We start from the raw sequence: 224,084 nt of genomic DNA, 5'->3' as shown, positions 1-224,084 counted from the left end.
ACCCCGACGATGACGCCGAGAAGCTGCTGGGCTGGGTCGAGCTGGAGCTGTCCCATCACGGCACCCTGCTGCGCGGCTACCGCAGCCTGTTCACCAGCCTGCTGCTGATCGGCGCCGGGCTTGCCGTCACCGCCCTGCTCGCCCTGCGCATGAGCCGCGCGATCAATGCGCCGCTGGGGCAGATTGCCCAGGGCGTAGCCCAGCTCAAGGAAGGCCGCCTGGAAACCCGCCTGCCGGCATTGGGCAGCCACGAACTGGATGAGCTGGCCGGCGGCATCAACCGCATGGCCGAGGCGCTGCAGAGCGCCCAGGAAGAAATGCAGCACAACATCGACCAGGCCACCGAGGACGTCCGGCAGAACCTGGAGACCATCGAGATCCAGAACATCGAACTGGACCTGGCGCGCAAGGAAGCCCTGGAGGCGAGCCGGATCAAATCCGAGTTCCTCGCCAACATGAGCCACGAGATCCGCACCCCGCTCAACGGCATCCTCGGTTTCACCAACCTGCTGCAGAAGAGCGAGATGACCACGCGCCAGCAGGACTACCTGGGCACCATCCACAAGTCCGCCGAAAGCCTGCTGGGGATCATCAACGAAATCCTCGACTTCTCGAAGATCGAGGCCGGCAAGCTGGTGCTGGAGAACATCCCGTTCAACCTGCGCGAACTGATCCAGGACACCCTGACCATCCTCGCCCCCGCCGCCCACGAGAAGCACCTGGAGCTGGTCAGCCTGATCTACCGCGACACCCCGCTGCAGTTGGTGGGCGACCCGCAGCGCCTGAAGCAGGTGCTGACCAACCTGGTGAGCAACGCCATCAAGTTCACCCACGACGGCAGCATCGCCGTGCGCGCCATGCTCGAGGACGAAAGCGACGACCGCGCGCAACTGCGCATCAGCGTGCAGGACACCGGCGTTGGCCTCACCGACGCCGACCTGCGCGCCCTGTTCCAGGCCTTCAGCCAGGCCGACAACTCGCTCTCGCGCCAGGCCGGCGGCACTGGCCTGGGGCTGGTGATCTCCAAGCGCCTGATCGAGCAGATGGGTGGCGAGATCGGCGTGGAAAGCAGCGCCGGCGACGGTTCGGAATTCTGGATCAGCCTCAACCTGCCCAAGGCCCGCGACGACGGCGACGACCTGCCGCCCGCCATGGCCGGCGGCCTGCGCGTGGCGCTGTACGAGCCCCATGAGCTGACCCGCACCGCGCTGCACCACCAGTTGGAGGACTGCGGCCTGGAAGTCACCGAGTTCCCCGACCTCGCCACGCTGGAAAAGGCGCTGCTGGCTGGGCCGTCGGACAAGGCCCCGATCACCCTTGCGCTGCTGGGCGTGACCGCCGCCGAACACCCGCCCGAGGCGCTGCGCCAGTCCATCCGCGAGCTGGAACAGCATGGCTGCAAGAGCCTGGTGCTGTGCCCGACCATCGAGCAGGCGCACTACAACGACGTGCTGCCCGACGCCCAGGTGCAGAGCAAACCCGCCTGCACGCGCAAGCTGCAACAGGCGATGAACGAACTGCTGCACCTGCGCCCCCTGCGCAAGGACAAATCGGCCAACGGCCGGCTCGAGCGCACGCCGCACCTGCTCTGCGTCGATGACAACCCGGCCAACCTGTTGCTGGTGAAGACCCTGCTGACCGACATGGGCGCGCAAGTGACTGCCGTGGACAGCGGCCTCGCCGCCGTCGAGGCCGTGCAGCGCGAGCGCTTCGACCTGGTCTTCATGGACGTGCAGATGCCGATCATGGACGGCCGCCAGGCCACCGAGGCGATCCGCCACTGGGAGGCCGACCGCGAGGTCAGTCCCGTGCCGATCATCGCCCTCACCGCCCACGCGCTGGCCAACGAGAAGCGCGCCCTGCTGCAGGGCGGCATGGACGATTACCTGACCAAGCCGATCGACGAGCGCCAGTTGGTCCAGGTGATCCTCAAGTGGACCGGCCTGGCGCTGAGCGAGCCGCGTGACGAACGCCCGCGCCACTCCGAATCAAAACTCGACGGGCTCAGCGTCCTGGACCCGGAGGAAGGCCTGCGCCTGGCCGCCGGCAAACCGGAACTGGCCGCCGACATGCTCGGCATGCTGCTCGCCTCGCTGTCCGCCGACCGCCAGGTGATTCGCCAGGCCCGCGAGCGCAACGACCGCAACACCCTGCTCGAGCGCATCCACCGCCTGCACGGCGCCACCCGCTACTGCGGCGTGCCGATGCTGCGCGCCGCCTGCCAGCGCGCCGAAACCCTGCTCAAGCAGAACGAACCGGACGCCCCCGCCGCGCTGGATGAACTCGACATGGCCATAGCCGAACTGGCACAAGCGACCGAGGGCCAGCTGGAAGCAGAGGCCGGCCAGCCGCACTGAGGACGGAATCCAAGCGATGCGCATCATCCTGTTCAGCAACCAGACCTACGACCGCGACAGCTTCCTCGCCGCCAACCACGGCCACGGCTTCGAGCTGCACTTCCAGCAGGCCCAGCTGCGCCTGGACACCGTCGCCCTGGCCATGGGCTTCGAGGTGGTCTGCCCCTTCGTCAACGACGACCTGTCACGCCCGGTGCTGGAGCACCTGGCCGCCGGCGGCACGAAACTGATCGCCCTGCGCTCGGCCGGCTACAACCATGTCGACCTGGCCGCTGCCCACGCGCTGGGGCTGTCCGTGGTGCGCGTACCGGCCTATTCGCCCCACGCCGTGGCTGAACATGGCGTGGGATTGGTCCTGGCGCTATGTCGGCACCTGCACCGCGCCTACAACCGTACCCGCGAAGGCGACTTCTCTCTGCATGGCCTGACCGGCTTCGACCTGCACGGGCGCACCGTGGGCGTGATCGGCAGCGGGCAGATCGGCGAGGTCTTCGCCCGCATCATGAGCGGTTTCGGCTGCCACATCCTGGCCTACGACCCCTATCCCAATCGCGCCATCGAGGCCCTGGGCGGGCGCTTCGTCGAGCTGGACGAACTGCTCGCGCAGTCCGACATCATCAGCCTGCACTGCCCGCTCAACGAGGCCACCAAACACCTGATCAATGCCCAGAGCCTCGCGCGCATGAAGCGCGGCTCGATGCTGATCAACACCGGCCGCGGCGCGCTGGTGGACACCCCGGCGCTGATCGAGGCACTGAAAAGCGGCCAGCTCGGCTACCTCGGCCTGGACGTCTATGAAGAGGAAGCCGACATCTTCTTCGCCGACCGCTCCGACCAGCCGCTGCAGGACGATGTGCTGGCGCGCCTGCTGACCTTCCCCAACGTGATCATCACCGCGCACCAGGCTTTCCTGACCCGTGAAGCCCTGGCCGGGATCGCCCAGACCACCCTGTCCAACATCGCCGCCTGGCAGGCGGGCCGGCCGGTCAATCGGGTCGAAGGCTGATCAGTTGCCCCTCGCATCCCGGCGCTGCGCCGCCTAGAATGCCGCGCTTTCCCGGAGGACCCATGGCTCAGCACGATTTCCGCTACACCCTGCTCAACCCGCAATTCACCCTTAACGAGTGCCGCGCGCTGACCCCGGGCCGCTACCAGGTCACCGGCATCGGCGGTTCGATCAAGGCCGGCGACACCCTGCTGGTCAGCCTCAAGGGCAGCAAAAGCCTGAGCATGACCCTGGAAGTGGAAAAGGTCCGCCACCTGATCAACCCGCCGGGGCAGTGGATGGCCGTGGCCAGGGGGCCGGCATTCCGTGAACTGGGTATCCACGAGTGGACGGTCAAGTGCGACGGTTGCGCGGCTACACTGGACTTCGAATTCGCCGTCGATGCCACCCTCGGCAAGGCCGCCCAACAGCCGGCCGCCGAAGCGCGCATCGCCGAACTCGGATGGGCCAAGGCCGGCAAGCGCCACCTTTGCCCGGATTGCCAGAGCAAGGAGACCGCATGAAAACCCTGATTGCCAGCGCTTGCGCTGCGCTGGCCCTGGCCGGCTGCGCCAGCAAGCCGGTGCCCGAAGCCGAGCAGAACTACCGTGTGGAATGGATCGGTGAGCGCCCGCTGATCGACTACACCCACATCAGCCTGACCCTGGACGGCAACGGCCGCGCCTATGGCAGCGCCGGCTGCAACCACTGGTTCGCCAGCTACAAGCTCGAGGGCGACCAGTTGACCTTCGGCCAGCCGGGCGCCACCCGCAAGCTCTGCGCCGATCTGGTGATGGAGCAGGAACAACAGTTCCTCAAGATGCTCGGCCAGGTGCAGCGCTGGGACATCACCGAAGAAGGCGAACTGCGCCTGTGGCCGGCCAGCGGCCGCGCCATGCGCCTGTGGCCGGAAGGCTGAGGCTCTTCCGGGCAGGGCTAGAAGAGCGTCAATTGCTCGTGGGCGCCGCGCAGATCGACGAGGCGCACGCCTACGCCGATCAGCCGAACCGCCTTGTTGCCGCGCTGGAAGGCCTGCCCCAGCAGCAGCCGATAGCTTTCCAGATCCCGCGCGGCGCCGGCCTGCTCCAGCGTAGTCTGGGTGAAGTCGTGGAACTTCAGCTTGATGAACGGCTTGCCCGGCCGATAGCTGGCGTCCAGGCGCGTCATGCGCCGCTCCAGTTCACCCAGCAGTGACGGCAATTCTTCCTGGCAGGCTGCCAGGTCCGGCAGGTCCTGGTCGAAAGTGTTCTCCACGCTGATCGATTGCCGCCGGCTGTCCACCTGCACCGGGCGCTCGTCGATGCCACGCGACAGTCCCCAGAGCCGCTCGCCGAAACTTCCGAACTCCTTGGCCAACTGGATCCGCGACCAGTCGCGCAGGTCCGCGCAGGTACGGATGCCCAAGCGCGCCAGCTTCTCGGCGGTGACCTTGCCCACGCCATGCAGCTTCTTCACCGGCAGTTCGGCGACGAAACCGTCGACCTCATCGGGGGTGACCACGAACAGGCCGTTGGGCTTGCGCCAATCGCTGGCGATCTTGGCAATGAACTTGTTCGGCGCCACCCCGGCGGACACCGTGATGTGCAGCGTCTCCCAGACGCGCTGGCGAATCTCCCGAGCAATACGTGTGGCGCTGCCGCCGCAACGCTCGCTGTCGCTGACGTCGAGGTAGGCCTCGTCCAGGGACAACGGCTCGATCTGGTCGGTGTAGTCGCGGAAGATCGCGTGGATGTCCCGCGAGGTCTCGCGATAGACGTCCATGCGCGGGCGGACGATGGTCAGGTCCGGGCAGAGTTTCACGGCGGTACGCATGGCCATGGCCGAATGCAGGCCGTAGGCACGCGCCTCGTAATTGCAGGTCGCGACCACGCCACGCTTGTCCGGCGACCCGCCCACGGCCAGCGGCTTGCCCGCGAGGCTGGGGTCGTCGCGCATCTCGATGGCGGCATAGAAGCAGTCGCAATCGATGTGGATGATCTTTCTCTGCCGAGTCACGAAGGAGGCGCCTGCATCACCAACGGAAACCGCCCTTATAGAAGACGGAAAACCCGCCCATGGTAATGCAAAAACCTGCCGTCCCGGCTATCCACAGCCGCGGAAATCACCCTTGTCGATCCCTGCGACGATTCCATTCCTGGCGGCTAAATATCTGATAGAAAATCACTTTTCCCCTTTTTTCATTGACACCCGGGCGCACCGGCGTAGAATGGGCGTCGCGGGATGGAGCAGTCTGGTAGCTCGTCGGGCTCATAACCCGAAGGTCGTAGGTTCAAATCCTGCTCCCGCAACCAGATACAGGAAAAGGCCACTCTTCGGAGTGGCCTTTTTCGTTTGCGCGTCATTTAAATTTTTGATCGCAGAACAAATATCGATTGACAGAGACTTTCATTTACGTAGAATGGCCGGCGCGGGATGGAGCAGTCTGGTAGCTCGTCGGGCTCATAACCCGAAGGTCGTAGGTTCAAATCCTGCTCCCGCAACCAGACACAGGAAAAGGCCACTCTTCGGAGTGGCCTTTTTCGTTTGCGCGCGATTTAAATTATTGATCGAAAACGAAATATCGTTTGACACGAGGCTTCATATCCGTAGAATTGCCGCCGCGGGATGGAGCAGTCTGGTAGCTCGTCGGGCTCATAACCCGAAGGTCGTAGGTTCAAATCCTGCTCCCGCAACCAGACATCAAGAAGAAAGCCACTCTTAGGAGTGGCTTTTTTCGTTGTGCGCAGAAAAAACCACGTACGGGTGGCGCCAGCCGAATGACGAAAATACTCTCCAAGGACTTGGGAATTCGCGACAGTGCCCCTACTCTGTCGCGCAGGATCGTTAGAGGTGCCCGATGAGCGCCAACCCTGCCACACCCGATACACCTGCCCCCGACGAAGCCACGCCACGAGCGGCATGGCTCGACTGGATCAACGCCAACCGCCAGGCACTCGGCTTGGGCGTAACCCTGGTGCTGTTCAGCCTGGCGTTGATCGCCTGCTACCACCTGCTGCGCGACATCGACGCCTATTCCCTGCACGACGCCCTGCTCGATGTGCCGACCACCGCGCTGGCCGGCGCGTTCGCGGCCACCGTCGTAGGCTTCATCTTCCTGCTCGGCTATGAATGGTCGGCCAGCCGCTTCGCCGGTGTGAAACTACCCACCCCGGCACTGCTGACCGGCGGCTTCTCCGCCTTTGCCATCGGTAATGCCGTGGGGCTGTCGATGCTGTCCGGCGGTTCGGTGCGCTATCGCCTCTATGCCCGGCTGGGACTGGGCGCCGGCGACGTCGCGCTGATGACCCTGTTTGCCAGCCTCTCGCTGGGCTGCGCCTTGCCAGTGCTGGCAGCCGTGGCCGCGCTGAGCGACCTCGCGGACGCATCGCTGGCCCTGCACCTGCCACAGTGGCTGGTGGCTGTCCTCGCGCTGGGCATCATCGCCTTCTGCCTGCTGCTGGTGGTGGCTATCGAACGTCGCCGCCTGCCGGAGCAACCTTCGCCGGACAGCCATCTGGTTCGCGTCGGCCGCCGCACGCTGCGCCTGCCCGGCCTGCGGCTGTCGCTGCTGCAACTGCTGATCACCGCGCTGGACGTTGCCGCTGCCGCCACCGTGCTCTATCTGCTGCTGCCCGAGGCCCCGCCCTTCGGCGCCTTCCTGCTGGTCTACCTGATCGCCCTGGCGGCTGGCGTGCTCAGCCACGTCCCCGGTGGCGTCGGCGTATTCGAGGCCGTACTGCTGGCCGCCTTCGCCGGGCAACTGGGTGCCGCACCGCTCGCCGCGGCGCTGCTGCTCTACCGCCTGATCTATGTCGTACTGCCGCTGATCGTCGCCTGCCTGCTGCTGCTGTTCCTCGAGGCACGCCGCATCCTGGTGGCCAGGCAGGCGGTACGGATCACCTCCGGCTTTGCCGCGCAGATCCTCTCGCTGCTGGTGTTCATCTCCGGCATCGTGCTGCTGTTCTCCGGCGCTACACCGTCCATCGATACCCGCCTCGACGAAGTCGGCTTCCTCGTCCCGCACCGCCTGATCGACGCCTCACACCTGGCCGCCAGCCTGATCGGCGTGCTCTGCCTGCTGCTCGCCTATGGTCTGCGCCGTCGCCTCTCCGCTGCCTGGGCGCTGACCCTCGGCCTGCTGATCGCCGGCGCTGCCTTGTCGCTCCTTAAAGGCTTCGACTGGGAAGAAGCCCTGATCCTCAGCTTCACCGCCGCCCTGCTGGTGATCTTCCGCAGCGCCTTCTATCGTCGCAGCCGCCTGATGGACCTGCCCTTCTCGCCGCTGTACCTGGGCGCAGCCGCGTGCGTCATCGCCGCTTCCATCTGGCTGCTGCTGTTCGCCTACCAGGACGTGCCCTACAGCCATGAGCTCTGGTGGCAGTTCGCCCTGGACGCCGATGCCCCGCGCGGCCTGCGCGCCGCCCTGGGCAGTTGCCTGCTGCTGGCTGCCCTGGCGCTGTACTGGCTGCTGCGCACCGCGCCGCCGGCGATCCAAGCGCCCACACGCGAGGAGCTGGACAGCGCAGCCGGCATCCTCTCCAACTCCGCCCAGCCCGACGGCGGCCTGGCTCTGTCCGGCGACAAGGCGCTGCTGTTCCATGAGGGCAACGACGCCTTCCTGATGTATGCCCGCCGCGGCCGCAGCCTGGTGGCGCTGTTCGATCCGATCGGCCCGGCACAGGCCCGCGCGGAGCTGATCTGGCAATTCCGCGACCTTTGCGACCTGCACCACGCCCGCCCGGTGTTCTACCAGGTGCGAGCGGAGAACCTGCCGCTGTACATGGATATCGGCCTGACCGCGCTCAAGCTCGGCGAAGAAGCACGGGTCGACCTGCGCCGCTTCGACCTGGAGAGCAAGGGCAAGGAGATGAAAGACCTGCGCTACACCTGGAACCGCGGCCAGCGCGACGGCCTCAGCCTGGAGTTCCACGACGCCGGCCAGGCGCCGATGGAGGAGCTGCGCGCCATCTCCGATGCCTGGCTGGGCGGCAAGAACGTCCGCGAGAAAGGCTTCTCCCTCGGACGCTTCACCCCTGAATACCTGCACTATTTCCGCATCGTCGTGGTCCGTTTCCAGGGCCGCGCCGTGGCTTTCGCCAACCTGCTGGAAACGTCCGGCAAGGAACTGGCGAGCATCGACCTGATGCGCGTCGTCCCCGATGCGCCCAAGCTGACCATGGAGTTCCTCATGCTCGGCCTGATCCTGCATTACAAGGAGAGCGGGCATACCCGCTTCAGCCTCGGCATGGTGCCCCTGGCCGGCTTGCAGCCGCGCCGCGGCGCCCCGCTGACCCAACGTCTCGGCGCGCTGGTCTTTCGCCGGGGTGAGCAGTTCTACAACTTCCAGGGGCTGCGTCGCTTCAAGGACAAGTTCCAGCCCGACTGGGAACCCCGTTACCTGGCCGTGCCCGCCGGACTGGATCCGCTGGTGGCCCTGGCCGACACAGCCGCCCTCATCGCAGGCGGCCTGAGTGGATTGGTAAAACGCTGATATGTTGAAACGACGCTGGCGACACCTGCTCGCCCTTCTCCTGCTGATCGTCATTGCCGTCGGCCTGCTGCTATGGAGCCGCCCGGCCCCGCAGGCCTCCCTGGACCACCGCCAGTTGCCCGACGGCAGCGCCGCCAGCCTGGCCAACCCCGGCAAGCAGCCCAATGCACGCGTGCTGCTGGCCGTGCAGGCCGACCAGAAACTGGACGACGCCCAGTTGCTGGCCCTGGCCCACGACAGCGGCGCCCGTGTGGTGCAATTCGTCTTCCCGGAGAACGACTGCAAGGCCCAGCAGGCTCGCATCCAGGCCGCTGGTGAACTTCTTGACGGCCAGCCGACCCTGGTTGCCGGCATCGGCCCCGGCAGCGCCTGGGCCTTCCGCTGGCTCGCCGGGCAGACCGACGACAAGGCCAAGGCGCTGTCCGTGGGCTTCTCTCTGGAGAAACCCGACTGCGCCGCCTCGCCTCTGCCGCAGACCGCTCCGCACGGCCACTGGCTGGCTGCCTGGAATGACAACCCGGACGATGCCAGCGCGCGCTTCGCCCGAGGCCTGAAAAACGCCGAAACGGTGATCACCGACTACGACACGCCGCTGCCCAAGGTCCTCGCCGATCAACTACGCCAGCAGCTGCAAGGTGGCGGCGATAACGTGCCGGTGGTGGAAGTCCCGGCCGCCAAGCCTTCGGAAACCGTCACGCTGTTCTATTCGGGCGATGGCGGCTGGCGCGACCTCGACCGCGACGTCGCCGCGCAGATGGCCGAGCTCGGCTACCCCGTGGTGGGCGTCGATGCCCTGCGCTACTTCTGGGAGCACAAGACCCCGGAGCAGAGCGCCGCCGACCTTGCTCTGCTGATGCAGCACTATCGCGAGAAGTGGGGCGCCAAGCACTTCGTGCTGGCCGGCTACTCGTTCGGCGCCGACGTGCTGCCGGCGATCTACAACCGCCTGCCGGCGGACGCCAAGAAGGACGTCAGCTCGGTGATCCTGCTGGCCTTCGCCCGCAGCGGCAGCTTCGAGATCGAGGTGCAGGGCTGGCTCGGCAAGGCCGGCCAGGAAGCTTCCACCGGCCCGGAAATGGCGCGCCTGCCCGGACCGAAGGTGCTCTGCGTGTACGGCGTGGAAGAAAAGGACGAGAGCGGCTGCACCCAGCCCCAGGCCGTGGGCGAGAACCTGCAGTTGCCCGGCGGGCACCACTTCGACGAGGACTACCCGGCCTTGGCCAAAAGACTGGTGAATGCCATCCGCTCCCGCCAGTCAGCCGACGACGAAGGCTGACCGACGTCAAAAGGGCCGCACATAGCGGCCCTTTCACTTTGCCTTCATGGTGTTTCAGGCACATTTAAGGTTCTATGCTCAGACTGACAAGCCCGTCGCCAGAACGGGGCGTCACGATAACCGAGCCAAACAAGGAACCGTCATGAGCCTGTCCAAGACCCCGTCCCGTTACGGCAGCCTGTCCATTGCCATGCACTGGATCATGCTGGTGCTGATCGCCGCCACGTACTTCTGCATGGAATACCGCACTAACTTCCCCAAAGGCAGCGACACCCGCGCGCTGTTTTCCCAATGGCACTTCATGCTCGGGCTGAGTGTGTTCGTGCTGGTCTGGCTGCGCCTGATCGGCCGCTTCATCTACCCCACACCGCCCATCGTTCCGGCACCGCCGGCCTGGCAGATGGCGCTGGCAAAGCTCGCGCACCTGGCACTGTACGGCCTCATGATCGGCCTGCCGCTGGCCGGCTGGATCATCCTCAGCGCCGCCGACAAGCCGGTGCCGTTCTGGGGCATGGAGCTGCCGCACCTGGTGGACAAGAACCCGGACCTGGCCAAGCAGGTGAAGTACTGGCATGAAACCATCGCCGTGCTCGGCTACTGGCTGATCGGTATCCACGCGTTGGCCGCGCTGTTCCACCACTACATCAGCCGCGACAACACCCTGGTGCGCATGCTGCCGGGCAAGGGCGAGGCAAAGCCGGAGTAATCGCCCCGCCGCGCAGTGCCGACCAGCCGTGAGCAAGGTCCGCTCCTGCGGGGAAAGCTGCACTTCGTAGGAGCGAGCTTGCTCGCTCCTACGAAGTGCAGTCCTGACGATAGGGCAGCGCAGCACGGGCCTCCTCGGCATAGGCCAGGATGCCCGCCCTCTCCCCTATCAGGAACTCCTGCACCGCCTCGCGCAGTCCGGGATGTCCCAGGCGGTGCCAGGAGCGGGTGATCACCGGCTCGAAGCCACGGATCAGCTTGTGCTCGCCCTGAGCTCCGGCGTCGAAGCGCTGGAGGCCGTGGCCGATGGCGAAGTCCAGGCCCTGGTAGAAACAGGTCTCGAAGTGCAGGCGGTCGAACTCCGCCAGGCAGCCCCAGTAGCGGCCGTACAATGTATCGCCGCCGAGCAGACTGAAAGCCATGGCCACGGGCCGGCCATTCTGGTGAGCGAAGACCACGCGGATCGCCTCGGGCATACGCTCGCCGATCAGGCTGAAGAACGCCCGGCTCAGGTAGGGCGCCTGCCCGCGGACCTCATAGGTGCTGCTGTAGCAGGCATAGACGAAGTCCCAGTGCGCTTCGGACAGCTCGCGCCCTTCCATCCAGACGAAATCCAGCCCCAGCCCGGCGACCTGCTCGCGCTCCTTACGGATCTGCTTGCGCTTGCGTGAGCTGAGTGCATCGAGAAAGTCCTGGAAGTCGCGGTAGCCGCGGTTGCTCCAGTGGTACTGGCAACCCAGGCGCTCCAGCCAACCGTCTGCAGCGTCCAGCAGGGCATCGGCGGCAGCATCGGTGAAATTCACGTGCACGCCGGAGCAATGCCCTTCGTCCACCTCGCCCGCCAGCGCGCCGACCAGGCTCAGCGCCGCGTCCGGCGCGCCGAGCAGGCGAGCGCCGCCGACCGGGGTGAAGGGAATGCCCACCAGCAGCTTGGGATAGTAGGGAATGCCGGCGCGCAGGCAGGCATCCGCCCAGCTCCAGTCAAACACGTACTCGCCGTAGGAATGGCTTTTCAGATAGGCCGGCGCCGCGGCGAGCAGACGGCCATCGTCGGCCAGCAGCACCCGGTGGGAAGGTTTCCAGCCGCTGCGGCCGCCGACGCTGCCGCTTTCCTCCAGGGCGGAGAGAAAGCCATGGCGCAGGAACGGCTGGTCGTCCGGCAGCAGGGCGTCCCACTGGCGGGCGTCGACTTCGGCAAGACGGGAAAGGGTCTGGATAGGCATGGCCGACAGTCTGGCGCGAGGCGCGAGCGAAGGGAAGATTCAAGCGGGAAAACTCGCACGCCGGTGACATTCACGTTCGTCGGTATCCGCCGGAGAGGCCGGCAGAGTGGTCTATGTTGGGGGTTAGCAAGGCTTGCCGGCGCACGACGCCAGCACCGTTCCGCTCGCCACACGCCCTCGCGGGCTGTTGGCGACCTGCCAGGAGGACGCCCCATGAGCCTGATGCAATGCGAGTACCGCAAGTACACCACCACCGCCGATGTCGTCGAGCATCCCGGCCTGCCCACTCCCTGGGCCGGCGGTTGCCACATCACCGCCCCGGACGGCCAGACCACCAAACGCAAGACGCTACCGGTGGAGTTTGCCTTCATGTCGGATCTGCAGAAGGCCCAGCACGCTTCCATCGCCCACGGCAAATGGCTGGTGGACCAGAATCTGGACCACGACCGTCGGCTGTTCTGATCTCTAGCTGCTCACATAGCCCGGTTCTTCGCTGACCGGCGTACTGACTGGCAATGGCGTCAGGCTTACCTGAAGCGCCAGGAACTCCTGAGCGGATACCCGCCAGGTCTGCCCGCGCGCCCACTGCGCGCAGGCCTGGCGATCCAGCTCCAGCGCCCGCAGACAGGCGCTGCGCAGATCCGCGTCCATCACCCCGGTGACGCCGTCCTCCAGGACATCCAGCGGCCCCGTCACCGGGAACGCCGCCACTGGCGTACCGCACGCCAGCGCCTCGACCATCACCAGGCCGAGGGTATCGGTCAGCGATGGGAAGGCCAGCACACTGGCGCTGCGATAGGCCTCCGCCAGTTCGTCGCCGTGCCGATAGCCGAGGAACTCCGCCTGTGGATAAGCCGCTTGCAGCTCCGCGCGCTGCGGGCCGTCGCCCACCACGCGCTTGCGTCCCGGCAGGTCGAGCGCAAGGAAGGCTTCGAGATTCTTCTCCCGCGCCAGCCGGCCGACATAGAGGAATACCGGCTCCTGGAGCGGTGCGCCCTCCCCCGGCTGAAAACGCTGGAGATCCACGCCCTTGCGCCACAGCGCCAGATTGTCGAAAGCGTGATCGGCGAAAGCTCCGCGCATGCGCTCGCTGCTCACCAGCACGGCCTGGCTCGGTGCATGGAAGCGGCGCAGGAAGGCGTAGCCCCAGGACAGCGGCAGCCAGGGCCAGCGAGTGTTCACGTATTCGGGAAAGCGCGTATGGATGGCGCTGCTGAACTTCATCCCCCAGCGCACCAGCCAGCGCCGTGCAGCCCAGCCCAGCGGGCCTTCCGTGGCGAGGTGGATGCAGTCCGGGGCGAAGTCGGCGATCTTCTCGCCGACTGTCCACAGGTTCCACGCCAGGGGGATTTCCGGGTAGCTCGGGCAAGGCCGGTGACGAAAATCCTGCGGGGTGATCAGGCCGACCCTGTGCCCCATTTCCTCCAGCTCGGCCACCAGTGCCCGGAGGCTGGTGACCACGCCGTTGACCTGCGGCAGCCAGGCATCGGTGACGATCAGCAGCCTCATGCCGCCGACTCGACCACCGCAGGCGCCTCGGCGCGCACCGGCTCCTCGGCCAGGCGGTAAAGCTCGATGCTGCCATCCCAGTGCTCGATCAGCGCCGAGCAGGATTCCACCCAGTCACCGCAGTTGAGGTATTCCACCTCGCCGATCTGGCGGATTTCCGCGTGGTGGATGTGCCCGCAGACCACGCCGTTGAGGCCGCGCTTGTGCACCTCGTGGGCGATGGCTTCCTCGAAGTCGCTGATGAAGTTCACCGCCGTCTTCACCTTGTGCTTGAGGTACGCCGACAGCGACCAGTAGCCGTAGCCATAACGGCTGCGCCAGTGATTCAGCCAGCGGTTAAGCGTCAGGGTGAACTCGTAGGCGGAGTCGCCGAGGAAGGCCAGCCACTTGTGGTAGCGCGTGATGACGTCGAACTGGTCACCGTGGATCACTAGCAACTGGCGGCCGTCGGCGGTGGTGTGGACGATCTCGTCGACCAGGCGGATGTTGCCCAGCAGCAGCGAGGAATAGCGGCGCAGGAACTCGTCGTGGTTGCCGGTCACGTAGATCACCTCGGTGCCCCGCTTGCTCATGGTCAGCAGGCGGCGGATCACGTTGGTGTGCGCCTGCGGCCAGTAGATGCCGCCGCGCAGCTTCCAGCCGTCGATGATATCGCCCACCAGGTAGATGCGGTCGGCGTGGTAGCGCTTGAGGAAGCCGGCCAGATGCTCGGCCTGGCAGTCGCGGGTGCCGAGGTGGACATCGGATATCCACAGGGTCCGCACCCGTTGTTTCTTCGTCGGCGTCATGCGTTGCGCGCTGCTCATCGTCGGCGACCTCCAGAGGGGTTTCTCCGAGTGTCGGCCGCCGCGGTGAAGCGAACATGACCGACTGGCGACAGTCCCGTGACAGGCCGCGGCGCGCTAGACTGTCCACCTGCCCGCCAGCTTCGGAAAGCAGTTCGCATGAACCCGATCCTCTCCCTGCGCCACTACAGCCACGACCATCTCGCCCATAGCCACAGCCATGCGCAGCTGGTGCTTGGGCTGTCCGGCAGCCTGGATTTCGAAGTGGGCGGACGCGGCAGCCTGGTGACCCGGCAGACTTTCGCCGTGGTGCCGCGTGACGAGCACCACGCCTGCGCCAGCCCCGACGGCAGCCGCTGCCTGGTGGTAGATCTGGAGGACGAAGATAACCTGCTCGCCGCCCTGGGCCTGCACAGCGACGCCGGCCGCCGCCTGCTGGAAACCCCCGGCCAGCGCCTGCTCAACAACGACCAGGCGCAACTGGTGCACTGGCTGGCCGGCAGCCCCCTGCATGACCCGGTGCTGGCGCGCCAGGGTGCGATCCTCCTGCTCGCCAGCCTCGCCGCCGGCCAGCAGCGCGTGGAGGAACCTACGCAATTGCCGTTGGCCAGCCTCGACAGCTACATCGACCGCCATGCTGCGCATCCCTTGCAGGTGGCCGACCTGGCACGGCTCGCCGGGCTTTCCGCCGCGCGTTTCCATGCCCGCTTCCTTGCTGAAACCGGGCAGACGCCCATGGACTACGTGCGCCAGCGCCGCCTGCAGTTGGGCCGCGACCTGCTGCGCGGTTCGCACCAATCGGTCGGCGAGATTGCCGCACAAGTCGGCTACGCCTCGCAGAGCGCCTTCACCGCCGCGCTGGTGCGCCAGTTCGGCACCACCGCGCGCCAGCTTCGCCAGGAGGCGCGCGACAATTCCCGCTAGCCGCGCGACAGACAGCCGCGCGCCCAGCGCCTAGACTGCCGGCCATCGAACCCAATAACCCAACGGGAGCAGCGATGTCGGCAGACACCATCGAGTGGCAGGATTTCGAGCGCGTCGAACTGCGCGTGGGCACCATTGTCCAGGCCGAACCCAACGTGAAGGCGCGCAAGCCCGCGTACATCCTCCAGGTCGACCTCGGCCCGCTGGGGATCAAGACCTCCAGCGCACAGATCACCGCGCACTATGAAGCCAACGAGCTGATCGGCCGCCAGGTGCTCTGCGTGTGCAACTTCGAACCCAAGTCCATCGCCGGTGTGCGCTCGGAAGTGCTGGTCACCGGCGCCTACGACAGCGACGACAAGGTGGTGCTGGCCGGTTTCGACAAGCCGCTGCCCAATGGCGCGCGACTGGCCTGATCTTCGACCCACTGCGCGCCAGCCAGCCCGGCGCGCTTGCCTCTTTCCCGACAAGGCCCCGCCACAGCAATCGGCGGGAGCTCAGGCATGAATCGCATTACCCAACTCACGCCCCGCGGCGCCCTGATCGGCCTGCACATCGGCGCCCTGATGTTCGGGCTGTCCGGCATCTTCGGCAAACTCATCCTCGCCGGCCCCCTGGTCATCGTCTTCGGCCGCGCGCTGTTCGGCTCGCTGTCGCTGGCGGCGGTTTTCGCCGGGCATCTGCGGCAGCAGAAGCGACCTACGCTGAAACAGGCCGCCATGCTGCTGGGTGGCGGCGTGCTGCTGTGCACCCACTGGCTGACGTTCTTCCTCGCCGTGAAAGTCGGCAACGTGGCGGTCGCCACCCTCGGCTTCGCCAGCTTCCCCGCCTTCACCGTGCTGCTGGAAGGCCTGCTGTTCCGCGAACGCATCCGCAAGGGTGAATACCTGGTCGTGGCGCTGGTGTGCATCGGCCTGGTGATGGTCACGCCGACACTGGACCTGCGCGACGGCGCCACCGCTGGCCTGCTCTGGGGGACACTCTCCGGGCTGCTGTTCGCCCTGCTGTCGCTGGCCAACCGGGTCAGCGTGCGCGGGATCGACCCAATCCAGGCGGCGCTGTGCCAGAACCTGACGATCATCGCCTGCCTGCTGCCGCTGGTGCTCTTCGAGTTGCCCGCGATTCGCGGCATGGACTGGTTGTGGCTGGTGGCGCTGGGCGTCCTCTGCACCGGTGTCGCCCACAGCCTGTTCGTCGCCAGCCTGCGGCTGATCAAGGCACGCACGGCGGCGGTGATCTTTGCCCTGGAGCCGGTCTACGGCATCGCCTTCGCCGCCGTGCTGTTCGGTGAGGAGCCGAGTCTGCGGATGCTGGCGGGTGGCACGCTGATCATCTTCGCGACCTTCCTCAGCGCACGCGGCTCGCATTAACGACCTGCAGGAGCGAACTTGCTCGCTCCTGCACTTGCCGGGTAGTGAATACGCTGAAAAGGAAGGCTGCCCCGCAGCGCGCGTATCTCGAACCTTGCCCTAGGGAGGGACTGCCAAGGATTCATCGCACGACAGCCTGCGAGGCGGCCTGTTCGGTGTGGTGCCTGTGGATAAGGCGCCGAGATTGGGTGAACCTTTCCACGACGCCGGAGGGGGCGAGGCAGCTTCAGCTCTGGGCGCAATGATCGCGCGTCTGCCCTGCCTGGAACGTCAGCACTGGGTAAAGAGTGGGTAAAAGGTCCGATACACGGGCTATCAAGCCTGTTGCAGCAACCACCGGCAGTAACGCTGCACCCCTTCCTCCACGCCCATCATCGGCGCGCGGTAGCCCGCCTCGCGGAGGAAGGCGATATCGGCGCAGGTGTAGCACTGGTACTTGCCGCGCAACTCGTCCGGGAACTCGGTGTACTCCAGCAGTCCATCGCGGATCGCTGCGTCCAGGGTCAGCGGCTGCAGGTCCTGCTGTTCGCGCAGGGTGTTGATCACCGCCAGCGCCACGTCGTTGAACGGCTGGGCACGGCCGCTGCCGAGGTTGAAGATGCCGCTGCGCTCGGGGTTGTCGAGGAAATGCAGGTTGACCCTGGCCACATCCTCCACCGAGACGAAATCGCGCAGGTGGCCGCCGGCCGGGTAGTCGCCGTACTCGCCGAACAGCTTCACCTTGCCGGTCTCGCGGAACTGGTTGAAGCAGTGGAAGGCCACCGAGGCCATGCGCCCCTTGTGCTGCTCGCGCGGGCCGTAGACGTTGAAGTAGCGGAAGCCGGCCACCTGGGTACGCGCCGTGGGCAGCACCTTGCGCACGCGCTGGTCGAAGAGGAACTTCGAGTAGCCGTAGACGTTCAGCGGCCGCTCGCAGGAGCGCGTCTCGCGGAACTCCTGGCCGCCGCCATAGACCGCCGCCGACGAGGCATAGAGGAACGGCACGCCCAGGGACAGGCTGGCGTCCAGCAACTCGCAGCTGTAGCGGTAGTTGTTGTCCATCATGTAGCGCCCGTCGCGCTCCATGGTGCTGGAGCAGGCACCCTGGTGCAGCAGCGCACGCACCACGCCGAAGCGTCCGCGGGCGTAGCGCGCAATGAAATCGCCCTTGTCGAGGTAGTCGCTGATGTCGCAGTCGGCGAGGTTGGCGAACTTGTCACCCTCGGTCAGATCATCGACCGCGATGATGTCGGTCTCGCCGCGCTGGTTCAGCGCCTTGACGAGATTGCTGCCGATGAAGCCGGCGGCGCCTGTGACAATGATGCTCATGAGGGCACCTCCTGTGGAGAATGGGTGCTCTCAGACTAAGAGTGGTACGCGCGTACCCCGTTGATATGAAGCAAGGAAGTTAGCCAGCTATCGAATGGTTCCGCCGACCGGCACCGCGACGCTTCAGGAGCGATCGTTATGGCCCAGGTCGCGCTGCGGATCGATGCGGTCGCGCACGCGCTGCTTGAGCACCTTGGCCTCGGGGAAACCACCGTCGACCTTGCGCTCCCAGATCTGCTCGGCGTCGCAGGTGATGTGGAAGACCCCGCCCGTGCCCGGCACCAGGCTGACCTTGCCCAGGTCGTCGCCAAAGGTGCTCAGCAGTTCCTGGGCCAGCCAGGCGGCGCGCAACAGCCACTGGCACTGGGTGCAATAGGTGATGACGATTTCGGCTTTGGCTTCGGACATGAATCAGACTCTGCAGTAGGACGCGAACCTATAATACCGCTCTGAAATGCCCTACCGGACTCTTCTCTTCATGCGCCGACTGCTGTTCGCCCTCCTCCTGCTCCTTCCTCTCGGCGCCCTGGCGGCGAACACTCCGCCGAAGATCGGCCTGGTCCTCTCCGGCGGCGCAGCGCGCGGCCTGGCGCACATCGGCGTGCTGAAGGCGCTGGACGAACAGGGCATCCACGTCGACGCCATCGCCGGCACCAGCATGGGCGCAGTGATCGGCGGCCTGTATGCAGCGGGCTATACGCCCAAGGAGCTGGAACAACTGGCCCTGGGGCTGGACTGGAAGGAAGCGCTGTCCGACTCGCCGCCGCGGGTCGACGTGCCCTTCCGCCGCAAACAGGACGACCGCGACTTCCTGGTGAAGCAGAAGCTCAGCTTCCGCGACGACGGCACCCTCGGCCTGCCGCTGGGGGCCATTCAGGGGCAGAACCTGTCGATGCTGCTGGAAAGCCTGCTGGTGCACACCAGCGATACCCGCGACTTCGATCAGCTGGCGATTCCCTTCCGCGCAGTGGCCACCGATATCTCCACCGGCGAGAAAGTGGTGTTCAGCAAGGGCCACCTGCCCCAGGCGATCCGCGCCAGCATGTCGATCCCGGCGGTGTTCGCGCCGGTGGAGGTCAACGGCAAGCTGCTGGTGGACGGCGGCATGGTCGACAACATCCCGGTGGACGTGGCCCGGCAGATGGGCGTCGACGTGGTCATCGTGGTCGACATCGGCAACCCGCTGCTGGATCGCAAGCAGCTGGCCACCGTGGTGGACATGCTCAACCAGTCCATCACCCTGATGACCCGCAAGAACTCCGAAGCACAGCTGGCCACCCTGAAATCCAGCGACATCCTGGTGCAGCCGCCGCTCAGTGGCTACAGCTCAACCGACTTTGGCCGCGTGCCGCAGTTGATCGACGCCGGCTACCGCGCCACCAGCATCCTCGCCCCGCGCCTGGCAGCGCTGCGCAAACCCGCCGACGCCCAGGCAGTGGCACTGAACGAGGCGCGCACACCGGGCGAGCGCCAGCCGGTGATCGACCGCATCGAGGTGGAGAACAACTCCAAGGTCAGCGACGACGTCATCCTCCATTACATTCGCCAACCGCTGGGCGAGCACCTGGACCTGGAACGCCTGCAGCGCGACATGAGCACCCTCTACGGCCTGGATTACTTCGACCAGGTCCAGTACCGGGTCGTGCACCGCAAGGATGGCAACGCGCTGGTGATCCACGCCTATGGCAAGCGCAGCGGCACCGACTACCTGCGCCTGGGCCTGAACCTCTCTGACGACCTGCGCGGCGACAGCACCTTCAACGTCGGCGGCAGCTACCGCATGAACGGTATCAACCGCCTCGGCGCGGAATGGCTGACGCGCCTGCAGATCGGCGACCAGCAGGAGCTCTATAGCGAGTTCTACCAGCCGCTGGACGTGGGCTCGCGCTACTTCGTCGCGCCCTACCTGTTCAACGAGGCGCAGAACGTCGAGGCCACCGACAACGACGACCCCATCGCCGAGTACCGCCTGGAGCGCTATGGCTATGGCCTGAACCTCGGCCGGCAGATCGCCAACAACGGCGAGATCCGCCTCGGCGTGGCCCAGGCCTTCGGCAAGGCCGACGTACGCGTGGGCGAGCAGGACCTGCCGGACTTCCACTTCACCGAAGGCTACGCCGAGCTCAAATACTCCTTCGACACCATGGACAACGTCGACTTCCCCCGTGAAGGCGAGAACATCCAGACCTCCTTCCGCGAACACACGCCGTCCCTGGGCGACGACGACCGCTACCGGCAATGGGATTTGCGCCTGGACAAGGCGCTGAGCAGCGGCCCCAACACCTGGGTGCTGGGCGGCGGCTACGGCCGCACCATCGATGACGCCGAGGTGGTGGTGTCGAGCTTCCTGCTCGGCGGCGCGCGGCAACTTTCCGGTTATCGCCAGGACGCATTGGCCGGGCAGAACTACAGCCTCGGACGGGTCATCTACTACCGGCGCATGACCGAGCGATCGTTCCTGCCGCTGGACTTCCCCTTCTACCTGGGCGGCAGCCTGGAGCGAGGCAGGGTGTGGAACAACGACAACAGCTACGACACCGGCTACGTCAACGCCGGCAGCATTCTCATGGGCTTCGAGACACCGCTGGGGCCGCTGTCCTTCAGCTACGGCCTGAACGATGCCAGCGAGCACGCGGTGTACATCAACCTGGGCCGTAACTTCTGAGCCGCTCTTGTAGGAGCGAGCTTGCTCGCTCCTACAAGAGCCTTCGCGCCCGATCCTCGGGAGGTGAGCAATGTCGGCCTCTCGCAAATGAAGAAGCCCGGCAAGTGCCGGGCTTCTTCATTCAGACAGCGGATCAGGCAATCAGCGCCAGCAGCTCGCGCGCTTCGGCCTTGGCCTTGGAGTCGCCGCTGGCGATCACCTGCTTGAGGATGCCGTAGGCTTCTTCCAGGTTGCCCTGGTCGATGCATTTGCGCGCACGGTCGAGGCTGGCCAGCAGCTCGTCATGCTCGTGGCCGATGTCGTCGGGCAGGTCGAAGGTCAGGTCGTCCTCCACCTGGGCCTTGCTGCCATGACCGAACATCTCGCCGTGCTCGCCCAGATCCAGCTCGGTGATTTCCGGCAGTTCATGCAGGTTGCTGCGGAAGTCCGATGGCACTTCCTGGGTGGCCTTGGAAGCAGCCTTGCCCTGCTTGGGCGACTCGAAGGGGTTGTCGAGCTTGTCCCAGTCCAGGTCCAGCGACAGGTCACTGAGGTTCATGGCGAAGTCCGGCTGGTCCTGCGCCGCCTTGGGCTGCTCCACGGGGGCAGCCACCGGTTCGCCCAGCTCGAGATCGTCCCAATCGGTCAGCGTCTCCCCGGTGGGCGCCTGGAGGGTGTCTTCCGGGCGGATCAGCATCGCCGGGTAACGCGACTTGAGCTGGTCGATCTGTTTCTGGTCGCCGCCGACAGCCACCAGGGCGTGCTCTTCCTCATGGAAGCCCGCCACGTCACCCAGCTCGGCCAGCACCAGCAGCAGCTTCATGCGCAACTCGCGGCGGTTCGGCTCGGCATTGACGGCCTTGCGCAGCATGTCGCGGGCCTGGTTGAAGCGGCCGTAAGCGATATAGATGTCCGCACCTTCCAGGCTGTCCGCGCTGGCGGCCGGCAGCCGGGCGACGCCCGGTTCCGGAGTGGCGATCACCACCGGATGCGGAACCGGTACCGGGGCCACGACGGCAGCAGCCAGCGGTTTGGCCGGCGGAAGCGGTCTGACTGGCTCGGCAGCCGCCTGCAGGGGCGGCATCTCGACCGGTTTTTCCTCGCGCTTGCGGCGGGCGAACAGCAGGCCGACCAACAGTGCGCCGAGAGCACCAGCGCCCAGCCATGGCCAGTAGTTGAAACCGCTGTCCTGCGCGTCCTGCACCGGAGTCGCCGGCTGGGCAACGCTCGCAGCCGGGGCATCCTGCTGCGCCGGCGCCACCGCATTGGGGGCAGCGGGAATGGCATTGGTTGGCGCACTGGCCGCGGGAGCATCGGCTGCCGGAGCATTACCGGAGGCGGCTTCGCCCTGGCGGCGATCCAGCTCGGCCTGCAGCGTTTGCACCTGCTGGTCGCGGCTCTGCAACGCCTGCTGCAGGGACTCCAGCTGCTTCTGCATGTCGTCCATGCGCTGGTTCAACTGGTCGCGCTGGGCGTTGGCCAGGAGCAGGTCGGCCTCGGCCTTGGCGGCGTCGGCTCCACCGGCCGGCGCGGCGGTGTTGCCCGGTGCCTGGGTCGGGGCAACGGCTGCGGGCGCGGCAGGCGTGGATGCTTCTGTTGAAGCGGCCTGCGGAGCGGGCGCGGCAGTATTACCGGCGAGCTGCTGGCCCTGCGGCAGGATCAGCGTCTGGCCGACCTTCAGTCGATGCGGATCGCCATTGACGAAGGCCTGCGGATTCAGCGCGACGATGCTGTCCATCAGTTGCGAGCGCGAAACGCCAGTACCACTCAGGCGCGAACTGATCTTCCACAGGGTGTCATTGCGCACCGTGGTGTAGCGGCCGTCGCCAGCCGGCAACGACGGTTGCGCCGGAGCCCTGCGTACAGGTTCCGTGCGATAGCCGGAAGCCCGCGAAGGCGCCGGCACGCTGGTCGCCAGATTGGCGGCCAGGCTGCGGTTGGCGCTGTACTCCGGCGGATCGATCAGCACGGTGTATTCGCGCAGCAGGCGACCGTTGGGGCGCTCCACGGCGATCAGGAAATTCAGGTAAGGCTCGTGTACCGGCTGCGTGGACACCACCTTGATGTAGCCACGGCCGTTGCGAATCACCGGGGTGAAGCGCAAGTTCTGCAGGAACACGAAGCGGTCGACCCCGGCATTCTCGTAGTCCGCGGGGCTGGCGAGCTTGGCCACCAGTTCGTCGGACGTCATGTCGCCGGTCTGCAGCAGAGCGATCTCGGCATCCAGCGGCTGGTTCAGGCCGGAATGCAACGTAATTTCCCCGAGACCGAGGGCATTCGCGTGAGCGGATACAAAAACCGACAGTGCGGCCAGCGTCAGCGGAATTCTCTTTATTCGAGCCATAACCCCATCCCATTGTCCGGGTCTGCACGCCATTCCCTGACCACTCGAAAGCAGCAGGCTGAACCTGTCCTCACACCTGAAGCCATGCCGGACTGCAGACCGTCACGCACTACCCACTGTACCTTGCAGAGTACAGGCCGTCTGATATCACGGATTAGGTGGTGCGCTGGATTTGGTCAAGATAAATCGTCGAAAAACCGGCGAATGGTTGGGGAGTGGATAGCGAATGGCCAGCGGCCCCACAAAGGACCGCCAGAAAAATGGCTACTTTACCTGAATAACGTGATGAATTGCTCAGTTCCGCTCAAGATTGCCGAGAATCCGACTGAGCGTTTTCTGGCACAGGGCGATTTCATCTTCGGTAATGCCCGCCAGCACTTCGTTGCGAACCGCGGCGGCGATATTCTCGATGTCGGTGATCAGCACGTCTGCCTTGGGGGTCAGGGCGATACGCTTGGCGCGACGGTCTTCGGCCACGGCTTGCCGCCGGACCAGACCTTGGGCTTCGAGGCCGTCCAGCAGCCTGGCCAGCGTCGGACCTTCGACCCCGACCGATTGCGCGAGCTCGCGCTGGGTGGGGGCGGCCGAGTGGCGCGCCAGGTGCAGCAGCACCAGCCAGCGCGCCTGGGAAAGTCCGAGATGACTGAGACGGCGGTCGAGTTCAGCCCGCCATGCACGCGAAGCCTGGGCCAATTGGGTACCGAAGTAGTGCTTATCGTTATCTGACATTGCGTCGGGCTTTCTACTGAGAGAATCGAGGATGAGTCGGCTAAGTTGATTTGACTAATTATTAGCCAGCTAATCAAGCCCGTACAATGACAGATTGTCGCAGGGTGTGACCTCGGGCCTCACCATTTCGCATATTGGTCTTCGACGAAGCCCCACAGATTGTCGATACGCACCTCGGCCTGCCCTGCCGGTTTCAGCACGCCACTGAAGCGCCCGAAGATCTGCTTGAAGTTGCTCGCCAGCACGCCGAGGTTCAGGCGTTCCTGGTGCAGGCCGTGGGCTTCGAAGCGCAACTCGACCTGGCCGTCATAGGAACGGATGGTCCAGGGCTGCAGCGGATGATCGCGGTCGAACTCGAAACGCACCGTATCGACCTTCACCAATTGGCCGTCGAGCCAGTAGCAGTTCTCGGTGAAGCTGGTCTCGTTGACCCCGCAGGACAGATTCAGGCCGACACGCCGCCCCTGCGCCTCGCCGGACAGGCACGCCCAGTTCCAGAACGTCTCGCGGCGCATGTAGCCGGCGGACCAGTCGTGGTGGGCGTAGGCATCCAGCTCCCGCAGGTCGTAGTCGCCCAGCGCGCTACGCACCTCGCCATGGCAATGCACGCCGGCCACCTTGCGGGCGTAGACCCAGCCGTTGACCGCCGTCGGCGTGCAGATACTCATGGGTTCGAACGCCGGCTGCTCCTCGCTGAAACGGGCGTCGATGCGGGTGCCGTCGTCCAGTTCCACCAGGAGGCGCTTTTCCAGGGGCGAGGAACCATTCTCCAGGCGCAGCAGGTTGCGCCCCTGGCGCAGTTCACAGACACCGTCGTTGGGCGTCTGCGAGAAATTCGAGCCCTTGCCCAGCGGGCACTTGAACTGGCGCTCGATCATCCGCCCGCTCTCGGGGTGGTAGAGGTAGACGAAGCCGATGGACAGCAGGCTGAGGTCCGCCAGCGCGCAGCCGCCGATCAGCGTCGGGCTGATCAGGCCGAAGTACTGGAACTGGTGGAAGCTGCGCCACTTGCTCAACGCGCCGAGACGGCGCCCCATGGGCGAGCGGAAGTCAAAGTCGCGGTGATTGATGGTCGCCGGGGTGCCGGGGAAGATGCCGTAGTGCGGTTGGCCGTTGGGCTGGATCAGCTGCTGCATGGGCGCGGGCTCGGAGGCAAGGTGCGGCGAATCCTAGCACCGCGCCTGCGCACGCCGCAGTCACGCACGGCGCCAGCTCGGGGGACGGAATGGGCCATCAGGCGACAACCTGGTTGCGCCCGAACGCCTTGGCCTCGTAGAGCGCACGGTCGGCGTGCTCGTAGATGCTGCGCAGCGGATGCCCTGTCTCCGGCCAGAGGCAGGAGACACCGATGGACAGCGTCACCTCATCCGCCGTCAGCGATCCTTCGTGGACGATGCCCAGGCCCTGCACCGCTCCGCGCAACACCTCGGCACGCTCCCTCGCCTCCCGCTCGCTGGCGCCATAGAGCAGCACGGCGAATTCCTCGCCGCCCAGGCGCACAGCCATGTCCAGCGGGCGCCGGGCGCTGGCCATGAGCACCTCGCCGATACGCTGCAACACACCATCGCCGGCCTGGTGGCCGTAGCGGTCGTTGTAGGCCTTGAAATGGTCGACATCGCAGAGCAGCAGTGCCAGCCCCACGCTCTCGCGCTGCGCCTGGCGCCACAGGCGCTCGAGCTGGCGATTGAAACTGCGGCGGTTGTGCAGGCCGGTCAGGGCATCGTGCTCGGCCATGACCTTGAGCAGGCGGCTGATCAGGAAATGCTGGCGGGACTTGTAGTCCAGCAGGTAGCAGCCCACCGCGCCGACCAGGTTGCCGAACAGCAGGAAGACCACGTTGCTGATCAGCTTGGGCAACGGCAGTCCCGCATACAACTCGAAGCCCACGTAGGCCAGCAGGATCACGGAAGCGCTGCCCACCGCCTCGGCGAAGCGCAGGCCGATCAGAAAGTAGGCGGCCATGCTGACCAGCAACAGGCCTTCGTAGGGATAACTCTGGTCCACTGTGTGGGCGATGCCGGCGACTGCCGCCGCGCCGATGCCGACGCTGAGGATGCAGGCCAGGCTCAGCGGCACCAGCAGGTGGATATGGCGACGCTGCAGGATCAACCCGCCGCAGACGGTCAGCAGCACCAGCACGCCGATGCGCACGGCAAGCATCTGCCAGTGTTCGGGGCCACGGATGAGGAGGAAATCGATGGCCGCCAGCGCCAGCCAGATCAGCACGCCGATGGTCAGCGCGGTGCGCTTGAGGTCGAAGCTGTCTTCGAGCAGGTAATGACGGTACTGGGTCTCGAGGTCGGGCTCGAAACGCAGGCGGCGAAAGCCCCGGGAGAGCTGTTCGGCATAGGCATTGGAGCGGACGTCGTCCAGCCAGCTTTGTTGTTGTGGCACGCTCACCTCTTCTCGTGGAGGTCTAAGTGCCACCATAGCTGTTCGGGACGTGCGTCACAAGTTTGTCGGTTTGCCCCGTCACGAAACTGACGGAGCTTTGCAATCACCAGCGATCGTCACGGGAGTTCCGGTAGCGGTCGTGGTCGTAGTAGGAGCCATTGCAATAGCGGCGCTCGGAGCGATTGTGATGCTTGCGGCAGTCTCGATCGTCGTCGTCATCGTCCTTGGACATGATGACCAGCCCTGCTACCAGCGCGACCGCCGCAACGCCGATCAAGGCGTTCTTGCCACCTTCGGTCAGCCCGCCACCACTGGCACATCCGCTGAGTTGCCCGACGACCAGCAGCCCCGCCACTACCCGCACCCAGCTCGCCATCTGTCACTCCGAAAGTGTTCCGTACTGACAGATAGGACTGGTGGAAAAAGGCGCCGTTGCTGGCACATTGATATTTCATCTGTAACGCCGTATTTCGGCGCGATCAGACTTCCAGCTCGGCCTGCAGGGCGGCGCGCACGCAATGCAGAACGCCCAGCGGGACGCGGCCTTCGAACAGCTCGGCGATTGCTGTCACCGGCGGCAGCTCACCGTCCTCGTCGAGGAAGGCGTCCTGGATTTCACCGAGCAGTTCCTCGGGCAGGTCCAGCGCCTGTTCCAGGCCCAGCTGCTGCTTGCCGATGGCCTCGGCCAGCAGGCTGTAGACGTTCTTCTCGCTGCAATCGAGCTGGCGGGCGATCTGCGCCGGGGTCATGCCGGCGCGGGCCAGGGTGACCAGTTCGTGGCTGAGGTCGGCCACCGGTGCCGGGGTGGCGGGCGCCGCCTCGGACTCGGTGAGCACGTCGAGGAAGGCCTGACCGTAGCGCTCCAGCTTGCGCGCGCCGACGCCACTGACCTGAGCCATGGCGGTGAGCGTGGTCGGCTGGCTGCGCAGCATCTCCAGCAGCGTCGCATCGGGGAAGATGACGTAGGGCGGCACCGAGTGCTCCTGCGCCAGCTTGCGCCGCAGGGTGCGCAGGGCTTCCCACATCTCGCGCTCTTCCTGGCGCACCAGCTGGCTGGCCGAACTGGCCCCGCCAGAAGAGGACGATTTGTTGCGCTGCGGCTTCGGATCACGGCGCAGGGCCAGCGTCTCTTCGCCGCGCAGCAACGGACGGCAGGCCTCGGTCAGGCGCAGGCCATTGAAGCCGTCGACGTCCACATCGGCGAAGCCACGGGCGACCAGTTGGCGGAACAGCGTGCGCCATTCGTCCTCGGCGCGGGATTTGCCGATGCCGAATACCGCCAGGTGCTGGTGGCCGACGCTGCGCACCTTCTCGGTGTCCTTGCCCAACAGCACGTCCACCAGATGACCGACGCCATAGCGCTGGCCGCTGCGGTAGATGGCCGACAACGCCTGGCGCGCGGGCTCGGTGGCGTCCCAGGTCTCCACGCCATCGACGCAGATGTCGCAATGGCCGCAGGGGTTGGGCATCACCTCGTCGAAATAGGCCAGCAACGCCTGGCGGCGGCAGCGGGTTTCCTCGCACAGCGCCAGCATGGCTTCGAGCTTGTGCCGCTCGACGCGCTTGTGGCGCTCGTCGCCCTCGGAGTTCTGCATCATCTGCCGCAGCAGCAAGACGTCCTGCAGGCCGTAGGCCATCCAGGCATCGGCGGGCAGGCCGTCACGGCCGGCGCGGCCGGTTTCCTGGTAATACGCCTCGAGGCTTTTCGGCAGGTCCAGGTGCGCGACGAAGCGCACGTTGGGTTTGTCGATGCCCATGCCGAAGGCGATGGTGGCGACCATGATCAGCCCTTCCTCGTTGAGGAAGCGCTTCTGGTGATAGGCGCGCAGGTCGTTGGACAGCCCGGCGTGGTAAGGCAGCGCCGGGAAGCCCTGGGCGGAGAGGAACTCGGCGACCTCCTCGACCTTCTTGCGCGACATGCAGTAGACGATGCCGGCATCGCCCCGGCGCTCGGCGAGGAAGCCCAGCAACTGCTTGCGCGGCTGCTCCTTGGGCACGATGCGGTAGAAGATGTTCGGCCGGTCGAAGCTGGAGAGGAACTGCTCGGCGTCCTGCAGGTGCAGGCGCTGGATCATCTCCTCGCGGGTGCGCATGTCCGCCGTGGCGGTCAGGGCAATGCGCGGCACGTGCGGGAACAGCTCGGCGAGCTGGCCCAGCTGCAGGTACTCGGGACGGAAGTCATGGCCCCACTGCGACACGCAGTGCGCCTCGTCGATGGCGAACAGGCCGATCTCCAGGCGCTGCAGGAAGTCCAGCATGCGCGGCTGCACCAGGCGCTCGGGCGCCAGATAAAGCAGCTTGATTTCGCCACGCTGAAGGCGAGCGGCGATTTCGCGCTGGGCCTCGGGGCTCAACGAGGAGTTCAGCGCCGCCACCGGCACGCCCAGTTCGTCGAGTGTGGCGACCTGGTCTTCCATCAGCGCGATCAGCGGCGAGACCACCACCGTCAGGCCGTCGCGCAGCAGCGCCGGGACCTGGAAGCACAGCGACTTGCCGCCGCCGGTGGGCATCAGCACCAGGGCATCGCCGCCGCTGGCCACGCGCTCGATGATCCGCGCCTGATTGCCGCGGAAGGCGTCGTAACCGAAAACGTCTTTGAGGATGCGCAGTGCCTGATCGAGCATGGGGGACTCCGAATGAAGCCGCGCATTATACGCAAGCCGTCCGCCCACGGCCGGCACCTTGTCCGGGAAACTGCGGAAAAATCCGTCACATGCGTCCGAACCCCGCGTCGGCTCAGGCTGCACGGGCATTTGGCTTTTGCCGCGGGCCCCCGGAAGGACTACAATTCGGGACCGATCACCTCCGAGGTAGTACCCGATGTCCTTCGCCGACCAATTGTCCCGCCTGCAAGTCTTTCTCGATGCCGATGACCTGCACGAGGAAGCCTTGGACTACGTGGCGGCACACGGCTACCTGACCGCCCTGGCGATCTGCCCGGAGGAAGTGCCGGAGCGCGAGTGGATCGACGCCCTGTTTGCCGAGCCGCCGCACTACCGCAGTGAGGAAGAGCGCAACGAAATCGAATCGACCCTGCTCCAGCTCAAGGCGCACATCATCCGCCAGATGGCCGGTGACGAAGAGCTGGAGCTGCCCTGCGAACCCTACCTGGGCGACGAGCCGGACGACTCCGACATCCGCGGCTGGTGCATCGGCTTCATGGAAGGCGTGTTCCTGCGTGAAGCGGTGTGGTTCGAGCAGGCCGAGGAAGAAGTCAGCGAGCTGCTGCTGCCGATCATGGTCGGTTCCGGCCTGTTCGACGAACAACCCGAGTTCGACGAGATCGCCAGCGACCGCGGACTGGTGGATGACATGGTCGCGCAGATTCCCGAACTGCTGACCAACCTGTTCCTGCTGTGCCAGGCCCCGGAAGAAAAACCGGCCCTGCTCAAGCCCCGCACCCACTGATCCACTGCCGGAGCCGCGCAACGCGGCTCCGGATTCGCTACGCGTACGTCGATGCCACGAGAAATCCGCCAAAGCCGTCACGCCTGGGTTCGCTACTGCCTGCTGGGCATCGGCTGGCTCAGCGTGGCACTGGGCGTGATCGGCATCTTCCTGCCGGTGCTGCCCACCACGCCTTTCCTGCTGCTCGCCGCCGCCTGCTTCATGCGCAGCTCCCAGCGCTTCTATGACTGGCTGGTGAATCACCCGAAACTCGGCCCGTGGATTCGCGACTACCTCGACGGCGAAGGCATCCCGCTCAAGGGCAAGGTCTACGCCATCGGCCTGATGTGGTGCAGCATCCTCATTTCAGGGTTCATCGTGCAGCGCCCCTGGGCCTGGGCGTTCATGCTGACCAGTGCGACGCTGGTGAGCATCTACCTGATTCGGACGAAGACGCGGCGCCTGGATTGAGTCCGCTGCGGGCTCGAAAACCCTCTCCCCAGCCCTCTCCCGGAAGGGAGAGGGCTATTGCCCGAGCACTGAAGCCTTCAGACTGGCACCACTTCGCCCGTCACATCCTGCTGATCATCCTGCGCCGGCCCGACTGGCCCCACCCCATCCACCGTAAAGCCGAAGGTATTCACCCCGCCCTCGCTGCGCACGAACACCGAGCCGCCGTGCATGCTCGCCACCGCTTTGACGATGGACAACCCCAGCCCATGGTTGCTCTGGCTGTTGGCGCGTGCCATGTCGGCGCGATAGAAGCGCTCGAACAGCCGCGCGCGTTGCTCGGCGGTGATCGGCTCGCCAGGGTTGCTGACTTCCACCAGCGCGGCGCCGCGCTCGCCGCTCAGGCGTACGTCGATGCGCCCGCCCGGTGCAGTGTGCTGGGCGGCGTTGTAGAGCAGGTTGGTCACCGCGCGCTGGAAAAGCGCGCGCTCGACGCAGGCCCACGCATCGCCGCGCAGATTCACCTGCACGCCCTGTTCGTCGAAGATCACCTCGAGGAAGTCCAGCGTCGTCGCCACCTCGGCCGCCAGTGAGGTTTCCACCCTTTCGGCAGCCAGCCCGCCCTGGTCGACACGGGCGAGGAACAGCATGTCGTTGACGATGGCACGCAGGCGCTCCAGCTCCTCCAGATTGGACTGCAGCACCTCCTCGTAATCCTGTGCGCTGCGCTCGCGGGACAACGCGACCTGGCTCTGGCCGATCAGGTTGGCCAACGGCGTGCGCAGTTCGTGGGCGACGTCGGCGTTGAACGACTCCAGACGCAGATAAGCCTGCTCCAGCCGGTCCAGTGCTTCGTTGAAGGCACCGGCCAGCGCCGAAAGCTCCGCCGGCAAACCGGCCAGGCGCAACCGCTGGGACAGCTGGCGGGGGCTGATCTGCCTCGCTTCGGCAGACAGTTCGTGCAGCGGCCGCAAACCGACGCGGGCAATCCAGTGGCCGCACAAGGTCGCCAGCGCGATCCCCAGCGCGGAGAGCACGAACAGCGTCACCAGCGTCGCCTCGCGGGCGTGCTTGAATGCCACGCTGTCGATCGCCGCCAGCAGCACCAGCGCCGGTCGTCCATCGCTGGCCGGCAGGCGGCCGACACGGGCGGAGAGCGGTGCGTCGTGTTCGGGCAGCTCAAGCTCGGCATAGCCGTTCCCGGTGCCGAGCATCCGGTTGACCGTCTCGTTGGGTTTGCCGTAGCGGAAGCGCGCGTCGTCGCTGTCGATCCAGAAGCGGATCAACTGGTACTCCTGGCTCAGGGTGTTGAGCTTGAGCTGCATGTGCGGCCAGCGCTCGGCGAGGTCGGGCTTGTCGAGCATGCGCGCGACCATGTTGAAACGGGTGTCCAGCTCCGAGCGTTGCAGGCGCTCGATCTGCGCATCGAGCACGCAATAGATGGCCGAACCGATGAGCAGGAAGATGCCCAGTGCGGCGACGGCGAACATGCCGGCCAGGCGCGTCGACAGCGACAGGCCTTTCACGCTTCGCGCTCCTGCACGGTGCGGCTCTCCAGCACATAGCCCATGCCGCGGATGGTGTGCAGCAGCTTGGTGTCGAACGGCCCGTCGAGCTTGGCGCGCAGGCGCTTGATGGCGACCTCGACGACATTGGTATCGGTGTCGAAATTGATGTCCCAGACCAGCTCGGCGATGGCCGTCTTGGAGAGGATTTCGCCGCTGCGCTGGGCCAGCACGCACAGCAGCGAGTATTCCTTGGCAGTCAGTTCCAGGCGCGTGCCGCCGCGCTGCACGCGGCGGCTGACCAGATCGATGGCCAGGTCGGCGATGCGCATCTGCGTGGCGCTTTCCAGGTGCGCGCCACGGCGGGTCAGCGCTTGCAGGCGCGCCACCAGTTCGAGGAAGGAGAACGGCTTGATCAGGTAGTCGTCGGCGCCCTCGCGCAGGCCGCGCACGCGGTCTTCCACACGCTCGCGGGCGGTGAGCATGATCACCGGCGTCTGCCGCTGTTCGCGCAACGCGCGCAGTACGCCGTAGCCGTCGATACCGGGGAGCATCACGTCGAGCACGATGACGTCGTATTCGCCGTTGAGCGCCAGGTGCCGGCCGTCGATGCCGTTGGCCGCGACGTCCACGGTGAAGCCCTGCTCGCTCAGGCCGCGCTGCAGGTAATCGGCGGTCTTGCTCTCGTCTTCGACAATCAGTACGCGCATGCCGGCCCTCCGTTCGCCGCGTCCAGCCATGCTACCCAGCCGCGCTTCATGCCGCACCTCCGGCGATTACCGGCGCAGGCTGCGGGCGGTGGAAGATACGGTCCAGCGCCAGGTACACCACCGGGGTGCTGAACAGGGTCAGCGCCTGGCTGAAGATCAGCCCGCCCACCACCGCCACGCCCAGCGGCTGGCGCAGTTCCGAGCCGGTGCCGAAGCCGAGCATCAGCGGGATCGCGCCGAGCAGCGCGGCCAGCGTGGTCATCATGATCGGCCGGAAGCGCGCCAGGCACGCCTCGCGGATCGCATCGTAAGGCGACAGCCCGCGCTGGCGTTGCGCAGCCAGGGCGAAGTCGACCATCAGGATGCCGTTCTTCTTGACGATGCCGATCAGCAGCACCAGGCCGATCAGCGCCATCACCGAGAACTCCAGGCCCCAACCCCAGAGCAGGAACACCGCGCCGATGCCTGCCGAAGGCAGGGTGGAAAGAATCGTCAGCGGGTGCACGAAGCTCTCGTAGAGCACGCCGAGGATCACGTAGACCGCGAACAACGCCGCGAGGATCAGCAGCGGCTGGCTCGCCAGCGAGCTCTGGAAGGCCGCCGCCGCGCCCTGGAACTCGCCGCTGATGCTGGACGGCATGCCGATCTCCTGCTGCACGCGCTGGACGAGACTCACGGCATCGCCCAGGGCCACGCCCGGCGACAGGTTGAAGGACAGGGTCACCGCCGGGAACATGCCGTTGTGGTTGATCTGCAGTGGCCCGGACTTGTCCGGCACGACCCGCGCCAGCGCCGCCAGCGGGACCATCTCGCCAGTCAGCGGCGAGCGCAGGTGGAACCACGCCAGGCTGTCAGCGCGACCACGCTGCCGGGAATCCAGTTCGAGAATGACCTTGTACTGGTTGACCTCGGTCTGGAACTCACCCACCTGGCGCTGGCCGAAGGCATCGTAGAGCGTCTGGCTGACATCCTCGGCGGACAGTCCGAAACGCGCCGCCGCCACTCGATCGATCTGCAGCGAGGTCACGCTGGCGCCCATCTGCAGGTCGTTGGACACGTCCTGCAGGCCGCCCTCCTCCTTCAGCCGCTGGGTCAGCCGATCCGCCCAGAGTGCCAGTGCCGCGCTGTCGTTACTGCGCAGGGCGTACTGGTACTGGGTGCGCACCGGGCCGGTGGCAAGGTTGATGTCCTGGGCCGAACGCAGGTAGAGAACGATGCCCGGCACCTTGGCCAGCTTGGGCCGGATGCGGTTGATGAACTCGTCCACCGATACGTCGCGGTCGCCGCGGTCCTTGAGCACGATCCAGAAGCGCCCGTTCGACAGGCTCTGGCTGCCGCCGGTGATGCCGATGGCGTGGTTGTAGCTCTGCACGGCAGGGTCGGCGGCAATGATATCCGCCAGTTGCTTGTGCTTCTCGGCCATGTCGGCATAGGAGATATCCTCGGCGGCCTGGGTGGTACCGAAGATGAAGGCGGTGTCCTGGGACGGGAAGAAGCCCTTGGGAATCCCGACATAACCGGCCACCGCAACGGCCACGCAGACCACGAAGCCGGCGAGCACGGTGCGCTGGTGCTTGAGCGACCAGTCCAGCCCCTTCGCGTAGCGCGCCAGCAGCCAGCCGGCGATGCCGCCGTCATCATGTCCATGCTTCGGCTTGCCCATGAAGCGCGAGGCAAGCATCGGCGCCACGGTCAGCGAGGCCAGCACGGAAATCAGGATGGCGGCCGTGACGCTGACGGCGAACTCACGGAACAGCCGACCGACGATGCCGCCCATGAACAGTAGCGGGATAAATGCGGCGATCAGCGAGAAGCTGATCGAGACCACGGTGAAGCTGATCTCCGAGGCGCCGGCCAGCGCCGCCTCGACCCGATCCTTGCCCTGCTCCAGATGGCGGTGGATGTTTTCCACCACGACGATGGCATCGTCGACGATGAAGCCCACCGCGATGATCAACGCCACCAGCGTCAGGTTGTTCAACGTGAAGCCCAGCAGATACATCGCCGCGAAACTCGCGCTGAGCGACACCCCCAGGACAGTCGCGACGATCAGGGTCGCCGACAGCTGGCGGAGAAACAGCCCCATCACCAGCACCACCAGCCCCATGGTCAGCAGCAGGGTCAGTTCGACTTCGTGCAGCGAGGCACGAATGGTGCGGGTGCGGTCGTTGAGCACTTCCACCTCGACGCCCGCCGGCAGCATCTCGCGCAGGCGTGGCAACTCGGCCTGGATGGCATCGGAGGTCTCGACGATGTTCGCGCCGGGCTGGCGCAGGATCACCAGCGCAACGCCCGGCCGGCCATCCGGCCAGGCCTGCACGTAGTCGTCTTCCGGTGCCTTCACCACCTTCGCCAGGTCGCGCAGGAACACCGGCGCGCCCGCTCGGTAAGCGACGACGAGATCGCCGTATTCGTCGGGGCTGAACAACTGGTCGTTGGCCGCCAGGGTGGACACGCGACCGTCGCCGAACAGCGCGCCCTTGGCCAGGTTGATGCTCGCCGATTGCAGCGACTGGCGCAGGTCAGCCAGGGTCAGGCGGTACGCCGCGAGCTTCTCCGGCTGAGCCTGGATGCGGATCGCCGGGCGCTGCTGGCCGACCACGAAGATCTGCCCCACCCCGGCAATCTGGCTGAGCTGGCGCGACAGCAGCACTTCGGCCAGGTCGCTCAGCTCTATCAGCGGCATCAGCTCGGAGTTCACCCGCACGATCATGATCGGGCTGTCCGCCGGATTGATCTTGCGCCAGGTCGGCAGGTTCGGCATGTCTGCCGGCAGCCGGCCGGCGGCGGCGTTGATCGCGGCGGTGACCTCCTGGGCGGCGACGTCGATGTTCTTGTCCAGGTCGAACTGCAGGGTCAGGGTGGTCGAGCCCAGGGCGCTGGTGGAAAGCATCTGGGTGATGCCGGGAATGGCGCTGAACTGCACTTCCAGCGGGGTCGCCACCGACGACGCCATGGTCTCCGGACTGCCGCCGGGCAGCAGGGCCTGGACCTGGATGGTCGGGAAATCCACCTGCGGCAACGGCGCGACGCCAAGCCGGAAGAATGCCAGCAGCCCGAGCAGCAGCGAGGCGATGGTCAGCAGGCAGGTGGCGATGGGGTGGCGCACGCACCAGCCGGACATGCCGGCGCGCACGCTCACGGCTCGCTCCGGCGGGCCAGGGCCTGCACGTCGCCCTGCACCTCCACGAGTGCACCGGGCGTCAGGCGGGAATGGCCATCGAGCACCACTTCATCGTCCACCGCCAGGCCCTCGACTATGGTGCGCCCGTCCACTTCCGCGACGATGCGCACCGGCACCTTCTGCGCCTTGCCGTCCTCGATGCGGAACACGAAGGCACCGTCCAGGCCACGGCGCACGGCGCGGCTGTCCAGCACCAGGCCGTTGTGCAGCACGCCGGACTGCAGGTCGATGGCAACGAACTGCCCCGGCCAGAGCTGGCCGTCCTTGTTGTCGAAAACCGCACGGACACGGATGGTGCCGGTGCTGGCGGCCACCTGGTTGTCGATGCTGCGCAGGCGGCCCTCGCCGAGCAACTGGCCGCCGTCGCGGCTGCGCGCCACGACCGGGGAATCGCTGCTCATCAGCGGTTGCAACTTGGGCAGGCTTTCCTGCGGCAGGGCGAAGACCACCGAGATCGGCGACATCTGCGTGACGGTGAACAGGCCGCTGCTGTCGTTGGTGCGCAGCAGGTTGCCGACATCCACGTTGCGAATGCCGACGCGGCCGGCAACCGGAGAGGTAATCCGGGTGTAGGACAGGCGCACGCGCTCGGCGTCGATGGTGGCGTCGTTGCCGCGCAGGGTGGCACGCAGGCGAGCGGCTTCGGCCTCGCTCTGCTCCACCGTCTGCCGGGAAATCGAGCCGCGCTGGATCAGCGTCTGGTAGCGCGCCAGGTCCTGCTCGACGATGCGCAGCTGCGCCTGGTTGCTCTGCTTGGTCGCCTCGGCCTGCTCCAGCGCAGCCTTGATCGCGCGGTCGTCGATGGTCGCCAGCAGCTCGCCCTGCTTGACCATCTGCCCCTCTTCGACGAGCAACGCGGTGAGCTGGCCTTCCACTTGTGGGCGGACCAGCACGCTGGCCAGCGAGGTAACGGTGCCAACGCCGTCGAGGTTCTGCGCCAGGTCCTCGCGGGCCACTCGCGCCAGGGTTACCGGTATGCCGGCTGGCTGGGCTGCGGCCTGCGGCGCCTCGTGCCGGCCGGCAAAGCTCCAGATGCCTGCTCCCAGCGCCGTCACCCCCAGCAACCCTGCCGCCAGCCAAACCCGCCGTTGCCCCTGCATCCCGCTCTCCTGCGTCTGGATCGGCCACAGCGGCCGCATCCTGGGGTTATAAGCCAGCAGCCGGGACCGGACGCTGACCCTTAAATGACAATCCTGTCAGTTTCGTCTTCAAGCCCCGTACAGCGGGGCTTTGCGCCTAATGGCGATAGGCCGGCGCAAGTTCTCGAAGAGCGCCTAGACTCCACACATCCCACATGGAGCGCTGGCGATGCAGCCACCCCGAGGAGCCCTCTGGCTGTTCGCCAGCCCGCTGCGTCTGCGGGCCGGCGTGCTGCTGCTCGCGCTCCTCGCGCTGAGCGCCGGCGCCGCCTGGAACTTCGACACCATCCTGAAGAACGCCGAGCAGCGCTACGGCAACCTCGGCACCGCCAAGACCCGCATCGAATCCTGGGGCCGCCTGATCGCCGACAGCGAGAATCTCGACGAGATGGCCAAGCTCAAGGCCGTCAACGCCTTCTTCAATGGCGCGCTGGTGTTCACCGACGACCGCACCGTCTGGCACCAGGAGGACTACTGGGCCACCCCGGTGGAATCGCTCTACAAGGGCGCCGGCGACTGCGAGGACTACTCCATCGCCAAGTTCGTCACCCTGCGCCGCCTCGGGGTCGCCAGCGACAAGCTGCGCATCACTTACGTCAAGGCGCTGCAGCAGAACCAGGCGCACATGGTGCTCACCTACTACGCCTCCCCCACTGCCGAACCGCTGGTGCTGGACAACCTGATCCCGCAGATCAAGCCCGCCTCCCAGCGCAAGGACCTCCTGCCCGTTTACGCCTTCAACGCCGAGGGGCTGTGGCTGCCCGGCCCCGGCGGCGGCAAGCGCACCGGCGACAGCAAGAAGCTGTCGCGCTGGCAGGACCTGTTGACCAAGATGCGCGCCGAGGGCCTGGACCTCGACGAGACGCGATAGGAGAACCCGGCATGTCATTGCTCAAGCAACTGTTCCTGGCGATCTGCCTGTTCCTCGTGGTGGCCTTCGCCGGCAGCTTCGCCGCCAGCCTAGAAAGCTCCCGCGAGCAACTGATCGGCCAGTTGCGCTCCCATGCCCAGGATGCGGCCACCGCGCTGGGCCTGTCGCTCACCCCGCACGTGGACGACCCGGCGATGATCGAGCTGATGGTCAGCTCGATCTTCGACTCCGGCTACTTCGCCACCATCCGCGTGGTGAGCATTCCCGAGGGCAAGGTCATCGTCGAGCGCGACAGCGACACGCAGAACCAACAGGTGCCGGCCTGGTTCGCCAAGCTGGTCAACCTCAAGGCCCAGGGCGGCGACGCGCTGATCATGCGCGGCTGGGAACAGGCCGCGCGGGTCGAGGTGGTCAGCCATCCGCAGTTCGCCCTGGCCAAGCTGTGGGACGGTGCGCTGGGCAGCCTCGCCTGGCTGCTGGCCTGCGGGCTGGTCAGCGCCATCCTTGGCGGCTGGCTGCTGCGCACCCAATTGAAGCCTCTGGACCAGATGGTGCAGCAAGCCCACGCCATCACCCGCCGCGAATTCCTCACCCTGCCCAGGGAACCGCGCACCCCGGAGCTGCGGCGCGTGGTACAGGCGATGAACCAGATGGTCGACAAGCTCAAGGCCCTGTTCGCCGAAGAAGCCAGCCGCAGCGAGAAACTGCGCGAGGAGGCCTACCAGGACAGCCTTTCCGGCCTGGCCAACCGTCGCCTGTTCGACGCGCGGCTGGATGCGCAGCTCTCGCCCAGCGAGCAGAACGCCGCTGGCTACCTGCTGCTGCTGCGCCTGAACGACCTGGCCGGGCTCAACCAGCGTCTCGGCGGACAGCGCACCGACGCGCTGATCCGCGACGTCGCCGAGTTGCTGGAACGTGAGCGCGAGCAGCACGGCACGCCGGACTGGCTGGCCGCGCGCAGTCGCGGCGGCGAATTCACCCTGCTGGCGCCCGGCCTGGACAGCGCCAGTGCAGAGCATCTGGCGGACGAACTCAGTGCCGCCCTGGAAAACCTGCGCGGCACGGGCGCCAGCGATTGCACGCCGGTGGCGCATCTGGGCCTGGCGGCCTTCCGACCGGGCGAGCCCTCCGCTGGCGTGCTGTCGCGCGCCGACCAGGCACTGGCCCAGGCACAGGCCACTCCGGACCGCACCTGGCAACGCCTGGACAGCTCCGGCAGCCAGCCTGCCCAGGACTCCCGTGCCTGGCGCGACTGGCTCGACGACGCCCTGCAGAAGGGCAAGCTGCAGCTGTGGTTCCAGCCCGTGCGCGCCTGCGCGGAAAACGGCGAGTTGCTGCACCAGAAGGTCCTCGCGCGGCTGCTCGATCCCAAGGGCGAGGCCGTGGCCGCCGGGCAATTCCTGCCCTGGATTGAGCGATTCGGCTGGTCGGCGCGTTTCGACCTGGCGATGCTCGAACACGCCCTCGCCCACCTCGCCCAGCAACCGGCACCGTTGGCCCTGTCGCTCTCGGCGGAAACCGTGCGCAGCGCCGAGCCCCTGCGCCAGCTCTTCGAAATCCTGCGTGCCCACCCGCAGGAAGCGCAACTGATGACGCTGGAAGTGGACGAACGCTACCTGCCGCCGCCGGCCGAGCTGGAGAAGCTCGCCCAGTCTGTCCAGGAAGTCGGCGCCAAGCTCGGCCTGCAGCACTTCGGCGGGCGCTTCAGCCTGATCGGCAACCTCACCCGCCTGGGTCTTGCGTACCTGAAGATCGACGGCAGCTACATCCGTGCCATCGACCAGGACAACGACAAGCGCCTGTTCATCGAGGCCATGTACCGGGCTTCCAACAGCATCGACCTGCCGCTGATCGCGGAGATGGTCGAGACCGAGGGCGAGCTGCAGGTGCTGCGGGAGATGGGGATTGCCGGGGCGATGGGGCGACTCATTGGCGCGCCGAAGCCGTCGCAGAAGAACACCTTGTAGGAGCGAGCTTGCTCGCGAACAGAGCCCGCTGCGGAGTCAGTTCGCGAGCAAGCTCGCTTTTACGAAGAGCTCGCAACCCCTGTCTCAGGCTCTGACACTTCAAAGACTTCCAGAAAAACAGCCGAGCACTCCGAACCGCCCCGTTCAGGAGGCCTCGTTGAAACTTCGATTCGACGAGGGAATTTTTCGCCCAAGCGAAAAACCGGATGTCCGGGGCAAGACCTTTGCCCACTTTGGATGGGGCGGCCATCCGTCGTTTGCCAAAGTGGGTCGCCCGAGGGGGCGAAACGAGAAGTCGCAGCGCACGCTGAAGCGGCGCTGGAAACCTCAAAGCTAGGCAGACACATCGCGGACAAAGCCCGCTCCTACACAAGGGCAAACGCCGGAGCAGGCCTTGAAGGCCGCATTCGCGAGCAAGCTCGCTCCTACACCAAACGTCAGTCCTTCTTGCCCTTCTTCGCGCTTCCGTAAGCCGCCTCCAGCGCATCATTGATCGTCTTGAGCACCTTCACCCGCGCATAACGCTTGTCGTTGGCCTCGATCAGCGTCCAGGGCGCAATCTCGGTGCTGGTACGATCGACCATATCCCCCACCGCATCCACGTACTGGTCCCACTTGTCGCGGTTGCGCCAGTCCTCCTCGGTGATCTTGAAGCGCTTGAAGGGAATCGACTCGCGCTCCTTGAAACGCTCCAACTGGGTCTGCTGGTCGATGGAGAGCCAGAACTTCACCAGCACGATACCGTAGTTCGTCAGTTGCTCCTCGAAGTCGTTGATCTCCGCATAGGCGCGCAACCAGTCAGCGTCGGAGGCGAAGCCCTCGACCCGCTCCACCAGGACCCGGCCATACCAGGAACGGTCGAAGATGGTGAACTGCCGCCGCCCCGGAATGTGCCGCCAGAAACGCCACAGATAGGGCTGCGCACGCTCCTCCTCGGTGGGCGCGGCGATCGGCACGATGCGGTACTGGCGTGGGTCCAGCGCATCAGTCACGCGGCGGATGGCGCCGCCCTTGCCGGCGGCGTCGTTGCCTTCGAACACGGCGATCAGCGAATGGCTGCGGAAACGCTTGTCGCGCATCAGCGTGGCCAGGCGCGCCTGCTGCTTGGCCAGGTGTTCCTTGTACTGGTCCTTGTCCAGCGACAGGCTCAGGTCAAGCGCATCCAGCAGCCCCTTGTTGTCCAGGCTGGAGACCAGTGGCGCCGCATGGGGCTGCGGGGTCGGGCGGTCCTTTCGCTTGAGTGCGGCCTGCAGGCTCTCGAGGATGGTGCGGCCCACCGTCAGGCTGCGGTAGCGCTCATCGGAACCCTCCACCACGTACCAGGGCGCGTAGTCGCGGCTGGTGCGGCGCAGCACGCGCTCGCCGTAACGCACGAACTTGTCATAGACCTCGCTCTGCTTCCAGTCGATCTCGGAGAGCTGCCAACTGCGCGTCGGGTCGTTCTCCAGTGTCTTGAGCCGCTCCTTGAGCTGCTTCTTGGAGAGGTGGAACCAGAACTTGAAGATCAACGCACCCTCGTCGGAATACATCCGCTCGAAACGCTCGGCATCGTTGATCAGGCCATCGAGCTGGCTGTCCTTGATCTCGCCGGTGACCCGCGCGTAGAGCATCTGGCTGTACCAGTTGCCGAAGAAGATGCCGGTCGTTCCCTTGGGCGGCAGACGGCGCCAGAAACGCCATTGCGGCGGCCGCGAGAGTTCCTCGTCGGTGGGCTGGAGGAAGCTTTCCACCCGGATCAGGCGCGGATCCATCCACTCGTTGAGCAGCTTCACCGTTTCGCCCTTGCCGGCGCCCTCGATGCCGTTGATCAGAATGATCACCGGGAAGCGCGCCTGCTGCTTGAGCTCGTACTGCGCCTCGAGCAGGGCTTCGCGCAGCACCGCGACCTCCTTCTCGTAGGTTTCCTTGTCGATGGAATGACCGATCTCGGCGGATTCGAACATGCACCTCTCCTTGTCTCGAAGTGAGTAAAAGGTAGCGGAAGTGACGCAGCCTGTCCTCGGAACGGATCAGCTAAACTGCCGCCTTCGTTTCACTGCCCTGCCTTCCTTCATGCCAGACATCAGCAGCGCCCAGATCGACTGGGACGAGAACGGCCAGCCCACTTCCCGCGTCTATGGCGACGTGTATTTTTCCCGCGACTCGGGCATTGCCGAGACGCGCCACGTATTCATCGACGGCAACCGTCTACCCGAGCGCTTCGCAGCGCTGCCAGCGGGCGGGCGCCTGTGCATTGGCGAGACCGGCTTCGGCACCGGGCTGAACTTCCTCTGCGCCTGGCAATTGTTCGAGACGCTGGCACCTGGCGATGCACGGCTGCACTTCGTCACCACCGAGAAGTACCCGGTAGCACCTGAAGACCTGCGCCGCGCCTTCGCCCTCTGGCCGGAGCTGGCGCACCTGTCGGGGCAGGTGCTGGAACAGTACGTGGCGATCAATCCCGGCTTCCAGCGCTTCGTCTTCGCGGGCGGCCGCGTGGTGCTGACCCTGCTGGTGGGCGACGTACTGGACACGCTGCCGGAACTGGACGCACGCGTCGATGCCTGGTTCCTCGACGGTTTCTCCCCGGCGAAGAACCCGCAGATGTGGAACGACGCGCTCTATGCGCAGCTGGCCCGTCTTTCGGCGCCGGGCACGACCCTCGCCACCTTCACCAGCGCCGGTTTCGTCCGCCGCGGACTGGGCGCAGCCGGCTTCAAGATTCGCCGTACCCTGGGCTTCGGCAAGAAATGGGAGATGTCCCAGGGCGAATTCATCGGCCTCGAACAGCCCACCGGCAAGCCCTGGTACGCCCGCCCCGTTCGCTCGAAGGGAACGCGCCAAGCCCTGGTGATCGGCGGCGGCATGGCCGGTTGCGCCAGCGCCGCGAGTCTCGCCGCACGCGGCTGGCAGGTGACTCTGATCGAGCGTCATGCCAGCCTTGCCGAGGAAGCCTCGGGCAATCCCCAGGGCGTGCTCTATCTCAAGCTGTCTGCCCACGGCACCGCACTGTCACGGCTGATCGTCAGCGGCTTTGGCCATTCGCGACGGCTGATCCAGCGTCTGCAGAAAGGCGAGGAATGGTCCGACTGCGGCGTGCTGCAACTGGGTTTCGATGAAGCCGAGGCCGGCCGCCAGGCGAAGCTCGCCGAAGCCTTCCCCGGCTCGCTGCTGCGCCTGCTGGACAAGGCTGAGGCAGAAACCCTCGCTGGCGTCGGCCTGCCCGCCGGTGGGCTGTTCTATCCCGAAGGTGGCTGGGTACATCCGCCGGCCCTGTGCCGGCACCTGGCGCAGCATCCGAACATCCGCGTGGTGGCCGGCGAGGAAGTCCGCCTGCAACGCGAAGCCGATGGCTGGAGCGCCTGGAGCGGCGACGCGAAACTTGCCAGCGCGCCCGTCGCCATCCTTGCCACCGCCGCCGAGGTGCGCCGCTTCGAAGGCGCATCGAGCCTGCCGATGAAGCGCATTCGCGGGCAGATCACCCGTGTGCCGGCCACCGCCGACAGCGCCGCGCTGAGTACCGTGGTTTGCGCCGGGGGCTACGTCGCCCCGCCGCGTCACGGCGAGCACACCCTGGGCGCCAGTTTCGAATTCAAGCGAGACGACACTGAGCCATCATTGGCAGAACACCTGGGCAACCTCGACCTGCTGGCGGAGATATCCACAGACCTGAGCGAACGCATGCACATCGCCCAGCTCGACCCGGCAACTCTGCAGGGCCGCGCCGCCTTCCGCTGCACCACGCCGGACTATCTGCCACTGGTGGGCCCGCTGGCCGACCGCGAAGCCTTCGCCAGCGCTTACGCTGTACTGGGCAAGGATGCGCGCCAGGTGCCGGAAACTCCGTGCCCCTGGCTCGACGGCCTGTACCTGAACAGCGCCCACGGCTCCCGCGGGCTGGTCACCGCGCCGCTGGCTGGCGAGTTGCTCGCTGCCTGGATCGACGACGAACCGCTACCCTTGCCCCGTGCCGTGGCCGAGGCCTGCCACCCGAACCGTTTCTTCCTGCGCGACATCGTGCGCGGCCAGAAGAACGCCTGATCATCTCGCGGTCCAGCGACAGGACCGCGACCAGCTTCCAGAGCGGACCACCGACATGGATGCACTGCTGCTTGAATCCTCCGCCATCGGCCTGATCCTCGGGCTGCTGCTGGGCCTGACCGGCGCCGGCGGTTCGCTGGTGGCGCTGCCATTGCTCCTCAGCCTGCACCTGCCGCTGCACGATGCCATCGGCGTCAGCCTCGGCGCCGTTGCGCTGTCGGCAGCCATTGGCGCGGTGCCGCGCGCGCGGCAGGGCCAGGTGGCGTGGAAGCCGCTGTTCTGGCTGGTGATCACCGGCTGGCCGGGCAACGCCATCGGCCAGTGGCTGGGCAAGTTCGTGCCCGATGGCTGGCTGATCATCGGCTTCTGCGTGCTGGTGCTGTGGTCGGCCTGGCGCATGTGGCAGGGCTCCAGCCAGCCGCGCGTGTCCGAACTGCCGACGCGCAACGGTCCGCTGCTTGCGGTGGGGTTGGCGGTGGGAGTGCTGTCCGGCCTGATGGGTGTGGGCGGCGGCTTCCTGATCGTACCGGGGCTGCTGTGGTTCACGCCGCTGTCGATGATGGCGGCAACCGCGACGTCCATGGCGGTGATCGCGCTGGTGTCCGGCGGTGGATTCCTGCTTTATCTGACCCACGCACAGCCACCGCTGCCCTTGCTGGCGTGCCTGGCGGCGGGCGGTGCACTGGGCGTGCTGTTCGGCAATCGCCTGGCGGTGCGCCTGGGCGGCGCGACGTTGCAGCGCCTGTTCGCGCTGATGCTGGTGGCGGTCAGCCTGTCCCTGGCGGCACAGAAACTGATGAGCTGACGCTCAGAACTCTTCTTCCTCTTCTTCCTCGACGCCGCTCCCCGGCGTCTCGAACAGCTCGGCCGCGCGCAACAGCCCGGCGAGAATCGCGTGCTGCTCCCATTCGGGCAGCCCGGCGAAGCGCTCCAGGGCGTGCTCGGGCAATAGCGCCGGGCTGTGCTTGAGCGCTTTGCGGCCATCGGCTTCAAGGCTCATCCACTGCTTGCGGCGATCACCATCGTCGCGCCGCCGCGTCAGCAGCCCCTTGCTCTCCAACCGGGCCAGTGCACCGGAAAGCGACGACTGGGACAGCGCCACGTGCCGCGCCAGCTGACCAGCGGTTATTTCCCCTTCCAACTCCACCACCTGCAGGATCAGCAACTGCAGCGGCGTCAGTTCGCCATCCCGGCCCAGGCTCTTGGAGTGCACCTCCGCCGCCTGTTGCAGGCGCCGCAGGGCCTGCAACATCGAGAGTGCGTGGGCGTTGCGCATCGAAGTCTTGCTGTCAGCCATGTCAGTCCACCTGCTGCTCCGTCATTTTTCCTCAATGAAATCAAATAGAACTCTCGCCGGATCGACGGGTCATCCCCTAAGGCGTCCGTGAGACGCCACCCACTTCATCCCCAACGGAGATCCGGTAAGGACATGTGCGGAATAGCAGGAGAGTTACGTTTCGATAAACAGGCTGCGGACCTTGCCGCAGTCGAACGCATCACCCATCACCTGGCCCCGCGAGGCCCCGACGCCTGGGGTTTCCATAGCGAAGGTCCGGTGGCCCTGGGCCATCGGCGGCTGAAGATCATGGACCTGGCTGAAGCCTCCGGTCAGCCGATGATCGATACCGCCCTGGGCCTGTCACTGGTCTTCAACGGCGCCATCTACAACTACCCCGAGCTGCGCCAGGAGCTCGAAGCACTGGGCTACCGCTTCTTCTCCGGTGGCGACACCGAAGTGCTGCTCAAGGGATACCACGCCTGGGGTGAACAACTATTGCCCCGCCTCAATGGCATGTTCGCTTTTGCCATCTGGGAACGCGACAAACGGCGCCTGTTCATCGCCCGCGATCGTCTCGGCATCAAGCCGCTGTACCTGTCACAGACCGGCAAGCGCCTGCGCTTCGCCTCCAGCCTGCCGGCGTTGCTCAAGGGCGGCGATATCGACCCGGCGCTGGACCCGGTGGCACTCAACCATTACCTGAGCTTCCACGCCGTGGTGCCCGCGCCGCGCACCCTGCTGGCCGAAGTGCAGAAGCTGCCGCCGGCCACCTGGATGAGCATCGACGCCGACGGCCACACCGAGCGCCAGCGCTGGTGGTCCCTGGACTACGGCCCGCTGCCCAATGAGCGCGAGCTGACCCTGGACGATTGGGAAGACCGCCTGCTGAGCAGCCTGCGTGACGCCGTGAGCGTGCGCCAGCGCGCTGCCCGCGAGGTTGGCGTGCTGCTCTCCGGCGGTGTCGATTCCAGCCTCCTGGTCGGCCTGCTCCACGAAGCCGGCGTCGAAGACCTGCTGACCTTCTCCATCGGCTTCGAAGATGCCGGCGGCGAGCGCGGCGACGAGTTCCAGTACTCGGACCTGATCGCGAAACGCTATGGCACCCGCCACCACCAACTGCGCATCGACGAGAACGAAGTCATCTCGCAGTTGCCGGCGGCCTTCCGCGCCATGAGCGAACCGATGGTCAGCCACGACTGCATCGCCTTCTACCTGCTCTCGCGGGAAGTCTCCAAGCACTGCAAGGTGGTGCAGAGCGGCCAGGGCGCCGACGAGCTGTTCGCCGGCTACCACTGGTACCCGAAAGTGGCCGGCGCAAAGGACCCGCTACAGGCCTACCGCGCGGCCTTCTTCGATCGCAGCCACGGCGAGTACCTGGACACCGTCCGCGAGGCGATGCGGGTCGAGGACGTGGCCAGCGAATTCGTCCGCGACCACTTCGCCCAGCCCGGCGCGACCGACCCGGTGGACAAGGCGCTGCGCCTGGACAGCACCATCATGCTGGTCGACGACCCGGTCAAGCGCGTGGACAACATGACCATGGCCTGGGGTTTGGAAGCCCGCGTGCCGTTCCTCGACTACCGCGTCGCGGAACTGTCGGCACGCATCCCGTCGCGCTTCAAGCTTGGCGACGGCGGCAAGCAGGTGCTCAAGGCCGCCGCGCGCAAGGTCATCCCCAGCGAGGTGATCGACCGGCCCAAGGGTTACTTCCCGGTGCCCGGCCTCAAGCACCTGCAAGGCAATACCCGCGCCTGGGTCAGCGAATTGCTGCTGGACCCGAGCCAGGACCGTGGACTGTTCGAGACGGCGATGTTCGACCGCCTGCTCAGCGACCCGGCGAGCGACCTCACTCCGCTGCGCGGTTCCAAGTTGTGGCAGTTGGCGGCCCTCAACCTCTGGCTGACGGAACAAGGCCTCTAGAGCCCGGCGGCGCCGTGCGTGGCGCCGCCTTCCCCACAGCCCAGGACAGATGCTTATCAGGGAGCGCACGATGAAACCCCATTCCAACCTGCCCCATCCCCACAACCAGAGGCTGCTGCGCGGCCAGACGCCGACCTACGAGCGCCTGCAGGCGCGCTTCGCCGGCGACCACGCGGAAAGCCACGGCCCGCTGATCCTGCAATGCGGCTGGGGCCGCCTGCTGATCGGCCATACCTTCTCCAGCCCGGACAAGCTGGCGGCCGAGTTGCTCAACGAACAACCCGGCGAGCGCGACATTGCCCTCTACGTCGCCGCGCCACAGCAGGTGCTGTCCCACGCCCCGCAGCAACTCTTCCTCGACCCCTCGGACGCGCTGCGCCTGTGGTTCACCGACTACCGCCCGGCGCGCCGCCCCTTCCGCGGCTTCCGCATCCGCCGCGTGCACAGCGACGACGACTGGACGGCGATCAACCGCCTCTACCTCTCGCGCGGCATGCTGCCGGTCGATCCCTCAAACGTCACCCCGCGCCACCAGGGCGGCCCGGCCTACTGGCTGGCGGAAGACGCCGAGACCGGCACGGTGATCGGCACCGTCATGGGCATCAACCACGCCAAGGCCTTCCGCGATCCCGAAGGCGGCTCCAGCCTCTGGTGCCTGGCCGTGGACCCGCAGTCCAGCCGGCCCGGCGTCGGCGAAGCGCTGGTACGCCACCTGATCGAACACTTCATGAGCCGCGGGCTGGCCTATCTGGACCTGTCGGTGCTGCACGGCAACCAGCAGGCCAAGTCGCTGTACCGCAAGCTGCGCTTCCGTGAACTGCCGACCTTCGCAGTGAAGTGCAAGAACGGCATCAACCAGTCGCTGTTCCTTGGCCCCGGCCCGGAAAAGGGACTCAATCCCTACGCGAAAATCATCGTCGACGAAGCCCATCGACGCGGCATCGAGGTGCAGGTGCAGGACGCCGACGCCGGCCTCTTCACCCTCACCCAGGGCGGCCGACGCATTCGCTGCCGCGAGTCGCTGTGCGACCTCACCAGCGCCGTCAGCATGAGCCTGTGCCAGGACAAGACCCTTACCCACCGCGCCCTCGACCGCGCCGGCCTGCGCCAGCCGCAGCAACGCCTGGCCGCCAGCGCCGAAGACAACGCGGCATTCCTCGAAGAACACGGCGCGCTGGTAGTCAAGCCGGTGGACGGCGAACAGGGCCAGGGTGTCGCCGTGGACCTGCGCACGGCCGAGGAGGTGGAGAGCGCCGTCGCCCACGCGAAGCAGTTCGACACCCGCGTCATCCTCGAGAGCTACCACCCCGGCAATGACCTGCGCATCGTGGTGATCGGTTACGAAGTGGTGGCCGCCGCCATTCGCCGCCCCGCCGAGGTGATCGGCGATGGTCGGCACAGCATCCGCAAGCTGATCGAGGCGCAGAGCCGCCGGCGCCAGGCTGCGACCGGAGGCGAAAGCCGCATCCCGCTGGACGGCGAGACCGAGCGCACCCTGGCCGCCGCCGGCTTCAGCTACGACGATGTGCTGCCCAGCGGCCAACGCCTGGCCGTACGCCGCACCGCCAACCTGCACACCGGCGGCACCCTGGAAGACGTCACCGAGCGCCTGCACCCGGCCCTGGCCGACGCCGCCATCCGCGCCGCGCGAGCGCTGGAGATTCCGGTCACCGGCCTCGACCTGCTGGTCACCGAGGCCGACCAGGCGGACTACGTGATCATCGAGGCCAACGAGCGCCCCGGCCTGGCCAACCATGAGCCGCAGCCGACCGCCGAACGCTTCGTCGACCTGCTCTTCCCGCTGAGCCGCGAACTCCTGCATCGCGACAACCGTGATCAGCCTCACCCCAACGAAGAGGCCCCGGCATGACCCAACTGCCACAACCCGACCTCAACTACCTGCAGCGCGTGCTGCTGGAAATGCTCGCCATCCCCAGCCCCACCGGTTTCACCGACACCATCGTGCGCTACGTCGCCGAACGGCTGGAGGAGATCGGCGTGCCCTTCGAGATGACTCGCCGCGGGACCATCCGCGCCACCCTGCTGGGCCGGCGCAAGAGCCCGGACCGCGCCGTCTCGGCGCACCTGGACACCATTGGCGCCATCGTCCGCGAGATCAAGCCCAACGGCCGCCTGGCCCTGGCGCCGGTGGGCTGCTGGTCGAGCCGCTTCGCCGAGGGCAGCCGGGTCACGGTGTTCTGCGAGAACGGCGTATTCCGCGGCAGTGTGCTGCCGCTGATGGCCTCCGGGCACGCCTTCAACACCGCGGTGGATACGCTGCCGATCAGCTGGGATCACGTCGAGCTGCGCCTGGACACCTACACCGCCAGCCGTGCCGACAGCGAATCCATCGGCGTGGCCATCGGCGATTTCGTCGCCTTCGACCCGCTGCCCGAGTTCACTGAGAGCGGCCACATCAGCGCCCGCCACCTCGACGACAAGGCCGGCGTGGCCGCACTGCTGGCCTCGCTCAAGGCCATCGTCGAAGCCGGCCAGGTGCCGCCGATCGACTGCCACCCACTGTTCACCATCACCGAAGAAATCGGCTCCGGCGCGGCCGGTGCGCTGCCCTGGGATGTGAGCGAATTCGTCGGCATCGATATCGCGCCGGTGGCCGAGGGGCAGAACTCCAGCGAACATGCGGTCAGCGTGGCGTTGCAGGACTCCGGTGGGCCTTACGATTTCCACCTGTCCCGGCACCTGCTGCGCCTGGGCGAGCGCCACGAGATCGCCGTGCGCCGGGACCTGTTCCGCTACTACCACAGCGATGCGCAGTCGGCGATCACCGCCGGCCACGACATCCGCACAGCGCTGCTGGCCTTTGGCTGCGACGCCACCCATGGCTACGAGCGCACCCATATCGACAGCCTGGCCGCACTATCGAAACTGCTGACTGCTTACCTGCTCAGCCCGCCGGTCTTCGACAGCGACGCCGAACCCAGCGAGGGCACGCTGGAGCGCTTCAGCAAGCAACTGGAGCACCCGGTGCACATGGAAAGCACCACCCATGTACCGCCGGTGGACGACCTGATCGACAGCACCGACAGCGGCGACCGGGGCAAGGACTCGGATAAGGGCAAGAACTGAAGCTGCACTCACCGCATCGCGGGACTACAATCCCGCGCTGCGATTCCGAGTACTCCGCCATGCTGATTCCTTACGATCTGATCGAAGCCGACACCCTGAACAACCTGCTGGAAGACTTCGTCACCCGCGAAGGCACCGACAACGGCGACGACACGCCCCTGGACGTGCGCTTAGAGCGCGCGCGCCATGCGCTCAAGCGCGGCGAGGCGGTGATCGTCTTCGACCCGGAAAGCCAGCAGTGCCAGCTGATGCTGAAAAGCGAAGTGCCGAGGGAGTGGCTGGAGGACTGATAGAGCGTCAGGAACTCCTGCAGCTGTCGATCCCGCTCAGATCACGGCGCGAGACGAGGCCCGAGCAACACCACGCTGGCGCCGATCACGCAGAGCGCCACGCCGACCCAGTCGCTCCACAGCGGGCGACTCTTTTCCACGAAGGACAGCCAGAACAGCGACGCGGCCACATAGATACCGCCGTACGCCGCGTAGGCGCGTCCGGCATAGTTCGCCTCGACGCGGGTAAGCAGCAGGGCGAACAGCGTCAGGCTGAGCAACCCGGGGATGATCCACAGGGCGCTCTTGTCCAGGCGCAGCCAGAGGTAGAAGGCGTAGCAGCCAGCGATCTCGCAGAACGCGGCGAGGACGAACCAGAGGTAATTGATCATAGATGCTTTCCGTAACGGGAGGCGCGCCATCAGCCGCGCAGGCCGCCCTCGCGCTCCCAGGCGCAACGCACTTTCAGCTCACCTTCGCGCGGGCTGTGGAAACCATTCTCGGATTCCCAGCGGAAAGTGTGGCTGCCGTTGACCTCGGTTTCCAGGTGCACCACCGCACTGGCCCAGTAAAGGCGGCGCAACAGCGCTTCGAACTGTTCGACCCAGAGTTTCCACTCGTACTCGATGGTCTGGTAACTGGCGCCGAAATGGATCACCTGGGACTGGTACAGGCCCGCGCCTTCGGTCTCGCAGCGGCTGAACATTTCGCGGCCCAGGAACGGCCAGGCCTCGCCCATGGGCAGGCTGTCGAGGACCTTGCGGTTGGCGGCGCGGCGCAGGCGGCGCTCCATCGAGTCGCCGGGCCAGTCGCGGATGCAGCCATAGACGATGGATTCACAGTGCAAGCGGGTTCTTCCTTCAATGACACCGGAGCCTTCTAACACAGGCCCGACGATGCGCAAAGCACGAATCCCAAGAGCTGGGCGGTAGCCCGAAAAAGCAAAAGCCCCGCGACATTCGCGGGGCTTTTACCGGGGTCCAACGTACATCAGCCAGGCAGGCCGGTGACTAAAACTAACCCTTTGCACCGGCCTGGGCAAGCCCTGTCTTTCATTGCACCGAAAGAGGGCAAAATCAGGAAAGGCTGCGGCGCTTGGCCTGCATCTTCTCCGCCATCTTGGCCATCTCGTCGTAGAGCGCCTGGGGGTTCTGCTGCTTGATCTGCCAGGCCATGCGACCCTGTTCATGAGGCAGGATCATGAAGACGTCGCGGGCCACTTCCTGGTGGATGTAGTCGGCGATGTCGGCAGCGCTGATGGGCGAGCTTTCCAGCAGCTTGCCGACCTGGGTCTTCATTTCCGGGCTGGGGCCGCGGAAGGAGTCCAGCAGGTTGGTCTGGAAGAACGACGGGCAGACCACATGGACCTTCACGTCCACCAGGCTGAGGTCGGCCAGCAGGCTTTCCGACAGCGCCACCACACCGGCCTTGGCCACGTTGTAGTTGCTCATCGCCGGGCCCTGCATCAGCGCGGCCATGGAGGCGATGTTGATGATGCGGCCCTTGCTCTTTTCCAGCAGCGGCAGGAAGGCCTTGCAGCCCTTGACCACACCCATCAGGTTGATCGAGATCTGCCAGTCCCAGTCCTCCAGCGACAGTTCGCTGAAGAAGCCGCCGGAAGCGACGCCGGCATTGTTGACGATGATGTCGATGCCGCCGAACTTCTCTTCGCAGTTCTGCGCCAGCTGGGTCAGCTGACTGTAGTCGCGCACGTCGCAGCGCTGGGTAAAGCCGTCGCCGCCAGCCTCGCGCACCAGCTTGAGAGTTTCCTGCAGGCCTGCTTCGTTAACGTCGGCCAGCGCCAGCTTCCAGCCCTCGCGGGCCCAGCGCAGGGCGATTTCGCGTCCGAGGCCGGAACCGGCGCCGGTGATCATGATGCGATTTTGCATAAGGGAGGTCTGCCTTTTCTTGTCTTGTTCGGGACGGGTGGTCGACGAGGATCTGTCGACGACTGTGGCCCGAAGTGTAACCAAGGCTTTCGACCATCAGCGGTGAAATCAGGGCGCTGAATGCCCCTGGCAAACCGCCGGCGCACTAGTGATTCACGGCTTGCAGGGTCAGGCCTGGGCGAGCACGCAGAGCTTGCCCAGCACCAGGGCGATGCCGGCGGAGACGAGCAGGTGGGCAGCGCAGTTGATACGTTCGCGCTTGAGCTGGGCAAAGCCCTGGATACGGTAGCGGAGGAGGAAGACGCCCAGCGCCACCGGAAGCGCCGGACCGAGGAAAACGAATTGCCAATAGCGGTCGGGGTCAACCACCGGGTCCAGGGTCATGGCTTCGGCCAACGGCGGCAGGCCCAGCCCGCACTGGACGAGCAACCACACCACGCCCAGCACAACCAGTACAACGCCCAGCATCCCTACGACTCCCTGATGGCAAAGGCCCAGTATGTTAGTACAGGCCTCCCCAGCGGGCTGTGCGACGAATCACCCTGTGGCGTATCAGCGCGGTGACAAAAACCGACTTACCTGGGGCCTCCGTGGTCGGGTGTTCCCCTCACCCCAGCCCTCTCCACTGGGATAGGGCTGGGGTGAGGGGTTTAACGGGTCACGCCGATCCACTCGGTCAGATACGTCCGAGCAACAACAGCACCAGCAGAACGACCAGTACGACACCGATGACGCCCGACGGGCCGTAACCCCAGTTGCGCGAGTGCGGGAAGACCGGCAGGCCGCCGATCAGCATCAAGATCAGGATGATCAACAGGATGGTCCCGAGTCCCATATCGTCTCTCCTCTTTCAGTCGACGAGGGGCGATGGCTCGCGGGATGCGATTGGCCAGCGCTTATGTGTTCCGACCGGGCGGTTGCGCGGAAGATTCAAAGAATCTGCACGCCGCCGGGATCAGCTCAGATCGCGGGGTAATGAGCCCTTGCGCAGGCGCAGGAACATCAACGCGGCAGTGCGCGCATCGCCGATGGCGGTGTGGCGACCTTCGATGGGAATTTCCAGGTTGCGCGCCAGGGTATCGAAGCGCAGGTCCAGGTGCAGGTCGGGAAAGCGCCGGCTCATCTTGCGGTGGTAGATCTCGGAGACCTCGACGCGGGGATTGTCGAGCCGCGCGCCGAGCTGCTCGCGCAGATGCCGGCGCAGTACGGCGACGTCGAAGGACAGGTAGTAACCCAGCAGCGGGCGGTCGCCGATGAACGCCTGTACCCGCTTCAGCGCCTCCGCCAGCGGCAGTTGGCCTTCGAGGTCGGCGCGGCGCAGCTTGTGGATGCGGATCGACTCGCCGTCCAGCGATGGCGGCGGTTCCACCAGCAGCTCCAGGCGCTCGCCGAGGATCAGCTTGCCACGGCGGATCACCACGGCGCCGATGCTGAGGATGTCGGCCTTGCGCGGATCGAGGCTGGTGGTTTCCAGGTCCAGCGACACCAGCTCCTCCGCCTCGGCCGGATCATGCCGCCACCAGTAGAGGCGACGGCGCCAGGCGGACCAGTGCGGATCGGGGGCGGCGACGCAGGCGTTCATCGGGTCTCCAGATGGAATTGGCGGGTCAGGCTCTGCTTGAACTTCTTCACCGTGTGCAAGCCGAAGCGCAGCAGGTCGCGCTCGTGGCGGCTCAGTCGGGAAACATCGAGCCCCTGCTCGCGACCGTCACGCTTGCCGTCCAATTGCTGGCGCAGGCGCAGTTGAAGGAACAGCTCGAAGGACTCGACCAGGTTGTCCACCAGCGACTCGTCCAGCACGCCGAGCGCCTTCAGCGCAGTCAGCCGGCCCAGCGTGCCGCGCTCCTCCAGGCCTTCGCGCACGGCCAGCACGCGGGCGCCGTGGACGATGGGGAAGATGCCGCCGCGCTTCACGTCGAGCTGCGCATCCTGGGTCTTGAGTTGGCCGAGGAAGGTCAGCGGCGTGTCGAATTGCAGCGCCGGCAAGGCGAGGTCGCTCATCCAGCGGCTGCTGTCGCCAGCCAGTTCACCCAGGCATTCGCGCAGGCCTTCGAACAGCCGCCGGTTGCCCGCCACCGGCCAGGCATCGGCAAGAATCGACAGGCGCATCAGTTGCTCCGGGCGCCCCTGCAACGGCAACTCGCGCAATTCGCGCTGCCATTCCGACAAGGGTTTGCACCACTCCGGCCGGCTGGCCATCACGCCACCGGGACATGGCGGATAGCCGAATTCCAACAAGGCGGCAGAGAAGCGCTGCATCAGCAGCAGACCCTGCTCCACCGGCAGACCGTCGTCGAGGATCAGGGCGTTGTCCTGGTCGGTTTTCAGCAGTTGCTCCGCGCGCCCTTCGCTGCCCATCACCAGCAGGCAGCAGCGGCCCCGCAGCACCGGCGGCACTTGCAGTTCGAAGAGGCGCTCGAGCAATTGTTCGTTCAGCGCGCTGACCAGTTGCATGATGAAACGCAGGCGGATGCCATTGCCCGCCAGGGTGGCGATCAGCGTGTGCAGGGTCTCGGCCGCGGCGCGCAGCTCGGCCTCGCTCTCGGCGCGAGCGATGCGCAGCGCCAGCACATGGGAGTGGGTGGAGAACAGGCTGAGCACCTGGGTCAGGTGCAACAGGCCGACCACCCTGCCCTCCTCGCACACCGCCACGCGTTCGATGCGCTGGCGGGTCATGAGGATCATCGCGTCGAAGAGAAAATCCCCCAGCTCGACATGGCTCAGCGGGCGGTGCGCCAGCGGGCCGATGGGTTGCGCCTCGCTGAAGCCGTCGCGGAAGTGCGCGGTCATCAGGTCGGTGCGGGTGACAATGCCCAGGGCACCTTCCTCGCGCACCAGCAAGGCGTCGGCACCACGGCTCAGCTGCAGGCGCGCCGCATCGCCCAGCGGCAACGTAGGCTCCACTTCAATGGCCGGCAACAGGTGTTCGGAGGCGATACGGGTGAGGATGAATTCGGCCAGGTTCTGCCCGTCGCGGCGCTCCAGCTGGCGCTTGCTGGCCAGGTCCGCGCGGAAGAATTGCGCGAACTGGGGATTGTCCGTGCAGAGCTGATGGAAAACCGCCGCGGGCAGTTCGTAGACGATGCTTTCTTCCACTGCCTGGTAACGGTGCTTGCTGCTGCCGGAGAGCAATCCGCGAACATCGAACAGGTCTTCGGCGCCATATTGCGCGAACAGCCTGCCGTCCTCGCCGCGCTCTTCGATCACACCCTTCATCAGGATGAACAGGCAGGGCACCGGCGCCCCCGCCTCGAGCAGTACTTCGTCGACCGTGTAGTAACCCACACTCAATGCATCGCGCAGCTGCTCGCGCTCCAGCGGACGAAGCTGGTCGAAAGGAGGCGAGGCGAAGTTGAAATCGTCGGACATCCGTTATCCATCCCTGTCGAAAAAGCAGGGCCGGAGGTGTTTCCACCTCCGGCCCCGGCAGGTTAGCTCAAGCGATCAGTGGGCAACGGCGCCAGTGGCACCCAGGCCGGTCTGCGAGCGAATGAATTGCGGGAAGAAGCGTGCGCGCTCCTCGTCGGCAGCGGCGGACTTGTCGGTGATGGAGAAGAACCAGATACCGATGAAGGCCACGGCCATGGAGAACAGCGCCGGGTATTCGTACGGGTAGATGGCTTTCTCGTGGCCGAGGATCTGTACCCAGATGGTCGGGCCGAGGATCATCAGGGTCACCGCGGTGATCAGGCCGAGCCAGCCGCCGATCTTCGCGCCACGGGTGGTCAGTTTCTTCCAGTACATCGAGAGCAGCAGCACCGGGAAGTTGCAGCTGGCGGCGATGGAGAAGGCCAGGCCGACCATGAAGGCGATGTTCTGCTTCTCGAAGAGGATGCCGAGAACGATGGCCACCACGCCGAGGCAGACGGTGGTGATCTTCGACACGCGCAGCTCATCCTTCTCGTTGGCCTTGCCGCCTTTGAGCACGCTGGCGTACAGGTCGTGGGACACGGCCGAGGCACCGGCCAGGGTCAGGCCGGCAACCACCGCGAGGATGGTGGCGAACGCGACGGCGGAGATGAAGCCGAGGAACAGGCTGCCACCCACTGCATTGGCCAGGTGCACGGCGGCCATGTTGTTGCCGCCCAGCAGGGCGCCGGTGGCGTCCTTGAAGTCCGGGTTGGTGCTGACCAGCAGGATCGCGCCGAAGCCGATGATGAAGGTCAGGATGTAGAAGTAGCCGATGAAGCCGGTAGCGAAGAACACCGACTTGCGGGCTTCCTTGGCGTCACTGACGGTGAAGAAGCGCATCAGGATGTGCGGCAGGCCGGCGGTGCCGAACATCAGCGCGAAGCCCAGGGAGAACGCGGAGATCGGGTCCTTCACCAGGCCGCCGGGGCTCATGATGCCCTCGCCTTTCGGGTGGACCTTGATGGCTTCGGAGAACAGGGTGCTGATGTCGAAGTTGACGTGCTTGAGCACCATGATCGCCATGAACGTGGCGCCCGAGAGCAGCAGCACGGCCTTGATGATCTGCACCCAGGTGGTGGCGAGCATGCCGCCGAACAGCACGTACAGCACCATCAGGATGCCGACCAGGACCACGGCGACGTGGTAGTTCAGGCCGAACAGCAGCTCGATCAGCTTGCCGGCGCCGACCATCTGCGCGATCAGGTAGAAGGCCACGACCACCAGCGAGCCACAGGCGGACAGGGTGCGGATGTCCTTCTGTTTGAGGCGATAGGACGCCACGTCGGCGAAGGTGTACTTGCCCAGGTTGCGCAGGCGTTCGGCGATCAGGAAAAGGATGATCGGCCAGCCGACGAGGAAGCCGATGGAGTAGATCAGGCCGTCGTAGCCGGAAGTGAACACCAGCGCGGAAATACCCAGGAAGGACGCGGCGGACATGTAGTCGCCGGCGATCGCCAGGCCGTTCTGGAAGCCGGTGATGCTGCCGCCGGCGGTATAGAAGTCAGCAGCGGACTTGCTGCGCTTGGAGGCCCAGTAGGTGATGCACAGGGTCAGGCCGACGAAGGCGACGAACATGACGATGGCGGAGATGTTCAGCGGCTGGCGCTGAACTTCGCCGGTGAGGGCGTCAGCCCAGAGTGACGGAGCGAAAGCAGCCAGTGCGAGGGCCGCAGAAATTCGGCCTTTCATTGCTGGGCCTCCTTGAGGATTTCCTGGTTGAGGCGGTCGAATTCACCGTTCGCCCGGCGCACGTAGATGCCGGTGAGCACGAAGGCAGAGAGAATCAGCCCGACGCCCATGGGGATGCCCCAGGTGACGGACGAATCGGCACTGATCTTCGCGCCCAGCAGCTGCGGCTGGAAGGCGATGAGCAGGATGAAGACCACGTACAGGCCCAACATGATCAGGGAGAGCAGCCAGGCGAATCGCTCGCGCTTGGCCACCAACTCTTTGAAGCGCGGATTGGTATCAATCCGCTGGTAGATGCTGTCGTTCATTTTGTTCTTGTCCTCACAGCGGGGATGACGCGGATGTCGTCGATCCCTAATTTATTGGAGCGCTGCAAGCTCTCCAGACGACTTTAGTCGTAGCGATTTGCCCTCTCTTGCGAACAAGCCCGGAATAGACGCCTCGGAATAAAAAAATCCCCCGCGAACGATGGCGTTCGCCGGGGATTCTTCTGTTGCTGGCGTCAGTTCGGCCTAGAAGATCACAGCCATTCCTTCACGCGATCCGGATGCGCTTCGACCCATTTCTTGGCGGCCACTTCCGGCTTCTCGCCATTCTGCACGGCGAGCATGACTTCGCCGATTTCCTGGCCGTCCTTCCACTGGAACTTCTTCAGGAAGGCCCAGACTTCCGGCGCCTTCTTCTCCAGCGCCGGGTTGGCCACGCTGTCGACGTGCTCTTCTTCGCCGTAGACCTTTTTCGGGTCTTCGAGGAACTTCAGCTTCCACTTGGCGAACATCCAATGCGGAATCCAGCCGGTCACGGCAATGGCCTTCTTGTCGTTCTCCGCACGTGTCAGCTCGGCGATCATGCCGCTGCCGGAACTGGCTACCAGCTTGTAGTCCAGGCCGTAGTCCTTGATCGCCTGGTCGGTCTTGAGCATCACGCCGGCGCCGGCGTCGATGCCGACGATGCGGCCGCCGAAGTCATCCTTCTGCGCCTTGAGGTCCTCGATGCTGTTGGCTTTCACGTATTCGGGCACGATCAGGCCGATCTTCGCGCCCGGGTAGTTCACGCCCAGGTTGGTGACCTTGTCCTTCATCTTCTCGTAGTAGGCGCCGTGTGTGACCGGCAGCCACGCCGAGAGCATGGCGTCGAGCTTGCCGCGCGCCACGCCCTGCCACATGATCCCGGCGGCAACCGGCATCAGCTTGACCTGGTAGCCGAGCTTCTCGCGCATGATCTCGGCGGCGACGTGGGTGGTCGCCACGCTGTCCGACCAGCCGTCCACGTAACCGATGGTGATTTCCGGCTTGGCCGCCGCGCCGGCCAGCCCGGCCGCCGCCGACAGCACCAGACCTGCGCCCAGGCCCAACAGGCGTCGCATCATTGTCATGGTTTTCTCCCCGTGATTTTTCGTTGCGGCGTCCGGGTGGACCCGGCGCCATTCGCGGTCTTGGCCGCCCTTTCATGATCGGCGCCCGCTGCTGGCGAACTGCTCTGAGAACGACGCCAAACGGTCCGATCCACGACAGAAACCGTCCATCCACGACCGCGCCATTCCATCCGCGACGAAGGTGCCGGCCTATCGCCTTCATACAGAGGCTCGATTACTCGAGAGGGTTCCTGCGCAGTAGGCTTTCAGCAACGGAGAATCATTCTCGACTGGAGGATCGCCACCATGCTCAAGACCGTCACCTTCACCCTGATGCACTTCATCATTGCCTTCAGCGTCGCCTACGCGCTGACCGGCAGCATCACCGTGGGCGGCCTGGTGGCGATCGTCGAGCCGCTGTGCAACGCGGTGGGCTTCCACTTCCACGAGAAGTTCTGGAAGCGCATCGAGGGCAACGCGGCGCAGCCGACGCACAACTGGATTCACCGCCACGCGTGAACGCCTCGCAGGGGCACTGACGGCGGCAAGCGGCGTTGCTAAGATGCGCGCCTCGCCACGGTTCGCGTGCCCCCATGCCCCAGTCCTCGCGCTTTCCGCTTCTCCCTTACCTTCTCGCCCTGCTGCTTGCCCTGATCGCCCTCGGCGGCCTCTGGTACGGCCTGGGCAAACCGGTGGCCCTGCCCGACGCGGCCACGCCCACGCACAAGCTGCAGTGCGCGTCCTACAGCCCGTTCGCCAAGGACCAGTCGCCCTTCGACCAGCCCTTCGTCCTGCGCCCGGAGCAGATGGACGCCGACCTGGCGCTGCTGGCAACGCGCTTCGAGTGCGTGCGCACCTACTCCATGACCGGCCTGGAAGGCATCCCGGCGCTGGCGCGCAAGCACGGCCTGAAGCTGATGCTCGGCGCCTGGGTCAATGCCAACCCGGTGGATACCGATCGGGAAGTCGAGGCGCTGATCAAGGCGGCCAACCAGTACCCGGACGTGGTACAGGCGGTGATAGTCGGCAACGAGACCCTGTTGCGCAAGGAAGTTACCGGGCGCTACCTCGCCGGGCTGATCCACAAGGTGAAGGCTCGTGTTCGCCAGCCGGTGACCTACGCCGACGTCTGGGACTTCTGGCACCAGCACCCGGAGATCGCCCCGGCGGTGGACTTCGTCACCATCCACCTGTTGCCGTACTGGGAAGACAATCCCAGCGGGATCGACGATGCACTCGCCCACGTGGCGAAGATCCGCGAAGACTTCGGCCGCGAGTTCGCCCCCAAGGACATCCTGATCGGCGAAACCGGCTGGCCCAGCGAAGGCCGCCAGCGCGAAACCGCACTGCCCAGCCGCGTCAACGAGGCGCGCTTCATCCGCGGCTTCGTGCACATGGCCGAGGAGAAAGGCTGGCGCTACAACCTGATCGAAGCCTTCGACCAGCCCTGGAAACGCCAGAGCGAAGGCGCGGTGGGCGGTTACTGGGGCCTGTTCAGCGCCGATCGCGCAGAGAAAGGCGTGCTCGCCGGGCCGGTCAGCAACCTGCCGGACTGGCCGCTCTGGCTGGGACTTTCCGGCGTGATCCTGCTCGCTGGATTGCTGGTCGGCGGCCGCCCCGCCTCTGCCCGCCATGCCTTCCTGTTGCCGCTGGCTGGCGCCCTCGGCGCCGGCTGCATCGGCCTGTGGCTGGAGCTGTCGGTGATCACCAGCCGATTCTGGGGCGAGTGGCTCTGGTCGGCGGCACTGGTTGGCTTGAATCTGCTGGTACTGCTGCACATCAGCCTGGCGCTGTCAGCCCGCGCGGGTCGGCGGTCGAAGGCGTTCGACTGGCTGCAGCGCCACGCCGGCCTGTGGCTGGCGGCGGCTGGTTTCGCTGGCGCGGTACTGATGCTCGGGATGGTCTTCGACGCGCGCTACCGCAGCTTCCCCAGCGCGGCACTGCTGTTCCCGGCGCTGGTCTATCTGTGCCGGCCGGTCGCGACGCCACGTCGAGAAGCACTGTTGCTGGCATTGATCATTGCCGCCGGGATTCCCGCACAGCTGGCTCTGGAAGGCTTGAGCAATCTTCAGGCACTGGGCTGGGCAGCGGTGAGCCTGCTCCTGCTCGGCGCACTGTTACGCGGACGGCTGGCGCCGCAAAAGGCCTGACTCAGCGTCCTGTTGCCCGCACCAGGCGCAACCCGGCCAATACCACCGCGAACACCGCGAGGCCGGCGTTGTACAGCACCAGCGCCGGCAGCGTGACCAGCATCGCCAGTACCGCCAGCCACCAGCCGGCCTGGCGCGGCACGAAGAACGCCAGCAGCGAAAGCCCCAGGGCCAGCTTGCCGAATACGCCGAAGTGGATCGCCCAGCCCAGCTGCGAACGCACGCCGCACTCCCAGCGCGCGGCCTCGTCGGCGCAGATGCCGACCCAGCGGCCATCCTCCATCAGCCCGAAACGTACGCCATAACTGGCGGCCAGCCACAGGGCCAGGGCGAGCAGCAGGAGGATCAGGGGCAAACGACGGGACATGGCGCCACTACTCCGGGCAGGCGGGAAATCGGCGCCCAGCATAACCAGCGCAAGGGCCGATGCAAGGGGGGCCGGTTGCAGCCTAGACTTCGCCCAGCAATGGAGCCTTCGATGAAACGATCGACCCTGTTCCTGCTGGCCTGCCTGGCGGGCAGCTTCTGGTGGCTCTGGCCCACCGAACGTCCCCAGGCGCCGCAGCAGCACAGCCAGACACTGGCCAATGGCGGCTTCCGCCTGGCGCGCTACTCCATCTATCCGCTGGAGGATTTCAGCATCGAGGCGCGCGTGCTGGGCCGCGAGGATTACCGCCTGGGTCGCGAGGCAGAGTTGTCGCCCACCGACCTCGCCCTGGGCTGGGGGCCGATGGACGATCCGCGCGTGCTGGCCGATATCCGCATCACCCAGGGCAACCGCTGGTTCTACTGGCACGCCGACAAGCTGCCGATTCCCCGCCGGGAGCTGGAGACCCATGCCGCCAACATGCACATGATCCCGGCCAGCGACGACGTGGCGCGCACCCTGGCCCAGGTCAGCGCCGGCGAGCACATTCGCCTCTCCGGCAAGCTGGTGCGCGTGGAGGGTGATGACGGCTGGCGCTGGGTCAGCTCACTGACCCGCGAAGACACCGGCGCCGGCGCCTGCGAGCTGGTCTGGGTGGAAAGCCTGGAGCTTTACTGAGGCGCCCGGTTGCCAGCCGCGCCCGCCTTTGGGCATCCTCGCCGCGACCCCGCCCTGCAAGGAATGACCGATGCCTCGTGCCACCCTGCGCCCCGCCGTCCCGGGCGACATCCCGCTGATTCTCGGCCTCATTCGCGAACTGGCCGACTACGAAAAGCTGGTCCACGAAGTGAAGGCCGACGCCCAGCGCATGCACGACCACCTGTTCGGCCCGCGCCCTTTTGCCGAGGTGCTAATCGGCGAAGTGGACGGCACGCCCCAGGGTTTTGCGCTGTTCTTCCACAATTATTCCACCTGGCTGAGCCAGCCCGGCATCTACCTCGAAGACCTCTACGTGCGCCCCGCCGCGCGAGGCGCCGGCCTGGGCAAGGCGCTGCTCACGGAGCTGGCGCGACTGGCGGTGGAGCGTGGCTGTGGCCGGCTGGAATGGTCGGTGCTGGACTGGAACGAACCGGCCATTGGCTTCTATCGCAGCCTGGGCGCACGCCCACAGGACGAATGGACCGTCTATCGTCTAACCGGTGACGCGCTGAAAGACCTGGCACGCAAGGGCTGAACGCCAATCGCACTTGTCGGAAATGCGCTGGTCTTATTCGGCGGTCACCCTAGAGTTGGCCTCTCCTGAAAGGACTTCATACGATGACATTTCTTTACCGCGCGGCGGCCCTGATAGGCTGCCTCGCACTGGGGCTCGCCGGCCCGGCATCGGCCCGCGACGTGGATCAGGCCAGCTACGGCTACCCATTGATCAACCCGTTCGAGGCGACCATTGCCACCACCCCGCCGGAGCTGCGCCCGCAACTGCCGGCGGACGACGATATCCGCCAGTCGGACTACGCGCTCAAGCTGCGCCCGGAGCGCGAGTACGAGCTGCCGAGCAACTTCTGGCCAGTGAAAAAGCTCCACTATCGCCTGGCCTGGCAGAACCACAAGGCGCCGCTGGTATTCATCATTGCCGGCACCGGCGCCAACTACGCCAGCACGACGCCGGAGTACCTCAAGCGCCTCTTCTACGGCGCCGGCTACCACGTGGTGCAACTGTCCTCGCCCACCAGCTGGGATTTCATGGTTGGCGCTTCCCACGTCGCCACTCCGGGCTACACGCCCGACGATGCCGACGACCTGTACAGAGTCATGCAGGCGGTGCGCGCGCAGCATCCGGAGCTGCCTGTCAGCGACTACTACCTGACCGGCTACAGCCTGGGCGCGCTGCACGCAGCCTTCGTCAGCAAGCTTGACGAAACCCGCCGCAGCTTCAACTTCAAGCGTGTGTTGCTGCTCAACCCGCCGGTGAACCTCTACACCTCGGTCAGCAACCTCGACAAGCTGGTGCAGACCCAGGTCAAGGGCATCAACGACACCAACACCTTCTACCAGGTGATCCTGGCCAAGCTGACCCGTTACTTCAACCAGAAGGGCTATGTCGACCTCAACGACGCCTTCCTCTTCGACCTGCAGCAGTCCAAGCAACACCTCTCCAATGAAGAAATGGCCATGCTGATCGGCGCGGTATTCCGCTTCTCCTCCGCCGACATCGCCTTCACCTCCGACCTGATCAACCGCCGCGGCCTGATCACCCCGCCCAAGTACCCGATCACCGAAGGCACCAGCCTGACGCCGTTCTTCAAGCGCGCCATGCAATGCGACTTCGAGTGCTACATGACCGACCAGTTGATGCCGCTCTGGCGCGCCAAGTACGACGGCGGCAGCCTCCCGCAGCTGATCGACCAGGTCAGCCTGTATGGCGTCCAGGACTACCTGAAGCAGAGCCCGAAGATCGCCGTCATGCACAACGCCGACGACGTCATCCTCGGCCCGGGCGATATCGGCTTCCTGCGCCGCACCTTTGGCGATCGCCTGACGCTCTACCCCCGCGGCGGCCACTGCGGCAACCTCAATTACCGCGTGAACGCCCAGGACATGCTGGGCTTCTTCAAGGGACAGGGTGCCCCGGCCGACGGCCTGGCCACCGCGCAGACAGGAAACTGACTCCATGCCACTCCGCCATTCCTGGACTCTTGCCCTGCTGCTGGCCTGCGGCGTCGCCCAGGCCGAGTCCGCGCAACCGGTACAGACGCCCATCACCACCAAGTTCGACATGGCGCCGGACGACGACGGCTTCAAGCACCCGCTCGACGCGCTGAAGTTCAACCCCGGCCTGGACCAGCGCGAGTTCGAGCGCGCCACCTTCGACGCCCTCAACGTCTACGACCCCTGGGAGTCGTGGAACCGCCGGGTCTATCACTTCAACTACCGCTTCGACGAGTGGGTCTTCCTGCCCGTGGTGCACGGCTACGAGTACGTCACCCCGCATTTCGTGCGTACTGGCGTGAGCAACTTCTTCAGCAACCTGGGCGAAGTGCCGACGCTGCTCAACAGCGTTGCCCAGCTCAAGCCCCAGCGCGCGGCGAACAGCACCGCGCGGCTGCTGTTCAACACCATCTTCGGCATCGGCGGCCTGTGGGACCCGGCCACCGCCATGGGCCTGCCCAGGCTCAGCGAGGACTTCGGCCAGACCCTGGGCTACTGGGGCGTCCCCGATGGCCCCTACCTGATGCTGCCGATCCTCGGCCCGTCCAACCTGCGCGACACCGGCGGGCTGGTCACCGACTTCGTCGCCGCCCGCGAAGTGAACTACCTGAACTACTCCGAGCTCAGCCGCGAGTACTGGGAACTACCGGTGCTGGAGATCATCGACAAGCGCTACAGCAACGGCTTCCGCTACGGGCAGATGAACACGCCCTTCGAGTACGAGAAGCTGCGCTACTTCTATACCGAAGCCCGGCGCCTGCAGATCCAGGAGTGAATCGGAACCGTCGCCCTCGGGCGGCGGTTTTCTTTCCATTGATACATCTATTTTATCGATTGGTAAGCTGAAAAACTCGTAACCATTGATCCACCATTTGGGACTAGGATGATCTCCATTCACAGATCAAGGAGGTCCCCATGACCCGCTTACGTACCGTGATCGACCAGCACATCGGCCACCCGGCCTCCGACGGCGCCGGCGTGCGCCTGACCCGCGTCATTGGCGGCGCGGGCATCGAACGCTTCGATCCGTTCCTGATGCTCGACCAGTTCGACACGCAGAACCCCGACGACTACATCGCCGGCTTCCCCTCGCACCCGCACCGCGGCTTCGAGACCGTCACCTACATGCTCGAAGGGCGCATGCGCCACGAAGACCACCTAGGCAATACCGGCCTGCTCAAGCCCGGCGGCGTGCAGTGGATGACGGCGGCCCACGGCATCATCCACAGCGAGATGCCCGAACAGGTGGAAGGCGCCATGCGTGGCTTCCAGCTGTGGCTGAACCTGCCGGCGAAGGACAAGCTGTCCCCGGCCGGCTACCGCGATATCGAGCCGGAAGATGTGCCGCGCGTGACCACCGGGCAAGGTGTGGGCGTGACCGTGATCGCCGGGCGCTTCGACGATGGCGAGACCGCCGTCGATGGCGCGGTGCAGCGTCCGGGCACCGAACCGCACTATTACGATCTGGTCCTGCCGGCGGGCACTTCGGTGGCTCCGCAGATTCCGGCGGGCCATCGGGTGATGCTGTACGTCTATGAGGGTTCGCTGCAGGTGCCGGGCGAGCGAGGTGACGAGACCGTCGCCACCAACCGCCTGGTGCGCCTGGGCCAGGGCGACGAGATCCAGCTGTCCAGCGACCAGGGCGCGCGCGTCCTGCTCCTGGCCGGCAAGCCGCTCAATGAACCCATCGTGCAGTACGGCCCGTTCGTGATGAACAGCCGCGAGGAAATCGAGCAGGCCCTGCGCGACTACCGCGATGGCGTGTTCGCGGTCTGACTGAAGCCCGATGAGCTTTCGTAGGATGGGTGCCTACAGCGACCATTCCTCCATCCCCAGAAAGCGCGCGATCTCCGCGCGCTTTTCCATGGCATCGCGGTACCCCAACTCGATCAGCGCATTGCAGTAGCCCGGCTCGAACAGCAGGTAGCTGAGCACACCCGCGCCGCTCGCCCTGGTCGCCCCCGGCCCGCGCAGGAACAGGCGCAGCGCGCGCGGCAGTTCGTGGCGGTATTGCGCGGCGATCTCGTCCAGCGGCCGGCTTGGCGAAATCAGCAGCACATCCACGGGAGCCAACCCCAGCGTCGAGCGGCGCGCCTCTTCGGGCACCAGTGAACTGAGGAAGTTGATGCGGTGCAGCAACTCGATATCGCCTTCCAGGTTGTCGATGAAGGTGCTGTTGAGGAGATGGATACCCACCTGCGCCAGGCTCGGCGGCTGGCCGGTACGGTAGTTCGCCACGGACTCGTTGGCACTGCCGACGGTGGGATTGCCGCTCACACCAATCACCAGAACGCGGTTGGCGCCCAGGTGCAGCGCCGGGCTGATCGGTGCCTGCTGCCGCACCGCACCATCGCCGAAGAACTCGCGGAGAATCTTCACCGGGCGGAACAGCAACGGAATCGCCGAGCTGGCCAGCAAATGCTCGATCTGCAGGCGCGTCGGCACGCCGATACGCCGGTGGCGCAGCCAGGGATCGATGGTGGCGCGGCCCTGGTAGAAAGTCACCGCCTGCCCCGATTCGTAGCCGAACGCGGTGACTGCCACCGCGCGCAGGTTGCGGCGGCGCACGGCCGCGGCGATGCCGGACAGGTCCAGTTCACGTTCCAGGAGATAGCGCAACGGCGTGCTGTCCAGCAGCGCCACCGGCTCGCGCTTGCCCAGCCCGAGCAGACTGTGGCCGAGGAACTTGAAGGCCTGGCTGAACACGCCCGGCCAGTCGGAACGGTAGACCTGCCCGGTGCGAAAGCCCTTCCAGACCTTGGTCAGGCGCTGCACCGCGCCGGTGAAGGACAGCGCACCGCAGGCGAGACCGACGGCATTGATGGCGCCGGCTGAAGTGCCGACGATCACCGGGAAAGGATTCTCCGCCCCCTCGGGCAGCAGCTCGGCGATGGCGGACAGCACGCCGACCTGGTAAGCCGCCCGCGCACCGCCGCCGGAAAGAATGAGGCCGGTGACGGCCGGGGAAGTCGGTGCAGTGGCGGAGTCGGTCACAGCTGAAGTCCTTGTCGCGTCGTTACCAGCGTAGCCCCCGGCCTACTTCTTGTCGTAGAGCTTCGGCTCGCCCTCAGGGCGGCTCTTGAAGCGCCGATGCGCCCAGAGGTACTGCTCGGGCTGGCGGCGAATCTCGCGTTCCACCCACTGGTTGATGCGCAGGCAGTCGGCCTCTTCGCTCTCGCCGGGGAAGTCTTCCAGCGGCGGATGGATGGTCAGGCGGTAGCCCGAGCCGTCGGCCAGGCGCGACTGGGTGAAGGGCAGCACCAGCGCGCGGCCCAGGCGGGCGAACTTGGTGGTGGCAGTGACGGTGGCGGCCTGGATGCCGAACAACGGCACGAACAGGCTCTGCTTGGCGCCGTAATCCTGGTCCGGCGCGTACCAGATGGCGCGGCCGGCGCGCAGCACCTTGAGCATGGCGCGCACGTCCTCGCGCTCGATGGCGGTAGCGTCGGCGTTATGCCGTTCGCGGCCGGTACGCTGGACGAAGTCGAACACCGGGTTGTCGTGCTCGCGGTACATGCCGTCGATGGTCTGCACCTGGCCCAGCAGCGCCGCGCCGATCTCCAGGGTGGTGAAATGCATGGCCATGAGGATCACGCCCTTGCCTTCGGCCTCGGCCTTCTTCAGGTGCTCGATGCCTTCGATGTGGGCGAGCTTGGCCAGTCGGGCCTTGGGCCACCACCAACTCATGGCCATTTCGAAGAAGGCGATGCCGGTGGAGGCGAAGTTTTCCTTGAGCAAGCGCTTGCGCTCGGCGGCGGAGAGTTCCGGGAAGCACAATTCCAGGTTCCGTGCAGCGATTGCCCGGCGGCTGCCCACCACGCGGTACATCAGCGCCCCCAGCGCACGCCCCAGGGCCAGCAACGCCGGGTACGGCAACTGCACCACCAGCCACAGCACGCCGAGGCCGAGCCAGAGCGGCCAGTGGCGGGGATGGAGAAACTCACGGCGAAAGGTGGGGCGGTCCATGGAACTTTCCGGCTAGGTCAAAGCCCGACATTCTACCTTGCCGATGCACACCGCGCCCGCCTTCACGCCCTGGCCCTCCGCCACGCTTGCGGCTGCCGGGGCGCTCCGTTATAAGTCCACACCATTTAGTGATGCAGCCTGACCATGAGCCAAGCCGACCTTCTCGACCACGATCCCGTATTCCAGCTCAAGGGCAGCATGCTGGCCGTCACCGTTCTGGAACTGGCCCACAATGACCTGCCGCGCCTGGACCGCCAGCTCGCCGACAAGGTCGCCCAGGCCCCCAACTTCTTCCGCGACACCCCGCTGGTGCTGGCGCTGGACAAGCTCCCCGACGGCGAAGGCCAGCTCGACCTGCAGGGCGTGCTGGACATCTGCCGCCGCCACGGCCTGCGCACCCTGGCCATTCGCGCCAGCCGCGAGGAAGACATCCGCCTGGCCACCATGTTCGACATCCCCGTGCTGCCGCCGTCGGGCTCGTCCCGCGAGCGCCCGGTCGAACCCAAGGACGCAGTCCCGCAGGTGACCGGCGCCGCGCCGGTACGTCGCCCGCGCGGCGAAAAACTCTCGGAGAAGGTGGTCGAGCAGGCCGCCGGCGCTGGCACCCAGGCCGAGAAACCCGCCGCACCCGGCGAGCCCATTGCAGCCGCGCAGCCCGCAGCCGAGGCCCAGGCGCCGACCCAGGAAGCTGCTGCGGAAAAACCTGCCGAGCCGCCGGCACCGGTCGTCCGTCCGACCAAGCTGGTCACCACTCCGGTACGCGGCGGCGTGCAGATCTACGCCGCCGGCGGCGACCTGATCGTGCTCGCCCCCGTCAGCCCGGGCGCGGAACTTCTCGCCGACGGAAACATCCATGTGTACGGTCCGATGCGCGGACGCGCCCTGGCCGGCGTCAAGGGCGATACCAGTGCCCGCATTTTCTGCCAGCAGCTGGCCGCGGAACTCGTTTCCATCGCTGGTAATTACAAGGTCGCCGAAGACCTTCGACGCAGTCCGCAATGGGGGCAGGCAGTGCACGTCAGCCTGTCGGGTGACGTGTTGAACATCACCCGCCTTTAACGGATACTGCCGCGACTTTCAGGGACCAGAATTCTTCGTTTTTTCTTTGGGGTGAATCACCTTGGCCAAGATCCTCGTAGTCACTTCCGGTAAAGGTGGCGTCGGTAAAACCACCACCAGCGCAGCCATCGGCACCGGCCTGGCCCTGCGCGGCCACAAGACCGTCATCGTCGACTTCGACGTGGGCCTGCGTAACCTCGACCTGATCATGGGCTGCGAACGCCGCGTGGTGTACGACTTCGTCAACGTCATCAACGGCGAAGCGACCCTCACCCAGGCCCTGATCAAGGACAAGCGCCTCGAAAACCTGTACGTGCTGGCCGCCAGCCAGACCCGCGACAAGGACGCCCTCACCCAGGAAGGCGTCGGCAAGGTCATCGAAGAGCTCAAGCAATCCTTCGACTACGTCATCTGCGACTCCCCGGCTGGCATCGAGAAAGGTGCCCACCTGGCCATGTACTACGCCGACGAGGCGATCGTCGTGACCAACCCGGAAGTCTCCTCGGTCCGCGACTCCGACCGCATGCTGGGCCTGCTGGCCAGCAAGTCCGCCCGCGCCGAGAAAGGCGAGGACCCGATCAAGGAACACCTGCTGCTGACCCGCTACAACCCCGAGCGCGTCACCAAGGGCGAAATGCTCGGCGTCGAAGACGTCGAGGAAATCCTGGCCATCCGTCTGCTCGGCGTGATCCCGGAATCCCAGGCGGTGCTCAAGGCATCCAACCAGGGCGTACCGGTCATCCTCGACGAAGAAAGCGATGCCGGCCAGGCGTACAGCGACGCCGTCGAGCGACTGCTGGGCAAAGAAATGCCCCACCGTTTCCTCGACGTGCAGAAGAAAGGATTCCTGCAACGACTGTTCGGAGGACGTGAATGAGCCTTTTAGATTTCTTCCGCAGCCGGAAGTCGCAATCCAGCGCATCCATCGCGAAAGAAAGACTCCAGATCATCGTCGCCCATGAGCGCGGCAACCGTTCGCAACCGGACTACCTTCCGCAGCTGCAGAAAGACCTGCTGGAAGTGATCCGCAAATATGTGCCCATCGATCAGGAACAAGTCCAGGTCGAGCTGGCCAACCAGGGCAGCTGTTCGATCCTGGAACTCAACATCACCCTGCCGGAGCGTTGATCCGGTTGTGGTGGACCTGCGGCGGCTTCGGCCGCCGCAGTCGTTTTCGTCATTCTTATTCGCGCAAGAGCTTCCATGCCGCTTTCCCAGATCGAATTCGTCCATGAGGACGCCGCCCTGCTGGTGGTGAACAAGCCCACCCTGCTGCTCTCCGTGCCCGGCCGCGCGGACGACAACAAGGACTGCCTGATCACCCGTCTGCAGGAGAACGGCTACCCGGAAGCGCGCATCGTCCACCGGTTGGACTGGGAGACCTCCGGGCTGATCGTGCTGGCCCGCGATGCCGACAGCCACCGCGAGCTGTCCCGCCAGTTCCACGACCGCGAAACCGAAAAGGCCTACACCGCCCTCTGCTGGGGAGAGCCGGAACCGGACAGTGGCCGCATCGAGGCACCGCTGCGCTACGACCCGCCAACCAAGCCGCGCCACGTGGTGGACTTCGAACAGGGCCGTCATGCGCTGACCTTCTGGCGGGTCATGGAGCGCCACGGCAACTGGAGCCGCGTGGAGCTGACGCCAATCACCGGGCGCTCGCACCAGTTGCGTGTGCACATGCTCAGCATCGGCCACCCGCTGCTCGGTGACCGCCTGTATGCCGAGGGCGAAGCCCTGGCCCTGCGCGACCGCCTCTGCCTGCACGCCAGCATGCTGGCCCTGACCCATCCGCAGACCGGCGAACGCCTGCGCTTCGAATCGCCCGCGCCGTTCTGATTGTTTTACAAGGTCCTCCCCTGGCCGCAGATTTGCCCATTTACGTTAAACTTCCGGCCATTCGCTGTCCGGAGTTACCCATGCGTGCAGAACTCAACCAGGGCCTGATCGATTTCCTCGCGGCCTCCCCCACCCCCTTCCACGCCACCCAGGCCCTCGCCCTCCGCCTTGAAGAGGCCGGCTATCAGCGCCTGGACGAGCGCGAGGCCTGGCGCACCGAAGCCGGTGGCCGCTATTACGTCACCCGCAACGACTCCTCGCTGATCGCCTTCAAGCTCGGCACAGTGCCGCTGCTGGAAAACGGCCTGCGCCTGGTCGGCGCCCACACCGACAGCCCGTGCCTGCGCGTCAAGCCGAACCCCGAACTGGTGCGCAACGGCTACTGGCAGCTGGGCGTCGAGGTCTACGGCGGCGCGCTGTTTGCGCCCTGGTTCGACCGCGACCTGTCCCTGGCCGGCCGCGTCACCTTCCGCCTGGCGGGCAAGGTGGAAAGCAAGCTGATCGACTTCAGGGCGCCCATTGCGGTGATCCCCAACCTGGCGATCCACCTCAACCGCGAAGCCAACCTGGGCTGGGCGATCAATGCGCAGACCGAGCTGCCGCCGATCCTCGCCCAGGTCGCCGCCGGCGAGACCCGCGACTTCCGCGACCTGCTCGGCGAGCAGTTGCAGCTGGAGCACGGCATCACCGCCGACGCCATCCTTGACTACGAGCTGAGCTTCTACGATACCCAGCGCGCCGCCGTGATCGGCCTCGACCAGGCGTTCATCGCCGGTGCCCGCCTGGACAACCTGCTGTCCTGCTACGCCGGCCTGCAGGCGCTGCTGGGCAGCAGCGACGAGCAGAGCGGCGTGCTGGTCTGCACCGACCACGAGGAAGTCGGCTCCTGCTCCGCCTGCGGCGCCGATGGTCCGTTCCTCGAGCAGGTGCTGCGCCGCCTGCTGCCCGAGGGCGATGCCTTCACCCGCACCGTGCAGCGCTCGCTGCTGGTCTCCGCCGACAACGCCCACGGCGTACACCCGAACTACGCCGATAAGCACGACGGCAACCACGGCCCGAAGCTCAACGGCGGTCCGGTGATCAAGATCAACAGCAACCAGCGTTACGCCACCAACAGCGAGACGGCCGGCTTCTTCCGCCACCTGTGCCTGGAAAACGAAGTGCCGGTGCAGAGCTTCGTGACCCGCAGCGACATGGGTTGCGGCTCCACCATCGGCCCGATCACCGCCAGCCAGATCGGCGTACGCACCGTCGACATCGGCCTGCCGACCTTCGCCATGCACTCCATCCGCGAACTGGCCGGCAGCCAGGACCTGCACTACCTGGCCAAGGTTCTCAGCGCCTTCTACGACAGCGCCGACCTGCCCTGACCCGAACGCCCGGCGCCTGCCGGGCGTTTTTGTATGGAGAGTCTTAGAGGAGAGCCAGCCATGTCCTTCAACGGAAGCTGCCTGTGCGGCGATATCGCCTACGAGATCGACGGCCTGGACATGCCTATCGGCCATTGCCACTGCCGGACCTGCCAGAAGGCGCACGCTGCGGCCTTCGCCAGCACGGCAGGGGTCATGCGCGAACACTTCCGCTGGACCCGTGGTGCGGACAAGCTGGCAGCCTATGAATCCTCGCCCGGCAAGCTGCGCAAGTTCTGCCCGCGCTGCGGCACGCAACTGATCGCCGAGCGCGCCGGCCAGCCTCACGTCATCGTGCGGGTAGCCAGCCTGGACGAGGATCCAGGCACCCGGCCGGCGCGGCATATCTGGGTGTCCCACGACCGCCCGTGGCTGGCGCAGGATGGGATTCCGGCCTATCCGGAGTGGAATCCGGACCGCTGAATCGACCTTTGATCCTGTAGGAGCGAGCTTGCTCGCGAACCACGCAGTTTCGGAGTCGTCTGCACGCCCCGCGGCGGAAACCAGTTGTTCGCGAGCAAACTCGCTCCTGCAGGCTCGACCGCAACTCAAAGATCAATCCGGCACTTCCACACTCACGTGGATGGCATCGTGCCGCCAGAATTCCAGGTCGCAATCGATGATGCGCCCATGCTGGTCGCCATTGATACGGGTGATGCGCAGCGCCGGGCTGCCCTCGGCGACACGCAGCACGCTGGCCGCCTCACCGTGCAGGGCGGTGGGCACCATGTCGAAGCGCACGCGGCCGTAGCGGATGTCATAGCGGCTGGCGTACAGCTCGGTGAGTGAACAGGTCAGGTCGCTGTCGAGGATGCCGGGGAAATACGCTGGATTGAGGTAATGCTCGACGTACAGCACCAGGCGGCCATCTACCCGGCGCAGCCGGCGAATCTGGTAGACGCTCGATAGCGCCGGCAGCTCCAACAGCTCGCAGATCGCCGCACTGGCGGGCACCTGCCGGGCCGACAGCACCTCGGTCGCCGGCACCCGGCCCTGGCCTTCCACCATGGCGTGGTAGTGGCTGCGCACCAGCGGGTTGTAAAGCAGGCGCGGCGGCGAGACGAACCAGCCGCGACGCTCCTCGCGGTAGATCAGCCCCTGAGCCTCCAGTTGCCCCAGCGCCTCGCGCAGGGTGATCCGCGTGGTGTCGAACAACTCGCTCAGCTTGCGCTCGGCCGGCAGCTTGCCGCCAGCGCTGAGCAGGCCGCTGTCGATCTGTTCGATGAGCGCGCGGCAGATCGCCGTGACTGTGGGTAGCGCCGAATCGCGCATTCGATTCCCTCTTTTGGACTAGTCCAGCCCCAGAACAGGGCATTTCTTACCCCCGCCGGGGTGTCGTCATCCTAGGAAAGCCCGATGACCGTCCCGTGACAGTGCCTTTGCAAGCAGCGCCCATGCCAGTTAACGACACCAGCGTAGACCAGGCGGATCAAGGCGTTGGCCATGGTCTACGCTTTTCCCCGACGACCCACTGGCCGCGCAGGGCCGGGCTGGCGCGCCGGGTGCCTACATCAAACTGTCATCCACGCCGCTTAGATTGGCCTGCGTCTTGCTGATCTAGACCACGCTTGAAATCACTCAAACCGAAGGAGCACCGAATGAAACGCTTGCTTGCTTCACTGCTGGGATCGGCCATTGCCTTGGGCAGCGGCCTCGCCATGGCGGCCAACGCCGATCTGCAATCGCTGGAAGCCGCCGCCCGCAAGGAAGGCCAGGTCAACAGCGTGGGCATGCCCGACAGCTGGGCGAACTGGAAGGACACCTGGAAGGACCTGGAAAGCAAGTACGGCTTGAAGCACATGGACACCGACATGAGCTCGGCCCAGGAGCTGGCGAAGTTCAAGGCCGAGAAGGAAAACGCCAGCGCCGACATCGGCGACGTCGGCGCCGCCTTCGGCCCTATCGCCATGCAGATGGACGTCAGCCAGCCCTACAAGGCCAGCACCTGGGACCAGGTCCCGGAATGGGCCAAGGACAAGGACGGCCACTGGGCGCTCGCCTACACCGGCACCATCGCCTTCATCGTCAACAAGCAGTTGGTCAAGGAGGTCCCGCACAGTTGGGCCGACCTGCTCAAGGGCAAGTACAAGGTCACCATCGGTGACGTCAGCGCCGCTGCCCAGGCCGTCAACGGCGTACTGGCCGCCAGCATCGCCAATGGCGGCGACGAGAAGAACATCAAGCCTGGCCTGGAGTTCTTCGCCCAGCTCGCCAAACAGGGCCGCCTGTCGCTGACCAACCCGGTGATCAACACCCTGGAGAAGGGTGAAGTGGAAGTCGGCATCGTCTGGGACTTCAACGGCTTGAGCTACCGCGACCAGATCGACCCGTCGCGCTTCGAGGTGCTGATCCCCTCCGACGGCTCGGTGATCTCCGGCTACACCACCATCATCAACAAGTACGCGAAGAACCCGAACGCCGCCAAGCTGGCCCGCGAATACATCTTCAGCGACGCCGGGCAGATCAATCTGGCCAAGGGCAACGCCCGGCCGATCCGTGCCGAGCACCTGACCCTGCCGGCCGACGTACAAGCCAAGCTGCTGCCCAACGAGCAGTACGCCAAGGCCCAGCCGATCAAGGATCCCAAGGCCTGGGAAGAGACCTCCAAGCGTCTGCCGCGGATGTGGCAAGAGAACGTCATCATCAACATGCAATGACGCCCAGCCGCCTCGGTTCACGCCGGGGCGGCCGCGTTTCGCCGAAGGCCCCGCCCATGCGCCACGACGTCATCCTGGTCGTCCTCGACGGCCTCAACTACAGCGTCGCCCACGACTGCATGGGCCACCTGCAAGCGCTGTGCAATGCCGGCCGCGGCCAGCTGTACCGGCTCGAATGCGAGCTGCCGTCGCTGTCGCGCCCGCTCTATGAATGCATCCTTACCGGTGTGCGCCCCATCGACAGCGGCATCCTGCACAACGATGTGTCGCGCCGGTCCAACCAGCGCAGCCTGTTCCACTACGCCCGCGCCGCCGGCCTGACGACCGCCGCAGCGGCCTATCACTGGGTCAGCGAGCTGTACAACCGCACGCCCTTCGACCCGGCGCGCGACCGGCATACCGACGATGAATCCCTGCCGATCCAGCACGGGCACTTCTACTGGACCGACCACTACCCCGACTCGCACCTGTTCACCGACGCCGAGTCGCTGCGCCGCCGGCACGCGCCGAACTGCCTGCTGGTGCACCCGATGAACATCGACGACACCGGCCACAAGCACGGCCTCGGCACGCCGCAGTACCGCAACAGCGCGCGGCACGCCGACATCATCCTCTCCGAATACCTGCACCAGTGGCTGGCCGCCGGCTACCAGGTGATGGTCACCGCCGACCACGGCATGAACGACGACCGCAGCCACGGCGGCATCCTCCCCGAGGAGCGCGAAGTGCCGCTGTTCGTCTTCGGCGAGGCATTCAGCCTCGATGACCAGGCCCGCCCGCGCCAGGTCGAACTCTGCGGCACGCTGTGCGAGATCCTCGGCGCGCCCCACGACAAACCGGTCTGCCGGGAGCTGCTCAAGGCATGAGATCGAACACCGGAAAACGCTTCGCCCTGCTCTGCCTGCTGCCTTTCGCACTGTTCTTCTTCGCCTTCCAGCTCGCGCCGCTGCTGTGGGTGATGATCAACAGCGTGCGCACCGGCGACGGCTGGGGCCTGGGCAATTTCAGCGAGATCTTCGGCTCGCCCTTCTACCTCCAGGCGATCCGCTACAGCCTGGAAATCTCGCTGTGGTCGAGCCTGATCGGACTGTTCATCGCCATCCTCGGCAGCTACTCGCTGCGCCAGGTGGACAGCAAGCTGCGCGACTTCGTGATGGCCTTCGCCAACATGACCAGCAACTTCGCCGGGGTGCCGCTGGCCTTCGCCTTCATCATCATCCTCGGCTTCAACGGCGCCATCACCCTGCTGCTGAAACAGGCGGGGATCATCGAGGACTTCAACCTCTATTCGAAGACCGGCCTGATCATCCTCTACACCTACTTCCAGATTCCCCTGGGCGTGATGCTGCTCTACCCGGCCTTCGACGCCCTGCGCGAGGACTGGCGCGAATCCGCCGCGCTGCTGGGCGCCAGCCAGTGGGCGTTCTGGCGGCACATCGGCATCCCGGTGCTGACCCCTGCGCTGCTGGGCACCTTCGTCATCCTGCTGGCCAACGCGCTGGGCGCCTACGCCACCGTCTACTCGCTGACCACCGGCAACTTCAACGTGGTGCCGATCCGCATCGCCGGGCTGGTCTCGGGCGACGTGTTCCTCGACCCGAACATGGCCAGTGCTCTGGCGATGGTGCTGGTCGGCCTGATGAGCATCATTACCCTGGCCCACCAGTGGCTGCTGCGCCGGAGCTACCATGTCGAGAAACGCTAACGCGCTCTACCACCGCGTGGTGGTCTACGCGCTGTTCCTGATCCTGCTGGTGCCGCTGGCCGCCACCCTGCTCTATTCGCTGGCCACCTCCTGGAGCGCCAGCGTGCTGCCCGACGGGCTGACCCTGAAGTGGTTCCTGACCCTGTGGAGCGACCCGCGTTTCCTCGTCGCCTTCGGCCAGTCGCTGCTGGTGTGCTTCGGCGCGCTGATCCTGAGCGTGGCGCTGGTGCTGCCGCTGATGTTCGTCATCCACTACTACTTCCCGCGCCTGGACGCGCTGATGAACGTGCTGATCCTGCTGCCCTTCGCGGTGCCGCCGGTGGTCTCGTCGGTCGGCCTGCTTCAGCTCTACGCCTCGGGCCCGGTACCCATCGTCGGCACGCCGTGGATCCTGATCGGCTGCTACTTCACCATCGCCCTGCCTTTCATGTACCGGGCGATCAGCAACAACCTGCAGGCGATCAACCTGCACGACCTGATGGACGCCGCCCACCTGCTCGGCGCCAGCACCTGGCAGGCCGCCCTGCTGGTGGTGCTGCCGAACCTGCGCAAGGGCCTGATGGTGGCGCTGTTCCTGTCCTTCAGCTTCCTCATCGGCGAGTTCGTCTTCGCCAACCTGCTGGTGGGCACCCGCTACGAGACGCTGCAGGTGTTCCTCAACAACATGCGCAACAGCAGCGGCCACTACACCAGCGCAGTGGTGGTCTCCTACTTCCTCTTCGTCCTGCTGCTCACCTGGGCGGCAAATCGTTTGAACAAGGACAAGACCTGACATGAGCTTCCTCAGCGTCGAAACACTGAACAAGAGCTACGGCAGCACCACGGTATTCCAGGACATCGACTTCGCCGCCGAGCGCGGCGAGTTCGTCACCCTGCTCGGCCCCAGCGGCTGCGGCAAATCCACCCTGCTGCGCTGCATCGCCGGCCTCACCGCGGTGGACAGCGGACGCATCCTGCTGGACGGCGAGGACATCGTGCCGAAAAGTCCGCAGAAACGCGGCATCGCCATGGTGTTCCAGAGCTACGCGCTGTTCCCCAACATGACCGTGGAGCAGAACGTCGGCTTCGGTTTGCGCATGCACAAGGTGCCGGGAGCGGAATCCGCCCAGCGCGTGGCCGAGGTGCTGGACATGGTCGAACTCGGCCCGCTCGCCACACGCTATCCGCACCAGCTCTCCGGCGGCCAGTGCCAGCGCGTCGCCCTGGCCCGCTCGCTGGTCACCCGCCCACGCCTGCTGCTGCTCGACGAGCCGCTGTCGGCGCTGGACGCACGCATCCGCAAGCACCTGCGCGAGCAGATACGGCGCATCCAGCAGGAGCTGAAACTGACCACGGTGTTCGTCACCCACGATCAGGAAGAAGCACTGACGCTGTCCGACCGTATCGTACTGATGAACGCCGGGCGCATCGTCCAGAGCGGCGACGCCGAGACGCTCTACACGGCGCCGGAAAACGCCTTCGCCGCCGGCTTCATCGGCAACTACAACCTGCTCGACGCGGCCCAGGCGACCAGGCTCCTGGACCGCCCCTTCCGCCAGCAGGTGGCGATCCGCCCCGAATCCCTGCGCCTGAGCGCCGAAGCGAGCGAGGGCATTCCGGTTCGGGTACTCTCCCACAGCCTGCTGGGCAACGTGATCCGCTACCGGGTGGACGCCAATGGCGTCGAGCTGACCGTGGACGTCCTCAACCGCAGCGCCGAGCGCCTGTACCCAGCCGGCACCACGCTCGGCCTGCACGTAGACATTGAAAGCATACGGGAGGTGGCCTGATGGCCCTGGTGATATTCGACCTCGACGACACCCTGATCGACGGCGACTGCGCGAGCCTGTGGAGCAAGCGCATGGCCGATCTCGGCTGGGTCGACGCGGAGTCGTTCCTCAAGCGCGACGCCGAACTGATGGCGCTGTACGCGCAGGGCAAACTGCCCATGGAGGACTACATGGCCTTCGCCCTGGAACCGATGGCCGGGCGCAGCGTGGAAGAAATCGAGCGCGATGTGGAAGCCTTCGTCGAGGACGTGATCGAGCCGCTGATCCATAGCGACGCGTGTGCCACCCTCGCCCGCCACCGCGAAGCTGGCGACCGCCCGCTGGTGATCTCAGCCTCCGGCGTGCACCTGGTCCAGCCCATTGCCGAACGCATCGGCATCGACGAAGTGCTGGCCATCGACCTGGAAGTAGTGAACGGCCACTACACCGGCCGTACCGTTGGCGTGCTCACCTACCGCGAAGGCAAGGTGCTGCGCCTGCTCGACCTGCTGGAGGGCGACGACAGCCCCCTGGCCCAGGCGCACTTCTACTCAGACTCGCGCAACGACCTGCCACTGCTCAAGCTGGTGGGCAACCCGCACGTGGTGAATGCCGATCCGGTCCTGCTGGAGCATGCACAGAAGATGGGCTGGGACGTTCTGAACTGGAAATGACCTCTTGCGCAGAAAAAGGGCCGCTTCAGCGGCCCTTTTCATGAGTGCAATCGACTCAACCCAGGCTCTCGTCGATCACTACCACCACCTTGCCCTGCACCTGGTTGCTCGCCAGCGCATCGAACGCGCTCTGCGCATCGCGGACCGGGAAGGTGCGCTCCAGTTGAGCGCTGATTTGGCCGGACTCGAACAGCGGCCAGACCTTCTGTCCGAGTTCAGCGATCAGCTGCGCCTTGAAGTCCGCATCCCGCGAACGCAGGGTCGAGCCGATGAGCTGGATACGCTTGCCCAGCAGTAACGCCAGGTCCAGCTCGGCCTTGCGACCGCCCATCAGGCCAATGACCACCCAGCGACCGTCACGGCCGAGGATTTCCAGGTCGAGCTTGGCGTAGTTGGCGCCCACCGGATCGAGGATTACATCGAAGGGCGCGAAATCCCGAAGCGATTCGAGGCTCTCGCCGCGCAGCGCGCCGCCTTCGGCGCCCAGGCTTTCGCAGTAGGCCAGTCGATCGGCGGAGCCAACGCTGACCCAGCATGGGCTGTTGAACGCCTTGCACAGCTGGATGCCGGCCGAGCCGACGCCGCTGGCGCCGGCGTGCAGCAGGACTTTTTCACCGGGTTGCAGAGCGCCAAGCATGAACAGGTTAAGCCAGGCGGTAGCGTAGACCTCGGGCAGCGCAGCAGCCTCGGCCATGCTCAAGCCGGCAGGCACCGGCAGCGCATGGCGCTGGTCCACCACGACTTCCTCGGCCATACCGCCGCCAGCCAGCAGGGCGCAGACGCGGTCGCCCACCTGCCAGGTACTGCCGGCACCGACTTCGGTCACCACGCCGGCGCACTCCAGGCCGATAACGTCGCTCGCCCCCGGTGGCGGCGGGTAGAGACCGGCCACCTGCAACAGGTCGGCGCGGTTGAGTCCCGCGGCGGCGACCTGGATGCGGATCTGTCCCTGCGCGCAAGTCGGGTTCGGGCGCTCGGCCCACTCCACTCGCCCTTCGATGCCTTGCAATGCGTTCACGCTGCCTCCATAGTGATCCTGCAGGGCCCGATCCGAAAGGTCGGGCCCTTTCTTCGCGCCGAATTCACCTGCGATTGAACCCGGCGCCGCCAATTAAGGCCTAATATGCGTCATAACTCCGCGATCAGTCGAATCAGCATGAAGCGATTTTTGCCCCGTACCGCCCTGTTGTTCATCCTCGGCGCAACCGCCTTTTCCTCGTTCGCGGCAACCACCAGCCCGAATGTATGGGACGGCCTGCAGCCTGACCGGGATCAAGTGATCGCCAGCCTCAACATCGTTGAGTTGCTAAAGCGCCATCACTACAACAAGCCGCCGCTGAACGACGAGCGCTCGGCAAAGATCTATGACAGCTACCTGAAGACGCTCGATCCGGCGCGAATGTACTTCACCCAGGCCGACATCGACCAGTTCGCGCCCTGGCGCACCCAGTTCGACGACTTCCTCAAGAGCGGCGAACTGGAGCCCGGCTTCACCATCTACAAGCGTCACCTCGACCGCCTGAAGGAGCGCCTGGACTTCGCCCTGGCCACCCTGAACAAGGGCGTCGACAAGATGGACTTCAAGACCGACGAATCGCTGGAGATCGACCGCGAGAAATCGCCCTGGGCGAAAGACAGCGCCGCGCTCGACGACCTGTGGCGCAAGAAGGTGAAGGACGAAGTCCTGCGCCTGAAGATCGCCGGCAAGGACAACAAGGCCATCCAGGAACAGCTGACCAAGCGCTACAAGAACCAGCTGATGCGCCTGGAGCAGACCCGCAGCGAAGACATCTTCCAGGCCTACATCAACGCCTTCGCGCAGACTTATGACCCGCACACGCAGTACCTGTCGCCGGACAGCGCGGAAAACTTCGACATCAACATGAGCCTCTCGCTCGAAGGCATCGGCGCCGTACTGCAGAGCGACAACGACTACGTCAAGGTCGTGCGCCTGGTACCGGCCGGCCCCGCCGAGAAGAGCAAGCAGATCGCCACTTCCGACAAGATCATCGGCGTCGCCCAGGGCAAGGGCGAGATGGTCGACGTGGTCGGCTGGCGTCTGGATGAAGTGGTCAAACTGATCCGTGGCCCGAAAGGCTCTCAGGTCCGCCTGGAAGTGATTCCGTCCACCAACGCGCCGAACGATCAGACCAGCAAGATCGTCACCATCACCCGCGAGGCGGTGAAGCTGGAAGACCAGGCGGCGAAGAAGTCGGAAATCACCATCGACCACGAAGGCAAGAACTACAAGCTGGGCATCATCGACGTGCCCGCGTTCTACCTCGACTTCAAGGCCTATCGCGCCGGCGACCCGGACTACAAGTCCACCACCCGCGACGTGAAGAAGCTCATCGCCGAGCTGCAGAAGGACAATGTCGACGGCATCGTCATCGACCTGCGCAACAACGGCGGCGGCTCCCTGCAGGAAGCCACAGAACTGACCGGCCTGTTCATCGATCAGGGCCCGACCGTGCTGGTGCGCAACAGCGACGGCCGCGTCGACGTGCTCAACGATGACGAGGGCAAGGCGTTCTACACCGGCCCGATGACCGTGCTGGTCAACCGCCTGTCCGCCTCGGCCTCGGAGATCTTCGCCGGTGCCATGCAGGACTACCACCGCGCGCTCATCGTCGGCGGCCAGACCTTCGGCAAGGGCACCGTGCAGACCATTCAGCCGCTCAACCATGGCGAGCTGAAGTTGACCCTGGCCAAGTTCTACCGCGTCTCCGGCCAGAGCACCCAGCACCAGGGCGTGATCCCCGACATCGGCTACCCGTCCATCGTCGACGACAAGGAAATCGGCGAAAGCGCCCTGCCCGACTCGATGCCGTGGGACACCATCAAGCCCGTGCTGAAGGCCCAGGCCGATCCGTTCAAGCCGTTCCTCGACCAGCTGCGCACGCGCCACGACGCGCGCACCGAGCACAACGCGGACTTCGTCTACGCCCGCGAGCGCCTCGCCCTGGCCCAGGAGTTGATGAAGGAGAAGACCGTCAGCCTCAATGAAGCCAAGCGTCGCGCCCAGCAGACCAGCATCGAGAACCGTCAGCTGGCCATGGAGAACGCCCTGCGCAAATCCAAGGGCCAGGAACCGCTCAAGGAGCTGAAGAAGGAAGACGAGAACGCCCTGCCGGAAGAGGACAAGACCAAACCGCAGGACGACGCCTACCTCACCGAGTCCGGGCACATCCTGATCGACTATCTGAACCTGAACTCCCAGGTGGCCAAACACTGATCGGATGACATCAAACAGTCATGACACTGTCGTGAAATGCAAAGGGCCGGGAAACCGGCCCTTTGCATTTCCAGCCACCGAGAACCGTCATGACCGTCACCGAGCAGTTGAGCGCGCTGGACCAGATCCTCGCTCACGGCGACCTGCACTGCCTGTTCCAGCCCATCCTGTCGCTTTCGGAAAGGCGCCTGGTGGGCTACGAAGCCCTAACGCGCGGCCCTTCCAACGGCCCTCTGCACTCGCCCCTGCCGCTGTTCAGCATCGCCCGCAGCAGCGGCCGCCTGAGCCAACTGGAGCTGCTCTGCCGGCGCAAGGCCTGCGCGCGCTTTCGCGACCTCAAGCTCGAGGGCAAGCTGTTCCTCAACGTGTCGCCCGAATCCCTGCTGGAACCAACCCACCAGCCCGGCCGCACACTGCAGTTGCTGCAGACTTTCGGCATCTCGCCCAGTGACGTGGTGATCGAGCTCACCGAGCAGACCCCCATCGAGGATTTCACCCTCCTCGACACCGCACTTCACCACTATCGCGCCATGGGTTTTTCCATCGCCCTGGATGACCTGGGTGCGGGCTACTCCAGCCTGCGCCTGTGGTCCGAGCTTCGACCCGACTACGTGAAGATCGACCGCCACTTCATCGAAGGCATCCACCTGGATGCGGTGAAGCGCGAGTTCGTCGGCTCGATCCTGAAGATGGCCCACGCCTCCCGCGCCCAGGTGATCGCCGAAGGCATCGAGATTCCCGAAGAGCTGGCCGTGCTTTCCGAGATGGGCGTGGACCTGGTCCAGGGCTACCTGCTTGGCCGCCCCAACGAAACTCCGCCTCGCGACGCTCGTGCCCTGCTACCGGAAGTGGACAGTGCTGGCGCGTTGCTGGCCGAAGATCAAGCGGACCTCGAGCCCCTGCTGCTGGAACAACCGGCGGTGCGCGACAGCACGCCCATCGCTGACGTGCTGGAGGCCTTTCGCGCCCAGGCCAACCTCAACTCCCTGGCGGTGCTCGACGGCCACGATCAACCGGTCGGCATCGTCCATCGCCATGCACTCTCGGACACCCTGCTCAAGCCGTTCGCGCCGGAGCTGTATGCGCGCAAGCCGATCAGCCGGCTGATGAGCGACGACTTCCTCGCGGTGGAACGCAGCCAGTCGCTGCAGCAGGTCAGCCGGCTGCTCACCAGCCGCGCGCGGCAACGCATCGAGGAAGACTTCATCATCACCCTGAACGGTCGCTACCTGGGGTTGGGCCGGGTGATCGACGTGCTCAAGCTGATCACCGAACTGAAGATCCGCCAGGCCCGGCACGCCAACCCACTGACGCTGCTGCCGGGCAATGTTCCCATCCAGCAGTGCCTGTCACGCCTGCTGCAACAGGGGCGCGAAGCGGTGGTGTGCTATGTCGACATCGACAGCTTCAAGCCCTTCAACGACCTCTACGGCTATGCCCGCGGCGATGAAGTTCTGCTGTGCCTGGCGCAGTGCCTGGGCGAGCGCGTGGACCCGACGCGGGACTTCGTCGGCCATATCGGCGGCGACGATTTCATGCTGGTGCTGGGGACGCAGGACTGGCGCGAGCGGCTCAACCACCTGCTGGAGGATTTCCAGGGCCAGTGCCGGCGCTTCTACAGCCGCGAGCACCTGGACGCGGGCTGCTTCGTCGCACACAACCGCCAGGGGCGGCGCGAGGAGTATCCGCTGCTATCCCTGTCGATCGGCGTGGTGCACGTGAAGAGTGGCGCCGGTCAGCGTCTGGACGCCAGCCAACTGGCCGGGCTGGCCTCGGAGGCCAAGCGCCACGCGAAGAACATGCCCGGCTACAGCCTGCACATTCTCACGGCAGAATGATTCAGAGCCCCAACTGGCGGGCGCGCGTCTCGTAGCGTTCGGCCTGGGCTACATCGGGCTCGAGACCGGGGCCACCACTGCGGTACAACTCGCCAAGCTTGCGGGCCGCCAGCGGATGCCCCGCTTCGGCGGCCTGCCCCCAGTAGCGCGCCGCTTCCTGCGCATCGCCGGCATGGCGGGTATCGCCCTTGAGGGATTGCACGCCCAACTGGTACGCCGCCTTGTGGTCGCCTGCAGTGGCGGCCAGGCGCAACAGGCGCAGGCCTTCCTCGCGGGCGCCGAAGCCCTGTCCGCGGAACAGCAGCAGGTGGCCGTAGAAGCTCTGTGCGCCAACATCCCCCAGCGCGGCCATGCGTGCGAACTGGCCCTGCATCCAGGCCCAGGAACGCGGCTGGCGGACCATCCACGGCCACCCCATCAGGCGCCGCGCCACCGCATAGCTCAGCCGTGCACGCAGACGCCAGAACAGCTCGCGAGGCGTCGCCACGTCAGAGCTCCTCGGGGTACTCGAACTCGAACACGCGCACCACTTCCGCCGCATGCCAGCCGGCGGCAGCAGGACCATCCGGCGCACCGGAGAATCGGCCCAGGCGTTCGACATGCTCGAAGAAGCCGGTTCTGGGCAGGCGGCTGGCGCCCTGGCTGATCACCAGCGAGCTGCGTATCGGCCGCCCCGCACGGGCATCCAGCGCAGCCAGGTGTTCCAGCGCGGCGGTCAGCACGGTCATGGCCGGGGTCGGCAATTGCAGGCGCTCGATCAGCGCCCGGTAGGTGAGCAGGTGGCGCTGGCGGCGGGCGTCTTCCAGCTCGCCGAGCAGGCCTTCCCAATGCTTGCGACTGATCTGCACGCTCAAGAAGCAGACTCCCCAGTGCCCAGGGCACGACGCAGGCCATGCTGGATGGCGTCGCTGGCCTCGCGCTCGCCGTTCTCTATCAGTGCCAGGTAGGACGGGCTGATGCCCACCGAGCGCGCCAGCGTTTCGATGGCGATGCCACGGGCTTCCCGCAGGGCTTTCCAGTCCGGCTTCTCGTCGAATACCGGGGACGCATCCGGTTTGACGAGCTGAGCAGCTCCGCGGCCGGCAGCCGCCAGCAGCGCCTGGTACTCAGCCCAGGGAACCACGGCGTACTCCGCTTCGCCGTCACGCATGATGACTTGAACGTTCATGACAACACTCCTTGCAGGCGGCCATCTTAACAGCCTGGCGCCGGGCTGTGCCGGCTATACTGCGGTCGCCGTCACGCCCACAAATCGGGGGAACGATTTGCAGCGCCTGATTCCACTCTGCCTGTGCCTGGCCAGCGCCCTGTGTGGCGCCGAAGAGCTGCGCTGGGGCTATTCGCCAAGCAACGGCATGCCCTATGCGGAAAGTATCGACCATGAATTGGCACCTGGCTTCATCCGCGATCTGGGGGAAGCCGTCGGACAGCGCCTGGGGCTCGAGATTCGCTTCGTGGAAACGCCGGACAAGCGCGCCGAGCCCGCCCTCGCCCAGGGCGCGATCCACCTGCTGTGCATCAACAATCCGCAGTGGATGAAAGCGCCGGAGAAACTGCACTGGTCTCCCAGCCTGTTCGAGGAAGAAGATGCCCTGGCCCAGCGGGCGGATGCGCCGCCTGTGGAGAACCTCGCGCAGCTGCACGACATCCGCATCGGCACCAGCCTGGGCTACGTCTACCCCGCCCCGCTGATGCAGGCCTTCGCCGAAGGACGGGTGAAGCGCGCCGATGTACGCGACCTGGATACACGTCTGCACATGCTCGAGGCCGGCCGCCTGGATGCATTGATCGAAATGCGCCGGCCGCTGGAGTTTCTCCTTGCCCAGCACCACGAATTGCCCGTGGCGATCCACAGTAACAACGTGCAGCACTATTCGATCCATTGCTCGTACGGCCCTGCCCTGCCGCTGCCCGCCGAGCGACTGGATGCCGTGCTGCAGGCGATGGTGAGCGACGGTTCCATCCAGCGCCTGCTCGGCGAGCAGAGCGCGCGGCTGCGTCAGAGACGCTGAATCGCTTCCGGCGGCGGCAGTTGCTTCAGGGCTTCGCGGGTTTCCACGCCCTGCGCGTCGCGCCAGACCTTGAAGGCATCGATCTCCGATTGCCAGCGACGTACCACCCAGGCCAGCACCGCCAGGTCGTCAAGGAAGCCGACGCCCAGCAGCCAGTCGGGCACCAGGTCCACGGGTGAAAGGAAATACAGCAGCGCCGCCACCACGGAAACCAGGGCCTGGGAACTGATGCCGCGGTAATCGCCGCGCACCCAGGCCACCAGCAATTCCTGCAGCAGCTTCAGATCGGTCCTGGCCAGCTTCACCCGGCCACTCTTGCGAGCGACGGCGAACAGCAACGCAGGCACTCGCCCACCCGCGATGAAACGGCTGGCGAGCTTGAGGAAACGGTCAAATCCCGGAGGCTTTTTCATCGACTTACCTCGATAGGAAGATTCGTACAGAGCAGGTTCAGGTTATCCACCTTTCCTGTGGATAACTCTGTTGAAAGACACCCTCGATGTCGCCCAAACGCCCGCGCCACGAGGGCTGGAGACAGATCGGCGATTTTTTGTTCACCCCTACAAATGCGTTAAAAATCATGCAGTTGCGGCTAAGCGAAGGGCCCGGCAATGTCAAGGGGAGGAGATTGTTTCAACTGCGTCAAATATGTGCATAAGGGTAACACCGGAATGAAGGTTACTCCCCTTCAGACCCGACGGTCAGCGCACCGTTCCAGAGCGTTCCCCGCACAAACGAAAACGCCCCGCAGGTTACGGGGCGTTTCCACTGGTACGAAGGTACTCAGTTACTTCTTGGGCTGCTCTGCCGAAGCTTCCGGAGCCTCAGCCGCGTCAGGCTGATTCGGGTCCTTGATGGCCAGCAGTTCGAGGTCGAACACCAGAACCGAGTTGGCCGGGATGGTCGGGCTCGGGCTCTGGGCACCGTAGGCCAGTTCGCTCGGGATGAAGAGCTTGATCTTCTCGCCGACGTGCATCAGTTGCAGGGCCTCGACCCAACCCGGGATCACGCCGCCGACCGGCAGGTCGATCGGGCTGCCACGCTGGATGGAGCTGTCGAAGACAGTACCGTCGACCAGCTTGCCTTCGTAGTGAACGGTGACGACATCGGTAGCCTTGGGCTGTGCGCCGTCGGCTTTCTTCACGACTTCGTACTGCAGGCCGGACTTGGTGGTGACCACGCCCTCACGCTTGCCGTTTTCCTCGAGGAATTTCTTGCCGGCCTCCAGGGCCTCGGCGTTCTTCTTGGCAACCTGCTCTTCAGTGCGCTTCTGCAGGGCGGTGAAGGCTTCGGTCAGCTCTTCGTCGGTCAGCTTCTGCTTCTGCTTGCCGACGGCATCTTCGATACCCAGGGCGACGGCTTTCGAATCCAGGTCATTCATGCCTTCCTGGGCGAGGCTCTTGCCCATGTTCAGGCCGATGCCATAGGAAGCTTTCTGCGCAGGAGTCTTGAGTTCCACTTCGGCGGCCTGTTTGTCGCAGCCCGCGAGAACCAGGCCGACCAGCGCGATCGCTGCCGCCAACCGATGTTGTTTCATGCTGAATCCTTGTCTTTGCGCCGTCATGGCTTAAGTAATGAAGCCGCGAGCTTATCAGGCGCTCGTGGCCAGTGGCTATGGGCAATAGGAACCACTGCCGAGAGAGAAGTTCCCACAGCAAACTTATAAGAAAATTAACAGGATAAGACAGACGGCCAGCACGCAATCACGGTGATCGAAGCGGGCAACTTTGACGGGAAGCTTTCGCAGGAAAGGCTTTTGCAGACAAGGAAAGGAAGGAAAAGAAAAAGCCCCCAGGTATCGCTACCTGAGGGCTTTTCAGAATGTGGCGCAGCGGACGGGACTCGAACCCGCGACCCCCGGCGTGACAGGCCGGTATTCTAACCGACTGAACTACCGCTGCGTCGGACCTCGAGTGGTGGGTGATGACGGGATCGAACCGCCGACCCTCTGCTTGTAAGGCAGATGCTCTCCCGGCTGAGCTAATCACCCTTCGTCTCGAAGTGGGGCGCATTCTACGGAGGACATTTGCACCTGGCAAGCCCCTCGATGAAAAAAATTTTCAGATGTTCCAAAGGCTTAGATGAAGAGGGGGAATGACGAAACGGGGTTGGCCTGAACCGCGCCGAACGGAATAATGGCTCCTTTGTGTCCAGGAGTTAGCCCCTCATGTGGTTCCGCAATCTGCTCGTATATCGCCTCACCCAGGATCTGCAGATCGACGCCGATGCCCTGGAAAAGGCCCTGGCCAGTAAACCGGCGCGCTCCTGCGCCAGCCAGGAGCTGACTACCTATGGTTTCTCCGCCCCCTTCGGCAAGGGCCCGGACGCGCCGCTGGTGCACGCCAGCGAGGGATTCTTCCTGATCAGTGCCCGCAAGGAAGAGCGCATCCTCCCCGGCAGCGTGGTACGTGACGCGCTCAAGGAGAAGGTCGACGAGATCGAAGCCGCACAGATGCGCAAGGTCTACAAGAAGGAACGCGACCAGCTCAAGGACGAGATCGTCCAGACTCTGCTGCCACGCGCCTTCATCCGTCGTTCCGTGACCTTCGCCGCCATCGCTCCGAGCCTGGGGCTGATCCTGGTCGATACCTCCAGCGCGAAGAAGGCCGAAGACCTGCTGTCCACCCTGCGCGAAGCGCTGGGCTCGCTGCCGGTGCGCCCGCTGACCGTGAAGACCGCACCGACCGCCACCCTGACCGAATGGGTGAAAACCCAGGAAGCCGCCGGCGACTTCTTCGTCCTCGACGAGTGCGAGCTGCGTGACACCCACGAAGACGGCGGCGTGGTGCGCTGCAAGCGCCAGGATCTGACCAGCGAGGAAATCCAGCTGCACCTGACCGCCGGCAAGCTGGTTACCCAGCTGTCCCTGGCCTGGTCCGACAAGCTGTCCTTCGTCCTCGACGACAAGGTCGCGATCAAGCGCCTGCGCTTCGAAGACATGCTGCAGGAGAAGGCGGAGCAGGACGGCGGCGAAGACGCCCTCGGCCAGCTCGACGCCAGCTTCACCCTGATGATGCTGACCTTCGCCGAATTCCTTCCAGCGCTGATCGAAGCGCTCGGTGGCGAAGCGATGCCCGAAGGCATCTGATGCCGTGACAGGCGCCGCGTCCTCGCGGCGCCTGTCCTGACAATAAGGCCCACATAAAAAGAAGGACGGCCCATGCGTGCTCTCATCCTGCTCAGCCGCTTCATGGGCAACACCTTCGCCCTCTGGGTGCTGCTCTTCGCCATTCTGGCGTTCTTCATCCCCTCACTCTTCACTCCGCTCACCGTCGCCATCGTCCCCATGCTCGGCGTGGTGATGTTCGGCATGGGCCTGACGCTCAAGGTCGAGGACTTCGCCGAAGTCGCCCGGCACCCGTGGCGCGTCACCCTCGGTGTGATCGCCCACTTCGTGATCATGCCCGGCATGGCCTGGCTGCTCTGCCAACTGATGCACCTGCCGCCGGAAATCGCCGTGGGCGTGATCCTGGTCGGCTGCTGCCCCAGCGGTACCGCTTCCAACGTGATGACCTGGCTCTCGCGCGGCGATCTGGCGCTTTCCGTGGCCATCGCCGGTGTGACCACCCTCCTCGCCCCGCTGCTGACTCCGGCGCTGATCTGGCTGCTGGCCTCGGCCTGGCTGCCGGTGTCCTTCGGCGCGCTGTTCTGGTCGATCCTGCAGGTCGTCGTGGTACCCATCGTCCTCGGCATCGTCGCTCAGCGCATGCTCGGGGCGCGAGTTCGTCACGTGGTCGATGTGCTGCCGCTGATCTCGGTGATTTCCATCGTGATCATCGTCGCCGCCGTGGTCGCGGCCAGCCAGGCGAAGATCGCCGAATCCGGCCTGCTGATCATGGCCGTGGTGATCCTGCACAACGGTTTCGGCTTCCTGCTTGGCTACTTCACCGCCAAGGTCTTCGGGCTGCCGCTGGCGCAGCGCAAATCGCTGGCGCTGGAAGTCGGCATGCAGAACTCCGGGCTTGGCGCCGCGCTGGCCAGCGCGCACTTCTCGCCGCTGGCGGCCGTACCCAGCGCGCTGTTCAGCGTCTGGCACAACATTTCCGGCGCTACGCTTTCCACCTGGTTCCGACGCATGTCCGATGAGCCACCCGTCCAGAAAGAAGCCCCGCAATAGGGCAACCCTCCCGCGCCGGGTTGCCCGGCGCACCGCTTTTGTGCAAAATAATGCACATTGTGAGGACGACCTCACCACCTTCCGGTGCTCCAGCGGGGACGGCCCTCCATTCCATCCACCGTCTGGAGAGTTCCATGTCCTGGATCATTCTGTTCGTCGCCGGCCTGTTCGAAGTGGGCTGGGCTGTCGGCCTGAAATACACCGAAGGCTTCACCCGACCGATACCGACCATCCTCACCGTGCTGGCGATCATCACCAGCATGGGCCTGCTTGGCCTGGCCATGAGGAATCTGCCCCTGGGCACCGCCTACGCCATCTGGACCGGTGTCGGCGCTGTCGGCACCGTCATCGTCGGGATCGTGCTGTTCGGCGAGTCCATGGCGCCGGTACGCCTGCTCAGCGTTGCGCTGATCCTGTGCGGACTGGTCGGACTGAAAATGAGCCACTGACGCTGTATCGGTTCTCGATACCGGCGGGTTGTCGCTTTCCCGAAAATTTGTCGGTATGCTGCGGGCCACTGTGTTTGCTTGGGTCACTGTGGCTCGTGACCTGGTGGGGCCATTCCCCACCACCCGGCTTCGACTGCACCTTGCAACTCAGGACGAGCGCGGACCTTTCCGCAAAACAATATTCAATTGTTCAAGGTGTATCTCCATGTCGAATCGTCAGACCGGCACCGTCAAGTGGTTCAATGACGCCAAGGGCTTCGGCTTCATCACTCCGGAAAGCGGCAACGATGTCTTCGTGCACTTCCGCTCCATCCAGGGCACCGGCTTCAAGTCGCTGCAGGAAGGCCAGAAGGTCTCCTTCATCGTGGTTGAAGGCCAGAAGGGCCTGCAGGCTGACGAAGTTCAGGTCATCTGAACCGCGACACGCCCATGAAAAAGCCCCGGCATTGCCGGGGCTTTTTCTTTGCCGCCAATAAAGTCAGCGCGCCGCGCCGCGCAGCATCGCGACCTGCTCCTGCAGCGCCAGGCGCCTGGCCTCTTCCGGTGCCACTGGTTGACCAGCCACCAGGCACACCCGCGACCACAGCCGGCGGAAGAAGCCCTTCTGCGGGTCACGGCTGAAGAAGCTGCCCCACAGGCCCTGCAACGCCATCGGGATCACCGGCACCGGCGTCTCCTCGATGATGCGCTCCACGCCGCCGCGGAACTCGTTCATCTCGCCATCCAGGGTCAGCATGCCCTCGGGGAAGATGCACACCAGCTCTCCTTCGCGCAGGTACTCGGCGACTTTGGCGAAAGCCTTTTCGTAGGTCTCCGGATCCTCGTTACGCCCGGCGATCGGCACCGCGCCGGCCGTACGGAAGATGAAATTGAGCACCGGGATGCGGAAGATCTTGTAGTACATGACAAAGCGCACCGGGCGCCGCACCGAACCCGCAATCAGCAGCGCATCGACGAAGGACACGTGGTTGCACACCAGCACCGCGGGGCCTTCGTCGGGGATGGCTTCAAGATTGCGATGGTCGACTCGGTACATCGAATGGGTCAGCAGCCAGACCAGGAAGCGCATGGTGAACTCGGGCACGATCTTGAAGATGTAGACGTTCACCGCGACGTTCATCAGCGAGAGCACGAGGAACAGCTCGGGGATCGTCAGCTTCGCCACCGACAGCAGCAGGATCGAGACGATCGCCGCCACCACCATGAATAGCGCATTGAGGATGTTGTTCGCCGCGATCACCCGCGCGCGCTTGTCTTCCTCGGTGCGCGCCTGGATCAGCGCGTACAGCGGCACGATGTAGAAGCCGCCGAAGATACCGATGCCGAGGATATCCGCCAGCACAGCCCAGGACTGCGAGTGCTCCAGCACGGCCAGCCAGTTGTAGGGCTGCGCGCCCTGCGGGAAGCCGCCCGAATGCCACCACAGGAGGATGCCGAACAGGCTCAGGCCGATGGAGCCGAAGGGCACCAGGCCGATTTCCACCTTCTTGCCGGAAAGCTTTTCGCAAAGCATCGAGCCCAGCGCGATGCCCACCGAGAACACGGTGAGGATCAGCGTCACCACGCTCTCGTCGCCATGCAGCAGTTCCTTGGCGTAGGTCGGGATCTGCGTCAGGTAGACCGCGCCGAGGAACCAGAACCAGGAGTTGCCCACCAGCGAGCGCGACACCGCCGGGCGCTGGCGCAGGCCGAGCAGGAGGATGCTCCAGGACTGGCGGAAGATGTTCCAGTCGACCTTCAGGTCCGGCAGCGCAGCTGCCGCACGGGGAATGTTGCGGCTGGCGAGGAAACCGCAGACAGCCACCAGCACCACGGCGATGCCGACGCCGGCCGCATAGTCCTGCCGCGACATCAGCACGCCGGCGCCGATGGTGCCGCAGAGGATGGCGAGGAAGGTGCCCATTTCCACCAGGGCGTTGCCGCCAACCAGTTCGTCCTCGCGCAGGTGTTGCGGCAGGATCGAGTACTTCACCGGGCCGAACAGCGCCGAGTGCGTGCCCATGGCGAACAGCGCGAGGAACAGCAGCGGCAGGCTGCCGAACACGAAGCCCGCGGCGCCCACCGCCATGATCACGATCTCGGCCAGCTTCAGCGCGCGCATCAGCGCGTCCTTGTTGAACTTCTCGCCGAACTGGCCGCCCAGGGCGGAGAACAGGAAGAACGGCAGGATGAACAACAGCGCGCAGAGGTTGACCAGCAGGTTGCGGTCACCGCCGACGGTGAGATGGTAGAGGATCGCCAGGATCAGCGACTGTTTGAAGATGTTGTCGTTGAACGCACCCAGCAGCTGGGTAATGAAGAAGGGCAGGAATCGCTTGGTGCCCAGCAGGGCGAATTGCGAGTGTTGAGACATCGTCCTTGTTTACCTGCGTAGCGGCCTTGAGCCGGAATGACAGCACGGATATGACGGCAACAGCGTGAAGAAAAGCCACATTTTCCGCACAAATCCATTCGAACGCCGTAATCCGTGCAAGAAAAAGCCCGTCGCGAAGGACGGGCTTTTCAATGAGCCGGGAAGACGTCAGAAGCCGACGCTGCCCTGCACGTAGAAAGTGCGCGGCTCGCCCAGGTAAATCCCGGCGTTGTTGTCGCTGGAACGGGTGTAGTTCATCTGGTCGAAGATGTTCTTCACCCCGGCGGCGACTTTCAGGTTCGACGCCTGCGGGCCGAAGTCGTAGCCCACGCGGGCATTCCACAGCACGTAGCCGGGGATGTCGCCGTACTGGCCATCGGCGCTCGGCTCGGTGATGTAGTTGCCGGTGAAGCTGCCGTTGGAGTTGGTGGTCGGGCCGGGCGCGCGCTGCCCCGACTGGGCGAAGCCGTCGACGTTGTAGGTCCAGCGGTCATGCTCGTAGCGCAGGCCGATGGTCGCCACCTGGCGCGAGTACAGCGGCAGGTCGCGGCCCTTGAACGACGGGATCTCACCTTCGTAGGTAGCGCGGGTATAGGTGAAGGTGCCGTAGGCAGTCAGGCCGGCGAGTACCGGGTCCAGCGCAGCCATGTCGTAGTGCGCGGAGGTCTCGATGCCCTGGTGCTTGGTGGCGCCCAGGTTGGTCCAGCCCACGTCGTTGCTGATGTACTGCAGCTCATCGTCGAAGTCGATGTAGAACAGCGTGACTTCGCCACCCCAGGTGCCGTTGTCGTAGCGCGTGCCCACTTCGTAGGTCTTCGCCTTCTCGGGCTGCAGGCCGCTGGCGGTGTCGTTGCCGCTGCCGCCCTGGCCGAGCTGGAAGTATTGCAGGCTGCCGAAGGAGGTCTCGTAGTTGGCGAACAGCTTCCACTCGTCCGACAGGTGATACATCACCGCGAGCGCCGGCAGCGGCTCGTTGTAGTCCTTGCTGCGGTTCTTCTCCTGGACCGGCTTGCCCTTGTTGTCGAGGACCGGGCGCTCGTGCCAGTCAGTGGAGATGCGCTCGAAGCGGATGCCCGGGGTAACGGTCCAGTTGCCCACGTCGATCTTGTCGTCGAGGTAGAGGGAGTTCGCCTCGGTACCGCCTGTGCGGTCCTGGTAGGTGTGGCCGTCGGCGCCGGGTATCGGCGTCGGGATGTTGTTCACCAGGCCGACCTGGCTGGCGCGCTCGTGCATCGCCTCCTTCAGGTAGCGATAGCCGATGCTGGCTTCCTGGGTGGTCGGGCCGACCATGAAGATCTTCGACACGCGTGGCTCGATACCGAAGGTGTGGTAGTCGCGCGGGTAGGACGCCAGGGTCTTGAGGTCGCGGTTGGCGATGTTGCTGCCACGGAAGCTGTCGCTGTAGTAGGTCAGCACTTCGACCTGGGTGAGGTCGTCGATCTGCCGCTTGTACTTTAGCGAGACGTCCTTGCGACGACCGGTGAAGTTGTCGTAGTCGCGCACCGACTGGTACGGGTCCTTGTCGAACTGCGCCTGGGTCAGGCCACCGGGCATGTCGGCGCTGCCGTCGTAGTAGTGGAAGTTGGCGGAGAACTCGTCGACATCGGTGGGCGCCCAGTGGGTCTTGAACATCACATCGTCGATGTCGGTGGCGTCGTTGCTGTCGCGGTAGCCCGCGCCCTTCACGCCCGAATACAGCAGTGCAGCGCCCATGCCGTTGTCGGCGGTGCCGCCGAGGAAGGCGTTGTAGAGCTTCTTCCAGCCGCCGTGGGAAGCGGTTTCCACGGTGCTGCCGACGTCGCCGGAGAACTCCTTGGGAATCGCCCGGGTGACGAAGTTGATCACCCCGCCGACATTCTGCGGTCCATAGCGCACGGAACCGGCGCCACGTACGACGTCGACGCTGTCGAGGTTGCCCACCGACAGCGGGAACATCGACAGCTGCGGCTGGCCATAGGGCGCCACGGCGGCCGGGACGCCATCGATGAGTACGGTGGAGCGTGGCGACAGGCGCGAGGTCAGGCCGCGCACGCCGACGTTGAGGGAAACATCGCTGCCGCCGGTGCCGTTGTTGTCCTGCACCTGCACGCCGGGAATACCGCGCAGCACGTCGCGTACGTTCTGCGCGCCCTCTTCGATCATCTGCTCGCGGCGTACCACGGTGCGCGCGCCGGGGTGGTTCTGCACAACCTGCTGGTCGGCCTCGCCGAGCCAGTCACCGACGACGGTGACGGTCTCCAGTTCCCTGGTGTCTTCTTCGGCCTGCAGCGGCAGCAGCGGCGTGGCCAGGGCAACGGCGATCGCCAGGCGCGACCACGAACGAACGTGCGACATGCTTCCCCCTCCCCGGGTACTTCGTGAAGGGGTGGCAAATTAAAGCCGAATGTAAATTTTGTAAATGCAAATGTATCGCAAATGAAAAAATATTCCGATTGACTCAGATTCTCTTTCCGTCGTATCGAACGATCGCTCAATGGCGTGTCGATAAAAAAGCCGGCACCCCATCAAGGGCAAGGTTCTTCAGGGGAATACGGCAGAAACGTCAGGCCTGGCGGAGCGACCGCGCGCAGGCCTGGCGATACTCGCCAGGGCCGACCCCATAGGCCTGCTTGAACTGCCGGCTGAGATGGCTTTGGTCGGCGAAGCCCAGTTGCATGGCCACGTTCACCGGCATGCAGCCCTGCTTGAGCAGCGCCCTCGCCTGTTCCAGCCGACGCTGCTTGAGCCAGGCATGGGGTGGCAGGCCAGTGGCCTTGCGGAACACGCGGGCAAAGTGGAACGGAGAAAGCCCGACGGCGGCGGCCAGTTCCTCCAGCGACGGCGGCTCCAGCAAGCGCGAGCCAAGCAGCTCGCGGGCCCGCGCCACCGCCACCGGTTCATTGCCCGCGGGCTGCGCCTCGGGAATCCGCCCGTGGCGCTGGAACAGCAACAGCAGCGCCTCGCGCCAGCAGGTCTGGCGCTGCAGCACAGTAGCGTCGGAATCCGCCAGCCGGTGCGCGGCGAACAGCGCCTGCACCAGTTCCGGATCATTCACCACGCTGGCAGCGAAAGACGGCGTGCCGCCCTTGCCCAGCTCCAGCTCCTCCAGCACGCCGGAAACCTGCGCCAGCTCCGGATAGAAACCACGGTAGCGCCAGCCGGCCTCGTCAGCCTTGGAGCCGGTGTGGACCTCGTCGGGGTTGATCAGCACTACGCTGCCGGCCGGAGCGAAGTGCTCGGCACCGCGATGGTGAAAGCGCTGCGCCCCCTGCTCGATCATGACGAAGGCGAAGCCTTCATGGACGTGGGGCGAGAACACCTGCTCGATGTAGCGTGCGTGCAGCAGCTCGACGCCGCCCAGTTCCTGGGCGCGCCAGAAGCGGGTGCGTTCGCCGCTTGCGTGGTCTTCTGCCATGTACCACTCCCGTCAAGGGACTCTTTGTATGCCGTGCCCTGCCGGCATATCAGCCATTACTGGAAAATGGCGTCCGGGCTGTCCCTCACCCCAGCCCTGGCTACGCGCCCCGCTCAGAGGGAGAGGGAGCCGTCTGCGCCGGCTGACACAATAGTTTCCTCCTGCGCCGAACAGTCCCCTCTCCCTTGGGGAGAGGGTTAGGGTGAGGGGGCAAGCGGTGCAGAGTATCACTCAGCCGACGAAACCGGCTTCCAGCGCGGCCTTCACCTGTGGCCATTCCTGGTCGGTGATGCTGTACAGAATGGTGTCGTCGAGCCGCCCGCCAGCCAGGCGCCGATGGTTGCGCAACACACCCTCGCGCACCGCGCCGAGCTTCTCGATGGCGCGCTGGGAGCGCTCATTGCTGGCGGCGGTCTTGAACTGCACGCGGACCATCTTCCAGCTGTCGAAGGCATGGCGCAGCATCAGGTACTTCATGGTGGCGTTGAGGCCGCTACCGTGCTGGGCCTGGTCCAGCCAGGTGGCGCCGATCTCGCAGGCCGGCAGCGCCGGGAGGAAGTCCATGAAGCGCGTGGTGCCGACGATCTGGTTGCCCAGGCGCACCACCAGCGGCAGGGCGCGGCCCTCGCGCTGGTCGGCCAGCCCCTGGCGGTACCAGTCCGGGCGTCCAGGCGCGCTCATGAACTGCAGGACCTCGCGGTTCTGCTCCGCCAGCGTCACCAGGTCCGGTACGTCGGCCTCCACCATGGGCTCCAGGCGCAGGGCCCCGCGCTGCAAGGTGATGGGTAACGGTCTGAACATGGCGCCCTCCTCGACACACGACGCAGAATCATCGCTCACATCAGAGCGTAGCGGCCCGATGAAGTGCCGCGCGCCGGCAGGCGCACGACAGACGGACCGCGAAAAGGCCGGCAAGCTATCAGTCCGGCGCGCCGCCCTCAAGTGTGAGGCGCGACACGGCGCCACTGAGACATTGGTAGCAGGCGTCTGACAGTTCCGGACTTTGGTGCGAAACTGCTGCCAGCGCTCCTGCGGGGGAGCCAGTTCATTTCCGGAGTCAGCATGTCGTTGTCCAGTGGGTTGATCGCAACGGTCGCCCTGCTCTACATGGCGGTCCTGTTCGCCATCGCGTTCTATGGCGACCGCCGTCGCGCCCCTCTTTCGCCGCGCGTCCGCGCCTGGGTCTACAGCCTCTCGCTGGCTGTGTATTGCACCAGCTGGACCTTCTTCGGCGCCGTCGGCCAGGCTGCCGACCAGTTGTGGTCATTCCTGCCGATCTATGTCGGCCCCGTGCTGCTGATGCTCTTCGCGCCCTGGGTGCTGCAGAAGATGATCATGATCAGCAAGCAGGAGAACATCACCTCCATCGCCGACTTCATCGCCGCGCGCTACGGCAAGTCCCAGGCGCTGGCAGTGGTGGTGGCGCTGATCTGTGTGGTCTGCGTGCTGCCCTACATCGCCCTGCAGCTCAAGGGCATAGTCCTCGGGGTGAACCTGCTGATCGGCGCCGGCCCCGATTCGGGCGGCATCCGCGCCCAGGACACGGCGCTGATCGTGTCGCTGATTCTCGCCTTGTTCACCATCGTCTTCGGTACCCGCAACCTGGATGTCACCGAGCACCACCGCGGCATGGTGCTGGCCATCGCCTTCGAATCCCTGGTCAAGCTGACCGCCTTCCTCGCCGTCGGCATCTTCGTCACTTACGGCCTCTATGACGGCTTCGGCGACCTGCTGGACAAGGCCCGCGTCGCCCCGCAGCTCAACGAATACTGGAAGGAGACCGTGCACTGGCCAGCCATGCTGCTGCAGACCGGCGTGGCGATGACCGCCATCATGTGCCTGCCACGCCAGTTCCACGTGCTGGTGGTGGAGAACATCGAGCCGCGCGACCTGAACCTGGCGCGCTGGGTGTTCCCGATCTACCTGGTGCTGGCCGCACTGTTCGTGGTGCCGATCGCCCTGGCCGGGCAGATGCACCTGCCGGCGGGCGTGATGCCGGACTCCTTCGTGATCAGCCTGCCGCTGGCCGAGGCCCATCCCGCACTGGCACTGCTGGCCTTCATCGGTGGCGCCTCGGCGGCCACCGGCATGGTCATCGTCGCCAGCGTGGCGCTGTCCACCATGGTCTCCAACGACATGCTGCTGCCCTGGCTGCTGCGTCGCAAGGGCGAAGCCGAGCAGCCCTTCGAGGTGTTCCGCCACTGGCTGCTGACCGTGCGCCGGGTGAGCATCGCGCTGATCCTCCTGCTGGCCTACGTCAGCTACCGGCTGCTGGGCTCCACCGCGAGCCTGGCCACCATCGGCCAGATCGCCTTCGCCGCCATCGCCCAGCTCGGCCCGGCGATGATCGGCGCGTTGTACTGGAAGCAGGCCAACCGTCGTGGAGTGTTTGCCGGGCTGGCCGCCGGCTCGTTCCTCTGGGCGTACACCCTGGTGCTGCCGGTGGTCGCCAAGGGCCTGGGCTGGCCGCTGGAAACCTTCCCCGGCCTGGCCTGGCTAGCCGGCCGCCCGTTCGGCCTGTCCATCGAGCCGCTGACCCTGGGCGTGCTGCTTTCGCTGATCGGCAACTTCGCGCTGTTCGGGCTGGTCTCGGTGTTCTCGCGCACCCGCGTGTCGGAACACTGGCAGGCCAGCCGCTTCATCGGCCAGGAAATCTCGCAGAAGCTCAGCTCGCGTTCGATGCTCGCGGTGCAGCTGGAAGACCTGCTGATGCTCGCCGCGCGCTTCGTCGGCGAGGAGCGCGCGCGGCAGAGCTTCATCCGCTTCGCCTACCGCCAGGGCAAGGGCTTCACGCCCAGCCAGAACGCCAACGACGAATGGATCGCCCACACCGAACGCCTGCTCGCCGGCGTGCTCGGCGCCTCCTCCGCGCGCGCCGTGGTGAAGGCCGCCATCGAAGGCCGCGAGATGCAGGTGGAGGACGTGGTGAAGATCGCCGACGAAGCCTCCGAGGTCCTGCAGTTCAACCGCGCACTGCTGCAGGGCGCCATCGAGAACATCACCCAGGGCATCAGCGTGGTCGACCAGTCGCTGCGCCTGGTGGCCTGGAACCACCGCTACATCGAGCTGTTCAAGTATCCGGAGGGGCTGATCTACGTCGGCCGGCCCATCGCCGACATCATCCGCTACAACGCCGAACGTGGCCTGTGCGGACCGGGCGACCCGGACCTGCACGTCGCCAAGCGACTGTACTGGATGCGCCAGGGCACGCCGCACACCTCCGAGCGGCTGTTCCCTAACGGCCGCGTCATCGAGCTGATCGGCAACCCGATGCCCGGCGGCGGCTTCGTCATGAGCTTTACCGACATCACCAACTACCGCGACGCCGAGCAAGGCCTGAAGGACGCCAACGAGAGCCTGGAACAGCGTGTGCAGGAGCGCACCTTCGAGCTGTCGCAGCTCAACCAGGCACTCACCGAGGCCAAGGGCACGGCCGAGGCGGCGAACCAGTCGAAGTCGCGCTTCCTCGCTGCGGTCAGCCACGACCTGATGCAGCCGCTGAACGCCGCGCGGCTGTTCTCCGCCGCCCTCGCCCACCAGGACAAACTGCCCGAAGAGGCCACCGAACTGGTGCGCCACCTGGACTCCTCATTGCGTTCGGCGGAAGACCTGATCACCGACCTGCTGGACATCTCGCGTCTTGAGGGTGGCCGCGTCAGCGCCGACGTCGCAGCCTTCCCGCTGAGCAACCTGTACGACACCCTCGGCGTGGAATTCCGCGTACTGGCCCAGGAGCACGGCATCGACTTCCACGTGCGCGGCAGCAAGCTGCGCGTGGAAAGCGACATCAAACTGCTGCGCCGCGTGCTGCAGAACTTCCTCACCAATGCCTTCCGCTATGCCAAGGGCCACGTGCTGCTGGGCGTGCGCCGCGAGGCCGGGCACCTGCGGCTCGAAGTCTGGGACCACGGTCCAGGCATCCCGCCGGACAAGCTGCAGGTGATCTTCGAGGAATTCAAACGCCTGGACAGCCACCAGACCCGCGCCGAAAAGGGCCTGGGGCTGGGCCTGGCCATCGCCGACCGTCTGTGCAAGGTCCTCGGCCACCGCCTGGAAGTGCGTTCCTGGCCGGGCAAGGGCAGCGTGTTCAGCGTCAGCGTGCCGCTCGCCCGCCAGCCAGCCCCGGCGCCGCTCAACGGGCACAAGGTGGAAACCCCGGAACAGCTCAACGGCGCGCAGGTGCTCTGCGTGGATAACGAAGACAGCATCCTCACCGGCATGAACAGCCTGCTGACCCGCTGGGGCTGCCGCGTGCTCACCGCACGCAGCCGCGAGGAATGCCAGGCGCTGCTGGACGGCGATGCACGCCCGCAACTGGCCCTGATCGACTACCACCTGGACGACGGCGAACTCGGCACCGACCTCATGGCCTGGCTGCGCACCCGCCTGGGCGAGCCGGTGCCAGGCGTGGTAATCAGCGCGGACGCCCGCCCCGAACTGGTGGCGCAGATCCATGCGGCCGGGCTGGACTTCCTGCCCAAGCCGGTGAAGCCGGCAGCGCTACGGGCATTGTTGAGTCGGCATCTGAGCCTGAGATAATTCGTCTAGCCGCGCCTTGGCAGCGGCGTCGCGAACCCACCCAAAACCAGCAGCCAGCGATACTTCACGCCACCCTCCCCCGCCACTGCAAAACCACCACCCCGGCAATGATCAGCCCGATGGCCAGATAACCTTCGGGCGACAACCGCCGCACTGAAAAACCCGCCCAGCCGAACTGATCGCACAACGCCGACATCAGCATCTGCCCCGCCACTACGCAGGCGAGGAACGTTGCCGCGCCCAACTGCGGCGCCAGCATCACGGCCACCGTCAGGTACGCTGCACCGAACAGCCCACCCAGCCAGCCCCACCAGGGCGTGGCGGCAATTCCTGCGGCAGCGGGGAGCGGTACGCGGAACGCCAGCAGCGCAATGATCACCGCCGCCAGGCTGACACCCAGCGAGGTCAGGCTGGCACTCAGCGGATGCCCCAATTGGCGCCCCAGCAGCGAGTTGCTGCCCGCCTGCAAGGCAACCAGCGCGCCCACAGCGATGGCAGGCAATAACAGAAGCAGTTTCGACATCGAAGATTCTCCATGGCTTGTCGATGGGGCTCAGCTTCTGCTATCCATCCAGCGCATGGAAATGAATGATTGGTACAACCTGAATGCACTCGATTCATGACTTGCGCCGCATCGATCTCAACCTGCTGGTGATCCTCGACGCCCTGCTGGAAGAGCGCCATGTCTCCCGCGCCGCCGAGCGGCTGGCCATGACCCAGCCGGCGGTGAGCCACGCGCTGAACCGCCTGCGCGACCTGCTGGATGACCCGCTGTTGGTGCGCTCTGGCAACCAGATGCAGCTGACCCGCCGCGCCTTCGAGCTGGCCGGCCCGCTGCGGGAAATCCTCGGTGGCGTCCGTCGGCTGGTACTGGGCGACGACTTCGATCCGGCCAACGCCGAGCTGGAGCTGCGCCTGGGCATGTCCGACTACGGCGCCTGGGTGGTGTTGCCGAGGCTGCTGCCGGTCCTGCGCCGCGAGGCGCCGGGCATTCACCTGGACGTCCGCCAGGACTCGCGCGGGGGCATGGCCGAGCAGGTGGCGAGTGGCGAGCTGGATGGCGCCCTCGGGGTCTTCCCGATGCTGCCGGAAGGGCTGCGCGTGCAACGCCTGTTCGAGGAACGCTTTGTCTGCCTGTGCTCGCGCGAAACCCTGGGCGGCCGCAAGCGCCTGGACCTGGAAGACTACCTCGCCGCCCCGCACCTGCGGGTCGCCCTGCAGCAGAGCCCAGCGGAAGAGATCGACAGCCATCTGGAAAAACTCGGCCGGCGCCGTCAGGTGGCCTCCACCGTGCCGCATTTCAGCGTGGCGCCCAGCCTGTTGGCAGGCACCGACCTGCTGCTGACGATCGCCGCGCGGATGCTTCCGGACGATCTCGAAAGCCACGGCCTGGCCAGCTTCGAGCCGCCGCTGAAACTGGCACCGTTCGATTTCGTGCAGATCTGGTCGGAGGCCAGCGAGGACGACCCGGCGCGGCGCTGGCTGCGTGGCAAGCTGGCCCAGGCAGCCAGCTGACCGCCTATTCCGGGGTTTCCAGGCGACGGAGGATTTCCCCGACGCGCTCGCCGAGCATCTCGTTGGCCGAGCGCTTCAGGCCTCGCGCCAGCTCCACCAGCACCACCTGTTCGGCCACGGGACGCAGGCGCTGGAAGACTTCGGCAAGGCGCTCCAGATCAGCTGCGCCGGGCAGCAGGTCGGCACCGGGCTTGTCCACCAGATGGGTCACCACCAGGCGCACGATGCCAGCGGCCAGGTGTTCGGTGTCGGTTCGCAGCACGGCCAGATGATCCAGCAACGACGCCAGCGGAATACCCGCACGATAGAGTTCGACACCGGCATTGAACAGACGCGGACTGGGAATGCTGATGCGCTCCCCATCGAAAGCGAGCAGCCCTTGCGCCAGCGCCTGGTCGATCACGGCGTCGTTCAGCTCATCGCCAAACAACGCCTGCAGGTCGCTGAACTCGATGCTGCCGGGCGACTCCAGGTTCCATGGCCCGACGATGGCTTCGTCGAGGCCGAGCACATGGTCCAGGTCATGGCCGCTTTCCCAGCTCTGCAGCAGCTCCTTGATATTGGCGATGTTGTAGCCGCGCTCCAGCAGTCGATTGATCAGCCGCAGGCGGCGCAGGTGGCTGGCGAAATACACCCCGGCGCGGCCCCGGCGCTCGGGCGGCGGCAGCAGGCCGCGGTCCTGGTAGGCGCGCAGGTTGCGTACCGTGGTGCCGCCCTCGCGGGCCAGTTCATCCACGGAATACTCGCGCTCGTCTTCCAGTGCGGAAGGCGCGTCGTCCGGGCGCTGCAGCAGGCGCTGCAGGAGGTTCAGGGGTGTGCTCATGGCCGGATGATAGCCATCGACATGCCCACGGAACAATCGGAAGGATTAATCCTTCGGTGATCCCCTTCGCATCCCCGAGGCCCAACCAAAGACGGGAACTGCACCCACCGGATTCCCCGCTCCCGCCCACAACCCGCGCCGCCAGCGGCTCTCCGCTCCGGTAACACTCCAGGCCCGCGACGCACGCATGGCGCAATGGCAACCGATGGGTCAGCATCGATCGTGACATCGCCCGATGTAACGATAACAACAACCAGCCTGGAGAAAGTCATGTCCCAAGGCGCCTGGATGCCCACCCCCGAAGACCTGCGGCACTTCCGCGAGATTCAGCAACTGGCCTACCGCTGCTGCGAAACCATTGCCGGCGAACTGCGCCCGGGCATCAGCGAGCGCGAGACCGCCGCGCTGATGAAGACCTGGCTGCTCGATCACGGCGTGCGCGACTGGTTCCACCAGCCCTTCGCCTGGTTCGGCAGCCGCACCTCCTTCAAGGGCTTCGACGGCCTGCGCCACCTGGGCGGCTTCAACCTGGCCTTCTACCCCGGCAAGCAGCGCCTGGAGGAAGGCATGCCCTTCATCCTCGACTGCGCACCGACCCTGGGCGCCTACACCGCCGACGTCGGCTACTCCGGCGCACTGGGCCACAACCTGCTGGTGGAGCGCCTGATGGACGATCTGCTGGCGCACCGCAACCTGATCGTCGAACAAGTGCGCCAACGCCTGCCGCTGGCCCATGTCAGCCAATCGGTGGACCGTCTCTGCCACCGCCAAGGCACCCTACCGCGGCACAAGGCCTATCCCTTCGAAGTGCTGGCGCACCGCGTGGAAAAACTCGGCGCACGCACCACCGGCCCGTCGGTCGCGCGCTTTGGCGTGCGCAACATCGCCACGCTGATGAAGAACGCCCTGATCACCGGCCGCCGCGAGGGCTGGTCGCCGCTGTGGTCGAGCAATGATCGTTCGCAACATGCGCCCACGCCCGGCCTCTGGGCCGTCGAACCGCACCTGGGCCTGCGTGGCGTGGGCGCCAAGTTCGAGGAGTTGCTGGTGGTCACCGAGGACGATGCCTACTGGCTGGACGACGACCTGCCCCACGTGCGCCGCTGGACCGAGCGCGGCCTGATCAGCGCCCCGGCGCGGCGGGAGGTGGCATGAACGCCATGCTGGAGAAGACCCTGCCGGCGCCGGAACGGCTGGACGTGCAGTCCGGCAACGTACGCCTGGCCGTCTGGCGCTGGGGCGAGGCGCACCTGCCGATGGTGCTGTTCGTCCACGGCTATCCGGACAACCACGAAACCTGGCTGCCGCTGATCCGCCATCTCTCGGGGCGCTTCCAACTGGTAGCGTACGACGTGCGCGGCGCCGGCGAATCGGACAAGCCGCGCAAGACCCGCGACTACCGCCTGGAACTGCTCAGCCAGGACCTCAAGGCCGTGCTCGATGCCGTCAGCCCGCAGCGCGCGGTGCATCTGGTGGCGCATGACTGGGGCTCGATCCAGACCTGGGAAAGCGTCACCGATCCACAATTGCGCGCCCGCATCACCTCCTATACCAGTGTCTCCGGCCCCTGCCTGGACCACGTCGGTTTCTGGATGCGCGACCGTCTGCGCCGCAAGACGCCGCGCGCGCTGCTGCAGATGGCCAGCCAGCTGCTGCATTCCTGGTACATCTACTACTTCCACCTGCCGCTGCTGCCGTCGCTGTCCTGGCGGTTCGGCGCGGCGAAGGCGTGGCCGCTGTACCTGCGCAAGGTCGAAGGCATCCGCAACCCGGTGCGCAACCCGCACCAGGCCAGCGATGGCGAGCACGGCGTGAAGCTCTACCGGGCCAACTTCATCACCTCGATCTTCAAGCCGCGCAAGCGCCACACCGAGGTGCCGGTGCAACTCATCGTGCCCACCCGCGACCTCTACGTCGGCCAGCAACTCTTCCAGCAGCTCTCGCTGTGGGCGCCGCGCCTGTGGCGCCGCGATGTCACTGCTGGACACTGGCAACTGCTCGCCGAACCGGTCCGACTGGGCAAGTGGATCGACGAATTCGTCAGCCATATCGAGGGCGGCGAAGCCCCGCCGGAGCTGCAGCGCGCGGCACTGAAGCCCGGCGCCGGCCCCTTTGCCGGCAAGCTGGTGGTGGTCACTGGCGCGGGCGGCGGTATCGGCCGCTCGACCCTGCTGAGCTTCGCCGAACGCGGCGCCAGCGTGCTGGCCGCGGATATCGACCCGGCCGCTGCCGAACGTAGTGCCGAACTGGCCCGCGCAGTCGGCGCCACGGCTCACAGCTATTGCGTGGACGTGGGCGACAGCGCCGCCATGGAGCGCTTCGCCCAGTGGGTGAAAAGCAGCCTCGGCGTGCCCGACGTGGTGGTCAGCAACGCCGGCATCGGCATGGCCGGGCCGATGCTCAAAACCACCCCGCAGGAATGGGAGCGTCTGCTGCGCATCAACCTGTGGAGCGTGATCGACGGTTGCCGGTTGTTCGGCAAGCAGATGGTCGAGGCCGGGAAGCCGGGGCACCTGGTCAACGTCGCCTCCGGCGTGGCTTTCGCGCCGTCACGCAACTACCCGGCCTACGCCACCAGCAAGGCCGCGGTACTGATGCTCAGCGAATGCCTGCGCGCCGAACTGGCGGGCAATGGCATCGGCGTCAGCGCCGCCTGCCCGGGCTTCGTCGATACCGGCATCGTCCAGGCCACGCGCTTCGCCGGCCTGGATGACGAACAACAGGCGAAACACCGTGCCAAGGTGCAGCGCTTCTACCGTCGGCGCCGCCTCAGCCCGGACACCGTCGGCGAACGCATCGCCCGCGCGGTGGAACGCAACCAGCCGGTGGTGAAAGTCGGCAGCGAAGTGCACCTGGGCGCCCTGCAATGGCGCTTCATGCCCTGGCTGTCGCGCCTGTTCGCCCGCCTCAATCTCACTGCCTGAGAACTGCCATGAACGACCATCATCACAAGCTCGTGCAACGCAAGGTGCAGTTCGACTACACCGATTCGCCGCTGCACTGGATTCCCGGCGAACCCGAAGCGTCCCACGCGATCAACGTCATCCACATGATGCTGCCGGCGGGCGAGCTGTGGTTCTGCCGCCTCTACAACAAGGCACTGCCCTTCGTGAAGGAAGGCCGGCTGCGCGAGGACGTGCAGGGCTTCATCCGCCAGGAAGCCATGCACGCCCGCGCCCACTCGGGTGCCTTGGACCGCTACCTGAGTCACCACGGCATCGACTCCACACGCTATCTGAAGGTCATGGACTACCTGTTCGAACAACTGCTCAGCGACACGCCGCTGGGCACTGAACTGTTCAACCGCACACCCTGGCTCAAGCGCTGGTGGATCGGCCAGCGCTGCGCCATCGTCGCCGCGGTGGAGCACTTCACCTGCATCCTCGGCAAGTGGATTCTCGAAGCCGATGCGCTGGACCGCGCCAAGGCCGACCCGGTGCTGCTCGACCTGTTCCGCTGGCACGGCGCCGAGGAAGTGGAGCACCGCAACGTTGCCCATGACCTGCACGTGCACCTAGGCGGCACCTTCGTCAGTCGGCAGCTGTGGATGTTCGTGGTGTGGCCGCTGATCATCTATCTGTTCGCCTTCGGCACCCGCACCCTGTCGCGGCAGGACCCGACCATCGCCAAACCACGCTCCTTCGCCGCGATCTGGCGCGATGGCTCGAAGTCCGGCGTGCTGCCGAAGATCAGCTCCCTGGCCACCAGCTTCCTGCGCTACTTCAAGCCCTGGTACCACCCGGACCACGAGGCCAACACCCAGGAAGCGCTGGACTACCTGGCCCGTTCGCCGGCCGCCAGCCGGGCCGCGCGCGCTTCGTAGCGCCTGTCGGCGCGCCCGCGCAGTGGATGCGCGGCGCACGTCAATCGCATACTGCGGCATACGTTATTCGACTCAGGGATGCCGCCGTATGCCGATGGGAACCTATCCGCTTCACCCCGCCCTATCCTCCCGCGTGGAGCGCCTGCCGGAGCAGGTGGACGTGGTCATCGCCGGCAGCGGCATCATGGGCTGCGCCACCGCCTGGCAGCTCGCCGGCCAGGGCCTTAGCGTACTGGTGCTGGACAAGGCCGGGATCGCCAGCCAGCAATCCACCCGTGCCTGGGGCTTCGTCCGCCAGCAGGCACGCGATCCGGCGGAAGTGCCGCTGATGATGGCGGCGATTCCGCTGTGGGAACGCCTGGAAGAAGAGCTGCAACTGCCGCTGGAATGGCGCCAGGGCGGCTGCCTGTACCTGGCCGAAACGCCGGAGCAGCAGCGCAAGTACGAAGACTGGCTGAAGGTCGCCGCCAACTTCGACCTCGGTACCCGGCTGCTGAGCCGCGCGGAAGTCGCGCAGTTGATGCCGGCCCTGAGCGACCCGGCACTGGGCGCCCTCTACACCGCCAATGATGGCCAGGCCGAGCCGCGCCGCGTGGCGCCCGGCTATGCGCTGCGTGCCATCGAGCGTGGCGCCGTGTTCGTCGAAGGCTGCGGCGTCACCGGCATCGACCGCGCCGCCGGCGCCGTCTGCGCCGTACAGACCGAACGCGGCTATGTGAAAACCCGTCACCTGCTGATCTGCGCGGGCGCCAGCAGTTGGCGCCTGGTGCAGAGCCTCGGCCTGGAGCTGCCGCAACAAGCCGTGCGTTGCACCGTTTCGCGTACCTGCCCCGGCCCGGACGTGGGCGCGCAGAGCTTCATCGGCCACGGCATCGGCTTCCGCCAGCGCGCCGATGGCAGCATCAACCTCGCTGACGAAACCCAGGCCGACATCGACCTGAACCTCGACTACCTGCGCGGCGCCAGACACTACCTGCCGCACCTGCCGGAGCATCGCGCGGGCTTCTCCTTCAAGCTCAACGGCGCGTTGTTCCACGACTTGCGCCAGCGCCTGCCCGGTTCGGAAAGGAGCGTGAACGGCCCGGTACTCGGCGAGCGCGATCCGCAGGTAAAGGCCAACACCGCGCGTGTCTTCACGGCACAGCAGAATCTGGCGAAAGCCTTCCCGGCACTACGCGATGTGAAAGTCGTGGAAAGCTGGGCGGGACTGATCGACGTGCTGCCCGATGGCATTCCGGTGCTCGATGCGCCCGCGCAAGTACCCGGACTGCTGATCGCCACGGGCTTCTGCGGCCACGGCTTCGCCATGGGGCCGATCGTCGGCCAACTGATGAGCCAGTGGATTTACAAAGGTGATCCTGGAATGGATCTGCATGCCTTCCGGCTGCGGCGCTTCGCCGATGGCACGGCGGGCAAGCCCTACTCCCTGTTCTGACGGAGCGGCCAGTGTTTTTTGTAGGCGCGTCCCCAGGCGCCCCTACTCGCCCTCTTCCACCAGCGGCGCATCGTCACTCAATGCCCGTTCCAGCCACTCCGTCGGCAGGTTCTTGCTCGCCCGCGCCCCCAGCAGCTTTACCTGCTCGGCGCGGCTGATCAGGTTGCCGCGCCCTTCGCAGAGCTTGTTGCGCGCAGCGGCATAGGTCTTGTCCAACTGCTGCAGGCGGGTCCCCATCTCATCCAGATCCTGCACGAAGAGCACGAACTTGTCGTACAGCGCCCCGGCGCGCTCGGCGATCTCGCGGGCGTTCTGGTTCTGCCGCTCCTGGCGCCACAGGCTGTCGATCACCCGCAGTGTGGCCAGCAGGGTGGTCGGGCTGACGATCACGATGTTGCGTTCGAAAGCCTCCTGGAACAGGTTCGGCTCGGCCTGCAGTGCCGCCGAGAAAGCCGCTTCGATCGGCATGAACAGCAGCACGAAGTCGAGGCTGTGCAGCCCTTCCAGGCGTCGGTAATCCTTGCCGGACAGCCCCTTCACATGGTTGCGCAATGACAGCACATGGGCCTTGAGCGCCTGCTGGCGGATCACCTCGTCCTCGGCGGCAATGAACTGCTGGTAAGCCGTCAGGCTGACCTTGGCGTCCACCACCACCTGCTTGTCGCCGGGCAGGCGGATCAGCACGTCCGGCTGGAAGCGCTCGCCATCCGGCGCGCGCAGGCTGACCTGGGTTTCATACTCGCGACCCTTCTCCAGGCCGGCGTGTTCCAGCACGCGCTCGAGCACCAGTTCCCCCCAGTTGCCTTGGGTTTTCTGGCCCTTCAGGGCACGGGTCAGGTTGGTGGCTTCCTCGCCCAGGCGCAGGTTCAACTGCTGCAGGCGCTCCAGCTCCTTGGTCAGCGAGAAACGCTCACGAGCCTCGGCCTGATAGCTCTCTTCCACGCGCTTCTCGAAGGACTGGATGCGCTCCTTGAGCGGGTCGAGCAACTGCCCCAGGCGCTGCTGGCTCGACTCGGCAAAACGCTGCTCGCGTTCGTCGAAGATTTTCCCGGCCAGCTCGGCGAATTGCGCCCGCAGATCGTCTCGCGCCGATTGCAGGTCGCCCAGTCGCTGCTGGTGATTGTCCTGCTGCTCGCGCAGCTCGGCGGAGAGCGCCGCGTGCTCAGCGGAAAGACGGCGCAGCTCGGTTTCCTTGTCGGCGCGCTCGGCCTGCCAGTCTTGCTCGGCGTTAGCCAGGCGGGCCCGCTCTTCCTTGCCCAGTTCAACTTCGCGGCGTAGCGCCGCCGCCTCGGCGGAGAGTTCGCCGTGCCGGCCACTCAAGCGCTGGAAAGCATCGCGATCCGCCTCAGCCCGCGCGGACAGCCCGTCCTGCGCCAGTTGCGCCGTCGCCAGCCGCTCGCGCAGCAGGGTCGCCTCCTGCTCCACCTCCACCCTTCGCGCTTGCAGACGCCAGGCAAGTGCAGCCATGGGCAGCAATCCGGCGAGCGCACCGATCAACAGGGCGGACAGATCGAGGGGCATGCAGGACTCCGAGGTGTGGCAAAGGATCGCGCCAGTCTACCAGCCGCTCGCCGGGAGCGGCCTCGTCCGCCGTAAAGGCCCTGGCACAAGGCTCCTGAGCAAGCGCTCGGGACAATCCACAGAAGCTGTGGATAACTCGGTGGAGAACTTGCTGAAAACCACCCATACCCCCAGTGAACTGGGGCCGTGTGACAGATTGGTGATTTTTTCACCAATCAAAATTCTCTTTATTTTTCAACAAGTTAAAAAACGCAAGGAAATTCACAGGGTGGCCAAGTGCAATGTTTCGGGGGCTTGACAGAGTGCGTCAGCATTGTGCACAAGTGCGCGCCACGCAGCAGCCGACCGCCCCGTTTCAGGGCAGTGGATAAGAAGTGTTCTCAGGCAAGCAGTGCTTGCTACCGGGCAATGCACGGGGCGGAAGATCCGTTTTCCGACGCCGATGCCCGGCAAACTTCAGGCGATCTGAGCCTCGCGCCGTGACACACGCTGCGGCCGGACAATGCGAGGTGGTTCGGGAAGCTGAATTGCCAACTGCTCCGCGGCGCAGACCCGCGCATAAATACGCTCGGCCGAACTGCGGCTCTTGCAGTCATAAAAGAATTGGTTGAGGTACACACGCCAGCGACGATCATCGCTGGGATGGACAGCTATCCGTATATCCATGGTCTGGCACTCCCTGCTTGGCCATCCCGCAACATACACCGCACAACATGACGCGTAAGCGGCGAAACGATGAACGGTCAGGCAGGATGGGGTAGCCTGCCGTCCACCAGGTACTGTTCACGCCGGTAAATGCGAGGGCTATCGGGCACCTGGGCATGCTTGAAGGCGACGTACTCCGAAGTCGTCTCGCAAAGCCAGGGCATCAGGTTGCGCGGGCGCTTCTCGGTAAAGGCCGAGGGCACGAACAACGCCACATTGATGCCCCCCTGCGGACAACGCGCCGAACGATATTCGAAAGCCTCCACCCCTGCATCGCGCATCGCACTGCCCATCCCCTGCGTCACGCTGTAATCCTGTGGATCGAGCAGGGCCGCGTGCTCGCGGAACGGCGGCAGGTGCAGCCGCACGCCCTTCTGCACCTGGAAGCGCGCCTCGAAGGAAGCGTGCTCGGAGAGGATCCGTCCACTGGGCGGCGGCGTGGCCATCCCCTCCCACAGCACGAAGCGGTAGAACGCCGATTCCGCCATCGCCGTTTCCAGCTTGAGCGCGCCGTAGAACAGGCTCGGCTCATGGCGCCGACCAAAGCGCGAGCCCCAGCGCAGCGGCGGGTAGCGGAACGGTGTCTTCAGCAGGTAATGCAGTGGCTCGGCGCTGGACGGCATGCGCGGTTTGCTGGTTTCCAGCAACTCCTCCAGCAGTGCCTGCTCTTCCAGCGTGTCCACCAGTTGCAACGTCGCCACCTGGCCCTGGCTCTCCACCAGTCGCACCAGGCGCCCACGGATGGGCGCGACAACCGAGTCCTCATACTTCGCCCATAGACGAGCGCCGGCTTCGAAGGACATTTAGACCTTGCCCCGGATGGCGTCCAGGTACTCGACCACTGCGACCAGCCCCTGCACCCGCTCCATCAACTGCAGCGGCACACCACCCAAGTGGCGGTTCTCGGTGCGCAGGAAGTGGCGCATGTCCTCATGATTACCGCCGAACAGAGCGAACAGCGCGCGGTAGATGCGCACCAGCAGCAACGCCAGCTCGCCGGTCTTGCTGTCCACGCGCAGGCCATTCTGCTTCCAGCGGCTCACCGCGCTGCGGTCCACGCCGACAATCGCAGCCAGCTCCTGCTGTGTCATCGCCAGGTGCTCGCGGGCAGTCAACACCGCCTTCGCGAGGACGGTATCGGCAGCCGGGTTTTCCTTCAGCAGTGCGCTCATGGCAAAGCTCCAACAAGTGCATTTGCTGCAAACATATCACCAAATGCTGTAACCACACAAAGACTGCAGTGCTGGAAAAGTCACCTGCCGCCTTCCCCCAGCAGCCCCGTATCAAAGCGCTGACAAAGCAGAGAATTTCTTTACCGAACATTTACTTAGGCTTGGCATTTATTGACCCGACGACGCGCTCTCATGAAGTACCCGGATCGTCCGGGAGATGAAAGCAGGAGCCACGCACCGGCAACGCCGGCTGCGCCAGGAGAAACACCATGAAGAAGTCTGTCGCCCTGTTCTGTGCCGCCCTGATGCTCGGCAGCCCGCTGGCGAGTTTCGCCCAGCCGGGGGGCGGCCCGGACTATGGTCCGAACCATCCGGATAATCGACCGCCGCAACAACAGCAGCGGCCGCCCCAGCAGCAACAGCAACGACCTGACCAGCAACAGCACTATCAACAGCGGTCCCAACAGCAACAGCAGCCTCACGGCAACTACAACCAAGGGCGCAATGGCCACGCGGATCCGCGTTACTACAGGAACCCGGACTACCGCCCTCAGGCCGGCATGCCCGTGCCCCACCGCGACTGGCGCCGCGGCGTGATCGTGGAACCGAACTATCGCGGCGACCGTTATTGGGTCACCGACTGGCAAGCGCGCCACCTGTACGCACCGCCGCGCGACCATCGCTGGCTGTACGTCAACGGCGACTACATCCTGGTGACCATCGCCAGCGGGTTGATCGTCAACATCCTGGCCGGCTATTGATCCACGTCAGGCGCTGGCGCTGAGCATCGAGCCGGCGCCACTGCCACCAGCCCTGCGGATCGCCTCGGCCAACGCGGCGGCGGTCTGCTGCATGGCCGCACTGGTACTGGCGATGCGGCTCTGCACGGCCATCAGCGCCGCGGTGCGCTCGGCATCCGAGGAATAGTGACGCTTCTGTGCGTCGGCCAGCTCCCGCTGCTCCTGCTGCAACTGCTTCTGCAATTCCTTCAGGCGCTTCTGCAATTGCTCAACGGTGGTGCTGGCCTTGCCGGAACTGGCGGAGCTGCTGCTCTTCTCGCTTTGCGCCGCTCCGCCGGCCTGCAGACGCGGGCTGCCGGAGCTTTCATTGGCGCTGTCGGCCTGCGTACCCGTGGTGGTGGTGGTGGCAACGCGTAGCTGACTGGCGAAAGCCTGGTTCGCCGAGGTAATCGAAAGGCTCATGCCGGATGTCCTTTGTACCGGGAATTCAGCCGCTCTATCGGCTGCGGCCGGAAAATCTTGAAAGCGCCTTCGCAGGGCTGGGCAAAGGCCCTAGGATAGGCGGCTTTATTTCCAGCCCGCCGCCATGGACAAGAAACGCGCCTACCAACTGATCCTCGCACGCCTCGCCGAAGACTTGGAGGTCGCCGTGCGCGCCGCCCAGACGGCCCACGAGACCGCGACCCACGAAGAAAACATCGCCGAGAACAAGTACGACACACTCGGTCTGGAAGCGGCCTACCTCGCTGCCGGCCAATCACGGCGCGTGGAAGAGATCCGACAGGCCCTGTCGCTGTTCGAGAACCTTCAATTGCGCGATTTCGACGAGGAACAGGGCATCCAGACCAGCGCCCTGGTGCAACTGATCAACGAGCGCGACCAGCAGCGCTGGGTATTCCTCGGCCCGGACGGAGCCGGCCTCAAGGTGCAGCACGAAGGCACCGAAATCCTGGTCATCACCACCCGCGCCCCACTGGGCAGCGCCCTGCTTCAGCGTCACCCCGGCGATGAAGTCGAAGTGGGAACCGGCAGCGCACGCCAGCGTTATGAAATCCTCGACGTCTGTTGACGCTTGCGCCCTGCAAAGCAGCAGTCGAGCGCATTGATGAAAAATCTGAGCGGAACAGACAATACCCGGCACGCGGACTGACGCAGACTAAGCTTCAAGGCCACACCCACTCCCGGCCTCAAGGAGAAGCATCATGCTGTTCAACTGGTCCGAGTACGTCCCCGCCGTGAAAAAAGCCTTCGGCGCCCTGGGCAAGAAACACCCGAAAATGATCGCCGCCTACCAGGCCCTGGAAGCCGCCGCCGCTGACGGCGACGCCCTGGATGCCAAGACCCGCGAACTGATTGCCATCGCCGTGGCCATCACAACCCGCTGCGACGGCTGCATCGGCGTCCACGCCGAGGCTGCCCGCAAGGCTGGCGCCACTGAAGCCGAGATCGCCCAGACCCTGGCCACCGCCATCTCGCTTAATGCCGGCGCCGCCTACATCTACTCCCTGCGCGCCCTCGAAGCCTACGAGTCCGCCGCCGCTCCGAAATGAGCCCTGCACCCGCGGCGCTTCGGCGCCGCGGGCCTGCCTCTTTCCCTTGAGGGGTGCGATGGGTTATCTGTGCTGCTCAGCCAACCAAAGCCGCTGCCCATGCCCCAGCCTACCCTCAGCTTCTGGAAACTCACCCTAGCCATCGCCGTCGGCATCTGGCTCGGCTGCCTGGCCGTCGCCGCCACCGCGTGGCTGTTCTGGCGCGACGCTCCGCTCGCTCTCGCACCTCACCTCGCCCCACCATCAACGGCAACGTCCACGGCGCCCCCACCAACCCGCAGCAACGACGAAATGTTCCAGCAATACCTGCAACGCCAGCAGGCCCTGCAGGAGCAGCAGAATCGTCAGGTAGAGAAATCGGAGCAGGAAAAACGCTTCAACAGCGCGCCATGCCAATTCTGGCTGCAGCAGTATCAAGCGGATCCGACGCAGAAGAATCGAGAGAAGATGGATGGGTATTGCGGGTGATGGGGATCAGGGTGGAGATTTTCATGACGTAGAAAAGACAAAACCCCTGAAACGCTAAGCATTTCAGGGGTTTCGGCCATATGTAATGGCGGAGAGATAGGGATTTGAACCCTAGGAACCATTGCTGGTTCAACGGATTTCGAATCCGTCCCGTTCGACCACTCCGGCATCTCTCCGTGCGGCGCGCATGATACCAGCTTGAAGTCCGAACGCGAAGCTTTGTTTTCGGATTTTTTTGCGTGGTATCAGGCGCTTGCGTGATTTCGCCGGTTTACAGCGGCACGCCCAGGCGGTGGGCCACTTCTTCGTAGGCTTCGATGACGTCGCCCAGCCCCTGGCGGAAGCGGTCCTTGTCCATCTTCTTGCGGGTTTCCTTGTCCCACAGGCGGCAGCCATCCGGGCTGAATTCGTCGCCCAGGACGATCTTGCCGTGGAACAGGCCGAACTCGAGCTTGAAGTCCACCAGCAGCAGGCCGGCGTCGTCGAACAGCTTGCTCAGTACTTCGTTGACCTTGAAGGAGTAGGCCTTCATTTCGGCCAGTTGCTCCAGGGTCGCCCAGCCGAAGGCCTGGACGTGGGATTCGTTGATGAACGGGTCGCCCAGGGCGTCGTTCTTCAGGAACAGTTCAAAGGTCGGCGGGGTGAGCTGCAGGCCCTCTTCCACGCCCAGGCGGCGCACCAGGCTGCCGGCGGCGTAGTTGCGCACCACGCACTCGACCGGGATCATGGCGAGCTTCTTGACCAGTACTTCGTTGTCCGACAGCAGGGCGTCGAACTGGGTCGGGATGCCGGCGGCTTCGAGCTTCTGCATGATGAAGGCGTTGAACTTGTTGTTCACCATGCCTTTGCGATCGAGCTGCTCGATGCGCTTGCCGTCGAACGCCGAGGTGTCGTTGCGGAACAGCAGGACGAGGCGGTCGGCGTCATCGGTGGTGTAAACCGACTTGGCCTTGCCGCGATAGAGTTCTTCGCGTTTTTCCATGATGGGCTCCGCTTGCTTAGGGGGTGGGCTCAGGCGATGGTGCGCCAGTCGAGTCCAGAATGCTGATCGGCTACCTGCAGCCAGTCCGGGTCGCACCCGAGGGTGTCGACGAAACATTGCCGGGCCAGCTGCGGCGAGTTGTTCTTTTCGCTGAGATGCGCCAGCACGAGGTGCTGCAAGCTTTCCCAGCCCAGCTGGGCCACCAGTTCGGCGGCCTGCCGGTTGTTCAAATGTCCCCACTGGCCGCCAACACGGGCTTTGAGTGGGTAGGGATACGGACCGCGGGCCAGCATGTCGGTATCGTGGTTTGCCTCGATGATCAACGCATCGAGGCCACGATAGCATTCCAGCACCTGCGCCGTGGCGGCCCCCAGATCGGTGAGCTGGCCAAAGCGCTTCCGGCCATCGGAAAACACGTACTGCAGGGGCTCCCGCGCATCGTGGGAGACGCTGACTGCAGTGACTTCCAGGTCTTTCAGTAGCAGGCGGTCGCCGCAACTGAGCAGCCCCGCCGGCGTCACCGGCTTGCGCATTCCCTGCAAGGTGCCGGCGCTGAGGTACACGGGTATTCGATGGTGCCGGGCCAGCAGTTCGACGCCGTTGATGTGATCGGAATGCTCGTGCGTGACCAGCACCGCGTCCAGCTGCCCGGGCTCTACGCCCAGGCGCGCCAGACGGCGGATGGTTTCACGCAGCGGGAAACCGCAATCGATCAGTATCCGGGTGTCAGAACTGCTCACCAAGGCCGAATTGCCCCGGCTTCCGCTCCCCAGGACCGCGAAGTGCATTCCGCATACTCTCCTGGAGTTTCTCCAACACGCCCTGCGCCACGTCAGCCGGTGCGGAGGTGTTGATGTCTTTGTCGACGGTGATCTGGACGGTATTGCTCACGCTGGTCAGGCGAACCTGGTAGCGCTGGGCCTTGGCGTCTTCCTCTTCCTTGGTCTTCTCGCCACCGCCGAACAGACGGCTGAAGAAGCCAGGCTTGTCTTCGTCCTTCTTCTTCGCGCCTTCGGCGATGTTGACGTAGTACACGCCCAGGCTGCGGTTGAGGTCGTCGACACGGATGTCAGCACGATCCAGAGCGCGGCCTACGCTGACCCAGGCACGGTCGAAGTCGGAGTCGACGGTCAGTACCGGGTTGCCACTGCCGTCCTTGTTCAGCTGGACAGCGCCGGGGGTGTCGTAATCCGAGTGGGCGGCGAGCAGGGAGACGGAGCCGCCCTTCTCGGCACTGGTGGCCATGCTGGCGATCATCTCGTCGAGCAGCGCAGCATCCAGGCTCGGCACCGCCGGCTTGGTCGGCCAGTCACCACTGGCGGTGCTGCCGGCCGGGCGGGTTTCGCTCAGCACGTAGACTTCACTGGTGTTGGTCTGCACGCCCGGCTCGATGCGTACGCGAACGCGCGCTTCGCTGTCGGGTTCAACGCCCGACACGCGGCTGCTCAGTCGACGCGCCAGGGGCGCGGAAAGCTGCGACAGCGGTTGCCAGTTGGTGCTGAACTCGCCAGTCTGCGGACGCTCGTTGGCGATGGAGAAGCCATTGTCCTGGAAGAACTGGTGGGCGACCGGCCAGACTTCCGCCGGCGGGCGCTGGGCGACCAGCCAGCGCGAATCACCGCTCTTCTGCAAGCTGAAATCGCTGACTTCACCAGCACCGGACAGGGGCTGCGGCCGTGGCACTTCGAACTCGCCTTCCTTCTCGGTGCTGGTGGCGACGTTCATCGGGATCGGCAACAGCGGGTCGAGCGGCTTGCTCTGCATGCCGTCGGGCACCTTCATCGGTGCCGTTTCGCGGGCGTTCAAGTAATCGTCGCCACGGTCACGGAAGTAGCCTTCCGGGCCCCACAACCAGCCGCAGCCGGAGGTGTTGCCGATAACCAGGGCGAGCGCAGTCAGTCCTGCCAGTCGCTTCATGCGAGGGAGCTCCTTAAGCCAGGACGCCGGTCTGGCGCATGGCCTGACGCAGCGGTTCGTGGCAACGCGGGCTGAGCCAGGTCAGAGGCAGGCGGATGCCCTCTGGAATCAGCCCCATTTCGTGCAGGGCAAACTTGACCGGGATGGGGTTGGATTCGATGAACAGGGTCTTGTGCAGCGGCATCAGACGATCGTTGATGGCGCGGGCAGCGGCGGCATCGCCACGCATGGCGGCGGCGCAGAGGTCGCTCATGGCGCGCGGGGCGACGTTGGCAGTCACCGAGATATTGCCCTTGCCGCCCATCAGCATCAGCTCGACGGCGGTAGCGTCGTCACCGGAGTAGACGAGGAAATCCTTGCCAACGCGGTCCAGTACTTCCTTGCCGCGCTGCAGGTCGCCAGTGGCTTCCTTGATGCCGATGATGTTCGGCACCTTGGACAGGCGCTCCACGGTCTCGGGCAGCATGTCGCAGGCGGTACGGCCCGGCACGTTGTAGAGGATCTGCGGGATGGCCACGGCTTCGGCGATGTGGCGGAAGTGCTGGTACAGGCCTTCCTGGGTCGGCTTGTTGTAATACGGAGTCACCAGCAGGCAGGCGTCGGCGCCGCCGGACTTGGCGGCCTCGGTCAGCTCGACGGCTTCGCGGGTGGAGTTGGCGCCGGTGCCGGCGATGACCGGGATGCGGCCGTTGACCTGGTCGACTACGCGACGGATGACTTCCAGGTGTTCGTTCACGTCCAGGGTGGCCGATTCACCAGTGGTGCCGACCGCTACGATGGCGTTGGTGCCTTCCTGCAGGTGGAAGTCCACCAGCTTAGCGAGGCTGTCCCAATCCAGTCGACCCTGAGCATCGAAGGGGGTGACCAGCGCCACCATACTGCCCGCAATCATGCAACCGCTCCTGCCGGAAAAAGAAAGCCGTAATGGTACTGTCGCCACCGGCCACGCACAAGGTGACGCAGCGACCCGCGAACGACCAGACATTCCCCTCATCGGCGCTTTTCGCTACCCTTCCTTCTTTGTCGATGCGGCCCGCTTGGCCGCCACTCCAGGAAAGCTGCATGTCCGCCTCTCACCCTCGTGAACAATTCCTCCTGATCAGCGCTCTGGGCCCGAACCCGATGGAGTTGACCAGCGTGCTGTGCCGCACCTGCGTCGACAACCGTTGCTCGGTGGTCAGCAGCCGCCTGACCCGCCATGGCGAGTTCAGCGCGCTGATCCTGCAGATCTCCGGCAGCTGGGATGCCCTGGCCCGCCTGGAAGGCGGCCTGCCGCCCCTGGCCAAGCGCCATGGTTTCACCCTCAGCGTCACCCGCAGCAATGTCCACGTTACCCGCGCCCAGGCCCTGCCCTACGTGGCCTATGTCAGCGCCGTCTATCGCCCGGACATCCTCAACGAGCTGTGCCAGTTCTTCATCGATCACAACATCGAACTGGAGAACCTCACCTGCGACACCTACCAGGCGCCGCATACCAACACCAGCATGCTCAACGCCACCCTCACCGTGACGCTGCCAGCCGGCACCCAGATCAGCTGGCTGCGCGATCAGTTCCTCGACTTCGCCGATGCGCTGAACCTGGACGCGCTGATCGAGCCCTGGCGTCCGCAGCATCCGTAAGGAGAGAGCCCAATGGCAGTCGAACTGAACAAACCTGTCGCCGATTTCCAGGCCCCCGCCACCAGCGGCGTCGAATTCCGCCTGTCCGAGCTCAAGGGCAAACAGGTCGTCCTGTACTTCTACCCCAAGGACAGCACGCCTGGCTGCACCACCGAAGGCCAGGGCTTCCGCGACAAGATCGAGGACTTCGCCAAGGCCAACACCCTCGTGTTCGGCGTTTCCCGCGATGGCATCAAGTCCCACGAGAACTTCAAGGCCAAGCAGTGCTTCCCCTTCGAACTGATCAGCGACAAGGACGAAGCCGTCTGCCAGCTGTTCGACGTGATCAAGCTGAAGAAGCTCTACGGCAAGGAATACATGGGTGTTGACCGCAGCACCTTCCTGATCGACGCCAAGGGCGTGCTGCGCCAGGAGTGGCGCGGTGTGAAAGTACCCGGCCACGTGGATGCCGTGCTCGCCGCCGCCCAGGCGCTGAACCAGTAAGCCACTCAGCCAGCTCCATGAAAAAGGCCGCTGATCAGCGGCCTTTTTCCGTTCCCGGCGTCACATCATCGGGCTGACCTGCGGCTGCACCGCCGATTGGCGCGGCCAGGCATCCAGGACAGCCTTCACCAGGGTCGCCAGCGGAATGGCGAAGAACACTCCCCAGAAGCCCCACAGCCCGCCGAACAACAGCACCGCACAGATGATCGCCACCGGATGCAGGTTCACTGCCTCGGAGAACAGCAGCGGCACCAGCACGTTGCCATCCAGCGCCTGGATGATCGCGTGGGCTGCCATCAGGTAGATGAACTGGTCGCTCCAGCCCCACTGGAACAGCGCGATCATCGCGACCGGGACCGTGACCACGACTGCGCCGATGTAGGGCACTACCACCGACAGACCAACCAGCAGGGCGAGGAGCGCCGCGTAGTTCAGGCCGAGCACGGCGAAGGCGATGTAGGTCACCACGCCGGTGATGAAGATCTCGATGACCTTGCCGCGGATGTAGTTCGCAATCTGCTGGTTCATCTCGTTCCACACCTGCTTCATCAGCCCGCGCTCGCGCGGCAGGTAGCGGCGGAACCAGTGGTAGAAGCGCCGACGATCCTTGAGGAAGAAGAACACCAGGATCGGTACCAGCACCAGGTAGATCATGATGTTGACCACCACCGGCAGGCCCGACAGGGAGAAGGTCAGCGCCCACTGGCCAAGCTGCCCCAGCTCGTTGCGCGCCGCCTCGACGGTACGCAGCACCTGTTCCTCAGTCACCATGTCCGGGTAGCGCTCGGGCAGCATCAGCAGCGTCGCCTGCCACTCGCCAAGCATGCCGGGCAGCTCGTTGAACAGGGTGAAGAGCTGCTTCCACAGCAGCGGCACCAGCACCAGCAGGAACACCGCGAGCAGGCCGAGGAACAGCGAATACACCAGCCACACCGAGAACAGGTGCGGCACGCGCAGGCGCTCCAGTACACCGACCATGCCCTGGATCAGGAAGGCGATGACCATCGCCGCCAGCACCGGAGCGAGCATCCCGCCGAAAGCCAGGATGACGGTGAATCCGAGCCCGAGAATGACCGCCAGCACTATCGCCTCCTCGTCGGAGAAATAGCGCTGCATCCAGTCCTGCAAAACCTTGAGCATGTAAGGGCCTACGAAACGACAAAGGGTAACGTCCCGGTTACCCGGAAACTTCAGAGCTACTTCTTGCGAAGCCAGTAGCGATAGACGCCGCCTTCGACCTCTTCATGCAGCAGCGAGTGCCCGGCAAGGTCGGCAAAAACGCGGAAGTCGCGCTGGGAGCCAGCGTCGGTGGCTATCACCTTGAGCACCGCCCCGCTGGGCAGCTTGTTCAGCTCGAGCTTGGCCTTGAGCAGCGGCAACGGACAATTGAGACCGCTGGCGTCCAGCTCCGCGTCACAGGCGGGGACGGACGGCGTGGAATCGGACATCGAAACGAACTCCGGTCAGGGCGCCCAAGAATACCGAAAGCCTTGGAAAAGTAACCAGGCCCAGGCAAGACGGTGTTCATTAATCAAGCCGTCAGCATCAAGGCCTAAAAGGAAGACCAAGCGAAAATACCCATTTCGAATTGCGCCGCACTTCCGCCCTGCAAACTAGGCATAGGCGTTAGCGTGCGGCTAAAGTAGAGCCTTTCTCGGAACGAGCCTCGTGTACATGAAAGTACTCCGCCCTGCCCTGCTGTCGCTCGCTGTCGCCCTCGCCACGCCGGCCCTGGCGGACGACTTGCCGTCTCTGGGCGATGCCAGCTCGTCCATCGTCTCTCCGGAGCAGGAATTCCAGCTCGGCCGCGCCTGGCTGAGCATGCTGCGCAACCAGGTCGATACGCTCAACGACCCGCAACTCAAGGATTACGTCGAGTCCAGCGTTTACCGCCTGGCGGAGTCCAGTGAACTGCAGGACCACCGCCTGGCCTTCATCCTGATCCGCGACAAACAGATCAACGCCTTTGCCGCCCCTGGCGGCGTGGTCGGCGTCAATGGCGGCCTGTTCATCTATGCCCAGACCGAAGGCGAGTACATCGCAGTACTGGCACACGAACTCGGCCACTTGAGCCAACGCCACTTCGCCCGTGGCATCGAGGCGCAACAGCGCATGCAGGTACCGGTGATGGCCGCCATGCTGGCCGGCATCATTGCCGCCGCAGCGGGTGCCGGTGACGCCGGTATCGCCGCCATCGCCGGCACCCAGGCCGCGGCGATCCAGAACCAGCTGCGCTTCTCCCGGCAGAACGAGCAGGAGGCCGACCGCGTCGGCGTCGCCACCATGGTCCGCGCCGGCTACGACCCGCGCTCCATGCCCAACATGTTCGAGCGCCTGGCGCGCCAGTACCGCTACGAGGGCAAGCCGCCGGAATTCCTGCTGACTCACCCGGTGACCGAATCGCGTATCGCCGACACCCGCAACCGCGCCGAGCAATACCCCAAGGGCGGCAAGGAAGACTCGCTGCGCTACGAGCTGATGCGCGCCCGCGTCCAGCAGATGTTCGAGGATACCCCGGGCATGGCCAGCAAGCAGTTCCGTGCGCAGCTCGACGACGACCCGAAGAACGACGCCGCGCGCTACGGACTTGCGCTATCGCAGACCAAGATCGGCCAGCTCAACGACGCCCGCAGCAACCTCCAGCAACTGCTGGCCAAGGCACCCAACGACATCAGCTACAATCTGGCGATGTCCGACCTGGACATCACCGCCAACAAGTTGCCCGATGCCCAGGCGCGCGTGCAGAAGATGCTCGGCCAATACCCGGACAGCTATCCACTGATCCAGGCCAACGCCGACCTGATGATGAAGACCAACCGCGCCGCCGACGCCGAGAAGACGCTGTTCAAGCTGTCCCAGCGCCGCCCGCTGGACCCGGACGTGTGGAGCCGCCTGGCCGATGCCTGCACCCTGAGCGGCAACGCCATCGGCGTGTACCAGGCCCGCGCGGAGTACTACGCGCTCACCGGCGACTACAAGCAGGCGATCGAGCAACTGGACTTTGCCAAGCGTCGCGCCGGCGGCAACTTCACCCTGGCTGCGCGCCTGGATGCACGCCAGCAGGAGTTCCGCGACCAGGAACGCATCCTCAAGGAGATGATGGGGCGCTGAGCAACCACGCAGCCCTTGCCTGTGCTCGCGAACAGCTTGATGCCACTGATTCCCGTGGTGGGTTCGCGAGCAAGCTCGCTCCCACAAAAGCCTCAAAGAAAAAGCCCGGCATCTGCCGGGCTTTTTCATGGTGCCGCGAGAGTCAGGCGTTGCCCGCCAGTTTCAGCTTCGCCGCCTGGGTGAAGTCGAGCATGCGCTTGAGCGGCTTGATCGCCTTGGGAATCAACGCCGGGTCGACGAAGATTTCGCCCGAGCCTTCCTTCAGGCATGCCAGGGTGCGCTCCAGGGTGTTCATGGCCATCCACGGGCAGTGCGCACAGCTGCGACAAGCCGCGCCGTTGCCGGCGGTGGGCGCCTCGATGAACTCCTTATCCGGGCAAAGCTGCTGCATCTTGTAGAAGATGCCGCGGTCGGTGGCGACGATGAAGCGCTTGTTCGGCATCGTCTGCGCGGCCTTGATCAATTGGCTGGTGGAGCCCACCGCATCGGCCAATTCAACCACCGCTTCCGGTGACTCCGGGTGCACCAGGATCGCAGCGTCCGGATAGACCGCTTTGAGGTCTTCCAGCTGCTTGGCCTTGAACTCCTCGTGAACGATGCAGGCACCGTCCCAGAGCAGCATGTCCGCACCGGTTTCGCGCTGGATGTAGCGCCCCAGGTGCTGGTCCGGCGCCCAGAGGATCGGCTCGCCGTTGTCCATCAGGTGCTCGACGATCTCCACGGCGCAGCTGGAGGTCACCACCCAGTCCGCGCGAGCCTTCACCGCCGCCGAGGTGTTCGCGTAGACGACCACGGTGCGCTCCGGATGCTTGTCGCAGAACGCCGAGAACTCTTCCACCGGGCACCCCAGGTCCAGCGAGCAGGTCGCCTCCAGCGTGGGCATCAGCACGCGCTTTTCCGGGTTGAGGATCTTCGCGGTCTCGCCCATGAAGCGGACACCAGCCACCACCACGGTCTGCGCCGAGTGCTGGTTGCCGAAGCGGGCCATTTCCAGCGAATCGGAAACGCAACCGCCGGTCTCTTCAGCCAGCGCCTGGATCACCGGATCGCAGTAATAGTGCGCGACAAGCACAGCGTTCTGCGCCTTCAATTCGGCAGCGATGGCCGCACGGTAGTCGGCCTCTTCCTCTGCGCTCAGCACCCGCGGCTGTTTCGCCGCCAGATGGGCCTGGACCAGAAGGCGTTCGGAAATCTGGGACATCGTGTGGAAACCTCAACAGGCACGGTCTGATTATGCCGGCGATTTTATCACCACCATCCCTCGTCGCGGCGGGCCGAGAAGTGCCGCGCGGCGGACTTTTTCCGGCACATGGCAAAAGCCCCGTGACCTTTCGATCACGGGGCTTTCACAAGATTTGATGGTGGGTCGTGTAGGATTCGAACCTACGACCAATTGGTTAAAAGCCAACTGCTCTACCGACTGAGCTAACGACCCGACGTGGTGCGTATAATACTGATTTCTAACGTAAAAACAACACCCCGAGAAAACTTTTTTCAGAAATATCGCGTAGGGTCGGAAATTCCAGCGGCGGAAAAGCCCTCGGAGCGCAGTCGGCAGCTGTCACATTTGCGGCAAGCACGCCCCTCATCATCAGCCTGATAGCAGGAAACGGTGAGGCCGTAATCGACGCCCCGAGCGACGCCTGCCTCGATGATCTGCGCCTTCGAAAGGAACTGCAGCGGCGCCTGGATACGGAAGCCGTCGCCCTCCACTCCTGCCTTGGTAGCCAGGTTCGCCATACGCTCGAAGGCCTCGACGAACTCCGGGCGGCAATCCGGGTAGCCGGAATAATCCACGGCGTTCACGCCGATGAAAATGTCCCGTGCGCCCAGCACTTCCGCCCAGCCCAGCGCCAGAGAAAGGAACACGGTATTGCGCGCCGGCACATAGGTCACCGGAATGCCTTCACTGGGAGCTTGGGGAACATCGATGCTGCTGTCGGTCAGCGCGGAGCCGCCGATACCATTCAGGTCGAGGCCGATCACCTTGTGCTCGACCACGCCCAATTGGCGGGCGACGCGCTCGGCGGCCTGCAACTCGGCACGGTGACGCTGGCCGTAGTCGAAGCTCATGGTGTAGCAGGCGTAGCCCTCGGCCATGGCCATGGCGACCACTGTCGCGGAATCCAGGCCACCGGAGAGCAGGATCACGGCTTTCTTGTCGTTCGCAGCATTCTTGTCGGACATAAACAGGGGCTCCTCCGCGCTCAGTGGCCCGGCTCATCGTTCCAGAGAATCTTGTGCAATTGCAGCTGCAGGCGGACCGGCAGGTTGTCGCTGACGATCCAGTCGGCCAGCGCGCGCGCATCCACCTGGCGATGGCTGGGCGAGAACAGAACCTCGCCGGCTCGCTCATCCAGGCGGTACTCGATCAGCTTGGACACCGCCCAGTCATAGTCCTCGCGGGAACAGATGACGAACTTGACCTGATCGTTGAGCGTCAGCTCGCCGAAGTTCTCGTAACGATTGCGCGCCACTTCGCCGGAGCCGGGGGTCTTCAGGTCGAGGATACGGCTGACGCGGCGGTCGGTGGCCGAGATGTCCAGCGCGCCGCTGGTTTCCAGCGATACTTCGTAGCCGGCATGGCACAGCCGTTCGAGCAGCGGGATACAGTTGGGCTGCGCCAGCGGCTCGCCGCCAGTCACACAGACGTAGCGCGGGCGATACCGCGCAACCTGGTCGAGGATGGCATCAAGGCTCTGGATTTCGCCGCCACTGAAGGCATAGGCGGTATCGCAGTAGTTGCAGCGCAGGGGACAGCCAGTCAGGCGTACGAACACGGTCGGCAAGCCGGCGGTGCGCGTTTCCCCCTGCAACGAGTAGAAAATCTCGGTAATGCGCAGGGTCTGTTGCATATCAGCCACGGGCGTGACGGCTATACAGGCCATCCGCCTCCGTTGCGTTGGAGTCGTGGGCGCACTGGAGAGGCGCCCGGCAATCCCGGAACACAGCAGACATCAGCGCAGCTGAAACCACTGGCTTTTCCGGGGGCGGCAATTCTAACGAAAAAACCCGCGACGGGCGCGGGTTTTCAGACTGCGAGATAGGAAGCCTACTTCAGGTTCTTCAGATCACGCTGGGACAGTTGGGCAGCGGAAGTGCCCGGATACTGCGCGACCACCTGCTGCAGGATGCCGCGAGCCTTGTCATTGTTACCCAGGCGGCGCTCGACATCGGCGAGCTTGTACAGCGAGTCCGGCACCTTGGCGCTGCTCGGGTAGGCCTGGCTGACGCGGGCGAAAGCCTGGCCGGCGCCCTGCAGGTCGCCTTTCGCGAGATTCACTTCACCCAGCCAATACTGCGCGTTACCCGCGTACTGGCTGTTCGGGTACTTGCGCAGGAAGGCGCCGAAGGCCTGGCTGGCCTTGTCGAAGTCCTTGGCCTTGATCAGGTCGAAGGCGGCGTCGTAGTAGAGCTTCTCTTTTGCCGGGTCACCCGGCTCGCTGCTGGCGGCGGGCTGCTGTTGCTGGGCGGCGGCTACGCCTGCTCCGGTAGCAGCTCCTGCGCTGGCGCCGGCAGCGGGGGAATTCTGTTGAACAGCAGCACCGGCCGCTCCTGCACCTGCACCGCTGGAAAGGCGGCTGTCGATGTCCTGGAAGCGCTCCTGGTTCTCCTGCTTCATTTGCTGGATCTGGTTCTGCTGCTCTTCGAGCATGCCGCGCAGACGGGACATTTCGTCCTGCATCTGCTGCAGCTGCATGAACAGCTGAGCCTGACCGGAGACGGGAGTTGTCATCCCGCCTCCGGCGTAGGCGCCATCAGCGCCTGCGGTGCCATAACCCGAGGGCGGCGTGCTGGCATAGCCACCATTGCCGTCCTGTACCGGAACCGCGGCTGCCGCCATGAGGGGCAGTCCGCATGCGATCAAGGTCAGAAAACGCAGGCGCATCGGCATCACGTCTTACTTCTTCAGCTCAACGCGACGGTTCTGGGCCCAGGACTGCTCGTCGTGGCCAGTGGCAACCGGACGCTCTTTGCCGTAGGAAACCAGTTCCAGCTGAGCCGGGGAAACGCCCTGCAGTACCAGGTAGCGCTGAACGGCCTTGGCACGACGCTCGCCCAGAGCCATGTTGTACTCGCGGGTGCCGCGCTCGTCAGTGTGACCTTCCAGGACTACGCGCTGGCCGGAACCTTTCAGGTCCTTGGCGTGTACGTCCAGGGCACGCATGGCTTCCGGCTTCAGGTCGGAGCTGTCGTACTCGAAGTAGAAGGTGGTGATAGCGCGCAGAGCGGCTTCGTCGCTCAGGGAGCCGTCAACGGCACCGCTGTTGGCGCCGTAGCCAGCGTTCGGGTCAACGCCGCCATTGGCGCCTTCACCAGTTGCATCGCCTTTCTTGGACGAGCAACCAACGGCTACGGCCATGGCGAGGGCGATAACGGCAAATTTGCCGAATTTCAGCATTTCCATCATGTAACTCCTAATGAACCCCAGTGTATAAGTTTGAAACAGTTGGCAACCGTCAGTTCAGGTAAGGGGACCAGGAAGGCTCGCGCACGTCGCCTTGAGCGGTGGGTAGCGGTAACCGAACACGTCCGTTGATGCTCACGAGCATCAACACGCCCCGGTCCTGCTGGCGGGTGGCGTATATTAGCATCGTGCCATTTGGCGCAACAGTGGGCGAATCGTCCAGATTGGTGTTGGAAAGTACCCGGAGATTACCGCGCTGAAGGTCCTGCGCTGCGATCTGGAAGTTGGTGAATCCGTCCTGGCGGTGAACCATCACCAGGGTCTTCTCATCCGCCGAGAGTTTCGGGTTGGCGTTGTAGTTGCCGATGAAGGTCACGCGGTCGGTAGCGCCCGAGTTCACGTTCATCTTGTAGATCTGCGGTTTGCCGCCACGGTCCGAGGTGAAGTACAGGGTCGAGCCGTCCGCGCCCCAGAAAGGTTCGGTGTCGATCGCCGAGTTGTTGGTCAGGCGACGCAGCTGGCGGCTGCCCAGGTCCATCACGTAGATCTCCGGGTTGCCGTCGCGCGACAGCACGAAGGCCAGGCGGTTGCCGTCCGGCGAGAAGGCCGGGGCGCCGTTGAGGCCTTCGAAGTTGGAGATCTGCTCGCGGCGGCCGGTGTCGACGTACTGCATGAAGATGCGCGGACGCTTCTGCTCGAAGGACACATAGGCGATACGGCGACCATCAGGCGAGAAGCGCGGCGAAAGGATCGGCTCGCGCGATTGCAGCAGGGTCACCGGGCGAGCGCCGTCATAGTCGGAGCGCTGCAGGGTGTAGCGGGTGTTGTCCACCGAGAAGCGCTCGGCAGTCACGTAGAGCAGCCGGGTGGAGAACGCACCCTTGATGCCGGTGAGCTTCTCGAACGACTGGTCGGCGATGTAGTGCGACATGTCGCGCAGTTGGTCGGTAGTGCCGCCCACGCTGCCGGTCAGGACCTGCTGCTGGGTCGCCACGTTGAGCAGGGCATACTGGATCTGCAGGCGGCCACCGTTGGGCACGATGCTGCCGACCAGCACATACTGCGCGCCGAGGGCCTGCCAGTCACGGTAGATCACTTCACTGGCCTGGACCGGCTGGCTGATCATGTTCTGGCGCGGGATCGGCTCGAAGTAACCGGAATTGCGCAGGTCGTTGCCGATGATGTTCGACATGTCTTCGGGCAGCACATTACCGCCCTGCCAGCCGAACGGAACCACGGCGATCGGGACGGCCGAGTCACGACCGCTGGAGATCACCAGCGGGTCGGCGGCCTGCGCTGCGCCGGCTACCAGGGCCAGGGCGAAGAGCGCGAAGCGAATCAGGGTACTCACAGATCTAAATCCTCCGGTTTGAAGACCATTCGGCGCTGACGATACAGGCTATCGAACGTGGCGCGATCCAGTTTTTGCAGTTCGGGAATACGGCCCACATTTCGGACCGCTGCCACTGCCGAATCGTCGAAAGGCTTGTCACCACTGGAGCGAGTCACGCTCACATTAGTGATGGCGCCGCTCGGCAACATCTGAATCAGCACTTCTACGCTCATTCCATTACGAGCTGAAGGAGGACGGCTCCACTGCTGGCTCACCAGGCTGACGATCAGATCGTCAAAGTTGCCCGCCACCTCATTACCTTGCTCGTCGGCCAGGGCCTGCTGCCGCTGCGTGTCATCCGACAGCAGTTCAGCCAGGGCCTGGGCCTTCTTGTCTTCCGTCGCCTTGCGAGCTGCGGCAGCGGCTGCGGCAGCAGCCTTTTTCTTCGCAGCCTCGACCGCGGCAGCCTTCTTCTTGGCTTCATCCGCGGCGGCTTTTTTCTTCGCGTCCTCGGCGGCCTTCTTCTTGGCCTCCTCGGCAGCTTTCTTCTTCGCCTCTTCTGCGGCCTCTTTCTTGGCCTCTTCCTCGGCTTTCTTCTTGGCTATGTCAGCCTGCTGCTTCTGCTCGGCGGCCTTGGCCTCAGCTGCTTTCTTGGCGGCTGCGGCAGCATCGGCCGCCTTCTTGGCGTCGTCTGCCTTCTTCGCTTCTGCAGCTTTCTCAGCGGCATCTGCAGCCTTTTGAGCCGCATCGGCCTTCTTTTGTTCCTCGGCTTTCGCAGCAGCCAATGCCTGCTGCTCAGCCTTCTTCTGCTCGAGCTGCTCCTGCTCGTATTGCTTGGCCGAGGTTTTCTTTGCCTCGCCGGCTATCTTCTGGTTGGTCTGCTGGGTCGCCTGGCTCTTGGACTTCAACTGGTACAGGGTAGCCTGGACGATCGGCCGCGAAGGCGGCAGTTCAGGCGTGCTGGCCCAGCTGACGAACAACATGGCAAAAATCAGCACATGCAGGGCCACGGCCAGGACCGTTGGCCAGAAGTAGCCTTCCGATTGAGAGCGCTCGAGCTGGTGCATCAACTACCTGGTGCCTCGGTAATCAGACCGACGTTGCCGACCCCGGCTTTCTGCAGACCGCCCATGACGGCCATGACCGAGCCATAGTCGACTGCCTTGTCCCCACGGACGAAGACCTGGACTTTCTTACCCTGGCGGCTGTTCTCGGCCATGATGCCGGTGGCAGCGTTGACCAGCTGATCGAGGTCCACGGCAGTCTGGCTGCCCTTGCCCTGATCCGGGTCCACTTCCGAGCCCATGTTCCAGTAGTAGGTCTTGTCGGCCTTGATGGAGATGGTGAGCACGCGGGAATCGTTATCCTGCGGCAGCGCTTCGCTGGAAACCTTGGGCAGGTCGACCTTGACCCCCTGGTTGAGCATGGGCGCGGTCACCATGAAAATGACCAGCAGTACCAACATCACGTCGATGTAGGGCACCACGTTCATTTCCGCGACCGGCTTGCGCTTGTGACGAACTCTTGCCATGACGGCTTACCTCTTGGTCGTCTTCAATCGTCGCTGGTGTGCACTTTGCGGTGCAGGATGGCCTGGAACTCGTCGGCGAAGGTGTAGTAGCGGCCGATGAGCATTTCCGAGCGAGCGGCGAAACGGTTGTAGGCGATGACCGCGGGGATGGCCGCGAACAGGCCGATGGCGGTAGCGATCAGCGCTTCGGCGATACCCGGCGCCACGGTGGCGAGGGTGGCCTGCTGCACGGTGGCCAGGCCACGGAAGGAGTTCATGATGCCCCACACGGTGCCGAACAGACCGATGTACGGGCTGGTGGAACCGACGGTAGCAAGGAACGGCAGGCTGGTTTCCAGCTTCTCTTCCTCGCGGGAAATGGCGACGCGCATGGCGCGGGAAACGCCCTCCATCACTGCATCCGGGTCAACGCCGGCCTGCTGGCGCAGACGGGAGAATTCCTTGAAGCCGGCACGGAAGATCTGCTCGACCCCCGAATCCGGATCGGGGTTGCTGCCCGCCTGACGATAGAGCTTGGACAGGTCGATGCCCGACCAGAAGCGCTCTTCGAAAGTATCCAGGGCCTTCTTCGCCGAGCGCATCATGTTGCTGCGCTGGAAAATCATGATCCAGGAAGTGACCGATGCGGCCACCAGGGTCAGCATCACCAGCTGTACCACGACGCTGGCGTTACTGATCAAGCTCCACATGGAAGTATGGTCGACGACGTTCGGTTCCACGTTAATCTCCTGCTGAAAGGGTGTCCGGACTGCCGGCAAATGCCGCACGCAACACATCTGGGATAGCGCGGGGTTTCAGGGTGTCCGCCCGCACGCACGCCACCAGGAATCGCCCCTCGCAGAGCAAGGTCGAATCCGACGCCCGTCGAACCTGTTGACGAAACTTCAGGCTCGCACGGTTCAACTCCTCCACTTCGGCGCTGACGAGCAGTTCGTCGTCCAGGCGAGCCGGCGCGTGATAGCGCGCCTCGGCCGAATGAACGACGAAAAGCAGGTTCTCCCCCGCCAGCTGCGACTGGGCAAAGCCCAGATCACGCAGCCGCTCGGTACGAGCCCGCTCCATGAACTTGAGGTAGTTGACGTAGTAGACGATGCCGCCGGCATCGGTGTCCTCGTAATAGACCCGATACCGCTGCTGGAACGGCTGACCCCCGTGTTGCGCGCGCATACTCTAAAACCAAGTCCTGGCTTTGCCAATCGGCAATCGCCTACAAATGCAATTAATTACCATCTTCAGGGGCGAACAGATCCGGCGTTGCCCCCTCCCCCATCCGCTTCGGCACATTCAGGCCGAAATGCAGGTACGCATGCCGGGTCACTACACGGCCGCGCGGTGTGCGCATGATATAGCCTTGCTGGATCAGATAGGGCTCCAGCACATCTTCAATCGTGTGTCTTTCTTCGCTGATGGCGGCCGCCAGGTTGTCGACACCCACCGGCCCACCGTCGAACTTGTCGATCATGGTCAGCAACAGGCGGCGATCCTGGTGATCGAAGCCCCTTTCGTCCACGTCCAGCAGGTTCAGCGCCTTGTCGGCGATGTCGCGACTGATGTGTCCGGTGCCACGCACCTCGGCGAAATCCCGTACACGGCGCAGCAGCCGGTTGGCGATCCGCGGCGTACCACGGGCGCGCCGGGCGATCTCGAAGGCACCCGCCGGCTCGATCTCCAGGCCGAGAATCCCCGCCGAGCGGGCGACGATGCTGGACAGGTCGTCCACACCGTAGAACTCAAGACGCTGCACGATACCGAAGCGGTCACGCAGCGGATTGGTCAGCATGCCGGCGCGAGTCGTCGCGCCGACCAGGGTGAAGGGCGGCAGGTCGAGCTTGATCGAGCGCGCGGCCGGGCCTTCGCCGATCATGATGTCCAGTTGGAAGTCTTCCATGGCCGGGTACAGCACTTCCTCGACGATCGGCGACAGGCGATGGATCTCGTCCACGAACAGCACGTCGTTGGGCTCGAGGTTGGTCAGGATCGCCGCCAGGTCGCCAGGGCGTTCCAGCACCGGGCCGGAGGTGCTCTTGATCGAAACCCCCATCTCCTGGGCGATGATGTTCGCCAGGGTGGTCTTGCCCAGGCCGGGCGGGCCGAAGATCAGCGTGTGATCCAGCGCTTCCTGACGCCCGCGGGCCGCCTGGATGAACAGCTCCATCTGCTCGCGCACCACCGGCTGACCGACGTAGTCCGCCAGCTTGAGCGGGCGGATGGCGCGGTCGAACTGCTCTTCGCGGTCGCGACTGGAGGCTGAGGAAATCAGGCGATCGGCTTCGATCATCAATATCTACCTAGACCATGCCCTTGAGGGAACGGCGGATGAGTTCTTCGCTGGACAAGCCATCCTCCTGCACGGCGGCCACGGCGCGGCTCGCCTCCTGAGGTTTGAAACCCAGGGCGATCAGCGCGCTGACCGCATCGGACTCGGCGCTTGAGACTGCGGCAACCCGCATGGGTTCCACCACCAGCGGCGCGATGGACGGAATATTCTCCCACGCCTTGAAGCGATCCTTCAGCTCCACCAGCAGGCGCTCGGCAGTTTTCTTGCCGACGCCCGGAATCTTCACCAGGGTCGAAGTATCCTGCGCCTGCACGCAACGCACCAGTTCATCGACCTCCAGCCCCGACATCAGCGCCAGTGCCAGCTTCGGCCCCACGCCGTTGAGGCGGATCAGCTCGCGGAACAGCTCGCGCTCGCGCTTCTCGGCGAAGCCGTAGAGCAGGTGGGCATCCTCGCGCACCACCAGATGGGTATGCAGGGTCACCGGCTCGCCCAGGCTCGGCAGGCGGTACAGGGTGGTCATCGGCACTTCCAGCTCGTAGCCCACGCCGTTCACATCGACGATCAGGTGCGGCGGCTGCTTCTCCGCCAGGGTGCCACGCAGGCGTCCAATCACGGGTGTTTGTCCTTGCTCAAAGTTTTTCCGGATATCACAGGCGCAGGCGTCCGCCGCGGCGGCGGGCGCCCATCAGGCCATGCGGTACCAGGCTTTGCCGGGTATGCGCATGGCACAGGGCGATGGCCAGGGCGTCGGAGGCGTCGATCTGCGGCTTCTGCACCAGCTTGAGCAGGTGCATCACCATCATCTGCACCTGCTGCTTGTCCGCACCACCGGTGCCGGCAATCGCCTGCTTGACCTGGCTGGCGGTGTACTCGGCGATCTGCAATCCCTCTTCCGCCGCCGCGACTATGGCCGCGCCGCGCGCCTGCCCCAGCTTAAGCGCCGAATCGGCGTTGCGCGCCATGAACACCTGCTCGATGCCCATCATGGTCGGCTGGTAGGTCTGGATGACCTCGCGCACACCACGGAAGACGATCTGCAGGCGCTCGAACAGCTCGCCATTGCCGGTGCGGATGCAGCCCGAGGCCACGTATTCACAACCACGGCCGGTGTCGCGCACCACGCCGAAGCCGGTAATCCGTGAACCTGGGTCGATGCCGAGAATCAGGGTCATGTCCGTTCGATCACACCTAGTCTGCAACGCGCATTTCAGATAACAAAAACCGGAAGCGGGAGGCGCCGCTGACGACCACTCCCGCTTCCGGCTTCAGCACATCGCCGGTGGTGGGATCAGCCCAGCTGGGCCATCACCTCGTCCGGGATGTCCGCATTCGAGTAGACGTTCTGCACGTCGTCCAGGTCTTCCAGCATGTCGATCAGCTTGAGGACCTTCTGCGCGGTGTCCAGGTCCAGGGTCGCCACGGTCGACGGGATCATGGTGATCTCCGCGTCCTCGCCCTTGAAGCCCGCTTCTGTCAGTGCTTCGTTGACCGAGATGAAATCGGCGAAGGTGGTGAAGACGTCGATGGAACCGTCGTCGTTGACCACTACATCGTCGGCGCCGGCTTCCAGCGCGGCATCCATCAGGGCCTCTTCGTTCACGCCCGGCGCATAGCTGATCTGCCCCTTGCGCTCGAACATGTAGGCCACCGAACCATCGGTACCCAGGTTGCCGCCGCACTTGCTGAAGGCATGGCGCACTTCGGCCGCGGTGCGGTTGCGGTTGTCGGTCATGGCCTCGACGATGATCGCCACGCCGCTGGGCGCGTAACCTTCGTAGGTCAGCTCGGCCATGTTGTCCGCTTCGCTGGAACCCACGCCGCGCTGGATGGCACGGTCGATGGTGTCGCGGGTCATGTTGGCGGTCAGCGCCTTGTCCACGGCCAGGCGCAGGCGCGGGTTGTCCGCCGGCACCCCGCCGCCCTGCTTGGCAGCGACAGTCAGCTCACGAATGAGCTTGGTGAAGATCTTGCCCTTCTTGGCGTCCTGACGTTCCTTGCGGTGCTTGATGTTGGCCCATTTGGAATGACCAGCCATAACTCACTCCGTATCGCTTGTTTGCTTCGCTGGCGGCGCCCGCAGTGCAGGTACCGCCAGCTATTCGAATCGACTTACTCGGCGGCCTTCTGCTGCTCGCGCAGGCGGATGTTCAGCTCGCGCAGAGCCTTGGCATCCACGGTGCCCGGAGCCTGGGTCATGACGTCGCCGGCGCTCTGGGTTTTCGGGAAGGCGATGACTTCGCGGATCGAGGCCGCGCCGGTCATCAGCATCACCAGACGGTCCAGGCCGAAGGCCAGGCCACCGTGCGGCGGTGCGCCGTACTTCAGGGCGTCCAGCAGGAAGCCGAACTTCTCTTCCTGCTCCGCATCGTCGATGCCCAGCACGCGGAAGACCGCCTGCTGCATGGCCTTGTCGTGGATACGGATGGAACCGCCGCCCAGCTCGGTGCCGTTGAGTACCATGTCGTAGGCACGGGACAGCTTGCCGGCCGGGCTGGCCTCCAGCTCTTCCGGGGTGCACTTGGGCGCGGTGAACGGGTGGTGCAGCGAGGTCAGGCTGCCGTCGTCGTTCTCTTCGAACATCGGGAAGTCCACGACCCACATCGGCGCCCACTCCTTGGTGAGCAGGTTGAGGTCATGGCCGACCTTGATGCGCAGCGCGCCCAGGGCGTCGCAGACGATCTTGGCCTTGTCCGCGCCGAAGAACACGATGTCGCCATCGACCGCACCGACGCGATCGAGGATCTCGTTCAGGTTCGGCTCGGCGATGTTCTTCACGATCGGCGACTGCAGGCCTTCCACGCCCTTGGCGCGCTCGTTGACCTTGATATAGGCCAGGCCCTTGGCGCCGTAGATGCCGACGAACTTGGTGTAGTCGTCGATCTGCTTGCGCGGCATGCTCGCACCGCCCGGAACGCGCAGGGCGGCAACACGGCCCTTCGGATCGTTGGCCGGGCCGGAGAAGACCTTGAACTCGACGTCCTTCAGTTGATCGGCGACGTCGACCAGTTCCAGCGGGATACGCAGGTCAGGCTTGTCCGAACCGTAGCGGCGCATGGCCTCTTCGAACGGCATGTGCGGGAATTCGTCGAACTCGACGTTCAGCACTTCCTTGAACAGCTGGCGCACCATCTTCTCGGTGATCTCGATGATGTCGCTTTCTTCGAGGAAGCTGGTCTCGATGTCGATCTGGGTGAATTCCGGCTGGCGGTCGGCACGCAGATCTTCGTCGCGGAAGCACTTGGCGATCTGGTAGTAACGGTCGAAGCCGGCCACCATCAGCAGCTGCTTGAACAGCTGGGGCGACTGCGGCAGGGCGAAGAAGTGGCCCGGATAGGTGCGGCTCGGCACCAGGTAGTCACGCGCGCCTTCCGGCGTCGGGCGACCGAGGATCGGGGTTTCCACGTCGAGGAAGCCGTTCTCGTCCAGGTAGCGGCGGATGCTGCTGGTGATGCGCGCGCGCAGCTTCAGCTTGGCGGCCATCTCCGGACGACGCAGGTCGATGAAGCGGTAGCGCAGGCGGGTTTCCTCGCCCACGTCGGAGTACTCGTCCAGCGGGAACGGCGGGGTCTCGGCCTGGTTCAGTACTTCCAGCTCGTGGCCCAGCACTTCGATGGCGCCCGAAGCCATGTTCGAGTTGCGCGCGCCTTCCGGGCGCAGGCGCACCTTGCCGGTGATCTTCACCACGTACTCGCTGCGCACGCGGTCGGCCTTGGCGAAAGTCTCGACGCGATCCGGGTCGAACACCACCTGGGCCAGACCTTCACGATCACGCACGTCGAGGAAGATCACCCCGCCGTGGTCGCGGCGACGGTGTACCCAACCGCAAAGAGTGACTACCTGGCCGTCCAGGCTCTCGTTCAACTGGCCGCAATAGTGGCTGCGCATCATGGTGTGTTTCGCTTCTCGAAAGTCTTGAATTCTAGGGAACCGCTCATTCGCTGGCGGAGCAGGCGCCGGCACCGCAACCGGTGGCCGGACAGGCCGCTGGGGCATCGCCGGAGGCCAGGTTCTTCTTCGCTCCGGTCTTGAAGTCGGTCTCGTACCAACCGCTGCCGCCCAGGCGGAAGCCCGGAGCCGACAACATCTTCTTCAATTCGGGAGCCTTGCAGGCCGGACAATCGACCAACGGCGCATCGCTGATCTTCTGCAGCGATTCCAGCTGATGCGCGCAGGACTGGCACTGGTACTCGTAAATCGGCATGGAACACCTTGGCTGTGTAACGCCACGGGTCCGCGTCCCGCGGCAAAGAGGCCGATTATAGCCTGAAAAATCCGCAGGTTGCAGCCGGGCTCCGGTGGCGGAAAAGCCTGCCGGGCGCACAGCCCTTTAATAGAAAACCTCAATCGATTGCCTTGATATAGACCAAGAGCTTCGCACCTACCCCGGTGATAGCCTCGAATCCAGCGTTTTAAATCATTCATGCTCGATGAGGAGATCGCCATGGACATCGATATCGGAATCGCCAAAGAAGATCGCGCCGCCATCGCCGACGGCCTGTCCCGCCTGCTGGCCGACACCTACACGCTGTACCTGAAGACCCACAACTTCCACTGGAACGTCACCGGGCCGATGTTCAACACCCTGCACCTGATGTTCGAAGGACAGTACAACGAACTGGCGCTGGCCGTGGACAGCATCGCCGAACGCATCCGCGCCCTCGGCTTCCCGGCGCCCGGCACTTACACCGCCTACGCCCGCCTGTCCTCCATCAAGGAAGAAGAAGGCGTACCGGACGCCCAGGAAATGATCCGCCTGCTGGTGCAGGGCCAGGAAGCCGTGGTACGCACCGCCCGCAGCATCTTCCCGCAGGCCGACAAGGTGGCGGACGAGCCCACCGCCGACCTGCTGACCCAGCGCATGCAGGTGCACGAAAAGACTGCCTGGATGCTACGTAGCCTGCTCGCCGAATAACCCCTTCCCTTTATAGGCAGCCGGCCAGAAAGCCGGCTGCCTCCCCTACGAATGGCCTAAGCGGTTGATTTGAGAAGGCAACTGGATTGCGGTTAAATACCCGCCGTGCGTTTCTCGCATAGGCCGCCCGGCACGCTTTCATTTTTCCTTTCTGGCGTCGCACCCGGGGCTGGCTGCTTCTTTATCTCGTTACCCGCTCAAGGTGAATCCGTAGCCATGTTGAAGATCGTCCATCTCGTGACGGGCGTCGCCGCACTCTTGCTGTCCTCGATCCCGAGTCTGCGTAGTGATGCCCTGCCCTACCTGCAACAGAGCGATGCCATCTACCTGGCCCTGCTCGGTCTGACCAGCCTCCTGCTCGCCCCGAGCAGCCAACTGAAACACCCCTCCGCCCTGCAGAGCCTCGCCACCGCCCTGGTCGTGCTGGCCGTGGTCCTGCAGATCCTGATCCTGCTCGCGCCGCTACCCTTCATCGGCGACCAGCCGGCCATCGTGCTGCCGCTGCTGAGCCTGGCCGGCGCCGTCGTCCTGCAATGGATCGCCAGCCTCAACAAACCGAGCGCCAGCGCCGCCATCGAAACCTTCGCCGGTGTCGATCGCGAAACCGGCACGGTGAAGTGGTTCAACACCTCCAAGGGCTTCGGCTTCATCTCCCGCGACTCGGGCGAAGACATCTTCGTCCACTTCCGCGCCATCCGCGGCGAGGGCCACCGCATCCTGATCGAAGGGCAGCGGGTGGAGTTCTCCGTTGTCCAGCGTGACAAGGGGTTGCAGGCGGAGGATGTGATTGCTGCGCTGCCTAATCGGCGCTGAGTGTTACGCCCATGAAAAAGCCTACCGATTGGCGGGCTTTTTATTGCGGCCTCAATGAAAAAATGGGGAATTTATTTTCCGCACTCTAATTCTGTCTCCGCGTCCAGTTTTAGAGTAGAAAAAAATTCGTTCCCTTTTCGATTTCTTGATACAACTATTCAGAGAATAGATATTTCTCTCGAACCTGCCTCATGCAGTCAATCACACTCTCCAACCGCTCGCCCTCAAGACCAATCGCTGCCAAATCGTCAGCGCAGCAATTATCATACGCTCTAGCCAAAACCTCCTGCAGGTCTTCTGCATAAGGACTTTCTCTAGAAAGCTCCAATCCATAGCGCATTCCCTCCTTAAAAATTGCTGTCTGCAATACCGCAAAAAACCCTACATCATCAGTCGTACAAAGAGAGCCCGCTTCATCCTGGACATATGCAAAGGCTTGCTCTGGCCGAAGGTCAATCTGAGATATCGCCTTTTCATAAAGTCGAGAAACTACTGAGCATATCTCCTCCACGGTTAAGTCGAATGACATCTTCATTTCTCCATGGTAAAGATATTTAACTGAATATCACAAGTAAAAAAGGGGACAGATTTATTTCCCGCACTCTAAACCTAACTCCGCGCCTAGTTTTAGAGTAGAAAATAAATCTGTCCCCTTTTCGAATTAGAGTAGAAAAATAAATCCGTTCACTTTGCGGTATTTTCAACTCATCAACTCTTTAGTTTTCCAGAAAAACTTTCCAATATCTCTCTCACTGGAGGAGAGGCTTCATTCAGTAAGAAAGAAACCCTGAGCAACAACTCTTCTTGGTCACGCCTCCCCAATTTTGATAGATCCAACAGCCTTAGTGCATCAATGCAAGAAACAAGCAAATCTTCATCACTTGTATTTATAATGTGTAAGATTACTTCAAGCTCATATGCAACATGCAAATCACCCAGGCATTCCACAAGCCTTTTTTTCCAGAAAACATCCTTATTTTTTAACTCCTTTAAGAGCCGCGCCCAGTCGCCCTTATCAAACCTTCTCAAAATATCAGAAGCTTCTAAAATAGCACAATCATACCAATAATCACCGGGGTCTCGTTCCAGAGCAAAGTCAAATATGCAACTGTCAAAATTATTATACATACTTTAAATCCACCTTAATTTATAGGGACGAAGCCAGGTGTAGGCTTCCCTCCAACAGGATACCCTGCCGTGATCTCATTCCCGTTTCTTATTACATCAATTTCCACACCATTAACGGTTCCCCGATAAAGCGTTTCACCGGTAGAAACTCTTTGACCAATAGGCTGAGTATTGCCTATTTTGTTTATAGACTCAATAATGCTTTGATCTGTCCAGCTTTCAGGGAACAAGGTGCTGGTTTTTATTTTCGATAAGTTTCCATCCTCGAACTGAGTCGTAAATCTTACCACTCTGGCTCCATCAGGATTCATGCTAATTGTTTCGACGGCATAATTTGGATTGGCATCGCCTATGCTCGGGGAGTGCCCTCCAATTAACTTATTTGTATTTTCAACCCTTTGCCCAGACAATATTTTTAGCTCCATCTCTGGGGTCAACTTAAACTCTGGAGCAATTGAAGTTCCTGCTGCTCCCTTGGCACCCCCACTGCTTCCCGCCAGGCCTCCATCAATGGCCAAGCCTATCTCAATTCCAGTTGCCGTGGAGCTGGCTTAACCAAAAAGGGGACAGATTTATTTTCTGCACTCTAATTCTGACTCGCCAGCCAGTTTTAGAGTGGAAAAATAAATCTGTCCCTTTTTTCCATTTTCTTGTAAGGCGGGATCGGTGCAGGTATCAGCCACCACGAGATTTAAAGTAATTAACCGCAACAACAACCCCAAGAAATAACGCCATCACCCCCCACCTCTCAATGCATTTTTTGCAGCAGAAACCATAACACTTAAAAAATCGAATTCCTGCCCTCTAAAATACAGGACAAATGCTATTGAAATGGCCGACGCCAGAAAAATCGCTCCTCCACATATTAGAAACCATTTAACAACCAGAACAGTCAGTTTAATAATTTTTGCACTAGTCATTTCTTACTCGCACCGCTACTGACGGCATCACTAACAATTTCAGAGGATATTGCACCACCAATGGTTTCCGCATGCTCTCTAACAGTTGCAGACACCTCCGACGCTATACCATTCCCCAGAGCTTTCCCAGCTGCGCTGCCTCCCACAGCCCCCACTCCCGCCCCAATGACTGCGGGAAGAGGGTCGGCACCCTTCACTTGGCTTCCTATGTAGGCGCCTCCCATGTTTGTGGCGACAGAGGCAGGAATAGATTTACCTTGAGTAAATACTCCGACTAAAGCAGCCACCGTAAGGTCGGGGAAGCTGAATTGAGTCGGGTCTTTTGTCAGTTGGTAACTTGCGTTTGCACCGCCTCCAATAGCCCCTCCAGCAAGCGCCCCACGAATCCCAACCGCAATGCCTCCTTCAAGTGCAAAAGGTGCTGCAGACACCACGACACCCCAAGCTTGAAGATAATCCCCAATAATATTCGGCCCTACATATCCTACATTTCCATCAACAGCTATCGCTGCTTCTCGAACCTGTTCCGGTGTAGCACCAAGAAAAAGGGGACAGATTTATTTTCGACACTCTAATCCTGACTCCGCGTCCAGCTTTAGAGTAGAAAAATAAATCTGCCCCCCTTTTTCGCAAATAGCTCTTTCATACCAACTCTCATTCTGGATGGAAGTTAGTAACCCGGTGCATTTCTAGAATACTTCATGCCTGAGCAGCTTAAAGCATGCACCCTTCTTGATTGCCTCCTCTACGTCAGATGAACGTGCTGTGGCGTTTATATAGAGCAGAACAGGGTAGTCAGGAAAACTTTGCTCCACTGGCTCATCATCAAAAGGGTCAAGATTAGCCTTCAGAATAAAATTCTCCGAGTCATTACCACCAAACATGTAGTAAATCCCTCCTTGATAAGTGCTATTTCTTTCATCAAGAGATACTCCAAAAACCCCCTCTATATGCTCTCTTGCCAGCAGAAGGCTGAGGGTTTTCGCTCCGTACAAGTCATATGCAATCATTTTGGAAGTACCAAGCTCGGCGCGCGGCTGGCAGCCGTTGCCGCGGAGTCATAAATCATAAAATTAACCTCACGTCCTGCCTGTGCGCTTAGCTTGCTAGCTAGGTCTTTTAATCCAAGTGCTTGCAAATCTCTTGCACTCAGAGGACCGGTGCGAGTACCGCCGCTTCTTAAGCCTATTCCTAACGACTGCGCACGCTGAAGGAGAAAAAGGGGACTGAGAAAAAGGGGACAGATTTATTTTCGACACTCTAATCCTGACTCCGCGTCCAGCTTTAGAGTAGAAAAATAAATCTGTCCCCTTTTCGGTCCGACAACTTTTCAGTCTCTTTCTACTCCGCCCTTCCTTTTATTACAACGCGCGCACTCTAATCTTTTCTCTGCCATCGTACTCTGCGAAGTGCCCAAGGTTAAGCTTCAACTCGCCGTCCTCTATACTGGCGCCAAAAACGTACCTATACCCCGGTGCCTGCCAAAAAATCTCATCAACATGCTTCATTCCAAACTCAGGATCGCAAGCGATACATGACTCGGAGGATGAGAAAAAAAACACTAAAGCACAATCATCACGAAAGACCGTCTGCGACACGGAATTATATATATCTTCAATTAAAAAACACTTACTTGGAATTTTATCCCAATCCAATCCAGCCCCACTCACAGACCATGGTAATGACTCGAGAAATCTAGATATCTCATGTGTAAAAATAGCGGGCATTAGATTTGCAATCCCGCTATTTAGCAAATTTCTTATTACCGCCGACTCTAAGTACATTCTTTATCTCTTCGGAAAATGTTGAAGAATATCCTGAAAGCTGTCTAAGCTCCCTCCCTCAATTTTGCTTGCTCCGTACGTCCACTCACTTCGCTTGGAGCCTCCGCTTCTGTCCCACCAATTTACATGAAATCCTTTATCTTGATCAAAGTCCAGACGCCATCCACGAAGCCCATCTGGGCTCATACGGCCTGTCACCTGTCCTTTGAGAGGGCCTATCTCTTGAATGAAATCGACAGCATTCTCCCCGATTCCTGACTGTTGCCGAGCATAGTCTCTTGCCTCATTCATGCTTTTAAAGCTCGAAATATTCTCAACGCCCTTTACTATTTTTTGCGAACTTTTAATCCCAACACTATTGCGGCCAGCTAAAAGAGCCATAGCCGCCGTCGTTCCAAGCTCCGTAAGAACAAACGCCTTCTGTTTGGGATCAAGCTGTCTTCCAGCAGCTTGATCGACCCAAGACGTTGAAGCATTCCAACGATCTAGGTCCGCTGTTTCCTCTGGCGTCAGCCATCCTTCTCGAAGGTTCTTCGCAAAGGCCAGTTGCTTATCCAGCGCAAAGGTGTCACCCCAGCCATCGGGGTTGGGCGTCGGCCAAGTGACAGCATCGGGGTTGCCGTTCAGGAGCCCTGGTACATCATAAGTCGTCTGCCTCAGCAGGCTGAGAAGCTCTTGGGAAACTGGATCGCTCATACTGATTGAGCTATTGACGATGCCATCCACGCAAACACGGGATTCGCAACCGTTTATGGCATTTGAGCGTTCCGCCGAGATTTCCTCGTATTTGCTCAATATTCCTTTGATCTGTTCGCCCGAGCAGTTGCCCTTCGCTTTGCACGCTTTGATCTCGCCAAGCAGTGCTTCCGCCGAGGCATGCTCAAGGCTGTTGTAGACAGTAGCTTGCTGTGCCACCCAGGCAGCTTTCTCCTGGGCTTTCTGATCTCCTCCTGCGGCGGCAGCGACTGTCATACCGATCAGTTGCGAAGTCATGGCCAATACATGGTCGTGAGCCTCTCCGGGGAACATTTCAGTACCGAATGCCGTAATCACCGCCTCGTTGGCTCCCGCCGCCAATGCAGCAGTTCGGAAATCACCGCCAGCGGCTTCAGCAATCAGCCCGCCGACAATGGCGTGGACGGCCACCTTGGTCGGTATACCTGTACCCACCAGGGCATTGCCCACGCCGTTGTAGATGTAGCCCGATACCGCATCGGCGATCATGTCGATGGCGGCTTGGCCAAGGTTGTCCTTGAAACTCCCCCCCTGCAAAACGGTCTTCATGGCGGAGTTCACGGCCAGTTGCAGACCAAGGCCCGAAGCGCCTGAGACACCAGCAGCACCAACCGCGCCTCCGATGCCTGCCGCGGCGTAGCCCTTCAGGCTGTCGCTGGAGGAAACGTCCTTGGCAATTTCGCCCAAGTCGCCGCGATTGTTGATGGTACTGATAGCGGTGTTGGAGGCCACTGCGGCCACCACGGAGTTCGCTGCTACACCGGTGGCACTGGTGGAGGCAACACCCATCGCGGCGCTGCCGACAGAAAAAGGGGACAGATTTATTTTCGACACTCTAATCCTGACTCCGCGTCCAGCTTTAGAGTAGAAAAATAAATCTGTCCCCTTTTCGCTCCACAGCCATTTCCCCCGCGACGCCACGCTGTACCTGAAAGCAGATGCGCCCGCCGATGCGTTGTATGACGCGGCGGAGCATCGATTGAAGTCAGTGATCGAATTGCTCTCGACGCTGCGCCTGGGTGACTCGGAGCAGAATCCGTTTTGCCAGGTTAGCGGGGCGCTGTTGTTGCTGATCTCCGATGCACAGTCGTTGTACCAAGCTGATCACGAACAGAAACGAGGGCGCTGATAGAGCAAATGAGAAACCCCAGCTCATAAACTGGGGTTTTTAGCTTCTACCTCAGGAAAGGCCCGGCGAATGTGATCCGTAAGATCAATGATATCTTCATAAGCAACAGGCCCAAACTCTGGTTCATATTTAGCCATATATTGCTTAGGCGCCAAACCCAGCTCACGAGCGCGATCCCGCACCTCCCACAAACGGCTTGGCCCTATGGTCCAATTTGTACCAGGAAGACCATCGCGCTTGTGCTCATCAAGAATCCACCTAACTCTTCCTTCATAGTTCTCTACTGCGGACTTTAGGCGAGAGATTATAGATCGATCCTCTCGCTTAAAACGAAACGAAACGCTGGGCGGGTGTTCAATCTGAGCTCGAAGTATCCATTGATCACCTTGTCTAGCGACATATTCACTTGCTGCCCCCTTGCGCCACTCAGTGGCACACAGCTCTTCAATAAAATCCAGGAGTGGACGACATTCATTCTTAGGGACGGGAATAATCATCTGAGCCCTCTTGTTTTATCAGAGATAATTACTCCATCTGGATTTATCCCCTTTATGTGCTGTTCCCAATCACCTTTAGGGATTGGACTTGAAGAAACACGCGGATCATAGACATATCGACCATCTGTATAAACTTGGTGATACCATTGATCAGGAACAGTACTGCCGTTCTCATAAACATTCAGCTGGTACTGCTTTACAGGAGTAACTTCAATAATCTTCCCCTTTCCGCCTGCTGCCTCAAGTAACTTGTCGGCAACTTGTGAGCAATCCGTTCTGTCACATGCTGTCATGCTTTTAATTTGCGGACTTTCCATTGCATCCACAACAGCCTTGTTCGGCGGGAACTCTGGGTTCACTGGGCGGAACGGGCGCTCCATTCCAGGCGGAATGAACTCATCGGCCACTTTTCCGGCGGTTCCAGTCCCTTTTGCTGCTGCCTGTGCCGCCGCCGACTCTGCCAGCTTAGCCTCAATCTTGCCAACAATCGCTTCACCAAATTCCTTCGCCACCCTACCAATCGCTGCCCCGCTCCCCTTAGCGCCCGGTAAGAGAGTCTCTTCTACTGCCGTGAAGCGAACGATACCGTCGCCCACCGCCAGCCCCAGGGCAGTGCGGATGTCGTTTTGCAATTCCTCCTGGCCTTTGTAACCGGCGATTTCTCCGTTGTGGTTGGTGGCCTGGCCCTGGCCGTATTGCGCAACGGCTCGACTCAGGTTGGCCCATGCAGCGCTGGCCTGATTCCCCTGATAGGGCTGGTTAAACAGGTTGCTGTCGGCAAATTGTTCCGCCGTGGCCTGGAAGGCGTACACCGGCTGACCGTGGGCGATGATCGGTTCTCCATTGGCCCAGCGTAACGGCTCGCTGCCCATGCCCATCGTCGAGACAGTGTTAAGGGCAATCTCACTGATGTGGTTGAAGTTGGTCCTCAGGCTGCTGTCTGGATTGAGACCATCCAGCTGTTTGAGCAGGCTCAGGTATTGCGCACCCTGGGCCCTGTCCACGGCCGTGCCGGCGCTCAGGGTGAGCATGTCTTCCCAGGTCAGGCTGCCGAGGTCGATCTTGCCGTACTGGGCTTCCAGTTCCTTGGCCTTTTCGCGGATCTGCCGTTGCTCTTCCGGGTGGAGCTGGCGATTGTAGGCGGTGGCGTTCTTTGCAATCTCCGCGCCCTTGTTCACATCGCCATTCACCGCTGCGGCAGCCAGCACCCCCACGATCTGCGACTCCATCAGCTCGAACTTCGGATCGCCCTTGGCCCAACCCTTCAGCACATTGGCCATGGCTTCGTTGACGCCAGCCGCCATGGCACCGGTCTTGAAGTCGCTGCCGGTCGCCTCCGCCAACAACCCTCCCATCAGGGCATGAGCAATGATTTTCTGTGGGCCGCCATCCGCATAGATAGTGCCGCCGTACGCTCCCGCCCCCCAATCACCGACAGCATTGAAGCCAGCGGCCATCGCCAGGTTGCCTGCCTGGTTGCCAAACGCATTCCCCAGATTTTCGGCAAAGCTGCCGCCATAGGCTGCTTGTTGCATGACTGCTTGGGACAAGGCCTGGGCGCTGTTGTATTGCGCGAAGGCAGCGATACCTTTCTCGCCACCCCAGGTGCTGAGGTCGAACCCTTTGGTGACTTGATTCGCGGTATCGGTGGAGACGTTGAAGTAGCTGTCCAGCTTCGGCGAGATGACGTATTCGCCAACACCAGCCATCGCATAGCTCTTGAGAGCGTCAGACGTGGTGGCATATTTGAGACCCTGACCGATGTCGCCACCGTTGTTGATGGTGCCAACCGCGAGGTTGCTAGCCATGGCGCCATACAGCGGCCCCAAGAAGTACGAGGCAACAATGGCGATGATGAGCTGTGGCCCAGCCCCTAACCCAGAGTTGCTGTAGCTGTAGGAGTTGTGGATTTCCCTCACTGCGCGCCAGTCCACATCCCCCCTCGCGTCGGCGTCCTTAAGCCAAGCCAGGCTTGGATCGGCCTTAGCCATCGCATCAATAGCCTGGCTGACCGACTGTTTATCGATGTGCTTGTAATCGATATTCAGCCCATCCACAGCCTTAATGGCGATGTCACCCTGAGCGATCATCTGCGTCTGGCGAACGGTTTCGTCCGTGCTGCCTTTGCCCTTCGAGCTGTTCCAGCTGAAGCTGTTGTTGGTCTTCTCGTGGGCTTCCTGGTGCAAGTCCTTCGCGGCTTCGAAGGTGACTGCGCCGCCACTGATAATCGCGATGTCGTTGCCGCTCTCCAGCTTGGCAGCCTGGTATTTCTGGTCGCCGCCGCTGAGCAGGGTAATGTCGGAGCCGGCCGTGATTTCGCTGCTGACGGCTTTGACGTCGGTGACTTCGTCGTGGCGGGTCTGCTTCTTGCCGAAGCTGCCTTTGTCCTTCTTGTCATACAGCGAGTAGTCGCTGTCGTTGGCGGCGAGGACTTCGATCTTGTCGCCTGCGACCAGATAGGCCTCGTTGCCGGCGCCGATCTTGCTGCTGACCAGGGTGATGTTCTCGCCCGCGCTGATCAGCACATCGCCATCGGCGTTCAGTTCGGTGGAGCGCTGGTCGACATGGTCTTCCTGGCGGGTGACCTTCTTGGTCTTGTCGTAGCTGTGTTGCTCGTCTGCGGCTGAGGCGAGAGTAACGTCACGACCTGCACTGAGTGCTGCATCGCGTGCCGCTTCAAGGCGGGTGGCTACCGCATTGAGGTCTCGTCCAGCGCTGATATCGAGATCACGCCCGCTGCTGACGTCCCCCATGAGCTGGGTGGTGGTCTGGTTGTAGTTGCGGCCGTTGGTGCGGCCATTCTCCAACTCGACGCTGGTGAGGTTGACGTCTCGGCCGGCCTGCATGGAGAGGTCGCGACCGCTGGTGATGCTGCCGCCAAGGTTGTTGATGTCGCGGCCCGCGCTGATATCCAGATTGCTCGCCGCCTCGATACGCGCTGCGCTGTCGGCGAAGCTCTCGGTCCAGGTGCGATTGCCGCGACTGCCGTCGTGGACGGTGACGCTGCGCTCGTTGATCACATCGCCGGTTAGCGCGGCAAGGCTGACATCGCGGCCGGCGATGACGCCGCCCTGGGTATTCCTGATGCTGTCCAGCGCGAGGAGGTCGAGCCGGCCGCTGGACTCGATCAGGCCACTGTTATTGATGTTGGCTGCAGTAGCGGCAAGATCGCCACTGGCACGCAAGGTGCCCTGGTTGGTGAGGTCACCACCTGCGATCAACGAAACATCATTGCCCATGATCAGCGCGCCGTTGGCGGCGAGGCGATTATCGGCCTGGGCCAGGTACACCACTGGCACCAGAACCTTCTGCCCATTAACCGTGGCTTCTTCGAGCCAGACGATGTCATGGGTCAGCGCGGCGACCTGCTCGGCAGTGAGCGCCACGCCCAGGCTCAGGTTGAGGCTGTCCTTGTAGGCAATGGCATTGTCCATCAGGTACTTGAACAGGGCTTCGTCGCTAGTCATGCCATCGATGTAGCGCTGGCCAGTGCGGGCCACCACGGCGTCACGGATCAATCTCTGTTCGTAGAGGCCATCGCCCAGGCGCTTCTGAGCCTGATCAGCGTCGTAGCCGAGCAGGCCAAGCAGATAGTCGGAACTCAAGAAGCTCTTGAGACTGGTGAGATCCGGGTTGGTCTCGATCAGGTACTTGTGGCTGTTGTTTGGAGTGGCGCTGCTTGGCACACCCTGAACTCGGGCCACCGTGAAGCTGCCCTCCCCCGTTGGTCCCTGCGCCCCGTTACCGGTGCCTAGCGCGATATCGTCCGCCTGTGTCACAGCACCATTCAGCGCGCGTTCACGCTGATTCGGGCCAATGCTTTGGCCGGTAAAGGTAAAGCCGCCCGCTCCGGCCACTGCTTGCGCAGCTCCCTGATTACCTTCGTCACCGCTCAGGCGGAACAGACCATTACTGCCAGTGGGGAGGGTGAAGCCAGGCAACGTAATCGGGTTGACCTGCTGCTGTGCCAGGTCCGGCGGGAGCTGGGAGCTCAGTTGGACGACGGTTGCGGTATTCCTGCCGACACCCGTGTCCCCTACTCGCGAACTGCCGCCCTGAAGAGGAACGCCCTCCTGGATGACGCTGTTGGTCAGGTTCTTGGTGGCATTGATGGTGACATTGCCGCCTGCCTGGACGACGGCATTGATGAAGGAACTGGTTCCTGTCTGGACGATGAGTTCGTCGAAGAAATTAGCGTTTTTAACTATCGCCGGAGCATCGACCAAGGCGCCCGGTTGGTAATGAGGAAGCTGGAACTCGAAGTCGTAAGTTTCCGTCCGGATTGAGCCAAACTGAGCATAACGAGGCCCCTCTCGCCCTCCCCGTTTGAGGAATACGGTTGGCAAAGACTCATCCCAATTTGCATTCCAGAAATGCAAGCTGGGCATGTACTCATCCGAGGTCATATGGATGCCGAATTGGTAATCCGGATCATTGGCCGCGTTATAGTTCATGACTTGTGTCCAGAAGCTCTGTGCTCCTGAAAACTCGTTCGTATACGGGATCGTGAAGGACTTACGAACGGAGTAGTCGCCGATTGCCATACCTTCGTTGCGGAAGTTTTGAACCTCTATGCCGATATTTCCGCCAGCACTGATCGTCGACGCACTGTTAATCAGCCCCCCCCCTACGACAGTGAGGTTAGCTCCAGCAAGAATATTGGAGCGAGGAGCACCCTGCTGAACCTCACCTTTGTATTTGAGTTCCCAGACAAGATGGCTAGCTGGAACGCGCCCCACAAAGTAGGTCTCCGGAGGGGAAGTGCAGTCGTAGCAGCGAACCCCTATCGCGGCAGATATCAACTCTCCAGCAGTTGTCTGAATACCGTCCGTGCGATTTTCGATTGTCTGCACCTGGAGCCTCATATCACCCAGACTCTCGACAGTCGCCGATATATTGTTCAAAGCGGTCGTCCAGCCCCCCGCGTCATTCGCCGCCAAGTCCAGATCGCCCAGGCTATAGATGTCCGCATAGCGGTTGGTCAGCGTGCCGCCCACGCGCAAGGCCATGTCATCGCCACTGAAAATCAATGCGCCTTGCGCCTGACCGTCGTTCAGCAGATCCCAGGTGCTGACCCGCAACTTGCCAGCGCTGCCGAGGGTCGCGTAGTTGTTGAGCGTCCCGGAGTTGACAGTAAGGTCGCCGGCGGCGGTCATGCGCCCCCGGTTGGTGAGCAGATTGGCGCCCAAGGTGACGTTCTGCCCTCCGGCAATACTGCCTCCGGCAGCCAGATCAATCTGGCCAGCGGACAGGGAGAGGCCGCCCAGGCTGGTCACTCTGCCTGCTCCGCCATATGTGCCGGTCAATTGGATGTCGAGGCTGCCATCACTGGCGAGCAAGCCATCGTTGCTCCAGTTGTTCCCGCGCCCGGTCAAGCCCCGGCTGGCAAGCAATTGCCCGCTGCCGGTCTGGCTGAACTGTCCGATATTGAGGTTGAGCCAACCCGCCTGAAGAACACTGCTGTTGGTCCAGCTGTCGGCTGTGATGTCCAGCCGACCGGTGGTGATAAAGCTGCCGCCAGCGCGGGTGATTTCATCCGCGTCGAGGCTGAACGCGCCGCTGCCCGCGTGGAAAACACGGCCACCCTCGTTGAAGAGATTGCTGGCAGAAAGGTTCAAATTTTCGTTGGCGGTTTCGACCACGCCGTTGCGGTTATACAACGACGACGCGGTTATCACGGTCGAACCGGTGGTGCCAAGTGCGCGAAGGCGACCATTCTGGTTATCGATGGTGTTTGCCGCGAGCAAGAGAACACCACTACTTTCAACCAGACCTCCCTGGTTGTTCAGCAGCCCGGTCAGCCCAAAGTCGATGGTGCGCGCTCCGATCTTGCCGCTCTGATTCTGCAACTGAGCACCGCTGACACTGAGCAGATTGGCGGCATACAGGCCACCGCCCTGGTTGTTCAGGTCAGTGGTGCTGATGAGGTTGTCGCCGCTGACGGCCGAGAGGTGGCCGGTGCGGTTGTCGATACCGCCGGTGGCGGTGATGTCGAGGCCCTTCGCCTGGGTGGTGCCGGCGTTGTTGCTGAAGGTGCCGGTGATCAGCTTGAGGCTACCGCCTGCAGCGTTGAGAACGCCGCCGTTGCTGTTGTCGAGGCTGGCGCTGTCCAGGTCGAGCTGGCCGCTCTGGCTGAAAATGTGGCCACTTTGGTTAGCAATCGCGCCGGTGGTCGTGAGGGTGGTGTCGCCCTGGCCCTGCAGGGTGCCGGCGCTGTTGTCGATGCGGCTGGCGCTGGCGTTGAGCTGGCCAGTCTTGGCGAAGATGAGGCCGTCCTGGCCGTTGAGCAGTTCGCCGGTGAGTGTCAGGGTCAGGTCGGTCTGCGCGGCCACGGTTCCGCCGGCGCTGTTGTCGAAGCTGCCGGCGAGAACCTTGAGCAAGCCCTGGCTGGCGAGCTGGCCGCCACGGTTCTGCAGGCTGCCGACATTCAGGTTGAGCGGGCCGCCGCTGGCGATCTTCGAGCCGGCGCCGTTGTTGAGCAGCGCGCCGAGCAGGCCGAGACGCAGGGCGCCCTGGCTGACCAGGCTGCCACCGCTGTTGTCGAGGCTGCTGGCGTCATAGTCGATGCTGGCGGCGCTGATCTGTCCACCACGGTTATCCACAGCCTTGGCGTTACCGGTCAGGCTGCCCTGGGTGCTGAGCAGGCCGGCGGCGCTGTTGTCCAGGTCGCCGTTGAGGGTCAGGCCGAGGTCGCCCTGGGTGGAAACGATGCCGCCGGCGTTGTTCAGACTGCCGGCGCCGAGGGTGAGTTTGCCTTTGCTGACCAGCGCGCCTTCGTTGTGGTTGTCGAGGGCGCCGCTGAGCGTCAGGGTCAGCGCGCCGTCGCGGCTCGACAGCGTGCCGCCGCTGCTGTTGTCCAGGCTGGCGGCGTTGACCACCAGGCCCTGCCAGCCGGAGAGCAGGCCCTGGTTGGCGTTGCGCAGGGTGTTGGCGTTCAGGTCGAGCTGGCCGGCACTGATGATGCGGCCCTGGTCGCGGCTGTCGAGGGTGCCGCTGGCGGTCAGGGCGAAGCCCTGGCTGGCGGAGATTTCTCCGCCGCGGTTGTCGAGGTTGCCCAGGCCGTTGATCGTCAGTAGGCCACCTGCGCTGAGCAGGCCGCCACGGTTGTCGAAGTCGCCGCGCTGGGCGCCGTTGCCCAGGTCGAGCGTGACCTTGCCTTCGCCGATCAGTGCCGCCTGCTGCTGGATGAGCTGGGCAACGATCAGGTGCAGATCGCCCTTGGCGGAGATTTCCCCGCCGCCGGTGGATTCGAGCTTGCCGCCGCGCAAGGTCAGCGCGGCCTGGCTGGTGATCAGGCCACCGGGTTTGCCAGTAGCGCTGGCGCCGTTGAGGACGTTGCCAGCGCCAAGGTCGAGGCCCTGGGCGCCGCTGATGACGCCGTCGCGGTTATCGAGGTCGGCCGTGGTGCCGTCGAGGCGCCCTTGAGCGAGCAGGCGACCGTCGCGATTGTCGGTGGTGCCGGTGGCCAGCAGCAGGTTGCCGCTGGCGGAAAGCAGGCCGCCCTGGTTGTTCAGGCTGGCGCTGCCGACATCGAGTTTGCCACCGGCGACCAGTGCGCCGTCGCCGTGGTTGTCCAGCGTCCCTTGGCTACGCACGAGCAGGTCAGCACGGCTGGCGAGGGTGCCGCCCTGGCTGTTGTCGAGGCTGGCGGCGTTGACGGTGAGGCCGTTGTTGCCAGACAGCACGCCGGCGCCGCTATTGTTGAGCGCGCCCGTGGTGAGGGTCAGGCGATCGCTGGAGATCAGCTTGCCACCCTGGTTGAGCAAGGCGCCGGTGGTCAGGGTGAAGGCGCGGTCGCTGGAGATTTCGCCGCCGCGGTTGTCGAGGCTGGCGACGTTGCGCAGGACCAGTTGGCCGGGGCTGCCGAGCAGGCCGCCGGCGTTGTTCAGGGCGCCGCCCTGCAGGTCGAGGTCGATGCCACCCTGGCCAATCAGTTGGCCGCCACCGTGCTGGTCGAGGCCAGTGACACGACCATCGATGACGCCGCGCGCGGACAGGCTGCCGCCCTGGCTGTTGTCCAATTGGGCGGTGGCGAGGTGGATGGCGGCGTCGGTGACGATGCGGCCCTTCTGGCTGTTGTCGAACCGGGCGCCTTGAAGACTGATGTCACCCGCCGCGCTGAGGATGCCGCCGGCGTTGTTCAGGTCGGCTCCGGAGAGGTCGATAGCCGCGTCGCTGAGCAGCTTGCCGCCCTGGTTGTTCAGGGTGCCGGCCAGGCGCGAGAACAGTTGGCCAGCGCTGGATACAGTGCCGGCGCGGTTGTCGAGGCTGCCGGCGTTGAGGGTCAAGGTGCCTTGGCTGAGCAGCGCGCCGTTGCCGCTGTTATCGAGGGCGCCGGCCAGTTGCAGCCAGAGATTCTTCTGGCTGTTGAGCAGGCCGCCCTGGCTGTTGTCCAGGCTCTGCCCGGTGACAGTCAGGCCGTCGCGGCCGGACAGGATGCCGGCGCTGTTGGCAATGCGTTGCACCTGCAGGTTGAGGCCGGCGTCGCCGATGACCTTGCCGGCTCCGTTTTCCAGGCTAGCGGTCTGCACGTCGACCTTGGCGCGGCTGGAGATTTCGCCGCCCTGGTTGAGCAGGTCGGTGCCCTTGAGGGTCACACCGTTGTTGGCGGCAATGAGGCCGCCGTTACGGTTGTCGAGCTGCCCGGCTTCGAGGTTCAGCGCACCCTGGGCGAGCAGTTCACCCCCCTGCTGGCTGAAGCGGTCGGCCTTGGCCTGCAGATTGCCCTTGGCGCTGACGCTGCCTTTATCGTTGTCCACCTGGCCGGCGGTCAGGTGCAGGGCCGCGCCGCTGTCGAGGGCGCCGCCCTGGCTGTTGTCCAGCTGGCCGACGTCGAGTTTCAGCTCGCCCAGGCTGCTGATCACGCCCAGCGCGCTGTTGTTCAGGCTGGCGCCGGAAAGAGTCACCCCGGCATCGCCGACCACCAGTCCTCCCCGGTTGTCGAGGGTACCGGCCTGCACACCGAGCGCGCCCTTGGCCGAAAGCAGGCCGTCGGCCTGGTTGTCGAGCTTCTGCTGGACGCGGGCTTGCAGGGTGCCATTGCTGACGAGGTTGCCCTTGCCGCTGTTGTCGAGGCTGTCGAGGGTGAAGTCCAGCGCTTGTTCGGCTTCGATCCGGCCGAGGCGGTTGTCCAGCGCGCCACCGCTGACTTGCAGGCGGTTGGCGACGGCCTGGCCGTTGCGGTTGTCCAGGCGCGCAGCGCTGAGCGCCAGTTGATTGCCGGCGAGCAGGCGCCCCTGACGGTTGTCCAGCGTCGCGGCGGTGATCCGGGTGTCGGCGCCCTTGAATGCGCCGCCCTGGTTGTCCAGCGTGCCGCTGGCGTTGGCTTCGAGGTTGCGGCTGGCCACCACGCTGCCGCTGTTGCGCAGGTTCTGCGCGGTGATCGCCACGTCGCCCTGGGCGTTGCGGCTGTTATCCGGGTTGACCCCGGCCTCGACGATGCCGCTGTTGCTGACCTGCGCGGCACTGAGCGCCACGCGCTGGCCGGCGGCCAGACTCTGGCTGTTGCTCAGTTGGCCGGTCGCGCTCAACTCGGCGACGCCGGCCGCATAGGTCTGGCCGTTGAGAGCGATGTCACTGGCCTTGGCGCGCAGGCTGCCGGCAGCACTGGTTTGCGCGAGGGACAACTGACCATTGGCATCGATCTGGATATCGCCACCGCTGGCGGCCATGTTGCCGGCCAGCTTCACGCCCACGCCCTGCTCGGTGCCCACCAGGCGAATGGCGCCGGCGTACATGCCACCCAATGCGGAGCTGTCGATGGCCAGCTGCGGCTTGGCGCTGCCGTCGTCGGTCTTGGCGGTGGCGGCCAAGCTTTCGGCGTCCACCTGGTTGCGCCCGGTCACCACCGCGAGCTGCTTGGCGTAAAGGTCGGCGTTGAGCTTGGCGCTGCGGGTAATGAGTTCGAACCTGTCGATATTGCTGGCATTCAGGCCGGCGCCTTCGATGGCGATCTCGCCGCCGTCGACGTCATAGCCGCGCAGGCGCTCGCCGTCCATCAACGGCTTGCCGGTGGTCAGGGTGGCGCGCGGGGTGTTGATGAAGCCGCAGCCGTTGCAAGTGATGCCGTGGGGATTTGCGACGATGACGTGGGCGGACTGACCGGCCACTTCGGTGTAGCCGCGCAATTGCGAGGGATTGGCCCCGGTGACTTCGTTGAGGATCTTCTGCGCCGCGCCGCCCTTGAGGTTCGGATTCCCAACAATGATTCCCCCCAGTTGGGTGGGCTGGGTCTTGCCGGTGGCGTTGTTGAGGATCAGGCCGTTCTGCCCGACGCCATAGTCGGTGAATTTATTGTGCGAGAGCCCCGCGCCGTTGGGCGTGGCGATGTTCACCACGGGCACGCCATTGCCCGCCGCGCCCAGGTGGGTATTGCCCCCCGCCGCCGCATCCACCGCCAGCTCGGCGGCAGCCGCGACGATGGGATTGAGGATCAGGATGCCGGCGAGGACGCTGGCGATGGCCTGGTACAACGGGTGGCGGATGTCCATATCAATCTCTCATTCCGTACTGCGGATCAGGGAGCGAACAACTGATCTGAGAACGAGCACGACCCTGCCCCTCGCCCTCAGACGGGTTGCACTAGTCGGTTCCGTACTTCGGCGATCGGGGACCGTATAGCAGGCCAGTCGGTTGCCCCGCAGAAAGCAGACGCTGCCCGGTGATGCCCGCAATCGGATACCCCGCATCGTCCACGGAGCTACTGATGATTTGCTTTACAGCCGCGGTCACCAGCGCACCTACCAGGCCACCGCCGCCGTTATTCCCACCTTCTTCGCTGGAGGCACTGGCAGTCCCCGTCCAGAGGGTGGCACCGGACTTCAGGTCCACCAGCTTGGCGGAGGCCGTCACGATCGTTGCGCTGCTGATCACCATGTAGCTGGTGCCATACGCCGTAACGGTGATGTACAGCGCTGCATCAGCACCGAATATCTCGTGCAACTTGGTTACCGGGATCTGATGGATGTCTCCCGGGGCGGTGACGCCGTTCTGCCGGAAAGTCTCGTCCACCAACGCCACCGGCAGCACGTAGTAACCGGCCTCGGCCAGTGGATACGTCACTTGCGCAAGCATGCCGTAGGTCGCTTTCACGTCCGGCGACTCGTTCAGTGGCGGCAGCACGACAATCGAGCGTGGGCGGCTTTGCTTGAACGCCGAGTAGTCCACGGACTTTGTCGGCGCACATCCGACACATAGACCTATCAACAGGAGGCTGCCGAGAAACTGGCTCAATCGTTTGGTCATTGCGCACCTGCCTTGCCGGCATTCTTCATGAGGAAGTCCATATAGGTTGCGGACTCGGGGAACAGCGCCTTCTCGGTCTGGAATTGCTGGATCATCTGGTCGTCCTTGCCCAGGCTTGAATACAACAGGCCCAACTGGGCGTGATAGCCCGGCGGCACCGCGCCATTCTTGGCCTTGATCTTCTCCAGATCCGCCTCCAGCTCCTGAACCTGAGCCTCTTTGGACTCCCCCTTGAAGTACTGGTAAACCTGCGGCTGATAGCCTTCCCACTGGTAAAGCGTCTTTTGCTGGGCGCATCCCGCCAGGAACAGCAATGCCAGCACCGCCAAGGAAGGGCGCAACGAGGTTGGAATGGTCATATCGCCTCCGGCTCTCACTGAATCTGGGGCTTCCACGCCCCGGTATCGACTGCACTGACAAGCTTGTTCACCGCCTCTCGCATGGCCAGGTCCAGGACCTTCCCATTGAGGGTGGAGTCGTAACTTGCGGTACCGCCAAAGCCGATGATTTCGCGGTTTGACAAGGCGTACTCACCTGCGCCCTGGCTTGAATAAACGACCTCGGAAGTGCTGATGTTGACTATGTTCAGCGCGACCTTGGCATAGGCCACCTGCGACTTGCCGCGCCCGAGAATTCCGAACAGTTGCCGATCGCCGACTTCCTTGCGGCCAAACTCGGTGACATCGCCCGTTATCACAAAATCCGCGCCTTTCAGGCTTTGCGCCTTGCCCTTGATCGCCGCCTCCTGCTGGATTTCGCCCATGTTGTCGCGGTCGAGCACCGTGAAACGATTGGTCTGCTGAAGGTGCGTGATGAGAATGGTTTTAGCCTGTCCGCCGAGTCGGTCAACGCCATCCGAAAAGATCCCGCGCATGTAACTGGAGCGGTTGTCGAACTTGCCCACGGCAATCGGCGTGCGTATCCCCGCGTACGGTTGGTTGGCACTCTGTACCTGTGCCACTGGAAGCGCCGTGGAAGTTTCAGTGGCGCATCCAGCCAGACCGACCAGAGCTACGACGGAGATCGCTGCTGCCAAACCTGATTTTGATACTGCGTGCATGCATAGCTCCCAAATGTCAGAAGAAGAGATCGACGCGGAAATAAACCGGGTGTTCGCGTCGCTCGATGAGGTCGGGGCGCTCCAGCGAGCGCGCCAGGGTGACGGAGGCGGCGGCGTACTGCCCGCGCGCGCTGAATTCCACGCCGTGGCCACTCATGCGACCGGAGAGGCCCTGGTTATAGCGGCCGTGCTCGATGGCGCCGACGTCATAGGCGTAGGCGACGCCGTACTCCTGCACCCAAGGCAGCAACGGCTCCCAGGTCACGGCGCGGCGCCAGCGCAACTGGTTGCGCCAGTAGTAGCCGGAGTCGCCGGAGAGGGTCTGGTCCTTGAAGCCACGGATCGAGCTGAGGCCGCCCAGGCTGATGCGCTGTGGGCTATAGAGCACATCCTCGCTGTGTTGGCCGGTGGCGAGGCTTTCGAAACTGAAGGCTTGGTCCCACAGCGTGAACGGCTGCAGGTAGCTCAGGGTCAGGCTGTATTTGTTGTAGCGAGCGGTGGGGCTGCCATGAGGCGCAGCATGATCGTCGTCCTGTGCGCCGAAGGCGCCGATGCCGCGCTGCCAGCCGATATCGGCGTTGACGAAGGCGCTGCCGATGCGCCGGCCATGGTTGAGGCCAAAGCGAAACTCACTGAGGTGGGTGCTGGAGACATCCAGCAGAGTGTCGTCGATGTAGTTGCGGGTGCGCTGGTGGCTGAGTCCGAAGTTCACCCCGGTCTTGCTCACATCGTCGCGATACAACACGCGCTCGGCGCCGAGCTGGTGGGTCTCGTTGTCGCCGTCGTACTTGAAGGCGAAGCCGGCGTCTTCGTTGCGGGTGCGGTAGTAGTTGCGGCTGTAGCTGTAGTTGAAGGTCCACCACCCATAGGGAACGCTGTACCACAGGCTCTGGTTGTCGGAGTGCTTCCAGTGGTCGCTGACCACGTCCTCGCCATAACGCAGGCCGAACTGGTCGGCCAGGCCCAGCGGGCTATCCCAGTCCAGGCCGACACCGGCCTGCTGCTCGCCGGAGGTCGCATCGCCGTTGTTATCGCGGCTGGCGGAGACTCGCCAGGGCTTGCTGCGCTCGCCCTTGAGCTGCACCCGGCTGCCGCCCACTTCCTGGCCTGGCACCAGTTCCATCTGTGCCTGGCGTGAAGGCAGGCGGTTGATCTGGTCGACCAGTTGCTCCAGCTCGCGCAGCTTCAAGACGTCACCGGTGGCACCGGGAAAGGTCATGGCCAGTTCGCGATCACTGGCCAGCTCCGACTGGTCGAAACCTTCGAAGCGCCCTTCGACCACGATGACCTTCAGCTCGCCACTGGAAAGGTCCTGCTGCGGCAGGTAGGCGCGGGTCGTAACGAAACCTCGGGAGAGGTAATGGTCGGTGATGCCCTTGAGCAACTCGTTGAGCTGGTTGACCCCCAGGCATTGGTCGCGATACGGCGCCAACAGCGCTTCACGCGAACGCGCGTCGAGGTGCTCGGCGCCTTCCAGGGTGATGCTGCGAATGGTGAAGCAGCGGGTATCCGGCGCCGTAGTCGGCGGCGCCTCGCTGGGCGCCTTGCCAGGGAGCTGCTGGAGCTCCTCCAGGCGCTTCTGCTGCTCACGCAGGAGTTGTTCCTGGCGCTGACGCTGGAGGTCGTTGTCACCCGGTGTGGGCAGTGGTGCAGCAAAGCTTGCCGAAGCACAGCAGAATGCCAGGACCGGCATCCAGCCACGGTAGAGAACACGCATCCTTACGATCCCCGTCTTCCGGCCGAGCGGCCAGTCCATCCCAAAAGACGGATTGGATCATATTTGATACATGATGCCCTTAGGCCATTATCCCGATGAAATGTAGGCTGTTTCCCATTTTCTGGGAGACATTGCGCACAAGCAGCAGTTGCCTGTGCGCCCGATTGTCACAGCTCAGGAATGCGCAACAGTTGCCGGGAGATGACTTTGCGCTCAGCAAGGTGGTGTTGGGAAACCGGGCGCTTGCTGCTCAATAATGGGGAGGAGGCGCCTCGTCGTCCGAGACACCCACCTGCCCCTGCAGGTCTTCCAGGCGCTTGAGCAATGCCTGCATCTGCAGGCGCAGGCGCTCGATCACCCGCTCCTGCTCATAGACCACATCGCTCATTGTCTGTAGCGCGTCATCCTGGAAGGCCAGTCGGCTCTCCAGATCGGCCATCCGTTTTTCCAGATCCATCACTTACTCCTGGCTGAAGCGAAAACCGTCGCCCAGCACCATGCGCAATTTCTCGCGTAGGCGAGCCAGCTCTTCTTCTTTATAAGGCACAGCCGCGTGCTTGCCCCAAACCGGGCCCGGCCAGGCGGCATCGCTCGCCTTGCGCACGATGACGTGCACGTGCAGCTGACTGACGACGTTGCCCAGGTTGGCGACGTTCATCTTGTCGGCATCGAAAGTGTCCTTGAGCACTTCAGCCAGTTGGGTCGCCTCGCGCCACAGCTGTTGCTGGTCAGCGACGTCCAGCTGGAAGATTTCGCTCACATCCTCGCGGCGCGGCACCAGGATGAACCAGGGGTACTGTGAGTCATTCATCAGCAGCAGGCTGCTCAGTGGGAAATCCCCCAGTGCAACGGTGTCCTGCTGGAGACGGGAATCCAGGGCGAACATAAGACTTCTCCTGCTCGACGAGCCTTGTTTTAGCCTAGCTCCGCGAAGGAGCCGAAGGGCGCGAAGAATACTAGAGAGCCGTTGCGGCGAACATGCTCAGGCGCAGCCCCATCCCGGAGCAAGCCGCCCAAGGCCTTGCCCCAGTATCGGGCATGACGCGAATTGGCATATCCCGACAACAGGCGCGTGCAGGAAACCACACGGCAATCCCGGCCATCAGCGCTGAAAAATCGTTTAAACAGCGGGATCTGCGGAATGTCGGAAAACGACATCGGCGCGCTTCCATGTTGCAAATCCCCAACAGAAGCCGTGAAATGGCGCCAACACGTCGCAAGACGCGCACTGTGAAAGCGGCTCCGGGCATTTGTGCACGGTTGTTGCTAGAGGCAAGGACATCGCTCCGACGGCCACCCCTTTCAGAAAGTGGGCGCGGAAGCGTGAGAAAGCATGAAGTGGTTGAGGGAGAGTAAAACCACAAGACTGAAGCAACATTGGAGCAATGAGGGGGACAACCTCTTTTTGCAACATCGAAACTGCTTGAATGCGACATGTGTCATGCAGCTTTGCGACAGTCCCGTAACGTTTCCGTGTGTTTATTTGGGCAACTATCGCCAACTGAACACGCGTGCTATAAGTTAGCGCCGACAAAAAGAATGAGCCGTCACCGCGGCACTGTGATGGCAGATAATTTCAAAACCAAAGGAGCAATCACAATGAAAGTGATGAAGTGGAGCGCCATCGCCCTGGCGGTTTCTGCAGGCAGCACACAACTGGCAATGGCCGAACCCTTCGTAGGTAATCAGGCTGACGCTAAAGGCTTTGTCGAAGACAGCAGCCTGAACTTCCTGGTTCGTAACTACTACTTCAATCGCGACAACAAGAACGGTAGCCGTGACCAGCGCGACTGGACCCAAGGCTTCTGGGGCAACTACAGCTCCGGCTTCACCCAAGGCACCGTGGGCTTTGGTGTTGACGCCTTCGGCTACCTGGGCCTGAAGCTCGACGGCGGCCGTGGCTACGGCGGCACCGGCAACCTCCCGGTCCACGACGATGGCCGCAAAGCTGATGACTTCGGCAAAGCTGGTGCAGCGCTGAAAGTTCGCGTATCCAAAACCGAGTTGAAACTCGGCGATATGCAACCGACCGCGCCGGTGTTCGCTGTAGGTGGTACCCGTCTGCTGCCGCAAACCGCCAGCGGCATCGCACTGATGAGCAGCGAGATCGAAGGCCTTGACCTTGAGGCTGGTCACTACTACTCCGGTACCGGCCAAGACACCACCAACCGCGATGGCAAGCTGACCGCCACCTACGCTTGGTATGGCGACAACGACCTCGACGCCCGCACCGTCGATTTCGTTGGTGGCAAGTACGCCTTCTCCGAGAACTTCACTGCCTCTCTGTATGGCTCGAAGTTCAAGGACGTCTGGAACCAGTACTACACCAACCTGAACTACACCCTGCCGATTGCTGATGATCAGTCGCTGGGCTTCGATTTCAACTACTACCGCACCACCGATTCCGGCTCGGCGAAAGCAGGCGATATCGATAACAACACCTTCTCCCTGGCCGCTGCGTATACTCTGAGCGCCCACACCTTCACCCTGGCCTTCCAGAAAGTTAACGGCGACACTCCGTTCGACTATCTCGGCGTAGGTGACAACAACGCAGGTGGCGACTCGATCTTCCTCGCCAACTCCGTTCAGTACTCTGACTTCAACGGCCCAGGCGAAAAATCCTGGCAGGCTCGTTACGATCTGAACATGGCTGAGTACGGCGTACCGGGCCTGACCTTCATGACCCGTTATATCACTGGTAAGGATATCGATGGCAGCCACATCGATCCGACCAGCGTATATGCCGCTTACGGCTACGGCGACGACGGCAAGCACCACGAAACCGACTTCGAAGCCAAGTACGTCGTACAAGCTGGCCCCGCGAAGGACCTGTCCTTCCGCATTCGCCAAGCGTGGCACCGCGCCAACACCGACCAGGCCGAAGGCGACAACAACGAGTTCCGCCTGATCGTCGACTACCCGCTGTCCGTTCTGTAATCCAGAGCGCACTGTAGGTAACTAAAAAGCCCGGCTTCTGCCGGGCTTTTTTATTGCAACTTACCTACAACTTCGAACGTATCTGTTACATCGGTAAAACATAGGTCCCAGTCACATGGGCGACCAACTCCTCGGGATTGCTGACCGAGTAGACAGCTACTTCGCAAACCACCTGCCGCCGACCGAGTTTCAATATCTTGGCTTCCGCCAACAGATCTTCCGGCTTCGGCTTGCTGAGAAAGTTGATATTGAGGTTGGAAGTAACAGCCATCTCGACGTTATCCAGTTGCGCCAGAATCACCGCGTACATCGCCGCGTCCGCCAGCGACATGATGGTCGGCCCGGAGACCGTACCCCCCGGACGCACCATCCGCCCGTGGAACGGAACCCGCACGAAGGCGCTGCGTCCTTCCAGTGCATCGATGCGCAGATCCATGTCGTCCGCCATGGGCAATCCCGCGCGAATGAACGCCTGTACCTGCGCCGCAGTTAAACGACTCATGCCACTCCTCCCTCTCCGTCCGCCGCGCCCTGTACGCAGCCAGACCTGCACCGTACAATGCCCAGCCTATATTCCCCTTCGCAACCGACAAAACGGCCAAAGATGCGTACCAGTCAGTACCTGCTGTCCACCCTGAAAGAAACCCCTTCCGATGCGGTCGTGATCAGCCATCAGCTGATGCTGCGCGCCGGCATGATCCGCAAGCTGGCGTCCGGTCTGTACACCTGGCTGCCAATGGGTCTGCGGGTGCTGCGCAAGGTGGAGACCATCGTTCGCGAAGAAATGAACGCCGCCGGTGCCATGGAGGTGCTGATGCCGGCCATCCAGCCCGCCGAACTGTGGCAGGAATCCGGTCGCTGGCAGCAGTACGGCCCCGAGTTGCTGCGCCTGAAGGATCGTCATGACCGCGACTTCTGCGTCGGCCCGACGCACGAGGAAGTGATTACCGATCTGGCACGCAATGAGCTGAACAGCTACAAGCAGCTGCCGATCAACATGTACCAGATCCAGACCAAGTTCCGTGACGAGATCCGTCCGCGCTTCGGCCTGATGCGTGGCCGCGAGTTCATCATGAAGGATGCCTACTCCTTCCACGCCAGCCAGGACTCGCTGCAGGCGACCTACGATGTCATGTATGGCGCGTACAGCAAGATCTTCACCCGCCTCGGCCTGGATTTCCGTGCCGTGCAGGCGGACAACGGCTCCATCGGCGGTAGTGGTTCCCACGAATTCCACGTGCTGGCCGGATCCGGTGAAGACGATATCGTCTTCGGCGAGTCCACCGATTACGCCGCCAACATCGAGAAGGCCGAGGCCCTGCCCCGCGAGACCGCTCGTGGCGCTGCCAGCGAAGAACTGCGCCTGGTCGATACTCCCGAGACCAAGACCATCGCCGCCCTGGTGGAGAAGTTCGGCCTGCCGATCGAGAAAACCATCAAGACTCTGGTGGTGCACGCCGCCGAGGAAGGCAAGCTGATCGCCCTGGTCGTCCGTGGCGACCACGAACTCAACGAAATCAAGGCCGGCAACCACCCGCTGGTGGCCAGCCCCCTGCAGATGGCCAGCGAAGCGGACATCAAGGCCGCCATCGGCGCCGCGCCCGGCTCCCTCGGCCCGCTGAACCTGCCGCTGCCCTGCATCATCGACCGCTCCGTCGCCCTGATGAGCGACTTTGCCGCCGGCGCCAACGTCGACGACAAGCACTACTTCGGCGTGAACTGGGAACGCGACCTGCCGGTACCGGAAGTCGCCGACCTGCGTAACGTCGTGGAAGGCGACCCGAGCCCGGACGGCAAGGGCACGCTGGTGATTCGTCGCGGCATCGAAGTGGGCCACATCTTCCAGCTCGGCACCAAGTACAGCGAAGCCATGAAGCTTGCCGTACTGGGCGAGAACGGCAAGCCGGTCACCCTGATCATGGGCTGCTACGGCATCGGTGTATCCCGCGTAGTCGCCGCCGCCATCGAGCAGAACTACGACGACCGCGGCATCCTCTGGCCGGCCGCCCTGGCGCCCTTCCAGATCGCCATCGTGCCGATGAAGTACGAGAACGAGGCCGTGCGCGCCGCCACTGACAAGCTCTACGCGGACCTCACCGCCGCTGGCTTCGAAGTGCTGCTGGACGACCGCGACAAGAAGACCAGCCCCGGCGTGAAGTTCGCCGACATGGAGCTGATCGGCATCCCGCACCGCATCGTGGTCAGCGAGCGCGGCCTGGACGAAGGCACCCTGGAGTACAAGGGTCGCCGTGACGCCGAGTCGCAGCCTGTCGCCCTGTCCGACCTGCAAGCTTTCATCACGGCCAAGATCGGCAACTGAGCAGAGCGATGTCCACCCGAAGTACCTCAAGCCTCGTGGCTGCCGCCCTGTGCGGCAGCCTTCTGCTGAGCGGCTGCGCCAACCAGCTGCCGCAACGCAGCGAGCATGAAGAGCGTGTCGAGCGCAAATTGCTCGACCACAGCCTGCAGATCGACGTGGGCACCCCGGGCACGCTGGAACTGCCGCAGCGGCGTATTCGCGTGCAGGAACAGAAGACCTTCGAAGTCACCGAGTTCGAGGTCACCCGCCGCTACGACCGCTACACGCCGTACCAGGGCTGGCGCAAGGTCTACGAAATGCCGCTGGGCGTCGTCGCCTTCGTTGGCGGTATCGGCGCCAACGTGGTCAACGTGTTCGCCCTGGGCAACCTGCCCGAGAGCGTCACCCGCGGCTGGATCCGCTACGGCATCGATGGCATGAATCCGTTCATGAACGTCGAGTCCAACGGCCGTGCCGAGCAGAACCTGGCCTCGATCGACGAAAAACAGCGCGACAAGCGCACCGAGTACTCCAGCCTGCCCTGGTCGGAGCGCCCGGTGACCGTCACCGCCGGCAAGAACTCCCAGGAGCTGCTGACCGACCGTCACGGCGTGCTGCGCCTGAATCTGCTGGAAGGCCCGTTCAGCGACGACGAGGTCAGCCGCATCGGCCGCCTGCAGTTCAGCGTCCAGGACCCTTCCGACGACACCCGCGCCGACGCCAGCCTGCTGGTCAGCCGCTCTCTGCGCGGCAAGCTGCAGGAAGCCCACGCGCTGATTTACGATGACCTGGAAGGTGACGATGTGCACCACTGGGTACACCGGGTGAAACGCCTCTCCGACCTGGGCCTGGAAGAGGAAGCGAGCGAACTGGAACAGAGCCTGATCGAGCTGACCCGCAACGATCCGGAGCTGCAGAAGGAGTTCCTCCACAGCCTGATGACCGACGCCGGTCGCCTGGCAGCGGACCCCGGCGTCAGCAACTGACACCTAGCGGCGAACGATGAAGCCGGTGATGCCCTGGGGTGTCATCGGCTGCAGCTCCACCGCCGCCACCTTCGCCTTCACCGGCCCGCGCGCCAACCATTTCTCCAGCTCGCGTACCGCGTCTTCCTCGCCTTCGACCAACAGCTCCACGCGCCCACCTTCGAGGTTGCGTACCCAGCCGTCGATTTCCAGGCGCTCGGCCTGCTCCTGGGTGCTCTGGCGGTAATAAACACCCTGTACCTTGCCGCTGATGTAGCCGTGCAGACAGATCCTGGCCATTACTGTTTCTCCTCGCGCAACGCGCCAAGGCGCGCCAGCACGCCGGCGGCGGTCTGCTCGCCGAGCAACTGCTCGCGCAGCTTGCCCTCAGGGTCGACGATGTAGGTTACAGGCAAGGCTTCACTGCGCGGCAGGCTGAACCGCGGCGCGGGGTCATCGGCCAGCACGGTGTATTGCACGCCCAGCGCCTGTGAAGCCTTTGCCAGGTCCGCATCACGCAGCCCATCGAAGTTCACCCCCAGCACCCGGAAGCCCTTGGCCTTGCCCTCCTCCGCCAGGTGATTCAGCTCGGGAATCTCCTTGCGACAGGGCGCGCACCACTCGGCCCAGTAATTAATAACTAGCCACTGGCCATCTACGCCGGCAGCGGGTACTTTCTGTCCATGCTGATCGGTGCCATAGTCCGCCGAGCAGCCGGCCAGGATCAGGCCGGCCATCAAGCCCATCACAATACGGAGCCGCACTCCCATGCCTTCAATCCTCGTGTATGCGGGGTGGTCATGATGCTCGATGCCCTGCGCCTGGAGGTGCCGGACATCCTCGAAGAAGACGCCGAGGCAATGAGCAACCTGGCGGCCGGGCTCCAGGAATCGCGGCAGCAACCCCTGCAGGAAGGTTTGCAGAAGGCTCTGGGCACGCTGTTCCGCCTCAACCGATGCGCGCTGACCTTACTGGAAAGGCAGCGCGCCCTGCAAAGCCTCAGCGAAGAATACCGGCATTACGAACGGCTGATCCGCCAGGAAAAGACGCCGCCGGCGTTGTTCGTGCACTTCTGCAGCGAGCTGGCCGCCGGCTTCAAGCGCCTGTTGCTGCAGATCCTGCACGGCCACAAGCCTTCGCGGCCGCACATGGCCTGGTGCTTGTACATGGCCCAGCATTTCCTCGCCCAGGCCCTGTTGCGCCATTACCAGCAATACCAGCAGCCGCCCGGCAGCCTCTGGCGTGACAGCCACCTGCTCTACTGGATCGGCGAGCATCAGGAGTGCCTGGACGAGCCGGTTGCCGCCGCTTTCGACCCGGTGCCCGCAGGCACCTTGCGCGGGCTGTACCAGCAGATCCTGCTGCTGGCCCTGAGCAATCCGTTCCACCTGACCGAAGGGGAAGCCCCGCAACTGTTCAGCGCGCTGGCACCGCTGGCCGCACTGGGTCGACTGCTGCCCTGGGACGATGAGGAACAGGAAGGCTTCGTGGTCGACCTGGGCTCTGACCAACCGTGCCTGGCCGCAGAGCAGGCACGCGATGCCCCGAAGGAGCAACTGCGCCGGCTGGAACTGGGTGCCCTGCTGATCGCCCTGCACGATCCCGCGCCGCTGCGTCGACTGGAGCAAGGCGCACTGCTGGATCGCGTCCGCCACCACTGGCTGGGCCACCAGACGCGCCGCCATGAGCGTGCAGAACAAACCGGCAACTGCCGCGTGGTAGTCGGCCTCCCAGCCATCCAGCAGCACCTGCTGGACAGCTCAGCCAGCCCCTGCCGGGAAGCCACGCTGATGGATGCCAGCGCGGGCGGCGCGCGCATTCTCTGTTCCGGCCAGCAGGCCGGGCAGCTCCCGGTCGGCCAACTCCTGCTGATCCCCAGCAACGGCGGCACTCCCACCCTGGCCGTGGTGCGCTGGCGACACCTCAACAGTGACGGGCTGCACCTGGGCCTGCGTTACCTCAAAGGGCTTCCCCGCCCGGTCTGGCTGCGCCGCGCACCTGACGCGCAGCGTCACCCCGGCGTGCTGCAGAGCACACCGGAACCGGGCAACGGCTGGTATCACGGGCTCTGGGTCGCCCAGGGGCAATTCGTCGAAGGCGAGAACCTCTGGCTGCAACTGGCCAGCTTCGACAACCAGACCATCCTGCCCCTGCCGGCAGCCAACCTCAGCACGCCACTGGTAGCTCGCCACCCGCTGCGCCTGGCCTGATTGTCGATTTTGGGAGAGATGTCACAGGCAAGATCGGCAGTAGGCCCGATATGCCAGGCATCTGCCTCCCTATAATTCGAACGTTCGTTCTGACTCTCGGGACGATTCTCGCTCGCCGATAACTCAGCGGCCTTCAGAATGCGACTGGCGCCATGCACGCCAGCCTCCAGCGACAGGACAGCCAGATGCAGCCTACAGACCAGCTTGTCAGCAAGGTTCCCAGCCATATTGTCGCCAGCGCCCGGCCGGCCAATGCGGCGAATGGAGGACGGCTGGCCGACTTCAATGTCGCGGTCTGGCTACATCTGCCCGGCGTAGCGGACCTGCCGGTGACACTGTTGCTCAACTACCGCGATGGGGAGCGCAGCCGGGAAGTGGTGATCGACCATGGCACGGTCAATAAACAGAGTCGCATCCTGCTCTCAGGTGTGGCCCGACTGCCGTTCTCCCTGCGGATCGAGGATGCGCAGATCAAGCTTCGCGCGGCCGTTCCTCTGTCGCGGGTGATTGCCGAGGAGGTCTTCATGCAGGCGGTAGAGCAACAGGCGGGCGCCGCGCGTCCGGTAGCCACCAGCCTCTAAGGGTCAGCCCAGCTGTCGCACCGGGGTTTCATCCGACGACTCGGCCGCAACGCTTTCGGCGTTGTCGTGCGGGACGGACGGCAGGAGCGATTCAGGCCAGCGGCTGAATTGCAGACCAGTGATTCGATTCAACCGCTCCAGAGCGCTCGTCAGATCGCGCTGATGCAGGTGCACTACGTTGTTCTGGTCTTTTTTCATGGATTCGCTGGCCTTGGAGGAACTTCTGAAGGACTTCTGTGTCCTGTTACCTCCATAGCCAGAACTGTGCCAATTCTGAAATAGCGAGAATTGGCGCATCTCCTGAAGTGGTACAAAGCCGCGACAGAATCAGATTCGCCGCAAACTGACGTTTTGCGTCACTCGGAATGTGACGGCTTCAACCATTTCGCCAGGCTATCGCCGAACAGCTCCTGTCGGTCAGCCTGATAGCGCGCCAGCGTTTCTCGCAACTGCGGGTACCACGGCTCATCCAGAGTCGTCGGCAAGGCCTCCAGACACGGCAATGGCCAGGGGCTGCGGTTGAGCAGGTGGTGCAGGCTGTAGCTGCCCAGGTCGCGGCACAGCACCCAGGCCGCGGTGGTCGAGCCGGCGCGGCAGACCAGTTGCTCGCCCTCCAGGAAATCCAGCACCTCTTCCCACTCGTCTTCCGGCAGCAACCAGCCCGCCCGATGCAGGTGCGCCAGGCGCGTCGGCAAGCCATGGCGCTGGCGGTCGAAGAACACCCGCAGTACGCCGAGGATGACCAGCAGGCGTGGCATGGCGCGTCGACGCCAGAGCCGGGTCGACGACAGGTTGCAGACCAGCTCCGCACCAAACAGCACGATCAGCCACGACAGGTAGATCCACAGCAGGAACAGCGGCACCGTGGCGAAGGCACCGTAGATCAGCTTGTAGCCGGGGAAGAAGCTGACATAGAAGCCGAACAGCGACTTCGCCGCTTCGAACAGGATCGAGGTGAACACCCCGCCGGCCAGGGCGTGCAGGAACGGCACCCGCGCGTTGGGCACCGCCGCATAGATCAGGGTGAAGGCCGCCACGCTGGCCAGCAATGGCATGAACTTCAGCAGCATCGCCGCACCCGGCAGCGCATGGGGGCCGGAGAGCAGCGACAGCGAAGTGATGTAGGTGGACACGGCGAAACCGGTCCCCAGCAGCAACGGGCCCAGGCTGAGGATCGCCCAGTACAGCAGGAAGCGCGTTACGCCCCGCCGTGGTTGACGCACACGCCAGATGGCGTTGAAGGCCTTCTCGATGGTCACCAGCATGGTGAACGCTGTCACCGCCAGGAAGGCCACGCCCAGCCAGGTCAGGTGGCGCGCCTGCACGGTGAAGTTGCGCAGGTAGGCCTCCACCGCCTCGCCGGTAGAGGGCACGAAGTTGCGGAACACGAACAGCTGGATGCGCTCGCCCATGCCCTCGAAGGCCGGTACGGCCGAGAGCATGGCGAAGGTCACCGTCATCATCGGGACGACCGCGAACAGCGTGGTGTAGGTCAGGGCCGCGGCGCTGTTGGGCGCCTTGTCGGCCAGGAAGCGCTGGACCAGATAACGGCCGAATTCGACCAGGCCCTGCAAGCGTTCGTGCATGAAGTGTCCTTTGGCTGCACTGAAAAAACCGTCCTCGTAGATCGCGGCGAACGACAGCGGTTCAGTCCAGTCCGAGGAGGCGGTTAGAATAGCCGCCACTTCATCGGCCTTGCGAGTCCCGGCACATGAGCCAGATTTCACTTTTCCATAATCCGCGCTGCTCCAAATCCCGCGGCGCCCTCGAACTGCTCGAGGAACGCGGCATCCAACCCGAGATCATCCGCTACCTGGAAACTCCGCCCAGCGCGGCCGAACTCAAGGCGCTGCTCGGCAAGCTGGGTATCGGCGCACGCCAACTGCTGCGCACCGGCGAGGACGAATACAAGGAGCTGAACCTGGCCAACCCGGCACTGGGCGACGACCAACTGATCGAGGCGATGGCCAGCCATCCCAAGCTGATCGAGCGGCCGATCCTCATCGTCGGCGACAAGGCGGTCATCGGCCGCCCGCCGGAGAAGGTTCTGGAGATCCTGCCTTGAGCGCGCCTTACGTCCTCGTCCTCTACTACAGCCGCCACGGCGCCACCGCCGAAATGGCCCGGCAGATTGCCCGCGGCGTCGAGGCCGGCGGCCTGGAAGCGCGCGTGCGCACAGTGCCGGCGGTGTCCACCGAGTGCGAAGCCGTCGCCCCGGATATCCCGGCCGAAGGCGCACTCTACGCCACCCTGGATGACCTGAAGGACTGCTCCGGCCTGGTCCTCGGCAGCCCGACCCGCTTCGGCAACATGGCCGCGCCGCTCAAGTACTTCCTCGATGGCACCAGCAGCCTGTGGCTGACCGGTGGCCTGGTAGGCAAGCCGGCGGCAGTCTTCACCTCGACCGCCAGCCTGCATGGCGGCCAGGAAACCACCCAGCTGTCGATGCTGCTGCCACTGCTGCACCACGGCATGATCGTCACCGGCATTCCCTACAGCGAGCCCGCCCTGCTGGAAACCCGCGGCGGCGGCACGCCTTACGGCGCCAGCCATTTCGCCGGCGCCGATGGCAAGCGCAGCCTGGACGAACACGAGATCACCCTGTGCCGCGCGCTCGGAAAGCGTCTGGCCGAAGTCGCCCGCAAACTGGAGAGCTGAATGGCCCGCAAGAACAAACCGCTGCCGCCCATGGACTGGCTCAAACCCCGGCTGGCCGCCAGCCGCGCGGTCGCCCTCGGCAGCTTCATCGGGCTGATCCTGCTCATCGTCATCTGGGACCTGCTGTTCGCCGACGCCCACGGCGGCGCGCGCTGGGTGCCCTGGGTGTTCCTGGGCTTCAAGCTGCTGCCGCTGCTGGTCGTGGCGCCGGGCATCCTGATCGGTAGCGCGCGTGGCCATGCCTGGGCGTGCTACGTGATCAACCTGTACTTCATCCTCGGCGTGCTCAACGCCTTCGATCCCAACCACGCCATCTTCGGCTGGGCGGAGATCATCCTCAGCGTGTCGCTGTTCTGCTCGGCGCTGATGTACACGCGCTGGCGCTTCCAGTACGACCGCAAGCTGGCCGGCGAAGGCCAGGAACCGCAGCAGGAAGCGACGAGCGCCTGATAAGGGAGTCGGGGAAACCGGGGCTTACCAGCCCATGGTTTCCTTGAGGAAGGGAATGGTCAGCTTGCGCTGCGCCTGCAGCGAGGCCTTGTCCAGCTCGTCCAGCAGGTCGAAGAGGAACTGCATGCTGCGCGCGCCACGGGTAAGGATAAAGCGCCCCACTTCATCGGTCAGGTGCAACCCACGGCGCGAGGCGCGCAGCTGAAGGGCGCGCAGCTTCTCGTCATCGGTCAGCGGGTGCAGCTGGAAGATCAGCGAGAGCGTCAGGCGGGATTTCAGGTCCGGCAGCTTCACCCCCAGCTCGCGCGGCGACACCGAGGCCGACAGCAGCAGCTTGCGGCCGGAATCGCGCAGGCGGTTGAACAAGTGGAACAGCGCCTCTTCCCATTCGCGCTTGCCGGCCAGGGCGTCGAGATCGTCCAGGCACACCAGCTCGCGCTGTTCGAGGTTGTCGAAGATTTCCGGACCGTAGGCCACCAGGTCCGCCATCGGCAGGTAGACGGACGGCTCACCCAGTTGCTCGGAACGAATGCAGGCAGCCTGCAGCAGGTGACTGCGGCCCACGCCTTCGGCGCCCCAGAGATAGATCAGGCTTTCCGTCCACCCCGCCTCGGGCTCGCACAGACGCTCGACATAGCCGAGCGCCGCGGCGTTGGCACCGGGGTAGTAGTTGGCGAACGTTGCGTCATCGCGCAGACGTACGCTGAGTGGGAGCTGCATAGGAGTCATGCCGGGCCGGGCGTTTCTTCAATCGCTTGGGGTGGGCCTTGGTGACTGAAAGTTTATCCAAATCAGAAGGATAACGCAGCTACCACGTGCGACTCAGAGCCACCGGCGCCGGGAAGCGGGACTTTGCCCGCCTCCGCAGGGCTCATTACCAGTGGAAGCGCAGGGTGTTCTGCGCCGGCACGGCCGCGTTCGGCATCGGTTGGCCATTGGCGTCGACCGCCGGTTGCGCCGGCTCCGCCGGGGCTTCCTGCAGGCGGGCCAGAGCCAGTTGCGCACGCAGTTGCTCGGGGCTGGCGGTGACGCGGTAGACGAGACGGTTGCCCCGTACCTCCACCAGCTTGGCGCCCATGGGCTCCAGCAGGCGCGAGACTTCGGCGTAGCGCGCCAGGTCGGCGCCCTCGATCTGCAGGACCTGGGCCGAAGCCGAGCCTGCCGAACCGACGAAACGCTGCGACAGGCGCTGGGACACGCCGAGCATTACCGCATCGGCCAGCGCGTCCGGGGTATCGCCCTGGGCCTGGCCCTGTTCGCGGCTGTCGCCCATCCACACGCGCCAGGTGGCGGTCCACTTGCCGTCGGCTTCCTTGGCGTCCACCGCCAGCAGGGCATCGGCGCCGTAGCGTTCGGAGGCGGACTTCAAAACATCCGGCTGGGCGGCGTTGAGATTTTCGGGAGTACCGACCTGCTGTTCACTGAGGTCGGCGATCGGCAGGCGCAGCGGCAGGCCGCGGCGCTGGGCGGCGCGGTTCAGCGGGGCGGAGGCTTCCTGGCTGTCGCCGACCAGGCTGCTGCCGTTGGCGCTTTCGTTCAGCCACCAGGCCAGCACGCTCGGGCGGCTGGCACCCCAGACCGGCAGGCCGGCCTGGCGCAGGGCGTTGTCGGTGGCAGTCGGGTCGAAGTCCACCACCAGCGCCATGGGCGGGCCATTCTCGAAGCCGTACTGGCTGATCAGTTGCTGCGGGTCCTTGAAGTAGCCGGCCAGGGCCGGGCTCTGCGCAGCGCTGGCATTGCCGGTCAGGCGCAGTACCAGGGTCTGCAGGGCGCGGGTCAGGCCGGCGTTGCGCTCGTCCGGCTGCTGGGAGGCGACCGGTTCGTGCACCTGGTACAGGTTGCCCAGCGTTTCAGCGAAGGACGGCAGGCTGAACAGCGTCAGGCAGAGGATCAACAGGCGGGCGGTCAGGCGCATGGCGGGTTCTCGCGCAGGAAAACGAAGGCACCGTCGACAAACGCGACGGCAAGGAAGGCCTATACCTTAAACAGCCGTCCGGCCAGCGGCAACAGCGCGAGATGGCCGCTGCCGGGCAAGCCTGATAAAATCCCGCGCCTCCCGCGCAGGCCGGGAAGCGCAAACGGCGCACCCGGCGGCAAGACGAATCATCCCTTCTATAGGCCTGGATTTATGAGCAGCAAGCAACCCTCGTTGAGCTACAAGGACGCCGGTGTGGACATCGACGCCGGCGAAGCCCTGGTCGAACGCATCAAAGGCGTCGCCAAGCGCACCGCACGTCCTGAAGTGATGGGAGGCCTGGGTGGCTTTGGCGCTCTGTGCGAAATCCCGGCTGGCTACAAGCAACCCGTGCTGGTCTCCGGCACCGATGGCGTCGGCACCAAGCTGCGCCTGGCGCTGAACCTGAACAAGCACGACAGCATCGGCCAGGACCTGGTCGCCATGTGCGTGAACGACCTCGTCGTCTGCGGCGCCGAGCCACTGTTCTTCCTCGACTACTACGCCACCGGCAAACTCAATGTCGACGTGGCCGCCACCGTGGTCACCGGCATCGGCGCCGGCTGCGAGCTGGCCGGCTGCTCCCTGGTCGGTGGTGAAACCGCCGAAATGCCGGGCATGTACGAAGGCGAAGACTACGACCTGGCTGGCTTCTGCGTCGGCGTGGTGGAAAAATCGGAAATCATCGACGGCTCGAAAGTGGTTGCCGGCGACGCCCTGATCGCCCTGCCCTCCTCCGGCCCGCACTCCAACGGTTACTCGCTGATCCGCAAGATCATCGAAGTCTCCGGCGCCGACATCGAATCCACCCAGCTGAACGGCAAGCCCCTCGCCGACCTGCTGATGGCCCCGACCCGCATCTACGTCAAGCCGCTGCTGCAACTGATCAAGCAGACCGGCGCGGTCAAGGCCATGGCCCACATTACCGGCGGCGGCCTGCTGGACAACATCCCGCGCGTGCTGCCGGACAACGCCCAGGCGGTGGTCGATGTAGCCAGCTGGCAGCGCCCGGCGGTCTTCGACTGGCTGCAGGAAAAAGGCAACGTCGACGAGACCGAGATGCACCGCGTGCTGAACTGCGGCGTCGGCATGGTCATCTGCGTCGCCCAGGATCAGGTCGATGCTTCCCTGAAGGCCCTGCGTGACGCCGGCGAGCAGCCGTGGGTCATCGGCCGCATCGAGGCTTGTGCCGCCGACGCCGAGCGCGTGGTCCTGAACAACCTGAAAGGCCACTGATGTCCACACCTTGCAATGTCGTGGTGCTGATTTCCGGCTCCGGCAGCAACCTGCAAGCCCTGATCGACAGTCTCGCCGGCGCCGACACGCCGGCAGTGATCCGCGCGGTGATCTCCAACCGCGCGGACGCTTACGGCCTGGAGCGCGCGCGTAAGGCCCACATCGAGACCCGTTTCCTCGACCACAAGGCCTACGCCGACCGCGAAAGCTTCGATGCCGCGCTGATCCAGGCCATCGATGGCTTCGACGCCGACCTGGTGCTGCTCGCCGGCTTCATGCGCATCCTCAGCGCGGACTTCGTGCGTCACTATCAGGGCCGCCTGCTGAACATCCATCCGTCCCTGTTGCCCAAGTACAAGGGCCTGCACACGCACCAGCGGGCGCTGGAGGCTGGCGATGCCGAGCACGGCTGCAGCGTACACTTCGTCACGGAGGAACTTGATGGTGGGCCTCTGGTCGTACAGGCGGCAATCCCGGTAGAGTCTGACGACACGCCGGAAACGCTGGCCCAGCGCGTGCACGTGCAGGAACATGTGATCTATCCGCTGGCCATGCGCTGGTTCGCCGAAGGCCGAGTCAGGCTCGGCGAACATGGCGCCATGCTGGATGGGGAGCTTCTGCCCGCATCCGGCCATTCGTACCGAACCTAGGAGATTCGCGATGCGTAGAGCTCTGTTATTCCTGATGGCCGTGCTGACCCTGCCGGCCCAGGCTTATGAGCTGGAACCGTTCGACGCCAGCTACACCGCCGACTGGAAGCAGATGCCCATCAGCGGCACCGCCTCCCGCAGCCTCAAGCAAGGCGACGGCGGCCGCTGGGAGCTGAATTTCAAGGCCTCCATGCTGCTCGCCAGCCTGACCGAGAACAGCACGTTCAAGGTCGAGAACGACACCTACCTGCCGCTGACCTACCGCTGGGCCCGCGAAGGCCTGGGCAAGAACAAGCAGACCGAGCTCGATTTCGACTGGGCCGAGAAGCAGGTGCTGGGCAGCGACCGTGGCGACCAGGTACGTCAGCCGCTGAACAAGGGCCAACTGGACAAGTCCACCTACCAACTCGCGCTGCAGCATGACGTGGCCGTTGGCAAGAAGGCCATGAGCTACCAGGTCATCGAGGGAACCGACGTCGATACCTACGACTTCCGTGTTCTCGGCGAGGAGAAGGTGCGTACCCAGGCCGGCCTGATCACCGCGATCAAGGTGGAGCGCGTGCGTGACCCCACCAAGAGCAACCGCAAGACCATCCTCTGGTTTGCCAAGGATTGGGACTTCCTCCTCGTGCGCCTGTACCAGCAGGAGTCCGACGGCAAGGAGTACCAGATCATGCTCAAGGAAGGCACCGTGAACGGCAAGGCGGTTCAGGGCGAGAAAGGCTGATCCTCCAGCGCACAAGAAAAGCCGGGCGATGCCCGGCTTTTTTATTGGCCGCTCACTGCGGCGTACAGCGCTTCGTAGGAACCAGGGGGACGCCCAGTCCTTGCTCGCGAACAGAGCCACCCGGCGACATCGGTGTTGGGCGGTCCGCGGGCAATAACGATGGCGCCCCCTCGCACCTACAGGGCCTACGCCACGAGTGGCGCAGAAACGAAAGAGCCGGGCAACGCCCGGCTTTTCCTTGCTTGGAGAATCAGCCTTCGTTCGACGGCTTGCGCTTGAATCGCCGTGCGATCCAGCCGATGGCCAGGGCCGGGACGATCCACAGCTTCTTCAGCAGAACCAGCAGGGTGGCGAACAGCCCGACCTTGGCGGCAACCTTGCCGGCGATCAGCGCGCCCAGGCCGTAGGCGGCAACCTTGTCGACGCTGGGATTGAAGTCGACGTAGCGGTTGCCCGGGTTGAACTCGGTCATCGCCAATACCTTGCCGACGTTCTTCTCGATTTCCGGCAGTTGCTCCATGCCCGCGACAAAATTCAGCACCAGCACGCCTTTGCGGCCCAGCGCGCGGATGTTGTAGTTCAGCGTGTGCTCCTTGGCGTCGCCGAACTGCAGCTCCTTGGCCCAGTAGAGCTTCTTCTCGGCGGCGTCGTAACGCGGCGGCGCGGCCCAGCCAATCAGCTGGATGGCCTCGAAACCCTGCTGCTCGCGCTGCGGATTGGCCTGCTTGAGGTCGTCCTGCATGTCCTTGAGCATCTCGGCGTAATCGATCTTCGCCGCGTCCTCGTCGGACACGTAGCCGCTCTCCTCGTATTGCACAGTCACTGCCCAGGAGGCGGCTTCGAAAGGCGAGACGCCGGCCGGCATCAGCATGCCCAGCGGCGGCTCGGAGCTGGGCGGGTTACCCCAGGCTTCCAGTACGCGCTCGGCATCCTTGCTGTCGAGGAAGACGAAATTATCCGGCAGGTCGAAGGTGGCGAGGTTGTCGCCCACTACCACCTTGCCCTTCTGGAAATGCAGGCTGGCGACGAAGGTCTCGGGCGACATCTCCTCGTCCGACTCGGCGGCGGGAGCAGCGGCAGCCGCGGGGGCTTCGCTCTGGTTGGAGGTAGCGGGTGCAGCGAACGCCGGGGCAGCGACGGCCTGGGCAAGCAAGGCAACGAGGAAGAGGGCTTTGCCATCCATAGAGGTGAATCTCCTGAATCGAATCCATGACATCGGCGGCCACCGGTGGTGGCGCCGGGCGCGGATTGTCTCACTGACCCAGTCGGTCTGTAACAGGAAATTTCTGCATTCGGGCACGGAGCCAGCATTCATCTGCAGGGGCGAGCAAGCTCGCTCCTACGAAGAGCTCATTCGCACGCTCACGGCTGGCTGGCGATGGCCTTTTCGATTGCCGCTTGCAGCTCCGGATCATCCGGCTTGGTCAGGCTGGAAAACTCCGCCACCACCTTGCCCTGGCGGTCCACTACGTACTTGAAGAAATTCCAGCGCGGCACCTGGTCGGCCTGCTGGGCGAGGTCCTTGAACAGCGGGATCGCCTCGTCGCCGCTGACGTGCTGCACCGAGGTCATGTTGAAGGTCACACCGTAGTTGCCGTAGCAGATCTTCGCGGTCTCGGCGGCGTCCGCGTCTTCCTGCTTGAAATCGTCGGAGGGCACGCCGAGTACTTCCAGGCCCTGGCCCTTGTACTTCTGGTAGACGGCTTCGAGCCCTTTGAATTGCGGGGTGAAGCCGCAGTGGCTGGCGGTATTCACAATCACCAGCGGCTTGCCGGCGTACAGCTTGCACAGGTCGAGCACATCCTTGGAACGCAGTTTGGGCAGTTCGCCCTGGGTCTTGAGCAGCGCCGGGCAATCGGCGGCCTGGGCCGCCAGCGGCAAGAGAAGAGAGAGAGCGAGCAGGGAAAGACGCATGGCAGTGATCCTCGAATTATCCCGTCACGCTACCCCGCACGACGGGCATCAGCAACTGCCCATGCCCAGTTGCATCAGCGCAAGGCCACCACGTTGCCAGCCCCACCACGCCAGGCCCGCCAGCGCCAGGCCGAGGCCCAGCACCAGCGCGATCACCAGTGGGCGCTTCACGCCGTCCCCAGCGCGGCGCGCTCGACAGGACGCTCGCGCACCGGCCAGTTGAGCAGGCCGGCCAGCAGGCTGAGGAGGATGGAAATCTGCCAGACCAGGTCGTAGTTGCCGGTGTGGTCATACACGTAGCCGCCCAGCCAACCGCCGAGGAAGGCGCCGATCTGGTGGAACAGGAAGGTGATGCCGCCGAGCATCGACAGGTTGCGTACGCCGAACAGCGTGGCCACCGTGCCGTTGGTGAGCGGCACCGTGGACAGCCACAGCAGGCCCATGGCAATGCCGAACAGGTAGGCAGTCCAGACGGTCAACGGCGCCCAGAGGAAGGCGATGATCACCACGCCGCGCAGCAGGTACAGGCCGGTGAGCAGCTTGGGCTTGCTCATTCGCCCGCCGAGCCAGCCGGCGATATAAGTGCCGAACACGTTGAACAACCCCACCAGCGCCAGCACCGTGGTACCGACGGTGGCCGGCAGGTGACGGTCCACCAGGTATGCCGGCAGATGTACGCCGATGAACACTACCTGGAAGCCGCAAACGAAGAAGCCCAGAGACAGCAGCCAGAAGCCGGAATGCCCCGCCGCCTCGCGCAGCGCCTCGGCCAGGGTTTGCTCGTGCCCCTGCATCGGCAGCGGCTTGTCCTTCATCAGCGCGGCCAGCGGCACGATCAGCGCCACCATCAGGCCGAGGGCGAGCAGCGCGGCAGACCAGCCGAGCCAGCTGATCAGCCCGAGCGTGCCGGGCAGCATGGCGAACTGGCCGAACGAGCCCGCCGCCGCCGAGATGCCCATCGCCATGCTGCGCTGCTCCAGCGGCACCGCGCGGCCGACCGCACCGAGAATCACCGAGAACGAGGTACCCGACAGGCCGATGCCGATCAACAGGCCGGCGCTCATCGACAGGCTGAAGGCCGAATCGGAATAGCCCATCAGCACCAGGCCGATGGCATAGAGGATGCCGCCCACCACCACCGTGCGCATCGCGCCGAAGCGGTCGGCAATGGCCCCGGTGAACGGCTGGGCGATGCCCCAGATCAGGTTCTGCAGGGCGATGGCGAAGGCGAAGGTCTCGCGCCCCCAGCCGAATTCGGCGCTCATCGGCGCCAGGAACAGGCCGAAGCCGTGGCGGGTGCCCAGGGACAGGGCGAGGATCAGGGCGCCGGATAGCAGTATCCAGAACCCCGTACGCGACAGCTTCGACATCACTTGCTCCTACACGGGTATATACCCGCTTCTAATCGTTCGTATCCAGTGCACGCTGGCCTGCGCTAGCTCTCCAGCGCGGCCAGTTCATCCAGCAGGGCTTCCAGTTGCCGACGCTTGTCATCGCCCAGGTGGACCGCTACATCCTGCTGCGCCGCGTCCCAGGCTTCGCCGCCGCGGACAATGCGTTCCAATCCTGCGGGAGTCAGCGCCACAATGCGGTTGCGCAGGTCCTCACCCTCTTCCAGCTTCACCAGGCCGTCGGCTTCCAGCGGCTTGAGGTTGCGCCCCAGGGTGCTGCGGTCCAGGCCCATGGCCTCGGCCAGGTCGGAGATGCTCGGCTGCTCCAGCCGCGACAGATGCCGCAACAGGGAAAACTGCGCAGTCGTCAGCCCGACGCCTTTCAAGGCATCGTCGTAGACGCGGGTCACGGCACGGGCCGAGCGACGCAGTTTGGTACAGAGACATTGAGTGGTCAGCATGGGATACGTGTATATACCCGCAATCGCTCAAGCGCAATGGCCGATGCGACCGATTGTCCCATCTGCCAGCGCCCGGCGTTGGCGCAGCCAAGGGCACCGCATCGCGCCAGCCGTATAACTGCGGCCATCCAGCCCCGCGATTTCGGCGGGGCGCATCACGGTCCGAGGTCCCCGATGCCCGTCTACAAAGCCCCGCTGCGCGACACCCGCTTCCTGCTCAACGAAGTCTTCGATTTCCCCGGCCACTACCAGAACCTGGTGAATGGTGGTGAAGCCACGCCGGACATGGTCGATGCCATCCTCGGCGAATGCGCCAGGCTCTGCGAAGAGGTGATCGCCCCGCTCTACCACAGCGGCGACGAGGAAGGCTGCCACCTGGAGAACGGCGAAGTACGCACGCCCAAGGGTTTCAAGGAAGCCTACGACGCCTACGTGGCCGGCGGCTGGCAGGGCCTGTCGCACCCGGTGGAATATGGCGGCCAGGGCCTGCCGATGAGCCTGGGCGCGCTCAAGCAGGAAATGCTGGGCACCGCCAACTGGCCGTTCTCCATGTACCCGGGCCTGTCGCTGGGCGCGATGAACACCGTGATGCAGCACGGCACCGAGGAGCAGAAACACACCTACCTCACCCCGCTCACCGAAGGCCGCTGGGGCGGCACCATGTGCCTCACCGAGCCGCAGTGCGGCACCGACCTGGGCCAGGTGAAGACCCGCGCGGAATCCAACGCCGACGGCAGCTACGCCATCACCGGCACCAAGATCTTCATCTCCTCGGGCGAGCACGATCTCACCGAGAACATCGTGCACATCGTCCTCGCCCGCCTGCCGGATGCACCGAAAGGCACGCGCGGCATCTCGCTGTTCATCGTGCCCAAGTTCCTTCCAGGCGAAGGCGGCTCCCTCGGCCCGCGCAACGGCGTGAGCTGCGGTGCGCTGGAGAAGAAGATGGGTATCAAGGCCTCGGCCACCTGCGTGATGAACTTCGACGGCGCCACCGGCTACCTGATCGGCGAGCCGAACAAGGGCCTGGAATGCATGTTCACCTTCATGAACAGCGCGCGCATCGGCACCGCGATCCAGGGCGTGGCCACCGCCGAGCTGGCCTACCAGGGCGCGCTGGCCTATGCCCGCGAGCGTCGCTCCATGCGTGCCCTTTCCGGCACCAAGGAGCCGGGGGAGATCGCCGATAGCCTGATGCACCACGGCGATGTGCGCCGCATGCTGCTGACCCAGAAGGCCGTGGCCGAGGGCGGCCGCGCGCTGATCTACCTGGCCACCCAGTACGCCGACAAGATGATCCAGGGCCTGCTGACCAACGATAACGCCGAGTACGACCGCTGGGACGACAAGCTCGGCTTCCTCACCCCGATCCTCAAGGGCTGCCTGACTGAACTGGGCCTGGAGAGCGCCAACCTCGGCATGCAGGTGTTCGGCGGCCACGGCTACATCAAGGAACACGGCATGGAGCAGATCGTCCGCGATGCGCGGATCGCCACGCTCTACGAGGGCACCACCGGCATCCAGGCGCTGGACCTGCTCGGCCGCAAGGTGCTGCTGATGACCCAGGGCAAGGCCGTACGCGACTTCACCCGGCAAGTGGCGAAATTCGCCGTCGACCTGCTCAAGCAGGAACCGGCCATGCGTGGCCGCGCGCTCACGCTGCTCAAGCTCTGCGCGCAGTGGAACATCCTCACGCTGCGCATCGCCCTCACCGCCCGCAAGCAGCGCGACCTGGTGAGCACCGCCAGCCACGACTATCTGATGTTCTCCGGCTACGCCGCGCTGGCGTATTCCTGGGCGCTGCAGGAAGCCGCCGCACGCAAGCGCCTGCGCCAGGGCGGCAGCGAGTCGAGCGACTTCTACAAGGCGAAGATCGCCACCAGCGACTTCTACTTCGCCCGCCTGCTACCCCGCGCCAAGGGGCACGCGGCGGCGATGGCCAAGCCGGTACGGTCGATCATGGGGTTGAAGACGGAGCATTTCGCGTTCGATTGATGCTAGGCACAGCTATCCCGCTCTCCCATGGGAGAGCGGGAGTGAAGGCATTTTGTAGGAGCGAGCTTGCTCGCGAACAAGCTTCCCGAGAGCAGCGGTGCCCTGCAGTTCGCGAGCAAGCTCGCTCCTACACAAACAGCCCACGCGCCTATCCGTTGGACTCTAGAGCGCCAACGCCACCAGCACCGCGCACTCGATCATCTCCAGCATCGCCCCGGCGGTATCCCCGGTGGTGCCGCCCAGGCGGGCGATGAAGCGGCTGCGCAGCCAAACGAACATCACCAGCGCGACCGCCAGCGCCAGCATGCCGGTCAAGCCCACCAGCACCATCAGAGCGGCGTTGGCCGCCAGCATCCACGGCATCGCACCGCGCGGCAGGTGATCGGCCAGCGCCTGGCCCAGGCCGCCCTTGCGCGCGTAATCGGTGGTGTGGAACAGCAGCGGCAACGCGCAGCGACCCAGCCAGGGCGCCAGCAGCAAACCCCAGTGCTGCTGGTTGCCGAGAATGGCGGTGATCGCCGCGAACTTCAGCAGCAGCAACAGCACCAGGGCGACCACCGCGGCCGGGCCGCAGCGCGGGTCCTTCATGATTGCGAGCGTGCGTTCGCGGTCGCCCAGCCCGCCGATCCAGGCATCCGCCGTGTCGGCCAGGCCGTCGAGGTGCAGCGCGCCGGTGAAGGCCACCCACACCAGAAGGATGAGTGCCGCCTGCAACAGCAGGTGCACACCGCTGAGCAACTCTCCCATGGCGAACAGCACCGAACCGATCAGCAGGCCCACCAGCGGGTAATACAGCGTGGCGCGGCCGAACTGCTGCGGCGTCGGCATGTGCCCCAGGCGCACCGGCAGGCGAGTCAGGAACTGCAACGCTACCAGCGGCAGGCACCAGTCACTGAGCTGGGCGGCGCGCGCGTCTTCGCCACTCGCTTCAGCAGGCGGCTCGGGGGCTTCCTGGTCGCGTTCCGGGTGCAGGTTGTTCATCAGAGGTCGACTTATGGTTGCGCCTTTTGGATACGCCAGCCATCACCCTCGCGGGTCAGGTCCAGCACCATACATTCGCCGTGGGCCACCACCACTTCCAACAGACGCTTCGCCGGCAGGCCGCTGGCCAGGGCGCCGAACAGGCGCATCACACCGCCATGGGTGACGACCAGTACGGAAGATCCGGCATGGGCCTGGTAGAGCCGCTCCAGCGCCGCAAAGACGCGGGATTCGAAGTCGCCCATGGCCTCGCCGCCCGGTGGAGGGAAAGCGTAGGGATCGTCCCAGAAGCGTCCGAGCGCCTGCGCATCCGTCTCCATCAGCTTAGCTGGCGAAATGCCTTCCCACTGGCCGAAATCCAGCTCCTGCAAGCCTGGCTCAAAGCCCAGCGGCAGGCCGTGGCGCGCCGCCAGCTCCCGAGCGAAGGCCGCGCAACGCTGCAACGGCGAGCTGACCAGCGCCGCCCAGCGACATTCGTCGCCCACCGCCGCGCGCATCTGCGCCCAACCGCGCTCGGTCAACGCGTCGTCCAGCCGTCCGCGAAAGCCACCGCCGCGCTCGGTCTCGCCGTGGCGCAGCAATTCCAGCCGCAGCGTCATGCCGGGCGATCCGATACCGCCGCTTCGGCGAAGGTCGCCATCTCGCTGTGCAGCCGGCAGGCCTGGCGCAGCAGCGGCACTGCCAGCGCCGCGCCACTGCCCTCGCCCAGGCGCAGGCCAAGGTCCAGCAGCGGCTGCGCGTCGAGCGCGGCCAGCACACGATTGTGCCCCGGCTCCGCACCGGCATGGGCGAACAGCAGCCAGTCGCGGCAGGCCGGATTCAGATGAATCGCGCACAGCGCGGCAGTGCTGCAGATGAAGCCGTCCACCAGCACGGCAATACCCTTCTGCGCACATGCCAGGTAGGCGCCGACCAGTGCGGCAATCTCGAAGCCGCCCAGGCGGCACAGCGCTTCGAACGGTTCGTCGCAGTGGGCGCGGTGCAGCGCCAGCGCGCGGTCGATCACCTCGACCTTGCGGGCGACACCCTGCGAGTCCAGCCCCGTGCCGGGGCCGACCAGCGCGCGGGCCGGTTCGTCGAGCAGCGCGCAGGCCAGCGCAGCGGCGGCACTGGTGTTGCCGATACCCATCTCGCCGCCGATGAACAGCTCGGCGCCGGCCTGTTGCGCGCGGCGCACGGACTCGCGGCCGGCTTCCAGGGCGATCAGGCATTGCGCGGCGGTCATCGCCGGCTCCTTGGTGAAGTTCGCCGTACCGGCGCCGACCATCACGTGCAGCACACCCGGCAGCGGCTCCAGCGGCGTTGCCGTGCCGAGGTCGATGACCTCCAGGCGCGCATCGAGGTCGCGCGCCAGCACGCTGATTGCCGCGCCGCCGCGCACGAAGTTGCGCAGCATCTCGACCGTCACCGCCTGCGGATAGGCCGATACGCCCTCGGCCACCACCCCGTGGTCACCGGCGAACAGGGCGATCCAGACATGCTCCAGGCCCGGCCGCTCGCGGCCCTGCAGGCCGGCCAGGCGGATGGTTTCCTCTTCCAGCCGGCCCAGTGCGCCACGCGGCTTGGTCAGTTGGTCCTGACGCGCGGCGGCTTTGTCCTGCGCCACGCGGTCGATCGGTTGGGTGCCTTGCAGCCACCATTGCAGACTCATAACGCTTCCCCCTTCAACACCATGGGCAGGCCGGCGACGGTGAACACCACGCGCTCGCTGACCTCGGCCAGGGACTGGTGCAACCAGCCGGCCTCGTCGACATATCGGCGGCTGAGCTCGCCCATCGGCACCACGCCCAGCCCGGTTTCGTTGCTGACCAGAAGGATGCGCCCCGGCAGGTGCGGCAGCGTTTCCAGCAGCGCGTCGATCTCGCCGCGCAGGCGCCAGCCGTCTTCATGGATCAGCAGGTTGGTGACCCACAGGGTCAGGCAATCCACCAGCACGCAGTGGCCGGGTGCGGCCAGGCGCTCCAGTGCGTCGGCCAGGGCCAGCGGTTCTTCCACCAGGCCCCAGTGTTCCGGGCGGCGCTCGCGGTGCTGGAGAATGCGCGTGGACATCTCGCCGTCGCCGGCCTGGGCCGTGGCGACGTAGGTGACCGGCAGGCCGCTGTCCTGCGCCAGGCGCTCGGCCAGGCGGCTCTTGCCCGAGCGGGCGCCGCCGAGAATCAGTTCAAGCATGGGTTCCCGCTCCTACGAAAGACAGTTTCAGAGCCCACACAGCCGCCTCAGTTTCTCGGTATCCAGATGCGCCTCGACCTGGTCGGCCAGACGCTCGATGTCGCGCTCGCGCAGGGCGTGGTAATCGATCTGCTGCACCTCGTGCAGCCCCGCCCAGCGCAACAGTGCGGCGCTGGACGCGGAGGACTCGAACAGCCCGTGCAGATAAGTGCCCATCACCTGGCCATCGTCGCTCAACGCGCCATCGGCACGGCCATCGCTCAGGCGCACGGCGGGATTGGCCAGCGCCGGGCCTCGGGTGACGCCAGCGTGAATCTCGTAACCACTCACCGCAGCATCTTCCAGCGCCAGCCGGCCACTGACGTTGCGCAACTGCTTCTGCGGCTCCAGCACGGTGAGCAGGTCCAGCAGGCCGAGCCCCTCGCTCTCCCCCGCCGCACCTTCCAGCCCATGCGGATCGGCCAGAGTACGGCCGAGCATCTGCAGGCCACCGCAGATACCCAGCACCTTGCCGCCGTAGCGCAGGTGGCGCTGGATCGCCGCTTCCCAGCCCTGCGCGCGCAGGAAAGCGAGATCAGGACGCACGCTCTTGGAGCCGGGCAGGATGATCAGGTCCGCCGGTGGGATCGGCTGGCCAGGGCCGACGAAGGTCAGCTCCACCTGCGGGTGCAGGCGCAGCGGATCGAAATCGGTGTGGTTGCTGATGCGCGGCAAAACCGGCACGACGACCCGCAGTCGCTCGCCGGTCTTGGCGGCCTGGCGGGTGTCGATGGCATCCTCGGCTTCCAGGTGGAAGTCCATCAGGTACGGCAACACGCCCAGCACCGGCACGCCGGTGCGCTCCTCCAGCCAATCGAGGCCGTTCTGCAACAACGCGATATCGCCGCGGAAACGGTTGATGACGAAGCCCTTTACCCGCGCCCGCTCGCTCTCGGAGAGCAGCTCCAGGGTGCCCACGAGGTGGGCGAACACGCCGCCACGATCGATATCGGCGATCAGGATCACCGGGCAGTCCACTGCCTCGGCGAAGCCCATGTTGGCGATGTCGTTGGCGCGCAGGTTGATCTCCGCCGGCGAGCCCGCACCTTCGACCATCACCACCGGGTACTGCGCGCTCAGGCGCTGGTGGGACTCTAGCACCGCCTGCATCGCCACGCGCTTGTAGTCGTGGTAGACCACCGCGTTCATGCTGGTGACCGCGCGGCCATGGATGATCACCTGGGCACCGGTGTCGCTGTTGGGCTTGAGCAGCACCGGGTTCATGTCGGTGTGCGGCGCCAGGTGGCAGGCCTGCGCCTGCACCGCCTGGGCGCGTCCGATTTCGCCGCCATCGGCAGTCACCGCACTGTTGAGCGCCATGTTCTGCGGCTTGAACGGCACCACCGCCACGCCCTGGCGGCGCAGCCAGCGGCACAGCGCCGTCACCAACGTGCTTTTGCCGGCATCCGAAGTGGTGCCCTGCACCATCAAGGTCGCGCTGTGTGCGCTGGGCAACGTCACCGCAGGCTCTCCATCTGGTTGAAGGTGCGCAGGCCATGCTCCAGGCGCTCCCAGCCCTTCTCGTCCGGCGGCAGACCGAAGCGCAGGCTGCCGGGTGTCTCGAACAGGCGCACGAGAATCCCCTGGCGCGCCAGATGGTCGCGCAGCGCGTGAGCACGCATGGACACCACCCACTGGAACAGCGACGTGCCGCCCTGGGGCGCGAAGCCGTGTTCGCCCAGCAGGCCGGCCAGGCGCCGGCTCGCCTCGTTGAGGTCACGGCGCCGCTGGATCTGTTCCTGGAACTCCCCCAGCACCGCCTGGGCAACCCAGCGCGTGGGACCGTTGACCGCCCAGGGGCCGAGCAGCTTCGCCAGGCTTTCCAGCAGGCGCGGTTCGGCGAAGGCGAAGCCCAGCCGCGCACCGGCCAGGCCGAAGAACTTGCCGAAGGAGCGCAGCACGATCAGCCCCGGACGGCTGGCGCAACTGGGCGCCAGGCTGTGCTCGGGAGTGCAGTCCATGAAGGCTTCGTCCACCACCAGCCAGCCGCCACGTTCCTGCAGGCGCGCGTGCCATTCCAGCAGCACACCGGCCTCTATGCGCTTGCCCGTGGGGTTGTTCGGGTTGACCACCACCAGCACGTCGAAACGCTCCAGGTGATGGGGGACTTCCTGGTCGCTGACCTCTCGCAGGATGTGCCCGGCGGCACGCCAGGATTCGGCGTGCTCGGCGTAACAGGGCGAAACCACGCCGACCTTGCCCGGTCGGCGCAAGCGCGGCAGCAGCTGGATCGCCGCCTGGCTGCCGGGTAACGGCAGCAGCTTCTCGGCACCGTAGTAGCGCCGCGCGGCGGCTTCAAGGCCGTCGCTGTCCTCGGGCAGGCGCATCCAGGCCGCCGCTGGCACGCTGGGCAACGCCCAGGGCCAGGGCGAAATGCCGGTGGACAGGTCCAGCCACTCGGAGAGCGGAATTCCGTACTGCTGCGCCGCTTTGCGCAACCGGCCGCCATGTTCGAGCATCAGAGCACTCCCAGAATCAGGATGATCAGCAACCACAACAACACTCCCTGACGCACCAGGGCAAGCGCGCGCCAGATATCCACGGCAGTCGGCGCCGGGCCTTCGCCCAGCTGCGGGCGTTCGTGGAGCTCGCCGTGGTAGCGGGCGGAGCCGCCGAGCGAAACGCCCAGAGCCCCCGCGCCGGCGGCCATCACCGGGCCGGCGTTGGGGCTGTCCCATTTTGGCGCCTGTGTGCGCCAGCAGCGCAGGGCCAGCCGGGTGTGGCCCAGCAGCGCGTAGGTCAGCGCCACCAGCCGGGCGGGAATGTAGTTGAGCCCATCGTCGATCTTCGCCGCGGCCCAGCCGAACCGTTCGAAGCGCGCATTGCGGTAGCCCCACATGGCATCGAGGGTGTTGCTCAGGCGGTAGAGCACCACGCCCGGAGCACCCGCCACGGCGAACCAGAACAGCGCCGCGAAGACCGCGTCGCTGCCATTCTCCAGCACCGACTCGGTGGCCGCGCGGGCCACCGCGGTTTCGTCCAGCTCGGCAGTTTCGCGGCTGACCACGTAACCCACGCGCAGGCGCGCTTCGTTGAGGTCGCCACTACGCAGCGCCAGCACCACCGGATCGGCGTGCTCGCCCAGGCTGCGCAGCCCCAGGGCGGCGTACAGCGCCAGCACCTGGACGATCCAGCCGACGTAAGGCAGCAGGCTTAGCAACAGCGCGATGAGGGTCAGCGGAATGACCGCGATGATCCATGCGGTGACGCCATGGCTGCGCCAGCCGAGGCCAGGGGTGTCGCTTCCGGCATCGGCGCGGGAGCGATTGAACCTTCGCTCCAGCCGGTCCGCCAACCGCCCGAACGCCACCAGCGGATGCCAGCGTTTCGGCTCGCCCAGCAGGGCGTCCAGCGCCACGCCGAGGACGCTCAGCAAGGCCAGGCTCATGCCTTCTCTCCCCAGCGGTTTTCGAACACCAGCTCGTCCAGCGAGCGCGGCTGGCGCCAGCCTTCCAGGGCCAGCATCGGGGCGGAATAGAACGCGCTGACCGGCCCCAGGCAGATCACCGCAACCGCCTCGGCACCGTCCGGAAGGCCAAGCAGGTCGCCGAGCGCGGCAGGATCGAACAGCGACACCCAGCCCATGCCCAGCCCTTCCGCGCGCGAAGCCAGCCAGAGATTCTGGATGGCACAGGACAGCGAGGCCAGATCCATGTTCGGCAGCGTGCGACGGCCGAAGACATGCGCCTCGCGGCCGTCCATCAGCGCAGCCACCAGCACCTCGGCGCAGTCGAGCACGCCCTCGACCTTCAGCTTCATGAATTCGTCGGAGCGCTCGCCCAGCGCTTCGGCGGTACGAATGCGCTCCTCTTCCACCAATTGGTGGATCGACTGGCGCACGTCCCTGGACGTCACGCGGATGAAGCGCCAAGGCTGCATCATGCCGACGCTCGGCGCCTGGTGTGCGGCTTCCAGCAGGCGCGCGAGCAATTCGGGCGCCACCTCGCCACCGTTGAAATGACGCATGTCGCGGCGCTCGGCGATGGCGCGGTAAAGCGCGGCGCGTTCCTCGGGGCTGTAGGCGTGATCGGTCATGGTCTGAAGAGTGCGGCTGCGGCATCCGGATCGGATGGCAGGTAGAAGTGGATGTAGGACGCCGTGAGCCGGCCACGCCGGAACACGGCCTCGGCCACCGGCTTGTCGTTCGGGCAGACGCCACGGGCCAGCGGTACTTCAGCGCTGTCGAGCAACGAATGGTGGAAGGTGTGCCCGCGCAGGGTGCCCTCGGGCAGCGTCACGGCCTGCAACGCCAGCGCGGCGAGACGCTTCTGCATGCGCGCCTCACCCGGCAGCAGGGCCAGCAGCTCCTCGCGTTCGCCGGCCACGTCGGTCAGGGCATCGAGCAGATAGAGCATGCCGCCGCACTCGGCGAGGATCGGCTTGCCCCTCTCGTGGTGGGCGTGAATCGCCTGGGCCATGGCGCGGTTGTCGGCCAGCGCTTGCAGGTGCAGCTCCGGGTAGCCGCCGGGCAGGTAGAGGCTGTCCACCTCCGGCAGCGATGCGTCACGCAGCGGCGAGAAGAACACCAGTTCGGCGCCCAGCTCGCGCAACAGATCGAGGTTGGCCTGATAGAGGAAGGCGAAGGCGTTGTCCCGCGCCACGCCAATGCGCACGCCGTCGAGGCGGGAAGACTCGCTGCGCGGTTCGGGCGCGGCGAAGCTCACCGGCGCCGGCAACTCGGTGCTGGCGCTGGCGGCCAGGGCATCGGCGGCGGCGTCCAGGCGCGCGTCGAGGTCCGCCAGTTCGCCGGCCTGCACCAGGCCGAGGTGACGGCTGGGCAACTCGACCTCGGTGTCGCGCGGCAATGCGCCATACCAGCGAATCCATTCCGGCAGGCTGTCACGCACCAGGTCACGGTGGCGCTGGCTGCCGATGCGGTTGGCGAGCACGCCGGAGAACGGCAGGTCGCGCTGGTAGGTGGCCATGCCGACGGCCATCGCGCCGAAGGTCTGGGCCATGGACTGGCCATTGATCACCGCCATCACCGGCACGTTGAAGCGCCGCGCCAGATCGGCGGCCGAGGGCGAGCCGTCGAACAGGCCCATCACGCCTTCGATGAGGATCAGGTCGGCCTCACCGGCTGCCTCCCAGAGCAACCGGCGGCTTTCGCCCTCGCCGACCATCCACAGGTCCAGCTGATAAACCGGTGCGCCGCTGGCGCGGGCGAGGATCATCGGATCGAGGAAGTCCGGGCCGCACTTGAACACCCGCACCTTGCGCCCGAGGCGCGTGTGCAGGCGCGCCAGGGCGGCGGTCACGGTGGTCTTGCCCTGCCCGGAGGCGGGGGCAGCGATCAGCAGGGCGGGGCATTGGCGCGCATCGAGCATCAGGAGCACTCCGCCACAACGAAGGGCATCAGAACTCCACCCCTTTCTGCGCCTTGATGCCAGCCTTGAAGGCATGTTTCACCAGGCCCATCTCGGTCACGGTATCGGCGGCCTCGACCATGGCCGGTTGCACGCCTCGGCCGGTGGCGACCACATGCTGCATCGACGGGCGGGCGGCAATGTCGGCGAGCACGGTGTCCAGCTCCAGATAGCCGTGCTTGAGGGCGATGTTCACCTCGTCCAGCACCACCAGGCCTATCTGCGGATCGGCCAGCAGTTGCCGTGCCACATCCCAGGCCGCCTGTGCCTTGGCGATATCGCGCTGGCGGTCCTGGGTTTCCCAGGTAAAGCCTTCGCCCATGACATGGAAGCTGACTTCCTCGGGGAAGCGGCGGAAGAACGCCTCCTCGCCGGTGGTCGCAGCCCCCTTGATGAACTGCACCACCCCGACCTTCATGCCGTGGCCCAGCGCACGGGCGACCATGCCAAAGGCCGAGCTGCTCTTGCCCTTGCCGTTGCCGCTGTTGACCAGGAACACTCCGCGTTCGCCCTGGGCCTGGGCGATCTTCTCGTCGATCACCGATTTCTTGCGCTGCATGCGCGAACGGTGGCGTTCGTCCTTTTCAGGGGATTCAGTCATGGGGTTTGCCTCTAGAAAGGGAGCGCGCAGGCGCCAGCTCGCCGGCAGGGCGGCAGCGAGCGGAGAATGGGATGGGCAGGAACGAACCGCCGGCGTGCGTAGGCGCCATGCGGTAAAAGCCGCTCGGCGCGAAAGCCGTCGGCTTGGGAAACAGGGAATTCACCTGAAGGATTCTCCGCCGCTCTCACCCGCGCGGCACTGACCAGTCGGGGCAGGCGGAGGACGGCAACGCGCGGCGCACATGGCCTGCGTCGACAGCGCCTCCCGCGATGCCATGCGATGCAGCAGGCCGGTCTCCGGGCTTGCGAGTGGAAGCGCCTGGCGTTTCCGAAAGAACCGCGCCTTCCCATGCCAGTGGCACAGTGGCGGATGCGGTTCGAAGCTCGCTTACCGTTGCGGGGGCAGCGCCGGAATGCTCGATTGCGCATCGAATTCACCGGCTTCCCAGTTTCACCCTCGACTTGCGCCTCGGGCACCTGTAGCAGGCGCGCAGCTTAGTGGCTGGCGGGCTGGGGCGTCAATTGAACAGACTGTCGCCGGGGGGCCGCCCGTAGAACCGCCGAGGCTCTATAAAGGGTCACACAAGTCAAGTGGTCAGGCCGCTCAACTTCGCTAAAATGCGAATCATGACGACGACTGCCCAACCCGGCCAGCTTCAGCTCGACACCTCCGCGACCCCGTCCCTGATGCACATCAGCGGCGACTGGACACTCGCGCACTTCGCCTCGCTGCAAGCCCAGGTCGCCGCCCAGCGTAGCGCCGAGGCCCCCGCGGAGCTGGATTTCGCCGGCCTTGGCGCGCTGGATACCGCCGGCGCCGCGCTGCTCGCCGAGATCATCGGCGGCGCGCGCATGAGCCAGCTCGACCAGATCGCCCGCAACCTCCCCGCCGAACGCCAGGCGCTGCTGCGCACGGTGGGCAGCGCGATCACCCAGTGCCGGCTGGACGAGAAAGGCCCGGCACCGGGCAACGCACTGGCCGACGTACTGGAGCGCATCGGCGTCGCCACCCTGACGTTCAAGGACCATCTGATCGGCGTGCTGGGCTTCATCGGCCTGACCCTGCAAACCCTGGTGCGCAACCTGTTCCGGCCGCGTCGCTGGCGGTTGACCTCGCTGGCCGCGCACATGGAGGAAACCGGCCTGGACGCCGTGCCCATCGTCGCCCTGCTCACCTTCATGGTCGGCGCGGTGGTGGCCTTCCTCGGCGCCACGGTGCTGCAGAAATTCGGCGCGGCGATCTACACGGTCGACCTGGTGGGCTTCTCCTTCCTGCGTGAATTCGGCGTGCTGCTCACCGCAATCCTGCTGGCCGGCCGTACCGCCAGCGCCTTCACCGCACAGATCGGCTCGATGAAGGCCAACCAGGAGATCGACGCCATCCAGGCCCTGGGCCTCGACCCCGTGGAGTTGCTGGTGCTGCCGCGCGTGCTGGCGCTGCTGCTGACCCTGCCGATGCTGACCTTCCTGGCGATGCTCTCCGGCATCTTCGGCGGCGGCGTGGTCTGCGCCCTGAGCCTGGACATCTCGCCGCGCATGTTCCTCTACATGCTGCAGAACGACATTGCCGTGCAGCACTTCCTGGTCGGCATCGTCAAAGCCCCGGTGTTCGCCTTCATCATCGCCGTGATCGGCTGCCTGGAAGGCTTCCGCGTCAGCGGCAGCGCACAGTCGGTGGGCGAGCACACGACTTCCAGCGTGGTCCAGTCGATCTTCGTGGTGATCCTGCTGGATGCGATGTTTGCGCTGTTCTTCATGGAGATGGGCTGGTGAGCGAACCGATCATCGTCGTCCGCGACCTGGCCAACCGCTTCGGCACCCACGCCGTGCACGAGCATCTCGACCTCGATGTGATGAAGGGCGAAATCCTTGGCGTAGTCGGCGGCTCGGGCACCGGCAAGTCGGTGCTGCTGCGCAGCATCATCGGCCTGCGCCAGCCCAGCGAAGGCAGCGTCCACGTGTTCGGGCAGAACCTGCCGGCGCTGCCGCCGCTGGAGCGCTCGAAGCTCGAACGGCGCTTTGGCGTGCTGTTCCAGAATGGCGCGCTGTTCTCCTCGCTGACCGTGAGCGAGAACATCTGCCTGCCACTGATCGAGCACGCCGGCCTGTCGCGCAGCGACGCCGAGTTCATGGCCAAGGTGAAGATTTCCCTCGCCGGCCTGCCGCCGGACGCAGGGGCCAAGTATCCCGCCGAACTGTCCGGCGGGATGGTCAAGCGCGCCGCGCTGGCCCGCGCCCTGGCGCTGGACCCGGACATCCTGTTCCTCGACGAGCCCACCGCCGGCCTCGACCCCATCGGCGCGGCGGCCTTCGACCAACTCATCCTGACCCTGCGCGACGCCTTCGGTCTCACCGTGTTCCTGGTCACTCACGACCTGGACACCCTATACACCATCTGCGACCGCGTCGCCGTGCTCTCGCAGAAGCGGGTGCTGGTGGTCGGGCCGCTGGACCAGGTCGCCCAGACCGACGACGCCTGGGTACAGGATTATTTCCACGGCCCACGCGGCCGTGCCGCGCTGCAGGCCACCGAACACCTGCGGGAGGAAAGCTGAATGGAAACCCGTGCTCATCACGTACTGATCGGCCTGTTCACTCTGGTCGTGTCGATCGGCGCGCTGCTCTTCGCGCTCTGGCTGGCGCAATCGAGCAACGACCAGCGCTACAAGATCTACGACGTGATCTTCAGCGAGGCAGTGACCGGCCTGTCCGAAGGCGGCACCGTGCAGTACAGCGGCATCCGCGTCGGCGACGTGGTCTCCCTGCGCCTGGACCCGAACGACCCGCGCAAGGTCCGCGCGCGCATCCGCGTCTACGACAGCACGCCGATCCGCGAGGATACGCGCGCCAAGCTGGCCCTCACCGGCGTCACCGGCCAGGCCATCATCCAGCTCTCCAGCGCCGGCCAGGACAGCCCGCCACTGGAAGCCAAGGATGGCGGAATCCCGGTGATCAAGACCATCCCGTCGCCTTTCGCCAAGCTGCTCGCCAACGGCGAGGACATCGCCACCAACATCAACAACCTGATCAACAACGTGAACCGCATGTTCTCCCAGGAAAACGTCGACCGCATCAGCCGCACCCTGGACCACATCGACCAGGCGACCGGCGTGGTCGCCGAACAGCGCGACGACATCCGTCGGACCTTCAAGGAACTGGCCACCGCCAGCGAGCAGGCACGCATTACCCTGGCCAATGCCAGCCAGCTGCTCGACCGCGCGAACCAGACCCTGGGCGGCAAGGGCCAGACGATTCTCGACGACACCCAGAAAACCCTCGCCTCCCTGCGCACCAGCAGCGAACGGGTGGAGCAACTGCTGAACAGCAACTACGACTCGGTGAACGGCGGCCTCAACGGCCTGGGCGAAATCGGCCCGGCGATCCGCGAACTGCGCTCCACCCTGGAAGACCTGCGCGGCGTCACCCGTCGCCTGCAGGAGAATCCCACCGGCTACCTGCTCGGCCGCGAACGCAACAAGGAGTTCCAGCCATGACCGCCCTTCCCCGCCTGCTCGCCGCCGCCCTGGTCAGCCTGTTGGGCGCCTGCTCGATCCTCCCGGAAGCGGAAAGCCCGGACTTCTACCTGCTGCCGGCCACCCAGCAACCCGTGCGCGGCAGCACGGCGGTAAACTGGTCGCTGCGGGTCAGCGCGCCTACCGCCAGCCTGGTGCTGGACAGCAACCGCATCGCCGTGGTCCCGCAGGGCAACCAGTTGAGCAGCTACCAGGGCGCACGCTGGAGCAACCGCGCGCCGGGCCTGCTGCGTGATCGCCTGCTCGACGCCTTCACCGCCAACGGCAGCATCCGCGCCCTGAGCAGCGACGAAGCCAGCCTGCAGGCCGACCTCGACCTGACCGGCGAACTGCGCGCCTTCCAGAGCGAGTACCAGAACGGCAAGCCAGTGATCCACATCCGCTACGACGCCCGCCTGGTACGTACCCTCGGCCAGCGCATCGTCGCCTCGCGCAGCTTCGAGGTCAGCCAGCCAGTGGACGGCAAGCAGGTGCCCGAAGTGGTCAGCGCCTTCGGCAAGGCCGCCGATCAGCTTTCCGCGCAGGTCGTGGAGTGGACACTGCAACAAGGGCAGCGGCAACACACCACATCACCCTCCACTCCCTGATCAAAAAGCCGGCGAAAGTCGGCCTTTTTGATGGCCCCAGGGATAGCCGAATCCGGCGGAACCTTCCTTTACGAAATCCGCTCATATTTTGTACAAAATCTGCACAACATCTGTCGGAGCATCAGTGCCCCGCGGATAGCATTTACGTACCAGGCAAGATACATTTCCGCGCCCCGCCGGGCCAGCCGGCGGCGGTGTCCAATTTTCTCGCGTGGTGCTGTCCGACTTGCAGCGCCCGATTTGCAGTTCGAGGAACCTTCGTTGCGCAGTCCAGGCAGTTTCCGCCACGACATCAACGGCCTGCGGGCCTGGGCGGTTGTCGCGGTGGTCTTGTATCACTTTGGTATCAGCGGCTTTACCGGCGGCTTCGTCGGCGTGGATGTCTTCTTCGTCATCTCCGGCTACCTGATGACCGGCATCATCCTTGGTGCGCTGGCTGCCCCAGCCGGTTTCTCCTTCTGGAACTTCTACCTCGCCCGTGCGCGCCGCATCCTGCCGGCGCTACTGGCACTCTGTGCGGTGCTGTTGGCCCTGGGCTGGTTCTTCCTGTTGCCCTCGGATTACCAGCGACTGGGCAAGCATGTGTGGGGCAGCGTGCTGTTCACCTCCAACCGCATGTTCATGAAGGAGGCCGGCTATTTCGATGTGGCCTCCCATGACAAGTGGCTGCTGCACACCTGGTCACTGTCCGTGGAGTGGCAGTTCTACCTGCTATTCCCACTGCTGCTGGGGGCCGCGTGGCGATGGCTCGGCGGGCGCCGCTGGTTGCTGGCGCTGCTCGGTTCGGTGGCGTTGGCCTCTCTGGGCTACTGCGTCCTGCTGGCCGACAAGAACCCTTCACAGGCGTTCTACTTCTTCCCCTCCCGTGCCTGGGAGCTGCTGGCAGGCGGTGTCATCTTCCTGATCCAGGCACGCTGGCAACTCAGCGCACGCCAAAGCGTATGGATAGAGCGTGCCGGCATGGGATTGATCATCGGCTCGCTGCTGCTCATCACACCGGAGATGAGCTGGCCGGGCCTGCTGAGCCTGATCCCGGTCAGCGGCGCCGCGCTGGTGCTGCTGGCACGGCGTGACGATGCCAGGCTGACCGCCAATGGCATAGCGCAATGGCTGGGAATCCGCTCTTACTCGATCTATCTCTGGCATTGGCCGGTAGTAGTGGCCCTGGCCTACCTGGAGCTGTCCCGACAGCCAATGGCAATCGCCGCCGGCCTGGCGCTGACGCTGATGCTGGGGCACCTGTCCTATCACTGGGTGGAGCAGCCCAGCGGCCGCCGCCTCGGCAACCTGCGGCCAATGGCAGCAACTGCCGCTGTGGTCGGCGCCATGCTGGTGGTGATGGGGCCGGCAAAGGTGGTGCGCAAGGCGGACTTTGTGAATCGCCTGCCCGAAGCCGTGCAACGCGTGGACGACGAGCGCGATAACCGCAACCCGCGCCTGGACGAATGCGACGCCAAGACCGAGTGCCAGTACGGCGGCCCGAACACCCGTGCCATCGTACTGGGCGACAGCCACGCCCAGGCCATCGTGAACGCCATCGTCGCCAGCCTGCCATCCCCCAACGACGGCGTACTGTTCATCGGCACCAGCGGCTGCCCGATCATCTTCGGCGCCCAACTGGACACGCCCAAACAGGAAATCTGCCAGAAGATTCTCGGCCGCCTGCAACATCGCCAGGCCGGTCTCCTGCCGGGCACCCCGGTGATCGTGATCAACCGGGCGTCCTATTACCTCTTCGGTGGCCTGGTAGGCGAGGCGGACGAGACACCGAACAAACCCAAGCTGTATTTCGACGAACCCGAGGACACCGCCAGTAAGGCGCTGTTGGCCGAATACCGCGAGCACTACGTAGCCACCGCCTGCGCGCTGGCGGCGAATCATCCGCTGTACCTGGTGCGTCCGACCCCGGAAATGGGCGTCCGAGTACCGGAGGCCATGGGCCGAGCCATGCTGCTCAAGCGTGAGCGCAAGCTGTCTGTGAGCCAGCAGACCTACCGGCAGCGCAACGCCTTCGTCAGTCAAGTACAGGATCTTGCGGGCAAGCAGTGCGGCGCCCATCTTCTGGACCCGATCCCCTACCTGTGCGATGGCCAGCAGTGCTCGGCCAGCCGCGATGGCCGCCCGCTGTACTACGACGACGATCACCTGAGCGAATTCGGCAATCGCCTGCTAGTGCCGATGTTCCAGCCGATCTTCGCGGAGCGTCTTGCCGGTGAGGGACATGCAACCTCACCCCGGAAGGCGGAGCAATCGCCGCTCTGACCTGCGACTAGCCGCACTGCCATTGAAACAAGAGCCCGGCATCCGCCGGGCTCTTGTTTCAATGGCAGTGATAGGGACTTTCACCTTCCAGTTCCTGGTCCGACTTCACGTCCCTGATGGTGACGATGGCCTTCGGGTAGACCGAGCACAGTGAGTTGCGCACGGTGTAGATGCCGCTGCCGTGGGCGAGGAACTTGCCCTTGCTCAGCTCCTTGCCCGACTCATCGTGAGCGGTGACCTCGTAGTTGCCGGTCATGGTGATACAGCCGGCGAGCGCCAGCAGCGAGAAAATGGGAACGAGGACTTTCATTGAGTCTCCTTTGACGCGAGGCGCCCCTCCAGCCATGGCATAGGGGTGCGCAACTGTCGATCCTTGACGTGTTCGCGAGAGCGGGAAGTTGCCAGCCGACCTGGCCCAGCAGATGCGAATTCGACCTGAAACGGTCGTCGCAGTTCAGCCAGCGCTCCCCGCGAGAGCGCTGATTGACGGAGTTTCAGATGAGAGGCTGCCTCAGCGCTTGCCCATCGAGCGACGCGAACCGCGCGGGTGCGGCGGGCGGAACTCGGCCTTGTCGTGAGCCTTGCGGTGCTGATAGGCGGACGCGACCTGCTTCTGTGCAGCAAGCGCAGCCTTGGCCAGCTCGGCCAGGGAAAGTTTGGGTTGTTCCTGCGCGTTATCGGCGCTGTCGTCGCGGGGTGGTTGCTGGGAGGACGTCATGGGTAGACCGGTTCTGAAAATGTCGAAACGGCGCACATGATAGCTGATGTCGCCCTCTTCCGGCTGCCTGCCCGCACGAGTGGTGCAGGCAGAGCGTTCAGTTCGGCAGGAGATGCCATCAGCTCGGTGGGAAGAGCGTGTCCGGGCGGGTCACGTACTCGGTCGCTTCCGCCTCGGTCATCACCCAGATCTGGCTGATCCGGCTATCCAGGCCCATCTTGATGCCGACGAACTTCCCGGTGATCTTCGGCAGCATGCCGTAAACCATGAAGCGATTGGTCTCGTCGCGGATACGGATGGATACCGACAGCGGATAGCTGATGGTCTTTTCATACAGGCCGATGGTGATGACCCGGCGCAGCAGACTCGGTTTCGGTCGCTTCAAGGTGATCACCGGATACACCGCACTGTCGACGAAGCCCACCATCATCCCCGAGGGAATCACCCGGTCGGCCAGTGCCGGGCTGCTCAGCCCCAGCATCAGGGCCAGTGCGCCGAGCAACCGGAGTGTCCAGCGTTGCAACGAAGCGCATGAAGGTACTGCTGAAGTCATCGGATTTCCCGCCCTGGTTTTCCTGTTTTCGTTATCGCCCGGTTGAAGACTCCGGATCTGAGCGTGGAGCGTAGCGGTTCGCCGAGCCGCTGTCCGCACATTGATTCACAGCCTCCGGAGATTCCCATGGCGAGATGGCGGATCGTCACGCGACATTCCCGTGCAGCCCGGCGTCAAGCGGCCGCTCGGCACATTGCGAGAGGACTTGCCGCGCTCTATCGTGACGAATCCGCTGCCATACCGAGAATCCTTCATGAGCGCCCTTCGCGAAGCCCTCGCCCGCTTTCCCCGCCTCGACCTGGCCGGCGGCCCGACGCCGCTGGACAAGCTGGAACGGCTGTCCACTTCCCTGGGCCGCGATCTGTATGTGAAACGCGACGACACCACACCCTTCGCCCTGGGCGGCAACAAGGTGCGCAAGCTCGAATTCCTCGCCGCCGATGCGCTTAAGGTCGGCGCCGATACGCTGGTCACCGCTGGCGCGATCCAGTCCAACCATGTGCGCCAGACCGCCGCCGCCGCGGCGAAGCTCGGCCTGCGCTGCGTGGCGTTGCTGGAAAACCCCATCGGCACCGAGGATCGCAATTACCTGAGCAATGGCAACCGCCTGCTGCTGGACCTGTTCGGCACCGACATCGAACTCGTGCCCAACCTCGATAGCGCGGACGAGCTGCTGGCACAAACCGGTGAACGCCTGCTCAGCGAGGGTCGCAAGCCTTACATCGTACCCATTGGCGGCTCCAACGCGCTGGGGGCCCTGGGCTACGTACGCGCCGGGCTGGAGCTGGCCGAGCAGGTTCGGGCCAGCGGCCAGGAGTTCTCCGCCGTGGTACTCGCCTCGGGAAGCGCCGGTACCCATGCCGGCCTTGCGATCGCACTGGCCAATGTGCTGCCGCAGCTGGACGTGATCGGCGTGACCGTTTCGCGCACCGATGCGGCACAGAGGCCAAAGGTGGAAGGACTGGTTGAGCGCACGCTGCAACTGCTCGGCCACGAAGCGCAGGCGGTGCCGACCGTGCATTTGTGGGACCAGTACTTTGGCCCGCGCTACGGCGAAGCCAATGCCGGGACGCTCGATGCGATCCGCCTGCTGGCAAGCCAGGAAGGCCTGCTGCTGGACCCTGTCTACACCGGTAAGGCCATGGCGGGATTGCTCGACGGCATCCGCCGGGATCGCTTCGTAAAACCCGGACCTATCCTGTTCCTGCACACCGGCGGGTCGCCGGCCTTGTTCGCCTATCATTCGTCGACCTGACCTACATACCATCCAGAACTAGGCATGTAATTTTTTATTATTTTATTGCATAACAATTCTGCCCATATAGTCGCCACGCGTTGACTAACCTGCTTAAAACACCAAAAACGGGGACCACCATGACCTTCTCCGCACTGCGACGTCATTTCCTGCTTGCCAGCCTGACCCTCACCCTCGGCGCCGGCCTCTTTGGCCAGGCCCAGGCCGCCGACGACCTGCTCGCCCAGATCAAGGAAAAAGGCCAGGTGCGCGTGGGCCTGGAAGGCACCTACCCGCCCTTCAGCTTCCAGGACGAAAACGGCAAGCTCGCCGGCTTCGAAGTGGACTTCTCCGAACTGATCGCCAAGGAGCTGGGCGTCACCGCCAAGCTGCAGCCGACCAAATGGGACGGCATCCTCGCCGCGCTGGAATCCAAGCGCCTGGACCTGGTGATCAACCAGGTGACCATCTCCGAAGAGCGCAAGAAGAAGTACGACTTCTCCGAGGCGTACACCGTCTCCGGCATCCAGGCGCTGGTGCGCAAGGGTGACGAAGGCAAATACGACGCGCCGGAGAAACTCGCCGGCGTGAAAGTCGGCGTGGGCCTGGGCACCAACTACGAGCAATGGCTGCGCGAGCACGTGCCGCAAGCCGACGTCCGCACTTACGAAGACGACCCGACCAAATTCCAGGACCTGCGCAGCGGCCGCATCGACGTGATCCTGGTGGACCGTCTGGCCGCCTTCGACATGGTCAACAAGACCAAGGGCGCCATGGCCCTGACCGGCGCACCCTTCGCTCGTCAGGAAGCCGGCATCGCCCTGCGCAAGGGCAACCCCGAATTGCTCGCGGCGCTGAACAAGGCCATCGAGAAATTCCGCGCCGACGGCACGCTGAAGAAACTCTCGGAGAAATGGTTCCAGGCTGACGTCACCCAATGATCGAGGAAAGCCTGCAGCTTGCGCTGGATTCCGCGCCCTTCCTGCTCAAGGGCGCGATCTTCACAGTAGTCCTCAGCGTAGGCGGCATGTTCTTCGGACTGCTGCTCGGATTCGTACTGGCGCTGATGCGCCTGTACGGATTCACTGCCGTGCGCTGGCTGGCACGCATCTACGTGTCGTTCTTCCGCGGCACGCCATTGCTGGTCCAGCTGTTCATGATCTATTACGGCCTGCCCCAGGCCGGCATCGAACTCGACCCTCTGCCGGCGGCGCTGATCGGCTTCTCGCTGAACATGGCCGCCTATGTCTGCGAAATCCTCCGCGCCGCCATCGGCTCCATCGACAAGGGCCAATGGGAGGCCGCCGCCAGCATCGGCATGACCCGCGCCGAGACCCTGCGCCGGGTGATCCTGCCGCAGGCCGCGCGCACCGCCCTGCCGCCGCTGGGCAACAGCTTCATCTCGCTGGTCAAGGACACCGCCCTGGCCGCCACCATCCAGGTCCCTGAACTGTTCCGTCAGGCCCAGTTGATCACCGCGCGCACCTTCGAAGTCTTCACCATGTACCTCGCCGCCGCACTGATCTACTGGATCCTCGCCAGCATCCTGTCGCACCTGCAGAACCGCCTGGAAGACCGGGTCAACCGCCACGACCGGGAGCAAGACGCATGATCGAAGTCCGCCAGCTGACCAAGCAGTTCCGCGGCCAGGAGGTGCTCAAGGGCATCGACCTGACCGTCCAGCCCGGCGAAGTGGTCGCGATCATCGGCCCCAGTGGCTCGGGCAAGACCACCCTGCTGCGCTGCCTGAACCTGCTGGAGGTGCCCAACGGCGGGACCATCCAGGTCGGCGACATCCTCATTGACGCCTCGCGGCCGCTCAGCGGCCAGCAGGGGCTGATCCGCAAGCTGCGGCAGCATGTGGGTTTCGTCTTCCAGAACTTCAACCTGTTTCCCCACCGCACCGCGCTGGAGAACGTGGTGGAGGGCCCGATCATCGTGAAGAAGGAACTGCGCGCCCAGGCCATTGAGCGCGCCCGCCAGTTACTGGCAAAGGTCGGACTGGCCGGCAAGGAAGATTCCTATCCCAAGCGCCTCTCCGGCGGGCAGCAGCAGCGCGTCGCCATCGCCCGCGCCCTGGCCATGCAGCCGGACGTGATTCTCTTCGACGAACCGACTTCGGCACTGGACCCGGAGCTGGTCGGAGAGGTCCTGGCGACCATCCGCGGCCTGGCCCAGGAAAAGCGCACCATGGTCATCGTCACCCATGAGATGAGCTTCGCCCGCGACGTCGCCAACCGGGCGATCTTCATCGACAAGGGCGTGATCGTCGAACAGGGCGATGCCAAAGCGCTGTTCGCCCACCCGAAGGAAGAGCGCACCCGCCAGTTCCTCAGCAAATTCCTCGATCAGGGCGACAGGCACGCCGCCGAATAGAATCGAATTAATCGATCTATATCTGCCGATATTTGCGCTTTTTTATCGATCATCTGCGAGAGAAGATAGTCCCATGAACCGCGCGGACTGGCCCACCGGCCAGCCGCGCCCCACGAGGACTAAGTCATGATCGAACGCAGACCCTTCCAGCAACTCGGCGGCGCCAACCACGGCTGGCTCAACGCCAAGCACCACTTCTCCTTCGCCGAGTACTACGACGCCGAGCGTATGGACTGGGGTAACCTCCGCGTCTGGAACGATGACGAAATCGCCGCGGGCACCGGCTTCCCACCGCACCCGCACCGCGAGATGGAAATCATCACCTACGTCCGCCAGGGCGCGATCACCCACCAGGACAGCCTGGGCAACAAGGGCCGCACCGAAGCGGGTGACGTGCAGGTAATGAGCGCAGGCTCTGGCATCGTGCACTCCGAGTACAACCTGGAGAAGGACGTCACCAAGATCTTCCAGATCTGGATCATCCCCTCGATCCGCGGCGGCACGCCGTCCTGGGGCGCCAAACCCTTCCCGAAGGGCGATCGCGCCGGGCGCTTCGTAACCTGGCCAGCGGCTATGAAAACGACGCCGACGCCCTGCGCATCCGCGCCGAAGGCCGCCTGGTCGCCGCCACCCTGAAGGCCGGCCAGACTGCCGAGTACGAGCTTGGCGGCAATCGCCGGGCCTATCTGGTTCCGGCGGTGGGCAAGGTCGAGGTCAACGGTATCGAGCTACTGGCCCGTGACGGCGCCGCAATCGCCGATGAGGCCGTGGTGAAGGTCACCGCACTCGAAGACAGCGAAGTGATTCTGGTGGATGTTGCCTGACCCAGGCCGCAGTAACGAAAAAGGCACCCGTCACGGCGTGCCTTTTTTTGGCCCAAGGTTTTTCAACGCTTGCGACAAAGGCTCATGCCATCGCCAATCGGCACCAGCGAATAGTCCACTCGCTCATCCACCTTCAAGGCCAGGTTGAGTTGCTGGATCGCGCGGGTATCCGCACTCTCCGGGTTGGCCTCCAACACTCGTCCACTCCACAGTACGTTGTCGAAGACCACCAGCCCGCCCACACGCAGCAGAGCCAGCGCGTGCTCCAGGTAGGTGAGGTAATTCGCCTTGTCGGCGTCGATGAATACCAGGTCGAAAGCGCCTTGCTGATCGCTCGCAACCAGGGCTTCCAGGGTGGCCAGTGCAGGTCCGAGCCGCAGCTCGATGCGCGAGTCGACGCCAGCGTCGTGCCAGTGGCTGCGTGCAATGTCGTTGTACTCACCCGGCAGGTCGCAGCAGAGGATATGGCCGCCTTCGGGCAGCGCCTCGGCCATGCACAGGGCGCTGTAGCCGGTGAAGGTGCCGATCTCGAGGATTCGTTTCGTGCCGGTCAGCCCGACTAGCAGCGCGAGGAACTGCCCCTGCTCCGGAGCGACCTGCCAGCGAGACATCGGTAACCTGGCCGTCTCGGCGCGCAATCGTGCCTTCACTGGCGAATCGCGCAGGGAAACGTCGAGCAGATACTGATAAAGCGAGTCGTCGAGGTTCAGCGTGCGAGTGGTCATGGGCCCTCCTGAGTATCAGGGATGGAGGGCGAGACTCTGCACGGCGAGGACGCGCTTGGCTTCCAGGAAGGCTTTCTGCCAATAGGCGCTGTCAAGGCTGTCCAGGCGCACGGTCCCGCCCGTTCTGGGCGCGTGAACGAAGCGCCCTTCCCCGACATAGATACCCGCATGGCTGACGCCACGTCCACCGCTGGTAGCAAAGAACACCAGGTCGCCACTCTGCAAGGATTCGCGTCCAACGGTCGGCGCACGCATGGAAATCATCTCGCGAGTGGAACGCGGCAGCATCAGGCCGGTGGCATCGCGATAGACGTAGCCGATCAGGCCGCTGCAATCGAATCCGCTATCCGGCGTATTACCGCCCCAGCGATACGGAGTGCCGACCAGGCCAATGGCACGGATCAGAACATCGTCGGCAGCCTGGGTGTTGTAGACGGGAGCAGCGTTAGCGCGCACTACGGGAGGCGGCGCAGGCGGAGTGCGACTGGCGCAGGCAGCCAGCGAGGCGAGAAAAGCGAGGAGAATGATGCGCTGAGGAACGAGCATGTGATGGCATCCCGTCAAGGAGTGCCATCACTTTGTACCAACAGTGACTTGAGCGCAATACTTAAAGTAAAACTTTAAGTTCAGCGACTCACAGTGTGAGGTTCGTAGCCTGGTTCGAGCACCCGCTTGGCTTCCATGTAGCTCAGGCGCCAGTAGCTCTCGTCCAGGCTGTCCACGCGCACACCACCACCACGGCGGCTGGCAGAGTGGATGAACTGTCCGTCACCGATATAGATGCCGGCATGGCTGACCCGGCCGCGACCACGGTTGTTGAAGAAGATCAGGTCGCCCGGCTGCAGGTCTTCTTTCGAGACCAGCGGGACATCCATGTTGATCATCTCACGCGTGGAACGCGGCAGGCTGATGCCCGCTTCTTCGCGGAACAGATAGCCCACGAAGCCGCTGCAATCGAAGCCGGTCCGCTCCGACTTCCCACCAAAGCGGTACGGCGTACCGATCAGCGAAAAAGCGCGGTCCAGAATGTCGGATACATGGGCAGTCGAACTGCCGTTATCGTTTTTGGCCCCCTCGTCCTGCGACTCATTCATCAGCACTATGTTGTGCTGATTTACCTGGAGCGCTGCTCGAGTGGCAGGTGCTGAAGCGACCTGGTTCGGCTGCGATTCCGGCGAATGGCTGGCGCAAGCTGCCAGCAGCAGAACGAAACTCATGGGCACGAGGGGTGCTAAGCGTTTAAGCATGGGCACGACCGTGTCTCATTAGCTCCATTTATTAGCGGGCTAATTTGCCCGCTCAATGGGACCAATGCAAGTTTTTTATCGCGGAATGTGACTCAGCAGGCGCGGCATAATGTCTAAGGCTCGACCCACCATTCTTTCTTCGACCACCGAACTCAGGTCGGTCAGCCCCGGGTTCACCTCGGCGGTGAAGCCTCCAGCATCCCGAGTTCGCAGCACGGGCTCGATGATGTACGGGAAGCTCGCGGTGGTCCCGACCAGCAGAACGGCATCGAATCCCTTGCGCAGTTGCGCGTAGAGCGTATCGACGGCCTCTTCCGGCAACATCTCCTCGAACAGTACTACCGGCGGGCGCAGCACACCTGCACAGCGCACGCACTTCGGTGGTAGCGGGCCATCCAGGTGCCCTGCCAGCTCCGCGCTTTCCAACCCGCACGACTGGCAGTACAGCGGCGCCAGTTCGCCATGGATCTCGATCAGCCGTTCCGGCGGCGAGCCGGCGCGGCGGTGGAACCCATCGATGTTCTGGGTGAGCACCCAGCACTCCGGCTTGAGCCTCTGCAGCTCCGCGATGGCTTCATGGCCAGCGTTGGGCTGCGCACCCAGGCAGGCCTTGCCGAGTTCCGCCAGATACTTCCAGCACAGCGCCGGATCCTTCTGCAGCATCGGCCCGGAGATCGCTACTTCGATCGGTACGCCTTCCGCCGTCCGGCCGTTGTACAGACCACCCAGGCCGCGATAGGTGGGCATCCCGGAGTCGGCGGAGAGCCCGGCACCGGTAACTACCAGGATACGTTCTGCACGAGCAAGCGCTGCGCCAGTGCGTTCGATCGCCGAGTCCATGCGCCCTCCTACGCGGCAGGACCGCGTATCAGTGGTTGACCGTGAAAGCCAGCATCATGGAAATCTGGCACAGCGGACGGCCGCTTTGTTCCTGCCATTGATTAAAAGCAGCCTGCACCAACGCCAGATCCTTCTGGCTGGTGGGCGCCTTGTCGACGATCTCCTGAGCCTTGAGCGCGGCAACCACATCGTCGCCGAGGACGAACGTGTCCTTGCCGGCCATGCGCAGGAAACGCGGCGCGGACATGCCGCCCAACTGACTACCACGCTTGGCCAGCAGCTTCCAGAGACCGACGATGTCGCTGGACGGCCAACTGGCCAGGAGTTTGCCGAAGCTGCCGTATTCGCGAGCAATGTCCAGGACGAACTGGGCATTGCGCGGCACGCTCTTGAGCTTGCCCAGGTGACGAATCAGCCGGGCGTCCTGCATCAGGTTTTCCAAGCGCTCGCCGCCCATCAGCACGACCTTCTCCGGGTCGAAGCCGAAGAAGACCTCCTCGAAGGCCGGCCACTTGGCATCCACCAGGCTGTGCTTGAGGCCGGCGCGAAAGATACGCAGGCTAATCAGCGACAGGTAGCGATCATCAGTCACCGCCGCCAGCTCGTCCGGTGACTTGGCCTGCGGGAGCCGGGCATCCAGCGCCTCGACCGAGCCGAAGCGGTTCAGACAGTACTCATACAGCCACTGGTAATCGCGCATCAGGCGTCCTTGCGAGTTTTACAGGTTCATCACGTCTAGGAAGCGCGGCGTCGCAGTCTCGTCGATGCGCAGGCTGTTGAAGTCGAACAGGTTGCGGTCAGCCAGTTGCGACGGCACCACGTTCTGCAAGGCTCGGAACATGATCTCGGTGCGGCCCGGCGACTTGCGCTCCCAATCCAGCAACATCTCCTTGACCACCTGGCGCTGCAGGTTCTCCTGCGAACCGCACAGGTTGCACGGAATGATCGGGAACTCCTTGAGCACCGAGTAGGCTTCGATGTCCTTCTCGTTGCAGTACGCCAACGGGCGGATCACCACGTTGCGGCCGTCGTCGGAGAGCAGCTTGGGCGGCATCGCCTTAAGGGTGCCGCCGTAGAACATATTAAGGAAGAAGGTTTCCAGGATGTCGTCGCGGTGGTGTCCCAGCGCCATCTTGGTCGCGCCGATTTCGTCAGCATAGGTATAAAGAGTGCCACGGCGCAGGCGCGAGCACAGCGAGCAGGTGGTCTTGCCCTCCGGGATTTTCTCCTTCACCACCGAGTAGGTGTCCTTCTCGATGATGTGGTACTGCACGCCGATGGATTCCAGGTAGGCCGGCAGCACGTGCTCGGGGAAGCCGGGCTGCTTCTGGTCCATGTTCACCGCAACGATCTCGAACTGAATCGGGGCGACCTTTTGCAGGTACAGCAGGATGTCCAGCAGGGTGTAGCTGTCCTTGCCGCCGGACAGGCAGACCATCACCTTGTCGCCGTCCTCGATCATGTTGAAGTCGGTGACCGCTTCGCCAACCTGGCGGCGCAGGCGTTTCTGCAGTTTGTTCTGGTTGACCGAAAGGGTACTGGCCATGGTGCTCTGGAATCCGAAGGCAAGACGAAAAGCCGGTCATTTTACGCGCAAAGCGACGCGTACCCCAGCCCCTCTATCGGGCTGCTGCTAATCTGACAGCATGACGCGCGATCTCGATCCTTCCCTCGAACTGACTGACCAGCTTCTGCAGTTGCTACGGGAAGCGCATGAAGGAATCTCCGAATTCCAGCTGATCCAGCAATTGAAGGCTCGGCACTCCACTCACGTGCCCAACCTGCCGCTGACCGACAAGCTGGTGCTGTTCCGCACCCACTTTCTGGTGTTCAACGCGTTGTATCGCCTGCGCGACCAGCTCTGGGCGGAGGGCGCCGCGCACCTGGAGATCGGGCCGCTGCAGATTCGTCTCTCCCCTTTTATGAATGGCGCACAGGCCCTCGCCGAGCGGGACGCACTACGCGCCTACTACCTGGATGAGAAGCACCTGAAGGAAACCACCGAGCACGATGTGGAGAAGTTGCTGGAAAGCTTCTGGACACGTATGCAGGGCAACGAGGAAAAAGCCGCGGCATTGGCACTCTTCGAGTTGGAGGACGGCCCGGTGGATTACGCGCTGATCAAGCTGCGATACCGCCAACTGGTGAGCCTGCACCATCCCGACAGAGGCGGCAGCACCACTCGATTGCAGTCGATCAACAAGGCGATGGAAATACTGGAGCGCTATTACAGTCGCCCGTGAAACTTCCATTTGCTCTAAACCCACGGACGACGTGGCTTGCAGCCATTCCTATACTGCGACTTAAGGTCGCATAGGTCGGCTGGGCACCGGATGACGCTGGCTACGCGTACTCGGCGCCTCGCTGGGGGGCGGCCTTCTATAAGAAGAGGAGAATGCTGACATGATCCATCATGTGTGGGGGCTCTTCACCCATCCCGATCAGGAATGGCAGGACATCCGCGGCGAGGAAGAATCCATCAGCCACATGTACCTGACCCACGTCCTGATCCTCGCTGCCATCCCGGTCATTTCCGCCTACATCGGCACCACGCAGGTTGGCTGGGTATTGGGTAATGCGGGACCGGTCAAGCTGACGGCCGCCAGCGCGATCCAGCTGACCATCATGACTTACATCGCCATGCTCGCCGGCGTCGCCGTGATGGGCGCCTTCATCCACTGGATGGCTCGTACGTACGACGCGTCGCCATCGCTAACCCAATGCATCGTCTTTGCTGCGTACACCGCGACTCCGCTGTTCATCGGCGGCCTGGCGGCTCTCTATCCACACCTGTGGCTGGGCATGATCATCGGCACGGCCGCGATCTGCTACACCGTCTACCTGCTCTACGTCGGCATCCCGACCTTCATGAACATTCCCAAGGATGAAGGTTTCCTGTTCTCCAGCTCAGTGCTGGCGGTAGGACTGGTGGTGCTGGTGGCGATGATGGCCCTGTCGGTCATCCTCTGGGGCAGCGGCGTCGGCCCGGAATACACCTGATCTCACGCTCTGCAGAAGAAACCGGGCCCTTGTGGCCCGGTTTCTTTTGGGCTCCTCGCAGGAGCGAGCCGTCGCTGAACGGGTTCGCGAGCAAACTCGCTCCTGCAGAGAGCGGCACTTGCCTGAAACTCGTCCGGCTTGCCTGAAGCTGCACCCCGGACGAGCGGCCACGAGAAATTCTCCACCGGCGCGCCGACTGCGGCATAATCTTGCCCCGTCGGAGAACCACTGTATGCCTGAACAGCTCAACGCTCGCGTCGAAGCCTGCTACCAGCAGGCCGAAGCCTTCTTCCAGCGGCGCTTTCCCCGCCCGGAAGTGAGCTTCCGGCTACGCGGCCAGAAGGCCGGCGTCGCCCACCTGGATGAAAACCTGCTGCGTTTCAACCCGCAGTTGTACCGGGAAAACCACGAACACTTCCTGCAGCAGACCGTAGCCCATGAAGTGGCGCACCTGATCGCCCACCAGATGTTCGGTCCGCGCATTCGCCCGCACGGCGAGGAGTGGCAACTGATCATGCGCGGCATCTACGGCTTGCCGCCGGACCGCTGCCACACCTACGAGATCAAGCGTCGCCGCTCCACCCGCTACCTGTATCGCTGTCACTGTGGAGAGGGAAACGAATTCCCCTTCTCCTCCCAGCGTCACAACCTGGTCGCCCAGGGCCGCCGCTACTATTGCCGGCGGTGCCGTGCCACCCTGGTATTCACCGGCGAAACCCGCCGCGAGTGATGCTGCTCAGGCGATGACCTTGGCCGCCTTCAGCGCAGCAACCTGTTCGTCGGTGTAACCCAGTTCCGCCATCACTTGCGTTGTGTGCGCCCCCAGCGCAGCGCCGATATGACGTGGCTCGGGCAGGCCGGCGGAGAAACGGATCGGGCATGCCACCTGCCGTTGCGCCCCGCCCTTGCCGTTGGGCACCTGCGTGACCACACCCCGTTCACGCAACTGCGGATGTTCCACCGCCTCGGCCAGGGACAGCATCGGCTCGACACAAGCGTCCAGCGCGGCAAAGCGCTCCTGCCAGTGAGCGAAGTCCTGCTTCTCGAACTCGATGGCGATTTCGCGCTTGAGCGACTGCTGCTCTTCCGGTTTGGGCGACAGCCCGCGCGCGGCCAGCTCCGGGCGGCCGATGGCGGCGCAGAACTGTTGCATGAACTGCGGCTCCAGGCTGCCCACCGAGAACCAGCGGCCATCGCGGGTGCGGTAGTAGTCGTAGAAGCTGCCACCGTTGAGCGCGAGGCCTTCCATCTCCGGCTCCACTCCCGCCGCAAGATAGCCGGCACCCGCCATGCCGTGCAGGCTGAAGGCGCAGTCGGTCATGCTCACGTCGACCTGCTGCCCCTCACCCGTCTGTTGCCGATGGATGACTGCCGCCAGCAGGCCCATTACGCCATGCAGCGAGCCACCGCCGATGTCCGCCAGTTGCACGCCCAGCGGCAAGGGGCCGGTCTCACGGCGGCCGGTGTAGCTGGCCACGCCGGCCAGGGCAAGGTAGTTGATGTCATGCCCGGCGCGGTCGCGCAGCGGCCCGGTCTGGCCGTAGCCGGTGATCGATACGTAGATCAGCTTCGGGTTGATCGCCTTGAGCGCCTCGTAACCGACGCCGAGCTTGTCCATCACGCCGGGGCGGAACTGCTCCAGCACGATGTCGTATTCCTGCACCAGTTGCTTCACCACCTCCACCGCCTCGGCCTGCTTGAGATCCAGCGCAATGCAGCGCTTGTTGCGGTTGAGGTAGGCGTGGCTGGCGGAGGTGCCGTCCACGTGCGGCGGCAGAACACGCACCAGGTCCATGCGCGTGGGCGACTCCACGCGCAACACCTGGGCGCCCATGTCGGCCAGCAGCAGCGAGGCGAACGGCCCCGGCAGCAGGGTGGAGAAATCGAGGATCTTCAGGGAGGCGAGCGGGCCGTTCATGGGCACTCCTGTTTCGCTCAATCGATGCGTGGGCGCCGCGCCTCAGAGCTTCATGCCGCGGCTGATGATCTCTTTCATGATCTCCGAAGTACCGGCGAAAATGCGCTGGATGCGCGCGTTCGCGTACATCTTGCAGATCGGATACTCCCACATGTAACCCCAGCCACCGTGCAGTTGCACGCCCTCATCCACCACCTTGCAGAGCAGTTCGGTGGTGAACAGCTTGGCCTCGGCGGCCACTTCGGGAGTGAGCTTCTTCTGGTTGTGGTCCATTACGCAACGGTCGGTGAAGACCTGCGCCACGTCGATCTGCGTACGCATCTCGGCGAGCTTGAAGCGGGTGTTCTGGAAGTGCGCGATCGGGCGATCGAACGCCTTGCGCTCCTTCACGTAGTCGACGGTCGCGTTCAGCGCGGCCTCGGCGCCGGCCACCGCGCCACAGGCGTTGGTCAGGCGTTCCTGGGCCAGCATGTTCATCAAGTAGAAGAAACCGCCCTTGGCGTCGCCCAGCAGATTTTCCTTCGGCACTTTCACGTTGTTGAAGAACAGCTCGGCGGTGTCCTGGCTCTTCATGCCCAGTTTCTTCAGATTGCGCCCGCGCTCGAAGCCTTCCATGCCACGTTCAACCACGAACAGCCCCATGGCGTGCTTGTTCGAAGGATCAGTCTTCGCCGCGACTATCACCAGGTCCGCCAGCAGGCCGTTGGAGATGAACACCTTGGAGCCGTTGAGGACGAAATGGTCCCCCTTGTCCACCGCCGTGGTGCACATGCCAGCCAGGTCCGAGCCGGCCGACGGCTCAGTCATCGCCACCGCCAGGATGCTTTCGCCACGAATGATCCCCGGTAACCAGCGGGCCTTCTGCTCGGCATTGCCGTACTCGGCGATGTAGGGGCCGCACAGCGCCGAATGCAACGGGATCATGAAACCCGGCTCGTTGATGGCAGCCAATTCCTCACACATGATCTGTTCGTAGCGAAAATCCTTCAGAGCGGATCCACCGTATTCCTCTTCCGCCCAGGGCAGCAGGAAGCCCATCTCCCCCGCCTTACGCCAGACACTGCGGTCCACCACGCCGGCTTCCTCCCATTCCTCCTGGTGAGGCACCACTTCCTTGTTGAGGAAGGATCGGAACGCATCGCGGAACAGGTTGTGTTCGGTCTCGAAGTGATTGCGCAGCATGGTCGACTCCCGGTGGGTTGAGTGCCCGCAGGGTAGGTGCTGGCCGCGCGCGGCCTCAATGACGCGAGCGCTCAGGGTCGATTGACGCAATCGCCCAGCAGATGCGAGTGTGAAATATCCCAAAGCTGCACCGGAGAGCGCCCGCATGCAGATTCGCCCTTTCCAGACGGAAGACTTCCCGCCGTACGAAAGCTGGTTCGCCGACCCCGTGCTCTTTGCGCAGCTTGGCCCGATGGACCGTGAATGGCTGGAACAGCTGCTGAACGCTCCGGACAGAGTCCTGTACAGCATCCTGCGCGGCGATCTGCTGGTGGCGGTTGTGGGGATTTGCCTGCCCAACTCCGACCATCCGTACTATTTCGTCACCGATCTCGCCGTGCGCCCGGAGTTGCGTGGTTCAGGTGTTGGGCGCGCGGTGATGGCGCTGGTGATGAGCCGAGCGGAACTGCAGAGCAACCCCTTGTGGCGCGCCAGCGTGAGGCCGGACAACCTGGGGGCGCTGGCCTTCCTCATCAAGCTGGGCTGGACACGACTGGAAATGGGCAATCCGTTCGATGAGCTGCTCGAGTTCGAATTCCGCCGGCGCCCGGCGGGCCCCTTGCTCCGCTGATCCGGCAAGGGTGCTGTAGTGGACTCCGCCCGGGATGATTTCATTCTCGACGTGAAGCGAGCCGATCGAGGGCAAATCGCTCCCGCGCAATCGGGATGTTCGGCGTTCATAAAGAAGCAATTTCCCGGCTCGCATAAAAAACCCCCGCCGGGGCGGGGGTTCACACAAAGGAGTCAAACGGTATTGCTGTAGTTCTTAGAACACGTACTGCAGGCGGGTCACGACACCGTTGCCGTCGTCGTCACCGTTGGCGTTGCGGATGCCATCGGTACTGACGTGAACGTAGTCCAGGGAGACCTTCACGGCTTCGTTGGCGTACCAGTTCACACCGATGGTGTTGGTGCTGGCCTTGGTGTCGCCCACGTCGCGGGTGGCGGTAGCCACGACCACGTTCGGGTCATCGACCTTGATGTGGTCGTAGCGGTAGAAGACTTCCCAGGCACCGATTTCCTTGTTGGCCGGCTTGATGGTGTCGAACTTGGCGCCATCGAGCTTGTAAACGCGGGATTCGCCGGTGATGGTGTAGGCCAGTTGGCCGTAGTAGCCGTCAGCCTTGATGTCCTGGAAGGCATCGGCATCAGCCTTCAGCTTGCGCTTCAGGTATTCGGCCTGAGCGGAGAACGGGCCGAAGGCGTAGGCGAATTCTGCGCCCCAGGTGGAGTCGTCCTTGTAGGAACCGGCCGGGCTCAGGGTGGCGCCGCCGAAGGTCGCGCGGTTGCCATTGTCGCCAGCGTCGTTACCGCCGTTGGTGGCGATACCACGCATGCCCAGACGCGGACGGATGCGGGAATCGAAGGCGGTGTCGTTCAGGTCACGGTAGGCGTAATCCAGGCCGACATGCAGGACGTTGCCGTCGGTGTTCAGCGGAGCGAACACGCCGCGGAAGTTGAACTGCTTGACGCTGTCGCCGTCGGTGTCGTCGGCGTCCTTGGCATATACGCCGGCGTCCAGGTAGGCCATGTTGGCGACGACGCCGCCAACCTGGGCCCCCATGCCATCCTGGTGGGTGTTGATCCAGTCAGCCAGTTCGTAGGCGCTGGTACGCTCGGTGGCGGTCACCCACTTGGAGCTGGTGGCTTTCTCCAGACCGAAGTCCGGGTCGAAACGGCCGAACTTCAGTGTTACCGGAGCGAAGCCGGTGTAGCTGAAGGAAGCCTCGTCGAAGTAGCCGTTGTCAGCGTTACCGGAGTTGTGGGACATGTCGTAGTTGATCTGGTATTTCCAGTCTTTGTAGACAGTGCCGCCCAGTTCCAGGTAGGCGCGGCGGAAATAGGCGCCGTCACCGTTGTTGCCGTTCTTGGTGTAGAACCCATCGAAGCGGCTGTAATCCGCTTGCAGACGGCCACCGAGCTTGAAGCTGAACTCCTTGTCGGTGGTACCGACTTCAAGACCGCCCTTGGTCTTGATAACGATATCGGCGCCATCGGTGGTGACTGTGCCTGCGAAAGCCTGGGCGGAAACGGCCAGTGCCAGGGCAGTGGCGGCGTAACCGGCGAAGTGCTTACGGATCATCGAAGATTCCCCTTAATGGTATTTGCGTTGAACACGCCGAGTGCCTGGCTGCTGCGCGCCCCCCAAGGACTCGCACAGGCCGTTCTGGCGGCCCCCGTTTGTGTTGCTGGGAATCTTGGCGAGGGGTTATTTCAGATCGGTTGCTCGTAGATAAAACTTTTATTACAAAGGAACTTTTGATTTCCTTATTGCATAAAGGCTCAGGACCGCGCCCGACTAGGCTTTCAGCCGTTTCTTTCGGCCTCTTTGGCGGTATGCTCCGACCTCACTTCTGAACGACAGCGCCTTCAGGCTTGCCCATGCATGAACTGCAACCCTTGATCCAGCAGCACGGCCTGACGCTGCTGTTCTTCAACGTCCTGCTGGAACAACTCGGCTTGCCGATTCCCGCCTATCCGGCGTTGATCGTCGCCGGAGCGCTTGCCCTGCAGGGAAGCGGCGTTCCATTGGGGCAGGCGCTGGCCGTGGCCGTGTGCGCCTGCCTGATTGCCGACTTGATCTGGTTCAGCGCCGGGCGACGCTATGGCGGCTTCATGCTGCGCAGCGTGTGCAAGGTTTCGCTGTCACCTGACAGTTGCATCCGCCAGAGCCAGAGCCTGTACCTGCGCATCGGTCCGCGGGCGCTGCTGATCTCGCGATTCCTCCCCGGTGCCAGCGCGCTGACCACCACCATGGCCGGCATGACCCGCACGCCGCTGGCACGCTTCCTTGCGTACGACTGTGCCGGCGCCGCGCTCTGGGCGGGCTCGGCGCTGATGCTCGGGAGCATCTTCAGCGATGCCGTGGACCGTGTCCTGGGATGGCTCACCGAGTACGCGAGCCTTGGTGTAGCGGTGCTGCTGGGCGCCTTCGCGCTGTTCATCGCCTGGAAGCTCTGGCAGCGCTTCAGCCTGCTCAAGCGCACCGCGCGGATTCCACGCATCAGCGTCGATGAGCTGCGCGCACGCCTGGACGCCGGCGAGCCGCCGCTGATCCTCGATGTGCGCGCGCAATTCGATGACGAGGCGATTCCCGGCTCCATCGCCTTCAGCCTGGACGGGAAGCTGGACGAGTTGCGCGACAGCCTGGAGGACAAGGACGTGGTGATCTACTGCGCCTGCCCCCACGAGCTTTCCGCAGCGATGCTGGCGGAGCGACTGCAGGCTTTTGGGCATCCGCGTACCTGGGCGCTGTCGGGGGGACTGGATGCGTGGCGGGCGCAAAGCCTGAGCTGAGGAGTCGCCTGCCGGAGCGCGCCATGCGCGCGACCGCAGGCATCGGCATCACCCGGACGTCTCCGGCAAACGCCATCCTACGGCGCTGCTGGGAACGCCAGTTCGTGAGCAAGCTCGCTCCTACAGAAAGCTCTTAGCGCCGTGCGCTGTCCCGGCGAAACTCGGCGAGATGGTCAGCCAGGCGCTCCGAGTCCGGGCGAGGCGGTTCTGGCAGCAGGCGCAGGGTCGCCTGGGTCAGGCGCATCTGCCACAGGTAGCGCCGGCAGTGGCGGCACAACAGCAGGTGCCGGCGCAATGCGATCTTCTCGCGCCAGCCCAACCGTTCGTCCAGCAGGTCGCTGGAGCGCGCCACCAGTTCCTTGCAGGTCAGCATTCCCCGGTCTCCTCGAAGTGCTCCACGGTGGCGAACACCTTCAGCCGCGCACGGTGCAGCAGTACCCTGGCATTGGAGAGCGAAACCTCCAGCAGATTACAGATTTCCTCCAGTTCCAGGCCCTGGCGCTCACGCAGCAGCAACACGCTGCGCTGCAATTCGGAGAGGCTGAGCAGGGTCTTTTCCAGGCATTGGCGCAGCTCGTCCTCGGCCAGCAGTGCCTCGGGCGAGTCCTCGTGCCACGCCAGCGGCGCCGGGCTCCAGTGGCCGTCGGCGGCGAAGCGGGAATCGTCGATGCTGCCGTGGGGCGCAGGCAGCTCGTCCAGCGAAACGTCGCGACGAACCTTGCGCAGGCGGGATTTGGCGGTGTTGGCAGTGATGGTCAGCAGCCAGGTCTTGAGGCTGGAGCGGCCCTGGAATCCATCGAGGTTGCGCACGGCGGCCAGCCAGGCGTCCTGCACCACCTCGTCGGCATGGGCGCTGCCGACGATGGCAATGGCGACGGCGCGCATCGCACCCTGGTAGGTCGCGACCAGGGTGCGGAAGGCCTGCTGGTCACCGGCCAGCAGGCGCGACAACAGCTCGTTGTCGTCGGCGGGCACGATCAGCGCTTGCGCAGGATCACGCTGCCGATCGAGTAACCGGCGCCGAAGGAGCTCAGCACGCCGATGGAGCCGGCGGGCAGGTCGTCCTGGTACTTGTGCAGGGCGATCACCGAGCCAGCCGAGCTGGTGTTGGCGTAGGTGTCGAGGATCACCGGCGCCTCGTGCGGCTCGGCGTCGCGGCCGATCAGCTTGCGGGTGATCAGCAGGTTCATGTTCAGGTTGGCCTGGTGCAGCCAGAAGCGCTTCACGTCGCTGACCGGGATATCGTTCTGCGCCAGGTGCTCGCCGATCAGCTCGGCCACCATCGGACAGACGTCCTTGAACACCTTGCGGCCTTCCTGCACGAACAGCTTGTCGCGAGTGCCGATGCCCTCTTCCGCCGCGCGGTTGAGGAAGCCGAAGTTGTTGCGGATGTTGTTGGAGAACTGGGTCAGCAGCTTGGTGCTGACTACGTCGAACTGGTGCTTGGAAGTCGCCTGGTCGGCGCGCTCGATGATCACGGCGGTAGCGGCGTCACCGAAAATGAAGTGGCTGTCGCGGTCGCGGAAATTCAGGTGGCCGGTACAGATCTCCGGGTTGACCATCAGGATCGCGCGGGCCTGGCCCAACTGCACGCTGTTCACCGCGGCCTGGATGCCGAAGGTGGCCGAGGAGCAGGCGACGTTCATGTCGTAGCCGAAGCCCTGGATGCCCAGGGCAGCCTGCACTTCGATGGCCACGGCCGGGTAGGCGCGCTGCAGGTTGGAGCAGGCGACGATCACCCCGTCGATGTCTTCGGGAGTACGGCCGGCGCGCTGTAGGGCCTGCTTCGCGGCGGCGGTCGCCATCTCGCAGAGGATGCCCCAGTCGTCGTTGGAACGCTCCGGAATACGTGGCGCCATGCGCTGAGGGTCGAGGATGCCTTCCTTGTTCACCACGAAGCGGCTCTTGATGCCGGAAGCCTTCTCGATGAACGCCGAGCTGGACTCGGAGAGGGCCTCCACTTCGCCCTTGGCAATGGCGTCGGCGTGCTGGTCGTTGTAGCTGCGGACGTAGCTGTTGAAGGATTCCACCAGTTCATCGTTGGAGATGCTGAACGGCGGGGTATACAGGCCGGTTCCGCTGATCACGACTTTATGCACGGTCAATCCTCTTCAATTCTCAAAGCCGCCGGGCCGGGCAGCTGGGTTAGGCAGCAAGGTGCCCGCGCATTGGCCGGCACCGAATATTCATGGGCTTGCGCGACCTGCGCGAAGCCTCTGGGATGGCAATCCCTGCAACCGGGCAGTGTGCCACTCCCTTGCCGGGGCGGCACCTTTGCCCGCCCGGCGGTTTGCGGTTTCACCTAAGGTGCAACCGCTGGTCGCTGATTATGCTGCAAAATTCGCCGAAAAGCCGCCGTGCGAGGACGGCATTTGCGCAAGATTACAGACGCAAATCACGCCGTGCCTGCCTTGAAGCAAGGGATTGATTTTTTCCACCGGCACCATAGGCACGGCGTTAGCGCGCCAGAGCGCGCGAATCCTTATCCTGCGAATCATTCCCGACATTGCCAAGGAGACTTCAGGATGAATGCTGCGAATCGCCCGGAAATGGACGAACAGACCCTGGAATTCGCCAACCAGGTGATCGACCTCGCCCGCCAGGGCGACACCGAGCGCCTGGCCAGCCTGCTGAGCCAGGGCCTGCCGGCCAACCTGCGCAACCACAAGGGCGACAGCCTGCTGATGCTGGCCAGCTACTATGGCCACCACGACACCGCGGCCGTGCTACTGGAGCACGGCGCCGACCCGGACCTGCGCAACAATGCAGGCCAGACACCGCTGGCCGGCGCCGCTTTCAAGGGCGATCTGGAGATGGTCCGCCTGCTGCTCGGCCGCGGCGCCCAGGTGGAAGGCGCCTCGCCCGACGGCAAGACCGCGCTGATGATGGCCGCGATGTTCAACCGTCCGGAGATTGTCCGCTGCCTGCTGGAACATGGCGCGAACCGCGATGCTCGCGACGCCAGCGGCCTGACTCCGCTGGCCGCGGCAAGAATGATGGGTGCAACCGACACCCTGGCGCTGCTCGAAGCCGCCTGAGTCAGTCGATGCGCACGTGCTCGGCGAGGAAGTCGAGCACCGCGCGTACCCGTGCGGGCAGGTGCCCCGGCTTGCCCAGGTAGAGCGCATGCATGGGCTTGCGATCACCAGGGTTGAAGTCCGCCAGCACCTCTACCAGCCGGCCGGCAGCAATATCTCCGCGCACCTGAAACTCTGCCAGCCGCGCCAGCCCCAACCCGGCCAGCGCCAGGTGACGCACGCTGTCACCGTCGCTGGCCAGCAGGTTGCCGCAGGGCTCAGGGGCATCCGCCGGCTTGCCGAGAAATGGCCAGTCCGGCTCGACGCGCCGGTAGCTGAAGCCCAGGCAGTTGTATTCGTCCAGCTCACGCGGATGCTGTGGCGTACCGTGCCGAGCCAGGTACTCGGGTGCGGCGACAATCTTGTGCCCGGACTCCCCCAGTGAACGCGCCACCAGCCGCGAATCCCGCAGCGGGCCGCTGCGCACGGCGACGTCTGCACGCACTTCCAGCAGGTCCACCACTTCATCGGTCAGTTGCAGGTCGAGGCTGACGCCGGGGTAGCGCTCGAAGAACAGCGGCAGCGCCGGAATGAGGAACTGCCGCCCCACCGGCAGGTTGCAACTGATGCGTACCCGGCCCTGGGGCTCGGCGCTGGCCGAGGCTTCGCGCTCAGCTTCGTCCAGGTCGGCGAGGATGCGCAGGCTGCGCTCGTAGAAGGCCGCGCCCTCAGCCGTGAGCTGCTGGCGTCGGGTGGAACGGTTGAACAGCCGCGCGCCGAGGCGATCCTCCAGGCGCGCCACCAGCTTGCTCACCGCCGAGGGCGTCATCCCGCACTGCTGCGCGGCGGCGGTGAAACCGCCAGTTTCCACCACACGGATGAAGACTTCCATTTCGCCGAAGCGGTTGACGTCAGGGCGCGCCATGTTGAATTCAATTCACAGGTGATTTGCTCAAAGGCAGTCTATATCAGCAATACGCGCGGGGATAAGGTGGCGCCCATTCTTCACTCTTTATGCAAATCAGCCAGGGAGAGCCATCGTGCCCATTGCCTTGTATGCCTTGACCGCCGGTGCCTTTGGCATCGGCGTTACCGAATTCGTGATCATGGGATTGCTGCTGGAGGTCGGCCAGGACTTCGGCGTGTCGATCTCCGCTGCCGGCCTGCTGATCTCCGGCTACGCCCTGGGCGTGGTGCTCGGCGCGCCGCTGCTCACCGCCCTCACCGCGCGCTGGCCGCAGCGCCGCACGCTGCTGGGGCTGATGGTGATCTTCACCCTCGGCAACCTCGCCTGTGCCCTGGCACCGGACTACGCCACGCTGATGGCCGCGCGGGTGCTGACCTCCTTCGCCCACGGCACCTTCTTCGGCGTCGGCTCGGTGGTCGCCACCAGCCTGGTGCCGGCCGAGCGCCGCGCCTCGGCCATCGCCCTGATGTTCACCGGCCTGACCGTCGCCACCATCCTCGGCGTCCCGCTGGGCACCTGGCTCGGCCAACTCTATGGCTGGCGTGCGGCCTTCTGGGTGGTGACCGGCATCGGTGTGCTGGCCCTGGCGATTCTGGCGATCTACCTGCCGCGCAACGGCGCCCCGCCGGCGGCCGGCAACCTGCGCGACGATTTCCGCGTGCTGAAGCGCCCGGCCGTGCTGCTTGGCCTGCTGACCACCGTGCTCGGTTTCGGCGGCGTGTTCACCGTGTTCAGCTACGTGTCGCCGCTGCTGACCCGCCTTGCCGGTTTCTCCGAGAGCGCCGTGTCGCCGGTGCTGCTGGTGTTCGGCGGCGGCTTGGTGCTGGGCAACCTGCTCGGCGGCAAGCTGGCCGACCGCAGGCTGGTGCCCGCCCTGCTTGGCAGCCTGGTGGCACTGGCAGTGGTCATGGGGTTGATGAGTTTTGCGCTGCAGAACCAGATCGCCGTGGTCGTCTTCATTGCTCTGCTCGGCGCCGCCGGCTTCGCCACCGTGCCACCGCTGCAGATGTGGGTGCTGGAGAAAGCCCATGGCGCCGGCCAGAGCGTGGCGGCCAGTTTCAACATCGCCGCGTTCAACCTCGGCAATGCCCTGGGTGCCTGGCTCGGCGGCATGACCATCGACCACGGCCCCGGCCTCGCCGCACTGCCCTGGGTCGGCGCCCTGCTGCCAGTGGCGGCCATCGCCACGGCGCTGATCTGCCTGCGCCTGGAGCGCGGCCCGGCGCTGCCGGCGGGCACCGTCCAGCAGGCACGGTGAACGATCGGCGAATCCGCACTGTCGAGGAAAGGGGCGCGCACTGTCGCGCCCCTTTTCTTTTCCCACAGACGGAGGGCTCGCCCACCCATGCTGGTTTCGCTTCAGGCTCTGCGGGCACTGGCCGCCTGGCTGGTGGTATTCCATCACTTCATGCAGGTGTTCTTCGATTTCCGCGCCGACAGCCTCGGCGGCAGATTGCTCTCCACCCGTGGCCAGGTCGGCGTCGACATCTTCTTCGTCCTCAGCGGCTTCGTGATCCACCTTTCCAGCGCCGGCCGACCGATGTCGCCACTGACCTTCCTGGTCCAGCGCCTGGCCCGCGTCGCCCCGGCCTACTGGCTATACACTGCGATCACCGCGTTGATCATCTACGCCTTCGCCGACGTGATGCCGGTCTACGGCGTCGGCGGCAAGTCACTGCTGCTGTCCATGCTGTTCATCCCCAGCGAGAACCCCGGCGGCTTCGGCAAGTACCCGGTGCTACCGGTGGGCTGGACGCTGAACTTCGAGATGCTCTTCTACGGCCTGTTCGCCCTCTCCTTCCTGGTTGCCGAACGCTGGCGGCCCTGGCTGGTGACCGCACTGGTGCTGCTGGTGGCGCAGGTACTGGCGCGCGAGCCGTGGGTCAGCAACTTCTACCGCAACCCGATCATCTTCGAGTTCCTCCTCGGCCTGGGCCTCGCGGCGCTTTACCGGCGCGGCTGGCTGAACTGGCCGCGACCGCTGGCGCTGGCGACAGCCGCCATGGCAGTGACGACCATCGTCCTGTTCCCTGCCGACCATCCCTGGCGCCTGCTCACCTGGGGCCTGCCCGCCGCCGCGCTGCTCGCCGCCTGCGTGGCGCTGGAACCACTGTTCGAGCGCAACCGGGTGCTGCATGCGCTGGGTGACTGGTCCTATTCGGTCTACCTGCTGCACGTGATCGTGCTCTGGCTGGCCGCGTACTGGCTGCATGAACGGCTGGGCCTGACGCCCTACCAGACGCTGGGCATCAGCGTGCCAGCCATCCTGTTGCTGTCCTGGCTGAGCTACGAATGGGTTGAACGGAAGATGGCCCGCCAGGTGCGCACGGCCTATGCGCGCCTGGCCGTGCCGCTGGCCGCCAGGCGCACTCAGACCGGATCGCTGTAGACCAGGCGGTTGCGCCCCTCGGCCTTGCCGCGATACAGGCGACGGTCGGTGCAGCGGTACAGTTCGTCCGCATCCAGCCCATCGCCCGGCCATTCGGCGAGGCCGAAGGTGGCGGAGATCGGGATACGTTGGCCGTGGTACATCAGCGGCGCCTCGTCGATATCCCGGCGCAGGGACTCCACCAGCGGCTTGGCGTCGAAGCGGTCGGTGAAGGGCAGCAACAGGCCGAATTCCTCGCCGCCCAGCCGGCCGATCAGGTCGGTGGCGCGCAGGCGGTGGCGCAGGCGATTGCACAGGTGCTGCAGCGCCTTGTCGCCGGCATCGTGGCCCCACTGGTCGTTGATGCTCTTGAAATGGTCGACGTCCAGCACCACCAGCACAAGCCGCGTCTCATAGCGCGCCGCCTCCTGGATGCAACGGCGCAACGTGCGCTGAAAACTCTCGCGGCTGGCCACGCCAGTCAGCGCGTCGGTCAGCGCCAGGTTCCGCAGCTGCTTGTAGGCGGCCGCACGCCGCTCCTCGTACACGTGCATGAAGGCGATCACCAGGACGCCACAGAAGATGCCATTGCCGATGTCGATCAATCCCGGGGCATCCAGGCGCAGGTGATTGGCGTGCAGGTACATGACCGTGGCGATCAGCATGAACGGCACGGCAAGCAGGAAGCCGCGCCACTTGCCCAGCAGCAGGTAAGCCATCACGGGCATCAGGTAGACCCAGACGAAGGCCGATGCCGAAGCGTTGGGCATGACGATGATGTAGAGGATGAAGCAGAAGGTCGGCAGCAGGTAGGCGATGATCCAGGGCACCAGGCGCGTTACCCGCTTGAGCCGCTGCGTGGCCCACAGCAGCAGGCCGCAGGTGGCCAGTTCGGCGCCGGCCAGCCAGTAGTTGCCGGCGAAGAACTGGAGAATCGAGAACAATCCCAGCGTCGCGCCGGTACAGGTAAAGATCAACCGCATCAGCAGACGATGGTCTGCCTCCTCCAGGCCGGTCGGTCCGGCGCTGGACTCGAACAGATGGTCGGGATCGCTGTTGCGGTGCATCGCCCTGCTCCTTGGCTCAACCGCCCGGCGGGTCGGCCTCGATGGCGGCGGCCGAGCGCTCCAGCCCGGCTCACATTTGCTGAAGACTACTCCAAATTCCTACAGCGCGTTGCCAAGCCGACGGAAACCCGCCGGATGGGCTAGCCTAGGCTGCATTGTCCATGGAGGAAATCTATGCGTTCGATTCTTGCCGTCCTGTCCGTGCTCGCGCTTTCCGGTTGTGCCTCGTACCAGAACGACGAGGTCCATCCCGTCCCCACCGACCGCCTGCTGGCCTACCAGCAATCCGGCAAGGACAGCGTCAAGGTCGACGTCACCCGCGACGTCGGCTATCTCGGTGGCGGCTGCTACGTCGCCATCACCATCGACCACGAAATAGCCGCGCGCATCGGCAAGGGCGAGTCGGCCAGCTTCCACGTGCCGGCGGGCAAGCACGTGGTCGGCATCATCGGCGACAAGGACGGCGAAGGCCTGTGCAGCAAGGCCATGCTGCGCCGCGAACTGCTGGTGCCGCTCGAGCCGGGCGGCAACAACGCCTTCCGCATCGTCAGCGACAACCGCACCGGTTTCGACATCAAGCCCGCCGTCGAATAACCGCCTGGCGCGCCTCAGCCGTTCAGACGGGCAACGAGGCGCGCCTGCAGCTTCTCCAGTTCAGCCGCCTCGGCCTTGTTCGCCGCGTGGATGCCCAGGCCCTCGCCGGCATAGCGCGGGACGATGTGCACGTGGATGTGGAACACCGTCTGCCCGGCGGGCGCGCCGTTGAACTGGGCGACCTGCACGCCATCGGGATTGAGCTCTTCGACGATCACGCCGGTCAGGCGCTGCACCACCCGCATCACCTTGGCCAAGGCGTCGGGGTCGACTTCGAGGATGTTGCGCGCCGGCGAATTCTTCGGAATCACCAGCGCATGGCCGTAGGACTGCGGGAACAGATCGAGGAAGGCAAGCACGTCGTCGTCCTCGTACAGCTTGTAGCAGGGGGCCTCGCCGCGAATGATCTGGGCGAAGATGTTCTGCGGATCGTAGGTGCCGTGCAGGCTCATGGTGGGTTCCTTCTCCGTTGACTATGGGGCCGCACCTTACCTTTTTGTCGCGCGCGGGTCATGACCGGCCGCTTCCGGAGGTCTATCCTGAGGCCTTCCGCTGCTTTTCCCAGTGACCTGACCGGAGTATGCATGTCAGACCTTTCCGCGTTCCCCATCACCCGCAAATGGCCCGCCGAACACCCTGACCGCCTGCAGCTGTACTCGCTGCCCACGCCCAATGGCGTGAAGGTGTCGATCATGCTGGAAGAGCTCGGCCTGCCCTACGAGCCGCACCTGGTCAGCTTCGAGCGCAACGACCAGATGAGCCCGGAATTCCTGTCGCTGAACCCGAACAACAAGATTCCGGCGATCCTCGACCCCAACGGGCCGGACGGCCAGCCGCTGGCGCTGTTCGAGTCCGGCGCGATCCTGGTCTACCTCGCCGACAAGACCGACTCGCTGATCGCCCCCGGCGCCAGCGGTCGCTACGAGACGCTGCAGTGGCTGATGTTCCAGATGGGCGGGATCGGCCCGATGTTCGGCCAGATCGGCTTCTTCAACAAATTCGCCGGCAAGGACTACGAGGACAAGCGCCCGCTGCAGCGCTACGTCGACGAAGCCAAGCGCCTGCTGGCCGTGCTCGACCAGCGCCTGGAAGGCCGCGACTGGATCATGGGGGAGCGCTACACCATCGCCGACATCGCCACCTTCCCGTGGATCCGCAACCTGGTCGGTTTCTACGAGGCGGGTGAGCTGGTCGGTTTCGAGAACTTCCAGAACGTGAAGCGCGTGCTGGAGCGCTTCCTGGCGCGGCCTGCGGTGCAGCGCGGGCTGAACATCCCCAAGCGCGACTGACGGTTCATACCCTGTAGGCGCGAGCTTGCTCGCGAACCCATTTCCGGCAGCTAAAGCTGGGCGGGTTCGCGAGCGAGCTCGCTCCTACAAAGAGCACGAAAGTCGCAGCCCGGACCACGCGAGCCTGACCGTCAGGCCTCGACCTGGCTCCACTGCTTCGACAAGCGCTTGTCCGACACCGGAATCTTCGTCCCCAATTGCTGGGCGAACAGCGAGACGCGGTATTCCTCCAGCATCCAGCGATAGAGCACCAGCTCCGGGTCGCGCTTGCCTTCCTGGGCGTGCTTGGCCAGGCGCGCCGAGTACTGTTCCCAGTAGCCGGCCATCTCACCGCTCCACACGCGGTCGCGCTGGACCTGACCGGCGACCTTGTCCAGACGCTGTTCCACAGCCTTCAGATAGCGCGGGATTTCCTTCAGCCATTCCAGCGGCGTGTCACGCACGAAGCCGGGGTAGACCAGCCTGGCCAGTTGCCCCTTCACATCGTTGAGCGGCACCGTCATGGCCAGGTCGACCTTGCCCTTGAAGCGCTTCTGCAAGCCATGCCAGAGCTTGAGGATTTCCAGGGTCAGGCGGGCGATACGCTCGGCGTGCTCGGTCCAGGCGCCGCGCTTCTTCTCGGCCAGTGACGCGAGCCCGGCGCCATCGCGCGGCAGGTTGGCTTCACCGTCGAGAATGGCGCTGTCCAGGCTGGCCAGCAGGATGTCTTCCACCAGCGACTCGACCCGGCCCAGCTCGCGATAGAGCAGGCCCATGTCGGTCTGCCCCGGCAGCTTGCTGCGCAGGAACTTGGCCGGCTCGGCGAGCTGTTGCAGGAGCAGGCGTTGCAGGGCGCGGCGGTGCTGGTAGTCGGCCTCGGCCTGGGTCGGGAAGCGGTTTTCCTTGACCACGCCGGCCTCCTCCACCAGCGCCGGATAGACCGTCATCGACAGCCCGGCGACCTTCTGCTGGACCTTTTCCGCGACCCCGGCGAAGCCCTTGGCTTCCACCGGTTTCTGCGGCTTGTCGGCCTGCGGGATCGCCAGCGCGGCCTGGCTGGCCTCGGCGAAGCGCGCGGTGAGTTCCACCAGATCACGACCTTCGCCAAGGAACTTGCCACGGGCGTCGACCACTTCGATGTTCATCCGCAGGTG

At 64.4% G+C, this 224,084-nt stretch carries 219 protein-coding genes, 7 tRNA genes, 2 pseudogenes and 1 riboswitch (2 of these 229 running past the window's edge); of the genes and pseudogenes, 99 read left to right on the top strand and 129 right to left on the bottom strand.

Annotated elements, in window-relative coordinates:
* From GJV37_RS03220 to GJV37_RS03205, 4 genes are all read left to right on the top strand, one after another.
* Nucleotides 1-2,357, top strand: the 3' portion of a protein-coding gene (locus tag GJV37_RS03220; protein WP_193452141.1) for a response regulator. 415 nt of this gene lie to the left of the window's left edge; the window shows 2,357 of its 2,772 coding nt (coding positions 416-2,772); its start codon lies off the left edge, out of view; its stop codon occupies nt 2,355-2,357.
* A gap of 16 nt (nt 2,358-2,373) precedes the next feature.
* Entirely contained in the window at nt 2,374-3,363 is a 990-nt protein-coding gene (locus GJV37_RS03215) for a 2-hydroxyacid dehydrogenase (protein WP_193452140.1), read from the top strand.
* A 62-nt stretch (nt 3,364-3,425) separates the two neighbouring features.
* Nucleotides 3,426-3,866, top strand: coding sequence for a hypothetical protein (locus tag GJV37_RS03210; protein WP_024766433.1), 441 nt, complete (start codon nt 3,426-3,428; stop codon nt 3,864-3,866).
* A complete protein-coding gene (locus GJV37_RS03205) occupies nt 3,863-4,261 on the top strand; it encodes an META domain-containing protein (RefSeq protein WP_024766432.1) in 399 nt (132 codons plus the stop codon). The genes GJV37_RS03210 and GJV37_RS03205 overlap by 4 nt, the downstream gene beginning before the upstream one ends.
* 17 nt (nt 4,262-4,278) lie before the next feature.
* Here GJV37_RS03205 and dinB read toward each other — a convergent pair whose 3' ends face one another.
* Nucleotides 4,279-5,337, bottom strand: coding sequence for a DNA polymerase IV (dinB, locus tag GJV37_RS03200; protein WP_024766431.1), 1,059 nt, complete (start codon nt 5,335-5,337; stop codon nt 4,279-4,281).
* 219 nt (nt 5,338-5,556) lie between these two features.
* Between dinB and GJV37_RS03195 the strand changes: the two genes are divergently transcribed.
* From GJV37_RS03195 to GJV37_RS03170, 6 genes are all read left to right on the top strand, one after another.
* Nucleotides 5,557-5,633: transfer RNA gene (locus GJV37_RS03195), tRNA-Met, on the top strand.
* 115 nt (nt 5,634-5,748) lie between these two features.
* Nucleotides 5,749-5,825 (top strand) — tRNA-Met (locus GJV37_RS03190).
* Between the two features lie 115 nt (nt 5,826-5,940).
* Nucleotides 5,941-6,017 (top strand) — tRNA-Met (locus tag GJV37_RS03185).
* Nucleotides 6,018-6,178: 161 nt separating this feature from the next.
* Nucleotides 6,179-8,812 carry a bifunctional lysylphosphatidylglycerol flippase/synthetase MprF gene (gene mprF, locus GJV37_RS03180; protein WP_193452139.1) on the top strand — a complete coding sequence of 878 codons (2,634 nt, stop codon included), beginning with the start codon at nt 6,179-6,181 and terminating at the stop codon, nt 8,810-8,812.
* A 1-nt stretch (nt 8,813) separates the two neighbouring features.
* A complete protein-coding gene (locus GJV37_RS03175) occupies nt 8,814-10,088 on the top strand; it encodes a virulence factor family protein (protein WP_065086367.1) in 1,275 nt (424 codons plus the stop codon).
* 142 nt (nt 10,089-10,230) lie between these two features.
* Nucleotides 10,231-10,794, top strand: a complete 564-nt coding sequence (locus tag GJV37_RS03170; protein ID WP_024766128.1) for a cytochrome b — start codon at nt 10,231-10,233, stop codon at nt 10,792-10,794.
* A gap of 88 nt (nt 10,795-10,882) precedes the next feature.
* Here the strand turns inward: GJV37_RS03170 and GJV37_RS03165 are convergent, their stop codons facing one another.
* Nucleotides 10,883-12,016 carry a GNAT family N-acetyltransferase gene (locus GJV37_RS03165; RefSeq protein ID WP_193452138.1) on the bottom strand — a complete coding sequence of 378 codons (1,134 nt, stop codon included), beginning with the start codon at nt 12,014-12,016 and terminating at the stop codon, nt 10,883-10,885.
* Between the two features lie 213 nt (nt 12,017-12,229).
* On the opposite strand from GJV37_RS03165, the gene GJV37_RS03160 reads away from it, so the two are divergent.
* Nucleotides 12,230-12,478 (top strand): hypothetical protein, encoded by a 249-nt coding sequence (locus GJV37_RS03160; RefSeq protein WP_193452137.1) that lies wholly within the window; start codon nt 12,230-12,232, stop codon nt 12,476-12,478.
* 3 nt (nt 12,479-12,481) lie between these two features.
* Here the strand turns inward: GJV37_RS03160 and GJV37_RS03155 are convergent, their stop codons facing one another.
* Nucleotides 12,482-13,525: a glycosyltransferase family 4 protein gene (locus GJV37_RS03155; protein WP_193452136.1), complete on the bottom strand. Its 1,044-nt coding sequence runs from the start codon at nt 13,523-13,525 to the stop codon at nt 12,482-12,484.
* Entirely contained in the window at nt 13,522-14,331 is an 810-nt protein-coding gene (locus GJV37_RS03150) for a UDP-2,3-diacylglucosamine diphosphatase (RefSeq protein WP_024766131.1), read from the bottom strand. The genes GJV37_RS03155 and GJV37_RS03150 overlap by 4 nt, the downstream gene beginning before the upstream one ends.
* Nucleotides 14,332-14,469: 138 nt before the next feature.
* Here GJV37_RS03150 and GJV37_RS03145 point away from each other — a divergent pair, with 138 nt between their 5' ends.
* The 3 genes from GJV37_RS03145 (at nt 14,470) to GJV37_RS03135 (ending at nt 16,604) form a co-directional block, all read left to right on the top strand.
* Nucleotides 14,470-15,234: an AraC family transcriptional regulator gene (locus GJV37_RS03145; RefSeq protein ID WP_038803312.1), complete on the top strand. Its 765-nt coding sequence runs from the start codon at nt 14,470-14,472 to the stop codon at nt 15,232-15,234.
* Between the two features lie 74 nt (nt 15,235-15,308).
* The gene (locus tag GJV37_RS03140; protein WP_037007488.1) at nt 15,309-15,650 is read left to right on the top strand and encodes a tRNA-binding protein; all 342 of its coding nucleotides are present in this window, start codon (nt 15,309-15,311) and stop codon (nt 15,648-15,650) included.
* An 87-nt stretch (nt 15,651-15,737) separates the two neighbouring features.
* Nucleotides 15,738-16,604, top strand: a complete 867-nt coding sequence (locus GJV37_RS03135) for a DMT family transporter (RefSeq protein WP_038803311.1) — start codon at nt 15,738-15,740, stop codon at nt 16,602-16,604.
* 315 nt (nt 16,605-16,919) lie between these two features.
* Here the strand turns inward: GJV37_RS03135 and rfaD are convergent, their stop codons facing one another.
* Entirely contained in the window at nt 16,920-17,912 is a 993-nt protein-coding gene (gene rfaD, locus GJV37_RS03130) for an ADP-glyceromanno-heptose 6-epimerase (protein WP_024766133.1), read from the bottom strand.
* Between the two features lie 123 nt (nt 17,913-18,035).
* Nucleotides 18,036-18,320 (bottom strand): Rdx family protein, encoded by a 285-nt coding sequence (locus GJV37_RS03125; RefSeq protein WP_024766134.1) that lies wholly within the window; start codon nt 18,318-18,320, stop codon nt 18,036-18,038.
* Between the two features lie 70 nt (nt 18,321-18,390).
* Here GJV37_RS03125 and GJV37_RS03120 point away from each other — a divergent pair, with 70 nt between their 5' ends.
* Nucleotides 18,391-20,577, top strand: coding sequence for a patatin-like phospholipase family protein (locus GJV37_RS03120; protein WP_065085945.1), 2,187 nt, complete (start codon nt 18,391-18,393; stop codon nt 20,575-20,577).
* 133 nt (nt 20,578-20,710) lie between these two features.
* Here GJV37_RS03120 and GJV37_RS03115 read toward each other — a convergent pair whose 3' ends face one another.
* The 6 genes from GJV37_RS03115 to recQ form a co-directional block, all read right to left on the bottom strand.
* Complete coding sequence (locus GJV37_RS03115) at nt 20,711-22,900, bottom strand: FimV/HubP family polar landmark protein (protein ID WP_193452135.1); 2,190 nt, start codon at nt 22,898-22,900, stop codon at nt 20,711-20,713.
* Between the two features lie 294 nt (nt 22,901-23,194).
* Nucleotides 23,195-23,629, bottom strand: a complete 435-nt coding sequence (slyA, locus tag GJV37_RS03110) for a transcriptional regulator SlyA (RefSeq protein WP_024766137.1) — start codon at nt 23,627-23,629, stop codon at nt 23,195-23,197.
* A gap of 119 nt (nt 23,630-23,748) precedes the next feature.
* On the bottom strand, nt 23,749-24,765 hold the full coding sequence (locus GJV37_RS03105) for a DUF2804 domain-containing protein (protein WP_037010095.1): 1,017 nt from the start codon (nt 24,763-24,765) through the stop codon (nt 23,749-23,751).
* Between the two features lie 97 nt (nt 24,766-24,862).
* Nucleotides 24,863-26,059 carry a GGDEF domain-containing protein gene (locus GJV37_RS03100; RefSeq protein ID WP_065085948.1) on the bottom strand — a complete coding sequence of 399 codons (1,197 nt, stop codon included), beginning with the start codon at nt 26,057-26,059 and terminating at the stop codon, nt 24,863-24,865.
* A 67-nt stretch (nt 26,060-26,126) separates the two neighbouring features.
* Entirely contained in the window at nt 26,127-26,399 is a 273-nt protein-coding gene (locus tag GJV37_RS03095; protein ID WP_024766140.1) for a hypothetical protein, read from the bottom strand.
* Between the two features lie 103 nt (nt 26,400-26,502).
* Nucleotides 26,503-28,647, bottom strand: a complete 2,145-nt coding sequence (gene recQ, locus GJV37_RS03090) for a DNA helicase RecQ (protein WP_024766141.1) — start codon at nt 28,645-28,647, stop codon at nt 26,503-26,505.
* A 196-nt stretch (nt 28,648-28,843) separates the two neighbouring features.
* Between recQ and GJV37_RS03085 the strand changes: the two genes are divergently transcribed.
* Entirely contained in the window at nt 28,844-29,431 is a 588-nt protein-coding gene (locus tag GJV37_RS03085) for a UPF0149 family protein (RefSeq protein WP_024766142.1), read from the top strand.
* A gap of 51 nt (nt 29,432-29,482) precedes the next feature.
* Nucleotides 29,483-29,881 carry a YbaN family protein gene (locus GJV37_RS03080; protein WP_024766143.1) on the top strand — a complete coding sequence of 133 codons (399 nt, stop codon included), beginning with the start codon at nt 29,483-29,485 and terminating at the stop codon, nt 29,879-29,881.
* A gap of 77 nt (nt 29,882-29,958) precedes the next feature.
* On the opposite strand, the gene GJV37_RS03075 is transcribed toward GJV37_RS03080, so the two are convergent.
* The 4 genes from GJV37_RS03075 to GJV37_RS03060 are packed head-to-tail and all read right to left on the bottom strand — an operon-like array spanning nt 29,959 to nt 36,359.
* Entirely contained in the window at nt 29,959-31,386 is a 1,428-nt protein-coding gene (locus GJV37_RS03075) for a heavy metal sensor histidine kinase (protein WP_169889894.1), read from the bottom strand.
* A complete protein-coding gene (locus tag GJV37_RS03070) occupies nt 31,383-32,075 on the bottom strand; it encodes a heavy metal response regulator transcription factor (protein WP_024766145.1) in 693 nt (230 codons plus the stop codon). The genes GJV37_RS03075 and GJV37_RS03070 overlap by 4 nt, the downstream gene beginning before the upstream one ends.
* A gap of 46 nt (nt 32,076-32,121) precedes the next feature.
* Entirely contained in the window at nt 32,122-35,217 is a 3,096-nt protein-coding gene (locus tag GJV37_RS03065) for a multidrug efflux RND transporter permease subunit (RefSeq protein ID WP_193452134.1), read from the bottom strand.
* Nucleotides 35,214-36,359: an efflux RND transporter periplasmic adaptor subunit gene (locus GJV37_RS03060; protein ID WP_205346128.1), complete on the bottom strand. Its 1,146-nt coding sequence runs from the start codon at nt 36,357-36,359 to the stop codon at nt 35,214-35,216. Before GJV37_RS03060 ends, GJV37_RS03065 begins: the two co-directional genes overlap by 4 nt.
* A gap of 208 nt (nt 36,360-36,567) precedes the next feature.
* Between GJV37_RS03060 and lapG the strand changes: the two genes are divergently transcribed.
* Together lapG and lapD are read left to right on the top strand one after the other, a co-directional pair.
* Nucleotides 36,568-37,269 carry a cysteine protease LapG gene (lapG, locus tag GJV37_RS03055; protein ID WP_045210266.1) on the top strand — a complete coding sequence of 234 codons (702 nt, stop codon included), beginning with the start codon at nt 36,568-36,570 and terminating at the stop codon, nt 37,267-37,269.
* 11 nt (nt 37,270-37,280) lie between these two features.
* A complete protein-coding gene (gene lapD / locus GJV37_RS03050) occupies nt 37,281-39,236 on the top strand; it encodes a cyclic di-GMP receptor LapD (RefSeq protein WP_024766149.1) in 1,956 nt (651 codons plus the stop codon).
* Between the two features lie 437 nt (nt 39,237-39,673).
* Here the strand turns inward: lapD and pap are convergent, their stop codons facing one another.
* On the bottom strand, nt 39,674-41,179 hold the full coding sequence (gene pap, locus GJV37_RS03045; protein ID WP_024766150.1) for a polyphosphate:AMP phosphotransferase: 1,506 nt from the start codon (nt 41,177-41,179) through the stop codon (nt 39,674-39,676).
* A 109-nt stretch (nt 41,180-41,288) separates the two neighbouring features.
* Between pap and mnmC the strand changes: the two genes are divergently transcribed.
* Complete coding sequence (gene mnmC / locus GJV37_RS03040) at nt 41,289-43,256, top strand: bifunctional tRNA (5-methylaminomethyl-2-thiouridine)(34)-methyltransferase MnmC2/FAD-dependent 5-carboxymethylaminomethyl-2-thiouridine(34) oxidoreductase MnmC1 (RefSeq protein ID WP_193452133.1); 1,968 nt, start codon at nt 41,289-41,291, stop codon at nt 43,254-43,256.
* Nucleotides 43,257-43,311: 55 nt separating this feature from the next.
* On the top strand, nt 43,312-44,061 hold the full coding sequence (locus tag GJV37_RS03035) for a sulfite exporter TauE/SafE family protein (RefSeq protein WP_084357508.1): 750 nt from the start codon (nt 43,312-43,314) through the stop codon (nt 44,059-44,061).
* A gap of 3 nt (nt 44,062-44,064) precedes the next feature.
* Here GJV37_RS03035 and GJV37_RS03030 read toward each other — a convergent pair whose 3' ends face one another.
* Nucleotides 44,065-44,553, bottom strand: a complete 489-nt coding sequence (locus GJV37_RS03030; RefSeq protein WP_024766153.1) for a MarR family winged helix-turn-helix transcriptional regulator — start codon at nt 44,551-44,553, stop codon at nt 44,065-44,067.
* Nucleotides 44,554-44,685: 132 nt separating this feature from the next.
* Between GJV37_RS03030 and GJV37_RS03025 the strand changes: the two genes are divergently transcribed.
* The 4 genes from GJV37_RS03025 (at nt 44,686) to GJV37_RS03010 (ending at nt 49,832) form a co-directional block, all read left to right on the top strand.
* Nucleotides 44,686-46,455, top strand: coding sequence for an N-acetylglutaminylglutamine amidotransferase (locus GJV37_RS03025; RefSeq protein WP_169889898.1), 1,770 nt, complete (start codon nt 44,686-44,688; stop codon nt 46,453-46,455).
* A 70-nt stretch (nt 46,456-46,525) separates the two neighbouring features.
* Nucleotides 46,526-48,325 carry an N-acetylglutaminylglutamine synthetase gene (ngg, locus tag GJV37_RS03020; protein WP_037009261.1) on the top strand — a complete coding sequence of 600 codons (1,800 nt, stop codon included), beginning with the start codon at nt 46,526-46,528 and terminating at the stop codon, nt 48,323-48,325.
* Entirely contained in the window at nt 48,322-49,542 is a 1,221-nt protein-coding gene (locus tag GJV37_RS03015) for an osmoprotectant NAGGN system M42 family peptidase (protein ID WP_024766156.1), read from the top strand. Before ngg ends, GJV37_RS03015 begins: the two co-directional genes overlap by 4 nt.
* 59 nt (nt 49,543-49,601) lie before the next feature.
* A complete protein-coding gene (locus tag GJV37_RS03010) occupies nt 49,602-49,832 on the top strand; it encodes a YheU family protein (RefSeq protein WP_193452132.1) in 231 nt (76 codons plus the stop codon).
* A 41-nt stretch (nt 49,833-49,873) separates the two neighbouring features.
* Here the strand turns inward: GJV37_RS03010 and GJV37_RS03005 are convergent, their stop codons facing one another.
* The 10 genes from GJV37_RS03005 to GJV37_RS02960 form a co-directional block, all read right to left on the bottom strand.
* Nucleotides 49,874-50,203: a YnfA family protein gene (locus GJV37_RS03005; protein WP_024766158.1), complete on the bottom strand. Its 330-nt coding sequence runs from the start codon at nt 50,201-50,203 to the stop codon at nt 49,874-49,876.
* 29 nt (nt 50,204-50,232) lie between these two features.
* Complete coding sequence (locus tag GJV37_RS03000; RefSeq protein ID WP_024766159.1) at nt 50,233-50,658, bottom strand: hypothetical protein; 426 nt, start codon at nt 50,656-50,658, stop codon at nt 50,233-50,235.
* Nucleotides 50,659-50,887: 229 nt separating this feature from the next.
* A complete protein-coding gene (locus GJV37_RS02995; protein ID WP_038803310.1) occupies nt 50,888-51,700 on the bottom strand; it encodes an SDR family oxidoreductase in 813 nt (270 codons plus the stop codon).
* Nucleotides 51,701-51,868: 168 nt separating this feature from the next.
* Nucleotides 51,869-52,168 (bottom strand): hypothetical protein, encoded by a 300-nt coding sequence (locus tag GJV37_RS02990; protein WP_024763450.1) that lies wholly within the window; start codon nt 52,166-52,168, stop codon nt 51,869-51,871.
* A gap of 208 nt (nt 52,169-52,376) precedes the next feature.
* Complete coding sequence (locus tag GJV37_RS02985; RefSeq protein ID WP_017522017.1) at nt 52,377-52,535, bottom strand: DUF3309 family protein; 159 nt, start codon at nt 52,533-52,535, stop codon at nt 52,377-52,379.
* Between the two features lie 120 nt (nt 52,536-52,655).
* Nucleotides 52,656-53,282, bottom strand: a complete 627-nt coding sequence (locus GJV37_RS02980; RefSeq protein ID WP_024763449.1) for a 3'-5' exonuclease — start codon at nt 53,280-53,282, stop codon at nt 52,656-52,658.
* Nucleotides 53,279-55,069, bottom strand: coding sequence for a DUF294 nucleotidyltransferase-like domain-containing protein (locus GJV37_RS02975; protein WP_193452131.1), 1,791 nt, complete (start codon nt 55,067-55,069; stop codon nt 53,279-53,281). Before GJV37_RS02975 ends, GJV37_RS02980 begins: the two co-directional genes overlap by 4 nt.
* 75 nt (nt 55,070-55,144) lie before the next feature.
* On the bottom strand, nt 55,145-56,800 hold the full coding sequence (locus GJV37_RS02970; protein WP_065085959.1) for a cation acetate symporter: 1,656 nt from the start codon (nt 56,798-56,800) through the stop codon (nt 55,145-55,147).
* The gene (locus GJV37_RS02965; RefSeq protein ID WP_024763446.1) at nt 56,797-57,108 is read right to left on the bottom strand and encodes a DUF485 domain-containing protein; all 312 of its coding nucleotides are present in this window, start codon (nt 57,106-57,108) and stop codon (nt 56,797-56,799) included. The genes GJV37_RS02970 and GJV37_RS02965 overlap by 4 nt, the downstream gene beginning before the upstream one ends.
* A gap of 212 nt (nt 57,109-57,320) precedes the next feature.
* Nucleotides 57,321-58,175: a glycine betaine ABC transporter substrate-binding protein gene (locus GJV37_RS02960; protein ID WP_024763445.1), complete on the bottom strand. Its 855-nt coding sequence runs from the start codon at nt 58,173-58,175 to the stop codon at nt 57,321-57,323.
* Between the two features lie 285 nt (nt 58,176-58,460).
* Between GJV37_RS02960 and GJV37_RS02955 the strand changes: the two genes are divergently transcribed.
* Together GJV37_RS02955 and GJV37_RS02950 are read left to right on the top strand one after the other, a co-directional pair.
* Complete coding sequence (locus tag GJV37_RS02955) at nt 58,461-58,673, top strand: DUF2061 domain-containing protein (RefSeq protein WP_170858254.1); 213 nt, start codon at nt 58,461-58,463, stop codon at nt 58,671-58,673.
* A gap of 74 nt (nt 58,674-58,747) precedes the next feature.
* Nucleotides 58,748-60,304 (top strand): glycoside hydrolase family 17 protein, encoded by a 1,557-nt coding sequence (locus GJV37_RS02950; RefSeq protein ID WP_169889902.1) that lies wholly within the window; start codon nt 58,748-58,750, stop codon nt 60,302-60,304.
* A gap of 1 nt (nt 60,305) precedes the next feature.
* Here the strand turns inward: GJV37_RS02950 and GJV37_RS02945 are convergent, their stop codons facing one another.
* Nucleotides 60,306-60,671, bottom strand: coding sequence for a hypothetical protein (locus GJV37_RS02945; RefSeq protein WP_038803309.1), 366 nt, complete (start codon nt 60,669-60,671; stop codon nt 60,306-60,308).
* A gap of 111 nt (nt 60,672-60,782) precedes the next feature.
* Here GJV37_RS02945 and GJV37_RS02940 point away from each other — a divergent pair, with 111 nt between their 5' ends.
* From GJV37_RS02940 to GJV37_RS02920, 5 genes are all read left to right on the top strand, one after another.
* Complete coding sequence (locus tag GJV37_RS02940) at nt 60,783-61,349, top strand: hypothetical protein (protein WP_024763442.1); 567 nt, start codon at nt 60,783-60,785, stop codon at nt 61,347-61,349.
* 70 nt (nt 61,350-61,419) lie between these two features.
* On the top strand, nt 61,420-61,905 hold the full coding sequence (locus GJV37_RS02935) for a GNAT family N-acetyltransferase (RefSeq protein ID WP_170858253.1): 486 nt from the start codon (nt 61,420-61,422) through the stop codon (nt 61,903-61,905).
* A gap of 83 nt (nt 61,906-61,988) precedes the next feature.
* Complete coding sequence (locus GJV37_RS02930) at nt 61,989-63,338, top strand: alpha/beta fold hydrolase (protein WP_065085962.1); 1,350 nt, start codon at nt 61,989-61,991, stop codon at nt 63,336-63,338.
* Between the two features lie 4 nt (nt 63,339-63,342).
* The gene (locus tag GJV37_RS02925; protein ID WP_024763440.1) at nt 63,343-64,155 is read left to right on the top strand and encodes an MlaA family lipoprotein; all 813 of its coding nucleotides are present in this window, start codon (nt 63,343-63,345) and stop codon (nt 64,153-64,155) included.
* Nucleotides 64,156-64,295: 140 nt separating this feature from the next.
* Nucleotides 64,296-65,156, top strand: a complete 861-nt coding sequence (locus GJV37_RS02920; RefSeq protein ID WP_169889909.1) for a pirin family protein — start codon at nt 64,296-64,298, stop codon at nt 65,154-65,156.
* Between the two features lie 33 nt (nt 65,157-65,189).
* Here the strand turns inward: GJV37_RS02920 and GJV37_RS02915 are convergent, their stop codons facing one another.
* Both GJV37_RS02915 and GJV37_RS02910 read right to left on the bottom strand, forming a co-directional pair.
* Entirely contained in the window at nt 65,190-66,374 is a 1,185-nt protein-coding gene (locus tag GJV37_RS02915; protein ID WP_170858252.1) for a patatin-like phospholipase family protein, read from the bottom strand.
* Between the two features lie 42 nt (nt 66,375-66,416).
* Entirely contained in the window at nt 66,417-67,346 is a 930-nt protein-coding gene (locus GJV37_RS02910; RefSeq protein WP_084357513.1) for a lipid A biosynthesis lauroyl acyltransferase, read from the bottom strand.
* A 144-nt stretch (nt 67,347-67,490) separates the two neighbouring features.
* On the opposite strand from GJV37_RS02910, the gene minC reads away from it, so the two are divergent.
* The 6 genes from minC to GJV37_RS02880 all read left to right on the top strand — a co-directional run bounded on the left by minC (nt 67,491) and on the right by GJV37_RS02880 (nt 72,076).
* On the top strand, nt 67,491-68,405 hold the full coding sequence (gene minC / locus GJV37_RS02905) for a septum site-determining protein MinC (RefSeq protein ID WP_024763437.1): 915 nt from the start codon (nt 67,491-67,493) through the stop codon (nt 68,403-68,405).
* Nucleotides 68,406-68,466: 61 nt separating this feature from the next.
* Nucleotides 68,467-69,282: a septum site-determining protein MinD gene (gene minD, locus GJV37_RS02900; protein ID WP_024763436.1), complete on the top strand. Its 816-nt coding sequence runs from the start codon at nt 68,467-68,469 to the stop codon at nt 69,280-69,282.
* Complete coding sequence (gene minE / locus GJV37_RS02895; RefSeq protein ID WP_017522035.1) at nt 69,279-69,533, top strand: cell division topological specificity factor MinE; 255 nt, start codon at nt 69,279-69,281, stop codon at nt 69,531-69,533. The genes minD and minE overlap by 4 nt, the downstream gene beginning before the upstream one ends.
* 75 nt (nt 69,534-69,608) lie before the next feature.
* A complete protein-coding gene (locus GJV37_RS02890) occupies nt 69,609-70,244 on the top strand; it encodes an RluA family pseudouridine synthase (RefSeq protein WP_065085964.1) in 636 nt (211 codons plus the stop codon).
* Between the two features lie 80 nt (nt 70,245-70,324).
* On the top strand, nt 70,325-71,614 hold the full coding sequence (locus GJV37_RS02885; protein ID WP_037009241.1) for a M18 family aminopeptidase: 1,290 nt from the start codon (nt 70,325-70,327) through the stop codon (nt 71,612-71,614).
* A 60-nt stretch (nt 71,615-71,674) separates the two neighbouring features.
* The gene (locus tag GJV37_RS02880) at nt 71,675-72,076 is read left to right on the top strand and encodes a GFA family protein (RefSeq protein WP_024763433.1); all 402 of its coding nucleotides are present in this window, start codon (nt 71,675-71,677) and stop codon (nt 72,074-72,076) included.
* Nucleotides 72,077-72,208: 132 nt separating this feature from the next.
* Here the strand turns inward: GJV37_RS02880 and GJV37_RS02875 are convergent, their stop codons facing one another.
* The gene (locus tag GJV37_RS02875) at nt 72,209-72,925 is read right to left on the bottom strand and encodes a UTRA domain-containing protein (protein ID WP_084357514.1); all 717 of its coding nucleotides are present in this window, start codon (nt 72,923-72,925) and stop codon (nt 72,209-72,211) included.
* A gap of 326 nt (nt 72,926-73,251) precedes the next feature.
* On the opposite strand from GJV37_RS02875, the gene GJV37_RS02870 reads away from it, so the two are divergent.
* The 6 genes from GJV37_RS02870 to GJV37_RS02845 are packed head-to-tail and all read left to right on the top strand — an operon-like array spanning nt 73,252 to nt 78,437.
* Entirely contained in the window at nt 73,252-74,310 is a 1,059-nt protein-coding gene (locus GJV37_RS02870) for an ABC transporter substrate-binding protein (RefSeq protein ID WP_084357515.1), read from the top strand.
* A gap of 56 nt (nt 74,311-74,366) precedes the next feature.
* Nucleotides 74,367-75,176 carry an alkaline phosphatase family protein gene (locus tag GJV37_RS02865; RefSeq protein ID WP_084357516.1) on the top strand — a complete coding sequence of 270 codons (810 nt, stop codon included), beginning with the start codon at nt 74,367-74,369 and terminating at the stop codon, nt 75,174-75,176.
* Nucleotides 75,173-76,015 (top strand): ABC transporter permease, encoded by an 843-nt coding sequence (locus tag GJV37_RS02860; protein ID WP_024763429.1) that lies wholly within the window; start codon nt 75,173-75,175, stop codon nt 76,013-76,015. Before GJV37_RS02865 ends, GJV37_RS02860 begins: the two co-directional genes overlap by 4 nt.
* Entirely contained in the window at nt 75,999-76,787 is a 789-nt protein-coding gene (locus GJV37_RS02855; RefSeq protein WP_084357517.1) for an ABC transporter permease, read from the top strand. Before GJV37_RS02860 ends, GJV37_RS02855 begins: the two co-directional genes overlap by 17 nt.
* Nucleotide 76,788: 1 nt before the next feature.
* A complete protein-coding gene (locus GJV37_RS02850; RefSeq protein ID WP_065085969.1) occupies nt 76,789-77,784 on the top strand; it encodes an ABC transporter ATP-binding protein in 996 nt (331 codons plus the stop codon).
* Complete coding sequence (locus GJV37_RS02845) at nt 77,784-78,437, top strand: HAD family hydrolase (RefSeq protein WP_024763427.1); 654 nt, start codon at nt 77,784-77,786, stop codon at nt 78,435-78,437. The genes GJV37_RS02850 and GJV37_RS02845 overlap by 1 nt, the downstream gene beginning before the upstream one ends.
* A gap of 55 nt (nt 78,438-78,492) precedes the next feature.
* On the opposite strand, the gene GJV37_RS02840 is transcribed toward GJV37_RS02845, so the two are convergent.
* Nucleotides 78,493-79,455, bottom strand: coding sequence for an NAD(P)H-quinone oxidoreductase (locus GJV37_RS02840; protein WP_024763426.1), 963 nt, complete (start codon nt 79,453-79,455; stop codon nt 78,493-78,495).
* A 138-nt stretch (nt 79,456-79,593) separates the two neighbouring features.
* Between GJV37_RS02840 and GJV37_RS02835 the strand changes: the two genes are divergently transcribed.
* Nucleotides 79,594-81,672 carry a carboxy terminal-processing peptidase gene (locus tag GJV37_RS02835; RefSeq protein ID WP_024763425.1) on the top strand — a complete coding sequence of 693 codons (2,079 nt, stop codon included), beginning with the start codon at nt 79,594-79,596 and terminating at the stop codon, nt 81,670-81,672.
* A gap of 89 nt (nt 81,673-81,761) precedes the next feature.
* Nucleotides 81,762-83,510: a bifunctional diguanylate cyclase/phosphodiesterase gene (locus GJV37_RS02830; RefSeq protein ID WP_037009236.1), complete on the top strand. Its 1,749-nt coding sequence runs from the start codon at nt 81,762-81,764 to the stop codon at nt 83,508-83,510.
* Nucleotide 83,511: 1 nt separating this feature from the next.
* Here the strand turns inward: GJV37_RS02830 and GJV37_RS02825 are convergent, their stop codons facing one another.
* The 3 genes from GJV37_RS02825 to GJV37_RS02815 all read right to left on the bottom strand — a co-directional run bounded on the left by GJV37_RS02825 (nt 83,512) and on the right by GJV37_RS02815 (nt 84,678).
* Complete coding sequence (locus GJV37_RS02825; RefSeq protein ID WP_226046613.1) at nt 83,512-83,928, bottom strand: tetratricopeptide repeat protein; 417 nt, start codon at nt 83,926-83,928, stop codon at nt 83,512-83,514.
* Nucleotides 83,929-83,998: 70 nt separating this feature from the next.
* Nucleotides 83,999-84,364, bottom strand: a complete 366-nt coding sequence (locus GJV37_RS02820; protein WP_024763424.1) for a hypothetical protein — start codon at nt 84,362-84,364, stop codon at nt 83,999-84,001.
* Nucleotides 84,361-84,678 (bottom strand): helix-turn-helix domain-containing protein, encoded by a 318-nt coding sequence (locus GJV37_RS02815; protein WP_024763423.1) that lies wholly within the window; start codon nt 84,676-84,678, stop codon nt 84,361-84,363. Before GJV37_RS02815 ends, GJV37_RS02820 begins: the two co-directional genes overlap by 4 nt.
* 97 nt (nt 84,679-84,775) lie before the next feature.
* On the opposite strand from GJV37_RS02815, the gene GJV37_RS02810 reads away from it, so the two are divergent.
* Nucleotides 84,776-85,522 (top strand): substrate-binding periplasmic protein, encoded by a 747-nt coding sequence (locus GJV37_RS02810; RefSeq protein WP_037009232.1) that lies wholly within the window; start codon nt 84,776-84,778, stop codon nt 85,520-85,522.
* Here the strand turns inward: GJV37_RS02810 and GJV37_RS02805 are convergent.
* The 4 genes from GJV37_RS02805 to GJV37_RS02790 all read right to left on the bottom strand — a co-directional run bounded on the left by GJV37_RS02805 (nt 85,510) and on the right by GJV37_RS02790 (nt 87,512).
* On the bottom strand, nt 85,510-85,935 hold the full coding sequence (locus tag GJV37_RS02805) for a YkvA family protein (protein WP_024763421.1): 426 nt from the start codon (nt 85,933-85,935) through the stop codon (nt 85,510-85,512). The genes GJV37_RS02810 and GJV37_RS02805 overlap by 13 nt on opposite strands.
* A gap of 374 nt (nt 85,936-86,309) precedes the next feature.
* On the bottom strand, nt 86,310-87,059 hold the full coding sequence (gene bamJ / locus GJV37_RS02800) for a BamJ family beta-barrel-assembly machinery protein (protein ID WP_024763420.1): 750 nt from the start codon (nt 87,057-87,059) through the stop codon (nt 86,310-86,312).
* A 287-nt stretch (nt 87,060-87,346) separates the two neighbouring features.
* A tRNA-Asp gene (locus tag GJV37_RS02795) sits at nt 87,347-87,423 on the bottom strand.
* 13 nt (nt 87,424-87,436) lie between these two features.
* Nucleotides 87,437-87,512 (bottom strand) — tRNA-Val (locus tag GJV37_RS02790).
* Between the two features lie 177 nt (nt 87,513-87,689).
* Between GJV37_RS02790 and rdgC the strand changes: the two genes are divergently transcribed.
* The 4 genes from rdgC to GJV37_RS02770 all read left to right on the top strand — a co-directional run bounded on the left by rdgC (nt 87,690) and on the right by GJV37_RS02770 (nt 90,503).
* Nucleotides 87,690-88,610 carry a recombination-associated protein RdgC gene (gene rdgC, locus GJV37_RS02785; protein ID WP_024763419.1) on the top strand — a complete coding sequence of 307 codons (921 nt, stop codon included), beginning with the start codon at nt 87,690-87,692 and terminating at the stop codon, nt 88,608-88,610.
* A gap of 72 nt (nt 88,611-88,682) precedes the next feature.
* Nucleotides 88,683-89,639 carry a bile acid:sodium symporter family protein gene (locus GJV37_RS02780; protein WP_084357519.1) on the top strand — a complete coding sequence of 319 codons (957 nt, stop codon included), beginning with the start codon at nt 88,683-88,685 and terminating at the stop codon, nt 89,637-89,639.
* A gap of 134 nt (nt 89,640-89,773) precedes the next feature.
* Nucleotides 89,774-90,088 carry a quaternary ammonium compound efflux SMR transporter SugE gene (sugE, locus tag GJV37_RS02775; protein WP_024763417.1) on the top strand — a complete coding sequence of 105 codons (315 nt, stop codon included), beginning with the start codon at nt 89,774-89,776 and terminating at the stop codon, nt 90,086-90,088.
* Between the two features lie 205 nt (nt 90,089-90,293).
* Entirely contained in the window at nt 90,294-90,503 is a 210-nt protein-coding gene (locus tag GJV37_RS02770; protein WP_024763416.1) for a cold-shock protein, read from the top strand.
* A gap of 63 nt (nt 90,504-90,566) precedes the next feature.
* Here the strand turns inward: GJV37_RS02770 and GJV37_RS02765 are convergent, their stop codons facing one another.
* From GJV37_RS02765 to GJV37_RS02750, 4 genes and pseudogenes are all read right to left on the bottom strand, one after another.
* Nucleotides 90,567-92,441 carry an MFS transporter gene (locus tag GJV37_RS02765; RefSeq protein ID WP_038803305.1) on the bottom strand — a complete coding sequence of 625 codons (1,875 nt, stop codon included), beginning with the start codon at nt 92,439-92,441 and terminating at the stop codon, nt 90,567-90,569.
* Nucleotides 92,442-92,609: 168 nt separating this feature from the next.
* On the bottom strand, nt 92,610-94,775 hold the full coding sequence (locus tag GJV37_RS02760; RefSeq protein ID WP_193452130.1) for a TonB-dependent receptor family protein: 2,166 nt from the start codon (nt 94,773-94,775) through the stop codon (nt 92,610-92,612).
* A 208-nt stretch (nt 94,776-94,983) separates the two neighbouring features.
* A complete protein-coding gene (locus GJV37_RS02755; protein WP_065085974.1) occupies nt 94,984-95,835 on the bottom strand; it encodes a helix-turn-helix transcriptional regulator in 852 nt (283 codons plus the stop codon).
* 231 nt (nt 95,836-96,066) lie between these two features.
* Nucleotides 96,067-96,653: pseudogene (locus tag GJV37_RS02750) on the bottom strand (GNAT family N-acetyltransferase).
* Nucleotides 96,654-96,897: 244 nt separating this feature from the next.
* Between GJV37_RS02750 and GJV37_RS02745 the strand changes: the two are divergent.
* Nucleotides 96,898-100,374 carry a PAS domain-containing hybrid sensor histidine kinase/response regulator gene (locus tag GJV37_RS02745; RefSeq protein ID WP_193452129.1) on the top strand — a complete coding sequence of 1,159 codons (3,477 nt, stop codon included), beginning with the start codon at nt 96,898-96,900 and terminating at the stop codon, nt 100,372-100,374.
* Nucleotides 100,375-100,438: 64 nt separating this feature from the next.
* On the opposite strand, the gene GJV37_RS02740 is transcribed toward GJV37_RS02745, so the two are convergent.
* On the bottom strand, nt 100,439-100,897 hold the full coding sequence (locus tag GJV37_RS02740) for a DMT family transporter (protein WP_037015841.1): 459 nt from the start codon (nt 100,895-100,897) through the stop codon (nt 100,439-100,441).
* An 83-nt stretch (nt 100,898-100,980) separates the two neighbouring features.
* On the opposite strand from GJV37_RS02740, the gene GJV37_RS02735 reads away from it, so the two are divergent.
* Nucleotides 100,981-101,889, top strand: a complete 909-nt coding sequence (locus GJV37_RS02735; protein WP_170859297.1) for a LysR family transcriptional regulator — start codon at nt 100,981-100,983, stop codon at nt 101,887-101,889.
* 4 nt (nt 101,890-101,893) lie between these two features.
* Here GJV37_RS02735 and GJV37_RS02730 read toward each other — a convergent pair whose 3' ends face one another.
* Nucleotides 101,894-102,712, bottom strand: a complete 819-nt coding sequence (locus GJV37_RS02730; RefSeq protein ID WP_240158001.1) for a MerR family transcriptional regulator — start codon at nt 102,710-102,712, stop codon at nt 101,894-101,896.
* Nucleotides 102,713-102,982: 270 nt separating this feature from the next.
* On the opposite strand from GJV37_RS02730, the gene GJV37_RS02725 reads away from it, so the two are divergent.
* From GJV37_RS02725 to GJV37_RS02710, 4 genes are all read left to right on the top strand, one after another.
* Nucleotides 102,983-103,867, top strand: a complete 885-nt coding sequence (locus tag GJV37_RS02725; RefSeq protein ID WP_170859298.1) for a M24 family metallopeptidase — start codon at nt 102,983-102,985, stop codon at nt 103,865-103,867.
* The gene (locus GJV37_RS02720; protein ID WP_170859299.1) at nt 103,864-105,636 is read left to right on the top strand and encodes an SDR family oxidoreductase; all 1,773 of its coding nucleotides are present in this window, start codon (nt 103,864-103,866) and stop codon (nt 105,634-105,636) included. Before GJV37_RS02725 ends, GJV37_RS02720 begins: the two co-directional genes overlap by 4 nt.
* Before the next feature lie 8 nt (nt 105,637-105,644).
* Nucleotides 105,645-106,535, top strand: coding sequence for a metal-dependent hydrolase (locus GJV37_RS02715; protein WP_170859300.1), 891 nt, complete (start codon nt 105,645-105,647; stop codon nt 106,533-106,535).
* Nucleotides 106,536-106,623: 88 nt separating this feature from the next.
* Entirely contained in the window at nt 106,624-107,970 is a 1,347-nt protein-coding gene (locus GJV37_RS02710) for an NAD(P)/FAD-dependent oxidoreductase (RefSeq protein ID WP_170859301.1), read from the top strand.
* Between the two features lie 42 nt (nt 107,971-108,012).
* On the opposite strand, the gene GJV37_RS02705 is transcribed toward GJV37_RS02710, so the two are convergent.
* Nucleotides 108,013-109,377, bottom strand: coding sequence for a DNA recombination protein RmuC (locus tag GJV37_RS02705; protein ID WP_037006803.1), 1,365 nt, complete (start codon nt 109,375-109,377; stop codon nt 108,013-108,015).
* Nucleotides 109,378-109,489: 112 nt separating this feature from the next.
* On the opposite strand from GJV37_RS02705, the gene GJV37_RS02700 reads away from it, so the two are divergent.
* The gene (locus GJV37_RS02700; protein ID WP_169889943.1) at nt 109,490-109,789 is read left to right on the top strand and encodes a hypothetical protein; all 300 of its coding nucleotides are present in this window, start codon (nt 109,490-109,492) and stop codon (nt 109,787-109,789) included.
* Between the two features lie 445 nt (nt 109,790-110,234).
* Here GJV37_RS02700 and GJV37_RS02695 read toward each other — a convergent pair whose 3' ends face one another.
* Nucleotides 110,235-110,999, bottom strand: a complete 765-nt coding sequence (locus GJV37_RS02695) for an RES family NAD+ phosphorylase (protein ID WP_065085981.1) — start codon at nt 110,997-110,999, stop codon at nt 110,235-110,237.
* On the bottom strand, nt 111,000-111,368 hold the full coding sequence (locus tag GJV37_RS02690; RefSeq protein ID WP_024763405.1) for an MbcA/ParS/Xre antitoxin family protein: 369 nt from the start codon (nt 111,366-111,368) through the stop codon (nt 111,000-111,002). It lies immediately after the preceding gene.
* A 269-nt stretch (nt 111,369-111,637) separates the two neighbouring features.
* Here GJV37_RS02690 and GJV37_RS02685 point away from each other — a divergent pair, with 269 nt between their 5' ends.
* A complete protein-coding gene (locus GJV37_RS02685; protein ID WP_024763404.1) occupies nt 111,638-112,129 on the top strand; it encodes an RcnB family protein in 492 nt (163 codons plus the stop codon).
* A 6-nt stretch (nt 112,130-112,135) separates the two neighbouring features.
* Here the strand turns inward: GJV37_RS02685 and GJV37_RS02680 are convergent, their stop codons facing one another.
* Nucleotides 112,136-112,570 (bottom strand): hypothetical protein, encoded by a 435-nt coding sequence (locus tag GJV37_RS02680; protein ID WP_170859302.1) that lies wholly within the window; start codon nt 112,568-112,570, stop codon nt 112,136-112,138.
* A 124-nt stretch (nt 112,571-112,694) separates the two neighbouring features.
* Here GJV37_RS02680 and GJV37_RS02675 point away from each other — a divergent pair, with 124 nt between their 5' ends.
* The 3 genes from GJV37_RS02675 (at nt 112,695) to GJV37_RS02665 (ending at nt 114,126) form a co-directional block, all read left to right on the top strand.
* Nucleotides 112,695-113,177 (top strand): GreA/GreB family elongation factor, encoded by a 483-nt coding sequence (locus tag GJV37_RS02675; RefSeq protein WP_037015828.1) that lies wholly within the window; start codon nt 112,695-112,697, stop codon nt 113,175-113,177.
* Between the two features lie 133 nt (nt 113,178-113,310).
* Nucleotides 113,311-113,658, top strand: coding sequence for a carboxymuconolactone decarboxylase family protein (locus tag GJV37_RS02670; RefSeq protein WP_017522075.1), 348 nt, complete (start codon nt 113,311-113,313; stop codon nt 113,656-113,658).
* A 99-nt stretch (nt 113,659-113,757) separates the two neighbouring features.
* Nucleotides 113,758-114,126 (top strand): hypothetical protein, encoded by a 369-nt coding sequence (locus GJV37_RS02665; protein ID WP_170859303.1) that lies wholly within the window; start codon nt 113,758-113,760, stop codon nt 114,124-114,126.
* An 86-nt stretch (nt 114,127-114,212) separates the two neighbouring features.
* On the opposite strand, the gene GJV37_RS02660 is transcribed toward GJV37_RS02665, so the two are convergent.
* From GJV37_RS02660 to dapA, 5 genes are all read right to left on the bottom strand, one after another.
* Nucleotides 114,213-114,302, bottom strand: a tRNA-Ser gene (locus GJV37_RS02660).
* 95 nt (nt 114,303-114,397) lie between these two features.
* The gene (purC, locus tag GJV37_RS02655) at nt 114,398-115,108 is read right to left on the bottom strand and encodes a phosphoribosylaminoimidazolesuccinocarboxamide synthase (protein WP_038803299.1); all 711 of its coding nucleotides are present in this window, start codon (nt 115,106-115,108) and stop codon (nt 114,398-114,400) included.
* Between the two features lie 29 nt (nt 115,109-115,137).
* On the bottom strand, nt 115,138-115,896 hold the full coding sequence (locus GJV37_RS02650; protein WP_205896446.1) for an MBL fold metallo-hydrolase: 759 nt from the start codon (nt 115,894-115,896) through the stop codon (nt 115,138-115,140).
* Nucleotides 115,835-117,025: an outer membrane protein assembly factor BamC gene (bamC, locus tag GJV37_RS02645; RefSeq protein ID WP_024763380.1), complete on the bottom strand. Its 1,191-nt coding sequence runs from the start codon at nt 117,023-117,025 to the stop codon at nt 115,835-115,837. The genes GJV37_RS02650 and bamC overlap by 62 nt, the downstream gene beginning before the upstream one ends.
* 13 nt (nt 117,026-117,038) lie before the next feature.
* On the bottom strand, nt 117,039-117,917 hold the full coding sequence (gene dapA / locus GJV37_RS02640) for a 4-hydroxy-tetrahydrodipicolinate synthase (RefSeq protein ID WP_024763379.1): 879 nt from the start codon (nt 117,915-117,917) through the stop codon (nt 117,039-117,041).
* A gap of 170 nt (nt 117,918-118,087) precedes the next feature.
* On the opposite strand from dapA, the gene GJV37_RS02635 reads away from it, so the two are divergent.
* Together GJV37_RS02635 and GJV37_RS02630 are read left to right on the top strand one after the other, a co-directional pair.
* Nucleotides 118,088-118,645 (top strand): glycine cleavage system transcriptional repressor, encoded by a 558-nt coding sequence (locus GJV37_RS02635; RefSeq protein WP_024763378.1) that lies wholly within the window; start codon nt 118,088-118,090, stop codon nt 118,643-118,645.
* A 12-nt stretch (nt 118,646-118,657) separates the two neighbouring features.
* Nucleotides 118,658-119,128, top strand: coding sequence for a peroxiredoxin (locus tag GJV37_RS02630; protein ID WP_045210344.1), 471 nt, complete (start codon nt 118,658-118,660; stop codon nt 119,126-119,128).
* Between the two features lie 60 nt (nt 119,129-119,188).
* Here GJV37_RS02630 and GJV37_RS02625 read toward each other — a convergent pair whose 3' ends face one another.
* Nucleotides 119,189-120,268 carry an AI-2E family transporter gene (locus tag GJV37_RS02625; protein WP_024763376.1) on the bottom strand — a complete coding sequence of 360 codons (1,080 nt, stop codon included), beginning with the start codon at nt 120,266-120,268 and terminating at the stop codon, nt 119,189-119,191.
* 56 nt (nt 120,269-120,324) lie between these two features.
* Nucleotides 120,325-120,576 (bottom strand): sulfurtransferase TusA family protein, encoded by a 252-nt coding sequence (locus GJV37_RS02620; RefSeq protein ID WP_037016457.1) that lies wholly within the window; start codon nt 120,574-120,576, stop codon nt 120,325-120,327.
* A 226-nt stretch (nt 120,577-120,802) separates the two neighbouring features.
* On the opposite strand from GJV37_RS02620, the gene GJV37_RS02615 reads away from it, so the two are divergent.
* Nucleotides 120,803-122,239: a M48 family metalloprotease gene (locus GJV37_RS02615; RefSeq protein WP_193452128.1), complete on the top strand. Its 1,437-nt coding sequence runs from the start codon at nt 120,803-120,805 to the stop codon at nt 122,237-122,239.
* Nucleotides 122,240-122,381: 142 nt separating this feature from the next.
* On the opposite strand, the gene nadA is transcribed toward GJV37_RS02615, so the two are convergent.
* From nadA to GJV37_RS02530, 17 genes are all read right to left on the bottom strand, one after another.
* Complete coding sequence (gene nadA / locus GJV37_RS02610) at nt 122,382-123,440, bottom strand: quinolinate synthase NadA (protein ID WP_024763373.1); 1,059 nt, start codon at nt 123,438-123,440, stop codon at nt 122,382-122,384.
* Nucleotides 123,441-123,598: 158 nt separating this feature from the next.
* Nucleotides 123,599-123,674: transfer RNA gene (locus GJV37_RS02605), tRNA-Lys, on the bottom strand.
* A 59-nt stretch (nt 123,675-123,733) separates the two neighbouring features.
* Nucleotides 123,734-124,426 carry a 7-cyano-7-deazaguanine synthase QueC gene (gene queC / locus GJV37_RS02600; RefSeq protein WP_170859305.1) on the bottom strand — a complete coding sequence of 231 codons (693 nt, stop codon included), beginning with the start codon at nt 124,424-124,426 and terminating at the stop codon, nt 123,734-123,736.
* A gap of 20 nt (nt 124,427-124,446) precedes the next feature.
* A complete protein-coding gene (gene queE, locus GJV37_RS02595; protein ID WP_170859306.1) occupies nt 124,447-125,094 on the bottom strand; it encodes a 7-carboxy-7-deazaguanine synthase QueE in 648 nt (215 codons plus the stop codon).
* Nucleotides 125,095-125,291: 197 nt separating this feature from the next.
* Nucleotides 125,292-126,134 (bottom strand): tol-pal system protein YbgF, encoded by an 843-nt coding sequence (gene ybgF / locus GJV37_RS02590; RefSeq protein WP_065084497.1) that lies wholly within the window; start codon nt 126,132-126,134, stop codon nt 125,292-125,294.
* A 6-nt stretch (nt 126,135-126,140) separates the two neighbouring features.
* A complete protein-coding gene (pal, locus tag GJV37_RS02585) occupies nt 126,141-126,647 on the bottom strand; it encodes a peptidoglycan-associated lipoprotein Pal (RefSeq protein WP_017522099.1) in 507 nt (168 codons plus the stop codon).
* A gap of 52 nt (nt 126,648-126,699) precedes the next feature.
* Nucleotides 126,700-127,998, bottom strand: coding sequence for a Tol-Pal system beta propeller repeat protein TolB (gene tolB, locus GJV37_RS02580; protein WP_065084496.1), 1,299 nt, complete (start codon nt 127,996-127,998; stop codon nt 126,700-126,702).
* On the bottom strand, nt 127,995-129,050 hold the full coding sequence (gene tolA / locus GJV37_RS02575; RefSeq protein WP_089285722.1) for a cell envelope integrity protein TolA: 1,056 nt from the start codon (nt 129,048-129,050) through the stop codon (nt 127,995-127,997). The genes tolB and tolA overlap by 4 nt, the downstream gene beginning before the upstream one ends.
* Complete coding sequence (gene tolR, locus GJV37_RS02570; protein WP_024763368.1) at nt 129,047-129,511, bottom strand: protein TolR; 465 nt, start codon at nt 129,509-129,511, stop codon at nt 129,047-129,049. Before tolR ends, tolA begins: the two co-directional genes overlap by 4 nt.
* Nucleotides 129,512-129,534: 23 nt before the next feature.
* Complete coding sequence (gene tolQ, locus GJV37_RS02565; protein ID WP_024763367.1) at nt 129,535-130,230, bottom strand: protein TolQ; 696 nt, start codon at nt 130,228-130,230, stop codon at nt 129,535-129,537.
* Nucleotide 130,231: 1 nt separating this feature from the next.
* Nucleotides 130,232-130,678, bottom strand: a complete 447-nt coding sequence (gene ybgC / locus GJV37_RS02560) for a tol-pal system-associated acyl-CoA thioesterase (protein WP_015478279.1) — start codon at nt 130,676-130,678, stop codon at nt 130,232-130,234.
* A gap of 52 nt (nt 130,679-130,730) precedes the next feature.
* Complete coding sequence (gene ruvB / locus GJV37_RS02555; protein WP_017522105.1) at nt 130,731-131,789, bottom strand: Holliday junction branch migration DNA helicase RuvB; 1,059 nt, start codon at nt 131,787-131,789, stop codon at nt 130,731-130,733.
* 10 nt (nt 131,790-131,799) lie between these two features.
* Nucleotides 131,800-132,405: a Holliday junction branch migration protein RuvA gene (gene ruvA / locus GJV37_RS02550; RefSeq protein WP_170859307.1), complete on the bottom strand. Its 606-nt coding sequence runs from the start codon at nt 132,403-132,405 to the stop codon at nt 131,800-131,802.
* Nucleotides 132,406-132,439: 34 nt separating this feature from the next.
* On the bottom strand, nt 132,440-132,964 hold the full coding sequence (gene ruvC, locus GJV37_RS02545) for a crossover junction endodeoxyribonuclease RuvC (RefSeq protein WP_024763365.1): 525 nt from the start codon (nt 132,962-132,964) through the stop codon (nt 132,440-132,442).
* A 116-nt stretch (nt 132,965-133,080) separates the two neighbouring features.
* Nucleotides 133,081-133,827, bottom strand: a complete 747-nt coding sequence (locus tag GJV37_RS02540) for a YebC/PmpR family DNA-binding transcriptional regulator (RefSeq protein ID WP_024763364.1) — start codon at nt 133,825-133,827, stop codon at nt 133,081-133,083.
* 74 nt (nt 133,828-133,901) lie between these two features.
* The gene (gene aspS, locus GJV37_RS02535) at nt 133,902-135,680 is read right to left on the bottom strand and encodes an aspartate--tRNA ligase (protein WP_169888810.1); all 1,779 of its coding nucleotides are present in this window, start codon (nt 135,678-135,680) and stop codon (nt 133,902-133,904) included.
* A gap of 43 nt (nt 135,681-135,723) precedes the next feature.
* Nucleotides 135,724-135,993, bottom strand: a complete 270-nt coding sequence (locus tag GJV37_RS02530; protein WP_017522110.1) for an FmdB family zinc ribbon protein — start codon at nt 135,991-135,993, stop codon at nt 135,724-135,726.
* A 240-nt stretch (nt 135,994-136,233) separates the two neighbouring features.
* On the opposite strand from GJV37_RS02530, the gene GJV37_RS02525 reads away from it, so the two are divergent.
* Together GJV37_RS02525 and GJV37_RS29645 are read left to right on the top strand one after the other, a co-directional pair.
* Nucleotides 136,234-136,704 (top strand): Dps family protein, encoded by a 471-nt coding sequence (locus GJV37_RS02525; protein ID WP_037010966.1) that lies wholly within the window; start codon nt 136,234-136,236, stop codon nt 136,702-136,704.
* 216 nt (nt 136,705-136,920) lie between these two features.
* Nucleotides 136,921-137,517, top strand: coding sequence for a cold-shock protein (locus GJV37_RS29645; RefSeq protein WP_193452127.1), 597 nt, complete (start codon nt 136,921-136,923; stop codon nt 137,515-137,517).
* A gap of 154 nt (nt 137,518-137,671) precedes the next feature.
* Here GJV37_RS29645 and GJV37_RS02515 read toward each other — a convergent pair whose 3' ends face one another.
* The 14 genes from GJV37_RS02515 to GJV37_RS02445 all read right to left on the bottom strand — a co-directional run bounded on the left by GJV37_RS02515 (nt 137,672) and on the right by GJV37_RS02445 (nt 158,889).
* Nucleotides 137,672-138,046, bottom strand: a complete 375-nt coding sequence (locus tag GJV37_RS02515; protein ID WP_193452126.1) for a hypothetical protein — start codon at nt 138,044-138,046, stop codon at nt 137,672-137,674.
* A 179-nt stretch (nt 138,047-138,225) separates the two neighbouring features.
* Nucleotides 138,226-138,645, bottom strand: a complete 420-nt coding sequence (locus GJV37_RS02510) for a hypothetical protein (RefSeq protein ID WP_193452125.1) — start codon at nt 138,643-138,645, stop codon at nt 138,226-138,228.
* Between the two features lie 14 nt (nt 138,646-138,659).
* Entirely contained in the window at nt 138,660-139,163 is a 504-nt protein-coding gene (locus tag GJV37_RS02505) for an EndoU domain-containing protein (protein WP_223121854.1), read from the bottom strand.
* Nucleotides 139,164-140,254: 1,091 nt separating this feature from the next.
* The gene (locus tag GJV37_RS02500; RefSeq protein ID WP_081753970.1) at nt 140,255-140,575 is read right to left on the bottom strand and encodes a hypothetical protein; all 321 of its coding nucleotides are present in this window, start codon (nt 140,573-140,575) and stop codon (nt 140,255-140,257) included.
* Between the two features lie 777 nt (nt 140,576-141,352).
* On the bottom strand, nt 141,353-142,918 hold the full coding sequence (locus GJV37_RS02495; RefSeq protein ID WP_246228242.1) for a DUF637 domain-containing protein: 1,566 nt from the start codon (nt 142,916-142,918) through the stop codon (nt 141,353-141,355).
* A 318-nt stretch (nt 142,919-143,236) separates the two neighbouring features.
* Nucleotides 143,237-143,710 carry a hypothetical protein gene (locus GJV37_RS02490; RefSeq protein WP_170859313.1) on the bottom strand — a complete coding sequence of 158 codons (474 nt, stop codon included), beginning with the start codon at nt 143,708-143,710 and terminating at the stop codon, nt 143,237-143,239.
* Nucleotides 143,707-154,200 carry a two-partner secretion domain-containing protein gene (locus GJV37_RS29470; protein ID WP_246228241.1) on the bottom strand — a complete coding sequence of 3,498 codons (10,494 nt, stop codon included), beginning with the start codon at nt 154,198-154,200 and terminating at the stop codon, nt 143,707-143,709. Before GJV37_RS29470 ends, GJV37_RS02490 begins: the two co-directional genes overlap by 4 nt.
* Nucleotides 154,201-154,291: 91 nt before the next feature.
* Nucleotides 154,292-154,954, bottom strand: coding sequence for a DUF799 domain-containing protein (locus GJV37_RS02475; RefSeq protein ID WP_169888823.1), 663 nt, complete (start codon nt 154,952-154,954; stop codon nt 154,292-154,294).
* Nucleotides 154,951-155,307: a DUF4810 domain-containing protein gene (locus GJV37_RS02470; RefSeq protein WP_246228265.1), complete on the bottom strand. Its 357-nt coding sequence runs from the start codon at nt 155,305-155,307 to the stop codon at nt 154,951-154,953. The genes GJV37_RS02475 and GJV37_RS02470 overlap by 4 nt, the downstream gene beginning before the upstream one ends.
* Nucleotides 155,308-155,327: 20 nt before the next feature.
* Complete coding sequence (locus GJV37_RS02465; RefSeq protein ID WP_169888827.1) at nt 155,328-156,014, bottom strand: CsgG/HfaB family protein; 687 nt, start codon at nt 156,012-156,014, stop codon at nt 155,328-155,330.
* 16 nt (nt 156,015-156,030) lie between these two features.
* Nucleotides 156,031-157,731: a ShlB/FhaC/HecB family hemolysin secretion/activation protein gene (locus GJV37_RS02460; RefSeq protein ID WP_240967312.1), complete on the bottom strand. Its 1,701-nt coding sequence runs from the start codon at nt 157,729-157,731 to the stop codon at nt 156,031-156,033.
* A gap of 250 nt (nt 157,732-157,981) precedes the next feature.
* Nucleotides 157,982-158,188: a SlyX family protein gene (locus GJV37_RS02455; RefSeq protein ID WP_024763353.1), complete on the bottom strand. Its 207-nt coding sequence runs from the start codon at nt 158,186-158,188 to the stop codon at nt 157,982-157,984.
* Nucleotides 158,189-158,191: 3 nt separating this feature from the next.
* On the bottom strand, nt 158,192-158,617 hold the full coding sequence (locus GJV37_RS02450; RefSeq protein ID WP_024763352.1) for an HIT family protein: 426 nt from the start codon (nt 158,615-158,617) through the stop codon (nt 158,192-158,194).
* A gap of 29 nt (nt 158,618-158,646) precedes the next feature.
* Nucleotides 158,647-158,889 carry a hypothetical protein gene (locus GJV37_RS02445; protein ID WP_024763351.1) on the bottom strand — a complete coding sequence of 81 codons (243 nt, stop codon included), beginning with the start codon at nt 158,887-158,889 and terminating at the stop codon, nt 158,647-158,649.
* 441 nt (nt 158,890-159,330) lie between these two features.
* Between GJV37_RS02445 and GJV37_RS02440 the strand changes: the two genes are divergently transcribed.
* Nucleotides 159,331-160,668, top strand: a complete 1,338-nt coding sequence (locus tag GJV37_RS02440; protein ID WP_065085799.1) for an OprD family porin — start codon at nt 159,331-159,333, stop codon at nt 160,666-160,668.
* 85 nt (nt 160,669-160,753) lie between these two features.
* Here the strand turns inward: GJV37_RS02440 and GJV37_RS02435 are convergent, their stop codons facing one another.
* Nucleotides 160,754-161,170, bottom strand: a complete 417-nt coding sequence (locus tag GJV37_RS02435) for a PaaI family thioesterase (RefSeq protein ID WP_024763349.1) — start codon at nt 161,168-161,170, stop codon at nt 160,754-160,756.
* 102 nt (nt 161,171-161,272) lie between these two features.
* On the opposite strand from GJV37_RS02435, the gene GJV37_RS02430 reads away from it, so the two are divergent.
* A complete protein-coding gene (locus tag GJV37_RS02430; RefSeq protein ID WP_170859314.1) occupies nt 161,273-162,988 on the top strand; it encodes a proline--tRNA ligase in 1,716 nt (571 codons plus the stop codon).
* Between the two features lie 8 nt (nt 162,989-162,996).
* Entirely contained in the window at nt 162,997-163,953 is a 957-nt protein-coding gene (locus GJV37_RS02425) for a YceB family lipoprotein (RefSeq protein WP_024764550.1), read from the top strand.
* 3 nt (nt 163,954-163,956) lie between these two features.
* On the opposite strand, the gene GJV37_RS02420 is transcribed toward GJV37_RS02425, so the two are convergent.
* Nucleotides 163,957-164,232: an acylphosphatase gene (locus GJV37_RS02420; RefSeq protein WP_193452124.1), complete on the bottom strand. Its 276-nt coding sequence runs from the start codon at nt 164,230-164,232 to the stop codon at nt 163,957-163,959.
* A complete protein-coding gene (locus GJV37_RS02415; RefSeq protein WP_065085797.1) occupies nt 164,232-164,702 on the bottom strand; it encodes a TlpA disulfide reductase family protein in 471 nt (156 codons plus the stop codon). Before GJV37_RS02415 ends, GJV37_RS02420 begins: the two co-directional genes overlap by 1 nt.
* Nucleotides 164,703-164,732: 30 nt before the next feature.
* Here GJV37_RS02415 and GJV37_RS02410 point away from each other — a divergent pair, with 30 nt between their 5' ends.
* Together GJV37_RS02410 and GJV37_RS02405 are read left to right on the top strand one after the other, a co-directional pair.
* A complete protein-coding gene (locus GJV37_RS02410) occupies nt 164,733-166,142 on the top strand; it encodes a PilZ domain-containing protein (RefSeq protein ID WP_024764553.1) in 1,410 nt (469 codons plus the stop codon).
* Nucleotides 166,143-166,327: 185 nt separating this feature from the next.
* On the top strand, nt 166,328-166,723 hold the full coding sequence (locus GJV37_RS02405; RefSeq protein ID WP_037013718.1) for a hypothetical protein: 396 nt from the start codon (nt 166,328-166,330) through the stop codon (nt 166,721-166,723).
* Nucleotides 166,724-166,726: 3 nt separating this feature from the next.
* Here GJV37_RS02405 and GJV37_RS02400 read toward each other — a convergent pair whose 3' ends face one another.
* Both GJV37_RS02400 and GJV37_RS02395 read right to left on the bottom strand, forming a co-directional pair.
* Nucleotides 166,727-166,921, bottom strand: a complete 195-nt coding sequence (locus tag GJV37_RS02400) for a hypothetical protein (protein WP_024764554.1) — start codon at nt 166,919-166,921, stop codon at nt 166,727-166,729.
* 158 nt (nt 166,922-167,079) lie between these two features.
* On the bottom strand, nt 167,080-168,309 hold the full coding sequence (locus tag GJV37_RS02395; protein ID WP_024764555.1) for a YihY family inner membrane protein: 1,230 nt from the start codon (nt 168,307-168,309) through the stop codon (nt 167,080-167,082).
* A gap of 125 nt (nt 168,310-168,434) precedes the next feature.
* Between GJV37_RS02395 and arsC the strand changes: the two genes are divergently transcribed.
* The 3 genes from arsC to GJV37_RS02380 are packed head-to-tail and all read left to right on the top strand — an operon-like array spanning nt 168,435 to nt 169,831.
* Nucleotides 168,435-168,788: an arsenate reductase (glutaredoxin) gene (gene arsC / locus GJV37_RS02390; RefSeq protein WP_054907474.1), complete on the top strand. Its 354-nt coding sequence runs from the start codon at nt 168,435-168,437 to the stop codon at nt 168,786-168,788.
* Nucleotides 168,785-169,381 carry an NAD(P)H:quinone oxidoreductase gene (gene wrbA / locus GJV37_RS02385; RefSeq protein WP_024764557.1) on the top strand — a complete coding sequence of 199 codons (597 nt, stop codon included), beginning with the start codon at nt 168,785-168,787 and terminating at the stop codon, nt 169,379-169,381. Before arsC ends, wrbA begins: the two co-directional genes overlap by 4 nt.
* A complete protein-coding gene (locus GJV37_RS02380) occupies nt 169,382-169,831 on the top strand; it encodes a DUF2069 domain-containing protein (protein WP_024764558.1) in 450 nt (149 codons plus the stop codon).
* Between the two features lie 24 nt (nt 169,832-169,855).
* On the opposite strand, the gene hda is transcribed toward GJV37_RS02380, so the two are convergent.
* Nucleotides 169,856-170,560 carry a DnaA regulatory inactivator Hda gene (gene hda, locus GJV37_RS02375; protein WP_024764559.1) on the bottom strand — a complete coding sequence of 235 codons (705 nt, stop codon included), beginning with the start codon at nt 170,558-170,560 and terminating at the stop codon, nt 169,856-169,858.
* A gap of 145 nt (nt 170,561-170,705) precedes the next feature.
* Entirely contained in the window at nt 170,706-171,746 is a 1,041-nt protein-coding gene (locus GJV37_RS02370) for a DUF2066 domain-containing protein (RefSeq protein WP_193452123.1), read from the bottom strand.
* Between the two features lie 213 nt (nt 171,747-171,959).
* Between GJV37_RS02370 and purM the strand changes: the two genes are divergently transcribed.
* Genes purM through GJV37_RS02355 form a run of 3 tightly spaced genes read left to right on the top strand, consistent with a single transcriptional unit; the run spans nt 171,960 to nt 174,398 of the window.
* Nucleotides 171,960-173,021 (top strand): phosphoribosylformylglycinamidine cyclo-ligase, encoded by a 1,062-nt coding sequence (gene purM / locus GJV37_RS02365; protein ID WP_065085791.1) that lies wholly within the window; start codon nt 171,960-171,962, stop codon nt 173,019-173,021.
* Complete coding sequence (gene purN, locus GJV37_RS02360) at nt 173,021-173,671, top strand: phosphoribosylglycinamide formyltransferase (protein ID WP_037013713.1); 651 nt, start codon at nt 173,021-173,023, stop codon at nt 173,669-173,671. The genes purM and purN overlap by 1 nt, the downstream gene beginning before the upstream one ends.
* 10 nt (nt 173,672-173,681) lie before the next feature.
* A complete protein-coding gene (locus GJV37_RS02355; RefSeq protein WP_024764562.1) occupies nt 173,682-174,398 on the top strand; it encodes a DUF3108 domain-containing protein in 717 nt (238 codons plus the stop codon).
* A 250-nt stretch (nt 174,399-174,648) separates the two neighbouring features.
* On the opposite strand, the gene GJV37_RS02350 is transcribed toward GJV37_RS02355, so the two are convergent.
* The 5 genes from GJV37_RS02350 to GJV37_RS02335 form a co-directional block, all read right to left on the bottom strand.
* Nucleotides 174,649-175,581, bottom strand: coding sequence for a DUF2167 domain-containing protein (locus tag GJV37_RS02350; RefSeq protein WP_038803295.1), 933 nt, complete (start codon nt 175,579-175,581; stop codon nt 174,649-174,651).
* Nucleotides 175,582-175,760: 179 nt separating this feature from the next.
* A complete protein-coding gene (locus tag GJV37_RS02345; protein WP_037007123.1) occupies nt 175,761-176,312 on the bottom strand; it encodes a glutathione peroxidase in 552 nt (183 codons plus the stop codon).
* 48 nt (nt 176,313-176,360) lie between these two features.
* Nucleotides 176,361-176,483, bottom strand: a complete 123-nt coding sequence (locus GJV37_RS29640; RefSeq protein ID WP_256205158.1) for a hypothetical protein — start codon at nt 176,481-176,483, stop codon at nt 176,361-176,363.
* Nucleotides 176,480-177,673 carry an MFS transporter gene (locus GJV37_RS02340; RefSeq protein WP_089285744.1) on the bottom strand — a complete coding sequence of 398 codons (1,194 nt, stop codon included), beginning with the start codon at nt 177,671-177,673 and terminating at the stop codon, nt 176,480-176,482. Before GJV37_RS02340 ends, GJV37_RS29640 begins: the two co-directional genes overlap by 4 nt.
* 74 nt (nt 177,674-177,747) lie before the next feature.
* The gene (locus GJV37_RS02335) at nt 177,748-178,164 is read right to left on the bottom strand and encodes a MarR family winged helix-turn-helix transcriptional regulator (protein WP_024764565.1); all 417 of its coding nucleotides are present in this window, start codon (nt 178,162-178,164) and stop codon (nt 177,748-177,750) included.
* Between the two features lie 174 nt (nt 178,165-178,338).
* On the opposite strand from GJV37_RS02335, the gene GJV37_RS02330 reads away from it, so the two are divergent.
* Entirely contained in the window at nt 178,339-180,159 is a 1,821-nt protein-coding gene (locus GJV37_RS02330; RefSeq protein ID WP_169888840.1) for an acyl-CoA dehydrogenase C-terminal domain-containing protein, read from the top strand.
* A gap of 162 nt (nt 180,160-180,321) precedes the next feature.
* Here GJV37_RS02330 and GJV37_RS02325 read toward each other — a convergent pair whose 3' ends face one another.
* The 10 genes from GJV37_RS02325 to cobO are packed head-to-tail and all read right to left on the bottom strand — an operon-like array spanning nt 180,322 to nt 189,315.
* Nucleotides 180,322-181,140, bottom strand: a complete 819-nt coding sequence (locus GJV37_RS02325; protein ID WP_193452122.1) for an adenosylcobinamide-GDP ribazoletransferase — start codon at nt 181,138-181,140, stop codon at nt 180,322-180,324.
* An 11-nt stretch (nt 181,141-181,151) separates the two neighbouring features.
* Nucleotides 181,152-181,739: an alpha-ribazole phosphatase family protein gene (gene cobC / locus GJV37_RS02320; protein WP_169888842.1), complete on the bottom strand. Its 588-nt coding sequence runs from the start codon at nt 181,737-181,739 to the stop codon at nt 181,152-181,154.
* Entirely contained in the window at nt 181,736-182,791 is a 1,056-nt protein-coding gene (gene cobT, locus GJV37_RS02315; protein ID WP_170859318.1) for a nicotinate-nucleotide--dimethylbenzimidazole phosphoribosyltransferase, read from the bottom strand. Before cobT ends, cobC begins: the two co-directional genes overlap by 4 nt.
* Complete coding sequence (gene cobU, locus GJV37_RS02310; protein WP_024764569.1) at nt 182,788-183,309, bottom strand: bifunctional adenosylcobinamide kinase/adenosylcobinamide-phosphate guanylyltransferase; 522 nt, start codon at nt 183,307-183,309, stop codon at nt 182,788-182,790. The genes cobT and cobU overlap by 4 nt, the downstream gene beginning before the upstream one ends.
* A gap of 27 nt (nt 183,310-183,336) precedes the next feature.
* Nucleotides 183,337-184,776, bottom strand: coding sequence for a cobyric acid synthase (locus GJV37_RS02305; RefSeq protein WP_170859372.1), 1,440 nt, complete (start codon nt 184,774-184,776; stop codon nt 183,337-183,339).
* Nucleotides 184,777-184,805: 29 nt separating this feature from the next.
* Nucleotides 184,806-185,807 carry a threonine-phosphate decarboxylase CobD gene (cobD, locus tag GJV37_RS02300; protein ID WP_065085787.1) on the bottom strand — a complete coding sequence of 334 codons (1,002 nt, stop codon included), beginning with the start codon at nt 185,805-185,807 and terminating at the stop codon, nt 184,806-184,808.
* Nucleotides 185,807-186,736: an adenosylcobinamide-phosphate synthase CbiB gene (cbiB, locus tag GJV37_RS02295; RefSeq protein WP_170859319.1), complete on the bottom strand. Its 930-nt coding sequence runs from the start codon at nt 186,734-186,736 to the stop codon at nt 185,807-185,809. The genes cobD and cbiB overlap by 1 nt, the downstream gene beginning before the upstream one ends.
* Entirely contained in the window at nt 186,733-187,383 is a 651-nt protein-coding gene (bluB, locus tag GJV37_RS02290; protein ID WP_084357541.1) for a 5,6-dimethylbenzimidazole synthase, read from the bottom strand. The genes cbiB and bluB overlap by 4 nt, the downstream gene beginning before the upstream one ends.
* Complete coding sequence (locus tag GJV37_RS02285) at nt 187,380-188,675, bottom strand: cobyrinic acid a,c-diamide synthase CobB (protein WP_084357542.1); 1,296 nt, start codon at nt 188,673-188,675, stop codon at nt 187,380-187,382. Before GJV37_RS02285 ends, bluB begins: the two co-directional genes overlap by 4 nt.
* A gap of 28 nt (nt 188,676-188,703) precedes the next feature.
* Complete coding sequence (cobO, locus tag GJV37_RS02280; protein ID WP_024764575.1) at nt 188,704-189,315, bottom strand: cob(I)yrinic acid a,c-diamide adenosyltransferase; 612 nt, start codon at nt 189,313-189,315, stop codon at nt 188,704-188,706.
* 270 nt (nt 189,316-189,585) lie between these two features.
* Nucleotides 189,586-189,810, bottom strand: a riboswitch (cobalamin riboswitch).
* A gap of 131 nt (nt 189,811-189,941) precedes the next feature.
* On the opposite strand from cobO, the gene GJV37_RS02275 reads away from it, so the two are divergent.
* The 5 genes from GJV37_RS02275 (at nt 189,942) to GJV37_RS02255 (ending at nt 195,696) form a co-directional block, all read left to right on the top strand.
* Nucleotides 189,942-191,087 carry an ABC transporter permease gene (locus GJV37_RS02275; RefSeq protein ID WP_065085784.1) on the top strand — a complete coding sequence of 382 codons (1,146 nt, stop codon included), beginning with the start codon at nt 189,942-189,944 and terminating at the stop codon, nt 191,085-191,087.
* Nucleotides 191,084-191,869, top strand: a complete 786-nt coding sequence (locus tag GJV37_RS02270; RefSeq protein ID WP_024764577.1) for an ABC transporter ATP-binding protein — start codon at nt 191,084-191,086, stop codon at nt 191,867-191,869. The genes GJV37_RS02275 and GJV37_RS02270 overlap by 4 nt, the downstream gene beginning before the upstream one ends.
* Entirely contained in the window at nt 191,870-192,808 is a 939-nt protein-coding gene (locus tag GJV37_RS02265) for an MlaD family protein (protein ID WP_024764578.1), read from the top strand.
* Nucleotides 192,805-193,434, top strand: coding sequence for an ABC-type transport auxiliary lipoprotein family protein (locus tag GJV37_RS02260; RefSeq protein ID WP_170859320.1), 630 nt, complete (start codon nt 192,805-192,807; stop codon nt 193,432-193,434). The genes GJV37_RS02265 and GJV37_RS02260 overlap by 4 nt, the downstream gene beginning before the upstream one ends.
* Before the next feature lie 261 nt (nt 193,435-193,695).
* Nucleotides 193,696-195,696, top strand: coding sequence for an acyltransferase family protein (locus GJV37_RS02255; protein ID WP_240967313.1), 2,001 nt, complete (start codon nt 193,696-193,698; stop codon nt 195,694-195,696).
* A 58-nt stretch (nt 195,697-195,754) separates the two neighbouring features.
* On the opposite strand, the gene GJV37_RS02250 is transcribed toward GJV37_RS02255, so the two are convergent.
* The 3 genes from GJV37_RS02250 to GJV37_RS02240 all read right to left on the bottom strand — a co-directional run bounded on the left by GJV37_RS02250 (nt 195,755) and on the right by GJV37_RS02240 (nt 196,916).
* Nucleotides 195,755-196,006, bottom strand: coding sequence for a hypothetical protein (locus GJV37_RS02250; RefSeq protein ID WP_170859322.1), 252 nt, complete (start codon nt 196,004-196,006; stop codon nt 195,755-195,757).
* A 201-nt stretch (nt 196,007-196,207) separates the two neighbouring features.
* Nucleotides 196,208-196,414, bottom strand: a complete 207-nt coding sequence (locus GJV37_RS02245; protein WP_170859323.1) for a hypothetical protein — start codon at nt 196,412-196,414, stop codon at nt 196,208-196,210.
* A 118-nt stretch (nt 196,415-196,532) separates the two neighbouring features.
* Nucleotides 196,533-196,916, bottom strand: a complete 384-nt coding sequence (locus GJV37_RS02240) for a hypothetical protein (RefSeq protein ID WP_240967314.1) — start codon at nt 196,914-196,916, stop codon at nt 196,533-196,535.
* A gap of 304 nt (nt 196,917-197,220) precedes the next feature.
* Between GJV37_RS02240 and GJV37_RS02235 the strand changes: the two genes are divergently transcribed.
* The 5 genes and pseudogenes from GJV37_RS02235 (at nt 197,221) to GJV37_RS02215 (ending at nt 201,401) form a co-directional block, all read left to right on the top strand.
* The gene (locus GJV37_RS02235) at nt 197,221-198,222 is read left to right on the top strand and encodes a D-cysteine desulfhydrase (RefSeq protein ID WP_170859324.1); all 1,002 of its coding nucleotides are present in this window, start codon (nt 197,221-197,223) and stop codon (nt 198,220-198,222) included.
* A 119-nt stretch (nt 198,223-198,341) separates the two neighbouring features.
* Nucleotides 198,342-199,142: a cystine ABC transporter substrate-binding protein gene (gene tcyJ / locus GJV37_RS02230; protein WP_024764584.1), complete on the top strand. Its 801-nt coding sequence runs from the start codon at nt 198,342-198,344 to the stop codon at nt 199,140-199,142.
* The gene (gene tcyL / locus GJV37_RS02225) at nt 199,142-199,813 is read left to right on the top strand and encodes a cystine ABC transporter permease (RefSeq protein WP_024764585.1); all 672 of its coding nucleotides are present in this window, start codon (nt 199,142-199,144) and stop codon (nt 199,811-199,813) included. Before tcyJ ends, tcyL begins: the two co-directional genes overlap by 1 nt.
* Nucleotides 199,810-200,577, top strand: a complete 768-nt coding sequence (gene tcyN, locus GJV37_RS02220; protein WP_170859325.1) for an L-cystine ABC transporter ATP-binding protein TcyN — start codon at nt 199,810-199,812, stop codon at nt 200,575-200,577. Before tcyL ends, tcyN begins: the two co-directional genes overlap by 4 nt.
* A 126-nt stretch (nt 200,578-200,703) precedes the next feature.
* Nucleotides 200,704-201,401, top strand: a pseudogene (locus tag GJV37_RS02215) (pirin family protein).
* 62 nt (nt 201,402-201,463) lie between these two features.
* On the opposite strand, the gene GJV37_RS02210 reads toward GJV37_RS02215, so the two are convergent.
* The 6 genes from GJV37_RS02210 to ttcA all read right to left on the bottom strand — a co-directional run bounded on the left by GJV37_RS02210 (nt 201,464) and on the right by ttcA (nt 205,759).
* Nucleotides 201,464-202,126, bottom strand: a complete 663-nt coding sequence (locus GJV37_RS02210; RefSeq protein WP_170859326.1) for an O-methyltransferase — start codon at nt 202,124-202,126, stop codon at nt 201,464-201,466.
* 15 nt (nt 202,127-202,141) lie between these two features.
* Entirely contained in the window at nt 202,142-202,672 is a 531-nt protein-coding gene (locus GJV37_RS02205) for a C40 family peptidase (protein ID WP_037010232.1), read from the bottom strand.
* Nucleotides 202,673-202,752: 80 nt separating this feature from the next.
* Complete coding sequence (locus tag GJV37_RS02200) at nt 202,753-203,343, bottom strand: C40 family peptidase (RefSeq protein ID WP_081754010.1); 591 nt, start codon at nt 203,341-203,343, stop codon at nt 202,753-202,755.
* 105 nt (nt 203,344-203,448) lie between these two features.
* Nucleotides 203,449-204,213: an NAD-dependent deacylase gene (locus GJV37_RS02195; protein ID WP_170859327.1), complete on the bottom strand. Its 765-nt coding sequence runs from the start codon at nt 204,211-204,213 to the stop codon at nt 203,449-203,451.
* Nucleotides 204,214-204,241: 28 nt separating this feature from the next.
* A complete protein-coding gene (locus GJV37_RS02190) occupies nt 204,242-204,913 on the bottom strand; it encodes a DNA-3-methyladenine glycosylase I (protein WP_169888867.1) in 672 nt (223 codons plus the stop codon).
* A gap of 18 nt (nt 204,914-204,931) precedes the next feature.
* Complete coding sequence (gene ttcA / locus GJV37_RS02185; RefSeq protein WP_017522174.1) at nt 204,932-205,759, bottom strand: tRNA 2-thiocytidine(32) synthetase TtcA; 828 nt, start codon at nt 205,757-205,759, stop codon at nt 204,932-204,934.
* Nucleotides 205,760-205,859: 100 nt separating this feature from the next.
* Between ttcA and GJV37_RS02180 the strand changes: the two genes are divergently transcribed.
* From GJV37_RS02180 to GJV37_RS02170, 3 genes are all read left to right on the top strand, one after another.
* Nucleotides 205,860-206,456: a DNA-J related domain-containing protein gene (locus GJV37_RS02180; protein ID WP_024764593.1), complete on the top strand. Its 597-nt coding sequence runs from the start codon at nt 205,860-205,862 to the stop codon at nt 206,454-206,456.
* A 160-nt stretch (nt 206,457-206,616) separates the two neighbouring features.
* Complete coding sequence (locus tag GJV37_RS02175) at nt 206,617-207,213, top strand: Yip1 family protein (RefSeq protein ID WP_024764594.1); 597 nt, start codon at nt 206,617-206,619, stop codon at nt 207,211-207,213.
* A 232-nt stretch (nt 207,214-207,445) separates the two neighbouring features.
* Nucleotides 207,446-207,943: a SprT family zinc-dependent metalloprotease gene (locus tag GJV37_RS02170; RefSeq protein ID WP_024764595.1), complete on the top strand. Its 498-nt coding sequence runs from the start codon at nt 207,446-207,448 to the stop codon at nt 207,941-207,943.
* 6 nt (nt 207,944-207,949) lie between these two features.
* On the opposite strand, the gene GJV37_RS02165 is transcribed toward GJV37_RS02170, so the two are convergent.
* Together GJV37_RS02165 and GJV37_RS02160 are read right to left on the bottom strand one after the other, a co-directional pair.
* Nucleotides 207,950-209,131 carry a CaiB/BaiF CoA transferase family protein gene (locus GJV37_RS02165; RefSeq protein ID WP_170859328.1) on the bottom strand — a complete coding sequence of 394 codons (1,182 nt, stop codon included), beginning with the start codon at nt 209,129-209,131 and terminating at the stop codon, nt 207,950-207,952.
* A 42-nt stretch (nt 209,132-209,173) separates the two neighbouring features.
* Nucleotides 209,174-210,313 carry an acyl-CoA dehydrogenase family protein gene (locus tag GJV37_RS02160; protein WP_170859329.1) on the bottom strand — a complete coding sequence of 380 codons (1,140 nt, stop codon included), beginning with the start codon at nt 210,311-210,313 and terminating at the stop codon, nt 209,174-209,176.
* Between the two features lie 145 nt (nt 210,314-210,458).
* Here GJV37_RS02160 and GJV37_RS02155 point away from each other — a divergent pair, with 145 nt between their 5' ends.
* Complete coding sequence (locus tag GJV37_RS02155; protein WP_170859330.1) at nt 210,459-210,923, top strand: GNAT family N-acetyltransferase; 465 nt, start codon at nt 210,459-210,461, stop codon at nt 210,921-210,923.
* Between the two features lie 195 nt (nt 210,924-211,118).
* Here GJV37_RS02155 and GJV37_RS02150 read toward each other — a convergent pair whose 3' ends face one another.
* Nucleotides 211,119-212,435, bottom strand: coding sequence for an OprO/OprP family phosphate-selective porin (locus GJV37_RS02150; protein ID WP_169888875.1), 1,317 nt, complete (start codon nt 212,433-212,435; stop codon nt 211,119-211,121).
* A 299-nt stretch (nt 212,436-212,734) separates the two neighbouring features.
* On the opposite strand from GJV37_RS02150, the gene GJV37_RS02145 reads away from it, so the two are divergent.
* Complete coding sequence (locus tag GJV37_RS02145; RefSeq protein ID WP_193452121.1) at nt 212,735-213,649, top strand: DedA family protein/thiosulfate sulfurtransferase GlpE; 915 nt, start codon at nt 212,735-212,737, stop codon at nt 213,647-213,649.
* A gap of 133 nt (nt 213,650-213,782) precedes the next feature.
* Here GJV37_RS02145 and GJV37_RS02140 read toward each other — a convergent pair whose 3' ends face one another.
* Genes GJV37_RS02140 through GJV37_RS02130 form a run of 3 tightly spaced genes read right to left on the bottom strand, consistent with a single transcriptional unit; the run spans nt 213,783 to nt 215,748 of the window.
* Nucleotides 213,783-214,022, bottom strand: coding sequence for an anti-sigma factor family protein (locus tag GJV37_RS02140; protein WP_170859332.1), 240 nt, complete (start codon nt 214,020-214,022; stop codon nt 213,783-213,785).
* A complete protein-coding gene (locus GJV37_RS02135; protein ID WP_024764601.1) occupies nt 214,016-214,624 on the bottom strand; it encodes an RNA polymerase sigma factor in 609 nt (202 codons plus the stop codon). The genes GJV37_RS02140 and GJV37_RS02135 overlap by 7 nt, the downstream gene beginning before the upstream one ends.
* Nucleotides 214,625-214,626: 2 nt before the next feature.
* Nucleotides 214,627-215,748 carry a beta-ketoacyl-ACP synthase III gene (locus GJV37_RS02130; protein ID WP_024764602.1) on the bottom strand — a complete coding sequence of 374 codons (1,122 nt, stop codon included), beginning with the start codon at nt 215,746-215,748 and terminating at the stop codon, nt 214,627-214,629.
* Nucleotides 215,749-216,174: 426 nt separating this feature from the next.
* Between GJV37_RS02130 and GJV37_RS02125 the strand changes: the two genes are divergently transcribed.
* A complete protein-coding gene (locus GJV37_RS02125; protein WP_170859333.1) occupies nt 216,175-216,687 on the top strand; it encodes an ankyrin repeat domain-containing protein in 513 nt (170 codons plus the stop codon).
* A gap of 1 nt (nt 216,688) precedes the next feature.
* Here GJV37_RS02125 and GJV37_RS02120 read toward each other — a convergent pair whose 3' ends face one another.
* Nucleotides 216,689-217,591, bottom strand: coding sequence for a LysR family transcriptional regulator (locus GJV37_RS02120; protein ID WP_024764604.1), 903 nt, complete (start codon nt 217,589-217,591; stop codon nt 216,689-216,691).
* A gap of 115 nt (nt 217,592-217,706) precedes the next feature.
* On the opposite strand from GJV37_RS02120, the gene GJV37_RS02115 reads away from it, so the two are divergent.
* Nucleotides 217,707-218,891, top strand: a complete 1,185-nt coding sequence (locus tag GJV37_RS02115; RefSeq protein WP_065085772.1) for an MFS transporter — start codon at nt 217,707-217,709, stop codon at nt 218,889-218,891.
* Between the two features lie 87 nt (nt 218,892-218,978).
* The gene (locus tag GJV37_RS02110; protein WP_170859335.1) at nt 218,979-220,022 is read left to right on the top strand and encodes an acyltransferase family protein; all 1,044 of its coding nucleotides are present in this window, start codon (nt 218,979-218,981) and stop codon (nt 220,020-220,022) included.
* Here the strand turns inward: GJV37_RS02110 and GJV37_RS02105 are convergent.
* Nucleotides 220,004-221,068: a GGDEF domain-containing protein gene (locus GJV37_RS02105; RefSeq protein WP_170859336.1), complete on the bottom strand. Its 1,065-nt coding sequence runs from the start codon at nt 221,066-221,068 to the stop codon at nt 220,004-220,006. The genes GJV37_RS02110 and GJV37_RS02105 overlap by 19 nt on opposite strands.
* Before the next feature lie 174 nt (nt 221,069-221,242).
* Between GJV37_RS02105 and GJV37_RS02100 the strand changes: the two genes are divergently transcribed.
* Nucleotides 221,243-221,662: a hypothetical protein gene (locus GJV37_RS02100; protein WP_024764608.1), complete on the top strand. Its 420-nt coding sequence runs from the start codon at nt 221,243-221,245 to the stop codon at nt 221,660-221,662.
* A gap of 14 nt (nt 221,663-221,676) precedes the next feature.
* Here GJV37_RS02100 and GJV37_RS02095 read toward each other — a convergent pair whose 3' ends face one another.
* Nucleotides 221,677-222,114 (bottom strand): HIT family protein, encoded by a 438-nt coding sequence (locus GJV37_RS02095; protein ID WP_065085771.1) that lies wholly within the window; start codon nt 222,112-222,114, stop codon nt 221,677-221,679.
* 132 nt (nt 222,115-222,246) lie between these two features.
* Here GJV37_RS02095 and GJV37_RS02090 point away from each other — a divergent pair, with 132 nt between their 5' ends.
* On the top strand, nt 222,247-222,951 hold the full coding sequence (locus tag GJV37_RS02090) for a glutathione binding-like protein (protein WP_170859337.1): 705 nt from the start codon (nt 222,247-222,249) through the stop codon (nt 222,949-222,951).
* A 131-nt stretch (nt 222,952-223,082) separates the two neighbouring features.
* Here the strand turns inward: GJV37_RS02090 and hrpA are convergent, their stop codons facing one another.
* Nucleotides 223,083-224,084: the final stretch of an ATP-dependent RNA helicase HrpA gene (gene hrpA, locus GJV37_RS02085; protein WP_170859338.1), read on the bottom strand. It continues 3,018 nt past the right edge of the window; only the last 1,002 of its 4,020 coding nucleotides appear in the window; the start codon falls outside the window, past its right edge; it ends in the stop codon at nt 223,083-223,085.

The sequence above is a fragment of the Pseudomonas nitroreducens genome (assembly GCF_010994165.1).
Lineage (GTDB): Bacteria > Pseudomonadota > Gammaproteobacteria > Pseudomonadales > Pseudomonadaceae > Pseudomonas > Pseudomonas nitroreducens.
The sequence above is the reverse complement of the archived record's forward strand: the minus strand, read 5'-3'. Positions and strand labels throughout refer to the sequence as shown.

Bases quoted from the DNA above. Each gene is read 5' to 3' on its own strand.
- GJV37_RS03215 (WP_193452140.1), top strand. From the start codon at position 2,374: ATGCGCATCATCCTGTTCAGCAACCAGACCTACGACCGCGACAGCTTC.
- GJV37_RS03210 (WP_024766433.1), top strand. From the start codon at position 3,426: ATGGCTCAGCACGATTTCCGCTACACCCTGCTCAACCCGCAATTCACC.
- GJV37_RS03205 (WP_024766432.1), top strand. From the start codon at position 3,863: ATGAAAACCCTGATTGCCAGCGCTTGCGCTGCGCTGGCCCTGGCCGGC.
- mprF (WP_193452139.1), top strand. From the start codon at position 6,179: ATGAGCGCCAACCCTGCCACACCCGATACACCTGCCCCCGACGAAGCC.
- GJV37_RS03175 (WP_065086367.1), top strand. From the start codon at position 8,814: ATGTTGAAACGACGCTGGCGACACCTGCTCGCCCTTCTCCTGCTGATC.
- GJV37_RS03170 (WP_024766128.1), top strand. From the start codon at position 10,231: ATGAGCCTGTCCAAGACCCCGTCCCGTTACGGCAGCCTGTCCATTGCC.
- GJV37_RS03165 (WP_193452138.1), bottom strand. From the start codon at position 12,016: ATGCCTATCCAGACCCTTTCCCGTCTTGCCGAAGTCGACGCCCGCCAG.
- GJV37_RS03160 (WP_193452137.1), top strand. From the start codon at position 12,230: ATGAGCCTGATGCAATGCGAGTACCGCAAGTACACCACCACCGCCGAT.
- GJV37_RS03155 (WP_193452136.1), bottom strand. From the start codon at position 13,525: ATGAGGCTGCTGATCGTCACCGATGCCTGGCTGCCGCAGGTCAACGGC.
- GJV37_RS03150 (WP_024766131.1), bottom strand. From the start codon at position 14,331: ATGAGCAGCGCGCAACGCATGACGCCGACGAAGAAACAACGGGTGCGG.
- GJV37_RS03145 (WP_038803312.1), top strand. From the start codon at position 14,470: ATGAACCCGATCCTCTCCCTGCGCCACTACAGCCACGACCATCTCGCC.
- GJV37_RS03140 (WP_037007488.1), top strand. From the start codon at position 15,309: ATGTCGGCAGACACCATCGAGTGGCAGGATTTCGAGCGCGTCGAACTG.
- GJV37_RS03135 (WP_038803311.1), top strand. From the start codon at position 15,738: ATGAATCGCATTACCCAACTCACGCCCCGCGGCGCCCTGATCGGCCTG.
- rfaD (WP_024766133.1), bottom strand. From the start codon at position 17,912: ATGAGCATCATTGTCACAGGCGCCGCCGGCTTCATCGGCAGCAATCTC.
- GJV37_RS03125 (WP_024766134.1), bottom strand. From the start codon at position 18,320: ATGTCCGAAGCCAAAGCCGAAATCGTCATCACCTATTGCACCCAGTGC.
- GJV37_RS03120 (WP_065085945.1), top strand. From the start codon at position 18,391: ATGCGCCGACTGCTGTTCGCCCTCCTCCTGCTCCTTCCTCTCGGCGCC.
- GJV37_RS03115 (WP_193452135.1), bottom strand. From the start codon at position 22,900: ATGGCTCGAATAAAGAGAATTCCGCTGACGCTGGCCGCACTGTCGGTT.
- slyA (WP_024766137.1), bottom strand. From the start codon at position 23,629: ATGTCAGATAACGATAAGCACTACTTCGGTACCCAATTGGCCCAGGCT.
- GJV37_RS03105 (WP_037010095.1), bottom strand. From the start codon at position 24,765: ATGCAGCAGCTGATCCAGCCCAACGGCCAACCGCACTACGGCATCTTC.
- GJV37_RS03100 (WP_065085948.1), bottom strand. From the start codon at position 26,059: ATGGTGGCACTTAGACCTCCACGAGAAGAGGTGAGCGTGCCACAACAA.
- GJV37_RS03095 (WP_024766140.1), bottom strand. From the start codon at position 26,399: ATGGCGAGCTGGGTGCGGGTAGTGGCGGGGCTGCTGGTCGTCGGGCAA.
- recQ (WP_024766141.1), bottom strand. From the start codon at position 28,647: ATGCTCGATCAGGCACTGCGCATCCTCAAAGACGTTTTCGGTTACGAC.
- GJV37_RS03085 (WP_024766142.1), top strand. From the start codon at position 28,844: ATGTCCTTCGCCGACCAATTGTCCCGCCTGCAAGTCTTTCTCGATGCC.
- GJV37_RS03080 (WP_024766143.1), top strand. From the start codon at position 29,483: ATGCCACGAGAAATCCGCCAAAGCCGTCACGCCTGGGTTCGCTACTGC.
- GJV37_RS03070 (WP_024766145.1), bottom strand. From the start codon at position 32,075: ATGCGCGTACTGATTGTCGAAGACGAGAGCAAGACCGCCGATTACCTG.
- GJV37_RS03060 (WP_205346128.1), bottom strand. From the start codon at position 36,359: ATGCAGGGGCAACGGCGGGTTTGGCTGGCGGCAGGGTTGCTGGGGGTG.
- lapG (WP_045210266.1), top strand. From the start codon at position 36,568: ATGCAGCCACCCCGAGGAGCCCTCTGGCTGTTCGCCAGCCCGCTGCGT.
- lapD (WP_024766149.1), top strand. From the start codon at position 37,281: ATGTCATTGCTCAAGCAACTGTTCCTGGCGATCTGCCTGTTCCTCGTG.
- pap (WP_024766150.1), bottom strand. From the start codon at position 41,179: ATGTTCGAATCCGCCGAGATCGGTCATTCCATCGACAAGGAAACCTAC.
- mnmC (WP_193452133.1), top strand. From the start codon at position 41,289: ATGCCAGACATCAGCAGCGCCCAGATCGACTGGGACGAGAACGGCCAG.
- GJV37_RS03035 (WP_084357508.1), top strand. From the start codon at position 43,312: ATGGATGCACTGCTGCTTGAATCCTCCGCCATCGGCCTGATCCTCGGG.
- GJV37_RS03030 (WP_024766153.1), bottom strand. From the start codon at position 44,553: ATGGCTGACAGCAAGACTTCGATGCGCAACGCCCACGCACTCTCGATG.
- GJV37_RS03025 (WP_169889898.1), top strand. From the start codon at position 44,686: ATGTGCGGAATAGCAGGAGAGTTACGTTTCGATAAACAGGCTGCGGAC.
- ngg (WP_037009261.1), top strand. From the start codon at position 46,526: ATGAAACCCCATTCCAACCTGCCCCATCCCCACAACCAGAGGCTGCTG.
- GJV37_RS03015 (WP_024766156.1), top strand. From the start codon at position 48,322: ATGACCCAACTGCCACAACCCGACCTCAACTACCTGCAGCGCGTGCTG.
- GJV37_RS03010 (WP_193452132.1), top strand. From the start codon at position 49,602: ATGCTGATTCCTTACGATCTGATCGAAGCCGACACCCTGAACAACCTG.
- GJV37_RS03005 (WP_024766158.1), bottom strand. From the start codon at position 50,203: ATGATCAATTACCTCTGGTTCGTCCTCGCCGCGTTCTGCGAGATCGCT.
- GJV37_RS02995 (WP_038803310.1), bottom strand. From the start codon at position 51,700: ATGCAAAATCGCATCATGATCACCGGCGCCGGTTCCGGCCTCGGACGC.
- GJV37_RS02990 (WP_024763450.1), bottom strand. From the start codon at position 52,168: ATGCTGGGCGTTGTACTGGTTGTGCTGGGCGTGGTGTGGTTGCTCGTC.
- GJV37_RS02985 (WP_017522017.1), bottom strand. From the start codon at position 52,535: ATGGGACTCGGGACCATCCTGTTGATCATCCTGATCTTGATGCTGATC.
- GJV37_RS02980 (WP_024763449.1), bottom strand. From the start codon at position 53,282: ATGAACGCCTGCGTCGCCGCCCCCGATCCGCACTGGTCCGCCTGGCGC.
- GJV37_RS02975 (WP_193452131.1), bottom strand. From the start codon at position 55,069: ATGTCCGACGATTTCAACTTCGCCTCGCCTCCTTTCGACCAGCTTCGT.
- GJV37_RS02970 (WP_065085959.1), bottom strand. From the start codon at position 56,800: ATGAAAGGCCGAATTTCTGCGGCCCTCGCACTGGCTGCTTTCGCTCCG.
- GJV37_RS02965 (WP_024763446.1), bottom strand. From the start codon at position 57,108: ATGAACGACAGCATCTACCAGCGGATTGATACCAATCCGCGCTTCAAA.
- GJV37_RS02960 (WP_024763445.1), bottom strand. From the start codon at position 58,175: ATGACAATGATGCGACGCCTGTTGGGCCTGGGCGCAGGTCTGGTGCTG.
- GJV37_RS02955 (WP_170858254.1), top strand. From the start codon at position 58,461: ATGCTCAAGACCGTCACCTTCACCCTGATGCACTTCATCATTGCCTTC.
- GJV37_RS02950 (WP_169889902.1), top strand. From the start codon at position 58,748: ATGCCCCAGTCCTCGCGCTTTCCGCTTCTCCCTTACCTTCTCGCCCTG.
- GJV37_RS02945 (WP_038803309.1), bottom strand. From the start codon at position 60,671: ATGTCCCGTCGTTTGCCCCTGATCCTCCTGCTGCTCGCCCTGGCCCTG.
- GJV37_RS02940 (WP_024763442.1), top strand. From the start codon at position 60,783: ATGAAACGATCGACCCTGTTCCTGCTGGCCTGCCTGGCGGGCAGCTTC.
- GJV37_RS02935 (WP_170858253.1), top strand. From the start codon at position 61,420: ATGCCTCGTGCCACCCTGCGCCCCGCCGTCCCGGGCGACATCCCGCTG.
- GJV37_RS02930 (WP_065085962.1), top strand. From the start codon at position 61,989: ATGACATTTCTTTACCGCGCGGCGGCCCTGATAGGCTGCCTCGCACTG.
- GJV37_RS02925 (WP_024763440.1), top strand. From the start codon at position 63,343: ATGCCACTCCGCCATTCCTGGACTCTTGCCCTGCTGCTGGCCTGCGGC.
- GJV37_RS02920 (WP_169889909.1), top strand. From the start codon at position 64,296: ATGACCCGCTTACGTACCGTGATCGACCAGCACATCGGCCACCCGGCC.
- GJV37_RS02910 (WP_084357513.1), bottom strand. From the start codon at position 67,346: ATGGACCGCCCCACCTTTCGCCGTGAGTTTCTCCATCCCCGCCACTGG.
- minC (WP_024763437.1), top strand. From the start codon at position 67,491: ATGAGCCAAGCCGACCTTCTCGACCACGATCCCGTATTCCAGCTCAAG.
- minE (WP_017522035.1), top strand. From the start codon at position 69,279: ATGAGCCTTTTAGATTTCTTCCGCAGCCGGAAGTCGCAATCCAGCGCA.
- GJV37_RS02890 (WP_065085964.1), top strand. From the start codon at position 69,609: ATGCCGCTTTCCCAGATCGAATTCGTCCATGAGGACGCCGCCCTGCTG.
- GJV37_RS02885 (WP_037009241.1), top strand. From the start codon at position 70,325: ATGCGTGCAGAACTCAACCAGGGCCTGATCGATTTCCTCGCGGCCTCC.
- GJV37_RS02880 (WP_024763433.1), top strand. From the start codon at position 71,675: ATGTCCTTCAACGGAAGCTGCCTGTGCGGCGATATCGCCTACGAGATC.
- GJV37_RS02875 (WP_084357514.1), bottom strand. From the start codon at position 72,925: ATGCGCGATTCGGCGCTACCCACAGTCACGGCGATCTGCCGCGCGCTC.
- GJV37_RS02870 (WP_084357515.1), top strand. From the start codon at position 73,252: ATGAAACGCTTGCTTGCTTCACTGCTGGGATCGGCCATTGCCTTGGGC.
- GJV37_RS02865 (WP_084357516.1), top strand. From the start codon at position 74,367: ATGCGCCACGACGTCATCCTGGTCGTCCTCGACGGCCTCAACTACAGC.
- GJV37_RS02860 (WP_024763429.1), top strand. From the start codon at position 75,173: ATGAGATCGAACACCGGAAAACGCTTCGCCCTGCTCTGCCTGCTGCCT.
- GJV37_RS02855 (WP_084357517.1), top strand. From the start codon at position 75,999: ATGTCGAGAAACGCTAACGCGCTCTACCACCGCGTGGTGGTCTACGCG.
- GJV37_RS02850 (WP_065085969.1), top strand. From the start codon at position 76,789: ATGAGCTTCCTCAGCGTCGAAACACTGAACAAGAGCTACGGCAGCACC.
- GJV37_RS02845 (WP_024763427.1), top strand. From the start codon at position 77,784: ATGGCCCTGGTGATATTCGACCTCGACGACACCCTGATCGACGGCGAC.
- GJV37_RS02835 (WP_024763425.1), top strand. From the start codon at position 79,594: ATGAAGCGATTTTTGCCCCGTACCGCCCTGTTGTTCATCCTCGGCGCA.
- GJV37_RS02830 (WP_037009236.1), top strand. From the start codon at position 81,762: ATGACCGTCACCGAGCAGTTGAGCGCGCTGGACCAGATCCTCGCTCAC.
- GJV37_RS02825 (WP_226046613.1), bottom strand. From the start codon at position 83,928: ATGGGGTGGCCGTGGATGGTCCGCCAGCCGCGTTCCTGGGCCTGGATG.
- GJV37_RS02815 (WP_024763423.1), bottom strand. From the start codon at position 84,678: ATGAACGTTCAAGTCATCATGCGTGACGGCGAAGCGGAGTACGCCGTG.
- GJV37_RS02805 (WP_024763421.1), bottom strand. From the start codon at position 85,935: ATGAAAAAGCCTCCGGGATTTGACCGTTTCCTCAAGCTCGCCAGCCGT.
- bamJ (WP_024763420.1), bottom strand. From the start codon at position 87,059: ATGAAACAACATCGGTTGGCGGCAGCGATCGCGCTGGTCGGCCTGGTT.
- rdgC (WP_024763419.1), top strand. From the start codon at position 87,690: ATGTGGTTCCGCAATCTGCTCGTATATCGCCTCACCCAGGATCTGCAG.
- GJV37_RS02780 (WP_084357519.1), top strand. From the start codon at position 88,683: ATGCGTGCTCTCATCCTGCTCAGCCGCTTCATGGGCAACACCTTCGCC.
- sugE (WP_024763417.1), top strand. From the start codon at position 89,774: ATGTCCTGGATCATTCTGTTCGTCGCCGGCCTGTTCGAAGTGGGCTGG.
- GJV37_RS02770 (WP_024763416.1), top strand. From the start codon at position 90,294: ATGTCGAATCGTCAGACCGGCACCGTCAAGTGGTTCAATGACGCCAAG.
- GJV37_RS02765 (WP_038803305.1), bottom strand. From the start codon at position 92,441: ATGTCTCAACACTCGCAATTCGCCCTGCTGGGCACCAAGCGATTCCTG.
- GJV37_RS02760 (WP_193452130.1), bottom strand. From the start codon at position 94,775: ATGTCGCACGTTCGTTCGTGGTCGCGCCTGGCGATCGCCGTTGCCCTG.
- GJV37_RS02755 (WP_065085974.1), bottom strand. From the start codon at position 95,835: ATGGCAGAAGACCACGCAAGCGGCGAACGCACCCGCTTCTGGCGCGCC.
- GJV37_RS02745 (WP_193452129.1), top strand. From the start codon at position 96,898: ATGTCGTTGTCCAGTGGGTTGATCGCAACGGTCGCCCTGCTCTACATG.
- GJV37_RS02740 (WP_037015841.1), bottom strand. From the start codon at position 100,897: ATGTCGAAACTGCTTCTGTTATTGCCTGCCATCGCTGTGGGCGCGCTG.
- GJV37_RS02735 (WP_170859297.1), top strand. From the start codon at position 100,981: ATGCACTCGATTCATGACTTGCGCCGCATCGATCTCAACCTGCTGGTG.
- GJV37_RS02730 (WP_240158001.1), bottom strand. From the start codon at position 102,712: ATGAGCACACCCCTGAACCTCCTGCAGCGCCTGCTGCAGCGCCCGGAC.
- GJV37_RS02725 (WP_170859298.1), top strand. From the start codon at position 102,983: ATGTCCCAAGGCGCCTGGATGCCCACCCCCGAAGACCTGCGGCACTTC.
- GJV37_RS02720 (WP_170859299.1), top strand. From the start codon at position 103,864: ATGAACGCCATGCTGGAGAAGACCCTGCCGGCGCCGGAACGGCTGGAC.
- GJV37_RS02715 (WP_170859300.1), top strand. From the start codon at position 105,645: ATGAACGACCATCATCACAAGCTCGTGCAACGCAAGGTGCAGTTCGAC.
- GJV37_RS02710 (WP_170859301.1), top strand. From the start codon at position 106,624: ATGCCGATGGGAACCTATCCGCTTCACCCCGCCCTATCCTCCCGCGTG.
- GJV37_RS02700 (WP_169889943.1), top strand. From the start codon at position 109,490: ATGCAGGACTCCGAGGTGTGGCAAAGGATCGCGCCAGTCTACCAGCCG.
- GJV37_RS02695 (WP_065085981.1), bottom strand. From the start codon at position 110,999: ATGTCCTTCGAAGCCGGCGCTCGTCTATGGGCGAAGTATGAGGACTCG.
- GJV37_RS02690 (WP_024763405.1), bottom strand. From the start codon at position 111,368: ATGAGCGCACTGCTGAAGGAAAACCCGGCTGCCGATACCGTCCTCGCG.
- GJV37_RS02685 (WP_024763404.1), top strand. From the start codon at position 111,638: ATGAAGAAGTCTGTCGCCCTGTTCTGTGCCGCCCTGATGCTCGGCAGC.
- GJV37_RS02680 (WP_170859302.1), bottom strand. From the start codon at position 112,570: ATGAGCCTTTCGATTACCTCGGCGAACCAGGCTTTCGCCAGTCAGCTA.
- GJV37_RS02675 (WP_037015828.1), top strand. From the start codon at position 112,695: ATGGACAAGAAACGCGCCTACCAACTGATCCTCGCACGCCTCGCCGAA.
- GJV37_RS02670 (WP_017522075.1), top strand. From the start codon at position 113,311: ATGCTGTTCAACTGGTCCGAGTACGTCCCCGCCGTGAAAAAAGCCTTC.
- GJV37_RS02665 (WP_170859303.1), top strand. From the start codon at position 113,758: ATGCCCCAGCCTACCCTCAGCTTCTGGAAACTCACCCTAGCCATCGCC.
- purC (WP_038803299.1), bottom strand. From the start codon at position 115,108: ATGGAAAAACGCGAAGAACTCTATCGCGGCAAGGCCAAGTCGGTTTAC.
- GJV37_RS02650 (WP_205896446.1), bottom strand. From the start codon at position 115,896: ATGCACTTCGCGGTCCTGGGGAGCGGAAGCCGGGGCAATTCGGCCTTG.
- bamC (WP_024763380.1), bottom strand. From the start codon at position 117,025: ATGAAGCGACTGGCAGGACTGACTGCGCTCGCCCTGGTTATCGGCAAC.
- dapA (WP_024763379.1), bottom strand. From the start codon at position 117,917: ATGATTGCGGGCAGTATGGTGGCGCTGGTCACCCCCTTCGATGCTCAG.
- GJV37_RS02635 (WP_024763378.1), top strand. From the start codon at position 118,088: ATGTCCGCCTCTCACCCTCGTGAACAATTCCTCCTGATCAGCGCTCTG.
- GJV37_RS02630 (WP_045210344.1), top strand. From the start codon at position 118,658: ATGGCAGTCGAACTGAACAAACCTGTCGCCGATTTCCAGGCCCCCGCC.
- GJV37_RS02625 (WP_024763376.1), bottom strand. From the start codon at position 120,268: ATGCTCAAGGTTTTGCAGGACTGGATGCAGCGCTATTTCTCCGACGAG.
- GJV37_RS02620 (WP_037016457.1), bottom strand. From the start codon at position 120,576: ATGTCCGATTCCACGCCGTCCGTCCCCGCCTGTGACGCGGAGCTGGAC.
- GJV37_RS02615 (WP_193452128.1), top strand. From the start codon at position 120,803: ATGAAAGTACTCCGCCCTGCCCTGCTGTCGCTCGCTGTCGCCCTCGCC.
- nadA (WP_024763373.1), bottom strand. From the start codon at position 123,440: ATGTCCCAGATTTCCGAACGCCTTCTGGTCCAGGCCCATCTGGCGGCG.
- queC (WP_170859305.1), bottom strand. From the start codon at position 124,426: ATGTCCGACAAGAATGCTGCGAACGACAAGAAAGCCGTGATCCTGCTC.
- queE (WP_170859306.1), bottom strand. From the start codon at position 125,094: ATGCAACAGACCCTGCGCATTACCGAGATTTTCTACTCGTTGCAGGGG.
- ybgF (WP_065084497.1), bottom strand. From the start codon at position 126,134: ATGCCGATGCGCCTGCGTTTTCTGACCTTGATCGCATGCGGACTGCCC.
- pal (WP_017522099.1), bottom strand. From the start codon at position 126,647: ATGGAAATGCTGAAATTCGGCAAATTTGCCGTTATCGCCCTCGCCATG.
- tolR (WP_024763368.1), bottom strand. From the start codon at position 129,511: ATGGCAAGAGTTCGTCACAAGCGCAAGCCGGTCGCGGAAATGAACGTG.
- ybgC (WP_015478279.1), bottom strand. From the start codon at position 130,678: ATGCGCGCGCAACACGGGGGTCAGCCGTTCCAGCAGCGGTATCGGGTC.
- ruvB (WP_017522105.1), bottom strand. From the start codon at position 131,789: ATGATCGAAGCCGATCGCCTGATTTCCTCAGCCTCCAGTCGCGACCGC.
- ruvC (WP_024763365.1), bottom strand. From the start codon at position 132,964: ATGACCCTGATTCTCGGCATCGACCCAGGTTCACGGATTACCGGCTTC.
- GJV37_RS02540 (WP_024763364.1), bottom strand. From the start codon at position 133,827: ATGGCTGGTCATTCCAAATGGGCCAACATCAAGCACCGCAAGGAACGT.
- aspS (WP_169888810.1), bottom strand. From the start codon at position 135,680: ATGATGCGCAGCCACTATTGCGGCCAGTTGAACGAGAGCCTGGACGGC.
- GJV37_RS02530 (WP_017522110.1), bottom strand. From the start codon at position 135,993: ATGCCGATTTACGAGTACCAGTGCCAGTCCTGCGCGCATCAGCTGGAA.
- GJV37_RS02525 (WP_037010966.1), top strand. From the start codon at position 136,234: ATGGACATCGATATCGGAATCGCCAAAGAAGATCGCGCCGCCATCGCC.
- GJV37_RS29645 (WP_193452127.1), top strand. From the start codon at position 136,921: ATGTTGAAGATCGTCCATCTCGTGACGGGCGTCGCCGCACTCTTGCTG.
- GJV37_RS02515 (WP_193452126.1), bottom strand. From the start codon at position 138,046: ATGTCATTCGACTTAACCGTGGAGGAGATATGCTCAGTAGTTTCTCGA.
- GJV37_RS02510 (WP_193452125.1), bottom strand. From the start codon at position 138,645: ATGTATAATAATTTTGACAGTTGCATATTTGACTTTGCTCTGGAACGA.
- GJV37_RS02500 (WP_081753970.1), bottom strand. From the start codon at position 140,575: ATGATTGCATATGACTTGTACGGAGCGAAAACCCTCAGCCTTCTGCTG.
- GJV37_RS02490 (WP_170859313.1), bottom strand. From the start codon at position 143,710: ATGATTATTCCCGTCCCTAAGAATGAATGTCGTCCACTCCTGGATTTT.
- GJV37_RS29470 (WP_246228241.1), bottom strand. From the start codon at position 154,200: ATGGACATCCGCCACCCGTTGTACCAGGCCATCGCCAGCGTCCTCGCC.
- GJV37_RS02475 (WP_169888823.1), bottom strand. From the start codon at position 154,954: ATGACCAAACGATTGAGCCAGTTTCTCGGCAGCCTCCTGTTGATAGGT.
- GJV37_RS02465 (WP_169888827.1), bottom strand. From the start codon at position 156,014: ATGCACGCAGTATCAAAATCAGGTTTGGCAGCAGCGATCTCCGTCGTA.
- GJV37_RS02460 (WP_240967312.1), bottom strand. From the start codon at position 157,731: ATGCGTGTTCTCTACCGTGGCTGGATGCCGGTCCTGGCATTCTGCTGT.
- GJV37_RS02455 (WP_024763353.1), bottom strand. From the start codon at position 158,188: ATGGATCTGGAAAAACGGATGGCCGATCTGGAGAGCCGACTGGCCTTC.
- GJV37_RS02450 (WP_024763352.1), bottom strand. From the start codon at position 158,617: ATGTTCGCCCTGGATTCCCGTCTCCAGCAGGACACCGTTGCACTGGGG.
- GJV37_RS02445 (WP_024763351.1), bottom strand. From the start codon at position 158,889: ATGTCGTTTTCCGACATTCCGCAGATCCCGCTGTTTAAACGATTTTTC.
- GJV37_RS02440 (WP_065085799.1), top strand. From the start codon at position 159,331: ATGAAAGTGATGAAGTGGAGCGCCATCGCCCTGGCGGTTTCTGCAGGC.
- GJV37_RS02435 (WP_024763349.1), bottom strand. From the start codon at position 161,170: ATGAGTCGTTTAACTGCGGCGCAGGTACAGGCGTTCATTCGCGCGGGA.
- GJV37_RS02430 (WP_170859314.1), top strand. From the start codon at position 161,273: ATGCGTACCAGTCAGTACCTGCTGTCCACCCTGAAAGAAACCCCTTCC.
- GJV37_RS02425 (WP_024764550.1), top strand. From the start codon at position 162,997: ATGTCCACCCGAAGTACCTCAAGCCTCGTGGCTGCCGCCCTGTGCGGC.
- GJV37_RS02420 (WP_193452124.1), bottom strand. From the start codon at position 164,232: ATGGCCAGGATCTGTCTGCACGGCTACATCAGCGGCAAGGTACAGGGT.
- GJV37_RS02415 (WP_065085797.1), bottom strand. From the start codon at position 164,702: ATGGGAGTGCGGCTCCGTATTGTGATGGGCTTGATGGCCGGCCTGATC.
- GJV37_RS02410 (WP_024764553.1), top strand. From the start codon at position 164,733: ATGATGCTCGATGCCCTGCGCCTGGAGGTGCCGGACATCCTCGAAGAA.
- GJV37_RS02405 (WP_037013718.1), top strand. From the start codon at position 166,328: ATGCAGCCTACAGACCAGCTTGTCAGCAAGGTTCCCAGCCATATTGTC.
- GJV37_RS02400 (WP_024764554.1), bottom strand. From the start codon at position 166,921: ATGAAAAAAGACCAGAACAACGTAGTGCACCTGCATCAGCGCGATCTG.
- GJV37_RS02395 (WP_024764555.1), bottom strand. From the start codon at position 168,309: ATGCACGAACGCTTGCAGGGCCTGGTCGAATTCGGCCGTTATCTGGTC.
- arsC (WP_054907474.1), top strand. From the start codon at position 168,435: ATGAGCCAGATTTCACTTTTCCATAATCCGCGCTGCTCCAAATCCCGC.
- GJV37_RS02380 (WP_024764558.1), top strand. From the start codon at position 169,382: ATGGCCCGCAAGAACAAACCGCTGCCGCCCATGGACTGGCTCAAACCC.
- hda (WP_024764559.1), bottom strand. From the start codon at position 170,560: ATGACTCCTATGCAGCTCCCACTCAGCGTACGTCTGCGCGATGACGCA.
- GJV37_RS02370 (WP_193452123.1), bottom strand. From the start codon at position 171,746: ATGCGCCTGACCGCCCGCCTGTTGATCCTCTGCCTGACGCTGTTCAGC.
- purM (WP_065085791.1), top strand. From the start codon at position 171,960: ATGAGCAGCAAGCAACCCTCGTTGAGCTACAAGGACGCCGGTGTGGAC.
- purN (WP_037013713.1), top strand. From the start codon at position 173,021: ATGTCCACACCTTGCAATGTCGTGGTGCTGATTTCCGGCTCCGGCAGC.
- GJV37_RS02355 (WP_024764562.1), top strand. From the start codon at position 173,682: ATGCGTAGAGCTCTGTTATTCCTGATGGCCGTGCTGACCCTGCCGGCC.
- GJV37_RS02350 (WP_038803295.1), bottom strand. From the start codon at position 175,581: ATGGATGGCAAAGCCCTCTTCCTCGTTGCCTTGCTTGCCCAGGCCGTC.
- GJV37_RS02345 (WP_037007123.1), bottom strand. From the start codon at position 176,312: ATGCGTCTTTCCCTGCTCGCTCTCTCTCTTCTCTTGCCGCTGGCGGCC.
- GJV37_RS02335 (WP_024764565.1), bottom strand. From the start codon at position 178,164: ATGCTGACCACTCAATGTCTCTGTACCAAACTGCGTCGCTCGGCCCGT.
- GJV37_RS02330 (WP_169888840.1), top strand. From the start codon at position 178,339: ATGCCCGTCTACAAAGCCCCGCTGCGCGACACCCGCTTCCTGCTCAAC.
- GJV37_RS02325 (WP_193452122.1), bottom strand. From the start codon at position 181,140: ATGAACAACCTGCACCCGGAACGCGACCAGGAAGCCCCCGAGCCGCCT.
- cobC (WP_169888842.1), bottom strand. From the start codon at position 181,739: ATGACGCTGCGGCTGGAATTGCTGCGCCACGGCGAGACCGAGCGCGGC.
- cobT (WP_170859318.1), bottom strand. From the start codon at position 182,791: ATGAGTCTGCAATGGTGGCTGCAAGGCACCCAACCGATCGACCGCGTG.
- cobU (WP_024764569.1), bottom strand. From the start codon at position 183,309: ATGCTTGAACTGATTCTCGGCGGCGCCCGCTCGGGCAAGAGCCGCCTG.
- GJV37_RS02305 (WP_170859372.1), bottom strand. From the start codon at position 184,776: ATGGTGCAGGGCACCACTTCGGATGCCGGCAAAAGCACGTTGGTGACG.
- cobD (WP_065085787.1), bottom strand. From the start codon at position 185,807: ATGCTCGAACATGGCGGCCGGTTGCGCAAAGCGGCGCAGCAGTACGGA.
- cbiB (WP_170859319.1), bottom strand. From the start codon at position 186,736: ATGAGCCTGGCCTTGCTGAGCGTCCTCGGCGTGGCGCTGGACGCCCTG.
- bluB (WP_084357541.1), bottom strand. From the start codon at position 187,383: ATGACCGATCACGCCTACAGCCCCGAGGAACGCGCCGCGCTTTACCGC.
- GJV37_RS02285 (WP_084357542.1), bottom strand. From the start codon at position 188,675: ATGCTCGATGCGCGCCAATGCCCCGCCCTGCTGATCGCTGCCCCCGCC.
- cobO (WP_024764575.1), bottom strand. From the start codon at position 189,315: ATGACTGAATCCCCTGAAAAGGACGAACGCCACCGTTCGCGCATGCAG.
- GJV37_RS02275 (WP_065085784.1), top strand. From the start codon at position 189,942: ATGACGACGACTGCCCAACCCGGCCAGCTTCAGCTCGACACCTCCGCG.
- GJV37_RS02265 (WP_024764578.1), top strand. From the start codon at position 191,870: ATGGAAACCCGTGCTCATCACGTACTGATCGGCCTGTTCACTCTGGTC.
- GJV37_RS02260 (WP_170859320.1), top strand. From the start codon at position 192,805: ATGACCGCCCTTCCCCGCCTGCTCGCCGCCGCCCTGGTCAGCCTGTTG.
- GJV37_RS02250 (WP_170859322.1), bottom strand. From the start codon at position 196,006: ATGAAAGTCCTCGTTCCCATTTTCTCGCTGCTGGCGCTCGCCGGCTGT.
- GJV37_RS02245 (WP_170859323.1), bottom strand. From the start codon at position 196,414: ATGACGTCCTCCCAGCAACCACCCCGCGACGACAGCGCCGATAACGCG.
- GJV37_RS02235 (WP_170859324.1), top strand. From the start codon at position 197,221: ATGAGCGCCCTTCGCGAAGCCCTCGCCCGCTTTCCCCGCCTCGACCTG.
- tcyJ (WP_024764584.1), top strand. From the start codon at position 198,342: ATGACCTTCTCCGCACTGCGACGTCATTTCCTGCTTGCCAGCCTGACC.
- tcyN (WP_170859325.1), top strand. From the start codon at position 199,810: ATGATCGAAGTCCGCCAGCTGACCAAGCAGTTCCGCGGCCAGGAGGTG.
- GJV37_RS02210 (WP_170859326.1), bottom strand. From the start codon at position 202,126: ATGACCACTCGCACGCTGAACCTCGACGACTCGCTTTATCAGTATCTG.
- GJV37_RS02205 (WP_037010232.1), bottom strand. From the start codon at position 202,672: ATGCTCGTTCCTCAGCGCATCATTCTCCTCGCTTTTCTCGCCTCGCTG.
- GJV37_RS02200 (WP_081754010.1), bottom strand. From the start codon at position 203,343: ATGAGTTTCGTTCTGCTGCTGGCAGCTTGCGCCAGCCATTCGCCGGAA.
- GJV37_RS02195 (WP_170859327.1), bottom strand. From the start codon at position 204,213: ATGGACTCGGCGATCGAACGCACTGGCGCAGCGCTTGCTCGTGCAGAA.
- GJV37_RS02190 (WP_169888867.1), bottom strand. From the start codon at position 204,913: ATGCGCGATTACCAGTGGCTGTATGAGTACTGTCTGAACCGCTTCGGC.
- ttcA (WP_017522174.1), bottom strand. From the start codon at position 205,759: ATGGCCAGTACCCTTTCGGTCAACCAGAACAAACTGCAGAAACGCCTG.
- GJV37_RS02180 (WP_024764593.1), top strand. From the start codon at position 205,860: ATGACGCGCGATCTCGATCCTTCCCTCGAACTGACTGACCAGCTTCTG.
- GJV37_RS02175 (WP_024764594.1), top strand. From the start codon at position 206,617: ATGATCCATCATGTGTGGGGGCTCTTCACCCATCCCGATCAGGAATGG.
- GJV37_RS02170 (WP_024764595.1), top strand. From the start codon at position 207,446: ATGCCTGAACAGCTCAACGCTCGCGTCGAAGCCTGCTACCAGCAGGCC.
- GJV37_RS02165 (WP_170859328.1), bottom strand. From the start codon at position 209,131: ATGAACGGCCCGCTCGCCTCCCTGAAGATCCTCGATTTCTCCACCCTG.
- GJV37_RS02160 (WP_170859329.1), bottom strand. From the start codon at position 210,313: ATGCTGCGCAATCACTTCGAGACCGAACACAACCTGTTCCGCGATGCG.
- GJV37_RS02155 (WP_170859330.1), top strand. From the start codon at position 210,459: ATGCAGATTCGCCCTTTCCAGACGGAAGACTTCCCGCCGTACGAAAGC.
- GJV37_RS02150 (WP_169888875.1), bottom strand. From the start codon at position 212,435: ATGATCCGTAAGCACTTCGCCGGTTACGCCGCCACTGCCCTGGCACTG.
- GJV37_RS02145 (WP_193452121.1), top strand. From the start codon at position 212,735: ATGCATGAACTGCAACCCTTGATCCAGCAGCACGGCCTGACGCTGCTG.
- GJV37_RS02140 (WP_170859332.1), bottom strand. From the start codon at position 214,022: ATGCTGACCTGCAAGGAACTGGTGGCGCGCTCCAGCGACCTGCTGGAC.
- GJV37_RS02125 (WP_170859333.1), top strand. From the start codon at position 216,175: ATGAATGCTGCGAATCGCCCGGAAATGGACGAACAGACCCTGGAATTC.
- GJV37_RS02120 (WP_024764604.1), bottom strand. From the start codon at position 217,591: ATGGCGCGCCCTGACGTCAACCGCTTCGGCGAAATGGAAGTCTTCATC.
- GJV37_RS02110 (WP_170859335.1), top strand. From the start codon at position 218,979: ATGCTGGTTTCGCTTCAGGCTCTGCGGGCACTGGCCGCCTGGCTGGTG.
- GJV37_RS02105 (WP_170859336.1), bottom strand. From the start codon at position 221,068: ATGCACCGCAACAGCGATCCCGACCATCTGTTCGAGTCCAGCGCCGGA.
- GJV37_RS02100 (WP_024764608.1), top strand. From the start codon at position 221,243: ATGCGTTCGATTCTTGCCGTCCTGTCCGTGCTCGCGCTTTCCGGTTGT.
- GJV37_RS02095 (WP_065085771.1), bottom strand. From the start codon at position 222,114: ATGAGCCTGCACGGCACCTACGATCCGCAGAACATCTTCGCCCAGATC.
- GJV37_RS02090 (WP_170859337.1), top strand. From the start codon at position 222,247: ATGTCAGACCTTTCCGCGTTCCCCATCACCCGCAAATGGCCCGCCGAA.